This window comes from Acetobacter sacchari, assembly GCF_017377715.1.
GTDB lineage: Bacteria > Pseudomonadota > Alphaproteobacteria > Acetobacterales > Acetobacteraceae > Acetobacter > Acetobacter sacchari.
In genome coordinates, this window is the sequence record NZ_JAFVMF010000005.1 from 1 (window position 1) to 230686 (window position 230686).

Annotated in this window: 194 protein-coding genes, 2 tRNA genes and 1 pseudogene (1 of these 197 cut by a window edge); 108 read left to right on the forward strand and 89 right to left on the reverse strand. The window is 60.8% G+C overall.

Features of this window, described 5'->3' with window-relative positions:
* The first annotated feature begins 555 nt into the window (after positions 1-555).
* From hpnH to J2D73_RS05315, 9 genes are all read left to right on the forward strand, one after another.
* A complete protein-coding gene (gene hpnH / locus J2D73_RS05275; protein WP_086643404.1) occupies positions 556-1758 on the forward strand; it encodes an adenosyl-hopene transferase HpnH in 1203 nt (400 codons plus the stop codon).
* A 128-nt stretch (positions 1759-1886) separates the two neighbouring features.
* Complete coding sequence (locus tag J2D73_RS05280; RefSeq protein ID WP_207880090.1) at positions 1887-3176, forward strand: hemolysin family protein; 1290 nt, start codon at positions 1887-1889, stop codon at positions 3174-3176.
* Between the two features lie 225 nt (positions 3177-3401).
* On the forward strand, positions 3402-5363 hold the full coding sequence (locus J2D73_RS05285; RefSeq protein ID WP_207880092.1) for a P-loop NTPase fold protein: 1962 nt from the start codon (positions 3402-3404) through the stop codon (positions 5361-5363).
* Positions 5364-5520: 157 nt separating this feature from the next.
* Entirely contained in the window at positions 5521-6678 is a 1158-nt protein-coding gene (dprA, locus tag J2D73_RS05290) for a DNA-processing protein DprA (protein WP_207880093.1), read from the forward strand.
* A gap of 36 nt (positions 6679-6714) precedes the next feature.
* Entirely contained in the window at positions 6715-9447 is a 2733-nt protein-coding gene (gene topA / locus J2D73_RS05295; RefSeq protein ID WP_207880095.1) for a type I DNA topoisomerase, read from the forward strand.
* A gap of 56 nt (positions 9448-9503) precedes the next feature.
* Positions 9504-11534, forward strand: coding sequence for an RNB domain-containing ribonuclease (locus J2D73_RS05300; RefSeq protein WP_207880097.1), 2031 nt, complete (start codon positions 9504-9506; stop codon positions 11532-11534).
* Between the two features lie 26 nt (positions 11535-11560).
* Positions 11561-13288: a S41 family peptidase gene (locus J2D73_RS05305; RefSeq protein ID WP_408736826.1), complete on the forward strand. Its 1728-nt coding sequence runs from the start codon at positions 11561-11563 to the stop codon at positions 13286-13288.
* A gap of 4 nt (positions 13289-13292) precedes the next feature.
* Positions 13293-13631 carry a DUF1491 family protein gene (locus J2D73_RS05310; protein WP_207880099.1) on the forward strand — a complete coding sequence of 113 codons (339 nt, stop codon included), beginning with the start codon at positions 13293-13295 and terminating at the stop codon, positions 13629-13631.
* 268 nt (positions 13632-13899) lie between these two features.
* The gene (locus J2D73_RS05315; RefSeq protein ID WP_207880100.1) at positions 13900-15042 is read left to right on the forward strand and encodes an OmpA family protein; all 1143 of its coding nucleotides are present in this window, start codon (positions 13900-13902) and stop codon (positions 15040-15042) included.
* Between the two features lie 45 nt (positions 15043-15087).
* Here J2D73_RS05315 and cysK read toward each other — a convergent pair whose 3' ends face one another.
* Positions 15088-16077, reverse strand: coding sequence for a cysteine synthase A (gene cysK / locus J2D73_RS05320; protein ID WP_207880101.1), 990 nt, complete (start codon positions 16075-16077; stop codon positions 15088-15090).
* A gap of 237 nt (positions 16078-16314) precedes the next feature.
* Between cysK and J2D73_RS05325 the strand changes: the two genes are divergently transcribed.
* A complete protein-coding gene (locus J2D73_RS05325) occupies positions 16315-16764 on the forward strand; it encodes an RrF2 family transcriptional regulator (protein ID WP_207880102.1) in 450 nt (149 codons plus the stop codon).
* An 81-nt stretch (positions 16765-16845) separates the two neighbouring features.
* Here J2D73_RS05325 and J2D73_RS05330 read toward each other — a convergent pair whose 3' ends face one another.
* Positions 16846-17394 (reverse strand): hypothetical protein, encoded by a 549-nt coding sequence (locus J2D73_RS05330; RefSeq protein WP_207880103.1) that lies wholly within the window; start codon positions 17392-17394, stop codon positions 16846-16848.
* 319 nt (positions 17395-17713) lie between these two features.
* On the opposite strand from J2D73_RS05330, the gene J2D73_RS05335 reads away from it, so the two are divergent.
* Together J2D73_RS05335 and parE are read left to right on the forward strand one after the other, a co-directional pair.
* Positions 17714-18244 (forward strand): hypothetical protein, encoded by a 531-nt coding sequence (locus J2D73_RS05335; protein WP_086643392.1) that lies wholly within the window; start codon positions 17714-17716, stop codon positions 18242-18244.
* Between the two features lie 163 nt (positions 18245-18407).
* Positions 18408-20441, forward strand: coding sequence for a DNA topoisomerase IV subunit B (parE, locus tag J2D73_RS05340; RefSeq protein WP_207880105.1), 2034 nt, complete (start codon positions 18408-18410; stop codon positions 20439-20441).
* Positions 20442-20532: 91 nt separating this feature from the next.
* Here the strand turns inward: parE and J2D73_RS05345 are convergent, their stop codons facing one another.
* The gene (locus tag J2D73_RS05345) at positions 20533-21981 is read right to left on the reverse strand and encodes a tetratricopeptide repeat protein (RefSeq protein ID WP_207880107.1); all 1449 of its coding nucleotides are present in this window, start codon (positions 21979-21981) and stop codon (positions 20533-20535) included.
* Between the two features lie 197 nt (positions 21982-22178).
* On the opposite strand from J2D73_RS05345, the gene J2D73_RS05350 reads away from it, so the two are divergent.
* The 3 genes from J2D73_RS05350 to J2D73_RS05360 all read left to right on the forward strand — a co-directional run bounded on the left by J2D73_RS05350 (position 22179) and on the right by J2D73_RS05360 (position 27195).
* Complete coding sequence (locus J2D73_RS05350) at positions 22179-23069, forward strand: EamA family transporter (protein WP_207880109.1); 891 nt, start codon at positions 22179-22181, stop codon at positions 23067-23069.
* 80 nt (positions 23070-23149) lie between these two features.
* Positions 23150-23824 (forward strand): POTRA domain-containing protein, encoded by a 675-nt coding sequence (locus tag J2D73_RS05355; protein ID WP_207880111.1) that lies wholly within the window; start codon positions 23150-23152, stop codon positions 23822-23824.
* Between the two features lie 938 nt (positions 23825-24762).
* The gene (locus J2D73_RS05360) at positions 24763-27195 is read left to right on the forward strand and encodes a TonB-dependent receptor (protein ID WP_207880113.1); all 2433 of its coding nucleotides are present in this window, start codon (positions 24763-24765) and stop codon (positions 27193-27195) included.
* 190 nt (positions 27196-27385) lie between these two features.
* Here J2D73_RS05360 and J2D73_RS05365 read toward each other — a convergent pair whose 3' ends face one another.
* Complete coding sequence (locus tag J2D73_RS05365; protein ID WP_207880115.1) at positions 27386-28330, reverse strand: glycosyltransferase family 2 protein; 945 nt, start codon at positions 28328-28330, stop codon at positions 27386-27388.
* A gap of 410 nt (positions 28331-28740) precedes the next feature.
* On the opposite strand from J2D73_RS05365, the gene clpB reads away from it, so the two are divergent.
* The gene (gene clpB, locus J2D73_RS05370) at positions 28741-31356 is read left to right on the forward strand and encodes an ATP-dependent chaperone ClpB (RefSeq protein WP_207880116.1); all 2616 of its coding nucleotides are present in this window, start codon (positions 28741-28743) and stop codon (positions 31354-31356) included.
* Between the two features lie 167 nt (positions 31357-31523).
* Here clpB and J2D73_RS05375 read toward each other — a convergent pair whose 3' ends face one another.
* From J2D73_RS05375 to xseA, 4 genes are all read right to left on the reverse strand, one after another.
* Positions 31524-31994 (reverse strand): hypothetical protein, encoded by a 471-nt coding sequence (locus tag J2D73_RS05375; protein WP_207880118.1) that lies wholly within the window; start codon positions 31992-31994, stop codon positions 31524-31526.
* Between the two features lie 453 nt (positions 31995-32447).
* Positions 32448-33194, reverse strand: coding sequence for a hypothetical protein (locus J2D73_RS05380; RefSeq protein ID WP_207880119.1), 747 nt, complete (start codon positions 33192-33194; stop codon positions 32448-32450).
* A gap of 249 nt (positions 33195-33443) precedes the next feature.
* Positions 33444-33674 (reverse strand): hypothetical protein, encoded by a 231-nt coding sequence (locus J2D73_RS05385; RefSeq protein WP_207880121.1) that lies wholly within the window; start codon positions 33672-33674, stop codon positions 33444-33446.
* 159 nt (positions 33675-33833) lie between these two features.
* Positions 33834-35306 (reverse strand): exodeoxyribonuclease VII large subunit, encoded by a 1473-nt coding sequence (xseA, locus tag J2D73_RS05390; RefSeq protein WP_207880123.1) that lies wholly within the window; start codon positions 35304-35306, stop codon positions 33834-33836.
* Between the two features lie 196 nt (positions 35307-35502).
* On the opposite strand from xseA, the gene purD reads away from it, so the two are divergent.
* The 9 genes from purD (at position 35503) to J2D73_RS05435 (ending at position 46831) form a co-directional block, all read left to right on the forward strand.
* Positions 35503-36783 (forward strand): phosphoribosylamine--glycine ligase, encoded by a 1281-nt coding sequence (gene purD, locus J2D73_RS05395; RefSeq protein WP_207880124.1) that lies wholly within the window; start codon positions 35503-35505, stop codon positions 36781-36783.
* Between the two features lie 215 nt (positions 36784-36998).
* Positions 36999-39098 (forward strand): transketolase, encoded by a 2100-nt coding sequence (tkt, locus tag J2D73_RS05400; RefSeq protein ID WP_207880126.1) that lies wholly within the window; start codon positions 36999-37001, stop codon positions 39096-39098.
* A gap of 93 nt (positions 39099-39191) precedes the next feature.
* On the forward strand, positions 39192-42050 hold the full coding sequence (locus tag J2D73_RS05405) for a bifunctional transaldolase/phosoglucose isomerase (RefSeq protein ID WP_243429678.1): 2859 nt from the start codon (positions 39192-39194) through the stop codon (positions 42048-42050).
* A 17-nt stretch (positions 42051-42067) separates the two neighbouring features.
* Positions 42068-43066 carry a phosphogluconate dehydrogenase (NAD(+)-dependent, decarboxylating) gene (gnd, locus tag J2D73_RS05410; RefSeq protein ID WP_243429679.1) on the forward strand — a complete coding sequence of 333 codons (999 nt, stop codon included), beginning with the start codon at positions 42068-42070 and terminating at the stop codon, positions 43064-43066.
* 43 nt (positions 43067-43109) lie between these two features.
* Positions 43110-43988, forward strand: coding sequence for a Cof-type HAD-IIB family hydrolase (locus J2D73_RS05415; protein WP_207880128.1), 879 nt, complete (start codon positions 43110-43112; stop codon positions 43986-43988).
* The gene (locus J2D73_RS05420; RefSeq protein WP_341535026.1) at positions 43985-44818 is read left to right on the forward strand and encodes an HAD family hydrolase; all 834 of its coding nucleotides are present in this window, start codon (positions 43985-43987) and stop codon (positions 44816-44818) included. The genes J2D73_RS05415 and J2D73_RS05420 overlap by 4 nt, the downstream gene beginning before the upstream one ends.
* The gene (gene pgl, locus J2D73_RS05425) at positions 44815-45558 is read left to right on the forward strand and encodes a 6-phosphogluconolactonase (RefSeq protein ID WP_207880130.1); all 744 of its coding nucleotides are present in this window, start codon (positions 44815-44817) and stop codon (positions 45556-45558) included. Before J2D73_RS05420 ends, pgl begins: the two co-directional genes overlap by 4 nt.
* Complete coding sequence (gene rpiA / locus J2D73_RS05430; protein ID WP_026398637.1) at positions 45552-46262, forward strand: ribose-5-phosphate isomerase RpiA; 711 nt, start codon at positions 45552-45554, stop codon at positions 46260-46262. Before pgl ends, rpiA begins: the two co-directional genes overlap by 7 nt.
* Complete coding sequence (locus J2D73_RS05435) at positions 46259-46831, forward strand: gluconokinase (RefSeq protein WP_243429680.1); 573 nt, start codon at positions 46259-46261, stop codon at positions 46829-46831. Before rpiA ends, J2D73_RS05435 begins: the two co-directional genes overlap by 4 nt.
* Positions 46832-46867: 36 nt before the next feature.
* On the opposite strand, the gene J2D73_RS05440 is transcribed toward J2D73_RS05435, so the two are convergent.
* From J2D73_RS05440 to hemC, 3 genes are all read right to left on the reverse strand, one after another.
* Complete coding sequence (locus tag J2D73_RS05440) at positions 46868-48283, reverse strand: M20/M25/M40 family metallo-hydrolase (protein WP_207880404.1); 1416 nt, start codon at positions 48281-48283, stop codon at positions 46868-46870.
* Positions 48284-48395: 112 nt separating this feature from the next.
* A complete protein-coding gene (locus tag J2D73_RS05445) occupies positions 48396-49184 on the reverse strand; it encodes a uroporphyrinogen-III synthase (protein WP_207880132.1) in 789 nt (262 codons plus the stop codon).
* Complete coding sequence (hemC, locus tag J2D73_RS05450; protein ID WP_026398640.1) at positions 49181-50248, reverse strand: hydroxymethylbilane synthase; 1068 nt, start codon at positions 50246-50248, stop codon at positions 49181-49183. The genes J2D73_RS05445 and hemC overlap by 4 nt, the downstream gene beginning before the upstream one ends.
* Before the next feature lie 102 nt (positions 50249-50350).
* On the opposite strand from hemC, the gene tsaD reads away from it, so the two are divergent.
* The 12 genes from tsaD to J2D73_RS05510 all read left to right on the forward strand — a co-directional run bounded on the left by tsaD (position 50351) and on the right by J2D73_RS05510 (position 65225).
* Positions 50351-51421: a tRNA (adenosine(37)-N6)-threonylcarbamoyltransferase complex transferase subunit TsaD gene (tsaD, locus tag J2D73_RS05455; RefSeq protein ID WP_341535032.1), complete on the forward strand. Its 1071-nt coding sequence runs from the start codon at positions 50351-50353 to the stop codon at positions 51419-51421.
* A 122-nt stretch (positions 51422-51543) separates the two neighbouring features.
* Positions 51544-52692, forward strand: a complete 1149-nt coding sequence (locus tag J2D73_RS05460; RefSeq protein WP_408736827.1) for a YVTN family beta-propeller repeat protein — start codon at positions 51544-51546, stop codon at positions 52690-52692.
* 192 nt (positions 52693-52884) lie between these two features.
* Positions 52885-53463: a hypothetical protein gene (locus J2D73_RS05465; protein ID WP_207880138.1), complete on the forward strand. Its 579-nt coding sequence runs from the start codon at positions 52885-52887 to the stop codon at positions 53461-53463.
* Between the two features lie 82 nt (positions 53464-53545).
* The gene (locus J2D73_RS05470) at positions 53546-53998 is read left to right on the forward strand and encodes a hypothetical protein (RefSeq protein ID WP_207880140.1); all 453 of its coding nucleotides are present in this window, start codon (positions 53546-53548) and stop codon (positions 53996-53998) included.
* Positions 53999-54001: 3 nt separating this feature from the next.
* Entirely contained in the window at positions 54002-54328 is a 327-nt protein-coding gene (locus tag J2D73_RS05475) for a hypothetical protein (protein ID WP_207880141.1), read from the forward strand.
* A gap of 201 nt (positions 54329-54529) precedes the next feature.
* Positions 54530-56146 (forward strand): S10 family peptidase, encoded by a 1617-nt coding sequence (locus J2D73_RS05480; protein ID WP_408736823.1) that lies wholly within the window; start codon positions 54530-54532, stop codon positions 56144-56146.
* A gap of 247 nt (positions 56147-56393) precedes the next feature.
* On the forward strand, positions 56394-57272 hold the full coding sequence (locus J2D73_RS05485; RefSeq protein ID WP_207880145.1) for a ferredoxin--NADP reductase: 879 nt from the start codon (positions 56394-56396) through the stop codon (positions 57270-57272).
* A gap of 30 nt (positions 57273-57302) precedes the next feature.
* Complete coding sequence (gorA, locus tag J2D73_RS05490; RefSeq protein ID WP_207880147.1) at positions 57303-58700, forward strand: glutathione-disulfide reductase; 1398 nt, start codon at positions 57303-57305, stop codon at positions 58698-58700.
* 188 nt (positions 58701-58888) lie between these two features.
* Positions 58889-60274 carry an ammonium transporter gene (locus J2D73_RS05495; protein WP_207880149.1) on the forward strand — a complete coding sequence of 462 codons (1386 nt, stop codon included), beginning with the start codon at positions 58889-58891 and terminating at the stop codon, positions 60272-60274.
* A gap of 148 nt (positions 60275-60422) precedes the next feature.
* Complete coding sequence (locus J2D73_RS05500; protein WP_243429681.1) at positions 60423-60944, forward strand: hypothetical protein; 522 nt, start codon at positions 60423-60425, stop codon at positions 60942-60944.
* Positions 60945-61208: 264 nt separating this feature from the next.
* On the forward strand, positions 61209-64640 hold the full coding sequence (locus tag J2D73_RS05505) for a Hint domain-containing protein (protein WP_207880151.1): 3432 nt from the start codon (positions 61209-61211) through the stop codon (positions 64638-64640).
* A 339-nt stretch (positions 64641-64979) separates the two neighbouring features.
* On the forward strand, positions 64980-65225 hold the full coding sequence (locus J2D73_RS05510) for a (2Fe-2S)-binding protein (protein ID WP_207880153.1): 246 nt from the start codon (positions 64980-64982) through the stop codon (positions 65223-65225).
* 134 nt (positions 65226-65359) lie between these two features.
* On the opposite strand, the gene J2D73_RS05515 is transcribed toward J2D73_RS05510, so the two are convergent.
* The 9 genes from J2D73_RS05515 to metX all read right to left on the reverse strand — a co-directional run bounded on the left by J2D73_RS05515 (position 65360) and on the right by metX (position 77811).
* On the reverse strand, positions 65360-66481 hold the full coding sequence (locus J2D73_RS05515; RefSeq protein WP_207880155.1) for a P1 family peptidase: 1122 nt from the start codon (positions 66479-66481) through the stop codon (positions 65360-65362).
* 52 nt (positions 66482-66533) lie between these two features.
* Complete coding sequence (locus tag J2D73_RS05520; protein ID WP_243429682.1) at positions 66534-67970, reverse strand: amidase; 1437 nt, start codon at positions 67968-67970, stop codon at positions 66534-66536.
* Between the two features lie 10 nt (positions 67971-67980).
* Positions 67981-70362 (reverse strand): TonB-dependent receptor, encoded by a 2382-nt coding sequence (locus tag J2D73_RS05525; protein WP_243429683.1) that lies wholly within the window; start codon positions 70360-70362, stop codon positions 67981-67983.
* Positions 70363-70487: 125 nt separating this feature from the next.
* A complete protein-coding gene (locus J2D73_RS05530) occupies positions 70488-71417 on the reverse strand; it encodes a LysR family transcriptional regulator (protein WP_243429698.1) in 930 nt (309 codons plus the stop codon).
* A gap of 499 nt (positions 71418-71916) precedes the next feature.
* Positions 71917-72933: a phosphate ABC transporter substrate-binding protein PstS gene (gene pstS / locus J2D73_RS05535; RefSeq protein ID WP_207880159.1), complete on the reverse strand. Its 1017-nt coding sequence runs from the start codon at positions 72931-72933 to the stop codon at positions 71917-71919.
* Positions 72934-73188: 255 nt separating this feature from the next.
* Positions 73189-74451 carry a DEAD/DEAH box helicase gene (locus J2D73_RS05540; protein ID WP_086643746.1) on the reverse strand — a complete coding sequence of 421 codons (1263 nt, stop codon included), beginning with the start codon at positions 74449-74451 and terminating at the stop codon, positions 73189-73191.
* Positions 74452-74926: 475 nt separating this feature from the next.
* Positions 74927-75865: a BadF/BadG/BcrA/BcrD ATPase family protein gene (locus J2D73_RS05545; protein WP_207880161.1), complete on the reverse strand. Its 939-nt coding sequence runs from the start codon at positions 75863-75865 to the stop codon at positions 74927-74929.
* Positions 75862-76491: a methionine biosynthesis protein MetW gene (gene metW / locus J2D73_RS05550; RefSeq protein ID WP_207880163.1), complete on the reverse strand. Its 630-nt coding sequence runs from the start codon at positions 76489-76491 to the stop codon at positions 75862-75864. Before metW ends, J2D73_RS05545 begins: the two co-directional genes overlap by 4 nt.
* A 78-nt stretch (positions 76492-76569) precedes the next feature.
* Positions 76570-77811: a homoserine O-acetyltransferase MetX gene (metX, locus tag J2D73_RS05555; RefSeq protein WP_207880165.1), complete on the reverse strand. Its 1242-nt coding sequence runs from the start codon at positions 77809-77811 to the stop codon at positions 76570-76572.
* Between the two features lie 152 nt (positions 77812-77963).
* Here metX and J2D73_RS20700 point away from each other — a divergent pair, with 152 nt between their 5' ends.
* Positions 77964-80690: a glycoside hydrolase family 99-like domain-containing protein gene (locus J2D73_RS20700; protein ID WP_341535027.1), complete on the forward strand. Its 2727-nt coding sequence runs from the start codon at positions 77964-77966 to the stop codon at positions 80688-80690.
* A gap of 5 nt (positions 80691-80695) precedes the next feature.
* Positions 80696-81808 carry a glycosyltransferase gene (locus J2D73_RS20705; RefSeq protein ID WP_341535028.1) on the forward strand — a complete coding sequence of 371 codons (1113 nt, stop codon included), beginning with the start codon at positions 80696-80698 and terminating at the stop codon, positions 81806-81808.
* Positions 81809-82133: 325 nt separating this feature from the next.
* Here the strand turns inward: J2D73_RS20705 and J2D73_RS05565 are convergent, their stop codons facing one another.
* From J2D73_RS05565 to J2D73_RS05600, 8 genes are all read right to left on the reverse strand, one after another.
* Complete coding sequence (locus tag J2D73_RS05565; RefSeq protein ID WP_207880167.1) at positions 82134-82445, reverse strand: hypothetical protein; 312 nt, start codon at positions 82443-82445, stop codon at positions 82134-82136.
* Positions 82442-83170, reverse strand: a complete 729-nt coding sequence (ccmI, locus tag J2D73_RS05570; protein ID WP_207880169.1) for a c-type cytochrome biogenesis protein CcmI — start codon at positions 83168-83170, stop codon at positions 82442-82444. Before ccmI ends, J2D73_RS05565 begins: the two co-directional genes overlap by 4 nt.
* A 66-nt stretch (positions 83171-83236) precedes the next feature.
* Entirely contained in the window at positions 83237-83662 is a 426-nt protein-coding gene (locus J2D73_RS05575) for a cytochrome c-type biogenesis protein (protein WP_243429701.1), read from the reverse strand.
* 50 nt (positions 83663-83712) lie between these two features.
* Complete coding sequence (locus J2D73_RS05580) at positions 83713-84285, reverse strand: redoxin domain-containing protein (RefSeq protein ID WP_207880173.1); 573 nt, start codon at positions 84283-84285, stop codon at positions 83713-83715.
* Positions 84282-86261, reverse strand: coding sequence for a heme lyase CcmF/NrfE family subunit (locus J2D73_RS05585; protein ID WP_207880175.1), 1980 nt, complete (start codon positions 86259-86261; stop codon positions 84282-84284). Before J2D73_RS05585 ends, J2D73_RS05580 begins: the two co-directional genes overlap by 4 nt.
* Before the next feature lie 76 nt (positions 86262-86337).
* Positions 86338-86856: a cytochrome c maturation protein CcmE gene (gene ccmE, locus J2D73_RS05590; protein WP_207880177.1), complete on the reverse strand. Its 519-nt coding sequence runs from the start codon at positions 86854-86856 to the stop codon at positions 86338-86340.
* Entirely contained in the window at positions 86853-87038 is a 186-nt protein-coding gene (locus J2D73_RS05595; protein ID WP_207880179.1) for a hypothetical protein, read from the reverse strand. Before J2D73_RS05595 ends, ccmE begins: the two co-directional genes overlap by 4 nt.
* Positions 87035-87847, reverse strand: coding sequence for a heme ABC transporter permease (locus J2D73_RS05600; RefSeq protein ID WP_207880181.1), 813 nt, complete (start codon positions 87845-87847; stop codon positions 87035-87037). Before J2D73_RS05600 ends, J2D73_RS05595 begins: the two co-directional genes overlap by 4 nt.
* 190 nt (positions 87848-88037) lie before the next feature.
* On the opposite strand from J2D73_RS05600, the gene J2D73_RS05605 reads away from it, so the two are divergent.
* Entirely contained in the window at positions 88038-88331 is a 294-nt protein-coding gene (locus tag J2D73_RS05605) for a YciI family protein (RefSeq protein ID WP_026399218.1), read from the forward strand.
* Positions 88328-88780: an EVE domain-containing protein gene (locus J2D73_RS05610; RefSeq protein ID WP_207880183.1), complete on the forward strand. Its 453-nt coding sequence runs from the start codon at positions 88328-88330 to the stop codon at positions 88778-88780. Before J2D73_RS05605 ends, J2D73_RS05610 begins: the two co-directional genes overlap by 4 nt.
* Positions 88781-88948: 168 nt before the next feature.
* Here the strand turns inward: J2D73_RS05610 and J2D73_RS05615 are convergent, their stop codons facing one another.
* Positions 88949-90136 (reverse strand): ion channel, encoded by a 1188-nt coding sequence (locus tag J2D73_RS05615; RefSeq protein WP_341535029.1) that lies wholly within the window; start codon positions 90134-90136, stop codon positions 88949-88951.
* Positions 90137-90241: 105 nt separating this feature from the next.
* Between J2D73_RS05615 and guaD the strand changes: the two genes are divergently transcribed.
* Complete coding sequence (gene guaD / locus J2D73_RS05620; RefSeq protein ID WP_207880413.1) at positions 90242-91573, forward strand: guanine deaminase; 1332 nt, start codon at positions 90242-90244, stop codon at positions 91571-91573.
* 263 nt (positions 91574-91836) lie between these two features.
* Positions 91837-93450 carry a hypothetical protein gene (locus J2D73_RS05625; RefSeq protein ID WP_243429684.1) on the forward strand — a complete coding sequence of 538 codons (1614 nt, stop codon included), beginning with the start codon at positions 91837-91839 and terminating at the stop codon, positions 93448-93450.
* A gap of 165 nt (positions 93451-93615) precedes the next feature.
* Here J2D73_RS05625 and J2D73_RS05630 read toward each other — a convergent pair whose 3' ends face one another.
* The 3 genes from J2D73_RS05630 to J2D73_RS05640 all read right to left on the reverse strand — a co-directional run bounded on the left by J2D73_RS05630 (position 93616) and on the right by J2D73_RS05640 (position 97567).
* Positions 93616-95013 (reverse strand): purine-cytosine permease family protein, encoded by a 1398-nt coding sequence (locus J2D73_RS05630; protein WP_207880187.1) that lies wholly within the window; start codon positions 95011-95013, stop codon positions 93616-93618.
* A 540-nt stretch (positions 95014-95553) separates the two neighbouring features.
* Entirely contained in the window at positions 95554-96261 is a 708-nt protein-coding gene (lexA, locus tag J2D73_RS05635) for a transcriptional repressor LexA (protein ID WP_086643763.1), read from the reverse strand.
* A 100-nt stretch (positions 96262-96361) separates the two neighbouring features.
* Complete coding sequence (locus tag J2D73_RS05640; RefSeq protein WP_207880189.1) at positions 96362-97567, reverse strand: molybdopterin molybdotransferase MoeA; 1206 nt, start codon at positions 97565-97567, stop codon at positions 96362-96364.
* Positions 97568-97731: 164 nt separating this feature from the next.
* On the opposite strand from J2D73_RS05640, the gene rpmG reads away from it, so the two are divergent.
* The gene (gene rpmG / locus J2D73_RS05645; RefSeq protein WP_026399226.1) at positions 97732-97899 is read left to right on the forward strand and encodes a 50S ribosomal protein L33; all 168 of its coding nucleotides are present in this window, start codon (positions 97732-97734) and stop codon (positions 97897-97899) included.
* Positions 97900-98395: 496 nt separating this feature from the next.
* Here the strand turns inward: rpmG and J2D73_RS05650 are convergent, their stop codons facing one another.
* Both J2D73_RS05650 and eno read right to left on the reverse strand, forming a co-directional pair.
* Positions 98396-98725, reverse strand: coding sequence for an FtsB family cell division protein (locus J2D73_RS05650; RefSeq protein ID WP_026399227.1), 330 nt, complete (start codon positions 98723-98725; stop codon positions 98396-98398).
* A gap of 331 nt (positions 98726-99056) precedes the next feature.
* A complete protein-coding gene (gene eno / locus J2D73_RS05655) occupies positions 99057-100334 on the reverse strand; it encodes a phosphopyruvate hydratase (RefSeq protein WP_207880191.1) in 1278 nt (425 codons plus the stop codon).
* A gap of 289 nt (positions 100335-100623) precedes the next feature.
* On the opposite strand from eno, the gene J2D73_RS21005 reads away from it, so the two are divergent.
* The 7 genes from J2D73_RS21005 to J2D73_RS05685 all read left to right on the forward strand — a co-directional run bounded on the left by J2D73_RS21005 (position 100624) and on the right by J2D73_RS05685 (position 106676).
* Positions 100624-100755, forward strand: a complete 132-nt coding sequence (locus tag J2D73_RS21005; protein ID WP_279380895.1) for a hypothetical protein — start codon at positions 100624-100626, stop codon at positions 100753-100755.
* A complete protein-coding gene (locus J2D73_RS05660) occupies positions 100752-101885 on the forward strand; it encodes a glycosyltransferase family 61 protein (protein WP_207880192.1) in 1134 nt (377 codons plus the stop codon). Before J2D73_RS21005 ends, J2D73_RS05660 begins: the two co-directional genes overlap by 4 nt.
* A gap of 134 nt (positions 101886-102019) precedes the next feature.
* The gene (locus J2D73_RS05665; RefSeq protein WP_207880194.1) at positions 102020-102361 is read left to right on the forward strand and encodes a hypothetical protein; all 342 of its coding nucleotides are present in this window, start codon (positions 102020-102022) and stop codon (positions 102359-102361) included.
* Positions 102362-102398: 37 nt separating this feature from the next.
* Entirely contained in the window at positions 102399-102737 is a 339-nt protein-coding gene (locus tag J2D73_RS05670; RefSeq protein ID WP_207880196.1) for a 4a-hydroxytetrahydrobiopterin dehydratase, read from the forward strand.
* A 293-nt stretch (positions 102738-103030) separates the two neighbouring features.
* The gene (locus J2D73_RS05675) at positions 103031-104188 is read left to right on the forward strand and encodes a phosphotransferase enzyme family protein (protein WP_207880197.1); all 1158 of its coding nucleotides are present in this window, start codon (positions 103031-103033) and stop codon (positions 104186-104188) included.
* Positions 104189-104193: 5 nt separating this feature from the next.
* A complete protein-coding gene (pnuC, locus tag J2D73_RS05680) occupies positions 104194-104796 on the forward strand; it encodes a nicotinamide riboside transporter PnuC (protein WP_243429703.1) in 603 nt (200 codons plus the stop codon).
* 299 nt (positions 104797-105095) lie between these two features.
* Entirely contained in the window at positions 105096-106676 is a 1581-nt protein-coding gene (locus J2D73_RS05685) for a Na+/H+ antiporter (RefSeq protein ID WP_207880201.1), read from the forward strand.
* 319 nt (positions 106677-106995) lie between these two features.
* On the opposite strand, the gene J2D73_RS05690 is transcribed toward J2D73_RS05685, so the two are convergent.
* Positions 106996-108540, reverse strand: coding sequence for a cobyric acid synthase (locus tag J2D73_RS05690; RefSeq protein WP_207880203.1), 1545 nt, complete (start codon positions 108538-108540; stop codon positions 106996-106998).
* 217 nt (positions 108541-108757) lie between these two features.
* Positions 108758-109318: a histidine phosphatase family protein gene (locus tag J2D73_RS05695; RefSeq protein WP_207880204.1), complete on the reverse strand. Its 561-nt coding sequence runs from the start codon at positions 109316-109318 to the stop codon at positions 108758-108760.
* Positions 109319-109734: 416 nt separating this feature from the next.
* Here J2D73_RS05695 and J2D73_RS05700 point away from each other — a divergent pair, with 416 nt between their 5' ends.
* Positions 109735-110805, forward strand: coding sequence for a GTP pyrophosphokinase (locus J2D73_RS05700; RefSeq protein WP_207880205.1), 1071 nt, complete (start codon positions 109735-109737; stop codon positions 110803-110805).
* A 111-nt stretch (positions 110806-110916) separates the two neighbouring features.
* Here the strand turns inward: J2D73_RS05700 and J2D73_RS05705 are convergent, their stop codons facing one another.
* From J2D73_RS05705 to J2D73_RS05740, 8 genes are all read right to left on the reverse strand, one after another.
* Positions 110917-112293: a DUF6538 domain-containing protein gene (locus tag J2D73_RS05705; RefSeq protein ID WP_207880206.1), complete on the reverse strand. Its 1377-nt coding sequence runs from the start codon at positions 112291-112293 to the stop codon at positions 110917-110919.
* An 88-nt stretch (positions 112294-112381) separates the two neighbouring features.
* Positions 112382-112467, reverse strand: a tRNA-Leu gene (locus J2D73_RS05710).
* A 71-nt stretch (positions 112468-112538) separates the two neighbouring features.
* A complete protein-coding gene (locus J2D73_RS05715; RefSeq protein WP_341535030.1) occupies positions 112539-113366 on the reverse strand; it encodes a M48 family metallopeptidase in 828 nt (275 codons plus the stop codon).
* Complete coding sequence (locus tag J2D73_RS05720; protein ID WP_207880208.1) at positions 113363-113875, reverse strand: YcgN family cysteine cluster protein; 513 nt, start codon at positions 113873-113875, stop codon at positions 113363-113365. The genes J2D73_RS05715 and J2D73_RS05720 overlap by 4 nt, the downstream gene beginning before the upstream one ends.
* An 18-nt stretch (positions 113876-113893) precedes the next feature.
* The gene (locus J2D73_RS05725) at positions 113894-114079 is read right to left on the reverse strand and encodes a hypothetical protein (protein WP_207880210.1); all 186 of its coding nucleotides are present in this window, start codon (positions 114077-114079) and stop codon (positions 113894-113896) included.
* An 83-nt stretch (positions 114080-114162) separates the two neighbouring features.
* Positions 114163-114645 carry a hypothetical protein gene (locus J2D73_RS05730; protein WP_207880211.1) on the reverse strand — a complete coding sequence of 161 codons (483 nt, stop codon included), beginning with the start codon at positions 114643-114645 and terminating at the stop codon, positions 114163-114165.
* Complete coding sequence (locus J2D73_RS05735; RefSeq protein WP_207880213.1) at positions 114627-115742, reverse strand: extracellular solute-binding protein; 1116 nt, start codon at positions 115740-115742, stop codon at positions 114627-114629. The genes J2D73_RS05730 and J2D73_RS05735 overlap by 19 nt, the downstream gene beginning before the upstream one ends.
* 42 nt (positions 115743-115784) lie before the next feature.
* Complete coding sequence (locus tag J2D73_RS05740; RefSeq protein ID WP_207880215.1) at positions 115785-116930, reverse strand: ABC transporter ATP-binding protein; 1146 nt, start codon at positions 116928-116930, stop codon at positions 115785-115787.
* A gap of 82 nt (positions 116931-117012) precedes the next feature.
* Here J2D73_RS05740 and J2D73_RS05745 point away from each other — a divergent pair, with 82 nt between their 5' ends.
* The 8 genes from J2D73_RS05745 to J2D73_RS05780 all read left to right on the forward strand — a co-directional run bounded on the left by J2D73_RS05745 (position 117013) and on the right by J2D73_RS05780 (position 124406).
* Positions 117013-117294 (forward strand): DUF883 family protein, encoded by a 282-nt coding sequence (locus J2D73_RS05745; RefSeq protein ID WP_086644900.1) that lies wholly within the window; start codon positions 117013-117015, stop codon positions 117292-117294.
* 186 nt (positions 117295-117480) lie between these two features.
* On the forward strand, positions 117481-117909 hold the full coding sequence (locus J2D73_RS05750) for a hypothetical protein (protein WP_026399247.1): 429 nt from the start codon (positions 117481-117483) through the stop codon (positions 117907-117909).
* 326 nt (positions 117910-118235) lie between these two features.
* Positions 118236-118778 carry a MarR family winged helix-turn-helix transcriptional regulator gene (locus tag J2D73_RS05755; protein ID WP_207880217.1) on the forward strand — a complete coding sequence of 181 codons (543 nt, stop codon included), beginning with the start codon at positions 118236-118238 and terminating at the stop codon, positions 118776-118778.
* Entirely contained in the window at positions 118775-121021 is a 2247-nt protein-coding gene (locus tag J2D73_RS05760) for an FUSC family protein (protein WP_207880219.1), read from the forward strand. Before J2D73_RS05755 ends, J2D73_RS05760 begins: the two co-directional genes overlap by 4 nt.
* On the forward strand, positions 121021-121215 hold the full coding sequence (locus J2D73_RS05765) for a DUF1656 domain-containing protein (RefSeq protein WP_026399248.1): 195 nt from the start codon (positions 121021-121023) through the stop codon (positions 121213-121215). Before J2D73_RS05760 ends, J2D73_RS05765 begins: the two co-directional genes overlap by 1 nt.
* A 37-nt stretch (positions 121216-121252) precedes the next feature.
* The gene (locus J2D73_RS05770) at positions 121253-122164 is read left to right on the forward strand and encodes a biotin/lipoyl-binding protein (protein WP_207880221.1); all 912 of its coding nucleotides are present in this window, start codon (positions 121253-121255) and stop codon (positions 122162-122164) included.
* A gap of 13 nt (positions 122165-122177) precedes the next feature.
* A complete protein-coding gene (locus J2D73_RS05775; protein WP_243429705.1) occupies positions 122178-123761 on the forward strand; it encodes an efflux transporter outer membrane subunit in 1584 nt (527 codons plus the stop codon).
* Positions 123762-124142: 381 nt separating this feature from the next.
* The gene (locus tag J2D73_RS05780; protein ID WP_207880223.1) at positions 124143-124406 is read left to right on the forward strand and encodes a hypothetical protein; all 264 of its coding nucleotides are present in this window, start codon (positions 124143-124145) and stop codon (positions 124404-124406) included.
* Positions 124407-124757: 351 nt separating this feature from the next.
* Here J2D73_RS05780 and J2D73_RS05785 read toward each other — a convergent pair whose 3' ends face one another.
* The 4 genes from J2D73_RS05785 to J2D73_RS05800 all read right to left on the reverse strand — a co-directional run bounded on the left by J2D73_RS05785 (position 124758) and on the right by J2D73_RS05800 (position 128052).
* On the reverse strand, positions 124758-124946 hold the full coding sequence (locus tag J2D73_RS05785; protein ID WP_207880225.1) for a hypothetical protein: 189 nt from the start codon (positions 124944-124946) through the stop codon (positions 124758-124760).
* Between the two features lie 276 nt (positions 124947-125222).
* Positions 125223-125867, reverse strand: a complete 645-nt coding sequence (locus tag J2D73_RS05790; RefSeq protein WP_207880227.1) for a 2OG-Fe(II) oxygenase — start codon at positions 125865-125867, stop codon at positions 125223-125225.
* Between the two features lie 192 nt (positions 125868-126059).
* On the reverse strand, positions 126060-126971 hold the full coding sequence (locus J2D73_RS05795) for a prephenate/arogenate dehydrogenase family protein (protein ID WP_341535031.1): 912 nt from the start codon (positions 126969-126971) through the stop codon (positions 126060-126062).
* Positions 126961-128052 carry a lysylphosphatidylglycerol synthase domain-containing protein gene (locus tag J2D73_RS05800; protein WP_243429686.1) on the reverse strand — a complete coding sequence of 364 codons (1092 nt, stop codon included), beginning with the start codon at positions 128050-128052 and terminating at the stop codon, positions 126961-126963. Before J2D73_RS05800 ends, J2D73_RS05795 begins: the two co-directional genes overlap by 11 nt.
* A gap of 514 nt (positions 128053-128566) precedes the next feature.
* On the opposite strand from J2D73_RS05800, the gene hpnA reads away from it, so the two are divergent.
* From hpnA to J2D73_RS05850, 10 genes and pseudogenes are all read left to right on the forward strand, one after another.
* Positions 128567-129562 (forward strand): hopanoid-associated sugar epimerase, encoded by a 996-nt coding sequence (hpnA, locus tag J2D73_RS05805; protein ID WP_207880231.1) that lies wholly within the window; start codon positions 128567-128569, stop codon positions 129560-129562.
* Positions 129563-129736: 174 nt separating this feature from the next.
* On the forward strand, positions 129737-130909 hold the full coding sequence (locus tag J2D73_RS05810; RefSeq protein ID WP_207880234.1) for a glycosyltransferase: 1173 nt from the start codon (positions 129737-129739) through the stop codon (positions 130907-130909).
* A 68-nt stretch (positions 130910-130977) separates the two neighbouring features.
* A pseudogene (gene hpnC, locus J2D73_RS05815) lies at positions 130978-131889 on the forward strand (squalene synthase HpnC); the annotation flags it as partial.
* Positions 131890-131955: 66 nt separating this feature from the next.
* A complete protein-coding gene (gene hpnD, locus J2D73_RS05820) occupies positions 131956-132861 on the forward strand; it encodes a presqualene diphosphate synthase HpnD (RefSeq protein WP_207880426.1) in 906 nt (301 codons plus the stop codon).
* A 2-nt stretch (positions 132862-132863) separates the two neighbouring features.
* Positions 132864-134183, forward strand: a complete 1320-nt coding sequence (hpnE, locus tag J2D73_RS05825) for a hydroxysqualene dehydroxylase HpnE (RefSeq protein WP_207880236.1) — start codon at positions 132864-132866, stop codon at positions 134181-134183.
* Positions 134184-134360: 177 nt separating this feature from the next.
* Positions 134361-136361 carry a squalene--hopene cyclase gene (gene shc / locus J2D73_RS05830; RefSeq protein WP_207880239.1) on the forward strand — a complete coding sequence of 667 codons (2001 nt, stop codon included), beginning with the start codon at positions 134361-134363 and terminating at the stop codon, positions 136359-136361.
* Positions 136351-137064, forward strand: coding sequence for a phosphorylase family protein (locus J2D73_RS05835; RefSeq protein ID WP_243429687.1), 714 nt, complete (start codon positions 136351-136353; stop codon positions 137062-137064). Before shc ends, J2D73_RS05835 begins: the two co-directional genes overlap by 11 nt.
* Positions 137065-137354: 290 nt before the next feature.
* Positions 137355-139859 carry a glycosyltransferase family 2 protein gene (locus J2D73_RS05840; RefSeq protein ID WP_207880241.1) on the forward strand — a complete coding sequence of 835 codons (2505 nt, stop codon included), beginning with the start codon at positions 137355-137357 and terminating at the stop codon, positions 139857-139859.
* Positions 139860-140173: 314 nt separating this feature from the next.
* Positions 140174-141415, forward strand: coding sequence for an acetate/propionate family kinase (locus J2D73_RS05845; RefSeq protein WP_207880242.1), 1242 nt, complete (start codon positions 140174-140176; stop codon positions 141413-141415).
* Between the two features lie 65 nt (positions 141416-141480).
* On the forward strand, positions 141481-143847 hold the full coding sequence (locus tag J2D73_RS05850) for a phosphoketolase family protein (RefSeq protein WP_207880244.1): 2367 nt from the start codon (positions 141481-141483) through the stop codon (positions 143845-143847).
* 346 nt (positions 143848-144193) lie between these two features.
* Here J2D73_RS05850 and J2D73_RS05855 read toward each other — a convergent pair whose 3' ends face one another.
* Together J2D73_RS05855 and J2D73_RS05860 are read right to left on the reverse strand one after the other, a co-directional pair.
* Positions 144194-145660 carry a glycosyltransferase family protein gene (locus tag J2D73_RS05855; protein ID WP_279380896.1) on the reverse strand — a complete coding sequence of 489 codons (1467 nt, stop codon included), beginning with the start codon at positions 145658-145660 and terminating at the stop codon, positions 144194-144196.
* 784 nt (positions 145661-146444) lie between these two features.
* Positions 146445-146518: transfer RNA gene (locus J2D73_RS05860), tRNA-Gln, on the reverse strand.
* 181 nt (positions 146519-146699) lie between these two features.
* Here J2D73_RS05860 and J2D73_RS05865 point away from each other — a divergent pair.
* Positions 146700-148013: a Ppx/GppA phosphatase family protein gene (locus J2D73_RS05865; protein ID WP_243429688.1), complete on the forward strand. Its 1314-nt coding sequence runs from the start codon at positions 146700-146702 to the stop codon at positions 148011-148013.
* Entirely contained in the window at positions 148013-148834 is an 822-nt protein-coding gene (locus J2D73_RS05870) for an RlmE family RNA methyltransferase (RefSeq protein WP_207880248.1), read from the forward strand. The genes J2D73_RS05865 and J2D73_RS05870 overlap by 1 nt, the downstream gene beginning before the upstream one ends.
* 30 nt (positions 148835-148864) lie before the next feature.
* Here the strand turns inward: J2D73_RS05870 and J2D73_RS05875 are convergent, their stop codons facing one another.
* The 5 genes from J2D73_RS05875 to fzlA form a co-directional block, all read right to left on the reverse strand.
* Positions 148865-149833 (reverse strand): D-2-hydroxyacid dehydrogenase, encoded by a 969-nt coding sequence (locus tag J2D73_RS05875; RefSeq protein ID WP_207880250.1) that lies wholly within the window; start codon positions 149831-149833, stop codon positions 148865-148867.
* Positions 149834-150267: 434 nt separating this feature from the next.
* Positions 150268-150678: a hypothetical protein gene (locus tag J2D73_RS05880; RefSeq protein WP_243429689.1), complete on the reverse strand. Its 411-nt coding sequence runs from the start codon at positions 150676-150678 to the stop codon at positions 150268-150270.
* A 277-nt stretch (positions 150679-150955) separates the two neighbouring features.
* Complete coding sequence (locus tag J2D73_RS05885) at positions 150956-151213, reverse strand: hypothetical protein (RefSeq protein WP_243429690.1); 258 nt, start codon at positions 151211-151213, stop codon at positions 150956-150958.
* Between the two features lie 201 nt (positions 151214-151414).
* On the reverse strand, positions 151415-152623 hold the full coding sequence (locus J2D73_RS05890; RefSeq protein WP_207880252.1) for a BaiN/RdsA family NAD(P)/FAD-dependent oxidoreductase: 1209 nt from the start codon (positions 152621-152623) through the stop codon (positions 151415-151417).
* A gap of 23 nt (positions 152624-152646) precedes the next feature.
* Positions 152647-153315, reverse strand: coding sequence for an FtsZ-binding protein FzlA (fzlA, locus tag J2D73_RS05895; protein ID WP_026399268.1), 669 nt, complete (start codon positions 153313-153315; stop codon positions 152647-152649).
* A gap of 302 nt (positions 153316-153617) precedes the next feature.
* Here fzlA and minC point away from each other — a divergent pair, with 302 nt between their 5' ends.
* The 3 genes from minC (at position 153618) to minE (ending at position 155639) form a co-directional block, all read left to right on the forward strand.
* Complete coding sequence (gene minC / locus J2D73_RS05900) at positions 153618-154349, forward strand: septum site-determining protein MinC (protein ID WP_207880440.1); 732 nt, start codon at positions 153618-153620, stop codon at positions 154347-154349.
* A gap of 115 nt (positions 154350-154464) precedes the next feature.
* Positions 154465-155280 carry a septum site-determining protein MinD gene (gene minD, locus J2D73_RS05905; RefSeq protein ID WP_207880254.1) on the forward strand — a complete coding sequence of 272 codons (816 nt, stop codon included), beginning with the start codon at positions 154465-154467 and terminating at the stop codon, positions 155278-155280.
* The gene (minE, locus tag J2D73_RS05910; protein ID WP_207880256.1) at positions 155277-155639 is read left to right on the forward strand and encodes a cell division topological specificity factor MinE; all 363 of its coding nucleotides are present in this window, start codon (positions 155277-155279) and stop codon (positions 155637-155639) included. The genes minD and minE overlap by 4 nt, the downstream gene beginning before the upstream one ends.
* A 269-nt stretch (positions 155640-155908) precedes the next feature.
* Here the strand turns inward: minE and J2D73_RS05915 are convergent, their stop codons facing one another.
* Genes J2D73_RS05915 through J2D73_RS05925 form a run of 3 tightly spaced genes read right to left on the reverse strand, consistent with a single transcriptional unit; the run spans position 155909 to position 157863 of the window.
* A complete protein-coding gene (locus tag J2D73_RS05915; RefSeq protein WP_207880258.1) occupies positions 155909-157405 on the reverse strand; it encodes a malate:quinone oxidoreductase in 1497 nt (498 codons plus the stop codon).
* A gap of 30 nt (positions 157406-157435) precedes the next feature.
* The gene (locus J2D73_RS05920) at positions 157436-157582 is read right to left on the reverse strand and encodes a hypothetical protein (RefSeq protein ID WP_207880260.1); all 147 of its coding nucleotides are present in this window, start codon (positions 157580-157582) and stop codon (positions 157436-157438) included.
* On the reverse strand, positions 157579-157863 hold the full coding sequence (locus J2D73_RS05925; protein WP_207880262.1) for a hypothetical protein: 285 nt from the start codon (positions 157861-157863) through the stop codon (positions 157579-157581). The genes J2D73_RS05920 and J2D73_RS05925 overlap by 4 nt, the downstream gene beginning before the upstream one ends.
* Between J2D73_RS05925 and J2D73_RS05930 the strand changes: the two genes are divergently transcribed.
* Positions 157862-158293: an OsmC family protein gene (locus tag J2D73_RS05930; protein ID WP_207880264.1), complete on the forward strand. Its 432-nt coding sequence runs from the start codon at positions 157862-157864 to the stop codon at positions 158291-158293. The genes J2D73_RS05925 and J2D73_RS05930 overlap by 2 nt on opposite strands.
* A 42-nt stretch (positions 158294-158335) precedes the next feature.
* On the opposite strand, the gene J2D73_RS05935 is transcribed toward J2D73_RS05930, so the two are convergent.
* Both J2D73_RS05935 and bioB read right to left on the reverse strand, forming a co-directional pair.
* The gene (locus J2D73_RS05935) at positions 158336-159259 is read right to left on the reverse strand and encodes an SAM-dependent methyltransferase (protein WP_207880266.1); all 924 of its coding nucleotides are present in this window, start codon (positions 159257-159259) and stop codon (positions 158336-158338) included.
* Entirely contained in the window at positions 159256-160263 is a 1008-nt protein-coding gene (bioB, locus tag J2D73_RS05940; RefSeq protein ID WP_207880268.1) for a biotin synthase BioB, read from the reverse strand. The genes J2D73_RS05935 and bioB overlap by 4 nt, the downstream gene beginning before the upstream one ends.
* A 169-nt stretch (positions 160264-160432) precedes the next feature.
* Between bioB and J2D73_RS05945 the strand changes: the two genes are divergently transcribed.
* The 12 genes from J2D73_RS05945 (at position 160433) to J2D73_RS06000 (ending at position 174239) form a co-directional block, all read left to right on the forward strand.
* Positions 160433-162163, forward strand: a complete 1731-nt coding sequence (locus J2D73_RS05945) for an EAL domain-containing protein (RefSeq protein ID WP_207880270.1) — start codon at positions 160433-160435, stop codon at positions 162161-162163.
* A 254-nt stretch (positions 162164-162417) separates the two neighbouring features.
* Entirely contained in the window at positions 162418-163251 is an 834-nt protein-coding gene (locus J2D73_RS05950) for an acyl-ACP desaturase (RefSeq protein ID WP_207880272.1), read from the forward strand.
* A gap of 75 nt (positions 163252-163326) precedes the next feature.
* Complete coding sequence (locus tag J2D73_RS05955) at positions 163327-165480, forward strand: M13 family metallopeptidase (protein ID WP_207880274.1); 2154 nt, start codon at positions 163327-163329, stop codon at positions 165478-165480.
* A 125-nt stretch (positions 165481-165605) separates the two neighbouring features.
* The gene (locus J2D73_RS05960; RefSeq protein ID WP_207880276.1) at positions 165606-166355 is read left to right on the forward strand and encodes a glycine betaine ABC transporter substrate-binding protein; all 750 of its coding nucleotides are present in this window, start codon (positions 165606-165608) and stop codon (positions 166353-166355) included.
* A 37-nt stretch (positions 166356-166392) separates the two neighbouring features.
* A complete protein-coding gene (locus tag J2D73_RS05965) occupies positions 166393-167427 on the forward strand; it encodes a hypothetical protein (RefSeq protein WP_207880278.1) in 1035 nt (344 codons plus the stop codon).
* Positions 167424-167930, forward strand: a complete 507-nt coding sequence (locus J2D73_RS05970; protein WP_207880280.1) for an ElyC/SanA/YdcF family protein — start codon at positions 167424-167426, stop codon at positions 167928-167930. Before J2D73_RS05965 ends, J2D73_RS05970 begins: the two co-directional genes overlap by 4 nt.
* A 265-nt stretch (positions 167931-168195) precedes the next feature.
* Positions 168196-169167: an ACP S-malonyltransferase gene (fabD, locus tag J2D73_RS05975; protein WP_207880282.1), complete on the forward strand. Its 972-nt coding sequence runs from the start codon at positions 168196-168198 to the stop codon at positions 169165-169167.
* Between the two features lie 419 nt (positions 169168-169586).
* Positions 169587-170327, forward strand: coding sequence for a 3-oxoacyl-[acyl-carrier-protein] reductase (gene fabG, locus J2D73_RS05980; protein WP_207880284.1), 741 nt, complete (start codon positions 169587-169589; stop codon positions 170325-170327).
* A 364-nt stretch (positions 170328-170691) separates the two neighbouring features.
* A complete protein-coding gene (locus J2D73_RS05985; protein ID WP_006557907.1) occupies positions 170692-170931 on the forward strand; it encodes an acyl carrier protein in 240 nt (79 codons plus the stop codon).
* A 75-nt stretch (positions 170932-171006) separates the two neighbouring features.
* Positions 171007-172293, forward strand: coding sequence for a beta-ketoacyl-ACP synthase II (gene fabF / locus J2D73_RS05990; protein ID WP_207880287.1), 1287 nt, complete (start codon positions 171007-171009; stop codon positions 172291-172293).
* 87 nt (positions 172294-172380) lie between these two features.
* Positions 172381-172629, forward strand: coding sequence for a DUF3297 family protein (locus J2D73_RS05995; protein WP_207880290.1), 249 nt, complete (start codon positions 172381-172383; stop codon positions 172627-172629).
* Between the two features lie 350 nt (positions 172630-172979).
* Complete coding sequence (locus tag J2D73_RS06000) at positions 172980-174239, forward strand: NAD(P)/FAD-dependent oxidoreductase (protein WP_207880292.1); 1260 nt, start codon at positions 172980-172982, stop codon at positions 174237-174239.
* A gap of 201 nt (positions 174240-174440) precedes the next feature.
* On the opposite strand, the gene J2D73_RS06005 is transcribed toward J2D73_RS06000, so the two are convergent.
* Positions 174441-174905 (reverse strand): DUF3465 domain-containing protein, encoded by a 465-nt coding sequence (locus J2D73_RS06005; protein WP_207880294.1) that lies wholly within the window; start codon positions 174903-174905, stop codon positions 174441-174443.
* On the opposite strand from J2D73_RS06005, the gene J2D73_RS06010 reads away from it, so the two are divergent.
* Positions 174802-175011: a hypothetical protein gene (locus J2D73_RS06010; RefSeq protein WP_207880475.1), complete on the forward strand. Its 210-nt coding sequence runs from the start codon at positions 174802-174804 to the stop codon at positions 175009-175011. The two genes, J2D73_RS06005 and J2D73_RS06010, sit on opposite strands and share 104 nt — an antisense overlap.
* Here the strand turns inward: J2D73_RS06010 and purU are convergent.
* From purU to J2D73_RS06045, 7 genes are all read right to left on the reverse strand, one after another.
* Positions 175008-175868 (reverse strand): formyltetrahydrofolate deformylase, encoded by an 861-nt coding sequence (purU, locus tag J2D73_RS06015; protein ID WP_207880446.1) that lies wholly within the window; start codon positions 175866-175868, stop codon positions 175008-175010. The genes J2D73_RS06010 and purU overlap by 4 nt on opposite strands.
* A 162-nt stretch (positions 175869-176030) precedes the next feature.
* The gene (locus J2D73_RS06020) at positions 176031-176408 is read right to left on the reverse strand and encodes a response regulator (RefSeq protein ID WP_207880296.1); all 378 of its coding nucleotides are present in this window, start codon (positions 176406-176408) and stop codon (positions 176031-176033) included.
* 267 nt (positions 176409-176675) lie between these two features.
* Positions 176676-177644, reverse strand: coding sequence for a hemolysin family protein (locus J2D73_RS06025; protein ID WP_408736824.1), 969 nt, complete (start codon positions 177642-177644; stop codon positions 176676-176678).
* The gene (gene ybeY, locus J2D73_RS06030) at positions 177626-178213 is read right to left on the reverse strand and encodes an rRNA maturation RNase YbeY (protein ID WP_207880300.1); all 588 of its coding nucleotides are present in this window, start codon (positions 178211-178213) and stop codon (positions 177626-177628) included. Before ybeY ends, J2D73_RS06025 begins: the two co-directional genes overlap by 19 nt.
* Entirely contained in the window at positions 178197-179363 is a 1167-nt protein-coding gene (locus J2D73_RS06035; protein ID WP_408736825.1) for a PhoH family protein, read from the reverse strand. The genes ybeY and J2D73_RS06035 overlap by 17 nt, the downstream gene beginning before the upstream one ends.
* Complete coding sequence (miaB, locus tag J2D73_RS06040; protein ID WP_243429713.1) at positions 179360-180700, reverse strand: tRNA (N6-isopentenyl adenosine(37)-C2)-methylthiotransferase MiaB; 1341 nt, start codon at positions 180698-180700, stop codon at positions 179360-179362. The genes J2D73_RS06035 and miaB overlap by 4 nt, the downstream gene beginning before the upstream one ends.
* A 399-nt stretch (positions 180701-181099) precedes the next feature.
* Positions 181100-182137 carry a lysophospholipid acyltransferase family protein gene (locus J2D73_RS06045; protein WP_207880304.1) on the reverse strand — a complete coding sequence of 346 codons (1038 nt, stop codon included), beginning with the start codon at positions 182135-182137 and terminating at the stop codon, positions 181100-181102.
* Between the two features lie 372 nt (positions 182138-182509).
* Here J2D73_RS06045 and J2D73_RS06050 point away from each other — a divergent pair, with 372 nt between their 5' ends.
* Together J2D73_RS06050 and J2D73_RS06055 are read left to right on the forward strand one after the other, a co-directional pair.
* Complete coding sequence (locus J2D73_RS06050; protein ID WP_408736828.1) at positions 182510-184390, forward strand: autotransporter assembly complex protein TamA; 1881 nt, start codon at positions 182510-182512, stop codon at positions 184388-184390.
* Positions 184390-188625 carry a translocation/assembly module TamB domain-containing protein gene (locus J2D73_RS06055; protein WP_207880307.1) on the forward strand — a complete coding sequence of 1412 codons (4236 nt, stop codon included), beginning with the start codon at positions 184390-184392 and terminating at the stop codon, positions 188623-188625. Before J2D73_RS06050 ends, J2D73_RS06055 begins: the two co-directional genes overlap by 1 nt.
* 319 nt (positions 188626-188944) lie before the next feature.
* Here J2D73_RS06055 and J2D73_RS06060 read toward each other — a convergent pair whose 3' ends face one another.
* The 5 genes from J2D73_RS06060 to gpmI all read right to left on the reverse strand — a co-directional run bounded on the left by J2D73_RS06060 (position 188945) and on the right by gpmI (position 195678).
* Positions 188945-189469, reverse strand: coding sequence for an RNA pyrophosphohydrolase (locus J2D73_RS06060; RefSeq protein ID WP_207880309.1), 525 nt, complete (start codon positions 189467-189469; stop codon positions 188945-188947).
* A gap of 5 nt (positions 189470-189474) precedes the next feature.
* The gene (locus tag J2D73_RS06065) at positions 189475-190794 is read right to left on the reverse strand and encodes a divergent polysaccharide deacetylase family protein (protein WP_207880311.1); all 1320 of its coding nucleotides are present in this window, start codon (positions 190792-190794) and stop codon (positions 189475-189477) included.
* Positions 190795-190798: 4 nt separating this feature from the next.
* Positions 190799-192262 carry a S41 family peptidase gene (locus J2D73_RS06070; RefSeq protein ID WP_207880313.1) on the reverse strand — a complete coding sequence of 488 codons (1464 nt, stop codon included), beginning with the start codon at positions 192260-192262 and terminating at the stop codon, positions 190799-190801.
* Between the two features lie 224 nt (positions 192263-192486).
* Complete coding sequence (locus J2D73_RS06075) at positions 192487-193851, reverse strand: murein hydrolase activator EnvC family protein (RefSeq protein WP_207880315.1); 1365 nt, start codon at positions 193849-193851, stop codon at positions 192487-192489.
* Positions 193852-194124: 273 nt separating this feature from the next.
* Complete coding sequence (gene gpmI / locus J2D73_RS06080) at positions 194125-195678, reverse strand: 2,3-bisphosphoglycerate-independent phosphoglycerate mutase (protein ID WP_207880317.1); 1554 nt, start codon at positions 195676-195678, stop codon at positions 194125-194127.
* Positions 195679-196113: 435 nt separating this feature from the next.
* On the opposite strand from gpmI, the gene msrB reads away from it, so the two are divergent.
* Both msrB and upp read left to right on the forward strand, forming a co-directional pair.
* Positions 196114-196518 (forward strand): peptide-methionine (R)-S-oxide reductase MsrB, encoded by a 405-nt coding sequence (gene msrB, locus J2D73_RS06085; protein WP_026399298.1) that lies wholly within the window; start codon positions 196114-196116, stop codon positions 196516-196518.
* A 51-nt stretch (positions 196519-196569) separates the two neighbouring features.
* Positions 196570-197217, forward strand: coding sequence for a uracil phosphoribosyltransferase (gene upp / locus J2D73_RS06090; RefSeq protein ID WP_207880319.1), 648 nt, complete (start codon positions 196570-196572; stop codon positions 197215-197217).
* A gap of 33 nt (positions 197218-197250) precedes the next feature.
* On the opposite strand, the gene J2D73_RS06095 is transcribed toward upp, so the two are convergent.
* The 3 genes from J2D73_RS06095 to J2D73_RS06105 form a co-directional block, all read right to left on the reverse strand.
* Positions 197251-197661, reverse strand: coding sequence for a flagellar biosynthesis regulator FlaF (locus J2D73_RS06095; RefSeq protein ID WP_207880321.1), 411 nt, complete (start codon positions 197659-197661; stop codon positions 197251-197253).
* A 228-nt stretch (positions 197662-197889) separates the two neighbouring features.
* Positions 197890-198921 (reverse strand): flagellin, encoded by a 1032-nt coding sequence (locus J2D73_RS06100; protein ID WP_207880323.1) that lies wholly within the window; start codon positions 198919-198921, stop codon positions 197890-197892.
* Between the two features lie 85 nt (positions 198922-199006).
* Complete coding sequence (locus J2D73_RS06105; RefSeq protein ID WP_207880325.1) at positions 199007-199420, reverse strand: flagellar biosynthesis repressor FlbT; 414 nt, start codon at positions 199418-199420, stop codon at positions 199007-199009.
* 171 nt (positions 199421-199591) lie between these two features.
* On the opposite strand from J2D73_RS06105, the gene J2D73_RS06110 reads away from it, so the two are divergent.
* Positions 199592-199804 (forward strand): dodecin, encoded by a 213-nt coding sequence (locus J2D73_RS06110; protein WP_207880327.1) that lies wholly within the window; start codon positions 199592-199594, stop codon positions 199802-199804.
* Positions 199805-199829: 25 nt separating this feature from the next.
* Here the strand turns inward: J2D73_RS06110 and J2D73_RS06115 are convergent, their stop codons facing one another.
* The 5 genes from J2D73_RS06115 to carA all read right to left on the reverse strand — a co-directional run bounded on the left by J2D73_RS06115 (position 199830) and on the right by carA (position 207551).
* Positions 199830-201026 (reverse strand): threonine ammonia-lyase, encoded by a 1197-nt coding sequence (locus J2D73_RS06115; RefSeq protein ID WP_207880329.1) that lies wholly within the window; start codon positions 201024-201026, stop codon positions 199830-199832.
* Between the two features lie 13 nt (positions 201027-201039).
* On the reverse strand, positions 201040-201513 hold the full coding sequence (greA, locus tag J2D73_RS06120; RefSeq protein WP_026399304.1) for a transcription elongation factor GreA: 474 nt from the start codon (positions 201511-201513) through the stop codon (positions 201040-201042).
* A 123-nt stretch (positions 201514-201636) separates the two neighbouring features.
* Complete coding sequence (gene carB / locus J2D73_RS06125; RefSeq protein WP_207880333.1) at positions 201637-204891, reverse strand: carbamoyl-phosphate synthase large subunit; 3255 nt, start codon at positions 204889-204891, stop codon at positions 201637-201639.
* A gap of 5 nt (positions 204892-204896) precedes the next feature.
* Positions 204897-206102 (reverse strand): ATP-binding protein, encoded by a 1206-nt coding sequence (locus J2D73_RS06130; RefSeq protein WP_207880334.1) that lies wholly within the window; start codon positions 206100-206102, stop codon positions 204897-204899.
* A gap of 21 nt (positions 206103-206123) precedes the next feature.
* Entirely contained in the window at positions 206124-207551 is a 1428-nt protein-coding gene (gene carA, locus J2D73_RS06135) for a glutamine-hydrolyzing carbamoyl-phosphate synthase small subunit (protein WP_207880336.1), read from the reverse strand.
* 119 nt (positions 207552-207670) lie between these two features.
* Here carA and J2D73_RS21010 point away from each other — a divergent pair, with 119 nt between their 5' ends.
* From J2D73_RS21010 to J2D73_RS06190, 12 genes are all read left to right on the forward strand, one after another.
* Positions 207671-207793, forward strand: a complete 123-nt coding sequence (locus tag J2D73_RS21010) for a hypothetical protein (protein ID WP_279380897.1) — start codon at positions 207671-207673, stop codon at positions 207791-207793.
* A gap of 27 nt (positions 207794-207820) precedes the next feature.
* On the forward strand, positions 207821-208291 hold the full coding sequence (locus tag J2D73_RS06140) for a GatB/YqeY domain-containing protein (protein WP_207880338.1): 471 nt from the start codon (positions 207821-207823) through the stop codon (positions 208289-208291).
* Between the two features lie 118 nt (positions 208292-208409).
* A complete protein-coding gene (gene dnaG / locus J2D73_RS06145; RefSeq protein WP_207880340.1) occupies positions 208410-210308 on the forward strand; it encodes a DNA primase in 1899 nt (632 codons plus the stop codon).
* 189 nt (positions 210309-210497) lie between these two features.
* Positions 210498-212468: an RNA polymerase sigma factor RpoD gene (gene rpoD, locus J2D73_RS06150; RefSeq protein ID WP_207880342.1), complete on the forward strand. Its 1971-nt coding sequence runs from the start codon at positions 210498-210500 to the stop codon at positions 212466-212468.
* A 5-nt stretch (positions 212469-212473) separates the two neighbouring features.
* On the forward strand, positions 212474-213031 hold the full coding sequence (locus J2D73_RS06155; protein ID WP_207880344.1) for a GNAT family N-acetyltransferase: 558 nt from the start codon (positions 212474-212476) through the stop codon (positions 213029-213031).
* A gap of 202 nt (positions 213032-213233) precedes the next feature.
* Entirely contained in the window at positions 213234-214652 is a 1419-nt protein-coding gene (locus J2D73_RS06160; RefSeq protein WP_207880346.1) for a DUF2142 domain-containing protein, read from the forward strand.
* 599 nt (positions 214653-215251) lie between these two features.
* On the forward strand, positions 215252-216412 hold the full coding sequence (locus tag J2D73_RS06165) for a hypothetical protein (RefSeq protein ID WP_207880348.1): 1161 nt from the start codon (positions 215252-215254) through the stop codon (positions 216410-216412).
* Between the two features lie 165 nt (positions 216413-216577).
* Positions 216578-217057, forward strand: coding sequence for a 30S ribosomal protein S6 (gene rpsF / locus J2D73_RS06170; RefSeq protein ID WP_026399312.1), 480 nt, complete (start codon positions 216578-216580; stop codon positions 217055-217057).
* 5 nt (positions 217058-217062) lie between these two features.
* Positions 217063-217338, forward strand: coding sequence for a 30S ribosomal protein S18 (gene rpsR / locus J2D73_RS06175; protein ID WP_026399313.1), 276 nt, complete (start codon positions 217063-217065; stop codon positions 217336-217338).
* A gap of 11 nt (positions 217339-217349) precedes the next feature.
* Positions 217350-217925 (forward strand): 50S ribosomal protein L9, encoded by a 576-nt coding sequence (rplI, locus tag J2D73_RS06180; RefSeq protein WP_207880350.1) that lies wholly within the window; start codon positions 217350-217352, stop codon positions 217923-217925.
* A 393-nt stretch (positions 217926-218318) separates the two neighbouring features.
* Positions 218319-219566 carry a cation:proton antiporter gene (locus tag J2D73_RS06185; protein ID WP_207880455.1) on the forward strand — a complete coding sequence of 416 codons (1248 nt, stop codon included), beginning with the start codon at positions 218319-218321 and terminating at the stop codon, positions 219564-219566.
* Positions 219567-220155: 589 nt separating this feature from the next.
* Entirely contained in the window at positions 220156-221379 is a 1224-nt protein-coding gene (locus J2D73_RS06190) for an SAM-dependent methyltransferase (protein WP_207880352.1), read from the forward strand.
* Positions 221380-221445: 66 nt separating this feature from the next.
* Here the strand turns inward: J2D73_RS06190 and J2D73_RS06195 are convergent, their stop codons facing one another.
* The 4 genes from J2D73_RS06195 to J2D73_RS06210 form a co-directional block, all read right to left on the reverse strand.
* Complete coding sequence (locus J2D73_RS06195; protein WP_207880354.1) at positions 221446-222132, reverse strand: YfdX family protein; 687 nt, start codon at positions 222130-222132, stop codon at positions 221446-221448.
* 416 nt (positions 222133-222548) lie between these two features.
* Complete coding sequence (locus tag J2D73_RS06200) at positions 222549-223700, reverse strand: 5-(carboxyamino)imidazole ribonucleotide synthase (RefSeq protein ID WP_207880457.1); 1152 nt, start codon at positions 223698-223700, stop codon at positions 222549-222551.
* Positions 223701-223723: 23 nt separating this feature from the next.
* Positions 223724-224275, reverse strand: coding sequence for a 5-(carboxyamino)imidazole ribonucleotide mutase (gene purE / locus J2D73_RS06205; RefSeq protein ID WP_207880356.1), 552 nt, complete (start codon positions 224273-224275; stop codon positions 223724-223726).
* 53 nt (positions 224276-224328) lie between these two features.
* Complete coding sequence (locus J2D73_RS06210; RefSeq protein WP_207880358.1) at positions 224329-224529, reverse strand: YdcH family protein; 201 nt, start codon at positions 224527-224529, stop codon at positions 224329-224331.
* A 270-nt stretch (positions 224530-224799) separates the two neighbouring features.
* Here J2D73_RS06210 and J2D73_RS06215 point away from each other — a divergent pair, with 270 nt between their 5' ends.
* On the forward strand, positions 224800-224970 hold the full coding sequence (locus tag J2D73_RS06215) for a YdcH family protein (protein WP_207880360.1): 171 nt from the start codon (positions 224800-224802) through the stop codon (positions 224968-224970).
* Positions 224971-225027: 57 nt separating this feature from the next.
* Here J2D73_RS06215 and J2D73_RS06220 read toward each other — a convergent pair whose 3' ends face one another.
* From J2D73_RS06220 to J2D73_RS06235, 4 genes are all read right to left on the reverse strand, one after another.
* Positions 225028-225603: a DUF1013 domain-containing protein gene (locus tag J2D73_RS06220; RefSeq protein ID WP_207880362.1), complete on the reverse strand. Its 576-nt coding sequence runs from the start codon at positions 225601-225603 to the stop codon at positions 225028-225030.
* A gap of 199 nt (positions 225604-225802) precedes the next feature.
* The gene (locus tag J2D73_RS06225; protein WP_207880363.1) at positions 225803-226825 is read right to left on the reverse strand and encodes a ribonucleotide-diphosphate reductase subunit beta; all 1023 of its coding nucleotides are present in this window, start codon (positions 226823-226825) and stop codon (positions 225803-225805) included.
* A gap of 208 nt (positions 226826-227033) precedes the next feature.
* Entirely contained in the window at positions 227034-228929 is a 1896-nt protein-coding gene (locus J2D73_RS06230; protein ID WP_243429718.1) for a ribonucleoside-diphosphate reductase subunit alpha, read from the reverse strand.
* A 479-nt stretch (positions 228930-229408) separates the two neighbouring features.
* Complete coding sequence (locus tag J2D73_RS06235) at positions 229409-230428, reverse strand: Gfo/Idh/MocA family protein (RefSeq protein ID WP_408736829.1); 1020 nt, start codon at positions 230426-230428, stop codon at positions 229409-229411.
* 247 nt (positions 230429-230675) lie between these two features.
* On the opposite strand from J2D73_RS06235, the gene J2D73_RS06240 reads away from it, so the two are divergent.
* Positions 230676-230686 carry the beginning of a PA0069 family radical SAM protein gene (locus J2D73_RS06240; RefSeq protein ID WP_207880366.1) on the forward strand. The gene runs 1144 nt beyond the window's last position, so 11 of the gene's 1155 nt are visible here — the first part of the coding sequence; its start codon is at positions 230676-230678; its stop codon lies beyond the right edge, outside the window.

Consider the following 230686-nt stretch of genomic DNA (forward strand, 5'->3'; position numbering starts at 1 on the left):
AAGGTCAACAGGAACGTCAACACGGTCCAGCAACGGAAAACGACCCACCGTGGGGGGCTGGATACGCGTGCGCTCCGTTTTTTCCGGAGTCCTTGTGGCTTTGGCGCCATCTGTCATGGGGATATCATCCGTCGTTGCTTCTCCGGTCGCACATGACGCGCAGATACCCGGATAAAACTTCGCTTCCCTAAGGCGATCCGCGCTTCCGTTGAGAGAAACGTCGGTCGCGCGCCGCCGGGAGCGAAAAGGGCGGCTTTCGTACCGTTCCTTCTGTTGTTAGTGTTAACGGCGTCTGGCAAGCGTGAATTGTGGAACGACCGTCAAGTGTGTTGTCCTTGCAACAAAATGTCGATCAGGACTTGAGAGGAAGAACGGGACTATCCTATAGCGTCGGGATAAAGCGCAACAGCGCCCCCTGATATTCGCAGGCGCGCCATGTGTAGCCCGCAAGTCTGAACTACACGGGCTTTTCTATTATTTTTCTCCGGCATAGCCATATTGTCCCGGCATGTGTCAGGTAGTCGGCGGTTTTCCGCACTTAGGAGCTAGAGCGTAATGGCGGTACCCATAATGCAGGCCGTCCGGGTCGGCGGATACGTTGTCAAACAGCACATTTCGGGCAGGAAGCGGTATCCTCTCGTGCTTATGCTGGAACCGTTGTTCCGTTGTAATCTGGCCTGTGCGGGCTGCGGCAAGATTGACTACCCGGCCGCGATTCTGAATCAGCGGTTGAGCGTGCAGGAATGTCTCGACGCAGACGCCGAATGCGGTGCGCCCGTCATCGCGATCGCAGGCGGTGAACCACTCCTTCATAAAGAGATGCCCGAAATCGTGCGTGGCCTGCTGGCGCGCAAGAAATACGTTTATCTCTGCACAAACGCGCTGCTGCTGGAAAAGAAACTCGACGATTACAAGCCTGATCCGTTCTTTTCCTGGGACGTGCATCTAGACGGCGATCAGGCGATGCACGATTCGTCCGTCTGTCAGGACGGCGTTTATGACCGCGCCGTCGCAGCGATTCGCAAGGCGAAGGCCCGCGGGTTCCGGGTATCCATCAACTGCACGCTGTTTGATGGCGCCGATCCGAAGCGCGTCGCCGCATTCTTTGACGAAGTCATGGCGATGGGCGTGGATGGCATCATGACCGCGCCGGGCTATGCCTATGAGCGGGCGCCGGATCAGGAGCACTTCCTGAACCGCCAGAAGACCAAGCAGCTGTTCCGCGACATCTTCCGTCTGGGCAAGGGGAAGAAGTGGCGCTTCACGCAGTCGCCTCTGTTCCTCAACTTCCTGGCGGGCAACGAGACATACCATTGCACGCCGTGGGGCAAGCCGCTGCGCACGGTCTTCGGCTGGCAGCGTCCGTGCTATCTGCTGGGCGAAGGCTACGCGAAGACGTTCGACGAGTTGATGAGCGACACGAAGTGGGACGACTACGGCACCGGCAACTATGAAAAGTGCGCCGACTGCATGGTTCATTCGGGTTATGAGTCTACGGCTGTCATGGACGCTGTTCGTCGCCCCTGGCACATCGCGAAGGTCGCGCTTTTCGGGCCGGAAACCGAGAAGCCGATGGCACCGGAAATCTCTCTCGCAAATCAGCGCCCGGCTCAATACGTCTACGCCGAGCATGTCGAAGAGAAGATGAAGGACATCGCCGCCCGCAAGAAACCGGCGAAGCCGCCGCGTGTGACGACGGTTTCCGGCGCGAGCGCGCAGGCAGAGCAGGAAGCTGTTCCCGTAGACGCCGCCGACTGAGCTTGGGTCATTTCGACCATGTGTTATAGAAAAAGGGTGGAACCGGTCGGTTCCACCCTTTTTTATTTCCCGAACCCGCCGCGCCGATTGGCGGCCTCTCTATGGCTACATGCCTCAGAACGGACTTCATGACTGTCTCGATCCTTGTGATTCTCCTGCTCGTACTGCTCAACGCGGTGTTCGCCATGGGGGAATTGGCGCTTATTTCCGTCAAGCGACCAAAGCTCGTCTTGATGGAGCGGAACGGAGTGCGTGGAGCCGATCGGGCGTTGCGGCTGGCCGACGATCCGCAAAGCTTTCTTCCGACAGTGCAGATCGGCATGACGCTGGTGTCGATTCTCGAAGGCACGTTCGGCGGCGTGAAGATTGAGGCGTCGCTGACGCCCTGGCTCGCCAGTTTTCCCTCGATCGCGCCATTCGCCTCCGATATCTCGATGGTTGTCGTGGTGGTGGCGATCACGGGGCTGATGCTGGTTCTTGGCGAGCTAGTGCCCAAGCAGCTGGCGCTAAGGCGTCCGGAGCAGATCGCTGCGACCCTGTCCCTGCCGCTGGAAACACTTGCGACTGTCGCGCGGCCGATCGTCCTGCTGCTGCGGCTCTCCTCCAATCTTGTGCTACGTCTGATGCGGGTGCCGCCAGCCAGCAAGCAGGCCCTGACCGAAGAGGAACTGAAAGCGGTTCTCGCCGAAGGCGCGCAGTCGGGGGTGCTGGAGCACGAAGAGCGGACGATGATCGAGCGTCTGCTGCGTCTGGCTGATCGACCAGTGCGTGCGATCATGACGCCGCGTAACGAGATCAGCTGGATTGAACGCCATGCAGGGCGCGCTGCGTTGATAACTGAACTGCGCAAGACGACATACTCGCGTCTGGTCGTCTGCGAGGGGGGCGTCGACAATCCAGTCGGGGTCATTCTGGCGAGTGATATGCTCGACCGGCTTCTCGACGGCATGCCGGTTTCCATAGAGGCGGGGCTACGCAAACCGGTCGTTGTGCCGGACACGATCTCGGCGCTCGATATGTTGGAGCGGATGCGTTCGATCCCGCTCGGCATCGCGCTGGTCGTGGATGAATATGGGTCGTTCGAGGGCATTGTGACGGCATCGGATTTGTTCGATGCTATCGTGGGCGAGGTGAGCGACCACGGGCAGCATACGCGCCTTGAGGCCAAGGCGGGCGATATGCTGGTGCTGGAAGGATCTGAGCCAGCGGACGAGGTGAAAGATCGTCTCGATCTCGGGGAGTTGCCGGGGGAGGGGGACTATCACACGTTGGGCGGTCTGATCCTCGCGCTCCTGCGCCGCGTTCCGGCAGTGGGCGACAAGGTGGTGTTTTCGGGCTGGCTGTTCGAGGTGCTGGAGATGGAGGGGCGGCGCGTCACGCGTGTTCGGGCCAGCAGACAGGCTCTGGCGGAGAACTGATTTTTTGTATTTTTCAGTTCTTCTGAAATATAATTTCTCGTCATGTATAAGTAACGAAGTAAACTTATTCTCAATTGTAAATAAAAGTGATTGTTCAGGGGGGTGAATTTTGAATTGTTTTCGGTATCGGTTTTAAATTCCGTGGGCCTGTGGCGGGGGCGTGGCGGTAGGTGCAAATTTTCTAATCAATGGGGAGGTATAGGCAGGAGCGAAGGGAAGAAACATATGAAGACGTGGGCCGGTCCCAACCAAGATCTGGTCAGGACATTGGACGATTACTGCTATGGGAAAGACGCGGCTCCATTTGCCCTGATGCTTAGGGGAGCATGGGGCAGCGGTAAAACCTGGTTGGTGGACCGATTTTTCGAAGAAAAAAAACAAAACCGTAACAATGACGATACGGCCTGTTTTCCGCTTCGTGTGTCACTTTTCGGCGTAGCATCAGCCGCGGAGATCGGCGACGCTCTATACGCTGAATTGCACCCGCTTCTGGCCGGTAAACCGGGACAGTTGGGAGGCTTCGTTGTGAGAAGTCTACTGAAAACCACGCTGCGAATTGATTTTAAAGATCTCGTTGGCGGTGCAGGCACTGTAAGAAGCGGCGAGGGTATGACGTTGGCTGGCGCCGATCTGAGCAGGGTTGGAGCAAACGGAAAGCCGCGCCGTCGTATTATCGTTTTTGACGACCTTGAGCGCGCGAAGATGTCAGCTACTGATGTTTTTGCGGCAGTCTACCCGTTGGTCGGCAACGGCGAGAACAGGGTTGTATTTCTGGCGAACGAAGAAGAGATCACACGCGGCGGTGACGCGGAAGTAGATTTATACAGAAGGACAAAAGAAAAGACGATTTGTCTGACGCTGGATGTGAAGCCCGACTTTAAATCGGCGCTTCTCGGCGTGAGTGGGAGGGTCAGAAACCGCGATTTTCAGGCGTTCCTTTCAGCCTTGGCACAATCTCTGGAAGTGTTGGTGATCAAGCCCGGGACATCCAATCTTCGGCTGTTGTCATTTTTCGTGCAACTGGGAGAAGATTTGTTTGATGCCATAGATGTAAAATATCGGACCGAAAAATATTACTCGGCGCTCTCCGAATTGTTTGCGCTAGTCTATATCGCTCTGGAAGAAAACCGCCTGCATGGGGCACCGTTCGAAATTTTTTCTGAGATCGTGCGGAGTCCGCCACAATTTCTAAGTAATCGTCAACAGTCCAGCGAGCAGCAGGACGTTGCGGCGAAAACGAATCGCGAAATTATTCAGAGAAGACTGTGGGGCTATAATCCTAAGGTTTTACATACACCTTTGATTTCTCTAGATGATCTCGAATCTCTGGTGATGCGTGGTGTTGTTCGGGCGGAGTCTATTAATAAAAACCTTGGACTGGATGGCCGCTTCACGAAAGAAGCGGAACTGCCGTCATGGGTTCGTGTTTGGAATTATGCGCAATCGTCTGCTCAAGAGGTAGCAGATGCGGTCGCGGCATTCTCGATTGATTTCGAGAAAAGAACTTTTGTTGGTCTCGACATGTTGCACGCTTGCAGCTTGTATCTGACGCTACACCGCGTCGGTCAGGCCGGTTTTGAAGGAATCGGTGCTGTTGACGCAGTAAAATCGTACATCACGGATGTTTTTGCCAAAAAAAAATTGACTGAAGAAGACTTCAAGGCATCTTCCGATAATACAACCAGTATCCGCTTTTTTGCCCCTTTCAACAGAACATTTAGCGAAGAAAGTAATCCAAAATTTAAGGAAATAATGGAATTTTATTTTTCTGAGCAAAAAGCATGGATAGGTAGGGCGCTGAACATACAAGCGAGGTCGCTGGAGGAGTTATTTCGGAGTGATATCGACGCATTTATGTCTCGTCTGTTCCGGTTGGGCGACGTCGCAGCCGTGTATGAAAATGCGCCTGTTCTGCAATATTTCGATGTGACGAAGTTCTCCAGGGACATTATTGATATTCCAGCCCATCGCAGACTCTATCTCATGGGATGCCTCAAAGACCGGTTTGACAGGACAGTGCATGCCACCAATGCGTTACATCCTGAATTCGCTTGGTTTCATAAATTGAGCGAAGCTCTCAAAGTTGCTGTGGTGCAATCAGATGGTTCGCCGCTATTTAAGGAAGGGATTTACGTTTCGGTTTTGTATCTTTGTAGCAATGTCGAGAAATTTCCTATAAAAAATTAATAATTTTTTGATAGTATGTTTCGTATTCGAAATTCTGGCTTTTGGTTGACGTGCTCAAGGGGCGCAATTGCTCAATACCAGCTTGTCAACCGCGATCTGGACAACATCCCACTCGCGTGGTTCGTCTCGGCGGTCTCTCTTCACGAATGAAAGCCCGATGAACCCTGATCTCCGCGCTTTGCTACGATTGTTCCGAACGGAAAACGTAGGCCCGGTTACCTGGCGGCGACTTATGGCGGAGTGCGGCTCCGCAACGAACGCGCTGGCGGCTCTGCCGGAACGGGCGAAACGGGGAGGGCGGCGCGCGCCGTTGGCGATGCCGGATATGGATGTGGTCGAGCGCGAAATAGAAGGTGTGATGAAGCTCGGCGGGCGGATGGTGACGCTGTTCGACCCCGACTATCCGCCGCTTCTGGCCGAATTGCCTGACACCCCGCCGATCCTGTCCGTGCTGGGGTCGTCGGCGTGCCTCGCCTCGGGCGGGGTCGGTATTGTGGGCGCGCGCAATGCCTCTGCGGCAGGCATGCGCTTTGCCGAGAGTCTGGCGACCGAACTTTCTCAAGCGGGTGTGACGGTCGTCTCGGGGCTTGCCCGAGGGATCGACGGCGCGGCCCATGCGGGGGCTCTGGCGGGACGACCCTTTCCTGAATGGGGCGGCACGGTGGCTGCGATCGCGGGTGGTCTGGATATCGTCTACCCGCAGGAGCATGCGGCGCTGCAGCGCCGGATCGCCGAGGGTGGCGCGGTGGTGACGGAAGCCCCGTTGGGGACGACGCCGCAGGCGAGGCATTTTCCGCGTCGCAACAGACTCATCGCCGGGCTCAGTCTCGGGACGGTGGTTGTCGAGGCGGCGTTTCACTCCGGTAGCCTGATCACCGCAAAACTGGCCGATGCGTATAGCCGACAGGTTTTCGCCGTTCCCGGTTCGCCTCTCGATCCGCGATGCAGGGGCAGCAACAATCTGCTCCGCAATGGCGCGCGGCTGGCGGAGGGGATCGACGATATCCTCCCCTGCCTCCGGAACGCGCCCAACGCGGGCGGCACGCAGTTTGGCGGATTTGCGGAGCGGCCATCCGCATGGGGAGCGCCAGACGACGACAGGAGCGTCATCGAGAGCGTCGATCTTGACAAGGCGCGGGAGAGGGTGCTGTCGCTGCTGTCGTACGCTCCCGTCCCGGTTGACGATCTGGTTGGGCGCTGCCAGTTCTCCGTCTCGGTCGTGCTTTCCGCATTGGCCGAACTCGAACTCGCCGGGCGGGCTGAAATCCTTCCCGGAGGAAGCGTTATTCTTTTGACGCCGCCTGCTGCGGACTGATGCACAGACCCGCTCGCACGCTGGCCCGGAGTGACAATGACTGACGTCGTCGTGGTTGAATCGCCCGCCAAGGCTAAGACGATCAACAAGTACCTCGGGGATGGCTACACGGTTCTCGCGTCGTTCGGCCATGTCCGCGATCTGCCTCCCAAGGACGGTTCGGTTCGTCCCGAAGAGGGGTTCGCCATGGACTGGCAGGCCGATGAGCGCGGTCAGAAGCAGGTCGCGGCGATCGTGAAGGCCCTGAAGGGCGCCGACACACTGTATCTGGCGACTGACCCGGATCGCGAAGGCGAGGCGATTTCGTGGCATGTGCAGGCGATGCTGGCCGAGCGCAAGGCGCTTGAGGGCGTGCACGTCCGCCGCGTTACGTTCAACGAGATCACGAAGGGCGCGATCAAGGAGGCGATGGCGCATCCGCGCGATCTCGACCTGCCGCTGATCGAAGCCTATCTGGCTCGTCGCGCGCTCGATTACCTCGTGGGCTTCACGCTCTCTCCCGTGTTGTGGCGCAAGCTGCCGGGATCGAAGAGCGCGGGTCGCGTCCAGTCGGTGTCGCTGCGCCTGATCTGCGAGCGTGAAGCCGAGATCGAGGTCTTCAAGGCCCGCGAATACTGGACTGTCGGCGCGACGTTCATGACGCCCGCAGGCGCTCCGTTCACCGCGCGCCTGACGCACCTCGACGGCAAGAAGCTGGAGCAGTTCGACCTTGCGACGGAAGAGCAGGCGCACGCGGCGCGTGACGCGGTCGCAGCCGGGACGTTCTCCGTCCGCTCGGTCGAGCGCAAAAAAGTCCGCCGCAATCCGCCGCCGCCGTTCACCACGTCAACCCTGCAGCAGGAAGCGTCCCGCAAGCTTGGCATGGGCGCGCAGGGGACGATGCGCACGGCGCAGCAGCTATACGAAGGCATGGACATCGGCGGAGAGACCGTCGGTCTGATCACATATATGCGAACTGACGGCGTCACGATGGCGAATGACGCCATCGCGGACATCCGCCGACACATCGGATCGGACTTCGGCGCAAATTACGTGCCGCCGCAGCCGCGCGTCTACACGACGAAGGCCAAGAACGCGCAAGAAGCGCACGAGGCCGTGCGTCCGACGGATGTCAGCCGCACGCCGGCGTCGATGGCGCGGTATCTGAACGACGACCAGCGCCGGTTGTACGAGCTTATCTGGAAGCGCGCGGTCGCCAGCCAGATGCAGTCGGCTGAACTCGATCAGGTGGCGGTGGACATCGCTGACGGCGCGGGGCGCGCCACATTACGCGCCACCGGCTCCATCGTCGCATTCGACGGCTTCCTGAAGCTGTATTCCGAAGGTCGGGACGAGACGGACAAGGCGGCCGACGACGAAAGCCGCATGTTGCCGCCGATGGCTGAACGCGACCCGCTCAAGCGAGGCGAGGTTACGGCCGAGCAGCATTTCACGCAGCCACCGCCGCGATATTCGGAAGCGTCTCTGGTCAAGAAAATGGAAGAGATCGGCATCGGCCGACCTTCTACTTACGCGTCGATTCTGACCGTTTTGCGCGACCGGAACTATGTGCGCCTTGAGAACCGGCGTTTCGTGCCGGAAGATCGCGGTCGGCTAGTCACGGCGTTCCTGGTGTCATTCTTCGAGCGTTATGTGGATACCCAGTTCACGGCAGGGCTGGAGGAGCAACTCGACGACATTTCCGGCGGGCGTGCGGACTGGCGCGCCGTGATGAGCGCGTTCTGGGACGCGTTTTCGGCGGCGGTCGCGCAGACGAAGGAATTGACGATCACCGAAGTGATCGACGCGCTTGACCAGGATCTCGGTGCGCATTTCTTCCCCCCGCAGCCTGACGGCGCGGATGCGCGTCGCTGTGTCGCTTGCGGCTCAGGACGGTTGGGCCTCAAGCTGGGGCGCTATGGCGCGTTCATTGGCTGCTCGAACTATCCTGAATGCCAATACACGCGTCGTCTGGCCGTTGATGGCGGCGAAGGCGAGGGCGGAGATAGCCTCAAGGACGGCATGCGGCTTCTTGGCCAGCACCCCGTCACGAGCGAAGATATCACGGTCAAGCGTGGCCCGTGGGGTCTTTACGTGCAGCAGGGCGAGCCTGACCCTGCCGACAAGAAGGCGAAGCCGAAGCGGGCGTCGCTGCCACGGGGACTCGATGGCGACTCCATTACGCTGGATCAGGCCGTCGGCCTGTTGGGGCTGCCGCGCATCGTCGGCGTCCATCCGGAGTTCGGCGAGTCCATCGAGGCCGGTCTTGGCCGCTTCGGCCCCTATGTGAAGATGGGCGCCATTTACGGGTCGCTCGACAAAGACGACGATGTGCTGAGTGTTGGGCTCAATCGGGCCGTGGACGTTCTCGCCAAGAAGCTGGCGTCGGTTCGTACGCTTGGCGCGCATCCGAAGGACGGTGAGCCGGTCATCGTTCGCAAGGGCAGGTTTGGGCCGTATGTCCAGCATGGCCAGGTGGTGGCGAATCTGCCGCGCGGCGAGAGCATGGACGACACCACGCTTGAGGGCGCCGTCGAATTGCTGGTCGAGAAGGGTAAGCTCCTGAAGCCGAAGGGCAAGGCTGGCGTGAAGAAGGGGACCAAGGCGAAGCCCAAGGCGTCTGCGAAGACGTCCGACGACGCTGAAGCGAAGGCTCCGCGTAAAACAGCGGCCAAGAGTAATGGCAGGGCTGCGTCTGCGACAAAGAAGCCCGCCGCGAAGGCGAAAGCTCCTGCCAAGCGCAAGGCGACGGCGAAGGCTTCTTCTTCCGAAACTGCGAAGGCAGACTGAGCGGCCAGCCGCAGCGCTCCGCCGCGGTCTCTTCCCCGAAACCGGGGCGTGAGGCCGTGTTGCAGGTTCTGTCTCGGACCGAAGGCGCACTCGGTCCGGGCGATTTGTTGCGCGCATTAGGGTTGGGGCCGGGCCACAAGGCTGCGCTCCGCACTTTGCTGCATGACATGGCGTTGGACGGCGCGTTCGCCGGTTCGGATCTGGCGAAACGCATACGCGGCGTGAGGGATTTGCCCGACACGGCGTATGTCGTCGTGACGGGATCTGATCGCAACGATCGCTCGATCGCCCGGTTTCTCGATCCTGAACGAGCAACGGGCGAGGGGCGTGCGGGAGCCCAGCGTGAACCCGTCATTTTCATGGCGCCGGAGCAGCCTGGACGACCGCCGCTTACGCCGGGCGCCAAGGTGTTGGCGCGTCTTCGCAAACTCGGCGCAGGCCGGTTCGAAGGGCGCACGCTCCGCACTTGCGACGTCCGCCGTCTCGTCGGGCTAATGAGCGCTTCGTCCGGGGAGGAACGACTGACCCTCGACGCGGGAAGGGCGGGGCTCTGGAGCGTTGAAGCCTGTTCGTCCGGGGACGTCGGGGATGCTGTCGTCGCGGTGGCGGAGCCGGTCTCCGGCGCTTCCGGACGGGGCGGTCGCGCACGTCTTCTCGCTACTCTTGGCTATGCCAGCGATCCGGCGGTTCTGACGGCGATGAGCCTGTATGAACACGGGCTGCCCGCCGGGTTCTCTGACGAGGCCATGACCGAGGCGGAGACGTTTGGCGACGTCGATGCTGCCGCCGCACTGGCCGATGGGCGCGTAGATTATCGAGATACGCCCTTCGTGACGATCGACGGCGCCGATTCACGTGATTTCGACGACGCCGTCTGGGCCACGCGCGATGGTGACGGTTTCCTCTTGCGGATCGCTATCGCCGACGTCGCGCATTACGTTCGACCCGGTGGTGCGCTTGATCGGGAAGCGCGTGAAAGGGGACATTCCGTCTATCTGCCGGGAATGGTGGTTCCGATGTTGCCGCCGCGTCTGTCCGACGATTTGTGCTCACTGCGTCCGGACGTAGATCGTCTTTGCGTGGTGTTCGAGATTCCGATCGACATGCACGGGCACGCTGGCGAGGCGCGGATCGCAAGGGGGGTCATGCGCAGTCGCTCTCGGCTGACTTACGAACAGGCGCAGGAGATGCACGACGGAGCGATGGCAGGGGCCGCGCCCGGAAGTGACGTCACGGCGTTGTTGGGCGCGTTGTTTGCCGCACATGACGCGTTGCGCTCCGCCGCGGTCGCGCGCGGGGCCAGCGTTGTGGAACGACAGGAACGCAAGGTGAGTTTCGATCCACTCTCGGGGTGCGTTTCGGTTCGCGTTGCGCCGCGTCTGGACAGCCATCGATTGATCGAATCCTTCATGACGGTCGCGAATCATACGGCGGCGCGGATCATGCGTCGTTGCGCGGCGCCGGGCCTGTTTCGCGTCAATCCGCCGATTCCGGATGCTGACGCGGGGATAGAGGCGCAGCGATTCGCCGCCGCGCGATACAGTGCGTCGCCGGCCCCCCATGCCGCTCTGGCGCTGGACGAGTACGCGCATGTCACCAGTCCGATCCGCCGCTACGCGGACCTGCTTTGTCATCGCGCGCTCGACGGCAGGGCGAACCGTTGCGGGAAAGACACGTTGGAATCGAGAACGGCGCTCGCGAGTCATCTTCGTTTAAGCGAAGCGAGAAGCGCAGGCGCGGCGCGTGATGCGGAGCAGAGGCTGATCGTCTTCCATCTGGCAGGTTTGGTGGGCGCATCGCTCGACGGTCATGTGTCCGGCGAGACCCCGTCAGGATATCTGGTCACGTTGACGGACACTGGCGCAATCGGTCTGTTGATCGACGAAACAGCGTTGCACGATCACGATATGCCGGATTCGATCACTTGCGTCGCCTCGCGCTCTGGCGCGCCCGGAAGGGAAGACACAGTTTCAGGCCCATCCCGCCCTTTGCCTCTTGCAAAGGGAACGGGGGTGCGCGTGCGTTTAAGCAGCGTCGATCCGGTCGCTGCGCGATGCCGGTTCTCTATAGTGGCCGTCAGTTCATGATGGTGTCGTTCGTGTCGCACAGATGGATGAGCTGTAAATCGAGAGTCTGCGAAGGCGTTGCAGCCGGGCAAGTCGATCCTGAATTGGGGTCGTCTCGGCAAGGCTCGATTTCTCCATCGTTATTCCGACGAATTTCGGTCATGCGGACGCCGAGCAGATGCGGAGGCGCGGCCTCCGTCTTGGCGCCGTTAATGCTCGTGTGGCTTGCCGCCGCCGCACCGGACCCGACGCCGACCACGCAGGCCGATCTTGACGTGCCGATGACGCGTTCAGTTCTGCTGACCGCCATGGAGTTCCTTTCCTCGCGCACGCTGGCCCCGCATACGGCGAAGGAGTTCAGTCTCTGGGGATTGGGCGGAATCAGCGCGCTGGATCCGGGGCTGCATGTAGAGGAACGCGGTCACGTCGTGACTTTGCTCTCTGGGCAGACGGCGACGCTCAGCCGCGACGAACCAGCCGAAGGCGACCTGCGCGGTTGGGCGGAGCTGGACACGGCGCTGCTGGCGAACGCGTGGACCCAGTCAGACACGATACGCGCCGCGCATGCCGACGGGGTGGTCCAGAGTTTCTTCGACGAGCTGTTCAATCATCTCGATCCCTATTCACGTTATGTCGGTCCCGCGCCTGCGAAGACCGATCGGGAAGAGCGCAGCGGCGGTGACGGTGAGATTGGGGTCTCGCTGGGTGAAGACACTACGGTCTCGTCGGGCGGCAGGAGGCGGGTGCGCCACGAGCGCGAAATCATCGTCACGGCGGTCAACGCGAATGGGCCAGCGTGGCCTGCGGGCGTCGATATTGGCGAACGTCTGATCAGCGTGGACGGGCGGAGCGTTGCGGGTCGGGCTCCGACGGAGATCGAGCAGTCCCTGCGTGGCGCGCCGAACTCTGTCGTGACGCTGCGACTGGCTCCGCCGTTGGGTGGAGCCGCGCGCAACGTGTCGCTGCGGCGTGCGCAGGTGCCTCCGGAGACTGTGTTTGCGTTCGCCAGCGATCCGCTCGTGGTGCTGCGAATCACCTCCTTTTCCTCAGACACGGCGGAGGAGATGAGCCAGTATCTCGATCAGGCGGCGCAGGACGGAAGAATGCGCGGTCTGGTCATCGATTTGCGGGGCAATCGTGGCGGCGTTCTGCAACAGGCGGTCACTGCGGCGGCGCTGTTGATGGACCGAGGCGTCGCCGTCGTAACGCAGGGGCGGGATCCGCAATCGAATCATATCTGGGCGGTCCAGGGTGGCGACATGACGAATGGCGCACCGATTGCAATTCTCGTCGACGGACGCACGGCGAGCGCGGCAGAAATTCTTGCGGCCGCGTTGTCGGACCATCGACGGGCTGTCGTCATCGGCAGCGCAACACTTGGCAAGGGGCTCGTGCAGACGGTGGCGCAATTGCCTGACGGCGGAGAGTTGTTCGTGACATGGAGCCGCGTCATCGCCCCGCTGGGCTGGCCTCTGCAGGGGTTAGGCGTGATGCCGCAGATATGCACCAGCCGCGGCGCAGCTGACGCGCAGCGACAGATGGACGCTCTGCGTGCAGGACGGGCGCTTGATTCCCGAAGCGTCGTGCGGTCGCGTGAGGTCCGTCTGCCGGACAGCGTTTCGCAATTGCTCGACATCCGCAAGGCCTGTCCGGCCGCGCTTGGCGGAGATAACGACCTCGATCAGGCTCGGGCGCTTCTGGGCGATCGGACGGCGTATCGTGCGGCTTTGGAGATGGTCCCAGAAGGGACGCAGACTGCGGCGCCGAAGGAGTAAAGGCGTGACGGAAGCGCGACTGAAGACAGGTTTATGGGTCAGCGCCGCGTTGCGAGCCGGCGCGCAGGGTGGTCGTTCCGCCATGCGGTTGCGGCGTGGGGACGAGGATGCGGGCGGCGTGCTGGCGGTGCTGGTCAACCGGAGCGGCGGCTCGGTCGTGTTGACGCAGACTCGCACTCCGGATGGAGAGCGAGCTTGGATGCGCGGCACCGGAGCGGAGCCTGTAACCGCGGCGGACGCTGACGCTTATGTCGCGCGGCAAGTGGCTCGGGACCCGGATTTGTGGGTTCTCGAGTTCGAGAGCGATGATTTGACCCCGCCGTTTGAAGCTCATGTATTGTGAGGCGCGAGCAATCGAGCGTTGCGACCAATCGAGTTTGATCGCGTTGATTTCGGTTGCGAGGCGCTGCGCTGCCGCTGTGTTCGATGAGTGACGGGCGACGGCTGGGAGGCGATTTCGTGACAAGGGGGACGGGTTGGCGCAGGGTCGGTGAGTTGCGCGATCCGTCACTTTCGGCAAATAGAATGCGAAACGATGAACAGATACAGTCGCGAGGCCCTGTCGGGCGCGGCGGGGCCGGCGTTCGAGCCGGCGGGATGAGGAGAACCAGATGAGACTGCGTTATGGGTTTCTCGCAGGATCGATCCTGTCTGCGCCGCTCGCCGTCGCCGCTCTGCCCTCCGCAGCGTTGGCTCAGCCCGTGCAGGGCCTGTATGTGGCGGGCGAAGGCGGCGCGACCTTCAATCAGGACCAGCGCGTCCGATCGAGTTCCATGTTCCCGGACGGCCGCGATCGCTGGAAAACCGGCGCGGTTGGGATCGGGTCGATCGGCTACGGTCTGGGCAACGGTTTCCGTGTCGAGATCGAAGGCAATTACCGCAACATGGGTTACGATCGCTTCGTGTCCGGCGGCGTGCAGGGCCGCGCCGATGGACGGCGTCAGACCTATGGAGCGATGGCGAACGCGCTGTTCGATCTGGACATCGGCAAGAGCTGGCTGTTCCCCTATTTCGGCGCGGGCGTCGGCTATGGCTGGACGGCGATGAATACGTCGGTCACCGCGCCAGGCAACACGTTCGCGCAGCATATTGGCGGCACTTACGGCGCATTCACCTATCAGGGCATCTTCGGTCTTTCGATGCCGATACCATGGGTGGTCGGTCTGTCCGCTACGGCCGAGTACAGATTCTGGACCATGCTTGGCCCGCAATCGCATGGCGCGACGGCGTGGGGCACGGTCGGCGGGCGCGACGTTTCCAAGGAATACAGCTTCGCTTCGGGGCATCGCGACACCGTCACGGACTTTAATCACTCTCTGATGCTAGGCCTGCGTTACGAGTTCAATCCTGCGCCGCCGCCCCCGCCGCCCGCGCCGGAAGTCATGCCTGCGCCGACGCCGGCTGCGGCAAGGACCTACCTCGTGTTCTTCGATTGGGATCGATCCGAGCTTACTGCTCGGGCGCGCTCAATTGTGGCGGTGGCCGCGCAGGCGTCGGTACATACGACGGTGACGCGGATTGAAGTGTCGGGTTACACGGACAACTCCGCCGCTCATCCGGGTGCGCGCGGCGAGAAATACAACATGGCGCTGTCAATGCGTCGTGCGGACGCCGTCAAGGCGGAGCTGGTGCGCGATGGCGTGGCAGGATCGGTGATCGACGTCCACGGGTATGGACAGTCGCATCCATTGGTTCAGACGGCGGCTGACACGCGCGAGCCACAGAACCGTCGCGTCGAAATTATTCTTCGCTGACGCCTGGACAGCCACGGCCTCCTTTGTGGGGCCGTGGCGACTGTTTCAAAGGCCGTTGAACAGGGACGTCGACAGGTAGCGCTCCGCGAAGGAGGGTGCGATCGCGACGATGGTTTTGCCCTCGTATTCAGCCTCACGGGCAAGTTGCGTTGCTGCGTGCAAGGCCGCCCCGGACGATATTCCAATTGGCACGCCGTCGATTCTGGCGCAGCGGCGGGCAGCCGAGATGGCCTCCCTTTCTGACACCGTCAGCACGCCGTCCAGAGCGGGCAGATCGAGCGTTTTGGGGCAGAAGCCGGGGCCAATGCCCTGAATGCCGTGTGGGCCGGGCTCATCGCCGTTCAGAACCGCACTCTCGACAGGTTCGACGCCAAACACTTTCACGTCTTTCTTGAGCTGCTTGAGGGCGTGGGCGACGCCAGACGCCGTGCCTCCCGTGCCGACGCCCGCGACCACGACGTCCACGGCTCCAGCCGTATCCTCCCAGATCTCGCGCGCCGTCGTTTCCTGGTGCACGAGTGGATTCGCCGGGTTGTCGAATTGCCCGGGCATCCATGCGTCGGGAGTCTCGTCGAGAATCTCGCGGGCTCTGGCGATGGCGCCTGCCATGCCGAGGCGCGACGGGGTCAATTCGACCTGCGCATCCATCAGGCGCAGCATTTTGCGACGCTCCAGAGACGCGCCTTCGGGCATCGTCACGATCAGGCGGTAGCCCCGCGAGGCCGCGACAAAGCCGAGAGAAATCCCGGTGTTGCCTGACGTCGGCTCCACCAGAACCGTTCGACCGGGTCGAATGCGGCCTTCCTGCTCGGCGGCGATCACCATCGCGGCTCCGATGCGGTCTTTCACCGAGCCCAGAGGATTGAAAAATTCGAGTTTCAACAGGATGCGCGCGCGCAATCCGTCTTCCTGGGTCATGCGCGGGAGGCCAACGAGCGGCGTTCCTCCAACCACGTCGACGATGGAATCGAAAATTCGACCCCGTGGGGCCGCCAGGCCGAAAGCGCCGGAGCGTGAGGCGTTGGTTTTGGCCATCTAAAATCCTTTCGAAAAGCCCACGGTCGTTTGGCGGCGGGCGCTGGAGGCTGAAATAATGGCGCCTCCACCCAAAGTTGGTTCACGATGTGGAGCAGCATAGCACTACTCGACACCGTGGATAATCCGACATAATCTTCTATCTACATTTTTAATTATCTATATGCGACCGCCGCTGCCGCAGGCGCCTCGATTCGAGGTTGTCCGGCCTGGACTGCGCCGCGAAAAGGAGAAGCCATGCTGTTGCGACGTGATCGAGCGATCACTGCAGTGCTCATCATGCTTGATGTGGCGTTCTACGCCAGCCGGAGCGGCACGGTCAGCGCCGCAGACATCGCCGAACGGGCGGGGCTGGCGAGGCGTGGCATCGAGCCGCTGCTGCAGGCGTTGTCCCGATCCGCTCTGCTGGAGAGTGTGCGCGGGCCACGCGGCGGGTACAGGCTTGGGCGTCCCCGGCGGGATATTTCCGTGGCGGATATCGTCTCGACCGTCGTCAACGCGGATGCGGAGCAGGAAGATGGGCCGGAAGGGCCGCTGTTCGCGAAGGTCGTCGATCCGGTGTGGAAGGATCACGACGAAAGAACGGTAAACGCCTTGCGCGAGGTCAGTCTGGACGACCTCGTGCGGCGTGCTGAGGCCAGCGGCTTGCGGCGTCCGGTGGCCGAGCCCATCAGTTTCTCGATTTGAAGTAAAACGCGAGGGCCTGAACGCCCCGCGAGGAAGGTAGTCTGGCTTTCAGGCGGAACCAGAAGGTTCCGCCTGACGGTGTCAACCGTGCTTTTTGGTCGCCCGGCGCTTGCTGGCGGCGGCCTTACCCTTGCTCTTGCTCGGCGTCGGAGCTGTGACGGCGGGAGTGGGGATTACGACGCCTGTCGCGTCCGCCGTCGCTGTAATCGTAAGTTTTTGACGCTTCTGCGCGCCGGACTGGTCGGCGGTCGGGATCAGGATGACGCCGAACGTATCCTTGCCCGCATAGCCGAGCGTCGGCGTGTAAGTGATGTGGGTAACGCCATCATGGTTGTAGAGGAACGCCTTGCCGTGCTCGGGGGACGGGAGGACGCCGAACGAGGCGTACGAGCCGCCGCCTGGCTGGCTGACCGTCAGGCCGCACATGCCGTCATCGCTGCGGACGGTCATCGTGGTCGTCTGGTCGCCGTTCGGGCCAGCCTGTGGTGAAACCACCTGGCACACGGCGGACCGCTTCATGTTGCCGAAAGGGTCGGGCGTGGAGAGGGACGGACCCTGCAGCTGGCCCTGATTACACCCGGCCAGAAGGCCGGCGGTCAGCGCAGGAAGGGCAAAAACTCGCAGTCGCACGCGCACGCTCCGCATTCTGTTTAAGGACGGCAGTGATGATTCGACCCACGAGTCGTCGCGTGGTCGATGGGACACACGCTGTAGAGCATCGTGCTGCCGGTTGAAAGATGCGTCGATCGGGGCTTTCGCCTCATTGGGGACATACAGAAGCTGCAGAATGATCGGAGGAAGGACGGTTCCCGTGTTGGCGCCGTGTGAAACATGATTTGTCTTGCAAAACGGATATATACCCGGTTTGGTTCACACGCTGGTTTGAGTTTCGTGCGACGTCCTCCTTGCAACCGTGGCTTCGGGCGATCGCGACTCCTTGGAGAAACATATGTTTGTTGCTTTACCGCGCCTTGCAGTGGCGGCCTTGTTCACTGCGGGGATCGCTTGTGGGTCGGCGGCTTCGGCAGCCAGTTGCGGTCGCACTTCCGCGCATGAGGCCTTCGACGTTCAGGGGTTGAAGAGCGAATTGATGGTGACGGCGCTGTCATGCAATGCGCAGGAACGTTACAATTCGTTTGTGGCGAAGTTTCGGACCAAGCTTCTCTCCGAGGAAGATCGGCTGAACACCTACTTCCGTGCGACCTACGGCAAGTCGGCTCAACGCGAGCATGACGACTACATCACGCAACTTGCCAACGTGCAGTCCGAGCGTGGTCTGCAGGCGGGCACCATTTTCTGCAGCCAGCGTATGGCGATGTTCGATGAAGTTGCGGCGTTGAGCGACGAGCACGATCTCTCCAACTACGCCGAAGCCAAGGATATCGTGCAGCCCGCGACGTTCGAAACCTGCGAGGCGCCGGCAGTCGAGCGAGCTACGTCGAACAGCCGCCGTCGTGCGCGCAGCACCCGGAAAGCCTGACATTTGACATGACTTCTGTCGGGAGGAGAGTTCCCGGCAGAAGGAGCCTGACGGCTTTTGACCAGCGCAGTTGCCCTGACCGTCATCATGTTGCGGCATTTATCCGTTGCCTTTGACGTGATCCATTCTTGACGAATTTTGCGTTGCGGGAGAGAGACCGGGCATGAGCGATCTCTTCTCGTCCACAGGTTCTTCCCCGCAAAAGCCGGCCCGCCCTGAGCGTGCGTCGTCCTCCGGTAAGGCGGATGCTCCTGCCCAACAGTATGACGCGAGCGCCATCGAAGTTCTTGAAGGACTGGAGCCGGTTCGTCGCCGACCCGGCATGTATATCGGCGGCACGGACGAGACGGCGCTTCATCATCTGGCCTCCGAAATCCTCGATAACTCGATGGATGAAGCGGTCGCTGGGCACGCCACGACCATCGATGTGCGGCTGGAGAAAGATAACTGGCTGACCGTCCGTGACAACGGACGCGGCATTCCGGTCGATCCTCATCCCAAATTTCCTGATCGCTCGGCGCTTGAGGTCATCCTCACCACTCTGCACGCGGGCGGCAAGTTTTCGGGTAAGGCGTATGCGACCTCGGGCGGCTTGCATGGCGTCGGATCCTCCGTGGTCAACGCCTTGACGACGTCATTTGAGGTCGAAGTCGCAAAGGATCGGGAACTCTGGCGGCAGAACTACTCACGCGGAATTCCCCTGGGGCCTGTGGAAAAGGTCGGCGCCGCACCGAACCGGCGTGGGACGCAGATACGGTTTCAACCTGATTCCGAAATTTTCGGAACACACGCGTTTCAGGCCGCTCGCCTCTACAGGCTGTGCCGCTCCAAGGCGTTCCTGTTTCGGGGCGTCACGATCCGCTGGTCCTGCGATCCGGCGCTGATCAAGGCAGGAGACGCCACGCCGCCAGAGGCGGTGCTCCATTTTCCCGGCGGTCTCGCGGACAGCCTTAGCGACGAGCTTGGTCCGCAGGCGCCGTTGCTTGCGCCGATCTGGGCGGGTGACGCCGACCTGCCAGAGACGAACGGCGTCTCCAACGGCAGGGTTGAGTGGGCCATAGCCTTTCTTGAATCGGGCGAGGCGCGATTCGTCTCGTTCTGCAACACCATCCCTACGCCGCAGGGCGGCACGCATGAGACGGGGTGTCGGGCGGCTCTGCTCAAAGGTTTTCGCGCGTGGGGCGAGCAGCGTTCGGCCAAACGGGCAAGCATCGTCACTGCGGAGGACATACTTGGTGCGGTCGCCATTCAGTTGTCTCTGTTTCTACGGGATCCGCAATTTCAGGGACAGACCAAGGAGAAGCTGACGAGCGCAGAGGCGTCGAAGCTGACCGAAACTGCGTTGCGCGACCGTTTCGATCACTGGTTGTCGGCAAATCCGTCGCAGGCGGATGCGCTTCTCGCTTTCGTGGTTGAACGGGCGGAGGACCGGCTTCGTCGTCGTGAGCAGAAAGACACGCCGCGCAAAAGCGCTACGCGTAGATTGCGGCTACCGGGCAAGCTCACCGACTGTACGCGCGAACGGGCGGAGGAGACTGAGATTTTCCTCGTCGAAGGCGATTCCGCTGGTGGGTCGGCCAAGCAGGCGCGCAATCGCGAAACCCAGGCGGTTCTGCCACTACGTGGCAAGATTTTGAACGTCGCCAGCGCTTCGACAGAAAAGTTGAGAGCAAATCAGGAATTGAAAGACCTGATCGAAGCGTTGGGTTGCGGCGTAGGGGATCGTTTCGATCTCGACAAACTCCGCTATGGTCGCGTGATCATCATGACGGACGCTGATGTCGATGGAGCGCATATCGCGTCGTTGTTAATGACCTTCTTCTACCGCGAGCTGCCGGAATTGATCCGTGCAGGACGCCTCTATCTTGCGCAGCCGCCGCTTTATCGTCTCACGCAAGGCGCCAAAACGGTTTACGCGATGGATGACGCCGATCGAGAGCGCAAGATCAAGAGCGCATTCAAGGCCAATGCGAAGGTTGAGGTGTCGCGATTTAAGGGGCTTGGTGAAATGCCGCCGGGAGATCTGAAGGAAACGACAATGGATCCGGCGCGTAGGACCTTGTTGCGGGTGGTCGCTCTGCCGGAAGACCGCGCTGTGACGCGTGAGCGGGTGGAGAGTCTTATGGGGCGTAAGCCGGAACTGCGGTTCGCATTCATTCAGGAACACGCCCGCTCTGTTGAGGTATTGGATATCTGACGAGAAGAAAGCGCGGTTTGGGGCTGCGCCTTCATGGTGATCCGTCAAATTGACGTCGCTGCTATTTAGAAGAGCGAGAGTGGTAGCTTCGTTATTCTGCGACGATTTCTGCTCGCAGTGTATGACTGACGATTTTCAGATCGAGCGCCATTTTTTGTACTGGCGCCGACCAGTCAAGTGGCGCTTCCTGCTGATACAGGCGCAGGTTGGCGTACCAGGGTGAGTCGCTACGACCCGACAGCCAGCGCCAACACTGGTCGTAACGGGACAGCATCCAGGTGGGTTTGCCTTGCGCGGCGGAGACATGTGCGGTCGAGGTGTCCACGGCGATGACCATGTCAAGCTGAGAGATCAGGGCCGCAGTATCATCAAAGCTCTTCAGGAGCGCCGTATGATCGATGAGAGACATGCCTGATGGCGGAGATTTCGCCTGAGAGGCGGCTTCGCCGATTTGCAGACTATAGAATACGGCATCTGGAACGGCGGCGGCGAGTGGCGCAATGGTGTGGAGCGTCGTTGAGCGTCTGCTGTCGACGAAAGCGGCGTCCCGAACGCCGCGATGAGGCGCTCCGGCCCACACCAGCCCGATGCGTAGCGGCGGGGCGACGAAGCCGAGGCGTGTGTCGTCGGCCCGAAGTATCTCGCGCCAGCGCGCGGCCTTGTCGGAATCTGTGATGAGATAACCGTCAGGAAACGGAATCGTCTCCAGCGTGGTTCCTAAGGCTAGTGGGAGGCTGAGCGCCGGGATTTGAATGTCGTAGTCGGGCAGGGGGTCGCTTTCCGTTACGACAAGATCTGGTTTCGTCGACCGTTCGATCAGTGCCGCAAGTTCCGGGCGTAACCGGATGATGACACGTCCGCCGCGCGCTTTGGCGAGCGGAACGAACCGGGCGAATTGCAGCATATCGCCGAAACCGCCTTCGGTATGGATAAGCAGCGTGCGTCCTTTAAAGTTCGCCCCGTCCCACGTGGGGCCGGATATCCCGTGGTGTTCGGTCGTGCGGACGCGCCAGCGCCATTCGTACTCCTCAAGACCCGCCGGATAGTCCCCTGCAGCTAGGAGAGATAATGCGTGGTTGGTGTGGTTCTCCGGATTGTCCGGCGCAAGACGCACGGCCACCCGGTGAAAATTTTGCGCGTCTGCGTGCTCTCCCTTTGCATCCAGAGCCACCCCGAGATTGCTGAGGGCCATAGTGTGTTCAGGGTTCTGGCGCAGGCAGCGGGCGTAAGCGGCGATGGCGTCGTCATAGCGTTGCATCTGCTGCAACGCGTTTCCCAGATTGCACCACGCGTCGGCCAGATCGGGGGCGAGCGAAACTGCGCGAGAAAGGCAAATGAACGCCTGATCGAAAAATCCTTGCGCGGCGAGCAATCCACCGTAGTTACTAAGGATGCGCGGGTCATTCGGCGCGATCGAGAGTGCGAGTTGATAAGCCGACGCCGCCTCTTCGAATTGTCCGGCAAGTTGCAACTCCGTGGCCTCGAGGTGGAGAGGTTGGCCGCCAACGGGAGGGGCTGCATTCGAGGTGTCGCCTGTCATGGGGCGGAGGGTAGGGGGATATTTTTAAGAAACAGTCACTGCGAGCGGCTTCGGATGACGTGGCTTCATGCCCCATGCCTGCATTGACGACAGATCAACGGCGCCGCTCTCGAAAAAAGCGTGGTCCTCGCGTAGGGAAGCGCGACGTGAAGGGCCCGGCGTGAGTTGCGCCAAAGAATCGGCTTTTCCGGGGAGCCATGATGATCGTCACCAAGCAGCCTCTGTCGTCGCGCCGTTTCTCGGCTGTCGCCCAGATGCTGGCGTCGGTGGTCTCGCTGCAATTCGGGTCGTCGCTGGCGAAATCCCTGTTTCCTATATTCGGCGCAGTGGGCGTCGTCAGTATGAGGATTGGTTTCGCCGCGATTCTTCTGGCTGCGATCGTTCGGCCCTTCGGCCGAATGACGCGGGACACATGGAGGCTCGCTGCGCCCTATGGGCTCTCGATGGCTGGCATGAATGTCTGCTTCTACCTTGCGCTGGACAGGTTGCCGATGGGTGTGACGGTGGCGATCGAGTTCATCGGGCCGCTCTTGTTGTCGCTATCGCATTCCCGGCGGGTTCTCGACATTGCCTGGCTCGCGTTGACCGTGGCTGGGTTGACGCTGCTGCTTTATCCCCATGGCGGCGGGAAGTTTCCTGACCCGGTGGGTGTGCTCGAAGCCGCGCTGTCGTCTGTGTGCTGGGTTCTCTACATTATCACAGGGAAAAGACTCGCTGGACGGGTCGAGGCGACGATAGCCGCCGCATCGGGGCTTTTTATCGGGGGGCTGGCGATGGCGCCATGGTTCGCCGCCACGGTCGTATCCGTGCTGTCGCAGCCGTTGTGGCTGGGGGCGGGCGTGCTGGTCGCCGTGTTGTCCTCCGCCTTGCCGTATACGCTTGAATGTCTGGTGATGAAGGTTCTGTCGGGGCGGGATCTGGGCATACTGTACAGTTTGGAGCCAGTGGCTGCCGCCTGTGCGGGATTGTTGCTGCTCGGAGAAGCGTTGTCGCTTCAGAAGGCGCTGGGAATCGTCTGCGTCGTCGTGGCTTCGGCTGGCGTCGTTCTGAATGGCCAGGACGACGATATCCTCGAACCGCCCCCATAGAGCAGGACCGGTGCGGCTTGGCTTGGCGCCGTGGCGATGCTGTGCATCATGTTCGGACGCCTTTTGAGGAGTAATCAGGCATGACCGTATTTTCGTCCCGTATCAGCAGGCAGGCAGTTCGTTCCGCCTATGGTTCGGCCTCGCGGACCGCGTCCCCTCTGGCTCTGGCCGCGACTCTGGCCATGGGCGCTGGAGTGATGGTCGCCCCGACGGTTTTCGCGTCTTCGGCTTTCGCCGCGTCGGCGCCGTCGGCTGATACGCCGCTTACGCTCAAGACGCTGAAGATCACGGGCAACAGCCAGGTTGCGACCAGCGACATCGATGCAGCCGTTCCGTTTCACGTTGGCGACACCGTGACGCAAACGCAAATCGCGGCAGGCCTTCAGGACGTTATGGGCGTCTACAAGGCGAAGAACGTTGGTGCCAGTTTCGGCCAGAAGCTGAAGTTTATCGGCAAGAACGTTGAAGTGGAGTGGCAGATCGGGGAGCAGGCGGCTGCCGGACCGGCGAAGCTGGTCGTCGACAGCGTGGCGTTCTCGGGGAACAAGAAGGTTTCGAGCGACGAACTGGCGGCTGCGACGAAGCTGCGCCCGGGCTCCGAAGTGACGAATGAAAGCGTCAGCGCAGATCAGCAAGCTATTCAGGGCGTTTATAAAGCGAAAGGCGTTTCAGCTGGCATCGGGATGACGCCCAACTATCCCAGCCCGAACCATGTCGTCATCACCTGGACGATTACCGAAAAATCCGGAGACTGAATTCCGCCGCTGTCGTTGCGACGTCGACAGGTGTTTTGACCGCTTTGACACGCCCTCGGCGCGCATGTCGCGTCGGGGGCGTTTGTTTATTTGCTATCATGGATCGACATCGCGGATGCGTAGAAACTCGGTCTGCTCACAGGCTGGTAAGGCCCGGAGAGCAAGTGCCTTGGCCGAAACAGGCAGCTTCGCAATGTTTTGATTTTTTTCAGACATGCAAGTTTATAAATTTATATTTGGCATGCTTCGCGGCAGACCCTGTGATTGCTTTTACGGCGGCGACAGGTTCAGCGAGTGCGCGTTGCTGATTGAGAACCTGAGCGCAAGGCAGGGGCCTCGTTGCGACGATTTTACAAATATCCAGCATGATTTCGTTAAACGAAAAATTATACTATTTTTCTGTTATTATTGAAATATTTTGCAAAAATAATGAACTTTGGAATGAAAATCCCAGCTATTTTCATCAGAAATAAAAATTTCACATTGAGGGAGGTGCTTCACGTGTAGTTTCCGCGATGACGACGCAGGAGGCATATGCGATGCGGGGCTTATCCGATTTGACGCCGTGCGCTTCTGCTCCCGGGAGCGGCGTAGCCGCGGGGAAAGGGTGAAATTGATGCAGATTGGTCACAGGTGAGATGCAATTTGGAACGAAGCCTCACCCTTTCGTTGCTTGCATGTGTGCTCTCCGGCTAGAGCGTCACTTAAGGCCCTAAAATCTCAACCGCAACGTCTGACCCGTTTGTCTTCGAATGAATAGTAAAACCGACTACTAATCGGCGCAAATGCGGTTCTGCTTTAAAATCGGATTTCGTCGGGCAGTAATGTCTGTGAGCATCCCGGCAGTCGTCAGTCACAGTTTATATTGTAACGTTAACGCAACGCTTTGTCATGGGAAACGCCAGTTAATGTCGCATCGCGCCCGCAGAACCACTTTGATGACCTTACTCGCCGGTTCAATCCTGGCCAGCGTTGCCGATCCGGCTGACGCGGCTGTGCGTCATGGCGCGCACCATCGTACGACCACGACGAAGGCTTCGTCCGCGAAAACGGCGGCGCCTGCGGTAGTCGCCAAGCCGGCGGTTGCGGCCGCTGCGCCGGCTCCCGTGTCTCGCCCGTACGTGTCGTCTCAGACCGAAGATGTCGCGGTGAGCGGTCGCAGCGTCCGGACCCGCCAGCCTGGCGGCGGATTGATGCGCGCGGAGACCGCTGCGAAGGCTGTTCAGTCGGTGACGCGCGACTTTATTGCAAAGCAGCCGCCGTCATCCAACGTGCAGCAGCTCATCGCCATGATGCCGAGCGTCAATGTTTCGATGCAGGATCCGTTTGGCCTGTACTCTGGTCAGGTCAATGTTCGTGGTTTCGATCAGGCGGAAGTCGGCTGGGTGTTGGACGGCGCGCCGCTCAATGACATCGGCGGCGGACAGTTCTACGCCAACGAGGTGCTCGAATCGGAAGATCTCGAATCCGTGCAGCTGACGCCAGGATCGGTCGACGTCAATTCGCCGGTGGTCAACGCGTCCGCCGGTCTGACCACGATGACAATGAGCAATCCGACGGTTAAGGCTGGCGGTCTGCTCGATATCTCCTTCGGTTCGTTTGATACGACGCGACAGTTCCTGCGGTTGAACTCCGGTTACATCGGCAACAGCGGCATCCGCGCCATGTTCGCTTTCAGCCACACGAAGGGCAATCAGTGGCGTGGCGCCGGGCAGGCGGAGAAGTTCCATTATGACTTCAAGGCCGTGAAGGATTTCGAGAACGGCAGCCACACGGGTCTGACAGTGTCGTATAACGACCAGGTCAACGACTCTTACCTGTTCCCCACTTTGAGCCAGTGGCGCGCGAATGGGTACAGCAATAACTACACCCCGAATTATGCCGGAGCGAGCGCGGCGGGCGCCAATTACTACAAATTGCATGTGAACCCGTTCCGTAACGTCGTAGCCTCCGCCCCGACGCATATCGTTATCTCGCCGAAGCTCTCGATCGACGACTCGATCTATTTCTGGCACGGGATTGGCAACGGCACGGGCGCGACGTATTTCACCCCGAGCGCGCTGTCCAATCTTTATATGGGCACGGAGAAAGTGTCGCTCAACGGAGACACCAGTAAAGGGTATCTGGCTCTGGCTCCGTCCAATCAGGAACAGTTCAGAACCGGCAACACTCTCTCCGCAACATACAAGATCGACAAGCACAACACTCTGTCTCTTGGCTGGTGGTATGAATACGCCAACCTTGAGCAGTATTCGCCTTATGGTCAGGTCAATCAGGCGACGGGAGAGCCCTACAACATCTGGGGAACGAACGCGGTTGTCACGACCACGACGGGGCAGAATTTCCGGGCGCGCGACTTCCTGTCCCTGTCGCAGGTGAACATGATCTTTATCGGCGACACGATGAAGTATTTTAACGATCGCCTGAACATCACGCTTGGTTTCAAGGAAGCCATGGTGACGCGTCGTACTTACAATTACACGCCAGGGACAACATATAACCGGAACATCCACTCTGCCGAGCCGCTGCCGCAGATCGGCATTTCGTGGAATTTCAACAAGCAGCATCAGATTTACATTTCTGGCAGCACCAATTTCCGTGTGCCCGCCAATACTTCCTTGGTCGACTATTACGGAACAGCCAACGCGCAGACCCAGAGGGGCGGGTCGAGCAATCCTGAATACACGATTGAGGAAGAACTGGGCTATCGCTACAACGGCGACGTGATCAACGCCTCCGTGTCGTTCTTCAACTACAACCTTTCGAACCGTCAGCAGTCGCTTAATTACTACGTGGGCACGACGCCCTACAGTCAGACGGTCAATGCAGGCGGTCAGACGACGCGTGGTGTCGATGCACAAATCGGCACCCGCCCGATCTGGTATCATATCCGCCCGTACGCGACGTTCGAGTATCTGCACTCGACGATCGACAACAACATTGCGGGCAGTACTACGAGCGGTACGACCGATTATCTGCCGACAAAGGGCAAGATCGCTATCCGGTCGCCGAAGGTTCAGGCGGGGCTGGGTCTCGATTATGACGACGGTCATCTGTGGATTTCGGGTCAGCTGAAGTATATCGCGAAGCAGTATTCGACCTTCATGAATGATCAGTCCATTCCGCAATACATCACCAATCAGGTTGCTGTCGGGTATCGTTTCAAGAGCTTCGGATATCTGAAATCACCCGAAATTCAGCTGAACATGCAGAACCTGACTGGTGCCAAGTTCCGAAACGGCGTTTACGGTTTCCAGACGAACGCCAATGCGACGAAGGGCGTCTACGGCGGAACGATCGCCGGATCGTCTCCGACATATTATCTGCAGGTGCCTTTCAGTGCGATGGTCACTCTGTCCACCGGCTTCTGACGCCGCCGTCACAGTCGTTGCGAACGGGATATCCCATCGCAGTGGCTGGACAGCCGATGACGTGGGAACAAGCAGCCGCCCGACGGACGAAGTCGGGCGGCTGTTTTCCATTTGAGGCGATCATTCCAGGTTTGATTGCAGCTTTTCTATTCCAGGCGCGACATCTTCGCGCGGCGGATTAGGTTGCATGTCATGGTTTCAAGCGTCGTTTTTCGAAACGCCCGAACGCCATGTAATGTTGAAGGCCTCTCATCGCGGCGTTTTTGACGTCTGGATTGGCGGCCAGATAGAGAGCTTCGTCGAACTCTTTCGCAACGGTCTCGATTTCAGGGATCACGCGACTGCTCATGGGCTCGAACTCAGTAAGGAAGGCGTCGCGGCCTTCGTCGTCTTTCCATGGCATGCGGTGGATCGGATCCTTCGCAACTTTTGCGAGCAGGTCATTATTTTTGCTGGCTTCCTCCGGCGTTCCGGTCGAAGGTAGATTCGCCAGCTGCACGCCGCCATCGATGACATAGAAATAGGTCATCGGCCCTTTCTCGGCGGTTTTGACAAATCCGCCGTATCCCGCGCGCACGTAGCGGAACGAGTAATCGCTGTGTTCATGGCCGTATCGGCCGAAGCGCACATCCATGAAACCGACGCGGGCGAACGCTTCCCGGCTGACGCCCATGCACATCCCGCCAACAACCGGCGACAGCCCGACATCTTCTGCGGTCAGCCCCCCGCCGATCACGTAGGGCGCCATGCTTCCGGGCACGTAGTTGACGTGCCCGTATAGTGTTGCGGCTTCGAACCATTCTGCGTCCCAGCCGTGAATGCGGGGCATCACGTCGTCGTCCATCAGGATGACGGCGTCCACGTCGGTGTAGTTGAACAGGTAGAAAACGCCCCGATTCTTGTTCCACGCTATCCCGCGGTTGACGCCGCCGATCGTCATCACGCCGCGTTCGGCGAGCATAGCGATGGTTTCGTCATCCGATCCGTCGTCGCACACGACCAGTTCGATATCGGACACGCTCAGACGCTCAATCAGGTCGATCTGTTTGAGAAGGTTATCGATCCGGTTGTAGGTCGTGATCGCGATACCCAGTTTTTTGCCCATAGTGCCTGGCTGCTTCTCTTTCGCCGACATCCCTCCCGGTAGGGGAGGACGCCATGGTTCCTGAATGATTAACGACGCTTGCCGGGAGCGAGCCGGAGGCGAGGACTTTCCATTCTGACCTCAAGCTACCCAATACTGCCGGGGGCCGAAAGATCATGGGCGTGATGCGTTTGAGAACGATCAGCCTTCGGCGATCTGGCCCGCACCCGAATGGTGGCTATCGCTCGTGGTTCAGGCGGTGAGGGGCGGCGGAGCAGGTTGTCAGCGCATCGAACATCGATATGCGTCTCCGTGGTCAATTTCGGTCGCGGGTTGGAGCGACTTGCTCTTGTCATCGGGTGGACGGCGCCCATATCCAATGCAAGACCGAGACGACGTCGCCTATAGAGGGACGGCGCCGAGGCCTGAACGTCGCCTAGAGTGAAAGGGACACCGGGACTATGGACATACAGAAATTTACGGAACGTTCGCGCGGTTTTTTACAGGCTGCGCAGACGATCGCCGTCAGGGAATTCAATCAGCAACTGACGCCGGAGCATCTGCTCAAGGCGCTCCTTGACGATAATGAAGGTGCTGCATCGTCGCTGATTCGCGCTGCGGGTGGGGATCCGCTCAAGGTTCTCGCCGCGACTGAGCAGGCGCTGGCGAGGCTGCCGAAAGTACAGGGCGGCGGCGCGGGGCAGCCGCAGGCGACGCCTGATCTCGTTCGCCTTCTGGATGCGGCCCAGCGCACGGCTGAAAAAGCCGGGGATTCGTTCGTGGCGCAGGATCGGCTTCTGGTCGCCATCGCCGCGTCGGATAGCGCTGCGGGACGCGCCCTGAAGGACGGCAACGCTGGCGCAGAGACGCTGGAGAAGGCCGTCGCCGCGATTCGCAAGGGTCGGACCGTGGATACCGAGAATGCGGAGGCCGCGTTCGACGCACTGAAGAAATACGCACGCGACGTCACAGCCGTGGCGCAGGCGGGAAAGCTCGACCCGGTCATCGGGCGTGATGAGGAGATTCGTCGCGCTATTCAGGTGCTCGCGCGTCGTAGCAAGAACAATCCCGTGCTGATCGGTGAACCGGGCGTCGGCAAGACCGCTATCGTCGAGGGGCTGGCGCAGCGCATTGTTAACGGCGACGTGCCGGAGGCGCTGCGCAACAAAAAGCTGCTGTCGCTGGACATGGGCGCGCTGATCGCGGGCGCGAAGTTTCGCGGCGAGTTCGAAGAGCGTCTGAAAGCCGTTCTGAAGGAAGTCGAGAGCGCGGAAGGACAGGTGATCCTGTTCATCGACGAGATGCATACGCTCGTCGGTGCAGGACGTTCAGATGGCGCGATGGATGCGTCCAACCTGATCAAGCCGGAACTGGCGCGTGGCACGCTGCACTGCATCGGCGCTACGACGCTCGACGAGTATCGCAAATACATCGAGAAGGATGCGGCGCTTGCTCGGCGTTTCCAGTCGGTGTTCGTGGGCGAACCGTCCGTGGCCGACACGATTTCGATCCTGCGCGGGATCAAAGAGAAATACGAGCTTCACCACGGTATCCGCATCTCGGACGGCGCGTTGGTGGCGGCGGCGACCCTGTCGAACCGCTACATCACCGACCGGTTCCTTCCTGATAAGGCGATCGACCTGATCGACGAGGCGTCCAGCCGCCTGCGTATGCAGATCGACAGCAAGCCGGAGGAACTAGACGAACTTGATCGTCGCGTGATCCAGTTGAAGATCGAGCGTGAGGCGCTGCGGAAGGAAGACGATTCCGCCAGCCGCGACCGGTTGGAGAAGGTGGACGCGGAACTCGTCGATCTCGAGGAGAAATCCGACGCGATGAACGCTGCCTGGCATGCGGAAAAGGATCGGGTCAGCGAAGTCCAGAAGTTCAAGGAGCAACTGGACGAGGCGCGTTCCGCCGTAGAGGTGGCGCAGCGGAAGGGTGATCTCGGCCGCGCGTCCGAGTTGATGTACGGCGTCATCCCCGACCTTGAGGCGAAGATCGCGCAGGCTCAGGAAACGCAGGCGGGATCGACCGGCGATCTGGTGTCGCAGGCTGTGACGGAGCAGGGCATCGCCTCGGTCGTGTCTCGCTGGACCGGCATCCCCGTGGACCGGATGGTCGAGGGCGAACGGGCCAAGCTTCTGCGGATGGAGGACGAGCTTCGCAGGCGCGTCGTCGGGCAGGAACCTGCGCTCAAGGCGGTGGCGAATGCGGTTCGCCGCGCGCGCGCCGGGCTGCAGGACCCGAACCGGCCGATCGGATCGTTCCTGTTCCTCGGTCCGACCGGCGTGGGCAAGACCGAGCTGACCAAGGCGTTGGCGGAGTTTCTCTTCGACGACGAAAAGGCGTTGCTGCGTATCGACATGAGCGAGTTCATGGAGAAACACGCAGTCGCTCGCCTGATTGGCGCGCCTCCGGGATATGTGGGGTATGAGGAAGGCGGCGTGCTGACCGAGGCCGTGCGTCGTCGTCCCTATCAGGTCATCCTGTTCGACGAGGTTGAGAAAGCCCATGGCGATGTCTTCAACATTCTGTTGCAGGTGCTCGACGACGGGCGTCTGACGGATGGGCAGGGGCGCACGGTCGATTTCCGCAATACGCTGATCGTGCTGACCAGCAATCTTGGCTCCGACGTTCTGGCGAACCAGCCTGATGGAGAGTCCACAGATCTGGTGCAGGCGCAGGTGATGCGCGTCGTGCGTGACCATTTCCGTCCGGAGTTCCTGAATCGTCTCGACGAGATCGTGCTTTTCTCACGCTTGCAGAAAGTCGATATGGCGCGGATCGTCGATATTCAGATCGGGCGGCTTCAGAGTCTGCTTTCGGATCGCAACATCGTTCTGCACCTCGACACGCTTGCGGAGCAGTGGCTGGCGAACGAGGGTTATGATCCGGTGTATGGCGCCCGTCCGCTCAAGCGCGTCGTGCAGCGCAGCCTGCAGAACCAGCTTGCGGAAATGTTGCTCGAGGGCGGCATTCATGATGGCGAGACGGTCAATGTCTCGGCGAATGGCGACGGTCTGGTGATCAACGGGCGCGAGACTGCCGAGGTTGGGGTTAGTAACTCTCTCTGATCCTGCCTTATAGTTTGGGAGTGGTGAGGATGGGGGCCGACGTGAGTCGGTCCCTGTTTTTGTTGGGAGTCGTGAATACGGCAGAGGGAGGAAGCGGAAGGTCGGCTTTGAGGAACCGTTACGGGAAAGCCGCCGCTCTGCGAAAGCGGCTAGGGAGGGGCCTTCGCCTAACCTTGGTCGGTGTAGTCATGCTTGAAACGAATTTCTTGCCGCCCTTGCACTCGCTTGAAAATCGCTCTCCCAGCGGCCTGACGCAGGGTGCGCAGCCAGAGAATTAATGCATCTAGGTCCGGGTAGAATTCTAGCGCATCGTCGAAATCATATTGAGGCAGCATGATTTCCGAATCTTCAAACGCTTTGAATGTGCTGAACGCAAGGCGCATACGATCGACATCCGTGTGAGCGATGACCTTGTTGCGCCTTTCCTTCAATCGCTCGTGAAGGGCCAACTGCTCGATGGTAGCCGTGATGCCCAGCCTCTTTAAGCTGATCGTTGGCAGCCCCTTTGAGACGGAGAATGGTCGCCAGTATGCGATGACAGCGGCGTCCTCAAAGCATCGTAGGCGCCGACGTTCGATCCGCGAAATCGGTTCTTTGGGACCGACCTCCGAAATAAAATCGAACGCGCTGAGGGCCATTTGGAAGTCAGCCTTCGCCTGTATGATGCGAACTTCCTCCACTGTAAGAGCCGAGGTTTCCAATTCATGTACCCAGACAATGAACGACCAAATCGAGTTGACCCACTATGGCTCAACGCCACTCAAAACTTTTTAATGAATAGCTATGATTAAGACGGCTGGTCAAGCTACTCGCTAACCCATCACGAGTTTCTCGAACTACTATGTCACACCGTTGACTTGCGGAGGCCTTTAAAGCCATCCGATTAATTCCATCAGCCGCGTCCGTTATGCAAGACGTGGTCACGCCGACGACCCGTCCGACATGAGAGGCGTAAGCAGAAGATCCACTTACGCTCTCTTGTCAAACGTGGGTGAAGCGGTACGCGCTTCCTATTAACGGACATAGCAACATGCTGTGCAAAGATTGGTCGCTGCCAATCTTCGGGCGGTTCACTGTCTGATGGCTGAACGTTACACGGAAGCCGCAAAGGTAGAGCGCAAATGCTCCAGCAAAAGCGTTCGGGCTGCACGGTTTTCCCGGCTCATCGAGGAAGGGTGATTGATTCGATAACAGTCGATTGAGCCATATAGAGTGAAACGTTCCAGCTTTGTCTTGTCAAACGTTCCAACAGGTCGCCAGTCAGTGCACACACTTTCTGGGCCGGAGAGCGGGAAAAACTCTCGCCGGACAAGTACCGATGCCCCCCCATTGGCAAAGATGATAACATCGGGCTGGAGAACGTTAATCTCGGCTTTCAGTAGCTGCGCGGACAGGGATTTGACCGTGTCATAATGCGGCTGCCCTGGCTGAGGCATTGTGTCTTTGAAATCCATGCAAAACAGGTTGCACCAGGCCACGTTCCCATCGCCAACGATATCTCCTACAGACCGCATGAAGTTCCAGAAAGTTTCTCCCCGGTTCTGCTTTTTTTTGCTGCTATGGCGCGCCGAGAAATTCGTATGACACTCAACCATCGCATCGATGTGGCGCTCAAGCGTATCATAAGAGCCGGTGGACGCTGGTCGTTTCCACCCCCGCGTTTCGCGCCCGACGATCATAACTCTTCGGCCAGACTTCCATTCAGCGGGAGCACCCGGAAGAAAGATATCGGAGTATCCCGCGATACCCTCAACCACTGTGGTACGGTCAAAGAAATTAATATCGTATCCAGAAAGAATTTCTGAATATTCAATCTTAAGGGCGTCGGTCAATGACATCCGGTATCACCTCATTTTATGCTGGATAATATTAGATGATTCGATACATTACGCAATTATCGCCTTTAGGCGTTTCACCTTATCGCAGTCGGGTTTGCTCTCTCAGAGCCTGACTCAAAAAGGGTTTTGACTAGGTTTTGGCAGAAAATGGCGCGTTCATGTTATGTCCGCTAAGTGGAAAGCAATATAGCTGCTTGAAAGTCCGACCTGAGGGCGAAAGCGGTTGTCGCCCTCAGACACCATCACCGTCTACCTGGTCGTCGCCCCGGTGCCGGTCGGGCAGTGCGAAGGATTGCCGCCGGGACGGTCTGACGACACCATGGCGCAGTCGGTGGCGCTTACCGAGGTCGTGGCGGCTGATTGTCTGACTGCGGAGACGAAGGACTGCCCGATATAGATCAGCACGCCGAGAGTGGCGGCGATAATGGCGGCTATCACGATGAGTTTTCCGATTTCTTGCTGTGTAAAGCGCGCGCTCATGCTGGAGGCTCCGGGCGGTGGTTCAGGCGACGCGTGTGCGGTTTCAGAAGATCGAGCGAAGTCGTTCCGTCCCCCTAAAATCCGCAGCAGCGAGGTCGTGTGATGGCATGTTCGTGGACCGGCGGCTACTGCGGCGCGGCGCAGTCCAGACCGCTGCGTTCAGAGGTCGAGCGCCGTCTGGGCGGGGTTGGCGCGTCTGTCGAGTGTCGCTCCTGTCTCTCCGTCCGCGAAGACAAGCGTGACATGCGCGCCTGGTTTGGCTCCATCGGCGCGGGCCACCGGCGCGCCCCTGGCGTCGCGCACCAGCACGTAGCCGCGCTCCAGAACCGCCATGGGCGATACGGCCTTCAACTGTCCGGCTAGGCCGGTAAGGCGGGCTTGGCGTTCCCGGCACAACGCGTTGAGAGGCGCGGCGGAGAGGCGCGTTCTGGCGAGGCGCATTTCCATGGCATGGGTCATGGCGGCTGCGGCGGCGGTCAGGCTCGCCGCGCGCAGTTTCAGTCGCGCGCCATGATCCGACAGCAATGCGGCGGGTGCGGGCAAATGGCGTTCGGCGGAGATCAGGGAGGCGCGACGACGCTCCAGCAGCGCCGGCAGGGCGATATCCAGCCGGTGCGAACGGTCGTCAAGCCGCATCCGTCCGGCGTCCAGCAGGGACGGCAGGTCCGGCACGCCGCGTGCCGCGCGGTCGAGGCGCAGGCGCGCGGTCTGGCCTATGCGGTTCAGAGCGCTGCTCATGCGGGCTGCGCGGTGGGCGAGGTCCGCCATAAGCTCGTCGCGGACAGGCACGGCGAGTTCGGCGGCGGCGGTCGGCGTCGGCGCGCGGATATCCGAGACGAAATCGACCAGCGTGGTGTCGGTTTCGTGGCCGACAGCGGAGATCACCGGGATGGCGGACGCCGCCACGGCGCGCAGCACCGATTCGTCGTTGAACGCCATCAGATCCTCCAGCGATCCGCCACCTCGCGCGACGATCAGCACGTCCGGGCGGACGAGGTCGGACGTGACGCCGGGTTCGCGGGGAGGGAGGCGGTTGAAACCGTCGACGGCGGCGGCGATCTGCGCCGCCGCGCCTTCGCCCTGAACGGCGACGGGCCAGAGCAGGACGTCGCGGGGAAAGCGGCGCGCGATGGTGGTGCGGATGTCATGCAGCACTGCGCCGTGCGCGGACGTCACCACGCCGATGAGTTGGGGGAGGCGTGGGATGGGGCGCTTTCTGGCGGCGTCGAAGAGCCCTTCCTCGGCCAGACGCTGGCGCAGTCGCTCGATGCGGGCCAGCAGCGCGCCTTCACCCGCATACTCCATTTTCTCAACGATAAGCTGATAGCTCGAGCGCTCACCGTAAGAAGACACGCGGCCGCTGGCGATGATCTCCAGCCCGTTTTCAGGAATCAGCCCGAGGCGGGAGACGGAACCGCGCCAGACGACGCCCGATATTTTTCCCCCTTCGTCCTTGAGGGAAAAATAAAGATGGCCGGATGCGTAGCGTTTGAATTCCGTGATCTCGCCACGCACGCGAACGCGCCCGAAGGCTCCTTCCAGCGTGCGTTTGATGGCCCTGGAAATCTCTGAAACCGAGTATTCGGGAACATTGCCGAACGGCGCGGGCTGGGAGGGAGGGGCATCGTCCATCCCTTGACCCTATGCTACAGACGCGACGTCGCGAACAGGGGCGGCGTGTCGCCCTGCATGTTGCCGGACGACGTCGTGGGGCCAGGGGCCGTGCGGCGGGGTGGTCGGTCATATGAGCGGCGCAGGGAACAATCGGGATGGCGAAAGTCGTCTCGCGACGGTGTGTCGTCGTGAAGGGTTACGAAGGGAACGGGTGATGCGGGTTCTACTGATCGGTTCGGGTGGTCGAGAGCACGCATTGGCGGCTGCGCTGGCTGCATCTCCGGCCCTGACGCAGCTCTATATCGCTCCTGGCAATCCCGGCACCGCAGCGCTGGGCGAAAATGTGGCGATTTCAGCCTCCGACGTGGCGGCGCTTGTCGCGTTCGCGCAGACGCACGCCATCGACCTCGTCGTGCCGGGGCCGGAAGCGCCGCTGGTCGCAGGGCTTGCCGACGCCTGTGCCGAAGCTGGAATCGCCTGTGCAGGGCCGACGCAGGCGGCGGCCGCGCTGGAGGGCAGCAAGACTTTCACGAAAGAGGTTTGCGACGCGGCGCGAATTCCCACGGCCCGATGGGAGCGCTTTGAGGACGCGGGGAGTGCGCTTGAGTTCGTGCGCCGCCGCGGCGCTCCGATCGTGATCAAGGCTGACGGGCTTGCCGCCGGGAAGGGCGTGGTCGTGGCGCAGACGCTGGAAGAGGCGGAGTCCGCCATTACGGACATGATGACGTCCGACAAGCTGGGGGAGGCGGGCCGTTCGGTCGTCATTGAGGAATGCATGGTCGGAGAGGAGGTCTCCCTATTCGCCTTTTGCGCCGGACGCGATGCGGTTTTGATCGGCGCCGCACAGGACCACAAGCGTATCGGCGATGGCGACACCGGCCCCAATACTGGCGGCATGGGCGCAGTGTCGCCGCCGTCCGGCTTTGATCGGGACGCACAGGAGCGCGCGCTCGATTTGTTGGTTCGTCCGATGCTGGTCGAGATGGATCGGCGCGGCACGCCGTTTTGCGGGGTGATCTTCGCCGGCTTGATGCTGACGAACGAGGGACCGAAGCTGATCGAATACAATGTTCGGTTCGGCGATCCGGAAGCTCAAGCGTTGTTGATCAGACTTGAAACCGATCTGCTTCCTGCGCTCACAGCGTTGGCGCGGGGTTCGCTCGCGGGCGTTTCCATCTCTTTTTCCGACGACGCTTCAGCCGCGATCGTGCTCGCCGCGCGCGGTTATCCGGGCGAACCCGCTCATGGCGGGGTGATTGGCGGGATCGAGCGAGCGGAGGCGGTGCCGGGCGTTCGGGTGTTTCAGGCTGGCACGGCGCTCGATGCTGAAGGACGGCTGATCGCTGTCGGCGGTCGCGTTCTGACGGTGTGCGCCACTGCTCCCGGCTTGCGGGAGGCGATCGACCGGGCCTATCAAGGCGTTGCAGCTATTTGCTGGGATGACGCTGTATGGCGCGGCGACATTGGCGCACGTGCGCTATCGATGGCCGGATGAAATCGCGTCACATGGATGTGACGTTTGCAACCGGTGGATAACCGGGGGGTTTAGGGTCTGAATTGCGCACGTCGTCGCCGGAGGCTTCTTCTCCGCCTTGCGAACGGGTCGATGGCGTGGGATCGTCAGCAGGACTTATCCGCCTGAGGCGACCTTAAGGCGCCCTTGGGCAACGCCCGATAATTAGGCCAGTCATTAATAAGGAACGGTTTCTCATGCGCTCTATTCACGTCCAGCAGAACCGCGCCCCGGAAGCCGGTGGCGCCCCTGCCCGAGACATCGACCGGACCTGCATCGACACCATCCGTACGCTTTCCATGGACGCGGTCCAGAAAGCGAACTCGGGCCACCCCGGCACAGCCATGGCGCTGGCTCCGGTGGCCTACACGCTCTGGCAGGACGCGCTGAGCTACGATCCGGCCGATCCGCTGTGGCCCGCGCGCGATCGCTTCGTGCTTTCGGTCGGCCATGCGTCGATGTTGCTGTATTCGTTGATTCACCTTTCCGGAATTCGTGACGTCGTCGACGGTAAAGTCGTTGGCGCGCCGTCGCTGACGATCGACGACCTGAAGCAGTTCCGCCAGATCGGCTCCAAGACGCCCGGCCATCCAGAATATCATCACACGGCGGGCGTCGAGACGACGACCGGCCCGCTGGGTCAGGGCTGCGCCAATTCGGTTGGTATGGCCATCGCGCAGAAGTGGCTTGCCGCCCGTTTCGATAAACCGGGTTTTCCGCTCTTCGATTATCACGTCTATACGCTGTGCGGCGATGGCGACATGATGGAAGGCGTGGCTAGCGAGGCTGCGTCCACCGCCGGTCACCTGAAGCTTGGCAACCTCACGTGGATTTACGACAGCAACCGCATTTCCATCGAAGGTTCGACCGACATCGCGTTCACTGAGGACGTGGCGAAGCGGTTCGACGCCTACGGCTGGCAGGTGCTTGTTCTCAAAGACGCCAACGACACCGCCGGTTTTCTGAAACTTCTTGAGCAGGCGAAGGCGGAGACGACGCGTCCCACGTTCATCCTGGTCCACTCCGTGATTGCGTGGGGGGCCCCGAAAAAGGCAGGCACCGCAGCCGCGCATGGTGAACCTCTGGGCGCAGACGAAATCAAGGCGACCAAGGCATTTTACGGTGCCTCTGAGCAAGACTTCTTCGTTCCAGAGGGCGTCGAGAAGCACTTTCAGGACGGACTTGGCGCACGTGGGGCCGCGGCCAGCAAGAAGTGGAAAGAGCTTTTCGCTGAATACAAGAAAGCATATCCGGACGAAGCAGCCGAAATTGAGCTGATTCTCGCGCGAAAGCTGCCCGAGGGCTGGGATTCGGAAATTCCGACCTACAAGACCGACGCGAAGGGCGTGGCGTCCCGGCAGAGTTCCGGCGAAGTGCTGAACGCCGTCGCGGCGAAGCTGCCATGGCTGATCGGTGGCGCGGCGGATCTGGCTCCGTCCACCAAGACGCTGATCAAGGACGGCGGCGCTTTCCAGCCAGCCGAGTGGAATGGCTCCTACGCCGGTCGTAATCTGCATTTCGGCGTGCGCGAACACGCGATGGGCGCCATCGTCAACGGCATCGCGCTTGCTGGTGTCCGACCCTATGGCGCCGGGTTCCTGATTTTCTCGGATTACATGAAGCCGCCGATCCGTCTGGCTTCCTTGATGGGACTCCCGTCGATTTTCGTGTTCACGCACGATTCCATCGGCGTCGGCGAAGACGGACCCACGCATCAGCCCATCGAACAGCTGGTGCAGCTTCGCGCCACGCCGGGCGTGATCGTCCTTCGCCCCGGCGACGCCAACGAGGTGGCCGAGGCCTGGAGGACGCTGATTCCGCTGACCAACCGTCCTGCGGTTCTTGCGCTGAGTCGGCAGAATTTGCCGACGCTGGATCGCGAGAAATACGCGTCGGCGAGTGGCGTCCAGAAAGGCGCCTATGTGCTGGCGGATAGCGGCAAGACGCCCGCCGTCATCCTGATCGCAACCGGCAGCGAACTGCAGCTTGCTGTTGAGGCTTATGAAAAGCTGATCGCGGACGGCGTGGCTGCGCGTGTCGTGTCGATGCCGTCCTGGGAGCTGTTCGAGGAGCAACCCCAGTCCTATCGTGACGAGGTTCTTCCGCCTGCGGTGAAGGGGCGTGTCGCGATCGAGGCGGCTTCTCCGATCGGCTGGCACCGCTATGTGGGTGACGCCGGGACGTTCATCGGCATGAACGGCTTCGGCGCTTCTGCGCCTCTTCCGGAATTGTTGAAGAAGTTCGGCTTCACTGTGGATGCGGTGATCGCCGCGGCGCGCAAGCAGGCCGGTCTTTGATTGAAACATCCGGCGTCGTTGTTCGACGCCGGATGTCATTGGGTTTCAGCCTCCGGCGCCCAAGGCGGCGTCAATGAAAAGGAGCGCCTTCTTATGAACGCTGCAGCAAACGCAAACCAAAGCCCTTTGAAAGAACTCGCGAAATTCGAGCAGTCGCCTTGGCTCGATTTTGTGCGGCGGGGATTTACCAAAGACGGCTCGATGGCCGCGTTGATCGCCGACGACGGGGTTAAGGGCGTTACGTCCAATCCGGCGATTTTCCAAAAAGCGATGGGCGAGGGGACGGATTACGACGCCCAGATCCATGAGATTCTCGGAAAGGAGATTGTTTCAACCTCCGAGCTGTATGAGCGTCTCGCGATCGACGACATTCGCGAAGTAGCGAAACTTCTTCATCCCGTCTTCGAGACGTCGAAAGGCGTCGATGGCTATGTGAGTCTCGAGGTTTCGCCCTATCTGGCGCGAGACACGGCTGGCACGATTTTCGAGGCTGGGCGGTTGTGGGATGCGGTCAAGGAGCCGAATCTCATGATCAAGATTCCGGGCACCGACGAGGGCGCTCCGGCGATCGAACAGAAGATCGCAGATGGAATCAACATCAACGTTACGCTGCTGTTTTCCCTCGACGCATACAAGAAGGTTGTTGAGGCGTGGCTGAGCGGGCTTGAGGCGCGCGTCAAGGCTGGTCAGCCGGTTGCGTCCATAGCGTCGGTCGCGTCTTTTTTTATCAGCCGTATTGATGGAAAGATCGACGCGGAAATTGATCGCCGCGTGAAGGCTGGCGACAAGGATAGTGAGGCGCTGAAGGCGGTGCGCGGCAAGGTCGCGATAGCCAATGCGAAACTGGCTTACCAGTATTGGCTGGAAGTCATGAAGAGCGATCGCTGGGCGAAACTGAAAGCGGCTGGCGCGCAGACGCAGCGACTGCTGTGGGCTTCGACCGGAACGAAGGACAAGGCTTACAGCGACGTGCTGTATGTCGAGCAACTGATCGGCCCTGAAACGGTCAATACCATTCCGCCCGCGACGCTCGACGCGTTTCGCGACCACGGCACGCTCCCCGGCGCCACGCTGACCGAGGATGTCGAGGGGGCGAAGCATGTTCTGGCGGAAGCGGAGCGCCTTGGGCTCGACCTCGCCGGGGTGACGAAGGTCCTTGTGGACGAGGGCGTGTCGTCCTTCGAAGACGCGTTCGACAGCCTGCTTGGCTCGGTGGCGAAGAAGCAGAATGATATTCTCGGGAAAAAGCTGACCGAGACGAAGTTCTCCTTGCCCGCAGATCTCGACGCCGCTGTGAAGGCTGGCCTGGACGAGTGGCGCCGGAAAGGCTCCATCCGTAAGCTGTGGGCGCGCGACGCGTCGCTCTGGACTGGCGCGGACGAAGCGAAATGGCTGAAGTGGCTCGATATTGTTGGTGAGCGGCTAGGCCATGTCGCCGAGCTTGAGGCGTTCCAGAAGGAAGCCAAGGAGCGTGGTTTCAAGCAGGTTCTTCTGCTCGGCATGGGCGGATCGAGCCTCGGTCCAGAAGTGTTGGCCGAGACGTTCGGCAAGCACGAAGGGTTCGGCCACCTGTACGTGTTGGACAGCACCGACCCGCAGCAGATCAAGACGTTTGAAGGCAAGATCGACCCGGCGCATACGCTGTTCATCGTTTCCTCGAAGTCAGGAGGGACGCTGGAGCCGAATATTCTTCTCGCCTATTTCTACAATGTTGCAAAAAAGGCGATCGGCGACAAAGCTGCTTCGCATTTCGTGGCGGTGACGGACCCGGGATCGCATCTTGAAGCCGTCGCAAAGCGCGAAGGCTTCTGGAAAATATTTGGCGGAGAGAAGGAAACAGGCGGCCGTTATTCGGTTTTGTCGAATTTTGGTCTCGTCCCGGCCACGGCTGCGGGCGTGCCGATCAAGCTCTTCCTTGAAGACGCATTGCATGGTGTGAAGGCGAGCGACGCGGGCGCGCCTCCGGCGGTCAATCCAGGCGTCCAGCTCGGCACGGTGTTCGGCGTTGCTGCGACGAAGTTCGGTCGCGACAAGATCACGATCATAGCTACGAAGCAGATCGCGGATTTCGGAGCGTGGGCGGAGCAGTTGATCGCGGAATCAACTGGAAAGATCGGTAAAGGTCTGATCCCGATCGATGACGAAACGCTCGCTGGGCCGACGCATTACGGCTCCGATCGTGTGTTCGTCTATCTGCGTCTGGCGAATGAACATTCGCATGAGCAGGATGAGGCGGTCCGCACGTTGATTGAAGCGGGTCAGCCAGTCGTAACCATTGTGCTGCACGAACGCCGTCAGATTGCGCAGGAATTCTTCCGTTGGGAAATCGCGACGGCGGTTGCTGGAGCGTGGCTGGAGATCAATCCGTTCGATCAGCCGGACGTCGAGGCCAGCAAGATCGAAACAAAGAAGCTGACATCTGCGTATAACGACACCGGAGCGCTTCCGTCCGAGGAACCGTTCGCGACGGATGGAGATCTTTCGTTCTTCGCCGATGCGAAAAACACGGCGGCGTTGAAGGGCGGCTCTGCGCACGAAATCCTGAAGGCGCATTTCGATCGCGTGAAGCCCGGTGATTATGTCGGCGTTCTCGCCTACATTGAGCGTGATCGGGCGACACGTGAGTGGATTCAGCACACACGGTTGGCGATCCGTGACGCGAAAAAAGTGGCGACAGCCGCTGAGTTCGGGCCTCGCTTCCTGCACTCGACGGGACAGGCGTACAAAGGCGGCCCCAACAGCGGAGTGTTCCTGCAGATTACTGCGGATGACGCGAACGATCTTCCGGTTCCCGGCGAGCGCTTCACATTCAGCGTGGTCAAGGCGGCGCAGGCGCGCGGCGATTTCGACGTCCTCGCCGAGCGTGGCCGTCGTGCGTTGCGCGTGCACATCAAGGGCGATCTCGCCAAGGGTCTCGCGTCCATAGCGTCGGCGATCAAAGCCGCGATCTGAAGAAAAGGATCAGACAAATGCAGATCGGAGTTGTTGGTCTGGGACGCATGGGCGGGAATATCGCAGTGCGTCTCACGCGGCATGGCCACGATGTTGTCGTGTTCGATAATTCTGCGGATACCGTAGAGAAAATCGTTTCGCGCGCGGAGAATGGGCGTGCGGTCGGCGCGTCGAGCCTTGCCGAGTTGGCGTCCAAGCTGAACGGGCCTAAGAAAGTCGTGTGGCTGATGCTGCCGGCCGGGCAGATCACGGAAGACGCCGTAAAGACGTGCGGCGAACTGCTCGGTAATGGCGACATCGTGATTGATGGTGGCAACAGCTACTACAAGGACGATATTCGTCGCGCTGCGGAACTGAGCAAGAACGGCATTGACTACGTCGACGTCGGTACGTCGGGCGGCGTCTGGGGTCTCGATCGCGGGTATTGCATGATGTATGGCGGCACGCAGGAAGCTGCCGACCATATAGATCCGATCCTGAAGGCGTTGGCGCCGGGCAAGGGCGACATTCCGCCCACGCCGGGGCGGGACCGTGATGGTCTGGACGAGCGTGCGGAGCAGGGGTACCTGCACTGCGGTCCGGCCGGGTCGGGCCATTTTGTGAAAATGGTTCATAACGGCATCGAATATGGGATGATGCAGGCGTTCGCAGAGGGCTTCGACGTCATGAAGTCCAAGGACTCGCCGTTGCTGCCGGACGATCAGCGCTTCTCGCTCAACATGGCCGATATTGCCGAAGTCTGGCGTCGCGGTAGCGTCGTTTCGTCATGGCTACTCGATCTCACCGCGCAGGCGATGGCGAAAAACGGAGAGTTGTCTGAATTCTCCGGGCAAGTTCAGGATTCTGGTGAGGGTCGCTGGACCATTGAAGCCGCCATCGAGGAATCCGTACCGGTGCCGGTGATGACGGCTGCCTTGTTCACACGCTTCCGTTCGCGCACTGGCAACAATTACGCCGAGAAGGTGTTGTCGGCTATGCGCTTTGGGTTCGGCGGCCACGTCGAAACCAAAAACTGACGAAGGCGGGTAAGGGCATGCGCGCGGAGCGAGAGAGTCTGTCATGAAGAGCGACGATCAAGCCCGGCGCGAGGCCAAGCCCGCGCCGACCGAGAACGTTCGACTTGTCGTCAGCGATATGGACGGCACGCTGCTGACGCCAAAAAAGCAGGTCACTCCCGCCACGCTGGCGGCGATCGGGCAGCTGCGGGAGGCTGGCGTTCCTGTCTGCCTCGTCAGTAGCCGCCCGCCTCCGGGGATCTCGATGTATTTCGAGGCGCTGGGGCTGAAAACACCTTATGCAGGACTTAACGGGGCCATCGTCTTTGACGCTGAAGGGCGAACGGTGTCGAGTCTGGCTTTGCCGCAGGACGCCCTGCGTGACGCGCTTGATATGCTGAACGTTCACGGGGTGGACGCCTGGTTATTTTGCGGCTCTGACTGGATCGTAGGCGACGTGACCGGGGCGTATGTGCAGCACGAACAGGCTGCGATCCGGGTCGAACCGATCGTCGCGAGCGAGGGTTTCGATCCCTGGGTGGACAAAGTAGGCAAATTGGCGGGATCGAGCAGCGATTACGACCTTCTCGCTCGGCTGGAAGGCGAGATCGGCGCGTTGCTTGAGGGGCGCGCTCATGTTGCGCGATCATCACCGTATTATCTCGATATTACCCCGGAACAGGCGACAAAAGGTTATGCGCTGAAGCAGCTCGCTGCCATGTTCGGCATTGAGCCGCATGAGGTCGCCTGTCTCGGAGACATGCGCAACGATATTGCGATGTTCGAGGTCGCGGGGCTGTCCATCGCGATGGGTAACGCCACGGACGAGGTCGCATCCTACGCTCACGTTCGTACTGCGAGTAACGAAGACGAAGGCTGGGCTCGCGCCATTGAAACCTATGTGTTGCCAAGAGTGGCGGGAGCGAAGGGCTCGTCGTCGTGACGCCCGCCGGCGGTCGTGCTGCGTCAGACATCAGGCTGGTCCTGAGCGACGTGGACGGCACGCTGGTGACGCATGAAAAGATACTGACGGATCGGGCCGTCGCCGCTGTGCAAAAACTCCACGACAGGGGAATACTTTTCGCCATTACTTCGGGCCGTCCGCCGAAGGGTATGGAGATGTTGTTTGATCCATTAAGCCTTGGGACCCCAGTTGCGGGTTTTAATGGCGGCCTGATGGTCAATCGTGATTTCTCGGTCGTTCAATCGCTGACTTTGCCGCCGGATATCGTCAGGAAGACAGTTGCGCTGATGCGCGAAGGTGGGGCGGATGTCTGGATCTACCAAGGCAACGACTGGATTGTACCTGACGCGGGTTACCCGCATGTTGCGCGAGAGCAGTGGACAGTAAAATTCGCCCCCACCGTGCGTGACGATATTCCCGACATCACAGACGGCGTCGTCAAAATTACAGGGGTCAGTGACGATCCCGATCTGATGAAGCGGCTGGAGGCGACCGTGCAGGGAGCGCTCGGAGCCAACGCATCAGCGGCGTTGTCTCAACCATATTATCTGGATGTCACACATTCCGACGCGAACAAGGGCGGCGTAGTTCGCGCTCTTTCAAGGCTCCTTGATATCCCGGCGGGGATGATCGCGACGCTGGGTGATCAACCGAACGACATACCGATGTTTCAGGTCTCCGGCCTTTCCATAGCAATGGGGCAGGCGGTCAACGCCGTAAGGGGGGCCGCGACATATGTGTCGGAATCCAGCGAGGCGGAAGGCTTTGCTATCGGAATTGAGCGTTATATTTTAGGAGAATTATTATGAGCGGGCACGACGTGATGTCGGCGGGTCAAATTGTCCTCGACGATGCGGAGGCGATTGCGCGGCGGGCGGCTGACTTTCTGCTCGAACAGGCATTGGCGGCAAAGGGTGTTTTTCGCGTCGCGCTATCGGGCGGATCGACGCCGAAGCGGCTCTATGCCCTGATGGCGGCTCCCGAGTATGCAGCGCAGTTTCCCTGGGGCCGCGTACAGTTTTTTTTCGGCGACGACCGGTTTGTTCCAGCGGATTCCCCTGACAGTAATCGGGGCATGGTGCAGTCCATTCTTTTTTCTCGCGTTCCCGCGCCTGTCGACGCCATCTTTCCGATGCCCGATCAGGGCGATCCGGATGCGGCGGCGTGGGCATACGAAGCAAGCCTGAAAACGGCTTACGGCGCCGAGGCGCTGGAGCCCGACCGCCCGCTTTTTGATGTCGTGTTTCTGGGCCTCGGGGAGAACGGCCACACGGCTTCCCTCTTTCCTCGTCAGCCGGTGCTGGAGGAACGCACGCGGTGGGTCGCTCCCTGCGTTCCGGACGACGCCCCGCACACTCGCCTGACATTGACGTATCCCGCTATCGCCTCCAGTCGCTTTGTGCTTTTCCTCGTTACGGGGGCTTCCAAAGCGGAGGTTTACGCCCGGGTGCGGGCAGGCGATCCGGCAGAGCCTGCAAGCCATATAACGTCGGAAGGGCGGATCGAGTGGCTTGTTGACGCCGCCGCCGCCGGGGAGGTCGTATCGTGAGCATGTCTTCTGAGCAGGCTGCGGAATACAAAAGGCATGCGGCCGAACTGGCTGCGGAAATGGTCGAAGACGGAATGGTCGTCGGGCTTGGCACAGGCAGCACGGCCGCATTCGCCGTCGCCGCGTTGGGACGGCGTTATCGCGAGGGACTGCGCTTCGTCGGTGTGCCGACGTCGCTCGCCACGGAGCATCAGGCGCGGGAACTTGGAATTCCTCTGTCCGGCTTTGGCGAGCATGAGCGGGTCGATCTGACGATAGACGGCGCCGACGAGGTGCAACGCGGCACGTTGAATCTGATCAAGGGACTTGGCGGCGCCCTCTTGCGCGAAAAAATCGTGGCCTCGGCGTCCGATCGGCTCGTGATCGTCGCCGATGAGAGCAAGCTGGTCGACGGCCTTGGCGAGCACAGCCTGTTGCCCGTGGAGGTGACGCCGTTCGGCTGGGAGGCGACGGCGCGGCGGCTGGCGGAGGTCGGGGCGCATGTTTCTCCGCGGCGCTCGCGCGCAGGGGACCTCTTCATAAGCGACGGCGGCAATCTGATTCTCGATTGCCATTTTGAAGGGATCGACGATCCGGCGGCGACTGAACTGGCGATCGGTTCCATCGTCGGCGTCGTCGAAAGCGGCCTGTTCATCGGTATGGCGAGCGAGGCGGTTATCGCCGGGCCGACCGGCGTCGCACGCCTTCACGTGGCGGCGCAATGACGGCGGCATCAATGAAGGCGGGTTCGTTTCCGTTCGCGGAGGGGTTGGCGCCGCGTATCGTCGTTGTGATGGGCGTTTCCGGAACCGGAAAGAGCACGGTTGCGGACGGGTTGCACAACCTTCTTGGCTGGCCGTTTCAGGAAGGCGACGCCCTGCACCCCAAAAGCAATGTCGAAAAGATGGCGGCTGGCGTTCCATTGACTGACGAAGATCGCTGGCCGTGGCTGGATACGTGCCGTGACTGGATATCCGAACGGGCGAAGGAAGGGCGCGGCGGCGTCCTGACCTGCTCGGCCCTCAAGCGAATCTACCGCGACAGATTGCGGTCGAGCGGTGTGGATATTACGTTTCTTTTTCTCGCTATTCCGGAAGATGTTATCTCTGCGCGCTTGCAGAGGCGTGAGGGTCACTTCATGCCGGCCAGCCTGCTGCCCAGCCAGTTCGCGACGCTGGAGGAGCCGGACGCAGATGAACATGTGCTGGTCCTTCCTCTCACCCCGACGCCTGCCGAGCAGATCGCAGATGCTGTAGAGGCGCTTCGACAGGATCAGATCGTTCGGTCTCGCTAAAGCATGCGGTCGAGGGTTCACCCCCGACCGAGTTGGTCATTGGGCGGCGTAGAGCTTGACCACCTCGTAGAGAAAACGCCGTCCGTCCAGTAGCGACTGCTTGCGGATATGTTCGTTCAACCCGTGGGCGTTATTGCCCTCTGGTCCGGCAAGCATACCGGAGAGCCCGTAGGTGGGCGTGCTGGTGCTGTTGAGATACGATCCATCCGTTGCGCCGGTTGAGAGCGTCGGCAACACTACGATTCCGGGCCAGATCGTTTCTGCGACTTTATTCGCCGGGTTCAGGATATGGTCGGCGATGGGCGGCAGTTTGGGGCGTGACGGAGATCCGTCCACGATTTTTATAGAAATTCCCGGATCGTCCATGACTTGCGTGAGCGTCTTCTGAATTTCGTCGTTTCCTGTTCCCGGCAGGATACGACAGTTAACATTCACCGTGACGCGTTGCGGCAACGCGTTATCCGCGTGGCCGCCGGAGATCATGGTCGGCACGCAAGTCGTGCGGATCATGCCGTTCCACGAAGGGTTCGCGCGCCATAAACGTGCGGCGGCCTCATTGTCCGGCGGTGCGGCAAGGATCGCGCGCATATCTCGGGCGACGTCGGGGGTGGCGTGGAGCGCTTCTGTCTGGAAATAACGGCGGGTCGTGTCGTTTATAGAAATAGGAAATTCGTAAGCGCCAAGTTTCGCAAGAGCCTGGGACATGCGGACGATCGCTGTGCCTTCGTAGCGAGGGCGAGAGCTGTGGCCGCCGGGATCGTTTAAGGTCAATTCGAAATCAGTGTAGACTTTTTCTCCAGCCTGAACCTCAAGGGTTTTTGGTTTTCCATTTTCGTCATACTGCCCGTGCGCGCCTTCATTCAGCGCAAATTCGGCGTCAAGCAAATCAGGATGCGCCGAAAGAAGCCAGGCGACGCCGTCAGTCTCGCGCGATGTCTCTTCGCCGCAAGTCAGAGCCAGCCGGATCGTCCGTTTCGGTCTGAAACCTTCTTCCCGATATCGGATCATTGCGTCGGTGAACGACGACGCCATCGCCTTGTCGTCCGATGAACCGCGCGCATAGTACACGCCTTTATCTTCTACAAGCTTGAACGGATCGCGTTTCCAGTCTGCCGCCTTGGCCTCTACGACGTCGATATGCGCGAGCAGGAGGATCGGCTTCAGCTTCAGGTCGGAGCCGGGAAGCGTTGCGATCAGATCGCCAGAACGCGGCAGGTTCGGCGGGACGAGTATTTGGACGTCGCCATTCGTGTATCCGGCTTGAAGCAGGCGCGCCCGCATCCTTTCAACTGCGAGGGTGCAACTGCCGGAGGAAAGCGTCGTGTTGGTTTCGACAAGCTCCTTGTAAAGCGAGAGAAATCTCGTCTCGCTGGCGTCCGCGCCGCGCGCTGTCCCGAGCGGGACGGACGCAAGAACAGAGAACGAGGCCAGTGCTGCCAAGCGACCGATCATTGTTTTCAAAAGCGGGTTCCCTACGCTTTACCGTTCGTAATTCATCGAAGTCACACGGAGAGCGACGATATCGTTACGATTTCGAACGTCAATGACGCCACAAGAACGGGATTTATGCGCCGCCCGCTGCAGGCTGTTCCTTGTGAAGAACGGTTTCGAGGGCGTTCAACATACTCTCTGCGTCCGGGTGGGCAGCGACCGCAACAGTTCTGAACCCACCAGCTCTCATGATCGCCGCCGTGTTCTCGGAGATCGCGACGCCAGTCAGGTCGGACACCCGTATCTCCGCCAGTTCCAGAGCCCGGATGGTCGCGGCGGCGCTTCTAGCGGAATACGCCATCACGACGTCGATTTTTCCGCGGTGCAGTGCGTCCGCCACGGAGGCAGGCAGGCCTTTGACGGCAACGGCCGCATACGCCACACGCCTGCGCACCGTGTATCCAGCCGCTCTGAGAGCTCGCGCCAAAGGCAGGCCCTGAGCCTCGCCTGAAAGCAGCAGGAGGGGACCCTCCTCGGGAGTTAGAGTTGCGGCGACAAGCCGGAAAAGATCGCTGGCGTTCCCGTTCGCGCTGATCGTGGTCTTGAAACCGGCTCGTTCGACCGTTTGCGCGGTGGCGTCGCCAACGGTGAAGACCTGTGTGGAGGCTGGCAGCGTGGCAGAAAGAGCGTCCACCGCCTGTCCGCTGGTGAGAATTGCAGCGGCGACGCCCTGTTGCGGTTTCACGCAGCGGGGAGCGATGGCGAGCGCTGGCGCTGCGTATGGGCGCCAACCGCGTTCGCGGAGGAGCTCCATGGTTTCGGAGAGGCCCGGCTCCGGCCGTGTGACGAGGACGCCGCGATGATCAACCCGCCGCGCCGTCGCCTGTTTCGGCGCGCGGTCGCGATCGCGGCCATCGTTCATTCGGTAAAGATGTGCGCAGGGCTGTCCACGCGAAGGCTGCGGGCGAGTTCACGCCCGAGACGTTCGGCGTCGGCGGGAGCGCCGGAAGTTTCGCGGCGCAGCAGAAATGTCCCGTCTTCCGAGGCGACGAGTCCGGTCAGATGCAGCGTCGCCTTCCCGCCCGCGGGGGCAGGGAGCAGTCGCGCGAATCCACCGATCGGTGTGCGGCAGGATCCGTCCAGTTCCGCAAGCAGGGCGCGCTCCGCCGTGGAGACGGCGCGGGCTTCGTAATCCTCGATGGCGGCGAGAAGCTCGCGAAGCTCGATGTCGCTCTCGCGCACCGTGACGCCGACAATGCCTTGCCCGGCGGAAGGGACCATCACGTCCGGCTCCAGCACGACCGACGCGCGATCCTCCATCCCCAACCGGCGAAGACCGGCAAGAGCCAGGAGCGTGGCGTCGCATTGCCGTGCGGCGAGTTTGTCGAGACGCGTCTGGACGTTGCCGCGCAGCAGCCCGAACCGCAGGTCGGGGCGCACATGAAGCATCTGCGCCTGCCTGCGGACTGAAGCGCAGCCAATGAGGGCGCCGTGCGGAAGCGCGGAATACGGATCGTTCGGGTCCGCAGGCGTAAGGCCGGGACCGAGGATCAGGGCGTCCCGTGCGTCTTCGCGCCGCATGGTGCACGCCAGAACGAGTCCGTCCGGCAAGGTCGTCTCAAGGTCCTTCAGGCTGTGGACCGCGAAGTCGATGCGGCCGTCCTGCAGCGCCTCATGAATCTCTTTGGCGAACAGTCCCTTGCCGCCGATTTCCGCAAGTGCGCGGTTCTGGACCTGATCGCCGGTCGTGTTGATCTGGTGTTCCTGAAACGCGTTCATGTCGCGCAGGACCGGGCAGAAGCGCGTCAGGCGCGTAAGGAAGGCGCGGGTCTGCCACAGCGCGAGCGGCGATCCCCTCGTGCCGACGCGGAGCGGTAGCAACCGTCGGTGATGCGTCACCACGGTCTTCTGGCGTGCGGCTGCCTCGGCGGCTACTTTTTGCAGCGCCGGGCTAAGGGCGGTATCGGACGGCTGTGCGGGAACCATAGTGGGGTGTTTATTACCGCCGTCGCGCTAAGGAAAGGTGACGTGAGCCTGAAAAGCCTCGATTTTAACGTTCATCCTCATGATAAGGGTTCTGCGCAGACTGTGCAGCTCGTCGGACCGCTGCTCGCTATCGAGTCGTCCTGCGACGAAACTGCCTGCGCGATCCTCGCGCCGGATGGCTCGGTGCTGGCTCAACGGCTGGTGTCGCAGGACGCCCACGCCGAATTCGGCGGGGTGGTTCCAGAGATCGCCGCCCGCGCGCATCTGGCGCTTCTGCCTGATCTGGCCCGACGGACCTTGCAGGACGCGACTCTTTCGCCTGCCGATGTGGCGGCCGTCGCGGCAAGCGTCGGGCCGGGGCTGATCGGCGGCCTGGTCGTGGGGACGAACTTCGCCAAGGGGCTCGCCATCGCATTGGGCAGGCCGTTCATCGCCGTGAACCATATCGAAGCCCATGCTCTCTCGGCGCGGCTGCCCGGCGTCGTGGAAGGGGGCGCGGCGTTCCCTTTTTTGCTGCTGCTGGCGTCCGGCGGGCATTGTCAGTGCCTCGCCGTAGAAGGAGTCGGACGATATCGCAGGCTGGGTGGGACGATCGATGACGCAGCGGGGGAGGCGTTCGACAAGGTCGCGAAGATGCTTGGCCTCGGCTGGCCCGGCGGTCCGGCATTGGAGAAACTTGCCAGCGAGGGTGACCCGAAAGCGTTCGCATTGCCCCGTCCGTTGAAGGGACGGGAAGGGTGCGACTTCTCGTTTTCGGGCCTGAAAACCGCGATCGCGCGCCAGATTGCGCCTTATGGCTCGGAGCCCTTGCCGCGAACCGTCGCCGCCGATCTGGCCGCGAGCTTCCAGCAGGCGGTGTCGGATGTCGTCGCCGATCGTGTGTCCAACGCCCTCGCCATGATGGACGGGCCGACATTGCTCGTCGCGGCGGGAGGTGTAGCTGCGAACAAGACCCTGCGCGCGCGGCTGACGGAGGTGGCGGAGCGGCATGGGCTGCGTTTCGCGGCCCCGCCGCTTGCCCTGTGCACAGACAACGCCGTGATGGTCGGTTGGGCCGCTCTGGAGACATGCGCGGAAGCCGCGCGTCTGGGATTGCCGGCGCTCGACGATATGCAGTTCAGACCAAGGCCGCGTTGGCCTCTCGCGGAGATGGCGGAGCGTTTCGAGGTCTGACAGACCGGCGCGCCGGAAGCGTTTGTCGCCGTCCGGCGCTGTGCTATTGGCGTCCGGTCGGAGGTCTCTGAAACATTATGATGAAAAACCGAATTCTGAGTGGCGCCCGGGTCGCGATCGCGATGCTGGGCAGCTGTGGTCTGACCGTCGCCCGTGCGCAGACGGCCCCTGTTCCCGCGCCAGCGCAAAGCGCCGTGCAGACGATCCCCGGCATGCCGCCGGTCATCGACCCGCATAACATTTATTCCGAGACGCGCCCGAGCAACATTGCGCCGGAAGTGGCCAAAGACCTGCCGCGCATTTACGTGCCGAACCTGCGCTCCGCCGACGTGTCGGTGATCGACCCGGCGACCATGACGGTCGTCGACCGCTTCCCGGTCGGCAAGAGCCCGCAGCACGTCGTCCCGTCCTGGGATCTGCGCACGCTTTGGGTCACGAACAACGCCGAAGGCACCACGAACGGAAGCCTGACGCCCATCGACCCGCGCACCGGCAAGCCGGGGCAGGCCATCCCGGTCGACGATCCCTACAACATGTATTTCACGCCGGACGGCAAGGAAGCCATCGTGGTGGCGGAGGCCCGCAAGCGCCTCGACTTCCGCGACCCGCATACGATGGAACTGCACACCTCGGTCGAGACGCCGGAGTGCAAGGGCGTCAACCACGCAGAATTCTCCATCGACGGCCATTACGCCATCTTCACCTGCGAATTCGGCGGAATGCTGGCCAAGGTCGATACGCTCAACCACAAGCTGATCGGGTATCTGAAGCTGACCGGCGGCGGGATGCCTCAGGACATTCTGGCCTCGCCCGACGCCAAGACGTTCTACGTCGCCGACATGCACGCCGATGGCGTGTTCACCGTCGATGGCGACACCTTCACGCAGACCGGCTTCATCCATACGGGTGTTGGCACGCACGGCATTTATCCCAGCCGCGACGGCAAGTTCATGTATGTGGCCAACCGCGGATCGCACAAGATTCATGGCCCGCCGCACAGCAAGGACGGCAATGTGTCGGTCATCGACTTCGCGACCAATCAGGTGGTGAGGACCTGGCCGATCCCCGGCGGCGGTAGCCCGGACATGGGCAATGTCAGCGCCGATGGAAAGCTGCTCTGGCTGTCGGGACGCTTTGACGATGTGGTTTACGCCATCGACACGGACACCGGCGCCATGAAGATCATTCCTGTGGGGGCCGAGCCGCACGGGTTGACAGTATGGCCACAGCCGGGGCGGTATTCGATCGGGCATACCGGCATTCTTCGCTGAGAAATCGATATAAAATACGCCCGGCTGAACTGCCGGGCGTATACTCGATGTGACCTAAAGCTATAGCTAGACGTCTTAGTCGAAGTTTGTATGTGAGTTCTCTTTTTTCATTGAGAAACTAAAAATCTCATGGACGGCGATGTGTTGCTCATTTATCGGTAGATAGATTGTATCTAAAAGTGGACATTTGCTGTGAGCGCATTATCGTCAGGTATTGTTGATACTGATTGGTCAAATCAAAGCAATGTCGATAGGCTTTCTGAAGTCTTATCTAGGACAAAAAAAATTGTAGGTCCTACAGCATCTGCGCAGCTGGACGTTCTCCTGTCTCGCGGAAATTTAGAGGTGATGGCTGCGTTTCTGGCGGGTTACATAGGCTTGCATTTTATTGGGGTCGGTGCGTTTGCTGACATTGTGATGGGGGTGTCTGGTTGGGTAATGATGGGTGCAGCTATCTTTACGGGGCTGGATCAACTTTATAAATTCGCTTATCTAACCTTAAGAGGCCGAACAGACCGTGATTTAAATGATGCCGCCAGATCGTTAGCGGAGGCAATAGCCACGCTTGGATTGACTGCAGTCTTAAATTTTTTGGGTGGAAAAGTAGCGCGTCGGGGCAAGGTGTCAGATGCGTTTTCTGGGAAAACAGAAAAATTCAAGTCATTTAAAGAATACTTATCAAAAAAAATAGAACAAGATGGAAATAAACCTCCAAAAACCACGTATTTGTCCTCAAAATCGGATCTAGATAGTCATAATTGGCGACCATAATGTATATGGTCAATGCGATTTTCTGGGAAACATCACCGTAACTGAAATAAAGCCACAAATAAATTTGGATACAGGTCGATACATGGTCGACGGAAGGGGAGATTTTTTGTACGAAAGAAGGCCGTATGAAGATATAAAACGTACTTATTTTCATGAAAAATTACATAGAGCGTTGACGCCTAAAGCAGATTTTTTGCGAAACTATAGAGTCACTAACAAAGCTTACTACTATAATGTAAGTTCCCTAGCTAGATACATAGAAGAAGCGCTCGCTCAAAGTTATGGTCACATGAAAGTCGATGGCTTTTCATGGAATTCTATAAAAAGTGGTTTGGTTTTTCCTGTAAAAAACGGATATGTGTCTTGGACCCAAAAAAGTCAGGACGCAAGAGGCGAATTGAGGGGGCTTGGTGTGATTCCCGAAACGGGACACCTTCTATATCAAGCATATTTTAAAGGAGTTCTGTTTGAAATTTTTTTCTACCCGGCGACGCCGAAAGATAGTGACAAACTGATCGTGCTCGGAAACCGTTAAGGGATGTTAAAAAAAATCCTTCATCGCTTTAAGGAGATATTTTCTGATGGAAAAATATCACACATAACAAGATTATCAAAGGACGAAGCGTTATTAATTGCGCAAAATTGGATTGATCCAAATACTGGAAGTCGAATTTTTACGCATGAAACGCCGATGTTAATCGTAGAGTTAGTGTACAACAAAGAAAAAAAAGCTTTTTGGACCGCTTATCAATTGGTTCATGACGCGGATTTGCGTTTGTATATTGATGATGAAACCGGGGATGTGAGTGTGTCTGGCTCCGATTACATACCAATGTCAAAGCGGGAATATACTCAGGATAATTAATTGATAATGTTTATTATTTATCGTGATAATAAATACAGCTAAAATAAAGAAATGGCTGCCTCAACTCAGATCGTTGACGTCTCTTCCGCCCCTTGGGTCTTGCCACGGTCTCCCATACACTCGCGATTTCGGTGCGTGTATGGGAGTGTGAGTGTGCATAAAACGCTGCAGTCGATTGGCGGAATTAGCGTAGGTTCTTTCGTGAAAAGCCTTTTTTTCTCGACCTTCTTGCTCTCGACCGCAGTCTTGGCTGCTGACGGGGATAAGCCCATCAAGACCGGCGCGGAAGCCACGCATCCTGCGGACGACGCCTTCTCCTTCAAACCCCAGCAGAAAGTAACCGAAGGCAGCGTCACTATTCGCGGCCAGCATGTCGCCTATCAGGCTGTAGCGGGCACGCTGATCGTCCACCCCAAAGGCTATGACGACGCAGCGCCGGAGCGGACGACGAAGCCCGAAGAGCTTCCGGTCGCGTCGATGTTCTACGTGGCCTACTTCAAGAAGGGCGCTCCTGCGGCGTCCCGACCGATCACCTTCGTCTATAACGGCGGCCCCGGTTCTGCGACGGTTTGGCTGCATATGGGCGCTTTCGGGCCGAAGCGTATCCAGACGGCGGATGACACGCATACGCCCGCAGCGCCTTACAAGCTGATCGACAACGACGACAGCCTTCTGGACGTGACCGATCTCGTGTTCATCGATGCGCCAGGCACGGGGTTCGGCCGTCTTGGCGGCAAGGACAAGGAGAAGGCGTTTTACGGCACTGACCCGGACGCACGCGCCTTCACCGATTTTATTGCGCAGTTCCTCGGGCGCTACAATCGCTACAACTCGCCGAAATTCCTGTTCGGCGAGAGCTATGGCACGACGCGTTCCGCCATCGTCGCGAACATGCTGGCTCAGGACAAGAGCATCGACCTGAACGGCGTGATGCTGCTGTCGCAGATCCTGAACTACGACAACACGATCGATCGTCCGCAGGCCAATCCGGGCATGGACCTGCCCTATATCCTCGCGCTGCCGAGCTTCGCCGCGACGGCTTGGTATCACAAGAAACTGTCGCCGATGCCTGCGGACCTGCCGACGTTCCTGAAGGAAGTCGAGCATTTCGCGACAGGCGATTACACGTCAGCGTTGCAGCAGGGGACGGCGTTGCCGGAGGCCGCGTTCAATACGATCGCGGAGAAGCTGCATGGCTACACGGGTTTGCCGGTCGACTATATCAAGCGCGCCAACCTGCGCGTGAACGGCGGCGAGTTCGAAAAGACATTGCTTGGGGCTGACGACAGCGACACCGGGCGTCTGGACAGCCGCTTCTCCGGCTACGCCATCGACCCGCTGTCGCAGACGCCGTCTTATGACCCGATGGGTTCGGCGCTCGGCTCGGCCTATCTGTCGGCGTTCAACGATTATGCCCGGACGACGCTGCATTACGGCGGGGACGACCCGACCGGCCCGTATCAGGAGTACAAACCCAGCGCGCATTCGATATCGATCTGGTCGTTCCATCACGAACAGCCCGATATGCCGTCCTCGAAACGCGGCGTGCCGAACGTCCTGCCGGATCTGGCGATGGCGATGAAGACCAATCCCAGCCTGAAGGTGCAGCTCAATCAGGGGTATTTCGATCTCGGCACGCCGTATTTCGAGGGCGTCTACGAGATGAGCCACCTGCCTATCCCACGAGCGCTGGCGGGTAACATCGAAATCCACCAATACATGTCGGGGCATATGGTTTACACGCACGCGCCAGCGTTAAAAGAGTTGCATGACAACGCCGCAGCGTTTATCCGACGCAACGACAACCTGCCGCACTGAAGAAATTCCGGGCGGGAAGGGCGCTGACGCCAGACGGCGGCGCGCCTTTCGGGCGCCTGTCCTGCTCTTCGCGCGGGGCGGCGTCCGGAAAATGGAGCTGGCGCAGGTGGGGGCTTGCCCGTAAAACCACCAGCCACATTCGACTGCCACCCCGGCGAAACGCGTGTCGGGCGGGGACGCGTGTTGCGTCGCCAGCCCGGTGTCATGAACGCGGTAATTTCGCCTCAACCCGGGAGAGTTCCGGTTCATGCCCGAAACGCTGACACGCCTCGCCGCCGATCTGGCCCCCTCCGGCATCGTTCCGGTCGACGGGCATGAAGGCCTCTGGCATCTGCCGGAGCCCACGAAAGAATACGCGCATCTGTATCCGGCGAAGGTGCTGACGGTTCATCACTGGACCGACCGGCTGTTCAGCTTCACGACGACCCGCGACCCGGCGTTGCGCTTCGAGAACGGGCAGTTCGCGATGATCGGCATCGAGGTGGACGGCAAGCCGCTGCTTCGCGCCTACTCCATCGCCTCCGCGAACTACGAAGACCACCTGGAGTTCCTCTCCATAGCCGTGCCTGATGGCCCGCTGACCTCCCGCCTGCGCCATGTGAAGGTGGGGGACACGGTTCTGATCGGACGCAAGCCAGTAGGCACCCTGCTTCTGGACAATCTGCGCCCAGGGCGGAATCTGTATTTCCTGTCGACGGGAACTGGCCTCGCGCCCTTCATGAGCCTGATCAAGGACCCGGAGTGCTACGAGCGTTACGAAAATGTCGTGCTCAGCCACACCGTTCGTATCTCCGGTGAACTGGCTTACGCGAACCATATCCGCCATGAACTGCCGCAGCACGAGTTTCTGGGCGAGGACGTCGCGAAGAAGCTTCGCTACTACCCGGCCGTCACGCGTGAGGCGTTCGCCGTCACCGACCGTATCACCACGCTGATCGAAAGCGGCAAGATTTTCGCGGACCTTGGCATTCCCGAGATCGACCCCGAGCATGACCGCGTGATGATCTGCGGCTCGCCGGAGATGCTTGCTGACACTGAGAAGCTGCTGGAGGCCCGTGGCTTTGACGAGGGTAACAATTCCCGTCCCGGCGCCTATGTGGTTGAGAAAGCGTTCGCCGAACGCTGATCGATCAACACCGCCTCCGGAGCCTGTCTTATGTCCGATAACGCCGCGTATGATGTCGACCTTCTGGTCATTGGCGCAGGTTCCGGCGGCGTTCGCTGCGCCCGCATAGCGGCGGGACATGGCGCTCGTGTCGCGATTGTCGAGGCGCGGCACTGGGGCGGCACCTGCGTCAATCTCGGCTGCGTGCCGAAGAAGCTGATGGTGCAGGCAAGCGAATACCCCGACTATGTGGCGGACAGCCATGGGTTCGGCTGGGACACGCAGCCCGGCCGTCACGACTGGAAGACGCTGATCGCCGCGAAAGATCGCGAGATCGAACGGCTCAACGGCATCTATGTATCGATGCTGGAGAAGAGCGGCGTACGGTTGATCACCGGCTTCGCCCGTTTCGAAGACGCCCATACCGTCGTTACCGAGCCGACGCCCCTTTCACCGGACGCGAAACCGGAGCGGATCACGGCTGCGAGGATCGTCGTCGCCACGGGATCGACGCCGACGAAGCTGGACATCGAAGGGGCAGATCTGGCGATCACCTCGGATGAGGTGTTTCACCTCGTCGAGATGCCGCGTCGGGTGTGCATCGTGGGCAGCGGTTACATCGGCGTGGAGTTCGCCGGCATTTTTGCAGGCCTTGGCGCTGAGGTTGACCTTGTCTATCGCCAGCCGCTGCCGTTGCGTGGCTTCGACGAGGACCTGCGTTCTGCGCTGCATATGGCGATAGACCAGCGCGGTGTCCGCCAACACGTGAAGGCCAGCCCGACCAGCATTCGACGCAATGGAGATGCTTTTGTCGTCACATTGGACAGTGGCGTCGAGATTGAAGCGGATTGCGTGATGCTGGCGACCGGTCGTCACCCCAAGACGAACGGGTTGGCGCTTGAAAAAGCAGGCGTGCGCCTGGATGATGGCGGGCGCGTCGCAGTGGATGCGGCGTCTCAGACCAGCACGCCGGATATATACGCCATTGGCGACGTGACCAATCGGATCAATCTGACTCCCGTCGCCATCGCTGAGGGGCATATTCTCGCCGACTACCTCTTTGCGGGACACGAGAGGGAATGGGCCTTCGATACAACGCCCAAGGCCGTCTTCTTCACTCCGCCGCTCGCCAGTGTTGGTCTGACGGAGGATGAGGCTACGGAACGCGGTCCTGCCGACATCTACGTCTCCAGCTTTCGCCCGATGCGTCATACGCTAAGCGGACGGGAGAGTCGCACGTTGATGAAGCTGGTGGTCGATCAGGCCAGCCAGAAGGTGGTCGGCGCGCACATGCTGGGTGAAGATGCGCCGGAATTGATGCAGGGTCTTGCGATCGCTGTGACTGCCGGTCTGCGGAAGGCGGATTTCGACCGCACCATAGGCATTCATCCGACGTCCGGCGAAGAGTTCGTCACCATGCGCTCCCGGACGCGCGTCGCCGGAGCCTGACGACCTCTGGTCGCTAAAGGCTCCGGGCAGTCCGGTGTCGCCGGGGCTTGAGCATTTCGTTTCGGATAAGCTACGTAAAGAAATTGGATTTCAGCGTCCCCGGCTGTCGGCGCGTGGACGTGTCTTGCGGGTTTAGACCGAATTCGGGCGAAAGCGCCGGTATCACGGGCAGGGAGCTTGGGGAATTAATGGGCAAAGGATTTTCCTTATTTGCGGCGCGCACGGCGCCGGCGCGACCCGCGCTGGCGTTATTCGCCGGAGCCGTCGGTTTTCTTGCGGCCGGTTCGGCGAGCGCCGCTGACGCTCCTCAGATCGACAGTGGCGACACAGCGTGGATGCTGGTGAGCACTGCGCTCGTTCTGCTTATGACGATCCCGGGCCTCGCGTTGTTCTATGCGGGCATGGTCCGCAAGAAGAACGTTCTGGCGACTGTGATGCAGAGCTTTGCGATATGCAGCATCATCACGCTGGTATGGATGATCGCAGGCTATTCTCTGACATTTTCGACCGGAACGCCTTTCATTGGCGGCCTGTCAAAGGCGTTTCTCTATACGATCGGGGATCACATCTCAAAGGGCGCGGATATTGGTTTCACGCTCGGCGCTGATTCGTCAAACGCGACGGTGATGACAATTCCCGAAAGCGTCTTCATGAGCTTCCAAATGACCTTCGCGATCATTGCTCCGGCTCTGATCGCGGGCGCCTATGCTGAGCGTATGAAGTTCTCGGCCATGTGTGTGTTCTCGGTCCTCTGGTCGCTTCTGGTCTACGCCCCGATCGCCCACTGGGTGTGGAGCCCGATCGGCTGGTTGCTGAACCTCGGCACGCTGGACTTTGCGGGCGGCACGGTCGTCCACATCAACGCAGGCGTCGCGGGCCTTGTCTGCGCGCTGGTCCTTGGGCGTCGTCGAGGGCTCGGGACGGACGACATGGCTCCGTACAACCTGACCTATGCAGTGATCGGCGCGTCGCTGCTGTGGGTCGGCTGGTTCGGGTTCAACGCCGGTTCGGCGGTCGGCGCCAACGGTCGTGCGGGCATGGCGCTGGCGACGACGCAGATCGCAGCTGCCGCCGCAGGCGTCAGCTGGATGGTCGCCGAATGGCTTCGTAGCGGCAAACCCACCGTGCTGGGCATCATCTCCGGCGCCGTGGGCGGGCTGGTCGCGATAACGCCCGCTGCCGGATTTGTCCTGCCTGGCGGCGCGCTCATTATTGGTCTGGCCACTGGCGTGATCTGCTACTGGAGCGCAACAACGCTCAAGCACGCGTTCAATTACGACGATAGCCTCGACGCCTTCGGCGTACATGGCGTCGGCGGTATCGTCGGGGCGTTGCTGACCGGGCTTCTGGCTTACGGTCCGCTCTCCGCCACGGACGCGAACCCCGGTGGTTCCTCCGGCTCTCTGCATCAGTTGCTTGTCCAGACCGAAGCCGTCGGCGTGACGATCGTTTGGTGTGGCGTGGTGACGTTCATCATCCTCAAGGTCGTCGACGTCGTGATCGGATTGCGTGTGTCAACGGAGCAGGAGCAGGAAGGTCTGGACGTCGCTCTTCACGGCGAACGTATTTCCTGATCGCCTGATCCAGTCGCTATCGGGGGCGCGCCTTTTTTGCGTCGCGCCCCTGTCGCGCGTGAGCCTGCCGCGATAGTCTTGGGAATTCGACTGACAGTGCGAGGCCAAACCTCGGCGGCGTCGGATTCAACAAGAGTGCAGGTGTCTCATGCGTCTCAGTCGTTCAATACATGCAGCAACAGTCTCTTTCGGCCTGCTTTCAGGTAGCCTTGTAGTCTTGGCTCCGGGCGCCGCCGAGGCGCTGACGGCGAAAGAGTGTCACGCCGACTTCACGGCAGCCCGCAAGGCGGGAACGCTGAACGGACAGACATATAAGGATTATAAGGTGGGGCATTGCTCCGCCACAGACGCGGCGGCTACGAGCGCTCCGGCGTCTGCGCCGGCTGCGACCGAAGCGCCTGCGGCGGCCTCATCTCAGGCTCCGGCCTCTGCGGCGCCGTCTGCCTCGACGACGGGAAGCAAGGCGGCAACCAGTTATTCAGGCAATGCAGTTTTCCCCTCCGCCGTTTCTTCCAAATATTCGTCTCTGAGTGCTGGTAAAGCGCGGATGAAAACCTGCCTTGATCAGTATCACGTGAACAAGACGAATGGTGGTAATGGCGGACTTGTCTGGATTCAAAAAGGCGGCGGTTACTACAGCCAGTGCGTGAAGCGCCTTAAAGGCGAGTAACCGGAGTCCGCGCGAACCTGACTTCTTCGCCTCCTGAAAGGAGAGGTGAGAAAGTCTCGGGTTTCAGGCGGTGAAAACAGAGCATGGTCGGCGTGGGGGCGGGCCCGTCAGATTTTCTGACGGGCTCGTTTTGTTTGTACGCGTAGGAAGGCTTCAGGAACCGCCCGTCTGTATAAGAAAAATTAGCGTTTAATCACAATAGTGAGGTTCCTGAAGATCACCGCGCGAAAGCGTTCGGTCCGATTAAGCAGCTTGGGAAATCTCATGAGCGATGTTACGCCGACCGTCATTAACTCGAACGGCTATGTAAGTTCCGGCGTCGCCACGGATGTCGTGGTGGGAAGCGGCGCGACGATCTCGTCCTTGTATGTGACGGACACAGGCGTCGCTTCAGCGACAATCGTGAGCTCCGGCGGCAACCTGTACGTCTCGTCGGGAGGCGTGGTTTCCGGAGCGGTTGTAAGTTCCGGCGGTCATCTCGGCGCCGGCACTTACGAAGGAACTGCCGCACTGGGCGCGGATGGCGTCGTCAGCGGCGCAACGGTTTTTGCAGGCGGGCAGGCGCTGATCAGCGCGGGTGGCGTCATTTATGACGCGCAGGTGGCGGGCACCCTGGAGGTAGATTCCGGCGCCGCGACTTACGATGCGGTCGTGACCGGGACGACTGCGCTGGAAATGCTGTCGAAGGGCAGTATCGATAGCGGCGCGCAGATTGGCGCCGGCGCGTCTCAGCTGATCTATGGCGCGGTGGTTAGCGGGGCGACCATCTCCGCAGCAACGCAGACGATTTACTCAGGGGGCAGCGCGCTCGCTACGACGTTGAGCGGCGTCTCTTACACCAGCAGCGGCTCGCAGGTTGTCAGCTCCGGGGGTTACGCAAGCGGGACTGTCATTGCCGACCACGGCTTTCAGGATATTGAATCTGGCGGTTCGGCATACGACACGACTGTCGCCTCTGGCGGAGAGCAGGATATCCACGCCGGGGGTGTTGTTTCCGGGGTCACTGTCGCAAGCGGCGGGTTGGGGCAGGTCTGGTTCGGCGCCACGGGTAGCGGCCTTGATATCCAAAGCGGTGGATCCGCAGTGGTTATTGGCGACGATGCTGGTGACGGTACCGGCTCAGTCAGCGGAATCACCGTTGAAAGTGGTGGAACCTTGGAAATTGAGGCGTCCATTGCCGGTGTTTCGGGAGTGGTCCTTCAAAGTGGGGGTACGCTGGCGCTGGACGCGTTTTCCGCCGGGGCTACGATGTCGCTGGCGGGGCAGGCGTTGACGGTTTCGGGCGGCGGTTTGACCGAGACGATCGATTTTGATTCATCGCAGTCTGACCTTGTTTTGTCCGATTTCGTTCTTGCTTCTGACGCGGACACCGGCGGCATGATGCTTGGCTACGTCGCATGCTTCTGCCCAGGCACGATGATCGAAACGGTCGGTGGGGAGGCGCCTGTCGAAACGCTGAGCATCGGGGATATGGTCAGGAATGCAGCCGGTGGACTGCGGCGTCTGCGGTGGATTGGGCGGCGCAGTTACTCTGCTGATTTTGTAGAAAATAACGCCAATGTTTTGCCCGTGATGATTTGTGCAGGCGCTCTGGAGGATGGCGTTCCTCGTCGCGACCTTCGTGTTTCGCCGTTTCACGCAATGTATGTCGACGGCGTTCTGGCGCCAGCAGGCGCTCTGGTGAACGGCCAGACCATCTTGCGAAGCGCCATAAACGGAGATGTCGAATACCTGCATCTGGAGTTTGACGATCATGAACTGATCGTGGCGGATGGCGCAGTGAGCGAAAGCTACGTGGAGGACGGGTCTCGGGGGATTTTTCAAAATGCCGCAGAATATAGAGCGCTGTATCCGGACGCCCGACGTGACGCACCGCTTTACTGCGCGCCGCGCGTAGAGGAGGGGGAGAAACTTGCCGAGATCCAGAAACGGTTGGCGGCGCGCGCTCGGGCTCTGAAGAGGGGCGTCTCGACCGAGTGTGAAACAATTGAGACGAACGGTCGTCAAACGGGATGTGGGGAGGAGTCTGCATCCCCGCTTCAGGGGTGGCTCGACCATGCTGACCGGAACGGCGTCAGTGGGTGGGCCTGGGACGCGGGATGTCCTTTCGAGAGCGTGGCGGTGGATATTCTGGTCAATGACGAAATCGTCGCCACCGTTACAGCAAATGCGTCCCGTCGTGACCTCGTCCAAGCGGGCATAGGTTCAGGCTGGAACGGCTTGGCCTACAGCTTCGCTGAACCTCTTGATCGCGGGCGTCGTCACCTGATCGTTGCGCGCCACGCGGGTACGGAAGAGCAACTGGCGGGATCGCCGGTCGCTCTGGAGCCAGGTCATAGCTTCGATCGGGACCTGGAGATGACGATAACCCGTGCCGTCGCAGGGCTGGACGAAACGTCAGATCGCGCTGGTATTGTGAGTTTTTTATCCAGAGAAGTTGAACGTATCCGCCACGCGGCTGCTGGCGATCATGCGGATCGTCGCGGACGAGACGACGTTTTTCAGAAACGTCGATCCAGTGGCCGGGCAGGAAGCGGGCATGTGTTGGCGCCGCGGGCTCTGGTCATTGACGAAGTTCTTCCTGTGTCGGGACGGGACGCTGGATCCGACGCGATCCTGTCTCATATTCGCTCGCTCGTTCGGCTGGGTTATCAGGTGACGGTCGCCACGCCGGGAGACGAACACTCGGCCGAGGCGGTTTCGAACCTGGAGCGGGAAGGCGTCTTCGTCGCCAAAGCTCCTTTCTACAACGCGGCGGAAGATGTGCTGCGCCTGCAGAATGGCGCATTTCAATTGGTGTACTTACATCGCTGCGGCGTAGCTTCAGCCTATGCGGGGCTTGTAAAGCGTTATCAGCCGGCAGCTCGACTTGTTTACGGTGTTGCGGATCTTCATCACCTGCGTCTTGATCGGCAGGCGCATGTGGAAGGGCGCGCAGACCTGTCGCAGATGGCCAAACGCGTTCGGACTCTTGAAGTCACAGCTGCACTTCTGACGGATGCGGTTGTGACACATTCGTCGTTTGAAGCCGAAACGTTGCGGAAGCTGGCTCCTGCGTTGAACGTTTGCGTCGCGCCCTGGGACACGGCGTATCGCGCGGTGCGGACACAGGCGGCAGAGCGTCACGATATCGTATTTCTGGGTAACTACAGCCACGCGCCGAACGAAGATGCGGCGTTGTATCTCGTGCGGGCGATCATGCCGCTGGTGTGGCGTGAACGGCCGGAAGCGCGCTGCGTGATCGCTGGCCAGGGCGCGACGCCCGCCATTTTTAAGCTATCAAAGGATTTCCACGGGGTGCATGTCGTTGGCGGCGTCAATGACCTGACAGACGATCTGTTCGAGACAGCGCGGATGACCGTCGCGCCATTGCGTTTTGGCGCAGGCATCAAGGGCAAGGTGCTCGCCAGTTTTGGCGCCGCGATTCCATGTGTGATGAGTTCAGTCGCAGCTGAAGGGCTGCCGTTGCCTGACAGGCTTCGTGGCTTGGTCTGTGACGAAGCGCAGGATTTCGCCACACAAATCATTCGTCTTTTGGGCGCGCCAGAAACCGCAGATGAACTGGGGCGCGTCGGCGTGCGGATGATACGAGATCATTACTCGGCCCAGGCAGTTGACCGCGCTTTGTCAGTAGCTTTGGGGCTGGGGCGAGTTGCGGCCCTGCCGGCGCAGCAATGTTTTCAGGAGGCAGTCTGAAGAGCAGCCTTCGTGGAAAGAAGTGCCCAATCGAATAGAGAGAATTATTCGGCCAAAGCAGAGAGTTAACGCTCAATTGGGAGCGGACTGACGAGGCTCGGGAGTTCACAAACGACCTTCCGTTTTTATCGATTGCGGCCTTTTGCTGAGAGGAGCGGGTATTGCGATTTTTTAGATGCGTGCCGGCATAGCCGGGCCGGAAATAAGGCCCGAGTTTTGTCGGTAGAGGCGGCAAGACATGCATCGTTCACAAGCGAGATCTGCTCGAGATTTGGTGATATTGCGAAGCGTTCTCATATGTGCTTTTAATGCCTCGTCTGGTGAGGTGGAAGGCGCATAATGTTCATCTGCTCCTGTAACGGTTTGACTGACAAAGATGTTCAGGCGGCAGTAGTGGCTGGCGCCACCCGTCCGACTGAGATCTACGCCGCGAAAAAATGCCGGGCTCAGTGTGGCAATTGCGTGCCGGGAGTCGTTTGCCTGCTGCGTCAGGCGCTGCAGGAGCAGAGGGCGCGTCTGGCGGATGCCGTCATCCACACGCCGTCCATGGTTGGCGTCGCCCGCGAAGCGGCGTGCCTGTCCTGACGCTGCTGCGGCTGTTTTATAAATATCGCGCGGTTTATCGGCAGGCAGTGCGGATAAACCGCGCTTTTTCATTAACGGTGGATGGGGGCGGGGCGCGAAGCCCCGCCATCACGATGGCAGAAATACCGCGATGGTTATCGCTTTGCGGGAAGATCGCGCCAGGTTAGGCCTTGCATGCCGGGCGGTAACGTCGCCTCGAACACGCCGCGGGCTACGGCGCGCGCCAGAACATCCGCTGCTGCAGCCCCGATTCGCGCCACCAGAAACTGTCTCGGTCCCGCAGGGAGAGGCCTTTTCGCGGTCGACAGGGCAAATACGACATCTCCATCGAACGGCGAATGGATCGGCCTTATGGCGCGAGCCAGCCCATCTTGCGCCATCATGGCCACTCGCTTCAGTTCGTCTGGGTCGAGCGCCACGTCGGTGGCAACACAAGCGATCGTCGTGTTGGCTCGCGCACCCGGGTTGATTTTCGCGTCGCCCCAGTCTTCGCCCGCCACTCGCGTGGATGATGCGCCAAGGCCGCCGAACTCCTGACCAAACTCGAACGGTCCGGACCAGAAATTTTTCGTGCCGGGAACAACCGGAGAGCCCAGACTGTTCACCCCGACAATAGCGCCTATGGTCATGCCGTCTCCCGTAAGCAGGGAAGCAGAACCCAGACCACCCTTCATCGCGCCAGCTGCAGCGCCATACCCAGCACCTGCTGTGCCGAGAGAGAAGCGATCGGACACATGCTCGACCGCATCGATGGCAAGGTTGTGATAGGGGGGGGTCATGCCCCAGTTCTTGTCGCCTCCATTGGCGAGGTCGAACAGAATCGCGGTCGGGACGATCGGGGACGGCGGCACGCCGGGCTGCTTCATCAATGCGAAGCCGCGGCCGCGTGCGCCCAGCCACGCGGCCACGCCATCTGCTGCGGCGAGGCCGTAGACCGACCCGCCGGAAAGAACGATGGCGTCAACAGATCGAACAAGGTTCCAGCCGTCGAGCGCATCCGTCTCGCGGGTTCCGGGGCCGCCGCCGCGCACATCTACTGCCGCTGAAGCACGTTCGTCAGGAAGAATTACCGTGACGCCACTTCTTGCTTTCGAATCCTGAGCCTGTCCCACGCGCAGTCCGGCCACGTCGGTAATGAGATTGAGCGGCCCGGGACGGCCGGGGCCAATAGAGTGACCTGAAACGGCTGCTCGGGCCGAAGCTCTGGCAAGCAGAGGTAGAGCGGCGGCGGAAGCGATCAGAGCGCGGCGTTTCATATGCGTAAAATCCTGATTCAGGCTGCGGCGATAAAGTGTCGACTCATTGGTGTCAGGTAGGCGACGAGTCGGCCTCTCCGGGCCAGCGTTCGACACGACCACACCGACTTTCAAACCACCCGGCGAGTTGCAGAGCCAGAAGATCCTTGAAGCGCGACGTCACGATCTGCAAGCCGATAGGCGTTCCCTCCTGCGAAAAGCCGCAATTCACGGATATCGCAGGCTGTTCAGACATATTCCACGGCAGCGTCCATGCGCAATGATCGAAGGGGCGTGCAGGATCATTCAGGGGGGAGGCCCAGTCAGCCGGGAACGAGACATTGGGTGTTACGGGTGAAATGATCACGTCAACGGAGTCGAACAATTCGGCGCATGTGGCCCGTAACTCAAAAGTGCGATTGAAGCCGCGTACGGCCTCCACGCCGGACACGTCCTCTCCGCCGCGCGCCCACTCCATTATGTAAGGTAGAACCAGCGAGCGTTTGGATTCATCAAGGTCCTTGATGTCTCCCCAGAATTTCGCGCGCCAGAAAACATCGACGCCGTCGAGAATGGCCTGGTTCATGACGGGAGAAACCGGAACGATGACTGCGCCTGCGTCTTCGAATATGCGCGCCGCCGCCTCGATCGCAACCGCGATCTCCGGGTCAAGCGGCATACCGCAGCCCGCGTCGAGCATAAGCCCTACCCTCAAGCCGGCGGGCGGTTCAGCAGGAGCGAACCAGTCGACCTGTTCATAGGGCAGGCTGGTGGCGTCACGCGAATCCGGCAGACTCAACGTCGCCATCATGAGAGCTGCATCGGCCACGCCACGCGTCATGGGACCGGCGCACCGGCCCGTATAATACGGGTCGATCGGGATGCGACCGAGCGTCGGCTTGAAACCCGTCAGGCCGCACCAGGCGGCGGGCAGGCGCACCGAGCCGCCGATGTCCGTGCCTACATGCAGGGGGCCATAGCAGGCCGCTGCTGCTGCTGCTGCGCCTGCGCTGGATCCTCCGGGATTGGTGGACAAATCCCAAGGGTTTCTCGCAAGGTGATGAAAACTTGAAAGACCGGACGATAGCATACCGAAATCCGGTATCGTCGTTTTGGCGAAGATGATGGCTCCAGCTTCACGCAGGCGCGCAGCGCAAGGCGCGTCAGTTGTCGCCGGCGCAGACTCCAGCGCTGCCGTGCCCAGAGGGATCGGATGTCCCTCTGTTGCGATCAGTTCCTTGACTGTCGCCGGCACGCCGTCCAGCGCACCCTGTGGTTCGCCTTTGCGCCAACGTTCTGTGGACGCAACAGCTTCCGCAAGCGCGCGTTCCGGTTCCCATGCGTAGAGAGCGCACAGGTGAGGCTCCCATTGGGTTACATGCGCGTTGAGTGATTCGATCACGTCTCGGGGGGTGAAGTCGCCCGACGCGTAGCCGGCGAGCATGGCGGTGGCGTCGAGCGCGTGTAGTCTGGTCATCGGAAGACGCTCCAGCATGGGCGTGTCGCCCATGTCCTTGTGGTCAGTAGTTCACTGAAGCCTGAACGCCCCATGTCGCGGGCATTCCGGACAGGGCGACGGTGTCGCCATTTACGAAATAGTTTCTCTCCACATCGTATTGTTTGTTGAAGATATTGTTCCCGAACGCGGCGATGGTCCAGTGCTTGCTTTTGGGAGAGAACGACATCGTTGCGCCCCAAAGCGTGTAACCGGCGACGTTGTAAAGGGTGCCGAACAGGGAACGGTATGTTGAGCGCAGGCTGTAATTCATACCGGTCGTGAGCGTATAGTTCCCAAGATCCCATTTGTATGTGGCCGATCCGTTGAGGGTCAGCTTGGGGAAAGGCAGGCTGTTGCCTTTGCGACTTGCGTATACGCCGACATAACTGCCGTTGACGCGGTCAGCACGCAGCACGGAATTGAATTTGTCGAATTGGCCGATCGTCCACCCTCCCGATTGTGTAAGAGTGAGGCCGGGGAGCGGAGACCAGTCTGCCTCGAATTCCAGACCTGCGAGGTGCGAGCGTGGCGCGTTGACAATCGAGCCGACCAGTCCGGTTGCCGGATTCACTACGGCGGATTGAATCTGCTGATTGTGATAGTCGTAATAAAAACCAGAAACGTTTAGCCTCAAATTTTCTTTTGGCAAATCGAGTTTGTTTCCGATTTCCCATGCGTCGAGCGTTTCGGCTTTGAACGGTTTTGTCGACACGTTGGGCGAGTTGGTGTTGTAGGTCGTAAAACCGCCGGATTTTATTCCATGGCTGTAAGACACATAGAGCAAGTCGCGCGTGAACGGTTTGTATTCGACGGAAAATTTCCCTGAGGGTTTAGTGTAGCTATAGCTTTGGTCAGGACCGTAAGGATGAGAGCCAGTGTCTACGCCGGTTAGCATGTAGGATTGAAAACCATAGAGCCGCCGGATCTCGTGTTCGATCCGCACGCCGCCGGTGATGGAAAGTTTATCGGTCAGTTTGTAGGTCGCCTGCCCAAATCCGCTGATAGTGTTGACGGATTGCGAGTACCGTACGGCGCGGTCGTAACCGTAGGACTGCATGAAGCCGGAGCGGTACAGGTCGGAAAGATACTGGTTGGAGTAGTAGATGCCGCCAACCCATGTCAGGCGTGATGAGCCGCGCGATGTCAGACGAAGCTCGTTGGAAAAGACATTCGCGCGCGACTGGTAATATACATCCGCAATGGCGGCGGAAGACGCGTCGTAGTTGTCATATTCCTGACGGCTCGCGACGTCGTAGCTTGCAAGATCAGTGAGTGTAGCGAAGGAAAAATCCTGATCAATGCGGAGGCTCATGCCCCCCGTGTCTATGTGGCTGAATGGCTTTGTATTCGGACTGATGCCGATTTCGGACGCAAATTGCGATGACGTGCCCCAATGCGTGATCCGTCGATCGGTGTCGGCGGGGAGAACGCCGTACTGCGAAGGATTAAGGATGTTGAGGGCGGTCAGCGGCGAATAGAGGTGCATTCCGTTGGCGTCCGAACGGTCCCGGCTGCCATGAAGATTGAAGGTGACCTTCAGGTTTTCGGTAGCTTGTCCTTCGACAATCAACCGCGCCGCGCCTCGGTCTACATTCCCCAGATGCGCCCCGGAGCCGTTATATTGCCAGGCGCCACCTTGTTGCGTCTGCCCGGACAGGCGGTATTTCAGGTAACGTCCGATCGGGCCGGATATATACCCGTCGACTTTGCCAGCATCGAAACGACCATATTGGCCGGTCAGTCCGGCATGAAACTGGTCTGTGGGGTGATTGAGGATGTAGTTGATCGCCCCGCCGGTCGTGTTGCGGCCGTATAATGTGCCTTGAGGGCCCCGGAGAACCTCTACGCGACTAATGTCGAACATCATGCCGTTGCTTGCGAACGGGACCGGGTTAGCCACTTCATCAAGGTATACGCCGACGGTTGGGGCGTTATTGCTGGCGTAATCGTTGAAGCCGACGCCGCGAATGGCGAACGCCGGCTGACCGCTGCCGAACTGTGGCGTCACCTGCAGTGACGGCGTCAGGTATTGAAGATCAAAGACGGTGTTGACGTTGCGCTCGACCAGCGTGTTGCCGCCGATCACGCTGATCGAACTCGCGAGACTCTGCGCCGTCTGGCGTCGCCGCTGGGCCGTGACCGTGATTTCCTCAAGGCGTGGAGCGGACGCTGCCGATGCGGCTGCGCTCGGCTGCGTCTTCCCTGCAGGAGCGTGCGGAACTGACCGGGAGTCAGCCGTTCGAGCGTGTGACGCCGTCTGGGCCCGCACGGGCGCCTTTTTCGCGGTGGCTGTTTCGGCCCAGAGGGGATGAACGGAAAGACAGAGTGTGCTGACGGACGCCAGCCAGAGGCGCGTCCTGAGGCGGGGAAGTGTGGACGGTTGGGACAGGTTCATTGTGGACATGTCCGATTTTCCAGAGGTTGCGGGGAGTTGTCGAATAAAACGATAACGAAACGGAATGATAAAACCGAGATCGAAAAGCGGCACACGGCGCCACGCTTTCTGCAACGCCATGTTTGCGATGGATTCTACTCTTTCGGGATGCCGCTGGGGAGCGCGTGATGCGCCTCAGCGCGACGCAGAAGGCTCAGGGCAAGCGTATCGTGGAGAGTCTTCGCAGCGAATGGCAATGCGCGGTCGGGGTGGACGCACAAATCGAGTTGTGTCCGCACGAGATCCGGGCGATCGAACGGAATGGAGGTGAGCAGCCCGGCTTCAATTTCCCGTCGGCAACACTCAGGCGGAAGCACGAGAGCGGCGGCCCCGCGGATAGCCAATTCTTTCTGCATGACAAGAGAGCCAGTGACGAAGGTGGGTTCAAGCGTGACGCCATGCCGAAGACACTCGGCGTCGAGTGTGCGCCGCAGGCTGAAGGATTCATCGGGGATGGCGATCGCGTGGCGCGCCAGATCCTGAATCCGGACATGCGTCTGTAAAGTCAGGGGATGATCCGGGGCCACAATCAGAGCGTGGTCAAGCGGCACGCTTCGCCTGACGAACGGGCTGCCGGCCTCAGGGGTAAAAATCGCGACGCCGATATCGGCTGCGCCCTGTCGAAGTGCGTCGATCAGTTCGGAGGTTCGTCCTTCGTGAATGTGGAAGCGAAGGCCCGGGTGCTGCCGGTGTAATGCACAGAGGGCGGGCGCCAGAAGCTCCGCTACAATCGCTCCACCCGCGTACACCGTTGTAGAGCCGGTGTTGAGGGCTTTGAGGTCCGAGACAAGTTGAAGGGTTGTCTCCATTTCCCCAACGATTAAACGCGCGCGCCCAAGCAGCACCTCTCCCGCGGCGGTCAGCTTTCCTCCGCTATGAGAGCGGTCAAAAAGCTGAGTTCTGAACTGATATTCGAGTTGGTCGAGTTTGCGACTGACGGAGGCGGGGGAGGTGTTCAATTTTTCTGCCGTCTGGCGGAGGGAGCAGGTTCGGGCAAGTTCCAGAAACACCTTGAGCGCCTTCATATCCACGAACGATCTCCTGACGTTGCGGCACGCACGCGGCGGCAGGGGAGTTTGGCTGGCGTCTGGTGCGAATTACGGATTGACGCTGAGCATAGGGCGTTTCGCGTAGCCGCGTCAGCGTACAATTTTTATCGGAGGGAGATGTGATTGAAAGTATCAGTAAAATCCAATTTTTGTGTGAAATTTCAAGTTATTGTATAATTATTCTGGGATTTATTTTTGAAAAAAGGACATGCGGCAGTATTATAAATTGATGCTGTTTGTTATTTCTAATTCAATACATTTAACTTTCATATTTTTTATTAGAACCGTATTATGCGAACGAGGGAGCATGCTGGCTTGACGCTGGGCTCGTCGCGATATCGAAGATATGCATCGCCCGTTGATCAACGCGATAGAAAATCTCCTTCCACGTGTATACTTAATGTTTCCGTTCGATCGCAAAAAAGGCGGGCTCAAATGAGCCCGCCTCCATGCAAACCAGCCTGATCTGGAGAGATCAGTGATGGCCGGGATATTGAGATTCGATCGTTTTTTTCACGCTCTCTGGAAGCGTGACATAGTCGAGGCCCTTGGCGGCTGCGTCGCCATTTTTGAAGGAGTAGTCGAAGAACTTATGCACGGATGCTGCACGAGCGGCATCTTTCGGGTTCGTGGGGACAAGAACGAATGTCGCCGATACGATCGGCCATACGCCCTTGCCGTCGACATCGAGCATATCTACTGCAAAATTCGTGGAATGCGCCCAATCCGCCGAAGCCGCCGCCGTCGAGAAGCTCTCGAGGTTCGGGGTGACAAATTCGCCAGCCTTGTCCTGCAGTTCTGCCGTCGAGATGGAGTTGCGGCGAGCGTAGGCGTATTCGACGTACCCGATACCGCCTTCAGTCGCGCGGACGGACGATCCGACCCCGTCATTTCCGCGAGCGCCTGCTCCGCCCGGCCACTGGACTGACGTCGCCGCGCCGACCTTGTCCTTCCAGTCCGGAGAAACCTTCGCGAGGTAGGACGTGAACACGAAGGTCGTGCCTGACCCGTCGGCGCGGTGGACAGGAGCGATGGCGGTGTCGGGAAGCGTCAGGCCCGGGTTAAGGGCGACAATCTTCGGATCGTTCCAACTGGTGATGTCGCCGAGGTAAATGCCGGCGAGCACGGCTCCCGTCAGTTTCAACTTATTGGCGGCGACGCCGGGAATGTTGACGATCGGCACGATGCCGCCGACGACCGTCGGAAACTGGTATAACGAACCAGAGGACAGTTTATCAGCGCTCATCGGCGCGTCGGACGCGCCAAAGTCGACTGTGCGGGCGAGAACGAGGTTCTGTCCGGCGCTGGAGCCGACGCTTTGATAATTGACGGACACGCCTGCGCCGGTTTTGGCGCCGTCCCCCCAAGCCTGATAAATTGGCGCGGCGAAGCTCGAGCCTGCGCCGGTGATTTCTTCGGCGCAGGCCAGCGGCGCGATAACAGGCGCGGCGCTTAGAAGAAGAGCGGCAAGAAGGCGATTGCGGATCGGCATGTCTTAACTCCCAGCGAAAAGGCGGCGTCATGCCGGTCCAGTTCTGAGCTTCGCCATACCGTATTTCGCGCAGGCCGAAAAATGACGTCTCAATGACAGTGATTTGCCGGTCTATTATTACCCGTGACGTTGCCTGAATTCGTGTCGAGCGCAGCGAGTAACGTCGTCAGGCGAAGTTCGGCACATGGAGGAAAACACCCCCCTCATGCTCCGTGTAGCCAAGCCTGCTATGATCAGGTCATAGCAGGCTCGTTTCTACGCGACGCGGCGCGCCCGTGGCCCGGACGACCGTCCGCCGCCGCCGTTCGAAGACGAACGTCCTCCACGTCCGCGTCCGCCGCCGCCGAGCACCGGAGGTGGGAGGGTCGATTTCTCGGCAGCGTCGGAGTGATATGGATGATCCCGCACCACCGGCACAGGTTTGCCGATGGTGCGCTCTATGTCACGCAGCCAGGCGCGCTGTTCCGGGTCGCAGAACGATACGGCCCATCCTTCGCGACCGGCGCGGGCGGTGCGACCGATGCGATGGACGTAGCTTTCGGGGATATTCGGCAGATCGTAGTTGAAGACGTGTGTGACGTCGTCCACGTCGATGCCTCGCGCAGCAATGTCCGTCGCCACCAACACCTTGAGGTCGCCTGCCCGGAAGCCCGACATCGCACGCTCGCGCGCGCCCTGTGATTTGTTGCCGTGAATCGCTTCGGCGGGCACGCCGCTACGGTTGAGAAATTCGGACACTTTATTGGCTTCGTGCTTCATCAATGTGAACACGACGGCTCTGGAGACTTTCGGGGAGTTCACCAGAAGGAGGAGGGCGTCTTTTTTCTTGTCCGGTTCGACAAACATGACGGCCTGACGAATGCGATCGACGGTGCTGGACGGCGGCGTGACTTCGACCTTGGCGGGGTCGCGCAGCAAGGTGTGGGCGAGATCGGATATGCTGCGCGGCATCGTCGCCGAGAACAGCAGGGTCTGACGCTCGCGCGGCAAGCTGGCGACAATCCGTTTGATGTCGCGAATGAAGCCCATGTCGAGCATCCGGTCGGCTTCGTCCAGAACCAGAACTTCGAGGTCAGAAAGGTCAATATACCCTTGGCCCATCAGGTCCAGCAGCCGTCCGGGAGCGGCGACGAGAACATCCACGCCACGACGCATAGCCTCGACCTGCCGCCCTTGTCCCACACCGCCGAACACAACTGCCTGACGCAGCCTCATATGCCGGGCGTAGGCCTTGAAGTTGGCGTCAATCTGCGACGCCAGTTCACGGGTCGGAGCCAGCACCAGCACTCTGGCGCCTTTTGGCGACGGCGCTTTCTGATGGGTCAGAAGATGCTGTAGAATTGGTAGGGCGAACGCGGCGGTTTTGCCGGTTCCAGTCTGCGCCAGACCGAGCAGATCCCGTCCGTGCAGCAGATGCGGAATCGACTGGGCCTGAATGGGGGTGGGGGTGGTGTAACCCTCCTCGGCCAATGCGCGCAGCAAGGGATCGGCGAGTTTAAGGTCCGCAAACGTCGTCATTTAACTAAAACGCCTCCTGGCGCCCCGGGAACGATGGGGTCCATAATGCAGGCCCCCGCCATGGTGACAGATTGTGTGCCGCGCGGCGCAATTCAGCGCGCATTCGATCCGGGCCAATCTGGCTTCGAATTGATGATCGCAAGCGACGGGAGACATGTCGAAGAGGTGAACAGCTTCTCCGAAGCGACCGCGTTATTTCAACGCAGACACAAAGATATATAACCGCATTAACCTACCTCGGCGCGCAATCTATTCGAAACTGCGCGAATTTTCAAGACGCTTGGATTTAAGCCCCTTATCGTGATCTTCGTGCCGCATTTTCGTCGTTTTTAATCGTTTTGCAAGCCTCGTGCGGGGTCGCTACGTGCAAGATTCTCTGCAACGTCACGATTTTTTTTCAAGTGATTGCTGAATTGCAACGAAATCCCGGGTGATGCGACGTCAGGCGTATTTGTTTTTGCAAGCAAATAAGTTTTCAGGGGCCTTGGAAAAGCGCCTCCTGTTTCATCCAGGCTTTGCGGGCCAATGATGCCGCTCCGTCGAGGGCGTCGCCTTTGGGTGCGACTATCAGCTTTTTTGTCGTTTCTGGCAGGTAGGGAAGCAAAATCGGAGCCAATCCTCCAAGAATGCTGAGCGGCAAATGAAGAAAAGGTTTATTTTTCAGCAATGTGCTGGAGATATTTGCGATTTCTTTAGCAGCATCGTATAAAATTTTAGACGCCACATGATCGCGGTCGTGTGAGGCGGAAATGACGATCGGCGTGAGTGTCGCGAAACGCGACGCAGAAGCGCCTATCGCCCAGCCGAGGGGGTCGCCAGTTCCATCTTGGTCGAGTTTTGCCCAGATGCGCTGGAATAAATCGGTTTTTGGTTCTCGTCCGTCATGGCAATGAAGCACATGGCGGACTGCCTGTAGACCAATCCAGGCTCCTCCGCCCTCATCACCTTGTGGAAAGCCCCATCCTCCTACGCGATGCGATTGGTCGCCGGAAATTGCATAACCGACGCTGCCGGTGCCTATTGCGACTACCGCGCCGTCTTTCCCGCCGTGTGCGCCAAGGCAGGACGTGTAAGCGTCTGTGCGTGTGACAAGTGCGGCAAAATCGGGAAACGCATCACGAATAGCCGCGGCGCGTCCGGCGACTTCCGCTCCTGCCACCCCAGCCCCCGCGTAGACGCGAAGCCCGTCTCGCCCGATGTCATGGCGTTGAAGCTGTGCGGCGATGAGCGCATCACACAATGCTGCTTCGATCGAAGCGCATGCCTGATCCGGATCGGTGGCCACGTTCGCTGGCCCAGAGCGGCCTTCTCCCAGAACCACGCCATCAGGGGTGAGCAGGCGCAGAATGGTCTTGCTCGCACCACCGTCGATAGCGGCCAGAACTGCCGTGGATTTCTGGAGTGCCGCGGTCATTTCAGGCGTTCATCGCGGCTGGCAGGCTCATTGCGCCCCAGCAAGAAAAGAGCCTGCTCACCGAATAGATTGGCCAGCCGAATCGAGCGACGCCATGGCGCACGTTCGCCTTCTTCGTCGATGGCCATCCAGTCTATGACCCGATAGCTCTCGTCACTGCACAAAGCCAAAAAATCTCGAATCGTGCATGGGTGGATATTCGGCGTTGCGAACCACGGCGTGCTCCACACAGCCGTATTGGGCATGCGCCCAGTGGTCAGGAGCTTCAGTCGCAACTCCCAGTGGCCGAAATTGGGAAAGGACACGATGGCGTGTCGCCCGATGCGCAGCATCTGGCGCAGCACCTCTCTTGGGCGTTCGACTGCCTGAAGCGTGCGTTGCAGCACGACATAATCAAAACTCTCGTCCGGGTAATGCGCCAGATCGTGATCCGCGTCACCGTGAACCACGGGAAGGCCATGCGCAACGGAGCGTGTGACCTCCTGCATGTCTATTTCTATGCCACGCGCATCACAGCCACGTTCGCGAAAGAGATGATCGATCAGGCTACCGTCACCGCTGCCGATATCGAGCACGCGGGATCCGGGGGCGATCATCTGTGCGATCAATTTTTGGTCGAGGCGCATTTTAACGATTTTTCACGAAAGCCAATAACGATAACTCGCCAGCCGTCATTTTCAGCTCGGAGGATTGCGGAGCGGGTGTCATGGCTTTGGACCGATATGGAGGCCTGCATGTTCCGCCGCGCCGCTTATGAAGCCTCGAATGGTGCGGTCGAAATCTGGTTCATCCAGTAGAAACGCATCGTGGCCTTTGTCACTGTCGATTTCGACGAACGAAACGTTGGCCGCAGCCCTGTTGAGCGCGCGAACGAGCACGCGTGATTGCGACGTAGGGAACAGCCAGTCGGACGTAAAGGAAACGACGCAGAACCGTGTGCGTGTGCCGACAAACGGGGCGGCATAGTCGCCGTCATGTTCGGCGCCAATATCCATCCAGTCCATGGCGCGGGTAATGGTCAGGTAGGAGTTGGCGTCGAAGCGCAGCACGAAGCTCGACCCTTGATGTCGAAGGTAGGATTCGACTTCGAAGATTTCGCCGAAGAAGGAAAGTGGATGTTCCGGATCTCCCGACGCCTCCGGAGAGGCGTTCTGTCGGCGGGTGCGTCGGCCGAATTTTCGTGTCAGAGCTTCCTCTGAAAGATAAGTGATGTGCGCCATCATCCGCGCCACCGCAAGTCCGCGTGCAGGGATCGACCCGCTTTCCCAATAGCGGCCGCCGCGCCAGTCGGGATCGGCAAAGATAGCCTGACGGCTGACTTCGTTGAATGCGATATTCTGGGCTGAATGGAACGGTGCGGTGGCGATCGGGATAGCGGCGAAGACCATTTCGGGATAGGTCGCGGCCCATTCCAGGGTCTGCATCCCGCCCATGGATCCGCCTATGACGGCGAACAATCGCTCGATGCCCAGTTGGCGCACCAGCGCATGCTGGGCTCGGACCATGTCGCGAATAGTGATTGGCGGAAACTCTGTACCCCAGAGTTCTTGAACAGCGTCTCCGTCTTCCCGCGCATCGAATGCGGGGCGAGATGGGTTGGGGGAACGGGGACCTGTTGACCCCATGCACCCGCCCAGCACGTTCGAGCAGATGACGAAAAACCGATCAGTGTCGATGGGCTTGCCCGGTCCGACCATCCGCTCCCACCAGCCCGGCCGGCCTGTCACGGGATGGGTTTCGGCGACGTACTGATCTCCCGTCAGGGCATGACAGATCAGGATAGCGTTGTCGCGAGCGGCCGACAGTATCCCATAGGTTCGGTAGGCGATCTCAACCGGCGCCAGCATGGCGCCGCAATCGAGAGAGAGCCCCTCGGGGAAGACGGCTCTCTGGTGATCGACTTCGAGCGGCGTCTCGGGCTGGTCTGTCAGGATTCGGGCTTCCATTGGAGCCCGGGGACATAGGGCTGATTGCGCCTCATAGCAAGAAGGCAAAAATAAGACGATTGTGCGCGCAGCGTCTAAAATTTGTTGACGGCGGGTTAATATTAACGGACGTTTGACGAAGTGCAACAAAATCGAGTGAAGCGGCTTGCCACGTGGACTTTAGGGAAGCTCAAATCCGCTCGGACTCAGGTCAGGACCTTGCCGACCGATCCGACATCTCGCCTCTGCGACTCATCGGGCATTCCGGCCTGTTCGACGCTCAATATTACCTCTCGTCTCACGCTGACCTGGCTGGCGTGGGAGCCGGGGCCCTGGCGCATTACCACCAATATGGCTGGCGTGAGGGACGTAAGCCGAACCCCTGCTTCGATCCGCAGGACTATCTTGCGCGATACCCGGATATCGAATGCGAGCCGCTGTTGCATTACGTGACCGTGGGGGAGGCGGAGGGACGAAGGCCGGTCGTCTGGTTCGATCCCGCTTGGTATGGCCGCACCTACCCCGTGCCCGAGGGCATGTTGCTGCTTCGGCACTATCTGCTGAACCGTCATCGCAACGACATCAGTCCGATGCCCGAATTCGACAGGGGCTTCTATCTCAAAGCCTACCCGGACGTAGCGGACGCCGGTCTGGATCCACTTGAACATTATATGATGCAGGGATTTCGCGAGGCGCGGCGACCGTTCCCCGAATTTGATCCGGCATTCTATAGGGCGAGGTATCTGGCGAATGATCCGGATGCAAACCCGTTGCTGCATTATCTTGAGCATCGCGGGGAAGAAGGCGTGCACCCGAGCATGCCGAAGGAAGAGCCGAGCATTCCCAGAGAAGTGCGTCGCCTGACGCGGCCGGGGCCACTGTTCGAGACGCGTCGCCCTCTTCCGAATTCGGCAGCCCGGCGTGCGCGCGTGCTGGCTTATTATCTTCCGCAATTTCATCATGTGGCGCGGAACGATGAATGGTGGGGAGAGGGATTTACGGAGTGGACCAACGTGGCGCGCGGATTGCCGCGCTTCGTCGGTCATTATCAACCTCGAGTGCCTCGCGATCTGGGTCATTATACGCTCGATCATCCTGACGTACTTCGTCGACAGGCGGAGATGGCCCGCGGCGCAGGGGTCGAGGGGTTCGTTTTCTATTTTTATTGGTTCAATGGCGAACGACTTCTTGAATCGCCGCTTGAGATGTTATTGGCCAATCCGGATATCGATCTTCCATTCTGCTTGATGTGGGCGAACGAAAACTGGAGCCGGAGATGGGATGGGTCGGATGACGACATTCTTATCGCGCAGGATTTCCGCGTCGAGGACGAAGCGGATCTCATTGCGTGCTTTGTTCGGCATTTCAACGATCCTCGCTATATCCATATAGGAGGCCGCCCGCTTTTGATGCTTTACCGGCCGGGCGTCGTGCCTGACTGTGTGGCAACCATAGCACGCTGGCGTCGGTTGTTCGTGGAGGCGTGTGGCGCTGATCCCATATTTGTCATGAGTCAGTCGTTCGGCGACAGTGACCCGCGCAAATTTGGAATGGATGGCGCCATAGAGTTTCCCCCGCACAAGGTCGTTGGTGGGCTTTCAACGATCAACTCAGAAATTCGCTTTCTTGACACAGACTTTACGGGACAGATTTACGATTACGAGCAGGTCGTGGATAACGCGCTGTCTATGCCGCGCTCTGACTTCCCGCTCATCCGTACGGCGGCGCCGTCATGGGATAACGATGCGCGACGACAGGGAGCCGGTCTCGTATTGCATGGTTCGACTCCAGCGCTTTTTGAACGTTGGCTATCCGGCCTCATCGAACAAGCACGTCAGACGCCATTCCACGGGGAGGCGCTGATTTGCGTCAACGCGTGGAACGAATGGGCCGAAGGCGCCTATCTCGAACCTGACCAGCATTTCGGGTCGGCGTTTCTCAACGCGACAGGCCGCGCGGTGACTGGAACGTTCGGAGCTGCGTCAGGCGTACGGATTCTTCTCGTCGGGCACGACGCTTTTCCGTCGGGCGCGCAAATGCTGCTTCTCGCCATCGGTCAGTCTCTTAAGAAAAATCACGGTGTCCAGGTGCAGTTTCTACTGCTCGGGGCTGGTGCAATGCTTCCGCAATATCGGGAGTTGGGGGAGGTCGAACTGGTCGCAGCGGATCATCCTGATCTCGCTGAACGCCTTTCTGCGATCCGTGCGAAAGGGTACGACAACGCCATAGTCAATACCTGCGCGGCTTCCGTAATGGGGAAGGCATTGGCGGCCGCGGGGATCTGCTTCATCCAACTTGTTCATGAAATGCCTGCGCTCCTGAACAACCGACGCCTGATCGGGGTTCTGTCGGAGGCGGCAAGTCTTGCGCGGCAAACAGTATTTCCCGCGGAGAGTGTTGCGCGGCAGGTGACGGCGGTGTTGCAGCAAGTCCCAAAAGCAACGGGGATTCTGCCTCAGGGATTATACAACTCTGTCGCTTTTCGTCGACTGGCGCGGGAGACCGTTCGGACGCGTCTGGGAATCGGTCCGGAGGATCGATTGATTGTCGCTGCAGGGTACGCCGATCTGCGCAAAGGTTTCGATCTGTTCCTGCAACTCTGGCGTAACACCGAAGGCGCGCGGAGAGATCAAACTCGGACTCATCTGATCTGGTTGGGCGCGATTGACGCGCAGTGCCGCGACTGGATGGCGGCGGAGATTGATTGTGCCCGGGAGAGCGGTCGGTTCCATCTGCCGGGCCACGTGTCTGACGTGCAGGACTATCTGTCTGCGGCTGACGTCTTTGCTTTGACGTCGCGCGAAGATCCGTTGCCGTCAGTTGTGATGGAGGCTTTGGTCTGCGGTTTGCGTTGCGTTGCGTTGCGTTTGAAGATTCAGGCGGTGCGCCGGAACTTATGAAACAGGTGGCGACGCGCCTGGGGATGCCGGATATCGTCGCCACGGCGCCGATGGGCGACGTCGTGCGGATGGCGCGGCACGCCACCAGGCTGGCCAACTCTGCTCTGGCGGATGGCCTGCGCGCGCGCAGCAGGATGTGCAAAAAGGTAGAAAAATTCTTCCCCTTTGATCGTTATGTAGAACGCCTGCTTCATCTCGTCGCTCCAACGCGTCGCCGGATTTCGGTTGTCGTGCTTTCGTATAATTACGCCCGCTATCTGGCTGGTCGTCTGGCGACGATTTTCGCTCAGCATTATCCTGTCTTGGAAATCATTGTTCTTGACGACGCCTCGACCGACGACAGCGTCACCGTGGCGCAAGCGACTGCGGAGGAGTGGGGCAGAAATATTCGTGTCGTCGCCAACAGAAGTGGATCGGGTTCGGTGTTCGCGCAGTGGCGCCGTGCCGCAGCGGAAGCGCGCGGAGACTGGGTATGGATCGCTGAAGCGGACGATCTGGCTGAGCCGGATTTCCTGAGACGCTTGTGCGCAGCGCTCGACGCGGCGCCAGAAGCTGTGATGGCATTTTCCGACAGCCGTGCAATCGACTCTGACGGGGGGCAGATTTTCGAATCCTACAAGCCGTACTGCGCTTCGGTCGCTGGCGATGTTCTTGATCGCGATGGCGTGCATATGGGCGCGACATTCGTTACTGAGTATCTTAGCGAACGCAATCTTATCCTTAATGCATCGTCCGTGCTCTTTCGACGTGACGCGTTGCATGACGCCTTGTCGCGATGCCGGGAACTCGAAACATTCGAAGCGGCAGGAGACTGGCGCCTTTATATCGAACTTTTGAACGCGCCGGGCGTACAGGTCGCGTATGTCGCCGAGCCGCTTAACGCCCACAGGCGCCACGAAAAATCGGTCACAGGAAAAATGGCCTGCGATAAACAGTTAGATGAAATTACACGCATTCATCATCTGGTCGGTCGAATGGCGGCGAACGTTGAGGGTGTTGGTGAAAGGCAAAGAGTATACAGAGAAGAGTTGATGGAGCGCTTCGGATTGACCGAGACGCGCGCTGCGTCGTCGAGACGGAGGAATCCCCGGAGCAAGACCGGTCGCGTCAAAGCGTGAATTTTCTGGAGGCGTCGAGCGCTGCGCTTACAGGATCTACGCTTCTGACGGGCAGGCAGGGATTTTGAGTCACGTGGATCGTGATGTTCCCGGCTTGGCCACTGTTCAAGCAGGCAGTTTTGGTTGAAAACTTCCAAAAAATGGCGGCTACTAAAAATTGCAATTGATCCAGCCGAGAGTTTTTTCTTCTGCCTACGCGTTCGTGGCGCGATATTCGATAATGGGCTGCGCCCGCAGAAATTGATTCGCAGTTGATATTTTCTGCCCAAATTTCGGCGAACGCCGTTGCTCGATCAACAGGTTCTATCTGATTGAAAAAGCGTGTTCAGTCGCTTTTTTTCTTTGGGAGCCATCGATCCCCATACCGGTTCTGCGCAAGAACGAAACCAAGAAGCGCTCCGACGGCGAGCGCCACGCCGCCAATCAGGAGATCCCCGCGCACAGCAATCACAAGACCCCCCCCGACGCCCAAACCTGCGCCGGTTCCGATCAGAGCCTCCTTCGGCGTCGCACCGAAATGCTTCTGGGCACCGCAATGTGGGCAAACTTCCGCCGTGCGCCGCATCTTTCCTCGACACACCGGACAGAGCTGCAGACCGCTCATCTCCGGCTCGCGCATTGGCAAAGGAACGTTCACGGTTGTTCCTGATCGTGCTCGCCCTGGGCGATACGTTGTTCGATGGACTCACGCCAGGGCGCGTCCTTTGGGGCGGCGTCCAGCGCACGGCGGTAAAGAGCAAGACTGTCGGCGCTGATGTGACCGTCCGCCATGGTCTGCTCTTCGGCGACTTCCGCAGCCAGTTCAGGCGCAAACCCGAGATCGAGCGCATGGCGCCATGCTTCTGCGGCGGCGGCGCTGCGTCCACGCGCAGCTTCGGCTTGTCCGAGCAGGAGGTAGCCCTGACGAAGCGTGGGGTCAGTCGGAGACATCTTGGTCAAAGCCACGCGCAGTTGATCGATCGCAGCGTTGCCTTTGGCGTCGCGCGCCTTGATCTCTGCGAGACGGGGCTTCAACGGCTGGCCCGGCATCGTTGGATGTCCACCCGTCAGATACAAGCCGATTGCGATGAATGGAATCAGCGCAAGGGCCACGATAGCGCGCGCCCGCGCAGACTTTTCCGAAATGTCCGACCGGGCGCGATCGGCCGCAAGGATGCGCCGCTGGATTTCGAGTTTCGCAATCGTGTGCTCAGCCGGAGCGATCATCCCGATCGACAGGTCGCGCTCAAGCTCGGTCAACTGGGCTTCATGCAGGGCCAAAGCCGCGCTGCGTTCATCCTGAGCACGTCCCCGGAGCCAGAAAGCGGTCGCCGCCGGAAGCAGGGCAAAAAGACTCAGGCAGCCAATGCCGATCCAGATCATGCCGCGTTTCCGCCATTTGTATTGCTGGCGGCAGTCAATGCCGATTCATCGAATTTAGGAGTCATCTCAACGCTCACGGGACAATTCTTCGAGACGCGCGCGTTCTTCGTCCGTCAACGGCGCGGCCTGCGGCTTTTTACGAAAAATCACGACGGCGCCGATAATTCCGGCGAGCAACGCCAGCGCGGGCATCCCCCAGAGAAGAAGCGTAGCCACGGTGACAGGCGGGCTGAGGCGGATGAAATCGCCATAGCGCGAAACCATCCAGGCGATGACCTGCTGCTGACTTTCGCCCTTCGCGACATGCTCACGCACGACCTTCCGCAGATCGCGGGCAAGACCGGCGCTGCTGTCTTCGATCGACTCATTCTGACAGACGAGGCAGCGAAGCTGCGATCCGATGGCCTCCGCCTGCGCTTCCTGTTTTGGATCCGGGAGCATTTCCGACGGATCGTCCACCGCCGACGCCAAAACCGGCGCGAGGAACAGCATCGCAGCCAGAGCGACGGATGCATGTCGGCCTCTCTGGAACACGAGGCGCCTCATCGCTTCGTCTGCCCAAGCGCTGCGTCGAGGGCGTTCTGCACCTCATCATTGTTCAGGCCAGCCGCGCCATGCCAGACGATCTTCCCGCCCGGAGCGATCAGGAAACTTTCCGGCACGCCGGACACGCCCCAGTCGATGGCCACGCGGCCTTCGAAATCACTGCCGATCCGCGCATAAGGGTTTCCGGCGTGGCGCAGGAAACCGGCGGCGTTGTCTGGCTTGTCCTTGTAAGCGATGCCCCAGATCGGAAGCCGATCACGTAACTTCAGCAGTTGTGGCATCTCCGCGATGCACGGGATGCACCATGAGGCGAAGAAGTTGATCAGGACCGGAGTCGTGATCGCCTGAAGGTCGTGGCTCGAGAAACCGACGCCCGGCGTCTGATCCGTTACTGCGAAGTCCGGGACAGGACGCCCCGTCGACGGCGCGTTGATGTCATGGGGGTTGAACGAACCCTTCTGCATGCCCGACAGCATGCCCCAGAATGCCGCGCCCACGACGCCAGCGCCCGCCAGAGGCAGAGCCATCATGACCCGGCGTCGGGCGAGGGAAGGACCTTCGGCGCTCATTCCGCGGCTACCGCATTGGGCGCGGGCGCGCGTCGCGGCGCCCCGACGCGCATGCGCCGATCCGAAAGAGAGAGCGCGCCGCCGAACGCCATGATCAATGCGCCAAGCCACATCCATGGCGCCAGCGGGTTGTAATGCAGACGCAACACATAGGTTGGATGAGCGTCGTCGCCATGTTTGTCGCCGATCACGCCATACAGGTCCGAGAAGCCGTTGGTGTGGATAGACACCTCGGTCGTGGTCTGGTTCTGCGCGTTGAAGCTGCGCTTGGACGGATGCATGACGGTCACCAGATGTCCGTTGCGACGGACTTCGATCGTACCGACCAGCGCCGTGTAGTTCGGGCCGGGCTCGGTCTTCACGCCGGCCAGGGTCCAGTCATATCCGGCCAGACTTTCGGTCTGGCCGACAGGCACCTCGACGATCTTGTGCTGCGCCTGAGACATGGCGGCGAGGCCCAGTGCGCTGACGCCAACGCCCGCATGGGCCAGCGCAGCGCCAAAAGCGGCGCGCGGCAGAAAGCGGGCGCGGTTGAAGCTCTGTCCCAGCGGAATGCGGAACAGGGCGACGCGGTTGGCGATATCGGTCGCGCTGGTGGCGATGACCCACACTGCGCCTGTCGCGCACAAGATTGGCAGCACGCCCGACAGGCTCCACGTAGCGACTGCAAAGGCCAGCAGCGTCGCGAGCGCTGCGATCCACAAGCGGCGCAGGACCGGCCACATCTGCGCGCGCTTCCACGGGAGCATCGGCCCGAAACCCATGAACGCAAAAAGCGGAATGGCGAGGGGAATGGTCGCTGCGTCGAAAAACGGCTTGCCGACCGAAATCGTTTTGCCGAACAGCAGGGACATGAACGGCGGATACATCGTGCCCGTCAGCACCACGGCGCATATCGAACACAGCAGGATATTGTTCAGCACAAGAAGTCCCTCTCGCGACACCGGCGAGAACAGGCCGCCTGCCGTCAGGGACGGCGCGCGCCACGCGAACAGCGCCAGCGATCCGCCAATGACCAGCCCAAGCAACCCGAGGATAAAGATGCCGCGTGCAGGATCGTTGGCGAAGGCGTGAACCGAATTCAGGATTCCGGAACGCACGAGGAACGTCCCGGAAAGCGAGAACGAGAACGTCGCGATGGCCAGCAGGACGGTCCAGATTTTCAGCGCCTCGCGCTTTTCCACAACGATCGCCGAATGCATCAGCGCCGTGCCTGACAGCCACGGGATGAGGGACGCGTTTTCCACCGGATCCCAGAACCAGTAGCCGCCCCAGCCAAGCACGTAATAGGACCACCACGACCCCAGGGCGATGCCGCAGGTCAGGAACGCCCAGGCTGCGACTGCCCATGGTCGGACCCAACGCCCCCAGGCGGCGTCGACGCGCCCTTCTATCAGCGCTGCGATGGCGAAAGCGAAGGGCACCGCAAAGCCCACATAGCCCGTGTAGAGAATGGGCGGATGGAACGCGAGGCCGGGATCCTGAAGCAGAGGATTCATGCCCTGCCCGTCAAGAGGGGCGGGCCACACGCGGTCGAACGGATCGGATGTGGTGAGGCAGAAGAGCTCGAACCCCGCCGCGACGCCGCCAAGGACGGCGAGCACCCGCGCGCGCAGGGCGGCTGGAAGATTGCGCCCGAAAGCCGCGACCGCCGCGCCGCACAGTCCGAGAATCAGCGCCCACAGAAGGATCGAGCCTTCATGGTTTCCCCAAACCCCGGTGATTTTATAGAGCAGCGGCTTGGTGACGGCGCTGTTTTCCAGAATGTTAGCGACGGAGAAATCGTCGCTGATCGCGGCGTCGATAAGGCAGAGGAACGAAGCGCCTAGCGCAATGACCTGCCCGAGCGCTAGGCCGGGAGCCATCGTCATCAGCCTTCGATCTCGGCGCTGGGCGCCTATCAGCGGCAGGATGGTCTGTGCGAAGGCGAAAGCGCAGGCGAGCGCAAGGGCGAAATGGCCGAGTTCGGGGCTCACGCAACGTTCCTATTATCTTGAATCGGCGCGCTTCGGGGAGCGCGCGGCATAAGGCCGCAGAAGAAAGTCGCCACGATCAACTGCCGCGAGAAGACGTCTTCGCGTCTTTGGCTGTCATGGCGTTCCAGCTTGCAGCATTTGGCGGCGGGCCGAATTTGGGGTCCCATTTGCCGGACTTCTGCAACTCTTCAGCCACTTCCTTGGGCATATAGGTTTCGTCATGCTTGGCGAGAACCTCCGAGGCGGCGAAACCGCCGCTAGGCGTCATCGACCCGACGGCCACGACGCTCTGCCCTTCCCGGAACAGGTCGGGGAGGATGCCTTCGAACTGCACCGTCACGGCGGCCTGCCCGTCGGTCACCTCAAAGCTGTTCACCGGCGTTTCGCCATGCCGTTCCCGGTGCACCGATCCGGCGACAACCATCCCGCCGAGGCGAATGGTGCGGTCGGCCGGGGGCACCTTCGCGGCGACCTGCGACGGCGTCATGAAGAACACGATGTTAGAGGAGAACGCCGAGAGCGTTAGTCCGGCGGCGGCTCCAAGCCCAGCAACGCAGGCGATGACCAGCCAGAGTCGGCGTGTCTTGCGTTTCATGCGCTGACTCCGGCGCGACCTGTCCCTGTCTGACCGTCCACGGGCTGTCGCCCGCGTGCGGCTTCAAGCGTGGCAAGGCGCGCACGGTCGCGACGCAGGCGCAGCGCAGCGCCGATCGACAGATAAAGCGCCAGCCCGCTGGCCAGCCCATAAGCAGCCAGAATGTATGGAAGATGCGTCATACGGCCAACTCCTGCGCGCCAGATTCAGCGAGAGTGGCGTTAACCGACGTTCCGCGGCGCGGACTGGTGAGCAGACTACGGATGCGATGCTCCATTACACCAGCGCGCAGGCGGGCGACGACGATTGCGGCGAATCCGAACGTGAACCCAAGCGTCGAGACGAGCAGGGGCCAGAGCATGGCGTGCGACATCGTAGGGGCGCCGGTCAGGGTGATGCTGTCGGGCTGATGCAGGGTGTTCCACCATTGTACGCTGAATTTGATGATCGGCAGATCCACCGCACCGGCAAGCGCCAGAATCGCCGCAGCGCGATAACCCCGTTGCGGATCGTCGAAAGCGCGGATCAGCGCGATATGGCCGAGATAGAGGAAGAACAACACCAGCACGGAAGTCAGGCGCGCGTCCCAAACCCACCATGTGCCCCACATGGGTTTGCCCCAGAGCGAACCTGTGGCGAGGCATGTAGCGGTTACGCATGCCCCGACCGGACCAATCTCCACCGCGGCCAGATCGGCCAGAGGATGCCGCCATACCAGGGAAAGCACCGCGCAAACTGCAAGCGCGGCGTATCCCGAAGACGCCAGCCACGCGCACGGCACATGCACATACATGATACGTACCGAATCGCCCTGCTGCCAGTCGGCGGGCGAGAAGAACAGGCCCCAGCCGAGACCGCACAGCGTCAGCAAAATCGCGGGCCATGTGAGCCACGGTTGCAGCGTTGCGCCCAGCTTCAGAAAGCGTCCGGGATTGGCGTAGCGATGAAAAAGGGCGCCGGCGCGATCCATGAATGTCGGGGAAGCGTTCAAGATCTGTCTGTGTCCTGATCGAAGAGACGGCGTCCGGTTACGTCGTCGCGTCTACATGGGATCGCGCCAGAGCGCGGAAAAGGCCCCACCGCAAATGGCGGGGCGCACGTTCCTACACTATCATGACGACGTTGACACGGGCCACCCGACTCATGGGTGGCTCTCCTCTTGCACACGACCGGAGCCCGCCATGCTGTTCACCATTGTCTGCACTGACAAACCCGGAGCGTTCGAAACTCGGTCAGCCACTCGCGAAAGCCATCTTGCTTACCTGCAGACCTATGTCGATCGCATTCAATTCGCCGGTCCGCTGTTCAATCATGACGGACGGGCTTGCGGCAGCCTGCTGATCGTCGATGTGGAGGACCGCGCCGCCGCAGAAGGATTCGCGGCGAGTGATCCGTATGCAAAGGTCGACCTGTTCGAAAGCGTCGTCATTCGTCCCACGCGCGCGGTGTTTCGCGACGGAGCTCTCGCGGAATGAGCAGGGAGCCCGACGCGTTGGCGCGTCAGTACTGGCTGGTGAAGTCGGAGCCCGACGCGTTTTCCTGGGACGAGCAGGTGGCCAACGATGTCGAGCCGTGGACCGGGGTGCGCAATCATCAGGCCAAGAAAAACCTCGCCGCGATGAAGAAGGGTGATCTGGCCTTCTTCTACCACTCGAATGAAGGGCGGGAGATCGTCGGCGTCGTGGAAATTGCTCGGGAGGCGTATCCAGATCCTTCCGCAGAGGCTGGACCATGGGTCTGCGTCGATGTGAAGACTGTTGGGCCGATGCCGCGGGCGGTGACTCTTGCAGAAATGAAGGCGGACGAGGCTCTGGCCGATCTGGCGTTGATCAGGCAGTCACGCCTTTCGGTCGTTCCGGTGTCGCCCGAACACTGGACGCATATCTGCGTACTTGGAGGCTGGAAAGGCACAGCTTCACGTTGACGTGAGGCGCGCCGGTCTTACGCAGTCGCCTCCCGTTCAGCCGGCACGCTGGCTGAACGGAAAAGCAGACAATGGTCTGCTGCGGGCAGTCGCTGTTCCTTAATCTTTCGAGAAATTCTTATCCCCTCGACGGGCCGCTGGCTCCGCCATCAAGGAAGAACCGCGCGCTCATTCGGGGGCGGGGGCGTGCGCTTCGGTGTCGTGAAAACGAGAGAAATCCACGGCGATGCGTCCTGTCGGATTGCTGCGGACCATGTCGACGAAACGATGATTGATGAGGATCTGATCGACTCTGTAGGCTGTGCGGGCGAAAACGGACTGGCCAGTCGCTTCGTCCGTGCCGGTTACAGTGACAATGATTTCGGCTTCGTCCTCCGCCAGCGCCGCAAGGCTGTGTCGGGTCAACGGGCTGTCGGCGTCGATCACGTGCGCGATGACGAAGGCGAAACGCAGCACGGGAACATGCGCCTGCACCAGTTGCAGGGGATGGAACTCCCGCACCAGATGCCCGTCCGCAGTTTGCCTGAGTAGCGATAGCGCGATTTCAGCGTCCACTGAGAGAATCATGCTGCGACGTTGATTGGCCACTCGGACGCAGAGCGCCGACACCTTGTTCTCATCCGAGATAACGGCGTTCCTGCCAAACATGAGTCTTGCGCGCGGGCGCGCGAAACGGGCGAACACCAGCCCCGTCGCCAGGGCGTTCACCATCATGCCCACCAGCACCTCTACGGAAACGATGGCGTTCGCCACAGGGCCAACCGGCGCCATGACGCCGTAGCCGACCGTGGAAAGCGTCTGCACACTGAAGAAGAACAGATCGAGCAGACTGAGCGGGTGGGGCGACGAGATTTGAGAGACTGCGAGTTCGTAGAGCGCAGCAAAAATCAGATTGGCGGCGAGATATCCGCACAGGCTGCTGAAGAGGAACTGTGGCCAACTGGCGGTCAGCGCGTGGTGATAGACGTCCGACCAGAACGAATCCTTCAGGCCAATCCGCAGGACGTCGTCATGCCCCTTCTCCTCAAGGGCGTGCGCACGAAAGCGCCGGGCGGCTTCTTGCGACGTGATCGTGGGGCGCGGCCGCCTTTGACGGAGCTTCGCACGGTCGACCTCTGTCCCCGTATCGCTCGTCCCGCTTTTCGCGGTCACGTAGGGCCGGTTCAACCTCCGCCATAACTTCTTCATGCGTTCGCCTTCGCGTGAGCGCCGTCCTCCAGGAAAGGGCCGTGCGCAGATCGCATTAAGGCAAGGCTCCGCGCGCACGACCACGCGGCTTTCTGCATGGTTGCCCGGCGTGCACATTGCCGACATCGCAACGAGCGGCGACACTCGCAAAGACGACATGAGCCGCACGGCGGCAGGCTGCTCCTTCTGGCAGGAGGAGCGGTCTGATGGCGAGGCGCCAAAGCGTAGCCCTGCGACGCATAACGCAATGATTGAAAGAGAGCCCTGATCGTGATGTCACCCGCATCCTGCGCCGCCATACGAGGGCGCGCCATTACGTTTCGGGCCAATCCGTTCGAAGTCCCGCCGTCAGATAGTCTGCTGGTCGAAGACGACGCGTTGATCGTCATGAAGGATGGACGGATTTCGACTTTTGGCGCGTATGACGTGGTGAAGGCCGCGCTGCCTGAGGGTGTGACGCCTGTTCATTATAAGGACTGCCTTATTTCGGCGGGCTTTATCGACACCCACGTTCACTATCCTCAGTTGCCGGTCATCGCGGCGTGGGGCGAGCAGTTGCTGCAGTGGCTGGAGACTTACGTATTTCCCGCCGAGGCCGCTTTCGCTGACGAGGCGGTGGCCCGCGACACGGCGAAACACTTTCTGGCGGAACTGATGCGATGCGGCACGACGACGGCGGCCGTCTATTGCACATCCCACCCGCAGTCGGTCGAAGCGTTCTTTGCAGAAGCGGAGCAGCTCGGGGCGCGCATGATCGCTGGAAAGGTGTTGATGGATCGAAACGCGCCGGATGCGCTGCGCGACACCGTGCAGCGGGGATACGACGAATCCTCGGCGCTGATCGATCGTTGGCATGGCAATGGGCGGCAACTTTACGCCGTGACCCCGCGCTTCGCCATCACCAGCACGCCGGAGCAGCTTGAGGCGGCGGGAGATCTGCTTCGTCGCGACGCAAGCATCTTCATGCAGACCCATCTTGCGGAGAACCTGACCGAGGTGGACGCGGTCAGGCGCCTTTTTCCGGATCGGCGTTCTTATCTCGATGTTTATGATCACGCGGGGCTGGTGCGGCCGCGAAGCGTGTTCGGTCACGCCATTCATGTGGAGGAGGCCGAGTTGTGCCGCTGCCACGAAACCGGAGCGGCGCTCTCTCATTGCCCGTCGTCGAATCTCTTTCTTGGCAGCGGCGCTTTTCGTCTTTTTGATGCTCTGGATTCAAAAAGACCTGTCAGGGTCGGTCTGGGATCTGACGTAGGTGCTGGAACGTCTCTTTCCCAACTGCGAACGATGGGGGAGGCTTACAAGGTCGCGCAGATGACGGGACGGCGTCTGCACGTCGCGCAAGCGTTATGGCTGGCGACTGCCGGCGCAGCACGATCCCTCGAACTGGATGATCGTATTGGCGTCATCGCGCCGGGGATGGAGGCGGACCTGTGCGTGCTTGATCCGAACGCCACACCGTTGTTGCAATATCGCGCTTCGCGCTGCGAAAGTCTTGAAGACCTGTTGTTCGCTTTGACCATCCTCGGGGACGACCGTTGCATTCGCGCCACATGGGTTGGAGGAGCGTGTGTGCACAATCTGGAGTGTGACGGCGGTCAGTGATTACGATCCTTTTGAAAACAAAAGATTTTAACAAACTTTGTCATATAGTTGTCATATTACTGTCATGGAACCTTATTTAGACTTGGTCTCGCCCCGGCTCCTAAGAACCGCATCGGTCTTGCCACTAACAGGAATCCCCGATGCCGGAGCCGTTATTTTTTGCAAAACGCAAAAGCGTTTTGCTGTTGAGCAGCGCGCTCGTACTGACGCAGTTTGGTTTTGGTCGCGATGCGCATGCTCAGGCGGCGTCACAGATCGACGTCATGGAAAAGCAAATTCGTCTTCTTCAGGTACAACTGAAGGAAATGAAGGTGCAGCAGGTTCACCGTGATCACGAAGTTGCGGAGGCTCGAGAGAACGCGAAGCAGGCCCGTATGGCCGCAGAAGGCAATCCGTATGCCATGCGTCGCGCATATATCAATAGCAATGGCGCGCCGGGTCTGGACACTCCGCCGCCCTATATGACAGCGGAAACGCCTTACAGCACAGCTTATGGCCGGGTGTCCGGCGTTCCTTCGGGCCATGGAATTGCGAAGGCTCCCATATTCCACAAGGGCCAGTTTAATATCGGTCCCGTGACGATCACACTCGGCGGATTCCTGGAATCTGCAGGCATTTTCCGCACAAGAAACGAGACCGCGGACATCAGCTCCAATTTCGGCGCCATCCCGTGGGGCAACTCGCCCAACGCGCATATCAATGAGTATCACCAGACAGAGCGTCAGAGCCGTTTCGCGGCGCTGGTGGCGGCCAACGTTTCCAAAGACGTCCGTGTCTCGGCTTATACCGAGCTTGATTTCCAGGGGGCCGGCTCGTCCTCCAACTCGCGCCAGAGTAACAGCTACGTGCTTCGTTCACGTCTGTTCTACGGCGCAATTGAGGATACTGCTGACGATTTCTACATCAGCGGCGGCCAGATGTGGTCTCTCGCGACAATGTTCAAGCATGGTATGGGCCTACGCGACGAACAGATTCCGCTGGTCATCGACGCGCAATACGTGCCGGGCTTCACCTGGTTGCGTAATACCGGCGTTCGAGCGGTTAAGGGTTTTGATCACGGAAAATATCATATCGGTGTAGAAATCTCGAATCCGCAAGCGGTCATTAACGCAGGCAGCGGCGGCACTTATATTCCAAAAGGTGCTTTAAGTGTCACCGACAACAACAGCGGTGGCCAAGTTTACAACTCCGACACCACCTATTCGACGGACGTCGCGCCCGACTTTGTCATCAAGGGAACCGCGGATCCAAAATTCGGCCATTTCGAAGCGTTCGGTCTTGGCCGCTTCCTGCATGATCGCGTGAGCTATCTAGGCAGAGGCGATAGCCACACGAAATTTGCTGGCGGCGGCGGCGGCGGAATGGTCATTCCGATCATCAAGAACAAGTTCGACTTCCAGGCGTCCGGTCTTGCCGGGGTTGGGATTGGTCGTTACGGAACTTCGAATCTGCCCGATTATACTCTGAACTCCAGGGGGGCACCTGCTCCGCTTCCGGAAGCGCAGGTTCTGGTCGGACTGATCGGCCATCCGACGAAGTCGATCGATCTGTATGCCTATGGCGGCATGGAGCAGATCCTGAACCGCAGCTCGTTCAATGCAGGCGGCAAATCCTATGGCTACGGAAATCCGAACTACAACGTAACCGGTTGCGATACCGAAGGCGCAGCTTCGGGCCTCTGTCAGGCGAGCATCAAGCGTGTTGCGCAGGGTACGGTCGGGTTCTGGTGGCGTTACCTGAAGGGTGATTATGGCACGGTGCAGCTTGGCGCCCAGTACTCCTACACGAACGTCGCGGCCTTCCGTGGTGTGGGTGGCACGCCGCACACCGACGACAACATGATCTTCTTCTCGATGCGTTACCTGCCCTTCCAATAAGAAACGCACGGGCGGTCGAACTGCGATCCACATAGGGCGTCGCAGCTCAACCGGATCAGGCTTTGAAAATTGCTTCGTAAGAAGGGCGCATGATTTCGCGATCATGCGTCCTTCTTTTATTCGCGGGGGACTCTAGATTTTGTGACTTCCGCAGTGCGGCTGAGGTCACACGTTGCGGCGCGTGCGCCGGGCGCCGCCGAGCGTCGATAGAACCCAGTAAATGGCGCCCGGAACGACGATTCCCGCGATCCAGGATATGTCGACGCCGCCAAGCGACCGAGCGGCGGCGCCGGTGTAAAGCGCGTTCGAGACAAAAGGTATTTGCGCAAATATTCCAAGACCGTAGCAAACGACTGCGGGACCGTTCACCAGCCCATATATGCCGCCATCCTCCTTGAAAAGAGACGGAATGTCGTAGTCGCCGTGGCGGACGAGATAATAGTCGACCAGATTTATGGCGGTCCACGGGGAAAGAACGGCCAGAAGAAGTTCTATAAAATCATTGATGATATCGAGAATGTCACCGCGGAGCGAGATCGTCGTCGCGACTGATGCGGCAAGCAGAATGGCTGAGCATACGGCCCGGCTGCGGTGGGTCGGGCGCCAATTCGGCCGAAATGTGTGCACGAACGTCATCATCGACAAGGCTGCGCAGTAAATCTGCATTGTACAACATATAAGTGTTGAGATAACGATGACGATCAGCAACGCAAGTGATACGGCGGATGATATGCCGTTCAACTCGGCGTAGAAGGACGCGGACGCTGCGGTGCTCCCGATATAGGCGCCAATCAGCGTTGGTGCCGCAGTTCCCAGAGTGCTGCCGGTCAGGCACGACCAGAATGCAGTTCTTTCGCCAGTATGGGCGGGTAAGTAGCGAGAGTAATCTGACACGTAGGGTGCGTAGGCGATCTGCCACAGCACGCCGATCGAAAGGGCTGCGACGAAATCGCGAAGCGTAGGTATGGCGAAAAGCGGCTCAACCGGCGTGGCATGCAGCCCAAAGGCGTAATACGCGGCAAGCAAAATGAAGCTGGTCGCCGCTACATAGGTGTATCCGATGGTGAAACGCTCGATCAGCCCATGTCCTACGGCACAGAGAATGAAGATTATTAACGCCGAGAGGATGACGGGCCACTGCTGGTCTGACAGGCCCAAAGCCAGATTGGTCTGGTCTCGGCCGATCGCCAGTATGGTCGCGGTGAAGCCGACATACATGAGAATAACCACAGCAACGATCAGCAATGCGCCCCACGCGCCGAACTGACCGCGAGTCTGTTGCATCTGCGGAACCCCGAGATGAGGCCCCTGAGCCGCGTGCAGAGCCATGAACACGCCGCCGACGCCATTGCCCGCCAGAATTGCGACAGCCGCCCAAAGAAGGGAGAGATGCAGAACCTTGCAGTAGATCATGCCTGTCATGATCGCGAGGATGTTCTGGTTGGCGCCGACCCACATCAGGCACAGGCTGCGTGCGTCGCCATGCCGTTTGTCCGCAGGCACGGGAAATATCGTTTCTGATTCGATGAACGTCGTTGTCGCTTCCTGTGAGGTTGTGCTCATCGGCGAAAGGCCTCGCTTTTTGAAGCGTTAGCTGGATGGGACGGCGTCTTTGGCGCTGTGAGAATATTCAGCGTCGTCCTCGGGTGGGTCGAAGGGGCGCGAGTATATGTTGGCTTGTTGCCGGGCGTCGTTGGGGGCGGTCGATGGACGCCTGGAGCGGTCCATGCGAGCGATGAGGATCCAGACTCATTGATGGATTTTGGCTGCGACAGGCGATATGTGACGGCGTAATTCGGCATGTTGTATAGACTTCCCGATGCAACCACTGAGCCGCGAGAAAGACACGTGGCGGATGCTATCGGAAGGCTGACATTTTCGTAACGGTCACGCAAGATTCTGCTGCCGACACAAGCGTCCGTCATCGCCAATATCGGTAAGATCGCGGCGCACGTTCGGGTGGTGTGGTCTATACAAGATCGCGCCAGCGTCTGATGGGACCCAGGCGCTCTTCAACCCGAACTATATCTGGCGGGCTGGTCTTTAGCCCTGCAGCGCGGCCAGTCTGACCGCTCTATAGAGCTTGCGTTAGTCAGAGGCGCGTTAGTTGTAGCTACGGAGCAACCCAACAAGACGTCCCTGAATGCGTAGGCGCTCGGCGGGGACGATCCGCGTCTCGTAGGCAGGATTCGCTGCTTCCAGCGCGATTGCGGCGCCGCGTTTGCGCAAGCGCTTCAACGTCACTTCGGCCTCATCGATCAAAGCGACGACGATCTGCCCGGTCTCGGCCGTGTCCGCTTTTCGGATGATCACGGTGTCTCCGTCGAGAATCCCGGCTTCGATCATCGAATCGCCTGCTACTTCGAGCGCGTAATGCTCTCCCTGACCCAGCAGAGCGAGCGGTACGGCGACGTGTGTTCCATTGTCGCGCAGGGCTTCGATGGGCAAACCTGCCGCAATCCGACCATAGAGCGGCAGATTGAGCGATCCGGCTTCGTCCGCTGTCCGCACGCCTGCAAGACGGTGGGAAAAATCACCTTTGATAACGTTGAGAGCCTGCGGAGAAGGGGCGGCTCCAAGCTGCTCGGATTCGCCTCCTGCGGGCAGACGAAGGATTTCCAGCGCGCGGGCGCGGTTGTGCCGACGCTGCAAAAACCCGCGCTCTTCCAACGCGGAGATCAGACGGTGCACGCCAGACTTGGATTTGAGGCCGAGCGCCTCTTTCATCTCGTCAAAAGACGGCGAGAAACCCGTCTGCTTGAGGTGCGAATCGATGAAGAGCAGCAATTCGTGCTGCTTACGGGTCAACATCAACTCATCTCCTCTCGCGGAATATGTTCGCGAATGTCCAGTCTTTGTTCTACATAAGTTCCTGTTTCCGGTCAATAACCTGACGTCACATCACGCAGGATCAGTCCGGCATTCTTCCAAACCGGATGATGTCGCAGGCTTCGCCCCGGTTTGCGGCAGGGGCGTGAACGGGGCGCAGCACAAGAGCGTCGCACGCCGCCAGAGGCGCAAGCATCCCCGAATCCTGTTTAGCAAACGGCGTAGCCCACAAAACACCCTCTTCATCGCGCGAGAGTGTGGCGCGGAGATGGTCGAAACGGCCGTCGTTGGCGTTGAGATCGATCGCAAGCCGCGCTTTCTCTCGCGGTTCTTCGATCACGCTCTGACCCGACATGGAACGCAAGGCGGGCAGGGCGAACACGACGCTGCAAACAAAAGCCGCAACGGGATTGCCCGGGAGGCCGATGACAGGCGTCCCGCGCAGGCGCCCGAACATCAGCGGTTTGCCGGGGCGCATGGCGATTTTCCAGAAATCGACATCCAGGCCTGATTGCCCCAGCGCATCCTTCACCAGATCATAGGCGCCGACGCTGGCGCCGCCTACGGTCAGGATGAGATCATGACACTCCAGTCCTTGAGTCGCGCGTCGGATGTCCTCGACGGTGTCCCGAGCGGGCGGAATCATGACTGGCTCGGCGCCCGCTTCCCGCAACAGGGCCGCGAGCATCGGCGCCACCGAACCGATGATGCCGCCCGGTGGCACGGCTTCCCCCGGCAGCGCAATTTCATCGCCGGTGCTGACGATGGCCACGCGAGGCCTGCGCCGGACGGTCACCCACGGCACGTTGGCCGCCGCCGCCACACCGACATCTCGTGCCGTCATCCTGCGTCCAGCAGGAACCACGACCTGTCCTTCGGCGAAATCCTGTCCTTCCGGTCTTATGAAAGCGCCGGAGCAGGGCTCCGCATTGACCGTTATGGAGTTCTCCTTCCGGGACACGTTCTCCTGTATCAGCACCGCGTCTGCGCCGGAGGGGATCACGCTGCCGGTGAACAGGCGAACGCATTCGCCCGGACCGACCTGCCTGGACGTCGGGTGCCCGGCAGGCGCCTCGGCGACAATTCGAAGAACGGCGCCGACCCGGGCGTCGGCGGCCCTAACGGCGTAACCATCCATCGCGGAAACGTCGGCGGGCGGATTCGACATACGTCCGATCACGGGCGTCGCCGTGACTCGGCCAGCAGCGTCAGCTATTGAAACGGTCTCGAGACCGAGCAAAGGAAGGGATGACAGGACGCGCGCACGCGCTTCTGAGAGCTCGATCATGACGTTTGCGGCCTTTTTTCACGTTCCAAAGGGGCGCAGGACGCATAGAAAGCTTGACCTTCTGGCCCCAGATGAGCAATTTGCGCCGACTTTGAACCACAGCCGCGATCAGGGGTGCAAATCCAGACCTGCGGCGAACACTCGACCCCCTGAGGATTAGACCCATGGCGAAGACCAACGTTATTCAGATCCGGCTCGTCTCCACGGCCGACACCGGGTATTTCTATGTGACCCGCAAGAACGCGCGCGCGCAGACGGGCAAGCTCGAACTGAAGAAGTATGACCCCGTTGCGCGCAAGCACGTTGTGTTTCGCGAAGCGAAGATCAAATAAGGCTGGTTTTACCACCTTTCGGAAGCCGTCTCTCCCTTGGAGAGGCGGCTTTTTTTATGCCGTCATTTTTTTCTATCGTTCCTCGGCGGGCGCGATCCGCGCGCAGAAGAATCGTCCCTGAGCACGCGTTCGATTGCGGTAAAGCGGATAAGGGAACGAAGGCCCCCGTTTGTGCGTGCGGAGGAAGTGGCCGACCCGTCTGAGGCGGATTGGTCTGTATCTGGCGCCTGAACCCGGCGCGACGCTGCTGCGTTCCCGGGCGCGTGGTTTTGGGGAACGGGGGCCTGTCTGTCTTTCGCGATACGGCCCGGTAACTGGCCGTTGGCGGAGCGGGCGTCGGTTAGAGGGTGCGACCAAGATCGAACGTCGGCGATCGAACGCCCGGGATCTGGACCCAGCGGTCAAGCGTCGAGATCAAGCGCGCCCTGAATCGAACGCCAGCAATGGCAATCAAGGAATAAGCGGCAGAGGATCGAGAACCAGCGATCGAAATAGCTTAGAACAACTGGTCATGCCGATCGTAAGGAACGACGATGTCGTTGGGATGCGCCAGATTGAGCATGGCGCGCGAACGCTCGTCCAGCGTGTCGGCGTTCAGGGCGCCTTCGCTCAAACCTGCAACGCGTCGCCGCCATGCGGCCTGCTCCTGCGTGGCGTCTTTCTGGGACTGTCTGGCGTCATCCAGCAGGCGCAGCTGGTCATGATAGGAGTGAAGGCCATGAGCGCCCTGCGTCGCCTGCCAGCCGAAATAACCGGCGAGCGCTAGGAACAGGGCAGGGGGCACGACTGCATTCAGCGTGCGTCTGATAAACCTGCCAGCCTGCATACGCGTCACTTCCTTCCCGGCGAAATCGCCCGTGTCTGAATCCTGACTGTGGCGCACCGCACCAGCTGCGCCAATACTCTTAACAGCGTATTTGCTGACGTCGGCTGATTACGAGACGCCGTAGTGCTTCAATCAAGCGTTTACGCGGGGACGAAGTCGATCATGAAGAACCGTGTGATCAGCTTATCAGGCGTTTTTGTTTTCTTAGTGACCAATTCGCAACAGATCTGGGGCTTTCTGCGGCACAGGAAGACGCGCCGCTTTCAGCCTGAGGCGCCTTGAGGCCGGGCGTTTCAGTCCAGTCTCAAGGCGCGAGGGGCTCTTAAACCCCTCAGCTCTTCAGAATCGTGCGGCCAGCATAGGACGCTGCCGTCGCCAGTTCCTGCTCAATGCGGATGAGCTGGTTGTACTTCGCCGTGCGGTCGGAACGGGAGAGCGAGCCCGTCTTGATCTGGCCGCAATTGGTGGCGACCGCGAGATCGGCGATCGTGGCGTCTTCGGTTTCGCCCGAACGATGGCTCATGACACTGGTGTAGCCCGCGCGATGGGCCATCTCGACGGCGGCCAGCGTCTCCGTCAGAGTGCCGATCTGGTTCACCTTCACCAGCAGCGCGTTGCCGAGACCGGCTTCGATGCCACGACGCAGGCGGTCAGGGTTCGTCACGAACAGATCGTCGCCGACCAGCTGCACTTTCTCGCCAAGGGCGGCGGTGAGCAGCGCCCAGCCTTCCCAGTCGTCTTCGGCCAGGCCGTCTTCGATAGAGACGATGGGGTAGCGGCTGGCCAAGGACTCGAGGTAGGCGACCGCGCCGCCGGCGTCGAGGGTCTTGCCTTCGCCTTCCATGACGTATTTGCCGTCTTTGAAATACTCGGTCGCGGCGCAGTCGAGTGCGAAGGTGACGTCTTCGCCGGGGCGATATCCAGCGGCTTCGACGGCGCGCGTAATGTAGGCTAATGCCTCATCAGCCGAACGCAGGTTGGGTGCGAACCCGCCCTCGTCGCCGACATTGGTGCCGTGACCAGCAGCCGAGAGCGCCTTCTTGAGCTGCGCGAAAATCTCCGAACCCCAGCGGATCGCGTCAGCAACAGTCGGCGCGCCGACCGGCTGGATCATGAATTCCTGGATGTCGATCGGATTGTCGGCGTGCTGGCCGCCATTGATGATGTTCATCATCGGAACCGGCAGCGTGTGGGCGAACGGGCCGCCGATATAACGATAGAGCGGCAGCTCCAGCTCATTCGCGGAAGCGCGGGCGACGGCGAGAGAGACGCCGAGAATGGCATTGGCGCCGAGGCGACCTTTGTTCGGTGTGCCGTCGAGATCGATCATCGCGTTGTCGATGTCGATCTGGTCCTGCGACTCAGCGCCCTGCAGGGTCGGGAAAATCTCGGTCTCGACGTTCTCGCAGGCCTTGAGCACGCCCTTGCCGCCGTAACGCGACTTGTCCCCGTCACGCAGCTCGACGGCTTCATGCGCGCCTGTCGAGGCGCCGGAGGGAACTGCGGCGCGACCGGTGGCGCCGGAGGCCAGCTCGACTTCGACTTCTACTGTGGGATTGCCTCGGCTATCGAGAATTTCCCGGGCGATGATATCGACGATGGCGCTCATGGATTGACTCCGGCGTTGGTTTTCGTTCGGCCGCGCCGCCCTGCTCGGGCGGCGACCAGACGATCCGCTAGAGCACGCCCAATGGGCGTGTTGTCAACAGGCGATTGGCGCCGCTGGAACCGGGCCGAAGAGGCGTTCGGACGCGTCGCGGACGAAGCGTCGGCGAGCAGGCGTCAGTTGATACGGCTGCCTGAACGGAGTGAGCTGAGGCTTCGATGTGGCAGGGTGCGGAGATGATAATTCTGTGACGCGCCTGTGAGCGACCTGCGAGAGGGGGAAGCCTAGGTGCGTGGAAAATGAGCCATCGTGGATGGCGATTGCGGTTCTGGTCAGAAATATCGACCCTCATGAAGCCTGGGGTGAAGTCGCCGGACGGGGCGGCTTCACCGATGGACGCACTACAGGAAATTTTCGAAAATGAGCGAGACCGTGACGCTTCACTCGAGCCACACAGCATCGCCATCGGCTGTGCCGGTGCGTTTCGCCGCACTCATGCAACAGCGGCTGTCGCCATTGCGCGATTTTGTGGCCATTCCCGATAGCTCTGCACAGGGCTTCCCTCCGTTGCGGTTCGGGGAGCAAAGCCTCGCCCTTTTCAGAGTGACGGACGACTGGTTGCGCGCGCCGCCGACGCCTGTTCAGGCATGGAAGCTGGATATGGAGGATGTCGTCGTTCGCTCGGCGAGTGGCGTGATCGGTGACGGACGCTCGCTGGTGGTCGAAGATACACTCGATCATACGACGCCCGAGGCGGACGGGTATGAAATTCGGCGCGACGGCGCGATCAGTCTTGGAGCCCCGACGGAGCGACTGGCAGGGCGCTGGCTAAGCCTGCTCCTCGGAAATTCGGATAATTACTTTCACTTTGTCTTGATGAATCTCGCGCGGCTGTTTGCAATCGACGCAAAGGACACGCGAGTTCTGTCGGGCGTACTGGTTCCAAAGACGCGGTTCGACTGGCAACGCGAATGGATAGAGGACGTCTTGGCGGCGGCTGGACTGTCGGGGCTATCGCGCCAGGTTATGAGCGGCGCAAATTGCGTTTCCATCGAACGGTTGTTGCTGCCGTGGGGTGCGGTCGACGCCCGCGGCTACTGTCATCCGGGCGCGGCGGCGTTCATCGCTGGAAGCGACGGTCCTGAATCCGGCGATGTGGCAGTCGGCGACCGGATTTACGTCGACCGGCGGGGAAGCGCGATCCGTCCTTTGGAGAACGAGGATGAGCTGGCGCAGGCGCTTGCCGATCGTGGTTTCGCCACCGTCCAGCTGGAACGCATGAGCGTCGCCGAGCAAAGGGCGTGCTTCGCACGTGCGGCGGTGATCGTCGCTCCTCACGGCGCGGGACTGACCAACCTTGTATTTTGTCGACCGGGAGCGCGCGTTATCGAGGTCATGCCTCATACGTTGCTGAACTGGTGTTACCGGCGGCTCGCAGCGATACGAGGACTGGATTACGACTGTGTCTTGAGCCGAAGCGGCGGCAGGACTGCGCCGGAGGCGACTGTTTCAGCGCATCGGGTTGCGGTCGATCATGTGCTTGCGTGCCTGTGAGCCGGTATGCCACGCGCCATGGTCCGGTCATTGACGAAACCGCGACGTGATTGCGGGCGTTCGTCAGTAAACGCGTTGCCGGATGAGGTCCGGGAATTTGACCAGTCCGGATTTCGACAGGAAGGAGCGTCGTCATGAACCAGCACGCGCATGGACAGTTTCTTCGCGAATTCGAGGCCAGAGAACGCCGCATCGAATTATTGCTGCAACGCCTTCCAGACAGGATCCGGGGATATGTCCGCTGGTTACGACGTCCTGAGTCGCGATGGGCGAGGCTTCCGGCGGGGGTGTTTCTGATTCTGGGTGGTTGCCTCGCGGTGCTGCCGGTGTTCGGGCTCTGGATGCTGCCGCTGGGGATTTTTATTCTGGCTGAGGACGTGCCTGCCCTCCGCCGGCTGACCGACCGGGCGCTCGTCTGGGTCGAGGAGCGGCGCCCTCACTGGATGGGGCTTCCGCGCGCTACATCCTCACGTTGACGCAGTTCTCAAGCGTCAGATCAGGAACACGTGGACGTTGAAAGCTTTGGCCGAACGACGGTGTGCGCCGTGCGCGAATGACGCGGCCCCTCTGGCTCCGGATGCTGCGTCACGTCTGTTGGAGCAACTGGATTGTTGGTCTTTCGCGGAAGGCGGGAAGATCATCGAACGACGGTATCGCTTTCCGGATTTCGCCGCGGCGCTGGCGTTCGTCGATCAGGTGGGCGCGCTTGCGGAAGCGGAGGGGCATCACCCGGATTTCTCCTTCGGTTGGGGCTACGTGACGCTTTCGCTCCATACTCATGCGATAGGCGGCCTTCACGAAAATGACTTTATCCTTGCGGCGAGGATCGACGCGCTCAACGCGTCCCGGTGAATTCGGGACGCTGGCGTTTGCCGCCCAAGGAATTCGGGGTTGCAGGGGAGGGTCGTTACGGCTCGTTCCCGGAGCGACTGACGGTCGTTCATGTAAGATTGTTCGCGGAAATGCGCTACGCCGAGCGTCGCGGCGCTATATGCGCGTCTGGGGTATGCTTCGCCCCATTGTCAGGGCCTTTAAGGCTCCGGGTTGGCTCCGGCGCGATATCGGGAAAATGGACTGCGGCGGTCTTTTTCGTCTGATATCGAGTTGTTTGTGATGGTTGCCGAAGCGACGCAGGGACTGGGGATTTGAAAGAAAAGCTGGAGCCTCATCGGTCTCACGGTCTAGGGCTTGAGGATGTCGCTCCAGACTGGCCTGCTCTGGAAATGGAAGATGTGGAGCCTCTCCTGGCGTCTTATCCGGACGCGGGGCGGCCGCTTGAGATCGTCTGGAGAAGTCCTCGGCCGTTTTCCGCCGCCGCCCAGATCAGGACGAATTGCGGAACTGTGATTGTGAAACGCGTTCATCGTGACGTGCGCAGCCCGGGCGACATGGAAGATGAGCATGCCTTCATCGCCCATCTTCGGGCGCGGGGGGCGCCAATCATCGAGGTCCTGCGCGACCACGATGGGCGCAGTGCGTTGCAACAGATGCTGTGGACGTACGAGGTTCACAGGGTCGGAAACGGGCTCGACGTTTACCGCGATGCGCCCTCCTGGACCCCATACCGTTCACCGGACCATGCGCATGCTGCGGGGGTGAGTCTTGGTGCGCTCCACCGCGCCGCCTCAGGTTTCGCCCATCATGCGCGACGCGGCGGGATGCTGCGGGCGGATTTCAGGTTGTTCGGGGACGAAGACCCCATCGCCCGGATCGAGGACGACCTTGCCGCGCGACCGGCGCTGGCGCGATGGCTGGGCGAGCGGGACTGGCGCCGCGAGATCACGGAGCGTCTGTTGCAGCCGTTCCATCGTCGCGCGGTGGCTGCCGTCCGTGCGACGCAGCCTTTGTGGACGCATGGAGACTGGCACGGTTCGAATCTGCTCTGGAGCGCGGAGAGCGACGACGCGAAGGTTTCGACAATTATGGATTTCGGTTTGTCGAACAGTTCTTTCGCTCTCTTTGACGTCGCCACGGCGATTGAGCGGGCTCTGGTGTCGTGGCTTGATTTTGAGCGGGGCGTGGAGCCTGTGGCTGATCTGGATCAGCTCGACGCCTTGCTGGACGGATATTCCGCGACAATGCCGCGTGGCGCGTCGCTGCACGGTCTGGCTGCCCTTCTGCCGCTCGCGCACGCCGACTTCGCCCTGAGCGAGGTCGAGTATTTTGCTGGCGCAACGGGCAATATGGCGCACGCCGCGCTGGCGTATGACGGCTATCTGCTGCGCCATGCCGACTGGTTCGATGGGAATGAAGGACGCCGCCTGTTGCGTCGGATCGCCGAGCGCGAGGCGCGCGCCGCGTGAACGGGATGTCGCCCGTCGAAGAAATTGCAGTGATCGTCAGTCTTCTGGGCGTTTGGCTGACTGCGCGGCGCATATGGTGGTGCTGGCCGGTGGGGCTGGTCGGCGTGCTGCTCTACGCGTGGTTGTTCTACGGGTGGAAGCTCTATTCCGACATGCTGTTGCAGGGCGCCTACGTCGTTTTGCAATTGTATGGGTGGCGGCGCTGGCGCGTCCGAGCCGATGCGGAGACAGTCGTGGGGGTCGCGCCGTTACCGACCGGAGAGGCACGGATGGCGCTCGGTTGCGGCGTCGCAGGAGCGATGGCGTTAGGGTGGGCGATGCGGCGCTTCACGGACGCCGCGTTGCCATGGATGGACGCTGGATTGACCAGCTTCAGTCTGGTTGCGACGCTCTGGGCTGCGCGACGGCATCGGGAGAACTGGGTTTTGTGGATCGTCGTCGATACGATCTATGCCGGGATGTTCGCCTATCGCGGTTTCTATCTGACGGCGGCGCTATACGCTCTCTTCGTAGGGTTGGCGATTTACGGCGCCGTGGCGTGGCGTGGCGTGGGCAGGCGCGCGCGGTTTGACAGGACTTTTGCCCGCACATGGAAGGCTGGAGCGTAGTGTTGCGGCGGCTCTCGCTCCCCGACGGGGGCGTCTCCTGATGCGTTTGCGCCACGCTTGGCAAATACCTGGCGTAGACAGTCTTTTAGTTCCGCAGTGCAAACGGGCACTTTTCTGGAATTGAGGCCGTTCGAAACTGCTCCGTCGCCGTCATTTTCCAACCCTGTTATCGCTGTCCATGCTTTTCGCTCTCTGTCGTCTTGTATTCACACTTGGCGAAACTCTCGCCGCGCCCGATACTTTCGATCCGGTCGAGGCGTCGCATTCGCTACATTTCCCGGAACTTTAGAGGAGAGGCCATGTCGGACGTCGCGCGGTTTGAGTTTCTGTTGGTTATCATTTCGGCGATTCTCATTCTGGCGCTGGTCGCCCGACGCCTGAGGCTACCTCCCTCGGCCGCCTTCATCGCGGGTGGGCTGGTCATGGCGCTGATCCCGGGCGCTCCGTCGATTACGCTTGATCCCGATCTGGTGCTTGTGATTTTTCTGCCGCCGCTCCTGATGTCGAGCGCCTATTTCACGGTGTGGGCGTCGTTCCGCGCCAACCTCGTCAGCATCCTCAATCTGGCGGTTGGCGCTGTGCTGTTTTCGACGCTGGCGGTCGGGTGCGTCACCCGGTGGCTGGCGCCAGGGTTGCCGTGGTCGGTATGCTTCGCTCTTGGCGCGATACTTGCGCCTCCTGATGCTGTGGCGGCGAAAAGCGTTCTTGAACGGGTGCGCCTCCCCGAACGGCTCTCCACGTTGCTGGAGGGTGAGAGTCTGCTGAACGACGCCAGCAGCATCGTGGTTTACCGCGTGGCCATTGCGGCGTTTCTGACCGGCACGTTTTCGATAACCCGCGCGACCACGATGTTTGGCGTCTTGTCAGTAGGCGGCGTCGCGCTGGGTCTTGCTCTCGGGTGGGCCGCAGTATTCCTTATCCGCCGGATCGGAAACGCGACCGTCGTCATCTGCCTGACCCTGCTGTTGCCATGGGTGGGATACGTGACCGGCGAACGTCTGGGCGTTTCAGGCGTCATGGCCACGGTGACGATGGGCTTGTTGTTTGGCTGGCACCAGCACGAGGTGTTTCCTGCCAAGACGCGACGCAGCGCCGATGCGTTCTGGGAAGTTCTGACGTTCCTTCTGGAAGCTTTGATCTTCGTGATGATCGGCTTGTCGCTGCATAGTATCGCTCCGCTTGACCACGAAATTTTTCCGACCACCGGGCGTCTGGTCGGCGGCGTCGCGGGCGTGGTTCTTGCGACCATTGTCGTGCGTTTCATATGGGCCTACGGCGCCACCGCAGTGGATTGGACGCGGGCCGCTCTTCGCGGAATCCCGCACCGCAAGGGTCGATGGGGCGAAGCGGCGATACTGGGGTGGGCCGGGATGCGTGGCGTGGTCAGTCTGGCGGTTGCGCTGTCAACGCCGGAAGATATGCCGGGACGTAACTTCGTTTTACTGACGACCTTCACTCTTATCCTTGTGACTGTTGTGGTGCAGGGCGGCACGCTGTCGACGTTGATCCGCTGGACCGGCGTAGGCGAGGAGAGCGAGGAGGCTGACGGCTTCCTGCTGACGGAATACGAAGCGCGTGCGCGCATGGCGACGGCTCAACGCGAAGCCATCGAAAAACTTGCCGTCAACGAGGCAGGCGAAGTTCTGCACCCCCGCCTACTGGAGCAGTACAGGTTCCGTGAAGGCGCCGCCACCCGGTATAGCCGCGATCCAGGCGGCTTGAAGAATGATCGGGATGCGCATTACGCAGCGCTTAAAGGGACTATTGTCGCCGGTCGCTCCGAAATTTTGAAACTGCACCGCGCGGGGAAAATTCACGACCATGTCCTGAGGCGCTTGGAAACGGAGTTGGATCTGCAGCAACTCGCGCTGGAGACTTAGGAAAGTAGTGTTTCTGTGAGGCGTTCTATAAAATATTTTTATATATAAACTATTTTTTCGTTTTATTGTTCATGGCCGAGATGGCGTCGTGTGTGCCTGCCAGCCGTAAAATGTAATTGGGGTCAAGCGCCCTGACGATACGATAAACAAATAAAATTTTGAGCATAGATTGGCATTCACATAGAGGGGCCGTCCTGATGCCTGAGTGGTCGTCCGCCACATGTTCTGGCGCCAGTGTGGGGCAATTTTACAAATCTCCGCGGAGCGCCGGGCTGGAAATGTTCGCCGTTCCGCCTGCTGCGCACATGGCCAGAAGCGTTCAGGAGCGCGTAAAGCATTCTGGTATTCGCGCCAGCGCCAGAAGCCCTTCGATGTCTATATGCGCGGCAACGTGCTCGGCTAACGCATCAAGAGATTGTTCTAATGCTGCATCAAGACTTTTCTTATCTATCGAGCGCGTCCCTGTGCGCGTGCGGTGGGGAGCAAGAAGTCCAAGAACGGCGTCGCGAGCCTCTTCGTCGTCGAACAGGCCATGCATGCAGACGCCCATGACGGTGCCGGAGGCGGAGGTGGCTCCTTCTCCGGGTTGAGACGGGGCGCTGACGACACGTGCGAAGGGGCGCGTGCAGTCCGGTCCCGCAGTGAGCCCGATGTGGTTTTGGGTCGCGTCGAATTCGATGTTCTTAGACGGAAAGCCAAAACGGGCCGGCTCGCGATTTTTGCGCCGGTGCACGATCGTCGCCACGTCCAGCAAGCCAAGCCCCGTCACGGTTACCGGGGGTCCATCGACGCCGTAGGGGTCAGCGATGCTATGGCCCAACATCTGATAGCCCTCGTTAAGGCCAAGAACGCGGCCGCCATGCCGCACATGCCCGATTATGTCAATGCTCCACCCTTCGGAGCGTAACGCAGTTAGCCCGGTGATGACGGAGGTCGAGCCGGGAAGAATAATCACATCGCACAGGGGAAGCGGACGTCCTGGTGGAATGAATGTCAGGCGTAGACCGGGGCTATCCAGCAACGGGTTGAAATCTTCTTTCAACCTGTCTGTCGCAGGCGGCATTGGAACGACGATGTGTAAGTCGCTTCCGTCCCTGTGGCGGGAATCCTCCTGCAGCAGAGGGGAAGCGAATAATTGAAGCGCTTCGTAAACAGATTTGTTTGATGAAGGACGAATCAGAGGGACCACCCCCAGAGAATCCCAGCCTGTGAACGCGCGGATCGCATCTATCGAGGATGTAAATTTTTCCGAATTACGCAAAACGCTGTTGACGATCACGCCTTTGACCCTTGCCTCATCGTGTCGTGACATGATCGTGTGCGTTCCGATGAGGCTCGCGATAGCGCTTCCACTTCCGCGCGAAGCTTCGGTCACCATGACCACGTCCACGCCTGCCGCTTGCGCGAAACCCATATTGGCGACGTCTCGGTCCCGCTGGACAACGTCGCCGGCAGCGTCTGCGCCGTCGATCAGCACGATGTCTGCGTCCTGAGCGACAGAACGAAAACTGCTGAGAATGGTCGGCATAAGATCGGCCCGGTTGATCTGACGGTCGTCTCCGCTCAGCGTGTCGCTCCGACGCCCACGTATCAGGATATCCGTATGCGACTGCGTGCCGCCATGCGGCTTTTCGTAGCGTTGAAAAACCACGGGGTTCATATCCGCAACTGGTGCGACGCCAGAGGCGATTGCTTGCATAAATTGGGCGCGCGAGACTTTCCTGTCGCCGGGAATCAACATTGGGGCGGCGCAACTCGTTTGCGCAGCGAAAGGTCGTACACGCAATCCCCTGCGGGTTAACACACGTGCGATGCCCGCCAGAAGTGTCGATTTTCCGACGCCGCTGCCAGTTCCCTGCAGCATAAGTGCTAAAGCAACCAGACAGGCGTCCCTTTCCGTTCAAACCTGCATAACAAGCGTGAACGGCGTCGCCACGGCAGATCACATCGTGATGAATATAATTATTTTTGAGATGATTCCATTTTTTCTTTTCCCGGCGCCGTCTACCCGGCGGAAAGGGCGGGGCTCAGGCTGTCGCTCGTATGAGGGCGTTCACTTGCCTAACACTACGGCATGCGGATCAGACGTCGGACGCAAGATAGGTCGAACGGGGAGTAAAAATCCTGATGGAGCCTTGCGGTTGCGACGGATCAAGAAGATCGGGCGTCTGACCCGACGCCAGAGCGGACAATATGCGCAGTGGTCCGCCGTGCGAGATGACACAAATGGGTTCCCGCGTCGTCGAGATGTCGTCCCAGAAATCAACGACTCGCTGCAGCAGGCTGGCGCCGGTTTCTCCATTGGGTGGAGAGAAGGCGAGGGGGGCCTGGTTCCAACGCTCCAAAGATGCGCGATCGACGTCGCTCCAGGCCATACCTTCCCAGTCGCCGAAATCATACTCGAGGAGTCTAGCGTCGATGCATGGAGGCTTTTTGCTCTCCAGTGTAAGCCGAAGCGCTACAGCTTGGCATCGTGCCGCTGGAGAACTGTAAATGGTCAGGCAAGATGCCGCCCGCATCGCCATGGCCAGCCCATCCGAAAATGTTTCCCAACCATGTTGCAGCTCAACATCCATGCGACCGTAACAGATGCCTGGCGAAACATTTACTTGCGGATGTCGTGCGAGAATTAATGAGGGCATCTTGTTCGGTGTATTAACGCATGGTCATCGTGTGTGTTATGCAAGTAATTCTATGCCGGGAACGCTCTGGACGTGAAGTGTAATGACGAAGGCGTCTGACGGGCCTGTAAGGAAGACAACCAGCTACTGCGCTGGTGCGAGCTGCGGGACTCGAACCCGCTCTCCGTGGTCGCAACCAATCAGACAACCCATTGAAACAGAACGATAATTTCAGACGAAATCATCCTTCATATTGTGACTGCGGGTTAATTCTGCGGGCAAACCCGTGGGGCAGTCAAGAAGTAGTTTTAATTACCGTCAATGACAAAATTTCATAGGGGACATTGCGAATAAAATGTAACATATTGTTTGCACTCATCATATTTTCAATGGTGTAAGTGGTAGAGGGATCGGTGTAAGTGGTAGAGGGATCCTAAATGTCAGAGGAAAATACAGTAGCGTCTCACGTCGCACAATATGAGCAACAATTAGGCTTATATTCTTCTTTTTCTGAAAACTTAGTTCATTTATTGCGATCAATTATTAATGGAGATGATTTTAAGATTCATGTCATCGAGGCGCGTGTTAAAACAATTAAGAGTTTTAAAGAAAAATTAAATAGACCCGGAAAGTCTTACTCAAATCCACTGCAAGACATACCAGATCTCTGTGGATGCAGAATTATTACTTATTATGCTGATGACGTAAAAAAAATTTCATCCATTATTACTGAGGAATTTGATGTTATTGAAGAAGAGCTTTCTCACCAACCAGGTGAACTGGAGGTGGATAAATTTGGTTACTTATCAGCGCATTACATAATCAGACTTGGGAAAGGTCGTCGTGAATTAACTGAGTGGAAAAAGTTTTCTAGTCTACACGCAGAGATTCAAATTAGAACAGTCATTCAGCACGCTTGGTCAGCGATTTCACATGAAATGCAATATAAACAAGAAAGTAGCGTCCCATCAACGCTACAGCGGCGCCTTTATCGTATTGCGGGCCTTTTCGAGTTAGCTGATGAAGAGTTTGTTAAAATCCGTGACCAAAAAGCTCTTCTAGCTCAAGAAGCTAAAAAACTGGTTGCGAGTGGTCAACTATCAATACCTCTTTCATTGTCAAATATTTTAGAAGCTATAAAGCAATGGCCTTATATGAAAGAATTTAAAGAAAGAGCAATTAAATTAGGATTTGATTTTAATTATAATATTGATGATGAAAATACAGTATCTGACATTTATAGGTTAGCTAAGGTAGCGAATTTGCATTCGATTAATGATTTATTATTGATGGTTGAAAAACCAGAAATTGATTTTTTGGATTATGTATGGGAGAAGCAACACGGTCAGACCTCATGGACTGTTTCAGAAAGCTTCCTTTTTTATCTTATGATGCTCTATCGGTTAAAAGATAACGTTTCTGTTTCTTATTTAGTGGACGGTGGTTGGGGGGAATCAATTGCTCGTGGAGTCATTGATGCAATTGAGGCGTTAGAAAAAAAACATTGAAGAACAATCTCTATTTGGATTTCCTAATTTCTGGAAGGGGGGTCAACGGGGGGAGGTATTCCCCCTTGCCAGCTGTCGAATGGGTAGCCATCCGACACTGCTGGCTCCCGCCTAACTCCAGCCTTTTCTGAAAAGATTGTCGGGATAAGAAATCGCTTCAACGGTCTGTTTGAGATTGGCCGTTTTAATGCCGCTGAGATAGGTCGAAGTGCCTTGGCTCTTATGCGTTGCTTCATGGCCGAGAAGCCTATCAATCCAGATTTCGCGAATATCGGCTGAAGCGTTCCGGAGTTGCGTCGAGACGCTGTGCCGGAACGAGTGAAACGTAATCTCAGCCGGCAGTCCGAGACGCGTTTTCATCGTCGAGAAGGACCGCCCGAAGACTGTGCCCCGAACGCCGTCCTTGGACGTGTTGAGTCCGGGAATGAGATAGGGGCCGTCCATTTTGTCTTTCAGGGTGAGAAGTCCTGCCTCAATGAGTCTGGAGTGCACTGGGACAATCCGTGTTCCGGCGTCTGTCTTAGGTGACCAGCCGCTGTCTGTGTGAGGCCGGATGATAAAGCACGGAATGCCGTCGATGGTCTGAAGGTCTTCTTTGCGGAGATGACTGATTTCCCCCAGCCTCATGCCGGAATAAGCCCCTATCATCGTGACGATGCGGAATGTGCTTTCAGGGACAGAGCTACTGGGCCAATCTCCTGTCATGAGGGTTTGCAATTCCTGAGTGCTCCAACCTCGCCGAATGGTCTTGGACCCAGTCTCAAAGCTCCATCCGGTCCAGGGGTTCTTCTTGACCAATTCCCGTTGCAGTAACTGGTTCCACAAGGCTGAGAGCCGCATCATATGGTTCTTCACGCTCTTGCCGCTCAGAGTGGGGCGTCCGTCCGTTTTGGTACGGTCTGCTTCTTCCTTGAGTGTGAGACTGCTTTTCCGCTTTCCAAGCGAGGCAGGCAGAGAAAAGAGCAAGTCCCGGAAGGCTCCGGCCTTCTCACCGCCAATGATAGAGACAGGCGCATCACCGAAGGCTTGCAGAAACAGCTCTACGGCTCTCTGCGTCGCCTTGCGAGTATCGGCGCTGGCGTGTGGGTTCTCAAGAACAAACCGCGTCAAAGCCTCAGACAGAAGCAAGGGTTGGGGTTTACTTTGCATCTTGGGAGCCTTCCGCATGTTCTGCGGTCGTAGTCTCGGTTTTGAGGCGGGCAAAGGTATCGCTTCAAGGCCTATCGGTGCTTCGAGCAGGCGATGTAGGTCCCTCAGTGCGTCCCGCACGTGCGGGACAGCTGGTCGCTCCTGTCCCTCAGCCAAAGCCTGAGAGGTCTTCTCAAAGAGTTCGGTCGTTCTCGCATGCAGCACAGAAGCGCGTTTGCGGGCTTCGCTCTGATAGCCTGTTTTTAAAGAAACCCAGATTTCTCGCTGGTTCAGCACAGAACGAAGAGCAGGGGGTACGATTCGGCGGAAGTGGTAAGTGGTGCCGCGAATACGAAGCATTAGACGTCCTTCAGTGGGGAAGGACGGTGGAGCAAAGACAACCTTTGCCCCATTCAGGCCGAAAAACCGTTCATTTCCGGGAAGTCTGTGGTGCGAGCTGCGGGACTCGAACCCGCACGTTCTTACGAACTCGAGATTTTAAGTCTCGTGCGTCTACCATTCCGCCAAGCTCGCGCGGGGGCGAAGGCCTTCTAGCACGCGTAATCGTCGGCGTGAATGAGGCGATGCCGCTGATGATGCGCGTTTTATTTCGCCTCTGACCCCGAGCCTGCTCGCATGAGGGACGGCCCGCAGGCTCGCAACCAATTCTCGGCCTGACGACGGTATGGGGTCAGAGTGTCCACCAGAGTCCAAAAGGCCTGACTGTGATTGAGATGTCGCAAATGGGCGAGTTCGTGGAGGATGACGTAATCCTGAACCATCGTCGGCGCCATGACGAGCCGCCAGGACAGCATCACACGCCCGTCGGCGGAACAGCTTCCCCAGCGGCTCGACGTGTCGCGAATGGCTACGCGCCGCGGAGAAAGGCCGGTGCGCACCGCGTGTTCGCTAAGGCGAAGCGACAGGCGCTGCGCCCCGATCTGTCGCATGAAGTCCGAAACTCGCCTCTGGAGGAACGCCAGATCGCCGCTGACGCGCAGTTCGCCTTCCTCCAGCCATGCTCCGCCGCGCCCTTCGGGATCGTGCCGGATGAGATGGGGTTCGTCATCTATAGGAACGGGAGCGCCGACTTCAAAACGCACAGGGGCGGCGGTACGCTCCAGTTGCCGCTGCACCCAGCCGGCATGATCGCGTAGCATCGCCACGCCAGTTTCCAGTCGTGTCGTAGCGGGAAGCGTCAGCACAACCCCACCGCCGCGTGGATCGAGGCGCAGTGAGATTCGGCGAGCCCGGTCGGAGCGGCGCAAACGGACGCCGACCGGGCCACCCGGCAGCATTAATTGCTGGGTAGCGACGATGTCGGCGACGCTTTGCGACGACGGAGAGGGGATGGTCGGCATCGCATCGCGCTGGGACAGCGCGGTGCCAGAGTGCGCGCCGTTCCGATCATCCGGACGACGCGACGGCCTCACAGGCTGTTTCTTCCGTTCGAGTTTCGTTGATTGCCGCGCGCTCTGTTTTGTTTCCCGGTCGTAGGGTCTTCGCCCGGCCACTTCACAATGTACCGTTCGAACTCGACTGCATCTCGTTCGCTGATACACCGCCCCGATGCAGACACGCCCGCTTCGACGACGCTTTCAGCGCGCCCGCTGACCAACGGGTGCCATTGGGGCAACGGACTCCCTTCGGCCAACAAGCGGTAGGCGCAGGTCGGCGGAAGCCAGTCAATATCACCAAGCATGTCCGGGGTTAACGTCACGCAATCCGGCACCTTGCGTCGTCGCGTCTTGTATTCTGTACACTGGCACGTCTTCAAATCCAGCAGACGGCAGGCGACAGAAGTGAAGTGCAGCGATTCATCATCTTCATCGCGCAGCTTGTGCAGGCAGCAGCGGCCGCATCCATCGCAAAGCGACTCCCACTCGTTGGGAGTCATCTCTTGCAATCTCTTGGCTATCCAGAACGGGGGCGCTTCAGTCATGGCGGCATGGTAGCTTTTTCAAAGGTAGGTAGAAAGAGTTTCGGTTTTGACAACAGCGATCGACTGGGTGGCGCGCCAAAATCTGCATGCCGAGACGGGGCGGGTCACGCGCGCCTTGTTGAGCATATGGCGCGGCTTATTGCGCGCGGGCGGATCATCGAGGCCGTCGATCCTGCCGCGTTGATCGCTATCATGCGCTTTCATGAAGTCAGCCTTATTGAAGCGCTGGCCTATACGCTCGCTCGGTCTGCTGACTGGCCCGAAGTGCTCAGGGTCTGCAATCGGCCTCAGGAAACGACGCGCCGAAGGTCCATTGCAGCGAGAGCCGCGGAAAGCACGAGAATGACGCCCAGCCCGAACAGCAGCCGCCCGCGCAACAGCGGCAGCCACAGCAGGAGCGTCCGAGCCCGCCAATCGGCGCCCAGTCCGCGCGCTGTCCGAGTGAGGTCTCCCGGCGCGCGCGCCAGTACAGTAAGAGACGGCAGCGCCGCAACCAGACTGATGCACGCGCCTTGCGCCAATGATCCAATGGCCGTCTCGGCTGGTACATGGGCCTCGCGCAGCCAGCCCGGCGTCATGCACGCGAAAATCAGCGCAGGAATCCAAAGCGCGAGCAGCCCGGTCGCTACTCGCTGGCGCCCCGGCGCAACAAGCCACAGCGTGCTGAACAGGAGTCCCGAAAGAGCTGTGGCTCCGATATGGACGGCGAAAAAAAGCGCGGAGTGGCCCATGGAAAAGACGCCCTTCCGGTTCAGCGTTCCGCCAGCCATTGATCGAAGCGCGTTTCGATGGCGGGAAGATGATCGCGCCAGAACACAGAACTGATTGGCAGCGGCGGCGGAGTGTCGTTGGCCAGCGCGGCTCCGGGAGCGACGTCCTTTGTTCCGCTCGATTGGTCGCTGCTCTTGCGTGAAGACCCTGACGCGGTCGCAGGGTCTGAGGGAGGGGGGGCGCTGGGGTAACGAAGCGCCATTGCCTGAAACTGCTCTGGCGCCGTGGCCCAGTCCTCAAGAGTCTTGCCCTGATTCGTATTTGTTCCCGAGCCTGCTGGTATGACCCAATCGTAATCGACCCGAAGTCGGGGAGACCAGAGAATGCCGAACGGGCCGGATTTCGATCGTGCGTTCGCGGCCAGAATTTCAGCGGTCGGCGCAGTGCCCATCAGTGCGGCCCCTGAGGTGAGGATGCGCGCAGCTTCCTCTGGGGTGCTCCACCACACGATATAAGGCCGTAACTGGCTGAGGCGTTTGAAAGCTCGCTCGAGCCCCTCCGACGTGGCGAGAGTCGCGTAGATGTCGCCGGGAGGGACGCCGTCGGATAGTAGCGCTGCTTCCAGAGTGCCGCGCGGATCACATCGCAGACCCCGCTTGCCGGGATGACGCGCGACATCCCAGAAATCGGCCCATGTGGGCGCAGTCTGGAGCTTCGATGCGTCCCATGTCAGCGCCAGATCTACCGAAAGCGCGTGAACGCCGCAGCCGTCGCTTACGCCAGTCGTCTTGTCGTGAGGGGAGCCGCCTGTGTGAAGGAAAAGCCCCTGACCGCACCCGACGGAGAGTGTGGTGTCTTCTATCAAGGCCAAAGACCAGTCGTGTTTGCGCGCACGAAGCCTCTGCCGGAGCTGCGACAGAGTGCCATCCCAGGTCACGACGTCGACGACGGTTCTGGTCTCGCGCGTGAATGGCCGCCACAGCGCCTCAGCCTGTGCGGCCTTCAGTTCTCCCGGCAGGGTCGCGACCACAAGATGCGGTTGCCGCGCGCGAGAAACGGCGTCGCCCGCGTGGCCGACGAACAGCGCCAGCATGGCGAGAACGGAGGTCGCCGCGCGTCGGGATACAGTGACGCGTGAACGGGCAGGGTTCTTCAAACCGGACAAAGGAAACCTTGGAAAGAACGCGGAACGGGCAGATTAGCGCTGTTTCGTCGTGGACGGAAAGGCCAACGCGCCCCCCGGCCTCCAGGCGAGGCGCGCGGGACGTCCTGCCACGACGCCGGGCGGAATGGAACCGGGCGGACGATGAACGATCACGTCCGCGCCGTCCTCAAGTCGAAAACGAAGGCGCAGCACATCGCCCAGATGTGTAACATCCTGCAGCGTCGCCGGCAGTCCTTCGTCGTCGTCCCGTATCGCGCCACGCGGAAACATCGGCGCGATTTGCGCTGGTCGAACGCAAAGTTCGGCCAGATCGCCTTCCCGCAGATCCGGATCGGCCATGGCGTCCGCCACTCCGCCTGCAGCGAGCCTAACCTGCGCGATATCGTCGTCGAGAGACAGGATCAGGCCGATCAGGACGTTCGCGTCCCCCATCGCCGTGGCGACGCGTGCGCAATGCGGGCGTTCGATGAGCGTGCCAGCGTCGGCAAGTTGCAGCAGCGAACCCTCGGCGACCACGCCTATACGGTTGGCTCCGGCCAAAGCGTCCGCCCGGTCGCGCGTGATCAGAAGGAGCGTCAGCCCGCGTGCAAGGCGCAGCCGGGCAAGGCGGTGATGGAGGTCTTGTCGCGTCTCGCCATCCAGCCCGACGAAGATATCGTCCAGCACAAGCACCGAAGGTTCGGATGCAAGCGCGCGGGCGATGGCGGTGCGGATACGTTCGCCTGCGCCCAACGCCTCTGGGCGCCTGTCCGCGACGCTCTCCAGGCCGAGCAGGGCGAGCCATTCACTCGCGCTCCTGCTCGCTTCCGTCGCAGAGGCCCCGCGGGCGCGAGCCGAAAAGGCGACGTTCTCCCGGACGGTAAGAGGAGGAAAAAGCGGATCGCGGCGTCCTACGGTGGCGAGGCCCCGCCGTCCAATCTTGCCCAAGGTGACGTCGACGCCGTTCACAACGATCTGTCCGGCGGCGGGAGGGGTGTGCCCGGCGAGCGTTTCCGCGAGAGGCGCAAGTCCCTGGGGACCGTCGTCGAGATCAAGGAGAGCGACGCATTCGCCGGCACGTAGCACGAGGTCGAGGCGCGGTCCGTTAGACGAGCAGACGAGTCCTTTGAGAACCAGCGTCGGGCCGTCGTGGGGCGCTTTCAGCTCAGTTGCGGTATGCGGAGAGATCATGGTGCGCATGGAACCACAGCGTCTCGCCGGAGTTAAGCCCAGCAGGAGCCCGCACGGGTCGGGTTCGCGTAACGATAGGGGTCAGGTTGGAATGTCCGCCGAGAAAATCAGAAAGGATGCCGAGAGCGCTCTTGAGGCCGCCGCGTCCTCCGCGCGTGACGATCTCGAAACGGTGAAGGCTCAGCTGGAACAGTTCGTGCAGCAGCATATTCTGCCGAAACTCAGTGACGCGGCGACCTCCGCTGCGGCTAACGTCAAGGATATCGCGCAGACGCAGAAGAAGAGCGTCGCGACTCAGGTCAGCACTCAGCCCCTGTTGTCCATCGGGATTTCAGCGGTTGTGGGGTTTGTCCTGGGGCGCCTCTCGCGCTAAGGTCCGGGCATCGACAACCGGGCGGCGTTCGCGCACGGGTTTCCTGCGTCGAACGTCGTCGTCATGGCCAGCCAGACGCACGGTCGATTGCGCCGGAGATCACGCTGACGCTCCCGGAACGTCATCGGAAACCAGGAACTCCGGCGGAATTGTCCTGCCGGTCTGACGCGAGGACATCCGGAACACATGCGAATCTTTGAAGTCGGCAAGTCCGCCATGCAGGCGGAGGGGCAGCTCCTTCAACAGAAGGCCATGCGCCTCGGTCGGCAGGTGGCGCTTTTGCTTGTCGGCGCGGTTCTTGGCTTTTTTTCGCTGATCACCGGCCATGCCCTGTTGTGGGCGATTTTCCTGTTCAAGTTCGGTTTCGGACCGGTTGGCGCACCTGCGGCCGTGTTTGGCGTGGATGTGTTTCTGGCGCTGTTTTTCATCTTCCTCGGACGCCGTTCCTATCTGCTGCCGGCGGAAGTGGAGGCGCGGATGAAGCGTGATCGCTCATTGAACGAATTGCGCCAGACCGCGACGCTTACTGCTATGGGCGCGACCGTGACAGGCCCCGTCGCTCGTTTCGCCGGACGTTCGATCTGGGGGCTGGTCTCGCGGCGTCGCGGGAAGTAACCGATACGGAACGAACGGCCACATCGGGTCGATGAGCAAAGCGGGCCATTGGCCCGCTTTTTTTTGGTTTTTACGTGTTTCGTGAACGTCTGGCGGTTGCATGTCGTGTGTCGAAACGCGGCGGGATGAGAGCCGTAACAAGCCTTGCTCCATCCCTCGATGGCGCATTCACCGGCTCAATTTTATCGTGATGCGCATGATTAACATAGGTATCATGCATGAAAGAGATTGCGCAGCGCCGCGTCCTTTGGCATGGCTAAAATAGTTAGCACACGAACTATTAGCGAGCTTTCTATTGTGATTCCATGCGCGGAACATTCAGGGCCATGAGCAACGCGGACGCGGAAAAATTGATGCGTCGGGAGTTCGGACAGCAACTGTCGCGGATCGCAACCGCATGGCGGCGGGAGGTCGATCGCGATCTCCGGAGTTATAACCTTACGGACGCGCAGTGGCGGCCGTTGTATTATCTCGGTCAGCTTCCGCCGCCGGTGCGTCAGACGGATCTCGCCCAAGCGCTGTCGGTGGAGGCGCCGTCGCTGGCCCGCGTGCTCGATGTGCTGGAGAAAACGGGCCTCATAACGCGGGATGTCGATGGCGAGGATCGCCGATCAAAACATGTGACGCTCACCAAAGCAGGCGCGAACATGGCCGATCGCGTGCGAGACGCGGTCGACGGCGTGGGCGCCCGCTTGCTTGATGGCGCTTCGACGCAGGCGCTTCAGGATTGCCTCTCGGTTTTTGAACAGGTTCTTGGGGCTGTTCATGACGCGCGGGAGAAGCGCGCACTGGAGGAGGGCGGGACGACAACGAACCGACGCAATGAAAACGCCGCACCCGGCGGCCGCTCGACGCGGGGGGCGCGATGACTGGCCGCGCGTCAGCCTCATGCGTAACGGCGCGACCATGGCGCGAAGCAGGAAAGGTGGCCCCGTTCCGTCGCTGGTTTGGGGTATTGCGATCGGACTGGCGGCAGGAACTGGCGGCTTTGACCCCGACGGCGCTCTACAGCGTTCGCGTCGGGCTCTCGATAGGGTTGGCGTTGTGGTTCGCCGCCTTCGTTCAGTTGGGGCAGCCTTTATCGGCCGCGACCACGGTGTTGATCGTTGCGAATCCCTCGCCTGGCGCGCTGGTGTCCAAAAGCGTCTGGCGTATTGTCGGGACGCTGATCGGCGCAGTCCTCGGCGTGGGGTTGATGGCGATTTTTCCTCAGCAGCCGTTACTGTTTTTCGCCGGACTCTCCGTCGTTATCGGCATCGCATGTTTCGTTGCAACGTTGTTGCGCTTCTTTCGCGCCTACGCGGCGGTTCTGTCCGGCTATACGATCATCATCATTGCGTCTGGCGCCTTTTCCAACCCGGACCGAATCTTTATGGGAGCGATGACGCGCGTCTCGGTCGTCTTGATCGGAATCGTCAGCACGGCCGTCGTATTCCGATTGACCACGCCGACCGGTCCGGACAATCTCCGGGAGCGAATAGATCGTCTTCTACGAGAGGTGCTGGGACAGTTTGTCCATCTGGCGCCTCCGCCGGACGCTGGGGGCGACGCAGCGGCGCAAGATGGCGCGTCGCGCGACTTTATGTTTCGCGAAATGGATATGAGCGCGTACGGTGCGCGGGCGCGTTTGCTCTCGCAATGCAACGCGATGATCGAGACGATCGAATATGCGTCGTCGGGCGATTACGAAATCGGGCGTCGCGCCAGAGCCTTGCAGGAAGGCGTGGCCCGACTGCTTGGCATGCTGAGCGCCCATCATGCGTCCTGGCGGGCTTTGGCGAACACTGATCAGCATCTTGTCCATCAGGCGCGCGCGATATCGGCGGAACTCATGCGCGCGCTGTGCGCCATGCCTGGCAAGGAACTGTTGCACGCCGAGAGCGCCGCCGTCCGCAGGCTGCTGGATGATGCGATGACGCGACTGGACGCGTTGGCGTGCGAGGCGCGGGATCTTGAAGGGTTGGCGGCGATCGATAGCGAGCGCGACATCGTCGAGCAACTTCGACGCGTCGTGCTGAACTTGTCCGACAGGGTATGGCGGGAGCGCCGCGTGCGCCTGGCGGCGCTGCTGGAATGGTCCACTGCGATTCGTAACGGATCCCGTGGCGTTCTGGTCACGTTGCTCGCGGGTCTGAGCTGGTACGTGCTGCGGTGGGACGCAGGGCCGAACATGCTCATCTACGTCATCGCCGCTTCCTGCCTTCTGGCCACAGCGTCTTCCGCAACGGCCGCCGCAGCCATGCTTGGCTCCGGCACTCTGCTTGCGATACCGGCCAGCTACGTGTTTCAGGCCGTGCTGTTGCCGCGCGTCGATGGCTTTGTGATGGTGTGGCTCTCGCTATTCATTTGTCTGCTTCCCGGAATCTGGATTCAGTTCCACCCGCGATACGCCTTGCGGGGTTTCGGTTACGCCGTGTTCTGCAGCAGCATGTGTCAGGTGCAGAATCCGATTCGTTTCGACGACCTCAGCCTGCTGAACGGCTGGCTGGCGTACTTTGTCGGAGTGGTCGCAATCCTCCTGGTGTTCCGGGTTGTGCTTCCCACGAACCAGCGATTGGAGGCAGGGCGCCTGAGCGTCGGCCTGTGTCGCGCCGTGGAGGGCATCGCGATGCGGCCCCTGAACCGACCTCTGGACTGGGTTGGGTGGGAGCAGACGCAGATGCAGCGCGTGCTCCGGATTGCGCAACGCCTTTCGCTCGTCGAGACGTCCGCGCGCGTTTTCCACGTCACGGACGCAGCTTTGACTGCGGTTTCCATCGGGCGCGTGGTGGCCAGACTGCGGAGGTTGATGAATGCGCCGGAAGCCGCCGGCGTTCAGACGCAACCGGTGCGCGAGGCGCTTCTGGCGATGCGCGGGCTGCGACAGGATCCCCTGAACGTCTCGCTGGTGTTACGGCGGCAGGCGCAGCGACTTCTGGTTGGGGCAGGGCAAGGAGCCGTAAGTATGGGATCCGCTCGACGCATGGCAGCCTGTCTTTTGCAGATCGCACAACTTGTCGACGTGGCTCCCGGTTTCTTTCATAAGAATGGTCCAATGCAACAGGCTGCCGACCATCCGCGCGCGCACGCTGACTTGCGATTAGCCACTTCGCACTATGCGAGAGCAGTCTGATGCTGACCGAGTTCAACCTGTTCGGCGTGTTTATGGCGCCGATCGTCGTCTACGCACTGGCGGCGTTGCCGGTCACGATGCTTGTCAGATCGTTGTTGTGGTGGACCGGTCTTATGCGCTGGTTCTGGCATCTCGCTTTGTTCGAGGTGGCGCTCTACGTCTGTATTCTTTGCCTGTTGATCTTGTACGTCTGAACGAATTCTTCCGCAGTTAAGGTTTAGAGACCCAGAGATGTCGTTGCTTCGCACCCTGATCCGCGTGTTCCTGACCCTGGCGGTCGTGGCGCTGGCCGTCGTTCTGGGAATCACCTTGTGGAACACATACATGATCGCGCCATGGACGCGTGACGGTCGTGTCCGTGTTTATGTCGTGGACGTGGCTCCCGAAGTCTCGGGCACGGTGGTCCAGGTTCCCGTCGTGGATAACCAGTTCGTCCATAAGGGAGACCCGCTTTACGTCCTCGATCCCGTCCGGTTCCGGCTTGCGATCCGTGAGGCTCAGGCGCGGCTGGATGGCGCGCTGGAGGATCTGAAGCTCCGGCAGAACGACGCGCGTCGCCGCATGGGGCTGTCTGGCATCGTATCGGCTGAAGAACAGGAAGTATTCAATTCGAACGTCGCGACGCAGGCGGCGGCCGTCGACGCTGCGCGCGCCGCGCTCGATGTCGCAAAGCTGAACCTGCAACGTTCGGTCCTGTACTCGCCTGTGAACGGTTACGTCACCAACCTGAACCTGCGTGTCGGCGATTACGCCAGCGCCGGGCAGGCAAGGCTGGCAGTGATCGATTCCGACTCTTACTGGGTCTATGGTTATTTCGAAGAAACGAAGATGTGGGGCGTGCATGTCGGCGATGTCGCCCGTGTGAAACTCATGGGCTACAAGCAGATCATTCCCGGCCACGTCGTCTCCATCGCGCGCGGCATCAACGACGCCAACGGAACGCCGGACCGTCTGGGACTGCAGGACGTCAACCCGATCTTCACATGGGTTCGTCTCGCCCAGCGTATCCCTGTTCGCATCCATCTGGATTCCACGCCGCCGGAAGTCACGCTTGCGGCTGGCATGACCGCTACGATCACCGTTGGCCCTGAATCGCGCAGTCGGAGAGGCAAGCTCTCCACCTGGCTCCAGGACCACCTGTGAGCTGATGCCGACAATGATGAACAACGATATTCCGACGACTAACCTGCGAGCAGTGGCGGATCAGAGGTTAAGCTCCGTCAGCGCCGTCATCCGGCGCAGGCTCGCGACGGGCCTTTCTGCGGCGTTTCTGTTGGCGGGGTGTACGGTTGGGCCGAACTTTCAACCGGACAGGATGAAAGTTCCGGCAGGCTTTACGGAAGCCGTGTCCGAGCATCCTGCGACGCAGGAGGAGATAGAACGCACCAACCGTGAGATGACGCAGTGGTGGGCGCTGTTCAACGATCCGCTGCTCGATCGGCTGGTCGCCTCCGCGATACAGGGGAACTATGATCTGCGGATCGCGGGCGAAAGAATACTGTCAGAACGCGCTATGCGCGACAAAGCGGCGTCCGCCTGGTACCCGCAGGTCGACGCCAACGCGGGCGGCGGCGACACCAGGTATTCACTGAATATCGACAACTGGCCTATTCGTCCGGGTAACCCGCAGAATCGACCCGAAGCGTCTCTACTGACCTACGGCGCGAGCGCAAGTTGGGAAATCGACGTATTCGGACGCATCCGCCGCAGCGTCGAGGCGCAGGAGCATGCTGTAGAAGCGACGATCGAAGGGCGGCGGGCCCTGCTGATGACGCTGCTTTCCAATCTCGTCAACGATTACATGCTGCTGCGCGTAACCCAGCTTCAGATCAAGATCGCCACTGACAATATCCGAGTTGCGCAAGACGGCCTCGACCTGACGAACCGTCTGTATTTGCAGGGCGTGGGGAACACCCTTCAGATCGCGCAGGCTCAGGCTGAACTTGACTCCCAGCTCGCCGCGCGGGAGCCGCTGCGTACTCGCGTCTCGCAGGTGTCGCACGCGATCTCCGTATTGGTCGGAGAAATGCCCGGCGCGCTGGAGGCGGAGTTGAAAGATCCACGCCCGCTGCCGACCGTGCCGGGTTTCCCCGCGACGATGCCGTCGATCGTCATCGCCAATCGACCCGACATTCGTGAGGCGGAGCGTCAATACGCTGTCGCCACCGCGCAGATCGGGGTTGCGGTCGCCGATCTCTATCCGCATTTCGCCATTCCGTTGACGTTCAATCCGAACGCTTCGGCTGCTTATCAGGCGTTTCAGGTCAACGCCATGAGCTGGCAATTCCTGATGATGGCGAGCCTGCCGATCATTCATGGCGGCAAGTATACGGCGGCTGTGCGTTCGGCGCAGGCGGAAGCCGAGGCTGCGCGTCTGCATTATCGCCAGACCGTCCTCAACGGCTTCAAGGAAGTCGAGGACGCGATGGCCGCATGGCATGACGACGCCGAATACGCTGAGAAACTGCACCGGGCGTCAGAGGACAGCGCACTGGCGCGGGACAGGGCCCGCAAACTGTATGGAGCAGGCCTGATCGGCTTTCTTGACGTGCTGACAACCGAGCGCACGACGCTGAACGCGCAAAACATGGAGGCTCTCTCCAGGCTCGAGCGTTTGCGCGACGCGGTGAATCTCTACTCGGCGATTGGAGCGGGCTGGCGGGGCGTCCCGCTGACGAACACGACGTTGCCGGTTTCACTTGAAACGCAGAACGTGCTGGCGCGCGCGCTGACGCGCTGACGCGCTGACGCGCTGACGCGCTGACGCGCTGACGCGCTGACAGGCGAGGATCACGCTTCGAAAGCCGCTGTTGGGGGCAGTCGTTCAAACGTTCGCGCTGGGCCTTGCCGAGTAAAACTTAGGCGGGTGAGGATGGTCTGCTTGGCCCGAATGACTTTGTCGCATCTGAATTGCCAGAGAGAAATACGGAAGATGGCGCCGATCGCCTTTTCATCGCAGGGCGCACAAACGCAACCGCGTGACCAAGGGCCTCGTTGATCAGCACGAGATTTTATCCGTTCGCGCGTGGTTCACGGGCGAGTTTCTCTGCTACGCCCGGCATTGTTGCCGCGACCAGCTTGAGTGTTTCCGTCTGGCCGGATGATGTTCTAAGCTGCAGACATGCCGAACGAACCAAATTACGCCCGTCGTCTTGCAATCATCGCCGCGTCCATCATGGGCGGGTTTGCGCTGATCGTCATCGATGGATGGACGCTGATCTATGATACAGGGTTGCTCGAAGGATGGGCAGTGTGGACACTGCATCGGTTGCCGCTGGTCATAGGTGTAGCGTTGTTGCTTTACGGTTTCGCGCTGATGCGTAAACCGGTTGCCTATGACCCCTCACAGGGGCCGGACGATATCGACAATATCGATGGCGCCTGACCAGCGTCTGTCGGGTTGATCTTATGCTGGCGGCGTTCAGGCGAGGACGACACTTTTTTGCACTGTATCCGACCGGGGCTCGCATGATAAGGCGCGGGCCGGGACCGTTCTCCGGTCGTTCGGGATATCGGCGCGATATCTAGGCGCGGCAATATTTCCGACCAGACTGAGGTTGATATGTTTTCGTGCTCTTCCTTCATGAGGCAGAGCGGAAAACCCCTTGTGAACACAATGACGCGTTCGTCTAGGCCGTGTTTACTGATTTCCGAATTCAGCAACACGGCACTGTCGTGAGATCGATTGCCGATGCCTACCCTCACACTATTTCTGAGAGTCAAAGGATTTTTGATATCAGCCCAGAGGAACGCACGAAGTTTTTAGCTTTGCTAGGTTGTTTCCAACGAGTTTGTCCGTGATCGGCTCAATTTCTTGCCCCTGAAGCGCGCCATGCTGCCCCGGCAGAATGACGAATTTCTTTTGTCCTCTCCCGACGAGATTCTCGACAATGCTCGCCCGTGGCTCATCGTCGATGATATTCACACATCACCGAGCGCCGTGCAGGGGAAACATCAAACGAGCATTCTCCTTGCCCGAGCCTGGCCTATACCTGTTTTCGGATGAGGGGACTGTCTAGAGCAACATATTTCGTGATCGGTACGATGTTTCGTTCGCAGAGCGCACGCGGCCAGCGTCGAAAACCATGCTCGCCGGAGTCACTTCGGTTCGATATACGGACGAACCTCGTGCAAGGCCTGCGCGCGGCCGCTCCCGAAGCGCTGTTCGGAGATGGAGGCGGCAAGCAGGGTTTTCGTAAAATTACGCCGCGAAAGGTAGCTTCTTGGCGAACGCCGACAGTTTGTGGCGCCTCAGTTCCGAGCGAGCTTTGGCTCCGGTTTCCATGTAGTTAAGCTGAATCGTATAGCGCGGGCCGACATAGCGGCGGTGACCGTGCCATGTGGTCGGACCATTCGGGAATACTAGCAACGTTCCATTAACCGGCGGAACTTCGACTGCGTAATTCTCCACGTCGTCTGGGCCGCGCAGCAGGCGCAGGCACCCCTCCTGCCGTTCGAAAGCCGCGCTCGACGGGTTAAGGTACAAAAGTACGGTGACGCGTTTGGCGTCGGAATCGCGATGAATGCGACCGTCCTTCTCGCGAGTGCGTCCGCGCAGGGTGAGCATCGTCGGCGCGTCGGCAAGGTCGAGGCCGAATTTGGCGGCGATGGCGTCTCGCAGGACGTCGCCCTGCAACTGCTCGACCAGATTGTTCACCAGCGGCGCGAGGCTCAGTGATTCTGGCGGGAATGAACCGCCGGACGACATCGCCGGCAGAGACGCGAACACGGCGTCCAGATCTTCCGGCCGGATGAAGTTTTTCACGACGACATGCGGAAACGGCTGGTCGGAGACTGGCGTGGCGGCAAGGGCCGCAAAATCGGGCTGAACTGAAGCGACGACCATGATGCCTCTCTGTGCGACAGGGAGCGGGTCGAGCGAAGCCCGGCTGGCGCGTCCCTATATTGTCAGGCGCGGACCGGCGGAAACGCCGTCGTTGCGTCACGCCGACGATCATAAACCTGACGAAGGCGGCTGTCACATCGCCCCTCGCTCAGGACGACGCGCACGGCTTGTCCGGTTTGTTCTGGCAGTTTCTCAGGCCTGCTTGTTCTCGATCAGGCTCCGACGGATGCTGCGCCCGCGCTCGATCCTGTCGACGATGTAGCTCTCGTCGCCCCAGCGTATCGCGCGGGCCATCGCTTGCGCGTCCTCGGTGAAACGAGCCAGCATTTCGAGAATAGCGTCACGGTTAGACAGGAAAACATCCCGCCACATGACGGGATCGGAGGCGGCGATGCGCGTGAAGTCGCGGAAGCCGGACGCCGCGAAATCGAGCACTTCGGAACGCGTTTCGTCGGCCAGATCGTCCGCCGTGCCGCAGATCGTGAACGCGAGCAGATGCGGCAGGTGGCTGACGATCGCACAGACCCGATCATGATGTTCGGGGGTCATCGTCTTCGTGCGAGCGCCGCAAAGCCGCCACAACTCGGTGACGCGCGCTACCGCCTTCTCATCCGCGTCCGCCAGTGGGGTCAGCAGGCACCACCGGTTCTCGAACAAGGTCGCGAAGCCGGCGTCCGGGCCGGAATATTCCGTGCCAGCCATAGGATGGGCCGGAACATAGGCGACGTCGGGGCGCAGGAAAGGGCGTATCGCGTCGATGACCGACATCTTCGTCGAGCCTGTATCTGTCAGGATCGCGCCGGGGCGCATCGCGGGAAGGGCGGTCGCAGCGACCTCGCCCATCGCGCCCACGGGCACGCACAGCATCACGCAATCGGCTTCGGACGCGGCCCAGGCGGCGTCTCCTGTCACCTCGTCCGCGATGCCGAGCGTCGTGACGCGTTCTCGAAACGCAGGATCGATCTCCACGGCGATCAAGCGCCGGGCGAGCGTCCCGGCCTGGCGCGCACGACGTAGCACCGATGAACCGATCAGGCCCGGCCCGATCACAGTGAGTGTGTCGAAGCACGGCTCGATCGCCTGAGGAAGTGAATCAGCCGACACGCGTCGTCTCCACTGAATTGGCCGGTTCGTTGGCTTGCAATGGCGCAGGAACGTCTGGCGCTGCGGCGACCGTCGCGCTTTCCCGACGCCGGAGCGCGCGCATTTCAAAACTCTGCCACAGCAGCAACACGGGGACGCCGATGCACAGCTCGCGCCCCCGACGAAGCAGGGACAGGCCGAGCGACACAGACGGGTCAATACCGAACGCATGGCCTAGCGTCATGTAGGCTCCTTCCTGCACGCCAAGCCCGGCGGGCACGAGGAAGGAGGCTGACATGATGCCGCAGGTGACGCCCTCGATGGCGATGGAATCAGGAAAGTTGAGCTGCGCGCCGAGCAGACGATAGGTCAACCACAGAATTCCGGCGCTGCTGATCCAACCCAGCAGATGCAGGCTGGCGGAGGCCATGATCTGGCGCGGCTTCGACCATGCCTCCTCCATCCGCTCCTGTATGGTGTCGGCGCCGTCCATCATGCTGTTCTGCCACTGTCCGGCGATGTGACGCCCGAGAAAACCAACGGCCTTTCGTACAGCGGCGCCGCCGCGCTGCTGCGTCCAGATGAAGCCGGCGACGCCGATCGTCAGCAGAAAGGCGCCGATCACGACAGGCTTAACCAGGGGATTCGCGCCGGCGCCGACGACCAGTAACGTCACGGCCAGCAATACGAAGACGATCTGCCCCAGAACCTCAGTCGTGATGTCCACGACATTGGCGCAGGCGGCTTCTGGCCATTCGACGACCGTGCGGCCCTTGCCGCCTGTGGAATGTTCGGGTGTGAGGCAGGTGGCGCGAATGCCCAGCACGATTCCGCCGAGCTGGGAGAAAGGCAGGCATGTCGCCGCCGCGTCTCGCACCAGGCGCGCCATCAGAAGATGTCTGTATGGCATCTTCGGGAAAGCGGCATTCCACGCGAGCGCCAGCAACGTGTCGACCAACAGTTGCGCGACCAGAGTCAGCACAAATCCGAGCACGCCGATCCGCGTCACAGCGTGCGCGACCGAGCCGAAGCCGCTCCATGCCATCGCGGCGGTGACGCCGGCCAGTCCCAGCAGGCTGAGCAGGATGGTAAGCTTCTTCAAGGTTGGCAATCGTCCATCATGGCTGCAGCCCATCTCATGTCCCGCAGCGTGCGGCCAACCTCGTCGGGCGTGTCTGGGACGACGGATCGAAACGCAGCGTCGGTACCCGCGGGGCAGGCGCCGCCCCCGTCCAAAACCCGGCGAATTTCTCGGAGGGCGTCGGGTTCGGGGATAAAGCCGCATCGGATCGCCGATCCCGGTCGCCGGGCGGACTTCCGCGCTTAAGGAGCCCAATATGGCGCCCGCAGGAAAAACTGGCACGCCCATTACACTACCCGCCTGCGGTGCGCCAGTCTCGGATAATTGGCGTCAGGTCGCCGTACTGACGAGGGTGCGGTCCAGAGCCTTGGCGCGCATCGGTGGCGTATCTCGCATGCGAAAAGGGCGGTCGTGGCCACTGGCGCACTTGCCGGAGATCGGGATAAGCATCGGGTCGCTGCATCAGTGCCGTGCGATGAACACGTACGGCCACGCGCACAAATAACCCACAATAACGCCCGGAGAGAAAGCGCTCATGTCTCACCCAACTCTTGTGACGGGCGCCACGGGGTTCGTAGGCTCCGCCGTCGCCCGCAACCTGCTGGCGCGGGGCCACAACCTGCGTCTGATGGTCCGCGCGGGTAGCGACAGGCGGAATATAGACGGTCTTCAGGCTGAACTGGTCGAGGGCGATCTTTCCAATCCGGCGTCTTTCGTTCGCGCCGTCGACGGGTGTCGCTATGTCTTCCATGTCGCGGCGGATTATCGCCTGTGGGTGCCTGACCCTGCGCCGATGATGGCGGCCAACGTCGAGGGCACCCGGCTTTTGATGCTGGCTGCTTTGCGGGCGGGCGTCGAGCGGATCGTTTACTGTTCGTCCGTCGCCGCGCTTGGCCTTATTGGGGACGGAACCAGCGCAGATGAGACGACGCCAGTGCATGAACACGGGGTCGTGGGCCTATATAAGAAGTCAAAATATCGTGCTGAACAGGAGGTGTTGCGTTTGACGCGCGACCGTGGCCTTCCTGCGGTGATCGTGAATCCGTCGACGCCGGTAGGCCCGCGCGACGTCAAGCCGACTCCCACCGGGCAGATGATCCTCGACTGCGCGGCGGGACGGATGCCCGCCTATGTGGATACGGGCGTCAATATCGTCCACGTCGACGACGTGGCGGAGGGGCATGCGCTTGCGCTCGAACGCGGCGTCGTCGGCGAGAAATACATTCTTGGGGGCGAGAACTACCTTCTGGGCGATCTGTTTCGCATGGTGTCTGAGATCGCAGGCGTAAAGCCGCCCAGGATCAGTCTGCGGCAGGAAGTCATCTGGCCGGTTGCAGTCGTTTCGGAGTGGCTTTCGCGGCGCTTCGGGGTTGAGCCCCGCGTCACCCGCGAGATGCTGGCGATGTCGCGCAAGAAGATGTTCTTCTCGTCGGACAAGGCGATCCGGGATTTGGGTTACGCACCCCGTCCGGCTCGGGAGGCTGTGGCTGACGCCGTCGCATGGTTCCGGGAAGCTGGAATGCTTGGCTAGAAAATCGGCCATAACTAACCTTTGATCCTTACGTTTCCGAGTCCCCCGGACGGCGACATTCACGGTCATCTGATCGCGCTGCTCGGGGGCGTTCATGAAGCACGGATTCCGCCGAATCTCTGAAAGCTTCAGCATCGAGCTTTTCCACATAGCCCCTATCAAGGACAAAGTCCGATGGCCACGATATTGGCTGCGGTGTGCGCGCTTGTTTGGATCGCGCTCATTTTCTTTCACGGACGCTTCTGGCAGGCGGGACCGATTCTGCAACCGGCCTCACCCGACACGGGATCGCATGGAGCGCCTCCGGTCGTTGTGGTCGTACCTGCGCGTGATGAGGCTGAATCCATTCAGGCCTGTATCGCGTCTCTGCTGACTCAGGATTACGCAGGCTTCCTGCGCGTCGTGCTGACCGACGACAACAGCGCGGATGGAACAGGCGCTTTGGCCCGCGCGCTGCCTGACCCCGACGGGCGGCTGACCGTTGTGAACGGGCGACCCAGACCTGCAGGCTGGAGCGGTAAGCTTTGGGCGGTGGAGCAGGGCGTGTCGCGCGCGCAGGAAATCCTGCATGCGGCCAATCTGCCGACAGATGGTTACATCCTGCTGACCGATGCGGATATCGAGCATGATCCGATCCACCTTGCGACCCTGGTCGCCAAAGCGGAGACGGAGAATCTCGACATGGTGTCGGAGATGGTGGAACTGAACTGCGAGAGCGCGGCTGAGCGTGCGTTGGTGCCTGCGTTCGTGTATTTTTTTGCGCTGCTCTACCCGTTCGCCCTCGTCAACGATCGACGCCACGCAATGGCGGCGGCGGCTGGGGGCACGATTCTGATTCGTCGTACGGCGCTCGATCGGATCGGCGGAATTACGGCGCTGCGCGGCGCACTGATCGACGATTGCACACTTGCGGCGCATGTGAAGCGGTCGGGCGGCGGGCTGTATCTTGGACACTCACGTATGGCCCGTTCGATTCGTCCCTATCCCAACGCGAGCGACGTCTGGCGAATGATCGCCCGCACGGCGTACGTGCAGCTTCGTTACTCGCCATGGCTTCTGGTCGGGACAGTGCTTGCGATGGTGGTGACGTGGATCGCGCCGATGGGGCTGGCGCTTTTCACGCATGGTGCGCCACGTTTCGTCGGGCTGATCGTATGGATCGTGCTGATGGCGTCGTTTCTGCCGACGCTTCGCCGTTTTCGCATATCGCCTCTATGGGCGCTGGCTTTGCCGTTCGTGTCGATCTTCTATACAGCCGCGACGATCGGGTCCGCGATCGATCATCATCGCGGACGCGGCGTGAGGTGGAAAAACCGCGCCTACACCGATGCTCAGCATGATCGGTGACGTTCGAAACGTCTGTCGTCATAGCTGCGCTGTAGGCAGCGGCGCGGCGAGGGTGTAAAGCACCCGCGATGTCGCACGAGCCCCAAAATTTTGAAAAAGAGAGCAGCGCTGGCGCCGAGCCGGTCGATCCGGCGGCGCCTGACGTAGCCATCGATCCTTGGCGCGCGCCGGACGTGTCGTCCGGCAAGGGCGAAGGCGACGAGAATTTTCCCGTAGGCTCGATCCTGTTCCCGAAGGTTCTTCGGGAGCATGTGCACGCCTATTACAAGTTCGCGCGAATCAGCGACGACGTGACCGACAGTTCTCTGCTCTCGCCGGAAGAGAAGGTCGCCCGTCTCGACGCGATGGAGGCGATCCTCCGCGGCGAAGCGGAGGCTCCGGATCGCGCGGATTCCGGCTCCTGCGCCACACTTCGCGTGAGCCTGCTGCGAACGGGTCTGCCGTTCGAGGTCGCGACCGATCTGCTGGTCGCGTTTCGGCAGGACGCCACGAAGGCGCGTTACGACACCTTCGCGGAACTGCTGGATTACTGCCGTTACTCCGCGAATCCCGTTGGCCGCTTTCTTCTTCTTCTACACGGCGAGCACGAGCGGACTTTCCCTGCGTCCGACGCGCTTTGCACCTCGTTGCAAATCCTGAATCACTTGCAGGACTGCAAGGAAGATCTGCGGACGCTGAAGCGCAGCTACCTGCCGCTCGACTTTCTGGCGCTCCATGGCCTCGACGCAGACGCGGTTCTTGCGACGCACATGTCGCCGAAATTGCGCGCAGTGTTCGACGCGCTGCTCGACGAGGTGGATGCGCTCAATGAAAAGGCGGCCGGGCTGGTTTCGCTCGTGCACGACCGGCGGATGCGTATGTATTGCGGCGCAGTCATCAATCTGGCCTTTCGCCTGGCTGCGCGACTGCGCAAGGGTGATCCGCTGGCCGATCGGGTGGCTCCGGGGCGGGCTGACTTCGCCCGCGCCGGTCTCGCGGCCGCAGCAGCCTGTCGTGCTGTGGCGAGCCGTAAGGGCGCTGGCGCCAGCTCTGCCGAAGGGAACGACATGAACGCAGCGAAGATGGCGCAGCCGCTTGGTTGCGGAGTGGGGGACCTCGCGCGGGTCGAGGGTATTGTGCTGCAGGCGGGAACGTCTTTTGCCGCTGGCATGCGCGTGCTTCCGGAAGAGCGACGTTTCGGCATGTACGCGGTCTACGCGTTCTGCCGCATCGTTGACGACATTGCGGACGGCGACGCCGCTCCGTCTCGCCCCGGAGCAGAGGGCGAAGCCGATCGGGTCGCGCAGCTCGACGCGTGGAGGGCGCGCGTTGCGCGTCTGTTCGCGGAGCCTGAAGCTGGTGTGGCGGAAGACTCGTTGGACCGCGTCCTGCGCGCCACGATCCGGCGTTTCGATCTGCGGCAGGCTGATTTTGAAGCGATCATCGACGGCATGGCGATGGACGCGTGCGGACCGGTCGTGGCGCCGGATGAGGCGACCCTCGATCTGTATTGCGACCGTGTGGCGTCAGCTGTCGGCCGTCTGTCCGTCCGGGTGTTCGGAGATGCGTCCGAGATGGCGGACAAGGTCGCGTTCCATCTGGGACGTGCGCTGCAGTTGACCAACATCCTGCGCGACATCGAAGAAGACGCCCGTCTGGGCCGACTTTATCTGCCGCGTGAATTGTTGACCCGCTATGACGTGCCGCTGGAGCCGCGCAAGGCGCTGACGGCTCCGGGGCTTGCAGGCGTCGCGACAGTGCTTGCCTTTCGCGCGGACGACCATTTCCGTCAGGCCTTCGTCGCGATGGCGAAGTGTGATCGTCGCGCCATGATCCCGGCGCGAATGATGGGCGGCTCCTACGCCGCGATTCTCAAGGCGCTGCGTCAGCGGGGCTGGGCGGATATCGCGCGACCCATCCGGGTCGGCAAGTTTCGCAAGATCGCCGGCATGGCGCGCGCGTTCGTCGCCTGATCATGGCGCGTAGAGTTCACATTGTCGGCGGCGGTCTGGCCGGGCTGTCCGCCGCTGTCGAGATCGCGGGCAGCGGGCAGCATGTGATCGTGCATGAGGCCGGTCCGGCATGCGGCGGCCGCGCGAGATCCTACGAGGATCGCAAACTCGGACGACGCATTGACAACGGCAATCATCTTCTGCTGACAGCGAACGAGGCCGTGTTCCGCTACCTCGCGCTCGTCGGCGCGCACGATACGCTGACCGGGCCGGACCGACCGATCTTTCCGTTCGTCGATCTGGCGGAGTCCGGGAGGTGGACTCTCGATCTGTCGATGGGGCGCATTCCCTGGTGGACGCTCAGCCCCGGGCGCCGCGTCCCGGGGATGCGGCTCAGCGAACTGGCCAGCCTCAATCGCCTGATGAAAGCGGGGCCGGACCAGACGGTCGCCGAATGCCTGTCGCACGGAGCGTTCTCACGGCGTCTGCTGGAGCCGTTCTCCATCGCTGCCCTGAATACGATGAGCGACGAGGCGAGCGCCGCTCTGCTGGGCTATGTGGTGCGTGAGTCGTTGGCCAGGGGCGGGAGGGCCTGTCTGCCGCGTTTTCCGAAAATCGGCCTGTCGGAAAGTCTCGTCGATCCGGCGCTGGCGCATCTCGACGTGCTCAAGGCGGAGGTCAGGACCGGCAGTCGCGTCACCGCGATTGACGTTGCCGATGGACGCGTGACAGCGCTGCGTTTTCCAGATGATGTCGTCGATGTCGGGGATGACGACGTGGTCATCCTCGCTGTTCCGGCGCAGGTGGCGTCTTCTTTGCTGCGCGACGTTGTGCAGGATTTCGACGCGCCAGACCGGTTCGAGAGCATCCTGAACGCGCATTTCCGGCTGGACAGGCCCCCTGTGGCTCTGGGCTCGCTCGGCGAAGCCGGTTTCATCGGCGTGATCGGCGCGGTCACGGAGTGGGTGTTCCTCAAGAACGATATTGTGTCGGTGACAGTCAGCGCCGCCAACCGTTACGCCGACCGGGATCCGGAGGAACTGACCGCAGTCATCTGGAACGAGGTGCGGCGCGCGCTGGACGCCATGCTCGACACGCCGTTGCCGCTCCAGCCCGCCGGAACGCGTCTGGTCTGGGAGAAGCGCGCGACGTTCGCGGCGACGCCGGATCAACTGCGTCGAAGGCCTGAAGCGCGGACCTCTCTTGCAAATCTTGCGCTGGCCGGAGACTGGACGGCGACGCAATTGCCCGCCACGATTGACGGCGCCATTCGTTCCGGCGTCGCTGCAGTCAAGGCTCTTGGCCTGCGTGGGCCATATTCGGAGAGCAGCGCGAGGCGCTGATCGGTTTGGGTTTTACAGTCGTGCGTCGGTGCTGTTTTGCCTGCGCTGCGAGAGAATACGGGGCGGCCCAAGTGGTCGCCCGGAAGATTGATGTCCGGCGTCGAGTATCCCGTCCGTGAGCCTTGTTGGGCGACGCGTCCGGGGGTAGTCGGATTCGAGGAGGGATGACTGCAGATCATGTTGGACGTCACGGATTCCGCTGCCGATACACTGCCGACGGGTGTCGCGGCGCCAGCCGCTCCGGTGTTGGACCCCGGTGAACTCGACCGACTGGTCAGGAATGCGCACGCCGCTCTCTCCAGTCGGCAGCGTGACGATGGCCACTGGGTGTTCGAGCTTGAATCGGATGCGACAATCCCGGCCGAATATGTGCTGCTGGAACACTTCCTTGATCGTATCGACGACGAACTTGAACAGAAGGTGGGTGTTTATCTGCGTCGTATTCAGGGCGCACATGGCGGTTGGCCGCTTTACCATGATGGCGACTTCAACATTTCTGCCACTGTGAAGGCGTATTTCGCGCTGAAATGTATCGGCGACGACATCGACGCGCCGCATATGCGGCGCGCGCGAGAAGCTATCCTTGCTCACGGCGGCGCGGAGCGCACCAACGTGTTTACGCGCTTCCAGCTCGCACTTTTCGGGGAGGTGCCATGGCGCGCGATGCCGGTCATGCCGGTCGAGCTGATGCTGCTGCCGCGTTCGGCGTTCTTTTCCGTGTGGAACATGTCTTACTGGTCGCGGACGGTCATCGCGCCGCTGCTGGTGCTCGCAGCGCTGAAACCCGTGGCGCTCAATCCCCGCGATGTGCATGTGCGAGAGCTTTTCGTCACGCCGCCGGAGAAGGTGAAGGACTGGATACGCGGCCCCTACCGCTCGACGTGGGGCAGGGCGTTCACCGTGCTCGACAAGGTGCTGCGCCCGGCGACGAAACTCATTCCTGCCTCGACGCATCGGCGTGCGCTTGATGCGGCAGTGCGGTTTATCGAGCCGCGTCTGAACGGACGTGACGGACTGGGCGCGATTTACCCGGCCATGGCGAATTCCGTGATGATGTATCGCGCGCTCGGCGTCCCCGACAGTGACCCGCGCGCCAGCACAGCCTGGGAGTCCGTCCGGGCGCTGGCGATTGATCATGGCGACGAGATTTACTTTCAGCCGTGCGTTTCCCCGATATGGGACACTGGGCTGGCCGGTCATGCGCTGATTGAGGCTGCGTCTGGTCAACAGGGCGTGGAGCCGGAGAAGACGAAGGCGGATCTCTCCAAAGCAGGAGAGTGGCTGCGGTCCAAACAGATTCTCGACGTGAAGGGCGACTGGGCGATCAACCGTCCCGACTTGCCGCCCGGCGGCTGGGCGTTCCAGTACGGCAACGATTATTACCCGGACGTCGACGATACCGCGGTCGTCGGCATGTTGCTGCACCGCGAGGGCGACCCGGCTAGCGCCGAGGCGATCGAGCGGGCGCGCCAGTGGATTATCGGCATGCAGAGCAGCAACGGTGGCTGGGGCGCATTCGACGTCGATAACAACAAGGAGCTGCTGAACCACATTCCGTTTTCGGATCATGGAGCGTTGCTTGACCCGCCGACGGTCGATGTGGCGGCGCGCTGTATTTCCTTTCTTGCGCAACTCAAAAACCCCGAAGACCGGCCCGTCATCGAACGCGGGCTCGAGTATCTGCGTCGGGAGCAGGAGAAAGATGGCTCCTGGTTCGGGCGCTGGGGCACGAACTATATCTACGGCACGTGGTCGGCCCTGTGCGCCTTCAACATAGCTGGCGTCTCGCACGACGATCCGGCGGTGTCGCGTGCGGTGGAGTGGCTGCGCTCCGTGCAACGTCCGGACGGCGGCTGGGGTGAGGGGTGTGAGAGCTATGAAGATGGCCCGCGCGGCGCTTACAAGGAAAGCCTGCCGTCGCAAACCGCCTGGGCTGTGCTTGGCTTGATGGCGGTTGGCCGCAGGGACGACCCTGCGACGGCGCGTGGCGTGGCGTGGCTGGCCAGCCAGCAGGACGAAAACGGCGAGTGGCAGGAACAGCCCTATAACGCCGTCGGATTCCCGCGCGTGTTCTATCTTCGTTACCACGGGTACAGGATGTTCTTCCCTCTTTTGGCGCTGTCGCGTTATCGCAATCTGGAAAACAGCAACTCACGGCAGGTCGCCTTTGGCTTCTGACGCCGCACCCGGCGGCTCGCTCGCCGTGATCGACCGGAATGTCGGTTTCCTTGTCGGCCTGAAAGCCGAAGCGGCTCTGTTGCGCCAGTTTTTTCCTGACGCGCCGATCGCGATCAGCGGCGCTACGCCGGAAGGAGCGCGACGAGGCGTCGACAGGCTGGTCGCGTCGGGGGCGTCGGGGTTGGTGTCTTTCGGGCTCGCGGCCGGACTCGATCCGGCGCTGGCGCCCGGAAGCATTATTATTCCCGACGCAATTGCGGTGGACGGACGGGTCGTTCCGTGTGACCCGAGGCTAAGACGCGCGCTCGGGGCGAAGGATGGCGTAACTGTGGGCGGCGCTCTGCTGCACAGCGACACGGTCGTTCTGAAGGCGGAAGACAAACAGCGCCTGGGTCTCGAAAGCGGCTGTTGCGCTCTGGATATGGAAAGCGGCTTTGTCGCGCAGCGAGCGCGTGAGGCGCGCCTGCCGTTCGCCGCGTTGCGGGCGGTCTGTGATTCCGCGTCACGTACACTCCCGCCCGCGACGGCGTTCGCCCTCAGCCCCGAAGGGGGGGTGAAGATTGGTATGCTCTTGCAATCTCTGGCGCAGAACCCGGCCCAGATCGGCGGGCTCATAGCCATTGGTCTCGACGCGGGCCGAGCGCGCAAGGCGATGGCGCATTTCCTGAAAATTAACCGACCGTCCGTAAGGTTCTCGCGTTAAGAGTTGCGCAGTGTTTGGGGGCCGCATTGTTGTCTGAGTGGCGGGAATGCGGCAGGGTGTGCTGTGAATTGAGCTGGCCGGTTTGACTGGCTGTGGGGAGAGCGCTCCGGCACATAAGAAGCGCTCGTCGTACGAGCGGACCAGGATTTTGTAATCGGAAGCGGTGAGCGCCATCCGCCTGATCTTTAATTTTCGCATGTTTTTTACACGCCGGGTTTGAACGCTTCGAGGTCACTCACCTCGTCCGGGCGGCAATGCTCCGGTGGCCATGTTGACGACGAGGATATTCGATGAACGCTCCCCTGGCGACGACACGGCGCGTCGCTCAATTCGCCGGTTACTTCGATAGTCTCGATGGGCGCGAATTGAGGGGGTGGGCCTGCAATCTTGCGTCGCCACGTGAGCCTGTAAAATTGCACGTTCTGCTCGATGAGCAGGAAATAGGCACTGTCGTCTGCGACCAGCTCCGTCAGGATGTTCAGGCCAGTATCGGCGTCATGACGCCGCGTCTGGGATTCGCGTTCACTTTGCCGGACTCCGTGGTCGACGGTCTCAAGCACCGGCTTGGCCTGCGTTTTCCTGACCGGTCGATCGTGCCATCTCTGGCGGCGAATGACGGGCAGATACGGCACGAAGATATCGTTTTCATGCTGGCGCCACGGTTCAAGTTCGACTCGTTTGTCGATGGATTCCGGGCCGGCGCACTGCGCGGCTGGGTTCAGCGTGTCGATCCTGCCTCCGGGGCGAGGCTGGGGGCGTGCGACGTGGCGATCCATATGGACGGAGCGCCGTTCAAGCAGGTCAGGGCGGATCGGTTCCGTGGCGATGTCGCGGCGGCTATCGGCGGCGACCCGAATTGCGGGTTTGAGGTCGCGATTCCACGCAATCAGCGGCGTGCCGGAGCGCATCGCTTCAGCTTCCACGTCATCCCTGAAAATGTCGAGCTGACTGGGAGTCCGGTCGTAACCAGCGTGGTCGATGACCAGTTGGAGGCGCGACTGCTTTTGTTGGGCGAAACCGTTGATCGCTTGCATCGCGAGATATCGGCGTTACGCACGCAGATCGCGGATCTTACGCCGAAGGCGCGTCATACGCTTGGTGATTATGACGCCTGGGCGCGTGAGTATTTCGATTTGCTACGCGCTCGCGTCGCGGAGCGCCGCGTGGCGTCTGGAGGCGGAGCTGGCGAGCAACCGTTGGTCAGTGTTATCTGTCCCACCTACAAGCCCGATATGGACCACTTCATCGCGGCCGTGGAATCCGTGATCGCCCAGACCTGGACCAACTGGGAACTTATCGTCGTTGATGATGGGGGCAAGTCTCTTGAGGTCGCTGCACGCCTGGCGGAATACTGTCGCTCCGACCCGCGCATCAAGTTGCTGCGTCTGCGCAAGAATGTCGGCATTGCCGGAGCTACGAACGCCGGGATAGCCGCGGCGAGGGGGAAATGGATCGCGTTTTTCGATCACGATGATCTGCTCGTGGATGTTGCGCTTGAGAGCATGTTCCAGGCGGGTCATGGGTCTGAGGCGAAAATCATCTATTCCGATGAAGACAAGATAGATGACGCCGGCGTGTTTCAGGAACCGAACTTCAAGCCCGATTTTGATTACCGTTATCTTCTGGGATGCAATTACATCTGTCATTTGACCCTCGTGAGGGCCGATATTTTGCGCGAGGCAGGGGACCTGCGTGCGCAATATGACGGGGCACAGGACCACGATCTCATGCTTCGGTTGACGGAAATCGTCCCGCGGGATGAGATTCTTCACGTTCCTGAAGTTCTGTATCACTGGCGCAAGACGCCAAATTCGACCGCCACGACGGTCGCTAACAAGCAATATGCGGTGCAGGCGGGCGTGCAGGCGGTCACCGATCATCTGAGAAGAATTGGTCACACGGCGGAAGTGAAAGCGCTTAATGAGATCACGATTTATGATGTAAGGTGGTCCTTGCTGCGAACGCCGGACGTGACGATTATCATACCGTTCAAGGACCAGATCGATACGACGCGTGAATGCGTCGAGCGATTGCTTGAGAACACCGATTATAAGCATTTCAATATCGTGCTCGTCGATAATTGGTCTGCGACACAGGAAGCTGCGGATTTTTGTAAAGAGATCGTTCGCGACAAACGCGTCAGCGTGATGTCCGTGCGAGAGGAATTCAATTATTCTCGCCTGAACAATCTGGCGGCTGCGAAAAGCCAGTCCGAATTTCTATTTTTCATGAACAACGATCTGTTCATGCATGATCCGCAATGGCTGTCGATTGTGCTGTCCGAGGCTCTGGTGGGGGATGACATCGGTGCGGTCGGTGGCAAGTTCCTTTATCCAAGCGGCGCGGTGCAGCATGTCGGTGTCGCGGTCGGGCCGGACGGAGTGGCGACGCACGTGCATCGCGGCCTTCCGGGAAATGATTACGGTTATATTGGGCGGGCGGTGCTGTCGCACGAAACGACAGCGGTAACCGCGGCTGGCATGCTCGTTCGAGCCGAAGCGTTCCGCGAGGTCGATGGATTCGACGAAGTAAATCTGAAGGTCGCGTACAACGACGTCGATTTCTGCCTCAAACTGCGGGACGCCGGTTGGCGGATTATACAGTGCAACGATTTCGTGGCCGTGCACCACGAAGGATTGTCGCGCGGCAGCGATGACCGACCGGAGCATGAGGCGCGCTTCCAGGAGGAGACACGACACATGCATGTAAAGTGGGGCAATAATCCGCTGTATCTTCGCGATCCAGCCTATTCGCCCCATTTTCGCCTTGAGCAGAGTTACTACGATCTTGCTTAACCGGACGGCGCGAATTGATCTCGATCATGTTAAGTAGGATTCGATTGGCATAAGCTGACTGCGGTAGGGTAGACTGCTTTCGCTTGGTATCCGTTCATTGGTGTTACGCTGGATTGTCGACGTCTGGCGTCAACGCCCGGAGCGCTCCTGGGGGCGTCGGTTTAGCTATAACCCTATGGACTTCTGTGCTTCGCGAATAGCTTTGTTCATTCAAAAAACCTTACTCTGGCAGGGTTTATTCAAAAGGGTGTGGTCAGGCGGGGGCTCCCCAGTGGCGTTTTTCAGTCAATAAAGACACGGCAAGGGAGAGAAACATGGCCGAAGCCGTTGTCGCTCTGAACGCCGGCTCATCGAATCTCAAATTCAGTGTCTATTCTGATGGACAAAATAGCGACCGCGCTTCAGAGGCGGCGCTAATAAGTGGATTCATCGAAGTTGACGGAACGCGCGTCCGTTTGCGCGCAACGGGAAGTCAGGGAGAGACGCTCGCGGACGAGGCCCTGGGTGGAGAGTCAAATGTGGAGGCCTCTTCGTCCGGTTGCTTCTCGGCGCGCACGCTAACGTCCCTCATTCACTGGATAGAGGCTCGCCTTGATGACGTTCGTCTGGTCGCAGCCGGGCACCGCATCGTGCATGGAGGCAGCCAATACGTCGAACCGGTTCGCATAACGCCTCAGGTTCTGAAAGACCTGGAGGCGCTGACGCCATTCGATCCGCTGCATCAGCCTGCGTCTCTGGCGCCAGTACGCGCGCTGGCGCAGGAGTGGCCGGAAATGCCGCAAATTGCCTGTTTTGACACAAGCTTTCATAGCGGCATGCCCGATGTGGCGACCCGTTTCGCGCTTCCCCGGCGCTATAGGGACGCGGGGGTCCGGCGTTACGGGTTTCATGGCCTTTCCTACGCCTATATCGCTCAACGCCTGCCGCAGATTGCATCGGACATCGCGGAGGGCAAGGTGATCGTAGCGCATCTGGGCAGCGGCGCGAGTCTGTGCGCCATGCGTGAACGAAGAAGCGTCGAGACCACGATGGGGTTTTCCTCGCTGGACGGCCTGATGATGGGCACGCGAACAGGGCTCATAGACCCGGGGGCGCTCCTTTATATGCTCGGAACGGAACAGCGCAGCTACGAAGACCTCGTCGATATCCTGTACCATCAGTCCGGTTTGCTCGGCGTTTCTGGTCTTTCAGCGGACATGCGCGCGTTACGGGTTGCGCAGGACAGCGAGCCGGTGCGGCAGGCGCTCGACCTGTTCACTTACAGGATCGTGCAGGAAATCGGCGCATTGACGGCGACTCTTGGTGGCCTTGACGCGCTGGTGTTCACTGCGGGCGTTGGAGAACATGACGCCGAGCTTCGTCAGGACGTCTGTAAGGCTCTGAACTGGCTCGGGGTCGAGCTTGACGACGCAGCGAACCGAGTGGGGAAGGGCGTTATTACGACTTCTGGTAGTCGTGTTCGCGTTCTGGTGGAGCCGACCGATGAAGATGTCATGATCTTGCGCGCCGTGCGAGATCGTCTTCATGACGGAGACCCGGTCGGCGCGGGGCATTGAAGAAAACAATCGAATCCGGCGCATTAAATCGTGATCGGGATAAAACGAATTCACAGGAGTCGACGATGACAGAGACGCCGAAGACACCGTTGAGCCAACAGGAACTGGATGTATTCGAACGTTGGTGGCGCGCCGCCAATTATCTGTCCGTCGGACAAATCTATCTTATGGCGAACCCGCTGCTGCGTGAGCCGCTGACTCTGGAACATACGAAGCCGCGCCTGCTCGGGCATTGGGGAACCACTCCAGGGTTGAATTTTCTTTGGCTGCATCTGAGCAGAATCATACGGGAGCAGGACCGGGATATTCTTTTCGTCGCAGGGCCCGGACATGGCGCGCCGGGCGTCGTCGCCAGCACCTATATGGAAGGCACGTATTCGGAATATTTCCCGGAGGTGACCCGGGACGAGGCGGGCATAGGTCGGCTGTTCAAACAATTCTCGTTTCCGGGGGGGATTCCCAGCCACGCTGCCGCCACCACGCCGGGTTCAATCCATGAGGGTGGAGAACTGGGATACTCGTTGTCCCACGCCTATGGGGCGGCTTTCGATCATCCTGACCTTGTGGTCGCTTGCGTGATCGGAGACGGGGAGGCTGAAACCGGGCCGCTAGCGGCGTCCTGGCACTCCAACAAGTTTCTCAATCCGACCCGGGACGGCGCCGTATTACCGATTCTTCATCTCAACGGCTACAAGATCGCGAATCCCACGGTTCTTGCGCGTATTCCGAAGGGCGAGCTTGAGGCGCTGCTGCGTGGATACGGCCACGCCCCGATTTTCGTCGAGGGCGACGATCCCGAAACCATGCATCAGGCGATGGCGTCGGCGATGGATCAGGCTTTCGCCTCCATTCGTGAAATTCGGAATGCTGCCCGTGCCGGGGATACTCCGTCTCGTCCGTGTTGGCCGATGATCGTTCTCCGCAGCCCGAAGGGTTGGACCGGACCAAAGACAGTTGACGGTCTGAAGACGGAGGGGTTTTGGCGCGCGCATCAGGTTCCCGTCGCGGATCTCGCCAAAGGCGATCATCTGGCGGTTCTTGACGCGTGGCTGCGTTCCTACAGACCGGAAGAATTGTTCGACGAGCAGGGCAGGCTGTACGACGATATCGCAGAGCTTGTGCCAAAAGCCGACAAGCGGATGAGCGCGTCGCCTTACGCTAATGGCGGCTTGTTGCGGCGCCCCCTGCGTCTCCCAGACTATGCAATGCACGCGGTAGCTGTCAGTGGGCCCGGGCAGGCGACGGCGGAGGCGACGCGCGTTCTTGGCGGCTGGCTGCGAGACGTCATGACGGCCAATCGGGATCAGGCCAATTTTCGCGTCTTGTCGCCGGATGAAAACAATTCGAACCGGTTGAATGCGGTGCTGGAGGCGACCGATCGTGCGTGGGAGGCCGCGCGATACGACTACGACGACCACCTGGCGCCCGATGGGCGGGTCATGGAAATCCTCAGCGAGCATACTTGTCAGGGGTGGCTTGAGGGCTACCTGTTGACAGGGCGGCATGGTTTTTTTTCGTGCTACGAAGCGTTCATTCACATCGTTGATTCGATGGTGAATCAGCACGCAAAATGGCTGAAAACGTCTCGCGAGGTTCCGTGGCGGCAGCCGATCTCTTCATTGAATTACCTGATCACCTCGCATGTCTGGCGACAGGATCACAATGGATTCAGTCATCAGGATCCAGGATTCCTGAATCACGTTGCTACGAAAAAAGCCGATATCGCACGCATATATCTGCCGCCTGACGCCAATACGCTGCTGCATGTCGCCGATCACTGCCTTCGCACCCGTGACGTCATCAACGTGATTGTCGCTGGAAAGCAACCGGATTTGCAGTGGCTGGATATGGACGCGGCCATCAGTCATTGCAGCAAGGGCGTAGGCATATGGGAGTGGGCGAGCAATGATCGCGGCGAGGAACCGGATGCGGTGGTCGCCTGCGCGGGCGACGTGCCGACGCTTGAGGCTCTGGCTGCGGTGAAAATCCTGCGTGAGCAGATGCCTGATCTGAAGCTGCGTTTTGTCAACGTCGTGGATCTGATGGCTTTACAGTCTCCGGAACAGCATCCTCACGGGCTTCCTGGCGAGACATTTGATGCGTTGTTTACGCTCGATAAGCCTGTGATTTTCGCTTTTCACGGGTATCCGTCTCTTATTCATACGCTGATCTACAAGCGCGCAAACGCCGCCAATTTTCATGTCCATGGGTATCGAGAGGAAGGAACCACAACCACTCCGTTTGATATGACGGTTCTCAATCATCTGGACAGATTTCATCTGGTCTCGAACATTGTAAGACGTGTGCCACGTTTTGCGGCGCGCACGGCTTACGTTGAGCAGTCGGTCAGGGATAAGCTGGTGCAGCATACGCGGTACGTGCGCGAGTATGGCAAGGATATGCCAGAGATCAGTGAATGGCGGTGGGAGTGATCCGGTAGGGGATAGTCAGATCGAATGAGCCCATTCGGTCTGACTATGCCAGCGTGGACAGAGAGTTGTGTCCTTGAACTCGACGCACATCACTCCTGTGAGTCGGCGCAATCGTGCCGCCCAATGCACCTTGCGCTATGACTATCCTGATGATGCTCAATGTCGTGATCGTGTTTGTAGCGTGTAGTACGAAATATTGTTGATTTTCTTATGGAGTGTGCCCTCCAGTCCAGATCGTCAGGACAGATTAAACGATATGCGTCGCGGGAGATTATGCAGCGGTCATTGACGAAAAACCTTTGTGTTGCAATCACCTTCGTGGAAGAAGAGAAAAAATTTCAATTCGCTATATATGGGGTGATTCGAGCGATCTCAGTTTTTTTGAAAACTGATCATAATCCGGAGTATCGTCGCAAGATGCTCCGGTTCTGTAGAGGCAAAATTGATCGTGACATGAAACGATCTTGAATCCGTTCTCGAATATAGAAACCGTTTTCTTTCCTAAAAGATAATCGTAGCGACCGGCATTGAGAGATACTTCTGCGGGTGTGGTAAAAAGATAAAGAGCCTTTCCCGAGCGCATATAGCTGTATCCGCCAAAAGTGCCCCATGTCTTGTCGGTGTTGAATATGGCAAGTCCACACATGTCTTTCTTCTTGTTGGCTAGCATCTGCAATTTTATCGGGTCGCTTTTTTCTTTCATGTGTGGCGCAAACGTGGAAATAAAAACGGAGACGCATGTGAAAATTTCCGCAGCGATTGCTCGCCGTAGGACAATGCGTCCCTCGACGCGAAGCATACGCGTCAAAGACGCGGCGGCGCAGAGTATAAGCAATGGCGTCGCCGGATATATGAATGACGCTTCTTTGTGAGGAATAGCTGAGTGGTAAAGAATGAGGAATATCGCGGAAAGAAGTGGCGAGCGCGCCTCCGCTGGCGTTCTTGAGGCGAGAAAAAACACGGGAACGGTGGCCGCTCCCCAGTAAGTCGTTATTTTGTAAAGATAAAAAAATGGACTTCTGCATCCAAAAGTGTCGGCTACTCCCATGACGCTGTTGACGTAGTAGTTATGGAAAATGGATTGAAAAGGGTAGGAGAGAGTCAGTCCATCCACCAGGCCGAGCAGCGCGATCGGAGGAAGAAACCCCACCACAAGAGGAAGGAAGCTACGCCGTAGCCCGAGTTGCCATGTAGTAAGGCCAATTGCGAATAACGCTGCAGGACCGAATTGAAATCGCACTGCAGTTGCTGCTCCAAGCAGCATGGATGACGACGCCAGCAAGATGAACACTCTTCGAGCGGATGCGTCTTTGTAAAAAACGGCTGTTATGTTGGCGAGTATGACGCCAGTGGCGAGAAAGTTTCCGCCGAGCGTCTCTCCAAGCGTTCGGAAACCGGCGCACGCGATGTCGGGCCATAGCGCCGCGGCAACACCGCATAGCCAGAGCCCTCTTTTCTGATCCTGAAGCCATCCGTGCAGCAAAAATACAGCCACGACCATAAGAGAGGCGATAGAAAATAATATGCGCACGATCAGCGGAGATTGTGCAAAACCAAACGCGTCTTCGGCCTCTATGATTTTGGAGATGGCGCCAGGAACAAGCCAGGAACGTATGCCCTCGCGCCAATCCCAGGTCGTCACTGCGTGGTGCCCGGCGCGTCGAAGCGCCGGTTCCAGATACTGGAAGATCTCATCCGCTCTTGCGCCTCCTGGATACAGAACGGCCAGCAATATCCGGACTGCCAATGCGCTCGCGAGTAGGGTCAAGGATAGAGGTAGCGGACGGATGCCAGTACGCCCGACACAAAACATCTTTATGATTTCCCAAACTTAAATGTTAGAAAAATTCTTACATTATCTTGTGATTTAATAAATTACTTATATGAACAGAAAGATGACGGTATTCTGTCCAAAACATTAAAATTGCAACAAAATGAAATATATATTTTTTACTGTATATATTTATCTCTTTTCAGAACTGTATGAATATTTTTGTATTTTCCCAACAAAAAACGATGTTTGAAACGACGATTGCCACGCTTCGATATGTGGGGCTGCGTGTTCAGCGATGTGACGATTGTTGAAAATACAGAATTAGGACCCTGAGGGGCTGCTCGGCTCCTCTCGGCTGCGATACCGCAATTTGTCGCTCGTGGAATGCCCGTATCGTCGAAGGGGAACGGTGATGGCAACGTAGGCATGGCTGGTCGGCAGATTGACCGCTGGACGACGCCATAATCGTGCGGGATCACCGCTCGGATGGCGATACGATTGGTCGCCCTGAGGATACTTCGGACTCGTTTGAACTCATGAACTGGTCTGGAGTAACGTGCGCCTGTGGGGCGCTCGTTCTCCACTGTCATCACCGTGTGAAGCTATCGCGAAATTTTCTGTACATCATGTATCTGGCGTCGCGGGCTGAAATCGCTGCGACTAAGTGTCCTCTTAAACATAGATAGCCGCCGCGTGTGCGCCGATGAACGTGGACCCCCCGGTTCATAGCGGGCGGCAAGCATAGCTCATCCGACGTTACGGGTGACTGTATGACAGCCATCGTTACGATTGGAGTCATACGATTTCTGAGTAAGGAAATTTGTGGCTGGGGGACCTGGATTCGAACCAGGGCTGACCGGGTCAGAGCCGGTAGTTCTACCGCTAAACTATCCCCCAAGCGGGTCAAACATTAGGGCAGCTCAGGGCTGCCCGTTCGACGAGGAGGCTCGTAGCACCCCAAATTTTATTCCGCAACCCCCGACTGCGTGCGTTTGCAAGAGAGCGGAAATTTTCTCTTGCGGAACATCTTCGTTTCTTGAAATATTATTTTAGATTACGTCGTTCAGAGGACCAGGCGATGGAGCAGTCCGACGCCAGGCTCCGTAGCCAGGCGCCAAATTTAGAATTTCCCTCCGGGTGCAACCGTCAGATTTATTCGACGGGGGGAAGGACGGGCTTCGAGCATGGCGGCCGTCACGCTACAAACCGGCGCGACGAAGCGGCTGTGAGTGATGGGTCGGCTCACGCGAAGCAGCCCGGCGCAGAGTGGGGGCAGGTTGGGGACCGACACTGTTCGGATCGACGCGGGGACCGTACGGCCGACGGCCTGTTCGCCGCCATTGACCTTGGGACTAATAACTGCCGCCTTATGATCGCGGCCCGGACCGCTGCCGGTTTCAGCGTGCTCGACAGTTATAGCCGCATGGTTCGGCTCGGTGAGGGGCTCCAGAAGTCGGGTGAACTGACCGATGAGGCGATGGGGCGCACGATCGAGGCCGTGCGCGCCTGCGCGGTGCGCATCGAGAAACGGCGCCCGGTCCTGATTCGCGCCGTAGCGACGGAGGCATGCAGGCGCGCCGCCAATGGCCGCGCTTTCATTGACAGGATTAGACACGAAACCGGCGTCGCGATTGATATTATATCGAGCCGCGAGGAGGCCGAGCTTGCAGTCGAAAGCTGCGCGAGCCTTTTGTTGCAGGCCAGGGGCGGGCAGGGTGAGACAGCCGCTTCGCCTGCCGCCAATCGCGGCCTGTTGCTGGATATCGGCGGGGGTTCTACGGAGATCGCCTGGGTCCGTCTCGATCCCGAACGCCGGATACATGAGGTGATCGGCTACGTCAGTATTCCTGCCGGAGTGATCACCCTGTCCGAAAAATTTTCCCGCCGTCGGCCCGGCGTCTATCGGGCGATGGTTTCATATGTGCGGAAATATCTGGAAAATTTTGAGGCGGTGCATCGCATTCGCGGCGAGTTGCAGCGTGGCAACGTGAGAATGGTCGGCACAAGCGGCACGGTGACGACGCTGGCCTGCCTCGATCTCGATCTGGCGCGCTATACGCGGTGGGCTGTTGACGGGCATTACCTCGATCGTCAGGCTTCGCAGAAAGCGATTTCTCGTCTGCATCGGATGGGGATCTCAGGCATGCGGGCGCATCCATGCATCGGCCCGGAACGGGCGGCCTATGTCATGCCGGGTTGCGCCATCTTTGACGCTGTTCAATCGATGTGGCCTGGCGGCGTCATCGTCGCTGATCGCGGTCTGCGGGACGGCATGCTAATACGCATGATGAAGGGGGCTGCTCAGGCGAACATGCGCCGGGACGGCCCCCACCGCGCCGCGTCGGCTGACGCGAGCGCCACCTCTGGCAGGGAAACGTTGTTTTCGATCTGATGTCCAAATCTTCTTCTGATGGCGAAACGCCCACCGGCCGCAACCCCGGCCGAAAAAGCGATGTTCGCAAGGCGGCGCCGTCGCGCGTGCCGGGCCGGGGACAGGCGCGCAAGGCGGCGCCGGGCGCGCGCGACGGCGCCGCCGATGGCGCGGCCCCGACCAGTCTGCGCACGAAATCGGTGTCGCTCAAGAAAACCCGAGGCAAGACAACGGCCCAGCAACGTTGGCTGGCGCGTCAGCTCAATGACCCGTATGTGCAGGCCGCACAGAAACAGGGATGGCGGTCGCGCGCGGCGTTCAAGTTGATCGAACTTGACGATCGTTTTCACCTGATCAAGCCGGGGCAGCGCGTGCTCGATCTTGGCGCGGCGCCCGGTGGATGGACGCAGGTGGCTGTCAAACGCGGCGCCGCACGGGTCGTCGGCGTCGATCTTCTCCCTGTCGAGCCGGTGGCCGGGGCGGAGATCGTCGAGGGCGATTTTACCGATCCGGACCTGCCAGCTCGTCTGATCGAGATGCTGGGCGGGAAGCCGAATGTCGTGCTCTCGGACATGGCGCCGAATACGACCGGCCACGCGCCGACGGACCATCTGCGGATTATCGGGCTGGCCGAAAGCGCACTGGATTTTGCGATCGAGGTGCTCGCGGATGGCGGTTCGTTCGTCGCGAAGGTGTTTCAGGGTGGTTCCGAAAAGCAGATGCTGGAGCCGATGAAGAAGCTGTTCGAGACAGTTCGCCATGCGAAACCCCCCGCCAGTCGCAAAGATTCGAGCGAGCTTTATGTGGTCGCGACCGGGTTCAGGCCGAACCGGGGCGCCTGAAGCGCCACTCGGCGATCGCGGCGAACGGCGCTATGCGACCTGATTGATCAAATTCTCGCCCAGTGCAATGCGTCGCGCATTCTCGCGCAGGAGGTGCGCGACGCGCGCCTCGTATTCCGTCGTATCGCCAGCGCCGTGCGGAGAAATCACTACGTTCGGCATGTCCCAGAGCGGAGAGTCACCCGGCAGCGGTTCGCGCTCGAACGTATCGAGGCCCGCTCCCGCGATTTTTCCCTGAGCGAGAGCGGCGATCAGGTCTGCTTCAACGATGATCTGCCCGCGCGCGACGTTGATCACAACGGCGCTCGGTTTCATCCTGTCCAGCACTGCTGCGTTCAACATTCCGATGGTCTCCGACGTCGCAGGACAGGTCAGCAGCACATAATCGGCGCTGCTCGCCGCCTCGGCGAAGCGCTCGTGTGGCTCCACGCTGACATCCAGATCCGCTGGCGCTGCGGCGTTCTTACGGACCACGGTCACGCGCATGCCGAAGGCCAGACACAGGGCGGCGAGACGCGAACCGATAGCGCCAAAACCGACGATCACCGCGTGGGCTCCGTCCAGTTCCCGCCGTCGTAACGCTCGATCCGCCGACAGGCGTCGCCATTGATGCGCCCGTTGCGCGTCACGATCAGCGGCGAGCTGACGGGACAGATTGAGCGTCAGGCCGATCGCATGTTCGGCCACGGCGGCGGCGTTGACCCCGCGGGCGCTGCACAGCGCAACGCCACGTTCTCTGAAATCGTCGAGATCGTATTGATTCACGCCGGAACTGATCGATTGCAGCAGCTTGAGCTTTGGAGCCAGCGCCAGAAAACGTCGCTCCCACAGCGTCACGGTCACAAGAATTTCCGCATCCGGAAGGTGTTCGAGCAATTCGGTCTTGTTGGCGACCTGCACGCAGGGAGGTGGGTCTTCCCAGGTTTCCACGATGGATTTTATGTCGAAAAACGGATGAGCGACGACAATCTTCGGTTTGCCTTCAGCCCATAACGACATGTCTCTCTCCTGTTCGCGCCGATCAAATTACGGTCTTTGACTCTGTATCGGTATCGATTCAATCCAGCGAGCGTGTTTTTGCCGTCGCGATGGCGCCGCAAATGTCATCGGCACTGGCATTCGATCCGACCGGCGCCACGGACGGTCGCAAAGTGCGACTATTGTCATTCGAAAACCGAAAATAAAATGAAATCCGGTTGATAGATGAATGAGGATATTAAAATGGCGAATAGCGGCCGCAGATAACGTGCGCCTGTAGCGGCGCCGGCCCGGCCAGAAAACGGTCGATCCGCAGGGCGAATCGCCACAAGGCGCCCGCCTTTGTTCGGGCGAATTCCCGCTATGCTCAGCCTTGTTCCTGAATGGGAAGACCTGTCCCGTCGCGTTGATCGGCACGGCGTCTGATGCGCGGCCGCCGACACGACAGTTCGGTTTTACATGGAGCGTGCGGCGATCGCGGACAGGGTGGCGCCGATCGCTGCAACAGCCATCAGGGCGATGCCATCGAAAATCAGGCCGGAGGGAGTCAGGATATGCGTTCCGACCACGATCTGATGCGGGATGGCGTCGGCGATGTGCGACATTACATCATGCGCCTGTGCGTCCACACTGCCTGCGCTGGAAGAGACGGCACCGACGACATGGGGCAGGGCGGCCCAGCCGACGCCAAGGATCAGCGCAAGAGGAGCCAGAAGCTCGGCGATCTGCTGAGCCATGTAGAAGGCGAAATAAACGACCGACCAGATCGCGATCCGCACGAGCGGCAGCCACCGCTGAAGATTGCCCCTTGCGTCGGCCGAATGAGATGTTCGGCGCGCACTCAATGAGTCGCGGCTGGCGTCCATGGCTAACGTCTTTCTTTCATCGGAAGTGGTGCGGTCGTGACACTCAATCGCGGACCAATCGAAACGGCAGCCGCGCTATATCCCTTGGACCTAGCGCCCGTCTCCCTGAAAAGCAATTCCCAGACGCGTCTGATGCGAGAAATGCGCAGTCGGCTGTCAACAGGCCCAGCCTTCAGCCGCTTGTCGAAACGCGAATGGAAGGGCCTTTTCCTGCCGCACAGTGTCCGCGCAGAGCTTCAAAGCGCAACAGTCCGCCGACGCTTCAGCTCATGCAGCCTTACTTGAGATAGACGCGTCCGTAGGAAGCCGCGCCCAGACCGGGGCAACTGCAGGGCGCTCCCAGCGGCGTCGCGGTCGGAAGCTGGCACGTATAGAAACCTGCCTTGCATGTGCCGCCCAGCGGCGTGTTAGGCGGATATGAACCGGGCGCCACCGGCGTGCCAGGCTGCCCCGTGCATGCCGCCAGTGCGAGGGCGGCAAAAACTGCGGCGGCCTTAACGGGACGAATCCGGCGAATGGACGGACGTGAAATCATCTGAACGCAAGCTCCCTGGCTTCGATAACGTCTTTCGTCTCTGACGGCATACGAGCGTGACCTCGCGCCGCCGCTTTCCGCTTAACGTTCGGCCAATAATGAAGATGCAGCTCGTAACGCTGCTTTGTAACTATGAGCGCCGTTCATGGCATGTTTGCGGCATGCTGTTGCGCTGCCGCGTCGGGCGTAGCCCGCTAGGCGCTAGGCGCTAGGCTCGTCTCGTTCTTCGGCGATGGCGAGACCCGCCGCGCGCCCACTCGCCCAGGCCCAATGAAAATTATATCCGCCCAGCCATCCGGTGACATCCACGGCTTCCCCGACGACATACAGCCCGGGAACGGAGTTGCACTCCATGCTCCGGGATGAGAGCGCGCGCGTATCGACGCCGCCGAGCGTCACTTCCGCTTTCGCATAGCCCTCGGTTCCCACCGGGGTCACGATCCAGTCATGGATCGCGGCGGCGGCCGGACGAATCAGACGATCGGACCAGTCTGCGGCAGGCTTGTCGCCCAACAGGCGTGGCGCAAGCGCCTCGGCGAGCCGCCGGGGCAGCCAGTTCGCCAGTACGGCGGGCGCGTGGGCGCGTGGGCGTTCCCTTCGGGCGGTCTGAAGAAGAGAGAGCGGATCCTGGCCCGGCAGGAGATCGACGCCGAACGGTTCTCCTTCGCGCAAGTAGGACGAAATTTGCAGAATCGCCGGGCCGGACAGGCCGCGATGCGTGAACAGCATCGCCTCATCGAAATGCATTTTCCCGAACCGCGCCCGGACCGGCAGCGAAACCCCCGACAGATCCTTCATCCATCCAAGGTCGTCGTTCCCGACCCGTAGCGGCACAAGACCCGGGCGCGGCGCAATGACAGGGACGCCAAAGCGGCGGGCGAGGTCATAGGCGAAGCCGCTGGCGCCGATCTTGGGGATCGACGGGCCGCCCGTCGCCAGAACCAGCGCCGGAGCCTCCATCACTCCACGGCTGGTCGTGACGCGGAACAGATCGCCGCGCGAGACGTCCGAGACGCTTTCGCCGAGACGCATGGCCACGTTCCCCGCCGCACACTCGTCCAGCAGCATGGAGAGGATGGCGGTGGCCGAACCGTCGCAGAATAGCTGGCCAAGTGTCTTTTCGTGCCACGCGATCCGATGGCGATCGACCATTGCGATGAAATCGGCTGGCGTGAACCGCGCCAGAGCCGACCGCGCGAAGTGCCTGTTGCCGGAAAGAAAACGATCGGGCGCGACGTGAAGGTTTGTAAAGTTGCAGCGACCGCCGCCGGAGATCAGGATTTTCCGTCCTGCCTGCGCGTTGTGGTCAATGACGGCGACGCGTTTGCCCCGCTGGGCCGCTGACAACGCGGTCATGAGGCCGGCCGCCCCGGCGCCGAGCACTATGGCGTCAAACGCCTCAGCTTTCATGGTCGCGTTGCTTCTGTGCGCGGTCAGAAATCGAGATTGGCGTAATAGGCAGGGGGATTGATCCCGGAGACCCGGTCGTTGAGCAGGGGCCGGAAGCTGGGGCGGGACTTGATGCGCGCGTACCAGTCATGCGCGGCGGGCGTCTTGCTCCAGTCGATGTCGCCGATGAAATCGAGGCAGGACACATGGGCCGCCGCCGCGAAGTCGGCGAGCGACAATGCGCCGCCCGCGAGCCAGCTCCGTGATTCCGCGAGCTGCCCGATATAGTCGAGATGCGGCTTGATGTTGGCGTACCCGACGCGCAGCGCCGTTCCGTCGGGGTTGCCGCGACCGCTCAGGCGCTTGAACACCTTTTCGCCGAGCAGATTGTTGGTGACGTCGCGCGCAAATTTCTGGTCGAACCACGCGACCAGCCGCCGTATCTCCACCCGCTCCGCGAGCGTGCGCCCGAGAAGGCACGGGTCCGGATATGCTTCCTCAAGATACTCGCAAATGACGTTCGAGTCCGGAATGACCAGCCCGTTCTCCTCCACGAGAACCGGAACCTCCCCGGCCGGGTTGAGGTTCGCGAACTCGCGACGCTGCTCCCAGACGCGTTCGGTGAGCGGCTCGAAAGGTAGTCTCTTTTCGCCCAGCATCAGCCGCACCTTGCGGCAGTAGGGCGACAGGGGGAAATGGTGAAGGATGCGCATGACGCACGATTTACGGCATCGTGGGCAGCCGCGCCAGTGTGTAACCCGTGCGTGGCGCGCATGCTCGGGCGACGCAAGACGTATCGCACGCGAAACGCCGTCCCGCCTCACTTCGCCACTGCGATTGGCGTTTTTCGCTCCTCAATCGTGTTACGGGTGATGACGCGCACCCGCACGGGTTGTCTGGCGGAGGCTGTTTCGGGCTATACGCAATAGATGGTTCGACGCGGCGGTTCGCTGCGCGACGACGATTGAAGCGGAAAGACGACCAGATAGTGACAGCCCCGACTGCCTCCCAGTCCATCCCTCCATCGTCCGACGCGGCGTCTTCTTCCGCCTCCACCGCCGCGCCCCTGCGGATCAGGGCTGGGGGACGCTCGTTTCTGGCTCTCGTCCTGACGCCCGAGGCGCCGCTCGACGGCTGGCTGATTGCGCTGGACAGACAGATCGAACGTTCCGCAGGGTTTTTCGCGGGGAAGCCGATCATCCTCGACCTGAGCCTTGCTCCCGCGGATGACCCCGGGTTGCCGTCTTTTCTTCCTGCCTTGCAGGAGAGGGGCGTCCGCGTCATCGGCATTGAGGGAGCAGATCGGTCCGAGAGCGCATTCGCCGGGTGGGACTGGCCGGAAGGCTTCATCGGCGGGCGGGATTCCGCAGCGGTTGACGTGCCCGACGAGACGGAAGAGCAGCCTCCGGCGCTTCCTCCTGGCGCGCTTGTCATTGAGCAGCCGGTTCGCTCCGGGCAGCAGATCGTGTGGCCGGAGGGCGACGTCGTCATTCTTGGATCAGTCGCCTCCGGCGCCGAGATTTCGGCTGGCGGTTCAATCCATGTTTACGGCGCGCTTCGTGGTCGTGCGATCGCAGGGATCGTCGGACGACCGGACGCACGGGTTTTCGCCCGCGTGATGCAGGCCGAATTGGTGGCGATCGACGGGTTTTACTCGGTGGCGGACGAGTTTGACCCCGAACTAGTTGGCAAACCCGCTCAGGCCCTCCTTGAGGGCGAAAGCCTGATTTTGCGTCCTCTTCCGTAAGAGTTTCGCCGTTCGTGGGGATTACCGTTGCCCGCGCGGACGCCTGTTCATTAAAAAAACACATCGGACTCGTTTAACGGTGCGAGTCGACATGAAATAAAAAGGCGAATTCTATATGGCGCAGGTTCTCGTCGTCACATCCGGGAAAGGCGGCGTCGGTAAAACGACCACGACCGCAGCGCTCGGCGCGGCGCTCGCGAAAACGGGCAAGACCGTTGCGGTTGTCGACTTCGACGTCGGTCTGCGGAATCTCGATCTGGTGATGGGAGCCGAACGGCGGGTCGTCTTCGATCTGGTCAACGTCATCCAGGGCGACGCGAAGCTGGCGCAGGCCCTCATCAAGGACAAGCGCATCGACACGCTGTCGCTGCTGCCCGCATCCCAGACGCGCGACAAGGACGCGCTGACGTCCGAAGGCGTCGCGAAGGTGATGGAAGAACTTCGCGAGAAGTTCGACTGGGTCGTCTGCGATAGCCCGGCGGGTATCGAACGCGGCGCGCAACTGGCCATGTATCACGCTGACAAGGCGGTGATCGTGACCAACCCCGAAGTGTCTTCGGTCCGCGACAGCGACCGCATTATCGGGATGCTCGACAGCACGACCGAGAAAGCGAAAGCTGGCGAAAAGGTCGAGAAAAATCTGCTTCTCACGCGTTACGATCCGGCCCGCGCCGCACGCGGAGAGATGCTGAGCGTCGATGACGTTCTGGAGATTCTCTCCATTCCGCTAATCGGCATTATCCCGGAAAGTCAGGACGTGCTGCGCGCTTCCAATCTGGGTTCCCCCGTCACTCTGGCGGCCCCGGAAAGTGGTCCCGCGCGGGCTTATTTCGACGCGGCCCGTCGTCTGTCGGGTGAGAAGGTCGATATCACCGTCCCGACCGAGCGGAAGGGACTTCTCGACTGGCTGTTCAAGCGGGGTGCGGCATGAGCTTTCTCGCAAATTTTTTCGGCAAACGCAGTTCCGCTCCGGTCGCCCGCGACAGGCTCCAGATTCTTCTGGCTCATGAACGCGCAAGTGTCGGGGAGGGGAAGTCGGATCTCCTCCTTCAGTTGCAACGCGAAATCATGGAAGTCATTCGCCGCCATGTGTCCGTTGATCAGGACAAGGTGCAGGTGAAGCTGGACCGTGGCGACAACTGTTCGACGCTGGAAATCGATATTGAGGTGCCGGGTCTGGAATCTGCCGTGAAAGCCGCCGAGGCCAAGACGGACGGAAAAGAGACCAAGGTTTCGTCAGAGGAAAAGACGCCCGAGAAAGCCAAGACGGACGCGACCGGAAAGGCCTGAAGCGTCGGAGCGGAATGCGGCCACCCCAGGCGCCGGATTCCGCTGGACGGACGGGCGGCGATGTTCGTCGCCAGGGCGTGGCATAGATCGGCCCTGCGGCTTCTGATTCCTTGTGATGAATCGCGCTGCTTAAGCTGCGGGGGCGAAGGAAGGCTGGCTCAGCCTGTCCGTATCGCCGCCCGATCAGACCGGATCGTCTGATCGGGCGCGGCGTTTGCCGAATAACAATGCGAACAACTCCACCGACCTTATCGCCAGTGGAGGCTGCTTCAATCTTCGAGCTGAAGCGCTTCGGTCGTCGATTTGCGCAACTGCGCGCAGAGTTCTGGCTCATTCGCCAGCTTCTTGCCGTAAGACGGCACGATTTCTTTCAGCTTGGGCTCCCATTCGGCGAGCTTTTCGCCGAAGCACTTCTGGATCACCGTCAGCATGATTGGCGCGGCTGTGGACGCGCCGGGCGACGCGCCAAGCAGCGCCGCCACCGTACCGTTCGCCCCGGTAATGACTTCCGTGCCGAACTGCAGAACGCCGCCTTTCTTTGCGTCAGGCTTGATCACCTGCACACGCTGACCCGCGACGACCAGTTCCCAGTCCTCGTCGCGTGCGTCTGGCACGAACTCGCGCAGCGCCGCCATTCGCGCCGACTGCGTCTGAAGCACCTGCTGAATCAGATATTTCGTGAGATCCCAGTTGTCGCGCGCCACGCCGAGAATCGAACGCAGGTTGCCGCTCTTTACCGATAGCGGAAGGTCAAACAGCGAGCCCTTCTTGAGGAAGCGCGTCGAGAACCCCGCATAGGGTCCGAACAGGAGCGCGGGCTTGCCGTCGATCATACGGGTGTCGAGGTGCGGCACGGACATCGGCGGCGCGCCGACCGAGGCCTTGCCGTAAACCTTGGCGCGATGCGCACGGATGACGTCCGGATTCTTGCAGCGGAGGAATTCGCCGCTCACCGGGAAACCTCCGACGCCTTTTGCTTCTGGAACGCCGCTCTTCTGCAGCAACGGCAGGGCCGCGCCGCCCGCGCCGATGAACACGAAACGCGCGCTGACGGTGCGTGTCTGACCGGAACGAACGTCCTTGGTCTTGACCAGCCAACGGCCGTCGGCCTGACGCGTCAGGTCAGTGACCTCGGTGCTCGTGCGCAGCGATACGCCGGGCTTCGCCTTCAGCGCGCGGAACAGCAAGTGGGTCAGCGCGCCAAAATTGACGTCGGTGCCGGAAGAGATCCACGTCGCGGCAAGCTTCTGTCCGCCTGCGCGATTCTTCATGATCAGCGGCATCCACTGGCGCAATTGCTCCGGATCTTCGGAGTAGCGCATTCCTTCGAACAGAGGGTGGTCCTTCAACGCGTCATAGCGGCGGCGGAGGAAATCCGTGTTGGCGTTGCCCCAAACGAAGCTCATATGCGGGATCGGGGTGATGAAGTCGCGTGGGTTCGCGATCTGCCCTGTGGTCACGAGATAAGACCAGAACTGCCGCGAGATCTGGAACTGTTCGTTGACGTTGACCGCCTTGCTGATGTCGATGCCGCCGTCGGCGGTCTCCGACGTGTAGTTAAGCTCGCACAGAGCGGAATGGCCCGTGCCCGCGTTGTTCCACGGCATCGAGCTTTCGAGCGCGACATCGTCGAGACGCTCGTAAATGTCGATCGTCCAGTTCGGTTCAAGCGTCTTGAGGAACGTGCCGAGCGTGGCGCTCATGACGCCGCCGCCGATCAGAACTACGTCCGGCGTCGCTTGTGATTCGGCAGAGGCAGCGGTCATTGGGCACTCCTGACTGGACGCGCGCAGCTATCACGGCGCGGAAAGTTGGCCGGGCCGGAGAATGGCGCGTCGCAACGATGAGGGGAAGACGCCGGACGCCGATTGGCCGGACTGGCGCACCGTCTGGCGCGCTTCGCCACTTGGCGCGGGATCGACGAACAGAGCATTGTTTTTCATATGAACGGAAATATGGCGTCGGGCGGCATCATCTCTTTGCGAGCGTGACGCAGGTCCGAACTGAACGCATACCCGCCATGTTGGCAGCGGACTGCGCCTCCGGCGATGAAAGCGTGCGAAATGACTTCGTGGCCCGATTGCCTGAACCGCTTTCTGGCGCTGGCAACCGCCTTGCGCGCTACAGACGCGCGCTCCACGTTTGCGGAGGCGGCGGTTACGCCGTAGTGGCGCGACGTCCCTCGTCCGCCTGCGGCGTGCGTCAGGAATGAGGAGAGCGACATGACCATCAAGAAATTCGGTACGGCCCATTGGGAAGGTGGAATCAAGGACGGCAAGGGCCTGATTTCGACCGAAAGCGGGGCGCTGAAGGAACAGCCCTATGGCTTTAACACGCGCTTCGAAGGCAAGCCGGGTTCGAATCCGGAAGAACTGATCGGGGCCGCCCATGCCGCGTGCTTCACCATGGCGCTGTCGCTGATTCTGGGTGAGGCTGGCTTCACGGCTACCGGGCTCGACACGCGTGCGACGGTTTCTTTGGAAAAGCAGGATGGCGGCTTTGCGATTCCGGCGATTCATCTGGAACTGGCTGGCACGGTGCCGGGCGCGTCGCAGGAGCAGTTTCTCGAACTGGCGCAGAAGGCGAAGGCCGGCTGCCCGGTCTCCAAACTGTTCAAGGCCGACATTACGCTCGACGCAAAGCTTTCGGCGTAAAGGAACGACGTCAGGATCAGCCCCTCAGGCTGATCCTGATCGTTACCGGGCAGCGACAGGACCGATCTGAATCCCCTTACTGTCTGCGGGCGCGGCGGTGGAGGCGACGACGACATGTGCTCCGGCTTCTTCGCCAGGAGCTGGCGGCTCCGTTCCGAAGCGTCGGGCCAGCCCGCCCTTGTTGTAGTCGATCGTCTGCGCGAAGCCGCGTTCTGCGAGCAGCGCGTGCATTTCGGACGGCTGGAACCGGCTACGCCACGGTTCCCCTCGGGTTTTCACGTTCTCGCTCCAGCCGGTAAGAAATTTTTGCGCCTGTGGCGGGTAGTTTTCCAGCGGCTCCGAGTAATCGAAGACGATGGTGGAGCGAGGCGTCTTCGCTACGACGTCCAATGTGGCCGAGATAGAGCCGCGGGTCAGGTAGATAGCGACGCCCAGCCAGACGAAAACTGTCGGCTCAGCAGGGTCGAAACCTGATTCCGCGAGGATGGCGGGCAGAGTCTTGCGTTCGAAATCGGCTTCAACGAAACGCAGAGTGGCTGGAATCTGAATTTCGGCCTCGACGATGCGTCGACGCTTGAAGTCCTGCATCGCTGCGCGATCAAGTTCGAACGTCGTCAGGTCGGGATACGGGTTGCGAAGTCCGAAGGTGTCGAGGCCTGCTCCCAGTATGACGGCCTGCCCCAGACCATCCCGCGTCGCGCGCTGGTCGATGACGTCGTTCGCGATTCGGCTGCGCGCGGCAATAAATCGCCGTATCGCGCCACGTCTCAGGTGTTCGTCGGACTGCGCCAGTTCTTCAGGATCGGGCGCCGCCGGCCCGAGTATCGGGACAGCCAGCGGATCTAAAAAAATTGACCCGCCGTCGATGATCTGGTGCTCGGCGCGCAGGCGGGCGACGCCGACCGCCGTTGAACGCCAGAGATCAGGCGCTTCCGAAGGAGACTCAGGCTCGCCTCTTTGGTTCACGCCTTCGCCATGCTCGTACGCATGCCAAGCCGGTCGATCAGCTTGCGATCGCGCGTGGCGGCCGGATTCGGCGTGGTGAGCAGACGCTCGCCGTAGAAGATCGAATTCGCGCCAGCCATGAAGCAGAGCGTCTGCGCCTCGTCCGTCATGTTTTCACGCCCTGCTGCAAGGCGCACGTGGCTCGACGGCATGGCGATACGCGCGGCGGCGATGACGCGGACGAAGTCGATGGGATCCACGGCTTCGGCTGAGGCGAGCGGCGTTCCCGCGACGCGAACGAGAAGGTTGATCGGCACGCTTTCCGGGTGCTTGGGCAGGGATGCGAGGGTGGCGAGCAGACCTGCTCGGTCGGACTCGTCCTCGCCCATGCCGACGATGCCGCCGCAGCATACGTTGATGCCTGCGTCACGAACGTTGGCGAGGGTGTCCAGACGCTCCTGATACGTGCGGGTCGTGATGATCTCGCCGTAATATTCAGGGGAGGTGTCGAGGTTGTGGTTGTAGTAATCAAGGCCGGCGTCGCGCAGACGGGCGCTCTGTTCGGCGTCGAGCATGCCGAGGGTGACGCAGGTCTCGAGGCCCATAGCCTTCACGCCCTCAATCATCTGGCAGACGGTGTCGAGATCGCGCTCCTTGGGGGAGCGCCACGCCGCGCCCATGCAGAAGCGCGCGGCCCCTGCGTCGCGCGCGCGGCGCGCTTCGACCAGCACTTTCTCGACCGCCATCAGCTTTTCAGCCTTCACGCTCTCCTCGTGGCGAGAGCTTTGCGGGCAATACGCACAGTCCTCCGGGCAGCCGCCTGTCTTGATGGACAGCAGCGTGGAGATCTGGATTTCCGTCGGGTCGAACCAGGCGCGATGCGTGGTCTGGGCGCGATACATCAGTTCCGGAAATGGCAGGGCCAGCAACTGCTCGATGTCCGCGCGGGTCCAGTCGTGGCGCGGCATGGGCCGCGATGCGTCGGAGGACGGAAGGGAAGAGCTGAAGGCGCCGCCATCGGCCATGCGTAAATTCCTGATTTGATCGTGTCTCTGCGGCCGGCCCGGGGATGAACGTCGCTCGCGCGAACAGGGACTGGCTTCGACGCGCGCGAAAGCGCGCCTCGGGGATCGCTTAAATCATCGTTATCCTCTGTGAGGCAAGGTCCGTGCAAACACTGTTCGCGCGGGGGGTATGGAGACCGACAGGAAGAACGATGCGGCCGGAGAGCCTGACCGCCGCCTGGAGCGCCTTGCTGCGCTCGCCTTCGCTGCGGCCGACGTGCTGTTCGAGGTCGATCGGGCGTTGCGGATCCGCCATGTGGGCGGCGCGGCGGTCAGGCTCACCGGCCATAAGCCGAAGTCGCTCAAAAACCTGTCCCTGTTCGATCTTGTGTCGCTCAGCGACAGGCTGCTGCTGCGTCGCGCGATCGAGGAGTTTGAGGAGAAGGGGACGATCGCCCGCCTGACTCTCCGTTTTCTGCGGCCGGACGACGCTTCCGTTACAGCGATTTTGGGACTCGCCGCGCTCCCGGGGGCTCCGGGCGAGCGTCTGGTCACGGCCACTATCGTCGATCGCTCCTTTGTCGCCTGCGCGGATCAGGACGGCCTGATGAGCCGGAGCAGTTTCCTGGACTTCGCCAAGCGGCTCGTTTCCCAGCCGGGGGAGGCTACGCGCTATCGCGTCGTCATGCTCGCCCTGCCGGACCTCGTGCGCAGCGCGACCCTCAGGCAGACGGGCATAGGCAAAGCTTTCCAGGGAGAGGTGGAGGCGATTCTCCGGATGCACGCCGAAGGTGGCGGCGTCACCCGGCTTTCCGACGGTTCATTCGCCTATGTGGCGACGAGCGAGGACAGCGAACGCATCGTCGAGCGCAAGATACAGGAAGTGACGGAGTCTCTTCTTGCTTCTGTTCGCATCAGGGATCTGCCGCTCGATTCCAGTCTGATGGAGCAGAAGGAAGTCGAAACCGCGATGGATTTCGCGCTCTCCGCCTTTAACGAGGACATCGCCGACGCCTTCTCATTCAAGAGCCTGCCGGAATGTCTCGCCGCAGCGTCTCGCAACGATCGGGGACTGGCGAGCTCCTGCCGTAACATCATCGAGGACGAGACGTTTTTTCAGGTCCTGCAGCCGGTCATCGCTTTCAAGACTGGCCATGTGCAGCATTACGAGGTGCTCACCCGTTTTGCCGAAGGCGTCGCACGGGGGCTCGCCAATACGAGTGAGTTCGTGAAGGTCGCGGAGCGGATCGGCATGATCAACACGTTCGATCTGTTGAACTGCGTCAAGACATTGAAGTTGCTTGAAAAGCTTCCTGCAGGAGTCAAACTCGCGCTGAATCTCTCCGGCCGCTCCATGCAGTCTCCGGAATTCGGGGAGCGTCTTTTGAGCGTGCTGGACAGCGAGGGCAGGAACATCGCCGCCTCCCGCCTGCTGATCGAAATCACCGAAACGAGCGGGATCGTGGATTTCGACGCGCCTACAGAGCTTGTGCGCAAGTTGCACACGCGCGGCCACAACATATGCCTCGACGATTTTGGCGCCGGCGCCATGAGCTTCGAGTATTTAAGACGATTTCCCGTCAGCTATATCAAAATCGACGGGCAGTTCTTCCGGAGCGCGATGAGCAATTCCCGGGATCGTATCCTTGTCCGGGCCATCGCGCGTTGCAGTTTCGACGTCGGCTGCCGCACCGTTGCGGAAATGATCGAAACGGAGATGGAGGCTGCTCTGGCTCGCGAACTGGGCATTGAATGCGGTCAGGGGTGGCTGTTCGGACGACCTGTCACAGCAGACGCCTTGCTGGCGGCCTCCACCAGGATGCCTGATATCGGGACGCCTGCCACGCCGCTGCAACAGGCTGTGACGCCTGTCGCAAATATTCAGCGCCAACGCCGTCCCGCCACGACGCCTGGTTCCTGACCGGTTTTCGCCTTCGTCACTTCGCCGCGAAGGCGCAGGAATCCGTCTCACAGGTTACGCAAGGTTTCTTGACGCATTGAAATTTTGGGCGCAGGCGAGGGGGTCAAGCCGCTGGCTGGCGCGTTCTATGACGGACGTGTCGCCGGTAGCCTGTATCCGCGTCAGGCGATGGTCTGACTCGACCCGCCCGGAGAAATGCGGAGGTCGGATAACGGCGGCGGCCGTGACTGAAGAGGAGCCGACACGGGGTTGGAATGAAGCACTGGCGTATTGAACAAATGGACTGGGATAGCTTCCAGCCATCCCGTGTGGACCCTGATATTATCGCCGTCGTGAAGGCCGCTTCCGTCGTCGAACGGAACGGCGTGGACTACGCGGTCTATCTTAACGGCGTTTTTTCGGACGATGCGGATTTTCAGAAGGCCGCCGACAACTGGGCGGTTGAGGAAGTGCAGCATGGCGACGCGCTTGGTCGCTGGGCCATGCTCGCCGATCCGACCTGGAATTATCCGGAGGCGTTTGAGCGCTATCGTTCCAAATTTTCGATCGACCTGAACGCGACCTCCTCCGTTCGCGGCTCCCGAACCGGGGAACTGATCGCCCGGTGCATGGTGGAAACGGGCACGTCGTCCTTCTACTCGGCGTTGGCCGACGCGACCGACGAACCGCTGCTCAAGGCGATCTGCAAGCAAATCGCGGCTGACGAGTACCGTCATTTCAAGCTGTTTTACGACCATATGCAACGCTACCTGAAGCGCGAGCGTCTGGGCGCGTGGACGCGTGCGCGCATCGCGCTTGGCCGTGTGACGGAAAGCGAGGACGACGAACTCGCCTCCGCCTACCACACCACGAACGAGCCCGAATCGATGTCCTATGACCGGAAACGCTGCATCGCGGCGTATATGTCCCGAGCGATGGGCGTTTATCGCCGCAAGCATCTGGACCGGGTCACGGGCATGATCTTCAAGACAATCGGTTTTCGCCCCCATGGCCGCCTGCATTCTCTGGCCTGCTCGCTGACCTATGTGCTCGTGCGGATGCGTCAGAAGAGCTTCGCCCGCGCGGCGTCGGCCACCGCCTCAGCCTGAGGCGAGCATTTCCAACGGGAGGGGCCGACCCTCTCCCGAAACAGACGTCGTTCCAACAAAAAGAGGAAATCCCGAATGGTACGTTCGATTGCGGCGTTTGGGGCTGCGAGCCTGCGCCCTGCCTCGCGCGATGCTTCGTCCTGCGCGACGTTAGCGGGTGTCCCGCGTCGGCGCGTCTTCGCCACGCTGCTCGCGACATGCGCTTTCGGATCGCTTCTGGCCGCCGGGCAGGCAGGCGCCGCGACCCAGACGAAGCAGCAGACAGCCTTCGGAACCTGGGGGTTCGATCTCGCGGGACGCGACACGGCAGTCAAACCGGGCGACAACTTCTTCGAATACGCCAACGGGACGGAAGTGCGCGCCATCGTGATCCCACCCGATCGCACCTCTTTCGGTCCGTTCGACCGGCTGCGCGAGCTGTCGCGTGAGCGGGTGCGGACGATTCTGACCGATCTGGCGAAGAAGCCGAGCGCCGATCCGAAAACCAGCGACGAGAAGCTGGCGACGTATTACACGACGCTGATGGACGCGGCGGCCATCGAGAAACTCGGCGCCGCCCCTCTTGCGGAAGATCTGGCGGCCAACCGCGCCGTGGCGACGCCCGCGGCTTTCGCTCACCTCACAGGCGCTGGCCAGAGTTCGTTCCAGTATTCCGCCTTCGCGATGGGGATCCAGCCGGACGCGAAGGATCCGACGCACTTCGCCATCTATGTCGATCAGGGCGGCACGGGCCTGCCGGATCGGGATTATTACCTGAAGCCGGAATTCGCCGCGAAGAAGCAGGCGTATCAGGCCTATATCGAGAAGATGCTCGGTCTGGTCGGGTGGCCCGATGCGAAGGCTCGTGCTGCCGATATCGTCGCCTTCGAGACGTCGATCGCGCAGGTCCAGTGGGCGCGCGCCGACATGCGCGACCCGGACAAGACTTATAACCCTCGCTCGGTGGCGGAACTGAAGGCTCAGGCCCCCGGCTTCGACTGGGATGCGTGGCTCGCCGGGGCTGGCATTACGACTGCGCAGGCGGATGCGGCGAAGCTGATTGTCGAAGAGCCGTCCGCAATTACGGGCGAAGCGAAGATCCTCGGGCAGACGCCGCTGCCGATCTTGCAGGCCTGGCTTGCATTCCATCTGGCGGACAACGCGGCGTCGGACCTGTCGGATGCTTTTGTGCAGGCGTCTTACGAGTTCAACAACAAGACGCTGGCCGGGCAGCCGCAACTCGCGGAGCGTTGGAAGCGTGTCACCGACGCGACCGATCACGCCATGGGCTGGGCGCTCGGGAAGATCTATGCCGATCGTTATTTCCCGCCCGAGAGTCGGGCGAAGATGCAAGCGCTGACGCAAAAGCTCAAAGCTGCGTTCCGCGTGCGCCTCGAGCATAATGCGTGGATGTCGGCGCAGACGCGTGAAGCGGCGATCCGCAAACTCGACAACTTCGAGATCCAGATCGGTTACCCGAAAAAATGGCGTGATTACGCGTCTCTCACCGTGCGTCCGGGAGACGCTTACGGCAACGCCGCTCGCGCCATTGGCTTCGAATGGAACTATTGGCTGGGGCATCTGGGTAAGCCGGTCGATCGTGACGAGTGGGATATGACCCCGCAGACGGTCAATGCCTACAACAACCCGGTGTTCAACGAAGTGGTCTTCCCGGCTTCCATTCTGCAAGCGCCGTTCTTCGATCCGAAGGCCGATCCCGCGATCAACTACGGCGCCATCGGCGGCGTGATCGGTCACGAAATGACGCACGGCTTCGACGACGAGGGCCGGAAATTCGACGAGCATGGCCGCCTGAAGGATTGGTGGACCAAGGAGGACGCGGCGCGGTTCGACGCGCTCGGCGCGAAGTATGGCGCGCAATACGACGCGTTCGAGGTGCTGCCGGGCGTGCACCTGAACGGCAAGCTGACGATGGGCGAGAACATCGCTGATCTTGGTGGAATCACCCTGGCGGTCGACGCCTACCGTGCGTCTCTGGGCGGCAAGGCGGCGCCGGTCGTCGCAGGCCTGACCGGCGACCAGCGGGTGTTCCTCGGCTGGGCGCAGGTCTGGCGGCAGAAGGTGCGCGACGATCGCGCGCGCCAGCTTGCGGTCGTGGACCCCCATTCGGCCCCTGCTGCGCGCGTGAACCTGCCGATGCACAATGTCGACGCCTGGTATGATGCGTGGAATGTGCAGCCGGGAGAGAAGCTGTATCTGGCGCCGGACGCACGCGTTAAAATCTGGTAGACGGTCGCGCAGTCCCGCCCGTCGCCATTTGCGCGGGGTGGCGGGAAGCTGACACCGGTCCTGTTCTGGCGGGACGATGAACCCGACCTCCGGCCTCCGCTGGCGCGGTCGTGGAGGATGGTTTTATGACGACATTGACCCTCGGTTATCGCAACGCTCCCGAGCACGCCGCTGTCGCAGCCGCCGTGGCGCGTGTGCTTGAAGCGCATGACATGGAGCCGGAATACGTCACCGGCCCCGATCAGGCGCTGACCGAGATGCTTGAAAGCGGTGAGCTCGACGTGTTCGCAACCGCGTGGTTGCCGAGCGTGGACGCCGCCTGGGTTTCGGAGACGGTGGAGGCGCGGGGCGATCTTTACCGTCCCACGTTCTGCTGTTGCGTCGCCGACACGCCGGAACTGGCGGGCGTCGCGTCTCTGTCGGATCTTGCCGCATCGTCCGCTTCGCGAAATCTGCTTGTGCCTGCTTCCGTCCTGCCGCGTGTGCGGCAGATGGTGGGAAGTTACGGGCTGACGGAAGCAGGGTTCACCATTGAGGCGCTGCCGGATGAGGAGGCGTTTGAGGCTCTGGCCGCCGCTTTCGCCGCAGGAGAGCCGGTCGTGGCGGCGTTGTTTGCGCCGAACTTCCTGTTGCATCGTTACGCGCTTCGGACGCTGAACGACCCGCGCGGCGCGCTGGGTGGGGAACAGACGGCGCAGCTTCTGATCAACCGTAGCCGGGCGGAGAGGCTGGACTCCGATCTGCTGGACGAACTCGACGAACTCACGCTGGGCAATCGCGTCGTCAGCGCGCTGGACGACGCCGTGCGCCATGGCGGCATGACAGCCGATGACGCAGCCGAAGCGTGGCAACGGGGACGCCTGCTGCCACGCTGACGCATGACGCGTCTTCACGCGGATACTGGAGGCGCCGATGGTCGTTGATGTGGCGAGGCTGCGGACACTGATAGTTGGCGCTGCGGCCGGGCCCCCGTCCTGGGTCGCCGATGCGGTCACTCTCTGGCGTGACGACGTGATAAACGTCTGGGAAGAGGCGTCGCGTAGCGATGCGGGGACATGCCTCGATACACTCCCGATCGATGACGACGCCGGTTTCGATCTGATTCTATGCGCTGCCCCGCTCGACGCGCCGAACGGGGCGCAGCGGCTGCTTGAGCGGCTGTCCGGACTGCTGAGCGTCAACGGCGTAATTCTGGCTGCCGCACGTGTTGGCGAGCCCGCGAACGAAGACGCCGTGCTGAGCGGTCTTTTCGAAAAGGCGCCGGCCGCGTCGAAGGAAGACGTTGCCGGGTGTTTTGCTCGACTTCGGGAGCCCCCTTCACGTGCTGCGGCGGTCGTCGCGACGCCGCCCGTCATGCCTGACGACGGTGGCCCCCGTTACACGATCCCGGAGCTTTCGGCGCTGGTCGAAGCCGCAGGGCTCACAATCGACGATCCATATCCGCGCGCCTGCTACGACATCGCGCTTCTACTGGAAAGTCAGCCGTTTCTGCTTGATTGTGCAGCCAACCTGTCCGCTTCGGAGCGTCGGGCGGCGGCGTTCGCATTATGCGTCCCCGAGGTTCCGCCCGGCGAAACCCTGCTGCATGTCGTCTCACTTCGTCCTGCCTCAGCTCCGGCGCGATCGTATGACGCTTCGGCGATTCCCGTGCTGTTTGGCTGCACCGGCATCGCTCTCTCCATGTCGATGACGGACGATCATTTCCTGCCGGTTCGGATCGGGGCTACGGCGACGATGCTGCCGTTACCGCCGCAAGCGCGTGGAATTGCGCCGCTTATCGACGGACGGCGTGAGATCGCCGACCTTGCCCGCATGCTCGCCACGCGCGGCGTAAATCAGGCCCAGTTCGATGGCGTGTGGGGCGAGATGGCGGCGACCCTGCAGGCCCTCGGGGCGCTCGGCTTTCGGAGCCGTGTATCGTCCGATGGCGACCCACGGACGTCGTGACGCCTGTCATAATTTTCGGCGCGGCCTTGCGTCCCGATGGAAGCGCGACGGAGACGTTGCGTCGCAGGATCGCTGCCGCTGTGGCTCATGGTCGCCGGATCGGCGACGCGCTCTATCTGCCTACAGGCGGCGTCCCACGGTCGGGCGTCACCGAGGCTCAGGTGATGACCGCTCTGCTGCTGGACGCAGGAATCGCGCGATCCGCGATTCTTCCGGAAGATCGCGCGCGCGACACCTGCGATTCGGTTCTGATCTGTTCGGATATGTTGCGCGAACTGGGGCATCGTGGGGCGGTGTCCATCGTGACCAGCGATTTTCACATGATGCGTTGCGCGGCGATGGCGCTGTTCGCCGGTTGGAATATCACGCGCGTTCCCGCCACCGCGCTGCACCCGCGCGGCCGCGCGTGGCGGATGTGGGTTTGGGCGCGCGAATTCCCGGCTACAGCGTGGGATGTGGCGCTCGTCGCCCTGTGGCGCGCTGGGGTGATGAAGACGCCCTGAGCCATGCGTGGGGCGGTCGGCCCGGTTGACACAGGGTGCGGATTTTCTTCATCAGGACGCGCGACGCTGTAATGGCGGCGTCGCTGAGGCAGGTTGGGCGTCTTTTTCGATAGCCGCATTGTTCTGCGGCGTGTCGCGAAATCGGATGAAACGCCAGCTGTCTCCTTCGTCGCGCCCGACGTAACGGGCTTGCGGCCAATTCATCATCTGACAGGACGTCTCGAGGGCTCAGCGGGCGCCTTGTTGCGTCGCTCTGGAGTGGTTCATGCCCGTTTTTGCTTTCGTATTTCCCGGTCAGGGAAGCCAGTTTCCCGGTATGGGAGCCGATCTTGCCGAGGCTTTCCCGATCGCCCGCGAGGTTTTCCAGGAAGTCGACGACGCCCTGAACCAGCATCTGTCGAAGATCGTTTTCGAGGGACCGGCTGACGCGCTGACCAGTACGGAAAACACACAGCCAGCGTTGATGGCCGTGTCTATGGCGGTGCTGCGGGTTCTGGAGAAGGAGGGCGGCTTCACTCTGGGGCAAAAAGCGACGTTGGTCGCGGGCCACTCGCTCGGTGAATATGCGGCGCTCGCCGCCGCCGGGGCGTTCGGTGTGGCGCAGGCCGCACGCCTGTTGCGCCTGCGCGGCGAGGCGATGCAGCGCGCGGTTCCGGCCGGAGAGGGCGGCATGGCGGCGTTGATTGGCGTGGACGCCGAACAGGCCCGCGCGATCTGCGAAGGCGCTGCAATCGTTTCCGAAGAGGGCAAGCCGGACCGTCTCGAGACGATCGAACTCGCCAACGACAACGGTGGCGGCCAGATTGTCATTTCCGGGCGGATCGGGGCGATCGAGCGCTCTCTGGTCATCGCCAAGGAGAAGGGCGCCAAACGAGCGGTGAAGCTTCCCGTGTCGGCGCCGTTCCACTCCTCGCTGATGCGTCCTGCGGCCGACGCCATGGGTGAAGCGCTGGAGCGCGAGACGATCGCGGCGCCCGTCGTGCCTCTGGTCGCCAATGTGACGGCGGCCAAGGTCACGGCCCCTGACACGATCCGCGATCTGCTGGTGCGTCAGGTGACCGGAACGGTGCGCTGGCGCGAAAGCGTCGAGGCGATGGCAGGCATGGGCGTGGACACGTTCGTCGAAATTGGCGCGGGCAAGGTCCTTTCGGGGCTTATCCGCCGCATTGCGCCTGATGCGGCTGCGCGTTCGGTGGGAAGTGTGGCGGATGTCGAGGCGTTTTTGAAAGGCGTCTAAAACAGATTATTTTCCGCTGAATTCTGGCTCAGTGGAAATATTATGACTGATTGTTTGAACGAGCATCGGGTCCTGGTGAACTCACTCAAGTTGAACAGGATCTGCTTCAGGGGTTTCGACGCCACAACATCCGCCTGATGCGGGTGGGCGCGTTTCTTTATTGCGTTCGTGGCGTCGCAACGGCGTCATCGCCCGGATTTAGGTCTGGCCTTGTCTGTAGATTCGTTGTGGGCGGCTGTCGCCGACGACGGCAGGCTGTCCTATAGGGGCAGGGAGAAAGAGGCGGGTCGTCCCCAAACCCAGAGGAGTTTCTTCTGCGTGGCGGTGCGGCTGGCTTCGGCTGCATTGGTTTAGCGTGAACGTTGGATGGGCGGTTCGCCTCCAATACATTCGGGCGCGCGACAGATACGGAAAACGGAATGTTCGATCTTACCAAGAAAATCGCGCTCGTGACTGGCGCTTCCGGCGGCATCGGCGCTGCGATCGCTCGGCGCCTGCACGAGCAGGGGGCGACTGTCGTCCTCTCGGGCACGCGCGAATCGGCTTTGACCGAACTGGCGACGGAGTTGGGCGAGCGCGCGCATGTTGTTGCGGCGGATCTGTCCGACCCGGCGGCGGCCGACCAACTTGTGGCGCGGGCGGAGGCGGCGGCGGGCGCGCCGCTCGACATTCTGGTCAATAACGCCGGACTGACCCGCGACATGTTGGCCATTCGTATGAAGGACGAGGACTGGTCGAAGGTTCTCGACGTCGATCTGGCCTCGCCGTTTCGTCTGTGCCGCGCCGCCCTCAAGGGCATGCTGCGCCGCCGCGCCGGGCGGATCGTCAACATCTCTTCCATTGTGGCGGCGACGGGCAATGGCGGGCAGGCGAACTACTCCGCAGCCAAGGCCGGTCTGGTCGGTATGACCAAATCTTTGGCGCAGGAAGTCGGTTCGCGTGGAATCACGGTGAATGTCGTGGCGCCCGGATTCGTGGCGACCGCGATGACCGATGTGCTTCCCGACGCGCAGAAGGAGAAACTGTCGGACGCGATTCCTCTCGGGCGTATGGGCGCTCCTGACGATATCGCCGCCGCGGTCGTGTATCTGGCCTCCGACGAAGCTGGCTGGGTGACGGGCAGCACGCTGCACGTCAACGGCGGCATGGCGATGATCTGAACGCGACGACGGTCTCAACGTTACGTGGATGACCGTCATGCGCTGGGGCCTGTATCGAGGAAACACCAAGCTCCAGGCCGGGGTGTTGGGGGGAAATTCGAGACGCAAGGAGAGGGCGGAGAGAGGCGATCGTGAAGTCTGGCCGAAGGCGCAAGCATCGCGTCAGACGCATCGCCGAAGGCTTCGCTGAGCCGGTTCTCCGCAATCGCCTTGGCGAGGGTAAGAAAACCATGCTAATCGCCCCCTGCCTCGTTGGTATAGACATGGGTTGAGCCGTTCGGCCGCCCGGCCCGGCGGGTAGTCAGGCAGAACGAGCGCCTAGCAATCGCCCGCATCCCTTTGGGCACACAGGAAGCAGAGACACATGAGCGAAATCGCTGACAAGGTTAAGAAGATCGTGGTCGAGCATCTCGGCGTCGAAGAGAGCAAGGTCACGCCGGAAGCGTCGTTCATCGACGATCTGGGCGCCGACAGCCTCGACACGGTCGAGCTGGTGATGGCCTTCGAAGAGGCGTTCAACGTCGAGATTCCGGAAGATGCGGCCGAGAAGATCGCGACCGTCAAGGACGCCATCGACTACATCGAGAAGCAGAAGGCGGCCTGAGGCCCCAAGGCTTACGGCGGGCTCCGGTTATAGGCGGAGCCCCCTTTTTCACGCTGGAATGAGGAGCGGACTAGCTTGCTGCAGTCGGCTGGATCTGATTTGGGCCGGAGACGCGTCGTCGTCACAGGCATGGGCATGGTGACGCCGCTGGGCGTCGGCGTCGAGAACGTCTGGGGGCGTCTTGTCGCTGGCGAGAGCGGAATCGGCCGTATCCGGTCTTTCGATCCGAGCGAACTCGCCGCGCATGTCGCGGGCGAGGTTCCCGAAGGACCGACGGCCGAAGGCAAACTGACGCTCGACGAGTGGGTCGCTCCAAAAGATCAGCGGAAAATGGACCGCTTCATCCATCTCGGCCTTGTGGCTGCGACTGAAGCTGTTCTGGATTCGGGATGGATGCCGGAGGCGGAGGAAGACCGTTGCGCCACAGGCGTGATGATCGGCTCCGGCATCGGCGGCCTCCAGACCATTTATGACGCCTCGATTACGGTGCACGAGGGGCGGGCGAAGCGTCTTTCGCCGTTCTTCATCCCGTCGGCCCTGACGAATCTCGTATCAGGTCATCTCTCGATCAAATACGGCTTCAAGGGTCCGAACCATTCAGCCGTCACCGCATGCGCTACTGGCGTTCATGCGATTGGCGATGCGGCCCGCCTGATCATGCTTGGCGACGCCGACGTCATGATCGCAGGCGGGGCTGAGGCGGCCGTGTGCAAACTCGGTATCGCCGGGTTCTGTTCGGCTCGCGCGCTGGCCACCAGTTTCAACGAAACGCCCGAGCGCGCTTCACGTCCGTGGGACAAGGACCGCGATGGTTTCGTCATGGGCGAAGGCGCAGGCATCGTCGTGCTCGAGGAATACGAGCACGCAAAAGCGCGTGGCGCGAAAATTTACGGCGAGATAATCGGCTACGGCATGTCCGGAGACGCCCATCACATTACGGCTCCGGCCGAGGGACATGAGGGCGCGTTCCGGGCGATGAAGGCGGCGCTGAAAAGCGGGGGCGTCACGCCCGGCGAAATCGGCTACGTCAATGCTCACGGCACGTCGACGATGGCCGACGATCTGGAGCTTGAGGCGGTCGAGCGTCTGTTCGGCGATGATGCCTCCAAGGTGGCGATGTCCTCGACGAAATCCGCCATCGGGCATCTGCTCGGTGCGGCGGGCGCAGTCGAGACGATGTTCTCCCTGCTTGCGATTCGCGATCAGGTCGCTCCGCCGACGCTCAACCTCGACAACCCATCGCGCGAAAGCGCCATCGACCGTGTCGCGCATGAGTCGCAGGCCCGCAAGGTGAACGTCGCGCTGTCGAACAGCTTCGGCTTCGGCGGCACCAACGCCAGCATCCTGGTGCGCGGCGTCTGACGCGCAGCCGATCGCAGTTCACGCGAGGTCCCAAAGCCTGGCCGTCACGCCATGGCGCGGTTCCTCGGGTAGCCTTACAGGACCAACATGACCGACACTCCCTCCCAGACCGTTCCGGATCGTCTTTCGGTCCACCCTTCGAGCCCGTTCTACAACGAGGCACTGCTTGAGCGCGGGATCGGCATTCGGTTCAAGGGCGTTGAGAAGACCAACGTTGAAGAATACTGCATCAGCGAAGGTTGGGTTCGCGTCGCGGTCGGCAAGACGCTCGACCGACGCGGCAATCCCATGACCATGAAGCTGAGTGGTCCGGTTGAGGCGTGGATCAAGGACTGATCCACTGCCAAGGGCGTCGATCTATATGGTCGGCGCCTTTTTGATTCCGGGAGAGTTCTCGTCTCGGCGTTCTCGTCGGGTTGTCATTGAGAAATTTTCTGGCGACCGCTCAGGAGCCGAGTTACCTGTCCTGTGTGTGCCAATGACTGCGCAGGATCGCTTCGTTTTATCTGACCTCGCTATCCTGCGACCCTTGTCCCTCTTGCTGACGTTTATGTAGCGCCGCCTGAACGGAGCTATTCCGACCGTGCGTGGCTGGCGTCTTGCGAATTGGCGGCGAAGGGCGCACGGTCCGAGACTTTCAAGCGCCTGCTCGACGTGGCGGCTACATTGAAAGCGGAGCATCGCAGATGACAGATTCGGAAACCGTGGCTCAGCCTGACCAACAATTCACCGTCCTGATCGTCGGCGGCGGCGCGGCGGGAATCGGGGTGGCGGCCAAACTCCGTCGTGAACGTCCGTCACTGTCGATCGCAATCATCGAACCAGCGACGACGCACGCTTATCAGCCCGGTTGGACGCTTGTCGGCGCAGGCGCGATGACGTTGAAGCAGACGCTGCGGCAGGAGGGAGGACTCATCCCGTCTGGCGTGACATGGCTTCGCGCTGCTGCGGCGTCTTTCCAGCCCGAGAATAATATCGTCACGCTGGAAGACGGGCGTCGGATCGGCTACCGCCGTCTGGTGGTTTGCCCCGGCTTGCAACTGGACTGGAACAAGATCGAAGGGCTTGTGGACACGCTGGGCAAGAACGGCGTGTGCAGCAATTACTCCGCCGCCAGCGTCGATTACACGTGGACGTGCATCCAGACGCTGAACGGCGGCACGGCGTTGTTCACGCAACCTCCGATGCCGATCAAATGCGCAGGCGCACCGCAGAAAATTGCTTATCTGGCGTCCGATTTCTGGCGCAAGGAAGGGACGTTGAACCGGACGAACGTCGATTTCCTTCTGGCTGGCGACGCCCTGTTCGGCGTCGGGTATTACTTGCCGTCGTTGCAGTTCGCCGTCGACTATTACGGGATCAACCTGCGATTCAAACATAATCTGGTCGCAGTGGACGGCCCCGCACGTACGGCGGTGTTCGACGTCATCGGCCCGGACGGCGCAACCTCGCGCGTAACGCGCCAGTTCGACATGCTGCACGTCACGCCGCCTCAGAGTGCGCCAGATTTCGTCAAGGCCAGCCCGCTTGCCGGACCCGGAGGCTGGGTGGAGGTCGATCCGGCTACATTGCGACATGTGCGGTATGACACGGTGTTCAGTCTGGGCGACGTGGCGGGAACCAGCAACGCCAAGACGGCGGCGGCGGTGCGGGCGCAGACGCCGATAGTCGTCGCCAATCTTCTGGCGTCTCTGGATGGGCGTCCGGTCACCGGAACATATGACGGATACGGCGCGTGCCCGCTGACCGTCGGCTATGGCAAGGTGGTTTTGGCTGAGTTCCTGTACGGCGGCAAACCCGCGCCAAGTTTCCCGTATGACCAGCGGGAGCCAAGCAGTTTTGCATGGTTTATGAAGACCAAGGTTTTCCCGCGGGTCTATTGGAACATGTTGTTGACTGGACGTGACATTAACGTTCCGCACCATCCGAATTGGGTGAAGCAGTAAGGCTTCCCAGAGTAATCGTCCGCTGCGCAGGCGAGGGGGGCTGATACGGCCGCCCCTAGCTTCGATTCTGTTCCAGATATATGCCGATAGAGGCTGCTAGTTTTTGGGCCGATGGCCTGTGTTGGCATTCGAGCCTGATTTTCTGTGTGTCCCTGCTCCAGCCAGTCGCGGCGTTGGGAGCAGGGAAAATCCTGGCGTCGGTTACTCGTATTTTGCCCCGTTGACGATTACGTACCCTGGCAGACCCCAGGACGACCCGGTGCCGTGATGCGTCCAGTCCACGCCCTGACTACGCGGAGAATCGTAGTAGTAACGGCCCACAACCTCGACATTGTCGCCCTTGTTGACCCAAGGCCATTGCGGTGCGTTCATTCGGTCCAGATCGGATACGATCCTGATCGAAACTCCGTCACCTACTGACATGTAGAAATATCCGTGCCAACCGCTGCGAGTTTTCTTTGCTCTGTGTGACACGGCGACCACCTTCCCGCAGATGTGGACAGGCTGATCCGCCTTGTCCCCGCCGTTTTCAAATTGCTGCTGATCGGCCAGGAAGTTGCTGTTGTCGCAATTGGGTGAGACCGTTTGCGCCAAAGCGGGGATCGAAGGCGCCGCCAACAATAAGGTGATGGCGGCTGTGGCGAGCGAATGTCTGGATATGCGCATATACTATTTCTCCTGCATCGGTTTTCTGCTGTGGCACATACAGGCGATCGCCTCGACGCGCCTTGAAGCCGCGCACGTCGCGCCTTCGTCGCAGCTCTTCACTTAAGAAACAAACACAATCGTTTTCCGTTCGTTTATGATGACGCGTTGTTCGACGAAGCAGCGAACTGCGCGAGCCAGTACCTGTCGCTCGATATCGCGCCCCTTGCGGATAAGATCTTCGGGCGTGTCCGAGTGGCTGATGCGCTCGACATCCTGTTCAATAATCGGCCCTTCATCGAGGTCGCTGGTCACGAAATGCGCTGTGGCGCCAATAAGCTTTACGCCTCTCGCGAACGCCTGATGGTAGGGGCGGGCGCCTTTGAAGCCCGGCAAAAAAGAGTGATGGATGTTGATGCAGCGTCCCGAAAGCTTTAGCGCCGTTTCGTTCGAGAGAATCTGCATATAGCGAGCCAGAACAACAAGATCGGCCTTTGTCTCATCGACGATGCTGAGAAGCCGGGCTTCGGATTCCTCTTTGCCGCTTTTCGTGACGGGCAGATAGTGAAAGGGAATATCTCCGAAATCGATCCCTGCGTGAGCGTCAACGGGATGGTTGGAGACGATGCCGACGGGATCGATCTCGAGTTCGCCGACTCTCCAGCGATAGAGCAGGTCAACCAGACAATGGTCGAACCGAGACACCAGCAGCAGAACGCGCGTCCTGTGCCTGTTGTCCCGCAGCGACCAGGTCATACCGAACTTGTCCGCTAGTGCTTCGAGCGCCGTGTCCAGTCCTTCGGGCTCCTTCCCGGAGACCTGGTTGAAGACGACGCGCATGAAGAAACGTTCGCTTTCGGTGTCGTCGAATTGCTGCGCTTCCGTGATGTTCGCGCCCAGTTCGAACAGCGCCTGTGCGATCGCAGCGACGATTCCGGGACGGTTGCGGCAGCTGAAGGTCAGCGTATGAGATGCGCGTCCCATATCGGCCTGTGCGGGCGAGCGCGCCGCATCGTTTCTCTGCACTACGTTCATCGCCGATTTTCTCCGCCGGGCCGAATTGTCCTCGTTCGCCTGACAGACCGAGCGGAAAAAGGAAAGGGGGGACCGTCTCCAGAAGCTCAGGGCGTGGCTTGCACGGCGATATTACCTGATACGGCGGGAGGCGCGGGTCACTTCATCGACGACCTGCTTGAGCAGGCCGGCGATGGGGACTGATTTATCATAAACGGCCGCAAACAATCCGCTATGCGCGAATTTCGGAGCGGTCTTGTGGGCGCTTCTGAGAATGATCGGCGGGACGGATTTCTTGTAATGATGGTGGATCGCCTGAGCGAGTTCTATGCCGTTCATCACGGGCATCTTAAAATCGGTGACGACAAGCGCAGGTTTGAGTCGACGTGCGACTTCCAGAGCGTCAAACCCATCGTCGGCGTGCAGCACTTCGAAGCCGATATCTTCAAGCGCCTCAGCAAGTTCCTGCCGAATGAGGGGTTCGTCATCCACCACGAGAATCGTAGCCATCGCTCTTTCTCCGCGCCAAACTGCGGGGATTTTCGACCCTTCCCGCACATACCAAGGGCATCAGGAAGCAGGAAAGCGGTCTACGATGTGTTCATCTGAACAGTTCGACGACGAAATATCCGCGCTTTTCAACTTACGTAATTGAAAACAATTAACGGCGACTGAAGTTCATTTTGAGAGGTGCGACGCTATGCGCCTGAAGCATGCGTCAGGCTCGCCATAGGACGAACCTGCATGGTGCGGCTTTGCTCCTACCGACGCTAAATCCTACTCGCCATCCGCTTTCGGAGATGTTGTGGCCTCGCCCGAGCTTGTGGGCGGACGGACCCGTACCTTGCGGATGTGGCGGGCATCCGAATCCAGCACACGAAACACAAACCCGCCCTCGTGAGTCAGAACCTCTCCCCGCGTAGGCACATGCCCGGCGAGACGAAACACCAATCCGCCGATCGTTTCGATCTCGGCCTCTCGTTCGCTCTCCGTAAGGATCTGACCGAGACGCCGTTCGAATTTTTCAACCGGACAGCGCGCATCGACGTCATAAGATCCGTCAGGCCGCTCTATGATCATCATCGCGGTCGGTTCGTCATGCTCGTCGGAGATGTCGCCGACGATCGTCTCAACCAGATCCTCGATCGTCACCAGACCGTCGATGCCGCCATATTCGTCGATGACCAGCGCCAGATGCATACGCCGTTGCCGCATCATCAACAGCAGGTCGAGCACGGGCATCTGCGGCGCGATCATCAGTGGTTGGCGCAGAAGAGGCTCCAGGCTGAACGCGTCGCTTGTTCCGACATAGGCGATCAGATCCTTCACGTGGATCATGCCGACTATGTCGTCCAGCTGTCCTCTGTAGACCGGCATGCGCGAATGGTTTTCCCGACGCATCATCGCCAATGCGTCGTCGAGACTGATGTCGGCCGACATCGCCACGATATCGGCGCGTGGAATCATCACGTCGTCCGCGCTGGTCCCTCGCAAGCGAAGGACGTTTGCGATCAGGGCGCGCTCCTGCCGGTCGAGTTCTGGCGCCTCTTCGCCCGAATCGCCCGCGTCAGCGGCTTCCTGAACCAGGGCGGCTATCGAATGACGAAGACCTTGCTCACGTTTGCGGCCGAAGAGCGACAGAAGTCCGCGTTTGCCGCGACCGTTCTCCCGACGCTGGGGCTCCGGGGCGCTGCTGGCGTCTTTACCGGATGCTTCGCTGGACGCGCTCATACGCGCGGTTTCCATGGGTTGGGAACGCCAAGTCCCGCAAGTATGCGGGCTTCTTCCATCTCCATGCGGCGGGCTTCTCCGGCCAGATGATGGTCGTGCCCATCGAGATGCAGGACGCCGTGCACGACAAGATGCGCGAGATGCTGCAGCGGTGAGCGTCCGGCCGCATGCGCTTCGCGGCGCACGGTCTCGAACGCCAGCACGATGTCGCCGCCAGCGTATCCACCCGAAACCTCAAACGTCAGCACGTTGGTTGGCTTGTTGCGGCCCCGGTGACGCGCGTTGAGGCGCTTCACGACGCGGTCGCTGGACAGGACTATGGTGTCGGGGCAGGGGGACGAGCCCTCCCCAAGCGCGGCGGAGCGCCGTGCGACTGCGCTGACGGCGCGGCGAATCGTGCGCTCGATATTCGATGCGCACCCACGCCAGCGGGCGTCTTCGATAATGATTTCGAACTCGCCCTCGGCCTGAGCGGAAAACCATCCGCTCAGGTCCGGGGCGCCCAGAGATCGGTCGCCAGCTAAAGGCGGGCCGTTATCCGCCGCGTCGTCAAGGACGCGGCTGTCGCTACTTCGCGGTTCCATCGTGCTCCCGGCGGTCCCTGCTGCGGGAGGTGTCCCGTTCCGCCGCCGTTCTCTGATCATACGCGTCGACGATGCGCGCCACCAGCCTGTGACGCACGACATCGCGTGCGTCGAAGCGATTCACGACGATTCCGGAGACGCCTTCGAGCGTGTCGAGCGCGTCCTGCAGCCCCGACACCATGCCACGGGGCAGGTCGACCTGACTGAGATCGCCTGTGACCACCATGCGCGTGCCGTTGCCCATGCGGGTCAGGAACATCTTCATCTGCGCGGGAGTGGTGTTCTGCGCCTCGTCGAGAATGACATAGGCGTGGGCCAGAGTACGCCCGCGCATGAACGCCAGAGGGGCCACCTCGATCTCGCCAGTCGCCATGCGCCGGAGCACCTGATCGCCCGGCATCATGTCATGCAGCGCGTCGTAAAGCGGCCGGAGGTAGGGGTCGATCTTGTCCTTCATATCGCCGGGCAGGAAGCCGAGACGCTCTCCGGCCTCCACGGCAGGACGGGAAAGCACAATGCGGTCGACCTGTCCCGCCTGCAGCATTGCTACGGCCTGCGCGACGGCGAGGTAGGTCTTGCCCGTGCCCGCCGGGCCGACGCCAAACACCATTTCCTTTCGGGCCAGCATATCCATGTAGGTGGCCTGCCCAGCGGAACGCGGTTCAATCGCGCCACGCTTGGTTCGGATCGCAGGCAGATCGTTCAGCGGCAGGCGCGGTCCTTCCGGATCCACGACCGGTGCGCGCGTGGCGGCGGAAGGCGGAGCGCCGGGCGAGCTTTCGCGGAGCGCTGCGTGGATGTCGGACAGTCGGATGGCGGCGTCGATTTCCGAGGTGTCGATCACGCCGCCACGTTCCAGCTTGCGATACAGGGCGGTCAGCGCCGAGTGGGCGAGCGCCACCCGCCCCGGATCGCCGGAAATCGATATGCGGTTGCCGCGATGAGCCAGTCTGACGCCCAGCCCCTCTTCCATGTGGTGTAGGTGTCGATCCCTGTCGCCGACCAGACGCGCCAGAAGCGCATTGTCGCCGAACTGCAGCGTCGTCGGCTTGCGGGCGCCGTCGTGCGCGTTCGCAGGAGCCGGGCTGGCGAGGGAGGGAGAGCCGGCTGGGCCGGCGCGGAAGGGGGCTGGGGTCGCTATCTGGGTCAAGTGGGCGCGCACTCCTTGACGAGGGTTCCTGCCAGAGAATTGCTGAATCGGGCGTCGAGCCTCACCGGGCGCTCGACGCCGATCAGGGTGTCCGGTCCGTCAACATGGACGGGCTGGAGCCATGGGGACCTGCCGACCATCTGGCCGGGCTTGCGCCCGCGCCCGGTGAACAGGACAGGCGCCGTCAATCCGACGACCGAGGCGTTGAAGGCGTCCTGCTGCTCGCGCAGCAGAGCCTGCAGGGCCTGCAGCCGATCGTCCTTCACCGCCTCGGCGATCTGGCGCGGCGCGCCTGCCGCCGGGGTGCCTGGGCGGATCGAGTATTTGAAGGAATACGCCTGAGCGAACCCGACGTCGCGGATCAGGGCCATGGTGGCCTCGAAATCCTCGTCGGTCTCTCCCGGATGCCCGACGATGAAATCAGAGGACAGCGCAATATCCGGCCGCGCCGTGCGGAGCTTCTCGACGAGGCTCCGATATTCGTCCGCCGTATGTCCCCGGTTCATCGCCTTCAGGATCGTGTCCGAACCCGACTGCACCGGAAGATGCAGGAACGGCATCAGAGCGGGCAGGTCGCGATGGGCTGCGATCAGATCGTCGCCCATGTCGCGCGGATGGGACGTCGTGTAGCGGATGCGCGCCAGGCCGGGGATCGAGGACAGTGCTTCCGCCAGGCGCGCGAGGCCCCATATGCGGCCGTCCGGCCCCTCGCCGTGATAGGCGTTGACGTTCTGGCCGAGCAGGGTGATTTCGCGCACCCCGCTTTCCGCCATCCGTCGCGCTTCCGCCAGAACGGACGCCACGGCGCGACTGGCCTCTGCGCCGCGCGTGTAGGGAACGACGCAGAAGGAGCAGAACTTGTCACAGCCTTCCTGCACCGTCAGGAACGCGGTGACGTTGCCTTGAGTCTGCGGCGCCGCGACTTCTGGCAGGAAATCGAATTTCTGCTCGGCGGGAAAATCCGTGTCGATGACCGAGCCGCCCGCGCGGGCGGCGCGCGCCACCATTTCCGGCAGACGGTGATAGGTTTGCGGGCCGAGCACGATATCGACGTAAGGCGCCCGTTTGAGGATTTGCTCGCCTTCCGCCTGCGCCACGCATCCTGCAACGGCCAGCACGGTCGGTCGTCCGTCGGCCTTGCGCTCTTCCTTGATCAGCCGCAGCCGCCCGAGTTCGGAGAAGACTTTCTCAGCCGCGCGATCGCGGATGTGGCAGGTGTTGAGAATGATCATGTCCGCGTCGGAAGCGGACTCGACCGGCGCGTAACCGAGGGGACGCAACACGTCAGTCATCCGCGCGCTGTCGTACACGTTCATCTGGCAGCCCCAGGTGATCATGTGCAGTCCGCGAGTGGGCGCATGCGCCGGGCCGATTTCCGCCCCGCCAGCCTGCGGGGATTCGGACCCATATGTCCGGGCATCCGCGTTGTGGGTGAGGGGGGGGAGTAGGTCAGTCGTCACAGTCGCGCTCGTTCCGGCAAGCCGCCGGACCATTCCGTGCGACCAGTCGAAGAAATCGTTTGGCCGCGCGCTTCGGTCAAGACCCTCGGCCTGTCAGACCGACGAATTTGGCCGTCTCGGGATGCATCGACATGGTGGACGTCAGAATGTCTCTCCGCCGCAATGTGATACGCTGAGGCTCCTCGCGATTCCCATCACGCCAGAAGCCGCTACGTCATCAGGCAAAAGATGAGCCCGCCTTGTCAAGAGAAGCTTGCGTTACAGCCTCGGTCCCGGTCACGCCACTTCAGTGGCTGATGCGGCTTTCGCCACACCCGAGGGCAGGGTCCATTCGGGGGCTTGCGGGATGTCGTTCTGCCTCAGGCGCGCGGCGCCGTCGCTCACGGCTTTCCACGCGGCCTGCGCCAGCGCCTTGCGGCTCGAGAAATCTTCAGGGTCGAGAGGCTCATGGAGCAACACGCTCGCGCGCATCGAACGCCAGTGCACGAGCTGCCATACATGGGGGCCCAGATCCATGTCGCCGTACCACGCGAACACATTGCGTTTCGCGCGGCCAATCGGCATGCCGTCGAGCCGATCGAACACCACCGAAACCGGCTGGATCAACGGCGTCATGCCGGGCGGAAACTCCGCCTGCGCCGCGTCGTCGCCTTCAAGCGTCGCGCGCGCTTTCGCCGAAAGTCGGGGCGGCTTCGCGATTGCGAAGAAGGCGGACATGAACGGCAGGACGCGCGACCCGTCCGAGGACGTTCCCTCCGGGAACAGGATCAGATTGTCGCCTCCAGCCAGACGGGAGACCATTTCGTCGCGCTCCCGCCCGGTCGTGTTGCGTTGCCTGCTGACGAAAATGGTTCTGCCGATATGGGAAATTGTGCCCATGACCGGCCATTTTTCGATGTCGCCTTTCGCCACGAACACGGATGGCAGAAGTGCGCCGAGCACCGGCACGTCCAGCCAGGTGGAGTGGTTCGCAACATAGATAACCGGGCGATCGCCTCGGGCTCTTGCTCTGGCGCCGCCGACAGTTCCTGCGCGCCGTCCGATCACATTGATATCCAGCGAGAGCAGGATGCACAGCCCGCGCCAGATCACCCGTGTCCATCGTATTTTGGCGGTGCCGGGCACTGGCAGAAGGCAGGCCTCGAAACCGACGGACGACAACACCCACACGACGATCGCAGACAGACGCATGATCGCCCGCACACGCTTGAATACTCCCTTAGTGGGGGGAGGCGGAGAGCGGTCCTGCTCCGGATCGTGCGGGTCTATCCGGTAAGGGGGCGCCGCGCGTCGGCCAGCCGGTCGGGACGTCATGGCGCGGAGCCTGCAAACGTCGCGAAAAGAGGGGAAGCGGCCCGGCGGCGGCGGTGAACCGAAATCATGCGCTTCTCATAGCCCCAAACGTGCTGAAGGGACAACGAGAGGCAACATGCAGGACGCAGGCGCGTTTGGTTTGCTCGACCTTTGTCCCAATTTGGCCCCGATTGTGTCAGTAAGGACTTGGTATAGAGCGAATCGTTTCGGGGCGCGGCGGATCAGGTGGGAGAGGCATTGCAGGGGGTAGGGTTTGAAGCGGCGTGCGGAAGGTCGGTCGGCAGGGGGGGGCGCTCCCGGCGTCGCAAACGCTGGATCGTAAGGGCGCTGACGTGCGCGGGCGTGGCTGTCGTATGCACGGCGTTCAACGCTGTGGCCAGCTCTGGCGCGAAGCCTGCAGCCTCGGCGCCGGTCGGGCAGACGATTCCGTACGCCACCAAGATCGCCGCATCAGGCGATGGTGATCTGGATGCGGCGATCAACGCGTCTTCCGATCTTCTCAGTTTGCAAAAAACGCAGGCAGTCGGGCCGTTTGCGTTGGCCGGGCGCATTCGCAGCGATTACGGGCGCGTGAAGACTGCGCTCGAGAGTTTCGGTTATTACGATGGCGCTGCGACGATCACCGTACAGCGCCCAAAATCCGCTCAAAATCCTCAGGAATCCAATATTCAGGGCAACGACATCGGCTTGCCGCAATGGCTCGCGGATACGCCCAAGGGCGTGACGCTGAAAATCTCGATCTCGGTCAAAAGAGGTCCGCAATATTCAATCGGCGCGATCTCCATGACCGCTGCTGACGGCGAAGGTCAGGTCACGCTTTCTGACAGCGAAAGACAGGCGTTCGGCCTCAAGACGGGCAACCCGGCGATCGCGGCGACGGTGCTCTCCGCGGGAGGTTCTCTCGAGACCCGCCTGAAGGAGGAAGGGCATCCGCTCGCCGCCGTGGCGACGCCGACCGCCTATCTTCGGCCAACGACCCGAACGCTCGACCTGCGGTTCCCGGTGACGATCGGCCCGCGAGCCAATATCGGCGCCATCTCTCTGGATGGGCTGCAACGTACGCATCCGGCCTTCATCAGACGCGCCATGACCGTGGCGCCGGGTCAGTTGTATCAGCCGTCGAAAATCGAGGACGCAAGGCAAGGGTTGGCTTCGCTCGGCGTCTTTTCGACCGTCGGCGTGAAGGACGCGCCCAAGTTGGCCCCCGATGGCACGATGCCCCTGACGTTCAATTTTCAGGAGGCCAAACGCCATTCGATCGGCGCCGAAGTCGCCTATTCCACCGACCTTGGCGGTCGGGTCGGAACGACGTGGACGCATTACAACCTGTTCGGCAACGCCGAGCGCCTGCGCCTTACGGCGCTGGTGACGGGACTGGGCGGGTCCGCGCAGCAGGGGCTGGGTTACGACGTCTACGCCGATCTTTTCAAACCGGATTTTCCGGGGAAGAACCAGAACGCCAGCTTTCGCGTCGAAGGCCTGCGCCAGCTTTTCTATTCTTACCGCCAGACTGCGTTGCTCGCGCGCGCCGGCATCGTGCGTCGTTTGAACAAATACTGGAACGTGAACTACGGAGTGGCCGCCGAACAGGAAAGCATCAACCAGTTCGGCGTCACGCGCGATTACACGCTGGTGTTCGCCCCGCTGACCGCCACGTTCGACAACACCGAAGTCTCCTCGCCGCTTGTGCCTGCGACGCATGGTTTCCGCGTCTCCCTGAGCGCCACGCCATCGGCTTCGGTCATCAACCACACATCCTTCTTCGCGTTGCTGCAGGCGAACGCATCCACATATTTCGATCTCGCCCGCTTTGGGCTGAGCAAGGAGGGGCGCAGCGTCTTCGCCTTTCGGGCCATCGTCGGCAGCGTTCAGGGCGCGTCGACTTACGATATCCCGCCCGACCAGCGTCTGTATGGCGGCGGCAGCGCCACGATCCGTGGCTTTCGATATCAGGGCGTCGGTCCCCAGTTTGCGGGCACAAAATACGCCATCGGCGGCACATCTCTCGATGCAGGCACGGTCGAATTCCGACAACGCATCCTGAGCAGCTTCGGCGCGGCCGCGTTCGTCGACGCCGGGCAGGTCGGGTCGGGCAGTTCGCCTTTCACCGGCACGTTGCGCGTCGGGGCTGGCGGCGGCGTTCGTTATTACACCCCCATAGGACCCATCCGTCTTGATATCGCCGTGCCACTCAACCGGCCGCCGCGTGGCGACAAATGGGAATTGTACATCGGTCTCGGGGAGACGTTCTGATGGTTGACGCTCCCCGCGAATCTCTTCGTCCTCAAGATGAGTCGCTCGAAACGCCCCCGCGGCGTTCGCTGACACGGCGGATCCTGCGCGGCGCCGGTTTCACCGCCGCGGGTCTGCTAGGCTTCGTCGTGCTGACGCTCGTGCTTGCGCTTGTCGGCGCGAATGTCGACCCCGGGCGGCGCTTCATAGAGCGGCAGGCTCTTTCGCTGACGGGCGGTATGGTGAAAATCACCGGCCTGTCAGGGCGTTTTCCGGACGCGTTGCATATCCAGAAGATAGAGTTGCACGACGCGAAGGGCGCGTGGCTGACGCTCGACAATCTTGTCCTAGACTGGTCGCCGCTCGCGCTGGTCGGGCGCAGCACGCATGTTGAAAAGCTCGCCTTTGATCGTCTGGCTATTCCGCGTCTGCCTGCGACGGATGCGTCCAGCACGGCGCAGGCGACTAAATCTTCGCCCACCCACACGGGACTTTCCATCAGACTGGATCAGGTCGATGGACGAAGGATCGAGGTCGGCGCGCCGGTCGCAGGTGTCGCAGCGGCGCTGTCGCTGTCCGGTCATGCCCGCATCGGCGACCTGGACGGTCTTTTGAACGGTGTGTCGTTCGCGAAGTTGCCGCCCGCAGATGTCGCTATTGACGTGAACCGTCTTGACGCTGCGGGTCGCCTTACCATTGCGGCTCGTACGGAAGCGACGCATCTGGCCATCAGGTTGTCGGCGCAGGACGGTAAGGACGGGTTCGTCGCCAGCATGGCGAAAATGCCGGAATTGACCCCGCTCGCCATGAACATGACGCTCTCCGGTCCGACAGATCATGCTGCCCTTGACGTGCACGCGACGGCGGGGGCCGTGACGGCGTCCGTGACAGGGGCGCTGAACCTGCTGAAGAACGTCGCAGATATCAACGCCAGCGTAAGAGCCCCGGCGATGACGCCGATGACTGGCGTCAGCTGGAATTCGGTTGCGCTCGACGCGAAACTGAACGGCGCGATGAGTGCGCCCTCGGGTAACGCCACGCTCGCCATAGACAGTCTCGTTGCGGGATCGGCTCAGGTCGGCTCTCTTGCAGCGCAGTTCGACGGGCTTGGAACAGGGCAATCGCCCGATGTGCTTCATCTGCACGCCACGGCGAACGGTCTGCGTATTCCCGGCGGCAATCCGACCCTTCTGGCGGCGGCGCCGGTCCAGATCGATGCGACGTTCGCGCCCGGTCAGACGACGAAACCCGCGACGCTGGACGTATCTCATCCTCTTCTGCATGTGACCGCGCAGGCCGATACAGCGCCTGCGGTTAAGGGGCGTGCGACCGCGGATCTGCCTGATCTCGCGCCATTGGCGGCGATGGGAGGGCAGAAGCTCGGAGGCCATGCGGCTTTCGATGCGACGTTCGCTTTGCCGCCGTCTGCGTCGTCCAGCAGCCCGGACGCAGTAACGACGCTCGCCCTGAACGGCACGCTGGCCGCGAAAAGCGGTCTGCCGCAGGCGGTCGCGCTCATAGGCGACGTCGGCAAGCTTGCCGCCCGTGTGACGATGCGCCCTGAGGGCGCAGGCAAGGTCGTGCATATCGACACGCTGACTCTCGACGGACGCGCTTTGCACCTTTCCGCCAGCGGCGACGCCACGCAGAAGGACGCCGCGACGACGGTCGACGTCAAAGCTGCGCTGGCCCTGCCGGACCTTTCTGCGGCTGCGCCCAGTCTGCGCGGTTCGGCCAAACTCGACCTTGCGGCGAGTGGCCCCACGGACGATCTTGCGGCCACGGCGCATCTGGCCACAGATTTTGGCACGGCGACGATGCCCAAAGGCCCGCTGACGCTCGATGCGGCGCTTGCCCATTTGCCGGGTGCCCCGAGTGGCCACGTTACGGCCAAGGGAACGCTCGACAAGGCGCCTCTCGCGCTCGATCTGGCTCTGGCGCAGGACCAGGCGGGCACGCGCCACGTGTCTCTGAACAAATTCGACTGGAACAGCGCGCATGGCGAAGGCGCTCTCGACCTGCCTGCCGGCCGCAAGATTCCGCTGGGGACGATTGATCTGCGTGTGGCGCGTCTCGCCGATCTGCGCAACCTGATCGGACAGCCGATTGCGGGCGCGCTCTCGGCCTCTGTCCACACGACGGAGGCCACGGCCAACGCACCGGTGCAGGCGGCGATCAAGATCGATGGTAATGCAGCGCTTGCGCCATACAGCGTGGGTAAACTGTTGCTTTCGGGTGTCGTCACGGATCCAGAAAACGCGCCGTCCGCCAATTTGACGCTCGCGCTGGACAAGGTTGCGGCGCCGTCGGTGGCCGGGTCTTTGAACGCGACGGTCAAGGGCCCGCAGACAGCGCTCGCCACGACCGCGCAGGCGCGTTTCAGCGAGCTTTACGGTGCCCCCGGTCAGCTGGATCTCTCTGCGTTGGTCGATGTTCCGGGGAAACAGGTGCGGATCGACCGCCTTGCTGCGACGGCGAAAGGTGAGGCGTTGAAGCTTCTGGCGCCCGCAAAGGTCAGCTACGGCGAAAAGATGGGCGTCGATCATCTGCGCCTGACTCTCGCGCCGCCGGGCGTTGCGCCTGCGACGATCGACGTCGCCGGAACGATGAAACCCGCGCTCGCCGTGACGGCTTCCGTGCGTAATCTCACGCCCGCGCTTGCTCGTCCGTTCGCGCCGACGCTGCACGCGGCAGGAAGCATCTCGGCGGACGCAGCGCTCAGCGGCGCGCTCGCCGCGCCGCGCGGTAAGGTTACGGTGCAAGCGCGCGATTTGCGTATGCTGGACGGAGACGCGGCGTCGCTTCCGCCTGCCCGTATCGACGCATCGGCCAATCTTGCGGGCGCCAACGCCGCCATCGACGCGCGGATTGGGGCAGGGCCGAAGCTCGATCTGTCTGCGTCCGGCACTGTTCCGCTTTCGGCGACTGGTCCGCTCAACGTGCGAAGCACAGGCGCGCTCGATCTCTCGCTGGCGAACGCAGTGTTGGGGGCGAGTGGACGCCAGGCGCTCGGCGAATTGCGCTTCGCGTTGAACGTAGCCGGCACGGCGGCCAAACCTGACGCGAGTGGAACGGTCACGCTTCACGGCGGAGACGTGCAGGATTTCGCTCAGGGCGTGCATATCCAGAACATAGAGGCGTCGATCGCGGCCCAGCACGATACGATTGCGATCCAGTCCTTCACGGCGAAGGCGGGCGCCGGAACGATCGCGTTGGCCGGAACTGTCGGCGCGTTCGCGCCGGGCATGCCGGTGAACCTGCATTTCACGGCGAACAAGGCGCAGCCTGTCGCGAGCGATCTTCTGACGGCCATCATCAATTCGGACATCGTAGTGAAAGGGCAGGCAGATACGCGGATCGACGTCGCTGGATCGATCGATTTGCCTAACGTAGAGATCAATATCCCGAATTCGATGCCTGGCTCCGTCGCCACGCTCAACGTCGTGCGGCCCGGAGATAAGCCGCCGGCGCCCGAAACAACGTCCACTGGCTCCCGGGTCATTGCTCTGGACATAGCGGTCAAATCGCCGGGATCGTTCTTCGTTCGCGGTCACGGTCTCGATGCGGAAATGGCGGGCAAGCTGCATGTGGGCGGCGTCGCTTCCGCACCACAGATCAGCGGCGGGTTCGACATGCGTCGTGGCATATTCGATCTGGCTGGCATCTCTCTGAATTTCACGCGTGGTCAGGTGGCCTTCAACGGCAGTGGCGTTAACCATAAGCTCGATCCCACCCTGGATTTTGAGGCGCAACGCAACGTCAACGGCGAGACGGCGATGCTCAAGGTGGGGGGATACGCCAGCAGCCCGAAGATCAGCTTCGACTCCATCCCGTCTCTGCCGCAGGATCAGGTGCTGGCCATGCTTCTTTTCGGCACCGACGCGCATTCGCTGTCGAGCACGCAGATGGCGGAAATTGGCGTCGCGCTGGCGACGTTGACCGGCGGGTCGGCGTTCGATCCTCTGGGCGCCGCGCGTAAATCGCTCGGGCTGGATCGTCTCGCGATTGGCGGTGGTTCAGGCGTGGGCAATGGCGGAACCAGTATCGAAGCCGGAAAATACGTCATGAAGGGCGTTTATGTCGGCGCGAAACAGGCGACTTCTGGCTCTGGTTCGCAGGCTCAGGTTCAGGTCGATCTGACGAAGCAACTGAAGCTGAACACGACGGTTGGCACAGGGGGCACCGTAACGGGGTTCACGACGCCGGAGAACGATCCCGGGAGCAGCGTCGGATTGCTCTGGCAATATCGCTATTGAAATCTGGTCGGTCTCGCTGACCGGCAGGTAAAAAGGGAAGACGAGCAGGCCGTAGAGTGGTCCGCCGTCTCCCTCGCTTAAGATATTCTGGTCGATCAGATGAGGTTCTCCGCTCGGGGTGGGGCTGATGCCGGAGCGGAAATTCTCTCGATCGATCGGTTTGGTGGGGGAGAGCGCCATAAACTGCGTCAGGGCATCAGGACGCCCACGCCGGTTTACGGACCACAATTAAGAAAACTATTTCTATCGCCTGTAAGAAACGTAGTTTATTGCTCGGGCGGATCACCGCGACGCGCCAGTTTTGGAGTGTTCGCTGCGGTTAGGCTGGCGTGGCGAAGCGGGCGAACTCAAGCACGAGGCGTTCGTAAACCGGTTTCTTAAAGCCGACGTTCAGCAGCGGTAGTGACGAAAATTCGACCCATTTCCAGGCGTCGAATTCGATATGCGCATCCAGATCGAGCCGAATCTCGCTTTCTGGGCCCGTGAAACGTAGTGCGAACCACTTTTGTGTCTGTCCCCGGTAACGGCCGCCGAGCGCCTTGCCGATCAATTTCGACGGCAGATCGTAACTGAGCCAGTCTTCGCAGACGCCAAGTATCTGAAGCGAAGACATGCCGGTCTCCTCGTGCATTTCGCGCAGGATCGCAGTCTCGGGCTCTTCGTGATCGTCAATGCCGCCTTGCGGGCACTGCCACACGCCATCGTCAGGCCCGCCACCAGCCCCCGGCATGTCCGTGCGACGAGCAATGAACGCCTGCCCGGCCGCGTTGAACACGACCCCGCCGACATTTCGGCGGTAGGGGAGATCATCAGGCTTAGGCGCTGGCGGAAGATCGTGCGCCATCGTTCCTAGAATCCGGAGGTGGTGGTTGAGGGAGCATTTGCTGCCGGCTGAGGCGGTTTCGCGGGAGTCGCCAAGCCATCAGCTGCGGGAGAAGAAAGTGGTGTGGCGCTGACGCTGGGCGAAACCGGAACAGATTGTGTGGATGCTGGCGGCAGCGGTGAAGCGTTGACAGTGGGTGACACCGCGACAGTTGGTGCGGGCGGCGACGCGAGCGAGGGATCTGTCGATGCATCGCTTCTGTTCGCTGGAGAACTGGCGGCGGAGGCAGGTTTGTCCGACAGCGAACTAACCGGGACAAGCGTGACGCCTTTCGCGGCGAGTCCTTTCGCCCAGGCGGCTATGCGTTGCACCAGAACCGGCCGGATCGGTCCCGCGACGCCTGTGGCCTCGCCCTTTGCTTTTGCAATCTGGAGCAGCCACGCGAGTTGGCTGTCGACGCCGTCCGCATCAGCGGCCGTATCGAAGGTGAACGACGCGTCGCCGCCGATCACGGGTCCGTAACGCGGAGCGCCCGGCGTCGCGTTGAAATAGAGCAGCCCGCGTTCATCGAGCTGCTTCGCCACCATCCGGAAATCCGGCGACTGCGCGTATGCGCCTCCATCCTGGCCGGAAAAGGCGTTCGTCACACCGACATAACCGTCGAACCGAGAGAGCGACCAATTCAGGTCGTTCTGGTCCGCCTGCACGGTGTGGTCGTATCCGAGACTATGTGGCCCTTCGTCGTCGAGCGGTGCGGCGGCGGGCTCCATGGGTAGCGCCAGAAACAGCTCGTGTCCGGTCTTGCGCGATTCGTCGAGCAAGGCGGGAGCCGCGGCCGCAGACGCGGGGACTGCGAACGAAACGCCCGAAGGCAAGTCGTCGAGGGCCGTCTCGCTCATGTCCTGTGACATGCCGAAACCGGAGAGAAGCAGGGCGACGCGAACATTGCCTTGCGGAACCATGGGCAAGGCGGCCGCATAGGCTTCACGCGGCGTTTCGCCGTTGGGGCCGCGTTGGGGAAGGTGGTGGTCCGGGTCCCCGGCCATTGGCGCCAACAACGCGGGGATCGGTTCGGTGATGGGTCTGACACCCGCCGTCTGGGCCGCTCCGGTGGCGTGGGGCGACGACGATGTCGCTTGTTCGACATGCTTCCGCGGCTTCGTCTCTTCAGGGAGATAGCTTGCGGGCATGAAGCGCAACGCGGCCGCCGCGATAAGCAGCAGCACGCCAACTCCGCCCCAGAACCTGACGAACAGGCGCCCGGACGGAGGCAGGCGCCTCCAGAGGGAGGGAGGCGCCCGCTCGCCGCTCAGAATGGCGGAGAACTCGTCGTCGGGGGACGTCATACCGTCAGTGATGGGGAGCCTCGTTCTTTGCAGCGGTCGTCTGCTCGGGAGGCAGCGACGCGACAGGATCTGGAGCAGCTACGCCAGCCATGCTGCGTACGACACGGAGCCCTTCCTGCAACTGGAAATCCGTCGTGGGCTTTGTCACGTCGAATGTCGGCCAGTTCGCCGGAGGTTGGTTCGGTATCTGAGCGGCGATGGCCGGAATGTCGTCGCGCGCAGGCGGCTTCGTCTGATTGCCTCCTTCGTTCTTGATGATATGCGCCAGATCGGCTTCGCGGATGCTGAATCCGGGGTCCTCGCGCGTTTCCTTGACGACGATGTCAGGAACGATGCCCAACCCCTGGATCGAGCGCCCGGACGGCGTGTAGTACCGCGCGGTCGTCAGGCGCACGGCGCCGTTGCCCGGTATCGGCATGACGGTCTGGACTGAGCCTTTGCCGAAGGTCTTGGTTCCAAGAAGGATAGCCCGACGGTGATCTTGCAGCGCCCCGGACACGATTTCGCTGGCCGATGCGGACCCACCGTTGGTCAACACGACAACGGGAAGTCCGCCCGTCATGTCAGAACCTTTCGCGTCCCAGCGCTGGCTGTCCTTGGGACGGCGGGCGCGGGTGGAGACGATTTCGCCGTTCTTGATAAATGAGGACGAAACGTCGATCGCCTGATTGAGCAGGCCGCCCGGATCGTTACGCAGATCAATCACGAGACCGTTGAGTTTGCCGCCAGCCTGCTTCACCAGCTTGTCGTAAGCTTTGTGCAGTTCGTCCGTCGTTTCCTCGTCGAACTGTGCGATGCGGATATAGCCCGTTTTGTCGTACAGCGCCGACTTGACGACCTGAATATGGATGATCTCGCGCGTCAGCGTCAGCACGATCGGTTTCGGCGTCTTTTCGCGGATCAGCGTCAGCGTGATTTTGGTGTCCGGCTTGCCGCGCATCTTCTCGACGGCTTCATTCAGGGGACTGCCATCGATGTTGTGGCCGTCGATCGCCACAATGAAGTCGCCGGGCTTCACGCCCGCGCGCCACGCAGGCGTGCCGTCAATCGGGGAGACGACGCGGATGTGACCGTCCTCTCCCTGCACCTCCAGCCCGAGGCCTCCGAACTTGCCGGTGGTCTGCACCTGCATGTCGGCGTACTGCTTTTCGGTCATGTAGGAGCTGTGCGGGTCAAGGCCGCTCAGCATGCCGTTCAGCGAGTTCGTGATCAGGTCGCGATCGGACACAGGTTCCACGTAGTTGGCGCGAACCAGGTCGAAGATGCTGCCGAACAGAGTCAGGAGCTTGTAGGTCTCGGCGTGGTTGCCGGTCTTGTCGGCCCCGTCCTTGCCAACGGAGGCCTCCTGCGCGAAGGCGGCGCCAGTCAATGACGCTGCGCCCGAGTAGGCGAGGCGGGTAAGTTCCGGCCCCGCCGTAATGCCTGCGATAAAAGCGGCGCCGAACAGTAAGCCGGTGCGGAACGTCATACGCTATCGTCTCCTGCGCCACCCGCTGGCCGGTGATGGCGACTCCCAGTAATCTTCGCGACGCGAATCGCCCGGACGCGCCGGATCATCCACGATAAGCCTTACCTATCGGCTAAACCCGGTTTTAGACGCTAAAAAGGCGCCGTCGCAAACCCTGAACCAATTCCTGTCCCCGGCAGGCGAGGGACGCGAACGTTCCTGCGTCGGGAGCATCACCGGACGCCCTAGAGAAATGGAGCAGGATCGACGGCCGACTGCCCTTTTCGAAGCTGCACAAGCAGGCTCGATCCTGATCCGGACATGGAGCCGATGGCGGCGCCTTTCACTAGAGTCTGGCCCGGTGCGGCGTCCAGTGTCCCAAGACCAGCCAGAACGAAACGATAGCCCCGTCCGCAGTTGAGAATCAGCATCTGCCCATAACTGCGGAATGGCGACGCGAATTCGACCGTTCCCGCACAAGGAGAGCGGACACTGGCGCCGGGGGATGTACGAAAGGTCATCCCTGAAGCCGGGCCTGATTCTGTTTGCTGTCCCCACGCCGTGACGAGAGTGCCCGCCACTACGCCGCCGCCGCCGCGTGCGTGGCTGGAAACTGGTCCTGCGCTGGAGGCTGTCGGGCCAGCCCCATCGCCATCCGCCAACCGCTTTGCGCGGTTGCGAGCCTCGGCCGCTGCGGCAAGGCGGTGGGCGCGTTCAGCGGCTTCGGCTTCACGTTGGAGTTGCGCCATCGCGGCGGCTTCGGCCGCGACGATATGGGCTATCGCGTCCTGTAATGAAGAGGCGCGGGCTGCTTCCGTCGCGACGCGCGCCGAGGACTGGCGCGCAGCCGCGTTGGAGCGGATCTGCGCGTCGCGCGCCGCGCGCGTCTGCGCCGCCAGCGCGCTCTGTTGCTGGCTCTGGCTGTGTTCCAGCGCGTTCGCCTCGGCCAGACGGGAGGACAAGGTCTTGTCAAGCTCCACCAATTCCGCATTGCGTTTCCGCAGCGTCTCCGCGTGACTCTCCAGAGACGTCGAAAGGCCGCGGATGATCAGAAGGCCAGTCACTGCGTCGGACGGGGACAATGGGTTGGCCAGCAGCGTGTCGGCAGGGTAGAGGCGCAGCCTGTTGGCGAGCGGCAGCACGGGTGCTACGGCCTTAGCGTCTTCGGACAATGAGTCACGCAGATGCTGTTGCTCCTGCCGGAGGGCGGCGATCTGATCGCGGACGGACTGCACCTTCGCATCCGTTTCCTGAAGCCGTGCGGCTGCCGCGACGGTCGCGGCGGACAGGGCCGTGGCTTTGGCCTTGTCGTGCGCCGCCTGTTCGGCGGCGGCCGTGCTGGTCTGCCGCGCCGCAGCCAGACGTGTCGCCTGCTCGTCTCGTTGCTTTTTCAAAGCAGTTTCCTGAGCGCGTGCGGCGTCCAGCGCCGCGCGCGAGGAGTGTGCGCTGGAGGCTCGCGGGTTCGCGGGCGCGGTCTTGCTTGTGCCGGAGGTTCTATGTTGGGCGGCATGATGGTGCGCCGCAGCCGACGATGCGACGGGAGAGGCGGCCAGAGAGACTGCCACTGCGGGCGCCAGCAGCCGAAGCACGGATGACCGGCTGGCGATCATCGGTAAGGAAGAGGCTCCCCGGCATGCCGGGGGCTGCATCGGCGCTGTGCTGAATCCGCTTGCTAAAGACATGATGAAAACAGGCCGCTGCATTTTCAAGGGCGCAGCCACGTCATCCGCCGCAGCTCGTCGGGGCGCTCGCCGTGGGCTGCTCCAACGAAAAATGCGATCAGGCAGGGGCGCGCTTTTATTGGCTGACACACTTGAAACGACGGCCAGATACGCGCCGCGTTGCTTTGTTTTTCCACCACCCGCCAGTCCGGATCGTCAACCTCACGCTGAAGCGGTTTCGATCAATGACTGCCCCGTCATCGCTTCGGGCTGGGCGACCTTCATCAGCGCGAGCAGCGTCGGCGCGAGATCGGCGAGCCTGCCGGGTCGCAAGGTGACGCCGGGCACGCCCGCGAGCACGCAGGGCACCTGGTTGAGCGTATGCGCCGTATGCGGGCCGCCGGTCTCCGGGTCACGCATAAGTTCGCAGTTACCGTGATCCGCCGTCACCAACAGGGCGCCGCCCTGACGCGCAATTGCGTCGGCGATTTTGCCAAGGCCGGTGTCCACCGTCTCGACGGCCTTGATCGCGGCTTTCAGCACGCCGGTATGGCCGACCATGTCCGGGTTGGCGAAATTAAGCACGATCAGGTCGTATTTTCCGCTGTCGATCGCCTCAACCGCGCGATCGGTCAACTCGGGCGCTGACATCTCCGGTTGTAGGTCGTAGGTCGCGACTTTCGGCGACGGCACCATAATCCGGTCTTCGCCGTCGAACTGCGCTTCCCGACCGCCGTTCAGGAAGTAGGTGACGTGCGGATATTTCTCGGTCTCGGCCATGCGTAGCTGCGTCTTTCCTGCCGCTGACACGACTTCTCCGAGAAGCTGCGTCAGGCTCTGCGGCGGAAAGAGAACGGTCGTCAGCCTGGCCAGATCGTCGCTGTAACGCGTCATGGCGACCGCCGCCGCGAAGCGCCGCACGGCCTTGCGCTCGAAGCCCGTGAAGTCCGGATCCAGCAGGGCGTTCAGCAGTTCGCGGATACGATCGGCGCGGAAGTTGAAGGAGAGAATTCCGTCGCCGTCCTTCATGCCTGCGTAATCGCCCAACACGGTTGGTTCGACGAATTCGTCGGTGACTTCCGCCTTGTAGGAAGCGTCCAGCACCGCCCCGGCGGACTCCGCTCTCGGACCGGAGGCTGACGTCAGAACGTCATAGACGCGCGATACCCGCTCCCAGCGATTGTCGCGATCCATGGCGTAGTAACGGCCGGAAATAGAGGCGACGGTGACGCCATCGGGCATATCAGCGAGCAGTTTCGCTACGTAATCCTTTCCCGATTGAGGAGCCGTGTCGCGCCCGTCGGTGAAGATATGGAACGCCACGGGCACGCCGGCGGCTGCGACGATGCGTGCGAGCCCGACTGCGTGATCCTGATGCGCGTGGACGCCGCCGGGGGAGACCAGCCCCAGCAAGTGGCAGGTTCCACCGTTCTTTCGAAGCGTATCGATGAATGCGGTCAGCACCGGGTTGGCGGCGAGGCTGCCGTCGCGGAGGGAGCGGCTGATTCGGGGGAGTTCCTGCATCACGACGCGACCGGCCCCGATGTTCAGGTGCCCGACCTCGGAGTTGCCCATCTGGCCATCAGGAAGGCCGACGTCTTCGCCGCTTGTGTCGAGGAAGGTGTGTGGGCCTTCCGCCCAGAGCCTGTCGAAAGTCGGCGTCGACGCCTGCCGCACGGCATTATCGGCGTCATCTTCGCGCCATCCGAAGCCGTCGAGGATGACCAGCATCGCCGGGCGGCGAGGGGAGGCGAGCGGTGTGCTTGAATCCGACATGGACGTCTCTGCATCGGCTGTTTGTTTACGCCATGATGGCACTCTGACGTCGCCCTTCCAAGGCGTTCACATCAGCGCAGGCAGTTTCGCGATAAAATGGCGGCCCGTTTTTCTCGGCAGTTTTACCGTTGATCCGAGGCAGTATGCGGTTAACGGGGGTTGAGACGTCTCGGCGGCAGTGGGCGGACCTCGTTCGTCATGACCGTTTTTTCATCTGCGGCATCTTTGCCCGCGGTGCGTCGGGTGACCATTTCTTACCACGCAGGCGTGGCGGCTGTTTGACGGTCCCAACCTGTGCGAGCGGGTAAGCGCCGTGTCCATGCGAAAGCTTGTTTGACGCGGTAGCCCGCTCGCGGACTATAAGCCCCAACAAAGCCCCGAAATGCGCTATTGTCGTTGCGCTTCAGGAGCGAAACGACAGAAAGGTCCAGAACGATGTCCGACGATCCTCAACCCGTGTCCCTCTGCGGCGTGCTGAGCGAAGAGCAACTGCGCATTCTTCGGCAGCACGGGACCGAGCGCCCTGGCTCCAGCGAACTCAATCATGAGAAGCGCGAAGGCGTTTATCGCTGCGCCGCATGCGGGACTCCGCTGTTTTCGTCTGAGACGAAATACGAGAGCGGCAGCGGTTGGCCGTCTTTCTTCGCGCCGGTCGCGGGCGCTGTGGAAACAGAGACCGACGAAAGTCTTGGCATGGTGCGAACCGAAGTTCATTGCGCGAAATGCAAGGGACATCTTGGACACGTGTTCCCCGATGGACCACCGCCCAGTGGCCTGCGCTACTGCATGAACGGCATCGTTCTTGATTTCCAACCCGGTTCTTCGTCCGAGCCTGCCTGAACGGCTCGGAACGCCAAGCCTTTCCACCCATCACGGAGCAAGCCCGTCGTAATGTCAGAAGCCGCATACCCCGCAAACGTCGTGATCGTCGATCACCCGCTGGTCCAACACAAACTGTCACGCCTGCGCGACGCCGCGACGTCCACTGCGGGATTCCGGAGGCTGGCGCGCGAGATCAGTCTTCTGCTCGCCTACGAAGCGACCCGGGATCTGAAGCTTGAAGACGTCGAGATCGAAACGCCGCTTGAGAGAATCACCGGCAAGCATCTGTCCGGTAAAAAACTCTGCTTCGTTTCGATCCTGCGGGCCGGAAACGGCATACTGGATGGGATGCTCGATCTCGTGCCGTCCGCGCGCGTCGGGCACATTGGTCTTTTCCGTGATCCGGCGACGCTTCGACCGGTGGAATACTACTGTAAGTTGCCGGACGATATCGAGGCGCGTGATTGCATCGTCGTCGACCCGATGCTGGCCACCGGGCATAGCGCCGTCGCCGCCATAGATAGCCTCAAGCGCGTAGGCGCAGGCACCATCATTTTCGTGTGCCTGCTCGCGGCGCCCGAAGGCGTCGCCTGTCTGGCGGCGGCGCATCCGGACGTGAAGATCATCACCTGCGCTGTCGATCGCGAGCTCGACGATCACGGTTATATCCGGCCCGGTCTCGGTGACGCGGGCGACAGGCTGTTCGGAACAAAATAATCGGTTAAATTAACTGATAAAATTGCGTTTTGGTCAGACGGAAAGGAGTTTTTTGCCCGTTTCGTCGCCAGAACGCACATCGGTTGATGCGGCTTCGCGCGCGGATGGGGAGCGGAGCCCCTCAAGGATATCTTCGTTGACATCGACAAGAGGTTTCAATGTCACGCCATGCATCATGGCGTTGATGCTGTAACGGGTCGCCCAAAGCGCCAGTTTGCTCAGGTTGGCGCGAAGCCCATGAGGAAAGCCGTTGTTATCGGCTCCGGTTTCGCGAAGAATTGCGGACCAGAGCTTTTGGTTCAGGTTCAGCGCATGTAGGCGCGATTTCTGATCGTGCGCCGCGCGCAGATGACGGATGGCTTGTTCGAAAGCCAGAATTTCAATGTCTCGAGGAGACATTGTAGACGCTGTGTTCTGGTTGTAACGCCGTATACCGTAGTTCATCGGGCGGTCCTTGCTTCGTGATGACGACTGATGAAGTCAACCGAAGTCTGTCAGGAATTCACTTAAGATCGGTGAATGATTTTCGATAATTGACTGACGGAGTAGTCTACCTTGCGTAATGACGCATCTATTCAAATTTTCAATATTTCTTGAATTATACTAAAATATTTACGATTCATGTGTGAGAAATTTCTGGGCGAAGTCGGAACTTCGCCCAGCGATGCTCTTTTAGCGGAACAGAGTCAGAATGTTCTGCGAGGAGGACTTCGCCAGCGATAGCGAGGAAATAGCCAGTTCCTGCTTGGTCTGGAGCGAGGTCAACTTGGCGCTTTCTGCAGCCATATCAGCGTCCGTCAGTGCGCCTACCGTGGACGTCAGAGAGTCGGACAGGTTCGACGAATAAGTCGTCATGCCTGTGATCGTCTGCGTGTTTGTGCCCAGCGTGGACGCAACGTTCGTCATTGCGGTGATAGCGTTCTGAACGACCGACACCATATCGGAGATCGCGTTAGCGCTATAAGCGGTTCCGGCGGAATCCGTGCTCTGTTCGGTCAAAACGCCCGCCGTCGTCACGAATACGTTCTTTCCGGCCGTCGTGACAGACGCGTCGCCAGCAGCCATTCCGGACGAGAGACCAAGCGCGTCGGTGAGGGTGTTTGTGTCGGCTGGTTTCGCGAAGTTGGTCCCAACGGCAACGACCGTTCCGGAGATATCCGTGGAGGTCAAGGCGTTTGTGATCGTTGACGTGGAGCCCTGCAGGCCAGTGACGTAGGTGAGGGTCCCTGCAGTGACGGCGCCAGTGGCTGTCGCGCCCTGGTTCGCAGTGTTCGCATCGGTCGCGCTGGTCAGCAGGTTGACGCCGTTGACCGTCGCGTTACGGGCGAGCGTGTTGATCTGGTCCAGATAGCCGTTGATTTCCTGAGCGGTCTGGGCCAGCGCCGTCGTATCGCCCTGATTCGAACCAAGCGACGTCACCGCAGTCTGCAGAAGTTGCAAAGTGCTGATGATCTGGCTGGTTGCGGATGAGGTCGTGCTGACAGTTTGCGCGGCAGTGGAGAGGCCGTCGTTAACTGCGGACAGACCGGAGATGTTCCCGCTGATCTGCTGCGAAATGGCGTAGGTGGCAGGGCCGTCGGACGCGGTCGAGACCTTCAGGCCGGTCGACACTTCGTTCTGGGCTTCGTTCAGGGCGTCGGTCGTGGCGTTGAGGGACTCAAGGGCCACCATGGCGCCGACATTGGTGTTGATTGAAAGCGACATCAGATTTTCTCCGTTGGAACTGCATTTTTTGCAGCAACGACATCTGACGTCAGAAAACCTAAGGTGGAGTTAACAGGATGAATAATTAGACGCCTAAATCTTTTTTGGTCGCCCCCAATACTGCGTCCTCATGCCTGATAATCCGTCGCGCCAGTTTCAAGGCCGTATACAGATCTTCCTGCTCTGCTGACGCCAAGGCGGACGAAAGCAGTTCCCGCGCCGTTTCCGACGTCGTCTCTTTCGAAAAAATTTCTATATAATAACGGGCTTCCGAAAATGCCGACGTGCGCTCCTCCGGCGTTCCGACATAGGCGGTCTGAAGCGCGTAGTAGATTCTGCGCGCGGGCGTGTTGGCCTGCTCTGGAGGAAGAAGCTGGCGGCCGAAGAGAAACCGCGCCTGATTGGTCAGTCGAATCTGCGCGGAGGTCAGAAAATGTATGCCGGCGCCGTTGATGATCATCCGATCATTCGCATCCAGCCTTATCCCAAGCCCCGCCACCCGTCGTCTCCGTTATGCGTGTTTCGCATTCATAGGCGTAGTCGAGAGATATGTAATTTCGGTTAATTTCTATCTGCTTATGTGATTTCGGAAAGTTTGCGGTGATCCTTTTCCCGGCGGGCGCGTTATTCGCATCAAGGGCCTGATCAATGCATCACAGGAGAAGTCAGGATGTCAGATCACGTTTACCGCGTCGTAGAGGTCGTCGGATCGTCCGGGAAGTCGGTCGAAGCAGCGATTGAGAACGCCGTTTCGACGCTGGCCAAGGACGAAAAACACCTTCGCTGGTTCGAGGTGACCAGCACGCGGGGCCACATCGAGCATGGAAAGGTCAGCCATTATCAGGTCACCCTGAAAATCGGGCTCACGTTGGACGACAAATAAGCGTCGCCCAACCGGGCAGGCGGGATCAGACCCGCCTGACGATATAGGATGCGGCGAGTGCGGTAGTGATATCCTGCGCGTGCTGCGGGTCGCGCGCCTCGATCATGACTTCCAGTTCGGCGGCCTGCACAGACGGCGCCGCGAAGAGGCGCTGGTGCGAGACCTCGAGGATATTGCCGCCAGCTTCCCCAATCGTCCTGGAAATGTCGGCGAGCACGCCCGGCCGATCCGGGATTTCCATAGCCAGACGAAGCAGCCGTCCGTCGCGCAGCATCGCCCGAAGCAGGGTGTTGGCGAGGATGCGGCTGTCGATGTTGCCGCCGGTTATGGGAATGGCGACGCGTTTTCCGGCAAACAGATCGGGCCGTTTTATGACGGCGGCGAGCGCCGCTGCGCCTGCGCCCTCGCTCACCTGTTTCGTGGCTTCGGCGAGCATGGTGATCGCGTCTTCCACATCGCGTTCGCTGACGACGACGATGTCGGAGACGTATTCCTTGATCACGTCATATGGGCGCCTGCCGATCTTCAGCACGGCGATGCCCTCGGCGATCGTGGCGCCACCCGGCGGCGTGATCTCGGCTCCGGGAAATGCGGAGAGGGAGGAGTAGCTCTCAACCTGCACGCCGACCATTTTCATATTCGGACGCAACGCGCGGGCCGCGACGGCCGATCCGGAAAGCAGCCCGCCGCCGCCGATCGGCATGACCAGCGCGTCGAGTTCGCCTGCGTCCTGACAAAGTTCGAGGGCGAAGGTGCCTTGCCCGGCCATGACGGCGTCATCGTCGTAGGGATGCACGAAGACGCGACCTTCGCGCTCCTGCAGATCGTTCGCGAACAGTGTCGCTTCCGCGAAATTGTCGCCCTCAAGAATGACCCGCGCGCCCCAGCTTGTGGTGCGCGTGACTTTTCCGGCAGGGGTGAAGCGGGGCATCACGATGACGGCGTCGATACCCAGCAGGCTCGCGTGACGCGCGACGCCCTGCGCGTGGTTGCCCGCCGACACGGTGATTACGCCGCGCGCGCGCTCCTCGGGCGTCAGCAGGGCCAGTTTGTTGGCCGCGCCGCGCTCCTTGAACGATCCTACTGCCTGCAGGTTGTCCAGCTTCAACGTAATCTCGGCCCCGGCCGCGCGGGACAGGGTATGGGAGGGCACGGTCGGCGTGCGAAGCACGCGCCCTTCTATCCGCGCGGCGGCGGCCAGAACGTCGTTGAAGGTGATCACGGGTCGGGTACCGTTAAGCGTAGATGACGGAGAGGATTTCGTAAGTCCGGTCGCCGCCAGGGGCGGGAACCGATACGGTGTCTCCAATCGACTTGCCGATCAGGGATTTCGCGAGTGGGGAAGACACGGACAGCAGGCCCTGTTTGATGTCGGCCTCGTGGACGCCGACGATCTGGTACGACGCTTCCTTGTCGGTCTCTTCGTCGACAAGCTTCACGCGTGCGCCGAATTTCACCTGATCGCCCGACAGGGTGGACGGGTCTATGACCTCAGCCGTCGAGATGATTTCTTCAAGCTCGAGCACCCGGCCTTCGACGAAGGACTGGCGTTCGCGCGCGGCGTGATATTCAGCGTTTTCGGACAGATCGCCATGTTCGCGCGCTTCGGCGATGGCGCGGATGATCGCCGGACGCTCTTCGGATTTGAGACGACGCAACTCGTCTTCAAGTCGTTGCAGACCGGTTGCGGTCATCGGAACTTTCTGCAAGGCGCCTAATCCTCAGGTAACGGAACGAAAAAGCGCCGGAAGGCTCACTGGAAGCCCTCCGGTGGTCGGAACTCGTCTGGAAAATCCGGGCTGCAATCGCGCGCGACGCAGCCCGCTGTAAAATCAGAACGATCCACGAAAATAGGACTGAAGCGGCGCGACTTCAAGCGGCCCTTCCAGCATTGCGCTGATTGCATAGGTCGCGGCCCGTGCGCCCGCCATCGTGGTGTAGTGCGGAATGCCCATGGTCAGGGCCGAACGGCGTATGTCGTAGCTGTCCTTAACTGCCTGCGCGCCCTGTGCGGTGTTGATCACCATCTGGACCTCGCCGGAGCGGATGGCGTCCACGCAGTGCGGGCGGCCTTCCAGCACCTTGCTCACGATCGCCACCTCGATTCCGGCCTCGCGCAGCCTCGCAGCTGTGCCGCGGGTGGCGAGGATCGAGAAACCCATCTGGATCAGACGGCGACCCAGAGGCGCAAGTTGCGCCTTGTCGCCGTCGCGCACCGACAGGAACACCGTCCCGGACAGGGGCAGCTTCACGCCGGCGCCGAGCTGGGATTTCGCGAAAGCGCGTTCGAAGGACGTGTCGAGGCCAATGACCTCACCGGTCGAGCGCATCTCCGGGCCGAGGATTGTGTCCACTCCCTGAAAGCGGTGGAACGGGAACACGGCCTCCTTGACGGCGACGTGTGGCACGACGGCCAGATCGTCCAGCTTGAACTCGCTCAGTTTCGAACCAGCCATGACCCGCGCGCCGATCTTCGCCACCGGCACGCCGGTCGCCTTCGCGACGAACGGCGCGGTGCGGGAGGCGCGGGGATTCACCTCCAGAACGAAGATCTCCTGATCCTTTATGGCGTACTGGACGTTCATCAGACCAACGATGCCAAGTTCGCGGGCCATTGCCTCAGTCTGCGCCTTCAGTTCGGTGACGATGGCGGGAGAGAGTGTGTACGGCGGCAGGGCGCAGGCGCTGTCGCCAGAATGGATGCCCGCTTCCTCGATATGCTCCATGACGCCTGCGACATAGACGTCCGAACCATCGGCGATGCAGTCCACGTCCGCCTCGATCGCGTCGTTCAGATAGTGATCGATCAGCACCGGGCCGGACGACACTTCCGGTCCGGCCAGCAGCAGCACCGTCTTCATGTAGCGTTGCAGACCGGCGCGGTCGTAGACGATCTCCATCGCGCGGCCGCCAAGCACGTAGGACGGGCGCACCACCACCGGGTAGCCGACGCGCTCGGCCACGTCTTCCGCTTCGGCGGGGTTGCGGGCGATGCCGTTTTCCGGCTGGCGCAGGCCGAGCTTGCGCAGCATGGCCTGGAACCGTTCGCGGTCCTCGGCGCGGTCGATGGCGTCGGCGGGGGTGCCGAGCAGCGGAATGCCCGCCTGTTCCAGAGCGTGCGACAGCTTCAGCGGCGTCTGGCCGCCATACTGCACGATGCAGCCCAGAACCTCGCCGCGCTCCTGCTCCTTGCGGATCAGGGCGATTACGTCTTCGGCGGTCAGCGGCTCGAAATACAGACGATCAGAGGTGTCGTAATCGGTCGAAACCGTCTCGGGGTTGCAGTTGACCATGACGGTCTCAAGCCCGGCCTCGCGCAGGGCGTAGGCGGCATGGACGCAGCAGTAGTCGAACTCGATGCCCTGACCAATCCGGTTTGGGCCGCCGCCGAGGATGATGACCTTCTTGCGGTCCGTCGGATGCGATTCACAGACCGGCGCGCCGAAGCCGCCTTCGTAGGTCGAATACATATAGGGCGTCGCGGAAGCGAACTCGCCCGCGCATGTGTCGATGCGCTTGTAGACCGGCAGGACGCCTGCGGCCTGACGCAGCGTCGTGATTTCGGACGCCTTCGCGCCGGACAGACGCGCCAGTTGCACGTCGGAGAAGCCCATCGCCTTGAGCGTGCGCAGACCGCGCGCGTCTTTCGGCAGGCCATGATCGAGCACGCGCTTTTCTGCCTGCACGATCTTTTCCAGTTCGCGCAGGAACCATGGCTCGAAGCGGCAGGATTCGGCGATTTCCTCGACGGAAAGACCTGCGCGCAGCGCCTGCGCCGCCATCAGGATGCGCTCCGGGCGCGGCTGGGACAGTTCGGCGCGGAAGGCGTCCACGCCGCCGTCGCCGGGCGCCTCGACGGGGTCGAGCCCGGTCAGGCCGGTCTCCATCGAGCGCAGTCCCTTCTGCAGGGCTTCGGGGAACGAGCGGCCGATGGCCATCGCCTCGCCGACCGACTTCATGGACGTCGAGAGCAGTGCAGGGGTGCCGGGGAATTTTTCGAAGGTGAAGCGGGGGATCTTCACGACGACGTAGTCGATGGTCGGCTCGAACGAGGCGGGAGTCGTGCCGGTGATGTCGTTGGTGAGTTCGTCGAGCGTGTAGCCGACCGCGAGTTTCGCCGCGATCTTGGCGATCGGGAAGCCGGTCGCCTTGGACGCCAGAGCGGAAGAGCGCGAGACACGGGGGTTCATCTCGATCACCACCATGCGCCCGTCGACCGGGTTGATGCCGAACTGCACGTTCGATCCGCCAGTCTCGACGCCGATGGCGCGCAGGCACGCGATCGAGGCGTCGCGCATCCGCTGGTATTCCTTGTCGGTCAGCGTCAGCGCAGGCGCCACCGTGATGGAATCGCCGGTGTGGACGCCCATCGGGTCGATGTTCTCGATCGAGCAGACGATGATGCAGTTATCGGCCTTGTCGCGCACGACCTCCATCTCGAACTCTTTCCAGCCGAGTACGGACTCCTCGACCAGAATTTCGGTCGTGGGCGAGGCGTCAAGGCCGGAGGTTACGATCTGGTCGAACTCTTCCTTGTTGTAGGCGATGCCGCCGCCCGACCCGCCCATGGTGAAGGAGGGGCGGATGACGGTGGGAAGGCCTATTTCCTTCAGGGCTTCGCGCGCTTCTTCAAGCGTATGGGCGATCAGGCTCTTCGGGCTTTCGATGCCGATGGCGTCCATCGCCTCGCGGAACTTCTGACGGTCTTCGGCGCGGTCGATCACGTCCGCCTTCGCGCCGATCAGTTCCACGCCGTGCTTGACCAGAAACCCGGAGGCGTCGAGCGCCATGGCGGCGTTCAGCGCGGTCTGTCCGCCCATGGTCGGCAGAATCGCGTCCGGCTTTTCCTTCAGGATGATCCGCTCGAGGAACTCCGGCGTGATGGGCTCGACATAGGTCGCGTCCGCAAGGCCGGGATCGGTCATGATCGTGGCCGGGTTGGAGTTCAGCAGGATGACGCGATAGCCCTCTTCCTTCAGCGCCTTGCAGGCCTGCGCGCCGGAGTAGTCAAACTCGCACGCCTGGCCGATGACGATAGGGCCTGCGCCGATGATGAGGATGGAGCGGAGGTCGGTCCGTTTGGGCATGGGCGTCAGTCCTCTGAATAGGCCGGGTCGGAACCCATGGCGCGGATGCGAAGGAGGTAGTTCTCAAAGAGGGGAACAGTGAAGGCGACCTCGCCATGAGCGGGGCTGTAGATCATGCCCTTGCCGATCAGCGCGGTGCGCAGAGGGGCGAGGGCGGCGGTCCGGGCGTTCATCCGTTCGGCGATTTCGCCCGAGCGGTGGGCTCCGGGGCCGAGTTCGGCCATCGCCTGACAATACTCCCGCTCGCGCGGGGTCAGGCGCTCGTAACGCATGCGGAAAAATCCTGCGTCAAGCGAGGTCAGCGACACCTCCGTCGCCACGGCGATGTCGCCGGGCAGGATCATGTCGCCATGCGCCACGTTCCAGGCGTGGTAGGCCCATTCCTGGATGAAATAGGGGTAGCCTTGGGTGATGCGGATCACCTCGTCTACGGCGGCCTGCGTGAAATCCACACCCTCTCGCTCGGCGGGTGGACGCAGGGCCTCGGCGGTCTCGTCCGGGGACAGGGGGCCGAGAACGGGAAATTCGAACAACCGCTCGGCATAGGAGCGGGAGCGGCCGGTCATCGCCACGACGTGCGGCAGTCCCGCGCCGAGCAATACGACAGGCAGTCCCTCGCGCATCACGCGGTGCATAGCCATGATCAGCGCGCCCATGTCGAGCTCGCTGAGGCCCTGTATCTCGTCCACGAACAGGGCGACTCCTGTCTGGCGCGACCGCGCGGCGAGACCCAGCGCGGAGATCATGTCCGGAAGATCGGTCTCCAGATCGCCGCTGTCGGCGGTGCCGCGTTCGGGCTCAACGTCCAGCTCGATGGAGAAGCCCATCGGATGGTGAATCCGCAGGCCCGCCGCGAAGCTTTTGAGAACGCGAAGGCCCCGTTTCACCTGTTCGGTGACTGCGCCGAGCCGGTCTAGTTCCAGCATCATGCGGCGGACATGCGGGGCCAGAAGCTGGCCCAGCGGCTTGTCCTCGCTCGCTTCGATGAAGCAGGTCAGATACCCGGCGCTTTCGGCGAGTTGCTGCGCACGGCCAAGAACGACGGTTTTGCCCACGCCGCGCAACCCGGTGGCGATGAAGCCGCGAGCGCTCTTCCCGGCAAGGGCGCGCTGCAACGCGATCCCGGCCTGCGTGAATAGCTCGTGCCGTCCAGCAAGTTCAGGCGGAGACGCGCCGGCGCCCGGCACGTAAGGGTTGCGGACTGGGTCCATAGCCGTTGTGGCGGGGCCTGCTTACGCCGCGTTCTTCGCGGCGTGCGCGTCGATCATCGCGACGAAACGCTCGAACAGGTAGAAGCTGTCCGACGGGCCGGGCGAGGCTTCCGGGTGGTATTGCACCGAGAACGCCGGCAGCGTCTCGGAGGCGATGCCTTCGTTGGAGCGGTCGAACAGGCTGACATGCGTCACGCGCACGTCGTTCGGCAGGGATTTTTCATCCACCGCGAAGCCATGATTCTGGCTGGTGATCTCCACGCGCCCGGTGGACAAATCCTTCACCGGCTGGTTTGCGCCGCGATGCCCCTGCGCCAGTTTGTAGGTCTTCGCGCCGAGTGACAGCGCCAGAAGCTGGTGACCAAGGCAGATGCCGAACACCGGCACGCCCGCATCCAGTACGCCGCGTATCGCAGGGACTGCGTATTCCGCCGTAGCCGCCGGGTCTCCGGGGCCATTGGACAGGAAGACGCCTTCGGGCTTGAGCGCCAGAATTTCTTCGGCGGAGGTCGTCGCGGGCACGACGGTCACGTCGCACCCGACGGTCGCGAGGCAACGCAGGATGTTGCGTTTGGCGCCGTAATCGACGGCGACGACGCGGCGCAGGCGCTCCGGCAGGGGCTTCGTTGCGGCGGGCCATTCCCACACGCCCTGATCCCAGGCGTAGGGCTTGTCGCAGGTGACGGCCTTCGCGAGGTCCATCCCTTCCAGCCCCGGCCATGCGGCGGCTTCGCGCTGGAGCGCGTCGATGTCGAGTCTGCCGTCGATGGCGTGCATCAGCACGGCGGTCTGCGGGCCGCCATCGCGGATGCGCAGTGTGATCGCGCGGGTGTCGATGTTGCAGATGCCAGGAACACCGCGCGCCTTGAGCCACGCGTCGAGATCCTCGGTCGCGCGCCAGCTCGCAGGTTCGGTGAGGTCCTGCTTCACCACCAGTCCGCGCGCCGAAACCTTCGCGGCCTCGTCATCCAGCGCGTTGGCACCCACATTGCCGATATGAGGGAAGGTGAAGGTGATGATCTGCCCGGCGAAGGACGGATCCGTCAGGGTTTCCTGATAGCCGGTCATGCCGGTCGAGAAGCACAGTTCGCCCACGGCGGCGGCGGGCGTCGGCGCGCCGAAGGCGACGCCCCAGAACACCGACCCGTCGGCGAGGATGAGGGCGGCGGTTGCGCCTTCAGGCGCGGTGACGGCGGCGGTGCTGGCGGAAGGCTGCATGTCGGAGGTGCGTCCCTGGGCGTGAGTGACGGAGGAAGGCGTGTCGGCGACGTCGGGTTGCAGGTCTTCGAGCGCGACGCCTGCGGCCCGCGCTACGGTTGGCCAGTGCTTCGGCGGAATGGCGCGCGCCTGCCGCCATTTGCGCACGGCTTCCGTGCCTACGCCCGTCAATTCGGCCGTTTTTTCCGGTCCGCCCAGGCGTTCGATGATGCTATCTACTGAAAGCCGCATGTTCGCGTGTCTCCCTGCCGCTCTGGTCTCCTATCAGGCCGGAATGGTGTTGGGAAGAAAATTCCCGCAGGTGCGTGACTTTGCTTTGTGGGAAAAAAATTCTTTCCGGCTGACGCCTCATGCGTGAGCCAGCGGCCGGTGTCGGCCGAATTGTCGGCGCGAACCATGTCGGTGGAACGGCTCCGCAGGACATTCTTCTGTGGCCCGGAGGCGTCCTGTCGGGCATGACGTGCGGATTGTGAGTAATTTGCCGATCTGGAGTTGACCCGATGACTGAAACCCTACCGTTTCGCGCCCGGCTGACCGCCGATATCAAGGAAGCGATGAAGGCCGGGGAGAAGGAGCGTCTCGCGACCCTCCGTCTGATCGGCGCCCGCCTGAAAGACGCCGACATCGCGGCGCGTCCCGAAGGTAATGGCGACATCAGCGACGACAAGATCGTCGCCCTGCTGCGTGGCATGGTGAAGTCGCGTGATGAATCGGCGGCGATGTATCGCGACGGCGGACGTCCGGAGCTGGCCGCCAAGGAAGAGGGGGAGATCGCGGTGATTCGCGGTTATCTCCCGCCGGAAATGGACGACGCAGCGCTGGCGGCCGCAATCGCAGACGCAGTTAATGCGACCGGGGCTTCGACCATGAAGGATATGGGCAAGGTCATGGGTGCGCTGAAGGCGAAATTCGGCGCCAATCTCGACCTGGGTCGGGCCAATGCCGTGGTCAAGTCGACGCTCGGCGGCTGAAGGGGCGCATGTCGGAGCCAGCGATCACGGGCGAGCGTTCTGTAGACCTCTTCGGGGGCTGCCGCGCTTTGCGCGTGATCGTCGATGACGGATCGCCTCGGGTATGTGGCGTGGCGCCGTGAGTCTCGATCCCGCCTTTCTTGACGAACTGCGTGCTCGCACGCCCATAGCAGCCCTGATCGGGCGGCGGGTGAAGCTCGCGCGGTCTGGTCGCAACTGGAAGGGGTGCTGCCCTTTCCACGGCGAAAAGACGCCGTCCTTCTACGTTTATGACGATCATTTCCACTGCTTCGGGTGCGGCGCGCATGGCGACGCCATTTCGTTCGTCATGCAGATGGAGGGAAAATCTTTCCCGGAAGCGGTCGAGAGTCTGGCGGGCGAGGCGGCGCTGGAAGTGCCGAAGGCCAGCCCTCGCGCCCGTGAGGAAGCTGCGCGCGCACGTTCATTGGGCGATGTGCTTGAAGCGACGCAGCGGATCTGGTGCCGCGATCTTTACGAACCGACCGGGCGGGCCGGGCTCGACTATCTGCGTGGCCGTGGCCTGACTGCCGAGACCATCGCCGCTTTCGGACTGGGCTGGGCGACGGATCGGCGCGGGGCATTGGTCGACGCCCTGCGGCCGCTAGGGATCGCCCCGGACGCGATGGCCGAGGCCGGATTGATGCGTCTGGACGAGGACGGACGCCCGAAGGGTGAACTGTTCTGGGGACGCGTCACGTTTCCGATCCGCGACCGGCGGGGAGACCTTGTCTCTTTCGGGGGGCGGATACTCGGCGACGGTCAGCCGAAATACCTCAACGGCCCGGAGACGGCGCTATTCTCCAAGCGCCGCCTGCTCTTCGGTCTCGATCGCGCCCGCGCAGCGATCCGCGCGCCGCGTCCGAAAGGCGCTGCGGCGGTCGAAGCGGTAGTCGTCGAGGGCTACATGGACGTGATCGCCTTGCATCAGGCGGGTTTTACCGGCGCGGTGGCCCCGCTGGGCACGGCGCTGACGTCGGAGCAGCTTGAAGTGCTCTGGCAGGTCGCTCCTGCGCCTATTCTATGCTTCGACGGCGACGCCGCAGGGCGACGGGCGGCCATCCGCGCGGCCGAAACGGCGATGCCCCTGCTGAGCGCCGAGCGCGGACTGCGCTTCTGCGTCCTTCCGGACGGGGAGGATCCGGACAGCCTGATCCGCAATCGCGGCAGGGAGGCTGTCGTGGCGATGTTCGCCGGGGCCAGTCCGCTGTCGGAGATGCTGTTCGAGCTTCTGGCCGAAGGCACGCCCGCCAACGCCACGCCGGAGCAGCGTGCTGCGTTGCGCGCGCGTCTGATCGAGACCGCGGCGAAGATTCCGGACAAGGGGCTGGCGTCGGAATACCGGGCCACGTTGCTGGATCGGTTTTTCGCGACGTATCGGGGACGGCGCGGAGGCGCGGGACTTCCTGGCAATCGGCGCACGGGAGGTCGCAGCGGCTCATGGAATGGCCGTGACGCCCGCGTCGTCGATATTCCTCCGCCGCCAGCTGGGGCGAGCGGCCCGAGTGGCGTTGACGCGCGGTTGGGGATGCTTGCGGTCATAGCGATGCGTCATCCCGAATTGATCTCCGGCGTGGAGGACGCGTGGTGCAGGCTGGATTTGCCGCCGGATCAGGCTGAGTTGCGTGAGGCGCTGCTCGACTATGCGTCGTCCGGCGATCTCTCCGGGCAGGGAGGGGGGGGCGATGGCGCGCTGGAGGAACGGGTTTTGAGCGCTCTGGCGTCGCGTGGTCTGCGTGAGCGGGCGGAAGCGTTGATTCGTAATTCCTGTCTGCCGCGTCCCGGCGCCACCTTTGGGGACGGGTTGACCGATGTGGCGCCGGAGGTGCGCTGGTGGCACTTTTACGCCAGCGTCAATCGTCAGCGCTTCGAGGCGGAGATCGCACAGGATACGCAAAGCTGGATCGACGGCGGCCTCGACCCGATCGTTTGGGACAGGCTCAAGTCGAGGCTGGAGGCTCAGGCCTCCCTTCGCGTGCTGGAAGACGGATCGTTCTGAAGCGCTGGTGCCAAGTGAACTGAACGTTTCGGCCTGTGGTGCGTAATTGTCTGACAGCGGTGATCCGCGCGCCGGAGGCCTTGACTTCCGCCCGTGGATCGACCACCTCCACGCTGCCTCTTTATTATTGATTGTTCAGCCATCCTGCTCCGGAGCGCGACCGGGGCGGATGAAGGAGAGAACTCAGGAATGGCCACGAAGACTGCGTCCGCCGCCACTACGACATCCGGGGAGCAGGATGGCGACAATTCGCTTCTCGACACGCAGTCCGGCGCCGTCAAGAGACTGATCGCGAAGGGCCGCGAGCGCGGTTACATCACTTTTGACGAATTGAACGCCGTTCTGCCGCAGGATCAGATGTCTTCCGAGCAGATCGAGGACGTCATGGCCGTGCTGTCGGAAATGGGCATCCAGGTCGTCGAGAACGAGGACAACGAGGAAGCCGAACAATCGGACGAGGCCAAGGAAGAGGCGGAGTCCGAAGCTGAGGCGGAGTCCGAGAGCGAGGAAAGCCCCACCGGCAACGTAAACGCGGAGAACCTCGGGCGCACGGACGATCCGGTGCGTATGTATCTGCGCGAGATGGGCTCCGTGGAGCTGCTTTCGCGTGAGGGCGAAATCGCCATCGCGAAGCGTATCGAGGCCGGTCGCGACGAGATGATCGGCGGGCTGTGCGAGAGCCCGCTAACGTTCCGCGCCATCATCTCCTGGCATGAGCGCCTCAAGGTCGGCGACATGCTTCTGCGCGATATCGTCGATCTGGAAGCGATGCAGGCCGGGGCCAATGGTCCGGAGGGCGTGCCGGGTGAAGATGGGCCGGGCGAAGAGGAAGAGGTCGAGGAGGCTGAAGAGGCTGAAGACGCCGACAACGCCGAAGGCGAGGGAAGTGGTCTGTCGCTCTCCGCGCTCGAAGAGAAGCTGAAGCCGGAGATCCTCCAGCAGTTCGACGAGATCGAACCGCTCTACCTCAAGTTGCAGAAGCTGCAGGACAAGCGACTGGAAGCTCTGGTTACGGGTGAGGAAAGCTCCGAGAAGTCCGAGCAGGCTTATCAGGACCTGCGCTCTGAACTGGTGGCGAAGGTTGAGCAGGTCCACCTGCACAACAACCGTATTGAGGAGCTGGTTCTCCAGCTTAAGGAGTTGTTCCGTAACCTGAACGTTCTTGAAGGGCGCATGCTGCGTCTGGCCGAGAGCTGCAAGGTGTCGCGCGACGACTTCCTGTTGAAATACCGCTCGCATGAGATCGATCCGAACTGGATGGACATGATCTCCACGTTGCCTGCGAAGAGCTGGAAAAACCTTGTCCTGAAACACAGCGAGACGCTCGGCGGTCTTCGTGCGCAGGTCGCGGAACTGGCTCAGGACACGGGTCTGCCCGTTACGGAGTTTCGGCGCGTTTATGCGACCGTCGCTCGTGGCGAGCGTGATTCCGCCCGCGCCAAGAAGGAGATGATCGAGGCCAACCTGCGCCTCGTGATCTCGATTGCGAAGAAATACACCAACCGTGGCCTGCAGTTCCTCGACCTGATTCAGGAAGGCAACATCGGCCTGATGAAGGCGGTGGACAAATTCGAATATCGCCGCGGCTATAAGTTCTCCACCTATGCGACCTGGTGGATCAGGCAGGCGATCACCCGCTCTATCGCCGATCAGGCCCGCACGATTCGTATTCCTGTGCACATGATCGAAACGATCAACAAGCTGGTGCGTACGTCTCGCCAGATGCTGCATGAGATCGGGCGCGAACCAGCTCCGGAAGAGCTTGCCGAGAAGTTGGGCATGCCTCTGGAGAAGGTTCGCAAGGTTCTGAAGATCGCCAAGGAGCCGATCTCTCTCGAAACGCCGATTGGCGACGAGGAAGACAGCCACCTCGGCGATTTCATCGAGGACAAGACGGCGGTCATCCCGCTCGACGCCGCGATCCAGACCAACCTGCGTGAGGCGACGACTCGTGTTCTGGCGTCGCTTACGCCGCGCGAAGAACGTGTTCTGCGCATGCGTTTCGGTATCGGCATGAACACCGATCATACGCTTGAGGAAGTCGGACAACAGTTCAACGTCACCCGCGAACGTATCCGTCAGATCGAGGCGAAGGCGCTTCGCAAGCTCAAGCACCCGAGCCGCAGCCGCAAGCTGCGGTCGTTCCTCGACGACAACTGATCGCGATGGAGCCCACCACGCGGGCGGTCGTTGACGTCACCTTCATGGAGATGTCTCGGCCGCCGGAAGGGCCAGCGCGGCCGCTGCCTCCGGGGTGGTCGATTGATCGCGACATACGGCCGTCGGTCGCGTTCTACCGTGAACTCTATGACCGCGTCGGCCGGGATTATTGCTGGTGGATGCGGCAGGTCATGCCAGATACGGAACTTGCGGATGTTCTGGCCGAGCCGGGGCGCAGCGTTTCAGTTCTGCTGGAAAACGGTCGCGTGCGTGGCTTCTTCGAGCTAGAATTGCCGCAGGAAGACCTCGTCAATCTCGGTTATTTCGGTCTCTATCCCGAAGCCGTGGGGAAGGGAGTGGGGAGCGCCTTTTTACGCGCAGCGCTTGACGCCGCGTGGGAGTCCGCGCCGCGTGCGGTGCGCGTAAACACCTGCTCCGCAGATCATCCACGTGCTCTGCCTGCGTATAAGAAAGCAGGATTTCGCATACAGTGCGTGGTTCGAGAGGCGTGGGATATTCCTGATCGACTTGGGTTGCAGGTGCCAGAGCGATTGCGGGGATGATTTCAGGTTGGGTGCGCAAGGCAAGGTCCACGTATTGCGGCCTGATTTCCCGTGCATTGTAGCGCCAATCTTGCGCTCAGGCCTCGGACTGGATTGCGCTCGTAACGAGCGCCGTTGACGCTGTTCGTGCGATCGGGTGTGTTTCTTTCGGTCGAGTTCCGTCCGGCACTGGGCCGAGACGACGAAAGAAGGTGGCTGGCGAATGGCGGTTCACGCTGTCGCGACAAGAATGCAGGCTCAACTTTCCCGGCCTATATTTCTTGCGCTGATATTTTTTCCATTTTCAGCCTTGGCCGTTCTGATCGGCGTCTTTCTTATCCCTCCCTTTCAGACGCCGGACGAGGCGGCGCATTTTCTCCGCGCCGTACAGGTATCGGAAGGAACTGTGTTCGGTGAAAAAGAGGGGGGGCAGTCCGGCGGGCGTTTGCCTGACCATTTACGGTCGGTTATTTTTGTCACTGATGATCTCATAGGACATCCTGAACGGCGCGCTTCGCTCAGCCGTATCGACGACGCATCTTCGGTAACGTGGGGTAATACCTCTGTTTTTATGGGATTTCCCAACACTGTCACCTACGGCCCCTTGGCGTATGCGCCGCAAGCAGCCGGGGTGGTGACTGGGCGTCTCTTCAGGATGCCTGTTCTACAAACTTTCTATTTGTCCCGTCTGTTCAACGGTGCTGCGTTCGTTGCGCTTGCGACGGCGGCGATAGCTTTGTGCCAACGCGGCAGACTGTTTCTTCTTATCGTGCTCTTTTTACCGATGACGATCCATCTTGCAGCCTCGGTCTCGCAGGATGGTTCTCTGATCGGATTGAGCGCTGTCCTTGCCGCGTTGTTGACACGGCACGAGCGCCGTCACCCGTGGCCATGGACAGCCTGGGCTGCAGTGGGACTGGGTTTTGGCGTTATAGGCATGGCGAAGCCGCCGGACGTGGCGTTGGCGTTAATCCCGTGTCTCCTGGTCGGTCGACAAGAATTGCGCAACGCTATGCTTTGCCTTGTCGTTGCGTCCGTTCTGACGGTGGCATGGCTAATCTGGGGAGTCGCGCCGGTCAAAGTTCAACTCCAATCTGGAGCGGGCTTTTCCGATTTCCTGCAGGCGCACTATGTCCTGTCGCATCCAGTAGGCATGCTGCGCCTGATTTTGCACACGCTTTACGAGAACTGGCAATTTTACACTGCCGAATTTATCGGTGTGCTCGGATGGCTCGATACGCCGTTTCAATCGTGGTTTTATCGCGTCGCCAAGCAAGTCCTGGTCGTGACGTTTCTTCTTGGGTTTTTCGTGCCGCCGGGGGGAGCGACGTCGCGCGACGTCGTTTGGGAAACGTTACGGCGCATCGGAGTCGCCTCTGTGGTCGCGCTGTCTTGTGTCGGGATTTTTGTCTCTCTTTTTATTATCTGGACGAAGGTCGGAGCGCCGATCATTGATGGTCTTCAGGGGCGGTATTTTCTTCCAGGCGCATGTTTCTTGGTGTTAATTCTTCCGCGGTGGCGTCCTATGCGAAGGGCGGCGTACAATATTATTGCACACGATATGTCGCTGATCGGCGCAGTCGTCTGGATGACGACGGTGTTGGGTGTATATGCGCGTCTGCTCGCAGTGCGTTTTTGGTGAGATGATGCTCTCGTCAGTCGATGGCGCTTTGATTGTCTGCAGGTTGACGGGGCGCCGGGTTGCGGTTGTCCTCATATAACGCGAGGGTATTTGTGAATAAGACAGAAAAAAAAATAAATAGTCTGCAATTTGATAAAGGAGCAATTTTTTTTAAATCTGTAATTTCGGGGCGAAGCACCAAGTTCCTGGTGATGTTTTTGTGCCTGACGGCGTTTCTCCTCCCTGTTCTGCGAAAGGGAGGCTGGCACGGCGACGATACGGAATATCATATCGATCGCATTCTTTCGACAATTTCAATGTTTCGTGCGGGACAGTTTCCGCAAGTATTTGATTACACGGACAATTTTTATTACGGCAATACGTGGAACCTGCTTTATCCGCCGCTGAGTCTGTTGCCTCTAATTATTCCATATTTTGTTTTTGGAGGCGATCTTAACGCTACGGTCAAATGTAGCGCCGTTATAATTACGCTCGTTACTTTGGCTGTTTCATTCTATGCGGCGCGTTCGTTCAGGCTGAGAGGGGACGCGCGATGGGTGGCGCCGTGCCTTTTTTCGTTTTGTCCGTATCTGGCGACGGACCTCTACGGAAGGTTCGAGGTGCCTGAAGCAACGGGTATGTGCTTCATTCCTCTCTTCTTCGCGGGCCTCATTGACCTGAAGGAATGTGGGAGCGCGGTTAAACTTGGCTGCTCCATGGGACTGTTGTTCCTGTCGAACGTGCCGATCTGCGCATGCGCGGCGTTCGTAATTGTTGTTTATTCGATATTTTCAGGTGACACTCTGCGGTTTTTGAAAGGGGTGGCGTTCCGCGCAGCGCCTGTCGCCATAGGGCTGTCCGGTTTTTTCCTGTTCCCGTTCCTGTATGCCTATCTTACGTCAGTGACGCATATGACGATCAGATCATACGTTTTCTTCGATCTGATGTCTCTCAGTTCGGTGTCGATCGGAAATATTGTTTTTTTGGATAATACGAAAGATGGCGTGCAAAGAGGGCTTGGCGCGCCGCTCGCCCTGCTTCTGATAATATATGTCGCGCGCTGCCTGATGAGTCGAAAGCAGATCGACCCCCTGGTTTTGTGTGGACTGGTGCTGGTCTGCATGATCGGGGGCATGGTTCCGTTTCAGGATATCCCGAAATTTCTCTCGCCCCTGTCGTTGCCGCAATTTCCGTGGCGCTATCTGGCGTATCTCTCGTTCATCGCCTCTTTCGTGGTTCTTTCGAACATGCGGCTAAGATCGTCGCACCTTGTGGGAATTTTGCTGTTCTCGGTTCTTTGCGCCGTTTCGATCGAAGGCAAACCCGTGCATGACAGAGTCAATCTGAACGCCTACGCCGCTACAGGATACCAAGACTACAAGCGCTGGATGACTGATTACGTTCCGGAGGCTGCTTATTCTCGCTCGATGCGCAGCGACGAAATTCGTTCGACGCATTGTCGACTACTGGGGGTGCGCCTGAACGCCCACGGTTTTCCGGTCTTCCGCCTCTTCTGCGATCAGGAGGAGTGGGTGGGACTGCCAATTCTCGCCTACGACGCGATCAGGATGACGACGCCGAACGTCGCGCAGTCGCGGACGGATGGGCGTTTTTCCGTCTTTGCGCCTAAAGGGGAGACCGTCGTGACCTTTGCTTACTCTAGGAGGTTTCTGGCTCTCTTCGCTGGCGGTCTGCTCGTCTCGGCCGGGACGCTCTTTCTCCTGCTGCGGGCGTGGAGGAATGCCCGGCGAAGTGGCGCGTGCGCCTTGGTTTCAGCCTGACTCCACGGAAAGTCTTGCTTTCGCTTCCCATCCGTGCTTGATGCGCCATCTTCCCTGCCGGGCGCGTGGCGTCGCCCCGGCTATACCCGTTGCGCGAGTGCGTCTCGCGCGCCATTGGCGGAACGGTCCGTTGATGTCGGGTTGAAGCAATCCGGAGGGACGTTCATGCCATTGTATGAGACCGTGCTTATCGCACGTAACGATATCAACCAGCAGCAGGTCGAAGCGGTTGCGGAAGGGATCAAGGCGATCCTCGAAGCCGACGGCGGTTCGATCAAGAAGCAAGAATACTGGGGCCTGCGTTCGCTGGCTTACCGCATCAAGAAGAACCGCAAGGGGCATTACATGCTTCTCGGTCTTGACGCGAAGCCGGACGTTCTGCGCGAAGTCGAGCGTCAGCTCAGCCTCAACGAAGACATCCTGCGCGTGCTGACCCTGCGCGTCGAAGAAATCGACGAAGCGCCGTCCCCCGTTCTGTCCCGCAAGGGCGAAGAGCGCGGCGAGCGTGGCGGCGGCGGTTTCCGCGGTCCGAAGCCTTCGGGCCGGTTCGAGAGCGGCCGTACGCGTCGTTCCTTCGATGACCGCGAAGAATACCGCGCCCGTGACGAGCGCGCCGAATCTTCCACCGACAGCGCAGCGGAGTAATTCGGATGTCCGAAACCAGCGAAGTCAATCCCGCCGGCCGCCGCACCGCCGTAGGCGCGCGTCGTCCGTTCCACCGTCGCCGCAAGGCATGCCCGTTCTCCGGCGCCAACGCGCCGAAGATCGACTACAAGGACGTTCGTCTGCTCAGCCGCTTCCTCTCGGAGCGCGGCAAGATCGTCCCGAGCCGCATCACGGCGGTGTCCGCGAAGAAGCAGCGTGAACTGGCCCAGGCCATCAAGCGCGCCCGCTTCCTCGCCCTGCTGCCCTACATTGTGGGCTGAGGAGACGGAACATGGCTGCAACTGAAGTCATCCTGCTCCAGCGGGTCGAGCACCTCGGCCAGATGGGCGAACTTGTGAAGGTGAAGCCGGGCTATGCTCGTAACTTCCTCCTTCCGCAGGGCAAGGCGATCCGTGCGAACGCCGCCAACAAGGAGCGTTTCGAGCGTGAGCGCGCTCAGCTCGAAGCGCAGAACATCAAGCGCCGCGAAGAGGCCGAGCGTCTCTCCGAGCGTATGGAAGGTCTGACGGTCGTTCTGATCCGTCAGGCTGGCGATGGCGGCAACCTCTACGGTTCCGTGTCGACGCGCGACATCGCGCTCGCCACTACCGAAGCAGGCCTGACCATCAACCGTAACCAGGTGCACTTGCCGCACCCGATCAAGACTCTGGGTCTGTATGACGTTCGCGTCGCGCTGCACCCGGAAGTCGCGATCCACGTCCGCGTCAACGTCGCCCGCTCCGTTGAGGAAGCCGAGCGTCAGGCGCGTGGCGAGGTCATCGGTACGGAAGACGACGACGAAATCGAGCAGGACGTTTCTGAGGAAACCGCTGTTGAAGCGACGACCGAGGAAGAGACCGCCGCCTGATTTTTCAGACGATCGAGTTTTCTGGAAAAGCCCGGATGAGCAATCGTCCGGGCTTTTTTTGGCGGACGCATAGTCCGCACAAGCGGAGCGCCAAGCGTTTTTTTGTCCGCTGAAAGCGCAGCTAGTTCTTGTCCTGTTCGCCAGCTAACGCAGTGAATGCAGGCCTTTGTGCGGAGGCGAGGAGTTCGACAAGGACCTCGCGCCGTGGAGTGATGTTGCTGCGAATTGCGTCGATTGCGGTTCGGCGTAACCGCCGTCGGTTATTATTCACGCACGGGTTCCGGCGGCGGCGTGACGACCAATAAGAGCGCGGACGTGCCGTATAACGGAAGCGCGGGCTGTCGAGACGGTTTGTCTTGACGCACGACCGTGAAGACTGCAGCCGTAGCTGTCATGGATATGATCAGTATGATCGCCTTGCTGCTGGCGCTCGCCGCGGCCTTCAGCATCGCGAACCACCACACGTTGCGCGTTCCCGTCACGATCGGCGTCCTGATATTCTCCCTGCTGACGTCGCTGATCGTCATGGCGTTGAATCCGCTGATCCCGGCCTATGACCTGCAGGCGCTGCCCCGGTCGGTGCTGGGCGCGATAGATTTGCCCGAAACTTTTCTGAACGGCGTCCTTTCGCTCCTGCTTTTCGCCGGCGCCATGCAGGTGAATCTTACGCATCTTCGGGCGCGTCTGGCCTCGGTGACGGCGCTTTCCATCCTGGCGACCGTTTTGGCGGTCGCGTTTCTGGCGGGGGCCTCTTGGCTGGTGTTTCGTCTGCTTGGACATGCGCCGCCCTTCATATGGTGCGTCGTGCTTGGGGCCATCATCGCGCCGACAGACCCGGTGTCGGTCGTGGGAATGCTCAAGCGTCTGGGGCTGCCTGATACCGTGCAGGCGCTTTTCGCGGGTGAGAGTCTGTTCAACGACGGCGTCGGCGTTGTGATCTTCGGTTTGACGATCGAAGTGGCGACTGGCGGTCGTCAGGATGTTTCGGCGTTCGAGTTTTTGTCGAGTTTTTGCAGGGAGGCTTTGGGGGGCGGAGCTCTGGGAGCTCTGACCGGATGGATCGCGCTTCGTATCCTGCGCGGGCAGCGTGATCCGCATATCGATCTTCTGACCTCGCTGGCGCTCGCCATGGGAACGTTCAGCATCGCCAGCAAACTTGGCGTTTCGGGAGCGATCGCTGTCGTGGTCGCCGGGTTGTGCTTCGGCACGAGCTACAGTCGTTCGGTGTTCGACGAACTGTCGCGTAAGGAACTCGACAGTGCATGGACTCTGCTCGATGAAGTACTGAACGTGCTGCTGTTCATGCTGATCGGGTTCGAAATACTGGAAATTACGCCGCGCTACTTTTCGCTGGCCGCGACGCTTCTCATCATTCCCCTGTCGCTCGGGGCGCGTGCGTTAAGTGTTCTGCTGTCGACCTTGCCTGCCCATCTGCGCCACTGGGATCACGGCCGTACGTTCGGTGTGCTCACATGGGGCGGCATTCGGGGAGGAATATCGGTGTCGCTGGCGTTGGGGCTGCCACCGGGAGAGATGCGGGATCTGCTACTTCCCGTTTGCTATGGCGTCGTCGTGTTCAGCATCGTGGTTCAGGGGCTGACGATGGAACGAGTGGTAAACAGGCTTTACAGGCAACATTAGCAATCGGTTTCGTACACTTCGAAGCAAAGCCCAACTCCTTGGGTCCAGACGCCGAGTTTCTTTATCTAGTTGCAGCATCCACGCGTTCAGGTGATCTGCCACAGCGCCTGCCGACCGGCCCGTTTCGCGGAACACGCCCCACGTGCTTGATCTGGCGTAGGGAGTGGAGAAAGCCGTGGTTTTCTGCTGAATGCTCGTCGGCTTGTGCGACGCTCAAAAATCAGTCGCAGTATTCGCAATGAGCCTGAATGCAGAGGAGCCCCTTGTCGGGGTATTTGGGGAATTGGTCACGGTTTCGCGTGATCCCGTCTGCGTCGGGTCTATTGCAGGCCTACTGCGTGTCGCCAGACGAGTTTGAGACGAAACGGTGGCAGTCGCGGAGAAGCTGGCGTCCGGATTTTTCATTCCATTTCTATGAATCTACGGCTGTGCGTGGCTGCAGTATTATGGGGAGCCGAAGTGAATCCCGGTGAATTCCCTCATGCGCTTAGCAAACTGCGCCTCTTTACGTCATTTCGCTTCGTCGTAACGATGGATTAGGGTCCTTCGTCTGGACAGAAGCCAGCGATTCTCAAGGAGACTGGGTGAGATGCGAATCCTCGATCTGATGCTGAGACGATTTATTGATGTCGGATCGCTGGAAGTCACCTACCCGGACGGGCTGCGCAAGACGTATGGGAGTATCGGTTCGGGGCCGCACGCGGCCATGACGATTCACACCTCGGACGCCGAGCGGCGTCTTGTGTTGAATCCGGGATTGGCGTTCGGCGAAGCCTATATGGACGGTGCGATTAGCCCGGATGGATGCGACATATACGCGCTGCTGCATGTTCTCATGGAGAACGCCATGGCCCCGTCGTCTGGCGGATCTCTGGTCGGGGAACGGGTGGCGTCGTCCGTGCGCTATCTGCGGCGGAGCTGGATACAGTTCAATCCAGAAAAGCGATCACGCAGCAACGTCGCTCATCATTATGATCTCGATGGACGGCTGTACCAATTGTTCCTCGACAAGGACCGACAATATTCCTGTGCGTATTTTCAGACCGGGCACGAGACCCTCGATGAGGCGCAGGAGGCGAAGAAACGCCATATTGCCGCCAAGCTGAAGCTGGACCGCCCCGGTTTGACGGTGCTGGACATCGGATGCGGGTGGGGAGGCATGGCGCTCACCCTCGCTCGCGACTACGGAGCGCATGTCGTCGGGATCACGCTGTCTACGGAGCAGTTGCAAACCGCGCGCGCGCGGGCCGCAGAGGCTGGGTTGTCCGACAGGGTTCGTTTCGAGCTGCTGGATTACCGCCTCTTGCGCACGTGTTATGACCGCATCGTGTCAGTCGGGATGTTCGAGCATGTTGGCGTTGGCCATTATCGCACGTTTTTCGAGAAGGTCAGGGATAGCCTCAAGGACGATGGCGTCGCCGTGATCCACTCGATTGGCCGAAACGACAGTCCTGGCACGACCAATCCCTGGATCGACAAATACATATTTCCGGGTGGGTATTCCCCGGCGCTCAGCGAGACTCTCGCCGCGATCGAGACGACTGGCCTGTGGGTCACGGATTGCGAGATTCTGAGGCTACACTACGCAAAAACCTTGGAAATCTGGAGGGAGCGTTTCAATGCGCGCCGCGCTGACGCAGCCGCCCTCTATGACGAACGCTTCTGTCGGATGTTCGAATTCTATCTGGCCGGAGCGGAGCTCTCGTTCCGCGTACAGGGGCATATGAATTTTCAGCTTCAGCTTACGCGCGCTATCGATGCGACGCCACTTACCCGCGATTACATGTTCGAGGCTGAAAAACGCTCTTCCTGAAGACGCCGTCGTCTGACGCGCATCTGGTTCGGGCGACGTCAGAGCGACGCCGCCCGTGTGTAACGTTTATTTCGGCGTTTTAGCGCTGGCCTTCGGAGCAGGCAGCGCAGTCGCAGCGAAGTCTTCGGTAACGAAAACCAGGCCGTTCAGGGCGTCGTCCAGCGCGGCGAGGGCGTCTTTCGCCTGACGTCCCTCGGTGAAGACTGTCGCGCGGTTCACGGCGCCCTGCGTCGCTGCCAGCGGAGCGAGTGCGACGATGAACGTGGCGTCCTCGCCAACGACTTGCATCGTCTGGGCGGCCTGCTCCGTTTCGCCAGCCTTCAACTGAGCGTTGGCGCTGGCGACGCTGGCTTTCTTCTCGGGAGCCAGCGTGTCGCTCACGATGAATTCTCCGCCGACCGGCACCCAGTCAGCCGGAGTAGCGGACGGCGTGTGGCTTGCGGTGGGCGCATGCTGCGGCGCGGTGTGCAGGGCGCTTTCAGCCGCGTTGAATTTTACGCCCGCCTTGTCTGCGGCCTCCAGACGCTTGCTGGCGTCGTACAGTGCGGGAATTGCAGCGTCCGTGTTGCCGGCGGCGAGCAGATCGTGGGCTTTGAAAATATCGCCGAGGGCTTTCTGCCCGTCCATCGAGAGGTGACGGAACGCGCGTCCGGCCTTGTACTGCTCCCAATGCGTGCGGATGGAGTCTGCATGAGCGAAGACAGGGGTGAGCGCGAGGCCCGTGGCGAGCGCCAGTGAAGGAACAAATCGCATGTCTGTATCTTCCTTTTTCGTATTCAAAGGCTGCGAGCGCACCGGTCCGGGTACATGATTTCCGACTCGCAGGGGTGCGCGTAATGACGACGCGGACAATAAATTTAACGATTACGATCGGATCGAAAGACGAACCATCGAAGCGTTCGAATCGATAAATTCGTATTCGGGGTAGTAATATTGCGGTGCAGCGTCAATGAGCGCCGTCATATATAAATTTGTTTGTAATTATTGATTTTTTCTGTGGATACTATGTCGTAATAAATATTGAAATTTCGAAAATTATCGGATGGGAATTGTTTTCGACCAACAGAGGCGATGTTTCCAGATTGTGCGAAGCATCAGGTGAAAGTCGCCGAACGGGCCCGAAAGGAAAGCGCGCCCGTACGTCGTCTGTTCCCATGCCGGGAGGCTGATCAGTCTGCGCCGCCATCCTGCGTGGCAAGGAAATCCAGCCGTGCCTGAACGCCAAATTCTCCCGGCATGCCGCCTCGCGGGAAGAGCATGTTGACATGCCCCATCTTCCGTCCCTCCCGCGCCTCGTCCTTGCCGTACAGATGGGGGATGAAACCCGGCGTCTCCACGATGCGGGGCCACAGAGCCATATCGGCGGGGCCAATAAGGTTTTTCATCACGGCGTCCGAATGACGTGAGGGCTCAAGGAGCGGTAAACCGGTCACGGCGCGCACGTGCATTCCGAACTGGTCGATCACGCAGGCGTCCATGGTCCAGTGGCCAGAGTTATGCGGTCGCGGCGCGATTTCGTTGACCAGCAGGCCGCCATCCGCTGCTACGAACATCTCGACGCCCATGATCCCGACCAGATCGAGCGCCACGGCGATCCGCGCGGCGATGTCGCGCGCTTTCGCCGCTGTTTCGTCAGTAATTCGCGCGGGCGCGAGGCTGATGTCGAGGATGCCGTTGCAATGCCGGTTTTCCGTCGGCTCGAAGCACCTGACGGTCCCGTCCAGGCCTCGGGCGGCCATGACGCTGATCTCCATCGCGAAATCGATCATGCCTTCGGCGACGAGGGGCTTGGGCTCAAGCGCGTCGAACGCGGCCTGAAGTTCGTCGCCGCTGGCGATGCGCTTCTGCCCCTTGCCGTCGTAACCGAGCCGGGTAGTCTTGAGAATGAACGGGTAGCCAAGTTCCTCTGCCGCCGCCTGCAGGCTTTCGCTGTCGGTGACAAGCCGCCACGGCGCAACGGCCACGCCAGCGTCGCCAAGGAACGTCTTCTCCTGTTCGCGGTCCTGACTGACGCGCAGGATAGACCCGGACGGTCGCACTGGCCTGATGGCTGAGAGCAGGTCCAGTCCATCGGCGCTGACGTTTTCAAATTCGAAGGTGATGACGTCCACGGCTTCGGCGAACTGGCGCAGGGCCGCCGGATCGTCATAAGCGCCGATGGTGGCGTCGTGGGCGACTTGCACCGCCGGGTCGTCGGGATCACTGGCCAGCACACGGGTCCGAAAACCCAGACGCGCGGCGGCCATCGCCGACATGCGGCCAAGTTGGCCGCCGCCTACGATGCCGATGACGGAGTTGGGGGCGAGGGGAGACGTGGTCATGGCGTCGTGCACAGAGTCGTTCGTCACCGCTCGGGCTCGTCGCGGACGGATGCGGTCTGCAAGGCGCGCCAGGTGTCGAGCCGGGCGGCAAGAGTTTCATCCCCGATGGCGAGGATCGATGAGGCCAGAAGGGCGGCGTTGATTGCCCCCGCCTTGCCGATGGCCAGCGTCCCGACTGGCACGCCGCCAGGCATCTGTACGATGGATAGCAGGCTGTCCATGCCTTTCAGCGCGTGAGATTCCACGGGTACGCCGAGCACGGGCAGGCGGGTCCAGGCGGCGCACATGCCTGGCAGATGTGCGGCTCCGCCAGCGCCGGCGATGATCACTGAAAGACCGCGTTCGACCGCCGTGCGCGCGTAATCGGCCAGACGGTCCGGCGTGCGATGCGCCGACACGATCTTCGTTTCATAAGCCACGCCGAGCGCTTCCAGAGTCTCGATGGCGTGGCGCATGGTCTCCCAGTCGGACTGGCTCCCCATGATGACGCCAACCTGCGTCGCGCCGGTTACGGCCGTGTCGGAAGGAGTATTCTCGGCGCTTATGACGTCGGGCAGGTTGGGTTCGTCAGTCATGGTCGTCTCTGTGAAAGCCCGGCCGGGTTACGAGCGCAGGCTCGTCGTTCGGCTCAGGCGATGTTGTCTGGGATGAGCCTGCTCTCGATCCACGAGATTTCGTCCTTGAGCAGGAGTTTGCGTTTCTTCAAGCGCTGGAGATGAAGCTGGTCGGTCGGTTCGGAGACGAGGCGATCGATGACAGTGTCCAGATCACGATGTTCGCTGCGTAATTCGTGAAGTTTTCGCAGCATGCTGTCCCGGTCACGCAGCATGGTTCCACCGGACGTCAGAAGATGTTTCCGTCAAGATCATCGTCCCCCCTCCGTCGGCGGCGGCGGCCTTCCGCCGCCCTGACGGCGAAAAGCAGGTTAGGGCGCCGTCCGCCGCCACGCCAGTCCGCACATCGCGCTTGCGTCCAGACGCCGTCGACGAAGATCTGACGATCGAGTCGGGGCAGGGCGTATATGACGAAGTTTTCATGAAAGAAATGACTAACGCAGCGCTAGCGTAGCCTTTCGGCAACAATCTTCAGGAGGATGACCATGAGCAATCAATCGCGTATCGAAAGTCTGCGTCGCCGTCACTCCAGCCTTGACGAGAAAATCACCGACGAAGTTCATCGCCCGCTTCCCGACCAGCGTATTCTGATGTGCCTGAAGCTTCAGAAGTTGCGCGTAAAAGAGGAAATGGACCGTCTTCGGACGCACGCCTGAAGCCAACCTTCCCCAGCCGGGCGCTCGCTGACTGCGACGCGCCCGGTTTTTTTTCTCTTATTCGTCGTCGCCGATCAGCATTGGCGGCGGTGCCGTACGGCCCTCCCGCTCCAGACGCTCGTTGCTGGCGGCGACGGCGGCATTGAGATCCGTCTGGCTGCACAGGCCCAGCGTCACCGGATCGCGCGGCTTGATGTTCTGGCTGTTCCAGTGCTGGCGATCACGCACCTTGGCGATGGTGTCTTTGGTGGTGCCCAGCAACTTGACGATCTGGACGTCCTGCAATTGCGGAAAATTGCGCAGGATGAAGGCGATGCCGTCCGGGCGGTCGTTCCGCTTGGCGACGGGCGTGTAACGCGCGCCTTTGGAGCGCCGCTTAACCTGATTGCCGGTTGTCAGAATTTTCAGGCGAGCGTTCGGGTCGGCCTCGCACCGCGCGATTTCTTCTTTTGTGACCTGATGGTTGGCTACCGGGTCGTAACCGACGATGCCCTGCGCGACTTCGCCATCGGCGATAGCCTGCACCTCAAGAGGGTGCATGCCGCAGAATTCAGCGACCTGAGTGAAGGTCAAAGCGGTCTTCTCGATCAGCCAGACGGCTGTCGCTTTGGGCATCAAGGGAAGCGTCGTCATCGATCGATCCTGCTGCTGCGTGGTCTTTCGGCGCTCACGCAGGCACCGGTATCGGTCATTAGGGATGGGGCTTGAGGCCCCGGCCCTGCGTGCCTGCCGGCGCGCGTATCCGGACAGGGTAATGGCCGCGACGGGCCGTCGGGTCAAGCTGGAATTGACGTGTTCTCGATCGGCGCGAGCATGCGTGGCGTGCGTGGCCTCAGTTGAAGACGCTGTCTTCGAACGCTTCTTCCCAGGTGCCGCTGGTGGAGGCGCGGCTGTATTCGGTAGAGCGGTTCTCGAAGAAATTGGCGTGTTCGACGGCGTTGAGCATGTCGTCGACCCAGGGCAGGGGATTGCGCTGCACGTCGCCATAAAGCGGATCAAGCCCTATCTGTCCGAGGCGGCGGTCGGCGATGAAGCGGATGTAGGCTTTCACCTGATCAGCGTCGAGGCCCTCAACCGGGCCAGCCTCGAACGCCAGGTCAATGAATGCGTCTTCATGCTCGACGATCGTCTGGCAAATTTCGCTGATTTCGGTTTTGAGCTGATCCGTCCAGATTTCGGGATTTTCGTGCACGAAGGTGCGGAAGAGCCGCGCCATGGACAGGCAGTGCAGGGTCTCGTCGCGTACGGACCACGACACGATCTGGCCCATGCCCTTCAGCTTGTTGAAGCGCGGGAAGTTCAGCAGAATCGCGAAGGACGCGAACAGTTGCAGACCTTCGGTGAATGCGCCGAAAGCGGCGAGGGTCTTGGCGATCTCATGCTTGCTCTCGACGGTGAACGTCTGCATGTAATCGTATTTGTCCTTCATCTCCTTGTACTTAAGGAACATGGAATACTCGCTCTCGGGCATTCCGATGGTGTCCAGGAGATGGCTGTAGGCGGCGATGTGAATCGTCTCGATGTTCGAGAACGCCGAGAGCATCATCAGCACTTCAGTCGGTTTGAAGACCTGACTGTACTGCTTCATGTAGCAGTTGTTCACCTCGACGTCCGACTGGGTGAAAAAACGGAAAATCTGGGTCACCAGATGCCGTTCGCCGTCGTTGAGCACCTTGTGCCAGTCCTTGACGTCGTCGGCCAAAGGCACTTCTTCCGGCAGCCAGTGAACGCGCTGCTGCGTCAGCCATGCGTCATATGCCCAAGGATAGCGGAACGGCTTGTAGACAGGGTTTGCGGTAAGCAGGTCCAGACGCTGTTCTGCCGCGCCCGTCGTTGTGGTCGTGGTAGTGCTCATCGTTGACGCTCCTGTAGCGGACACGGGCGTCCGCGATGCATGGGGCCGCAGGCTGCGCGGCGTCGAAATACGTCCCGACGGCGAAGGCGTCGGGGGGCTGCAGAGGCCGGACTCGGTAAGGCGCGCCCGCGTTGTCGCTTGCGGCGGCGTGCTGCGATGCACGCCTGACGCGGGGCCGCGCCGTAATCGTCCTGTGTGGGTCGTCGCCTTACTGGCAGGCGAGGCATTCCTCGTATTTGGTCGCTTCCGCCGGAGCCGCCTGCGCGGCGGCGGAGCCGGGCATTTCTGATTTTTCCAGCACGTTGCTGACGGTGTCGGCGCGCTGGATCGACAGCGAACGGCAGTAATAGAGGGATTTCACGCCCTTCTTCCACGCCATGAAATGGATCTGGTGCAGGTCGCGCTTGTGGACGTCGGCTGGCAGGAACAGATTGATCGACTGCGCCTGACAAATATACGCCGTACGGTCGGCGGCGTGCTCCACGATCCAGCGCTGATCCAGTTCGAAGGCGGTCTTGTATACGGCCTTTTCCTGCTCGGACAGGAAGTCGAGGTGCTGGACGCTGCCTTTGGACAGGGTGATCGACGACCAGACGTCGTCCGTGTCCTGTCCTTTCTCGATCAGCAACTGGCGCAGATGCCGGTTACGGACCGTGAACGAGCCGGAGAGCGTCTTTTGCAGGAAGACGTTGGCGGAGATCGGCTCGATGCCGGGGCTGGCGTTGCCCGCGATGATCGAGATCGACGCGGTCGGGGCGATGGCGATCTTGTTGGAGAAGCGCTCCATCATCCCGTATTCGGCGGCGTCCGGGCAGGCGCCGCGTGTTTCGGCCAGCGTTCGGGAGGCTTTATCAGCCTGCTCCTTAATATGCTTGAAAATCCGCTTGTTCCAGACCTTCGCTATGACGCTTTCGAAGGGAATGTTGTTCGCCTGCAGGAAGGAATGGAAGCCCATGACGCCCAGACCGACCGACCGCTCCTGCGACGCCGCATAGACGGCGCGGGCCATCTCGGGCGGGGCGCGGTCAATGAAGTCCTGCAACACGTTGTCGAGGAACAGCATGACGTCCGTGATGAACTCAGGGTTGTCGCGCCATTCCTCCCAGGTTTCCAGATTCAGGGATGAGAGACAGCACACCGCCGTCCGCTCTTTCCCGTGCTGGTCAATGCCTGTGGGCAGCGTGATCTCGGAGCAGAGATTGGACGTCTTCACTTCCAGTCCGGCGAGCTTGTGATGCTCCGGGCGGGCGTTGTTTACGTGGTCGGAATAGACGATGTACGGCTCGCCCTGCTCCATGCGGGCGGTCAGGATGCGGATCCACAGCGAACGCGCGGACACCTTGCGGATCACCGAGTGATCTTTCGGCGACAACAGCGCCCATTCTGCGTCGGCCTCTACGGCGCGCATGAACTCGTCAGGCACCAGCACGCCGTGATGCAGGTTCAGCGCCTTGCGGTTTGGGTCGCCGCCGGTCGGGCGCCGCATCTCGACGAATTCCTCGATCTCGGGATGCCAGACCGGGAGGTAAACGGCAGCGGAGCCGCGACGCAGCGAACCCTGGCTGATGGCCAGCGTCAGGCTGTCCATCACGCGAATGAAGGGGATGACGCCAGACGTCTTGCCGTTGCGCCCCACGTTTTCACCGATGGAACGAAGATTACCCCAGTAGGAGCCGATGCCGCCGCCCTTGGACGCGAGCCAGACGTTCTCGTTCCAGAGTCCCACGATGCCTTCGAGGCTGTCGTTCGCTTCGTTCAGGAAGCAGGAAATCGGAAGGCCGCGCGTCGTGCCGCCGTTGGACAGCACGGGCGTCGCGGGCATGAACCAGTGGCGGGAGATGTAGTCATAGATGCGCTGCGCGTGTCCCGCGTCGGCCCCGTAGTAGGAGGCCACGCGGCCGAACAGGTCCTGATACCCTTCGCTGGGGAGGAGGTAGCGGTTATCCAGCGTCGCCTTGCCGAAATCCGTCAGCAGCGAATCGCGAGAGCGGTCGACAACGACACGGTGGTGGCCCGGAAGCTGCACGACATCTTCGAGCATGTTGGGCTCGAACAGGCTCGCAGCGGCTTCGTCGCCGCCATGCGCGCTCACCGATTCGACCATGCGTTCAGATATCTCCGTCAGACTCATCCCGGCCACTCCACACCATTGAATTTCTGGACTGCGCGGGATGATGAGAGCGTCACCGGCCCGAAAGCTCGAACACTATATGCGGGAGCCTCCCGCTCAGCCAACACAAGATATAGGGTCGCAATCGCAAAAAATTCCTTGACGACAGGCGTCCGGGATTCTCGGGCTAAAAAAATGAAAATCTTTATTTTTCAGGGTTTTGGGGAGTTTTCGTGATGTGCGGCGCGAGTCTGCTGATCGAATCGGCTGTTAACGCTCTCGGCTCATCCTGATCGTCCCGGCGCCGGCGCCAGATCCTATGTCGTTGACTTCGCGCCGATCTTTGGCGCCCTGGGGACGTATCCGCTCATATTTGTCACACAGGCGAGATATTCGTTTTTCGTTCTGATTACGGTTTTATCCGTCCAGCCGATTCCACCTGTTTCGGACCAAAGACGCGCCAGAACGTACGATCAACCGCCGGGGCGACCGATCAGGCCGGACATTTCCATGCGACGCCGCGACTCGGAAATTCCGTCTGTGACTGCGAGCGCTGCTTCAAGCGCTCGTCGCCCGGCCTGTGCATCCACGCGAACAGGCGCGCCATCCAGGCAGGAGGCGACGAACGCGGCGTGTTCCGCTTCCAGAGAATCGTGATCGCGCCATGAGGCTGAATCGCGGCGGAAGCCTCCTGTGCCCGGAAGCGGGAAGCCGCGCTCCCGCCCGATCATCGTGAGCTCGCGTTTTCCGAAATCGACCGAAAGATATCCCTCTTCAGAGAACAGTCGCATCTTGCGCTCTGTTTTCAGGGATATGCGGCTGGCCGTAATCGTCGCGACGCACCCGTTGGCGAAGCGCACCCGGGCGTTGGCGATGTCCTCGAGGTCCGAGCTGACGGCGGCGCCGAGCGCTTCGACCTGTGCGATCGGACTGTCTACGATAGCCAGCACCAGATCGAGGTCGTGGATCATCAGATCCAGGATGACCGAGACGTCGGTGCCGCGTGGCTTGAACGGCGCAATGCGCGTGGCTTCGATATAAAGCGGTCGGGTGATTCGCTGCACGATTGCGTCGTGTTCAGCCGAGTAGCGGAGCAGGTGTCCGACCTGAAGGACGCGCCCGGTCGTCTGCGCCAACGTCGCGAGCTCATCGGCTTCCAGCAGCGTCGCCGCGATGGGTTTTTCGACCAGAACGTGTTTGCCCGCTCGCAGGGCCTGGGCGGTCAGGGCGAAGTGCATCTCCGCGGGCGCGGCCACGATGACGGCGTCGACGTCCTGTAAAAGAGCGTCGAGATCGTCGTAGGCCCGTGTCCGGCCTTCCGTGGCGACAACGCTGGCGCGCTCCTGATCCGGGTCGAACACGCCAACAAGCGTTTCACGCGGCGCCGCGTGGGATTTCAGGACATGGAAGCGTCCGAAATGACCGCAGCCGACGACGCCAACACGCAACGTTCCGGCGCTCTGTCCGGTCGTTCCACCCGCCATATCGCCCATCTCCGCGTACCGATCATCGTCGCGCTCTGCGCTGTCGATGACGTTGTTTGTCTCCGTCCGTCCGGGCTTTCCCGGAGCAGCGCACGACCGGGCGGCCATGCCTGGCGGCGACATCCGTCATCGCCGACATCCGGTTAGCAGCGGAGGCGCGCGCGCGCCAGAGCGTCCTTGCAAGCGCGAATGTTCATGATATGTTCCTTTCTTCAAAGGTCGCTGCCTCGGCCTTGTCGGGAGGGCGGGATATCGCATGAACGGACC

Excerpts from the sequence above, each read along its gene's own strand:
- hpnH (WP_086643404.1), top strand. The coding sequence starts at position 556 with ATGGCGGTACCCATAATGCAGGCCGTCCGGGTCGGCGGATACGTTGTC.
- J2D73_RS05280 (WP_207880090.1), top strand. The coding sequence starts at position 1,887 with ATGACTGTCTCGATCCTTGTGATTCTCCTGCTCGTACTGCTCAACGCG.
- J2D73_RS05285 (WP_207880092.1), top strand. The coding sequence starts at position 3,402 with ATGAAGACGTGGGCCGGTCCCAACCAAGATCTGGTCAGGACATTGGAC.
- dprA (WP_207880093.1), top strand. The coding sequence starts at position 5,521 with ATGAACCCTGATCTCCGCGCTTTGCTACGATTGTTCCGAACGGAAAAC.
- topA (WP_207880095.1), top strand. The coding sequence starts at position 6,715 with ATGACTGACGTCGTCGTGGTTGAATCGCCCGCCAAGGCTAAGACGATC.
- J2D73_RS05305 (WP_408736826.1), top strand. The coding sequence starts at position 11,561 with ATGAGCTGTAAATCGAGAGTCTGCGAAGGCGTTGCAGCCGGGCAAGTC.
- J2D73_RS05315 (WP_207880100.1), top strand. The coding sequence starts at position 13,900 with ATGAGACTGCGTTATGGGTTTCTCGCAGGATCGATCCTGTCTGCGCCG.
- cysK (WP_207880101.1), bottom strand. The coding sequence starts at position 16,077 with ATGGCCAAAACCAACGCCTCACGCTCCGGCGCTTTCGGCCTGGCGGCC.
- J2D73_RS05325 (WP_207880102.1), top strand. The coding sequence starts at position 16,315 with ATGCTGTTGCGACGTGATCGAGCGATCACTGCAGTGCTCATCATGCTT.
- J2D73_RS05335 (WP_086643392.1), top strand. The coding sequence starts at position 17,714 with ATGTTTGTTGCTTTACCGCGCCTTGCAGTGGCGGCCTTGTTCACTGCG.
- parE (WP_207880105.1), top strand. The coding sequence starts at position 18,408 with ATGAGCGATCTCTTCTCGTCCACAGGTTCTTCCCCGCAAAAGCCGGCC.
- J2D73_RS05345 (WP_207880107.1), bottom strand. The coding sequence starts at position 21,981 with ATGACAGGCGACACCTCGAATGCAGCCCCTCCCGTTGGCGGCCAACCT.
- J2D73_RS05350 (WP_207880109.1), top strand. The coding sequence starts at position 22,179 with ATGATGATCGTCACCAAGCAGCCTCTGTCGTCGCGCCGTTTCTCGGCT.
- J2D73_RS05355 (WP_207880111.1), top strand. The coding sequence starts at position 23,150 with ATGACCGTATTTTCGTCCCGTATCAGCAGGCAGGCAGTTCGTTCCGCC.
- J2D73_RS05360 (WP_207880113.1), top strand. The coding sequence starts at position 24,763 with ATGACCTTACTCGCCGGTTCAATCCTGGCCAGCGTTGCCGATCCGGCT.
- J2D73_RS05365 (WP_207880115.1), bottom strand. The coding sequence starts at position 28,330 with ATGTCGGCGAAAGAGAAGCAGCCAGGCACTATGGGCAAAAAACTGGGT.
- clpB (WP_207880116.1), top strand. The coding sequence starts at position 28,741 with ATGGACATACAGAAATTTACGGAACGTTCGCGCGGTTTTTTACAGGCT.
- J2D73_RS05375 (WP_207880118.1), bottom strand. The coding sequence starts at position 31,994 with ATGGCCCTCAGCGCGTTCGATTTTATTTCGGAGGTCGGTCCCAAAGAA.
- J2D73_RS05380 (WP_207880119.1), bottom strand. The coding sequence starts at position 33,194 with ATGTCATTGACCGACGCCCTTAAGATTGAATATTCAGAAATTCTTTCT.
- J2D73_RS05385 (WP_207880121.1), bottom strand. The coding sequence starts at position 33,674 with ATGAGCGCGCGCTTTACACAGCAAGAAATCGGAAAACTCATCGTGATA.
- xseA (WP_207880123.1), bottom strand. The coding sequence starts at position 35,306 with ATGGACGATGCCCCTCCCTCCCAGCCCGCGCCGTTCGGCAATGTTCCC.
- purD (WP_207880124.1), top strand. The coding sequence starts at position 35,503 with ATGCGGGTTCTACTGATCGGTTCGGGTGGTCGAGAGCACGCATTGGCG.
- tkt (WP_207880126.1), top strand. The coding sequence starts at position 36,999 with ATGCGCTCTATTCACGTCCAGCAGAACCGCGCCCCGGAAGCCGGTGGC.
- J2D73_RS05405 (WP_243429678.1), top strand. The coding sequence starts at position 39,192 with ATGAACGCTGCAGCAAACGCAAACCAAAGCCCTTTGAAAGAACTCGCG.
- gnd (WP_243429679.1), top strand. The coding sequence starts at position 42,068 with ATGCAGATCGGAGTTGTTGGTCTGGGACGCATGGGCGGGAATATCGCA.
- J2D73_RS05415 (WP_207880128.1), top strand. The coding sequence starts at position 43,110 with ATGAAGAGCGACGATCAAGCCCGGCGCGAGGCCAAGCCCGCGCCGACC.
- pgl (WP_207880130.1), top strand. The coding sequence starts at position 44,815 with ATGAGCGGGCACGACGTGATGTCGGCGGGTCAAATTGTCCTCGACGAT.
- J2D73_RS05435 (WP_243429680.1), top strand. The coding sequence starts at position 46,259 with ATGACGGCGGCATCAATGAAGGCGGGTTCGTTTCCGTTCGCGGAGGGG.
- J2D73_RS05440 (WP_207880404.1), bottom strand. The coding sequence starts at position 48,283 with ATGATCGGTCGCTTGGCAGCACTGGCCTCGTTCTCTGTTCTTGCGTCC.
- J2D73_RS05445 (WP_207880132.1), bottom strand. The coding sequence starts at position 49,184 with ATGAACGATGGCCGCGATCGCGACCGCGCGCCGAAACAGGCGACGGCG.
- hemC (WP_026398640.1), bottom strand. The coding sequence starts at position 50,248 with ATGGTTCCCGCACAGCCGTCCGATACCGCCCTTAGCCCGGCGCTGCAA.
- J2D73_RS05460 (WP_408736827.1), top strand. The coding sequence starts at position 51,544 with ATGCTGGGCAGCTGTGGTCTGACCGTCGCCCGTGCGCAGACGGCCCCT.
- J2D73_RS05470 (WP_207880140.1), top strand. The coding sequence starts at position 53,546 with ATGGTCGACGGAAGGGGAGATTTTTTGTACGAAAGAAGGCCGTATGAA.
- J2D73_RS05475 (WP_207880141.1), top strand. The coding sequence starts at position 54,002 with ATGTTAAAAAAAATCCTTCATCGCTTTAAGGAGATATTTTCTGATGGA.
- J2D73_RS05485 (WP_207880145.1), top strand. The coding sequence starts at position 56,394 with ATGCCCGAAACGCTGACACGCCTCGCCGCCGATCTGGCCCCCTCCGGC.
- gorA (WP_207880147.1), top strand. The coding sequence starts at position 57,303 with ATGTCCGATAACGCCGCGTATGATGTCGACCTTCTGGTCATTGGCGCA.
- J2D73_RS05495 (WP_207880149.1), top strand. The coding sequence starts at position 58,889 with ATGGGCAAAGGATTTTCCTTATTTGCGGCGCGCACGGCGCCGGCGCGA.
- J2D73_RS05500 (WP_243429681.1), top strand. The coding sequence starts at position 60,423 with ATGCGTCTCAGTCGTTCAATACATGCAGCAACAGTCTCTTTCGGCCTG.
- J2D73_RS05505 (WP_207880151.1), top strand. The coding sequence starts at position 61,209 with ATGAGCGATGTTACGCCGACCGTCATTAACTCGAACGGCTATGTAAGT.
- J2D73_RS05510 (WP_207880153.1), top strand. The coding sequence starts at position 64,980 with ATGTTCATCTGCTCCTGTAACGGTTTGACTGACAAAGATGTTCAGGCG.
- J2D73_RS05515 (WP_207880155.1), bottom strand. The coding sequence starts at position 66,481 with ATGAAACGCCGCGCTCTGATCGCTTCCGCCGCCGCTCTACCTCTGCTT.
- J2D73_RS05520 (WP_243429682.1), bottom strand. The coding sequence starts at position 67,970 with ATGGGCGACACGCCCATGCTGGAGCGTCTTCCGATGACCAGACTACAC.
- J2D73_RS05525 (WP_243429683.1), bottom strand. The coding sequence starts at position 70,362 with ATGTCCACAATGAACCTGTCCCAACCGTCCACACTTCCCCGCCTCAGG.
- J2D73_RS05530 (WP_243429698.1), bottom strand. The coding sequence starts at position 71,417 with ATGAAGGCGCTCAAGGTGTTTCTGGAACTTGCCCGAACCTGCTCCCTC.
- pstS (WP_207880159.1), bottom strand. The coding sequence starts at position 72,933 with ATGCCGATCCGCAATCGCCTTCTTGCCGCTCTTCTTCTAAGCGCCGCG.
- J2D73_RS05540 (WP_086643746.1), bottom strand. The coding sequence starts at position 74,451 with ATGACGACGTTTGCGGACCTTAAACTCGCCGATCCCTTGCTGCGCGCA.
- J2D73_RS05545 (WP_207880161.1), bottom strand. The coding sequence starts at position 75,865 with ATGACCGCGGCACTCCAGAAATCCACGGCAGTTCTGGCCGCTATCGAC.
- metW (WP_207880163.1), bottom strand. The coding sequence starts at position 76,491 with ATGCGCCTCGACCAAAAATTGATCGCACAGATGATCGCCCCCGGATCC.
- metX (WP_207880165.1), bottom strand. The coding sequence starts at position 77,811 with ATGGAAGCCCGAATCCTGACAGACCAGCCCGAGACGCCGCTCGAAGTC.
- ccmI (WP_207880169.1), bottom strand. The coding sequence starts at position 83,170 with ATGATCTGGATCGGCATTGGCTGCCTGAGTCTTTTTGCCCTGCTTCCG.
- J2D73_RS05575 (WP_243429701.1), bottom strand. The coding sequence starts at position 83,662 with ATGCTGTTCCTCGCGCCGGTTTTGGCGTCGGCGGTGGACGATCCGTCG.
- J2D73_RS05580 (WP_207880173.1), bottom strand. The coding sequence starts at position 84,285 with ATGAGCGCCGAAGGTCCTTCCCTCGCCCGACGCCGGGTCATGATGGCT.
- ccmE (WP_207880177.1), bottom strand. The coding sequence starts at position 86,856 with ATGAAACGCAAGACACGCCGACTCTGGCTGGTCATCGCCTGCGTTGCT.
- J2D73_RS05595 (WP_207880179.1), bottom strand. The coding sequence starts at position 87,038 with ATGACGCATCTTCCATACATTCTGGCTGCTTATGGGCTGGCCAGCGGG.
- J2D73_RS05605 (WP_026399218.1), top strand. The coding sequence starts at position 88,038 with ATGCTGTTCACCATTGTCTGCACTGACAAACCCGGAGCGTTCGAAACT.
- J2D73_RS05610 (WP_207880183.1), top strand. The coding sequence starts at position 88,328 with ATGAGCAGGGAGCCCGACGCGTTGGCGCGTCAGTACTGGCTGGTGAAG.
- guaD (WP_207880413.1), top strand. The coding sequence starts at position 90,242 with ATGTCACCCGCATCCTGCGCCGCCATACGAGGGCGCGCCATTACGTTT.
- J2D73_RS05625 (WP_243429684.1), top strand. The coding sequence starts at position 91,837 with ATGGAAAAGCAAATTCGTCTTCTTCAGGTACAACTGAAGGAAATGAAG.
- J2D73_RS05630 (WP_207880187.1), bottom strand. The coding sequence starts at position 95,013 with ATGAGCACAACCTCACAGGAAGCGACAACGACGTTCATCGAATCAGAA.
- lexA (WP_086643763.1), bottom strand. The coding sequence starts at position 96,261 with ATGTTGACCCGTAAGCAGCACGAATTGCTGCTCTTCATCGATTCGCAC.
- J2D73_RS05640 (WP_207880189.1), bottom strand. The coding sequence starts at position 97,567 with ATGATCGAGCTCTCAGAAGCGCGTGCGCGCGTCCTGTCATCCCTTCCT.
- rpmG (WP_026399226.1), top strand. The coding sequence starts at position 97,732 with ATGGCGAAGACCAACGTTATTCAGATCCGGCTCGTCTCCACGGCCGAC.
- J2D73_RS05650 (WP_026399227.1), bottom strand. The coding sequence starts at position 98,725 with ATGCAGGCTGGCAGGTTTATCAGACGCACGCTGAATGCAGTCGTGCCC.
- eno (WP_207880191.1), bottom strand. The coding sequence starts at position 100,334 with ATGAGCGCCATCGTCGATATCATCGCCCGGGAAATTCTCGATAGCCGA.
- J2D73_RS05660 (WP_207880192.1), top strand. The coding sequence starts at position 100,752 with ATGAGCGAGACCGTGACGCTTCACTCGAGCCACACAGCATCGCCATCG.
- J2D73_RS05665 (WP_207880194.1), top strand. The coding sequence starts at position 102,020 with ATGAACCAGCACGCGCATGGACAGTTTCTTCGCGAATTCGAGGCCAGA.
- pnuC (WP_243429703.1), top strand. The coding sequence starts at position 104,194 with ATGTCGCCCGTCGAAGAAATTGCAGTGATCGTCAGTCTTCTGGGCGTT.
- J2D73_RS05685 (WP_207880201.1), top strand. The coding sequence starts at position 105,096 with ATGTCGGACGTCGCGCGGTTTGAGTTTCTGTTGGTTATCATTTCGGCG.
- J2D73_RS05690 (WP_207880203.1), bottom strand. The coding sequence starts at position 108,540 with ATGCTGCAGGGAACTGGCAGCGGCGTCGGAAAATCGACACTTCTGGCG.
- J2D73_RS05695 (WP_207880204.1), bottom strand. The coding sequence starts at position 109,318 with ATGCCCTCATTAATTCTCGCACGACATCCGCAAGTAAATGTTTCGCCA.
- J2D73_RS05700 (WP_207880205.1), top strand. The coding sequence starts at position 109,735 with ATGTCAGAGGAAAATACAGTAGCGTCTCACGTCGCACAATATGAGCAA.
- J2D73_RS05705 (WP_207880206.1), bottom strand. The coding sequence starts at position 112,293 with ATGCTTCGTATTCGCGGCACCACTTACCACTTCCGCCGAATCGTACCC.
- J2D73_RS05720 (WP_207880208.1), bottom strand. The coding sequence starts at position 113,875 with ATGACTGAAGCGCCCCCGTTCTGGATAGCCAAGAGATTGCAAGAGATG.
- J2D73_RS05725 (WP_207880210.1), bottom strand. The coding sequence starts at position 114,079 with ATGAAAGCGCATGATAGCGATCAACGCGGCAGGATCGACGGCCTCGAT.
- J2D73_RS05730 (WP_207880211.1), bottom strand. The coding sequence starts at position 114,645 with ATGGCTGGCGGAACGCTGAACCGGAAGGGCGTCTTTTCCATGGGCCAC.
- J2D73_RS05740 (WP_207880215.1), bottom strand. The coding sequence starts at position 116,930 with ATGCGCACCATGATCTCTCCGCATACCGCAACTGAGCTGAAAGCGCCC.
- J2D73_RS05745 (WP_086644900.1), top strand. The coding sequence starts at position 117,013 with ATGTCCGCCGAGAAAATCAGAAAGGATGCCGAGAGCGCTCTTGAGGCC.
- J2D73_RS05750 (WP_026399247.1), top strand. The coding sequence starts at position 117,481 with ATGCGAATCTTTGAAGTCGGCAAGTCCGCCATGCAGGCGGAGGGGCAG.
- J2D73_RS05755 (WP_207880217.1), top strand. The coding sequence starts at position 118,236 with ATGAGCAACGCGGACGCGGAAAAATTGATGCGTCGGGAGTTCGGACAG.
- J2D73_RS05760 (WP_207880219.1), top strand. The coding sequence starts at position 118,775 with ATGACTGGCCGCGCGTCAGCCTCATGCGTAACGGCGCGACCATGGCGC.
- J2D73_RS05765 (WP_026399248.1), top strand. The coding sequence starts at position 121,021 with ATGCTGACCGAGTTCAACCTGTTCGGCGTGTTTATGGCGCCGATCGTC.
- J2D73_RS05770 (WP_207880221.1), top strand. The coding sequence starts at position 121,253 with ATGTCGTTGCTTCGCACCCTGATCCGCGTGTTCCTGACCCTGGCGGTC.
- J2D73_RS05775 (WP_243429705.1), top strand. The coding sequence starts at position 122,178 with ATGATGAACAACGATATTCCGACGACTAACCTGCGAGCAGTGGCGGAT.
- J2D73_RS05780 (WP_207880223.1), top strand. The coding sequence starts at position 124,143 with ATGCCGAACGAACCAAATTACGCCCGTCGTCTTGCAATCATCGCCGCG.
- J2D73_RS05790 (WP_207880227.1), bottom strand. The coding sequence starts at position 125,867 with ATGGTCGTCGCTTCAGTTCAGCCCGATTTTGCGGCCCTTGCCGCCACG.
- hpnA (WP_207880231.1), top strand. The coding sequence starts at position 128,567 with ATGTCTCACCCAACTCTTGTGACGGGCGCCACGGGGTTCGTAGGCTCC.
- J2D73_RS05810 (WP_207880234.1), top strand. The coding sequence starts at position 129,737 with ATGGCCACGATATTGGCTGCGGTGTGCGCGCTTGTTTGGATCGCGCTC.
- hpnD (WP_207880426.1), top strand. The coding sequence starts at position 131,956 with ATGAACGCAGCGAAGATGGCGCAGCCGCTTGGTTGCGGAGTGGGGGAC.
- hpnE (WP_207880236.1), top strand. The coding sequence starts at position 132,864 with ATGGCGCGTAGAGTTCACATTGTCGGCGGCGGTCTGGCCGGGCTGTCC.
- shc (WP_207880239.1), top strand. The coding sequence starts at position 134,361 with ATGTTGGACGTCACGGATTCCGCTGCCGATACACTGCCGACGGGTGTC.
- J2D73_RS05840 (WP_207880241.1), top strand. The coding sequence starts at position 137,355 with ATGAACGCTCCCCTGGCGACGACACGGCGCGTCGCTCAATTCGCCGGT.
- J2D73_RS05845 (WP_207880242.1), top strand. The coding sequence starts at position 140,174 with ATGGCCGAAGCCGTTGTCGCTCTGAACGCCGGCTCATCGAATCTCAAA.
- J2D73_RS05850 (WP_207880244.1), top strand. The coding sequence starts at position 141,481 with ATGACAGAGACGCCGAAGACACCGTTGAGCCAACAGGAACTGGATGTA.
- J2D73_RS05855 (WP_279380896.1), bottom strand. The coding sequence starts at position 145,660 with ATGTTTTGTGTCGGGCGTACTGGCATCCGTCCGCTACCTCTATCCTTG.
- J2D73_RS05865 (WP_243429688.1), top strand. The coding sequence starts at position 146,700 with ATGGAGCAGTCCGACGCCAGGCTCCGTAGCCAGGCGCCAAATTTAGAA.
- J2D73_RS05870 (WP_207880248.1), top strand. The coding sequence starts at position 148,013 with ATGTCCAAATCTTCTTCTGATGGCGAAACGCCCACCGGCCGCAACCCC.
- J2D73_RS05875 (WP_207880250.1), bottom strand. The coding sequence starts at position 149,833 with ATGTCGTTATGGGCTGAAGGCAAACCGAAGATTGTCGTCGCTCATCCG.
- J2D73_RS05880 (WP_243429689.1), bottom strand. The coding sequence starts at position 150,678 with ATGGACGCCAGCCGCGACTCATTGAGTGCGCGCCGAACATCTCATTCG.
- J2D73_RS05885 (WP_243429690.1), bottom strand. The coding sequence starts at position 151,213 with ATGATTTCACGTCCGTCCATTCGCCGGATTCGTCCCGTTAAGGCCGCC.
- J2D73_RS05890 (WP_207880252.1), bottom strand. The coding sequence starts at position 152,623 with ATGAAAGCTGAGGCGTTTGACGCCATAGTGCTCGGCGCCGGGGCGGCC.
- fzlA (WP_026399268.1), bottom strand. The coding sequence starts at position 153,315 with ATGCGCATCCTTCACCATTTCCCCCTGTCGCCCTACTGCCGCAAGGTG.
- minD (WP_207880254.1), top strand. The coding sequence starts at position 154,465 with ATGGCGCAGGTTCTCGTCGTCACATCCGGGAAAGGCGGCGTCGGTAAA.
- minE (WP_207880256.1), top strand. The coding sequence starts at position 155,277 with ATGAGCTTTCTCGCAAATTTTTTCGGCAAACGCAGTTCCGCTCCGGTC.
- J2D73_RS05915 (WP_207880258.1), bottom strand. The coding sequence starts at position 157,405 with ATGACCGCTGCCTCTGCCGAATCACAAGCGACGCCGGACGTAGTTCTG.
- J2D73_RS05920 (WP_207880260.1), bottom strand. The coding sequence starts at position 157,582 with ATGAAAAACAATGCTCTGTTCGTCGATCCCGCGCCAAGTGGCGAAGCG.
- J2D73_RS05930 (WP_207880264.1), top strand. The coding sequence starts at position 157,862 with ATGACCATCAAGAAATTCGGTACGGCCCATTGGGAAGGTGGAATCAAG.
- J2D73_RS05925 (WP_207880262.1), bottom strand. The coding sequence starts at position 157,863 with ATGTCGCTCTCCTCATTCCTGACGCACGCCGCAGGCGGACGAGGGACG.
- bioB (WP_207880268.1), bottom strand. The coding sequence starts at position 160,263 with ATGGCCGATGGCGGCGCCTTCAGCTCTTCCCTTCCGTCCTCCGACGCA.
- J2D73_RS05945 (WP_207880270.1), top strand. The coding sequence starts at position 160,433 with ATGGAGACCGACAGGAAGAACGATGCGGCCGGAGAGCCTGACCGCCGC.
- J2D73_RS05950 (WP_207880272.1), top strand. The coding sequence starts at position 162,418 with ATGAAGCACTGGCGTATTGAACAAATGGACTGGGATAGCTTCCAGCCA.
- J2D73_RS05955 (WP_207880274.1), top strand. The coding sequence starts at position 163,327 with ATGGTACGTTCGATTGCGGCGTTTGGGGCTGCGAGCCTGCGCCCTGCC.
- J2D73_RS05960 (WP_207880276.1), top strand. The coding sequence starts at position 165,606 with ATGACGACATTGACCCTCGGTTATCGCAACGCTCCCGAGCACGCCGCT.
- J2D73_RS05965 (WP_207880278.1), top strand. The coding sequence starts at position 166,393 with ATGGTCGTTGATGTGGCGAGGCTGCGGACACTGATAGTTGGCGCTGCG.
- fabD (WP_207880282.1), top strand. The coding sequence starts at position 168,196 with ATGCCCGTTTTTGCTTTCGTATTTCCCGGTCAGGGAAGCCAGTTTCCC.
- fabG (WP_207880284.1), top strand. The coding sequence starts at position 169,587 with ATGTTCGATCTTACCAAGAAAATCGCGCTCGTGACTGGCGCTTCCGGC.
- J2D73_RS05985 (WP_006557907.1), top strand. The coding sequence starts at position 170,692 with ATGAGCGAAATCGCTGACAAGGTTAAGAAGATCGTGGTCGAGCATCTC.
- J2D73_RS05995 (WP_207880290.1), top strand. The coding sequence starts at position 172,381 with ATGACCGACACTCCCTCCCAGACCGTTCCGGATCGTCTTTCGGTCCAC.
- J2D73_RS06000 (WP_207880292.1), top strand. The coding sequence starts at position 172,980 with ATGACAGATTCGGAAACCGTGGCTCAGCCTGACCAACAATTCACCGTC.
- J2D73_RS06005 (WP_207880294.1), bottom strand. The coding sequence starts at position 174,905 with ATGCGCATATCCAGACATTCGCTCGCCACAGCCGCCATCACCTTATTG.
- purU (WP_207880446.1), bottom strand. The coding sequence starts at position 175,868 with ATGGGACGCGCATCTCATACGCTGACCTTCAGCTGCCGCAACCGTCCC.
- J2D73_RS06020 (WP_207880296.1), bottom strand. The coding sequence starts at position 176,408 with ATGGCTACGATTCTCGTGGTGGATGACGAACCCCTCATTCGGCAGGAA.
- J2D73_RS06025 (WP_408736824.1), bottom strand. The coding sequence starts at position 177,644 with ATGGAAACCGCGCGTATGAGCGCGTCCAGCGAAGCATCCGGTAAAGAC.
- ybeY (WP_207880300.1), bottom strand. The coding sequence starts at position 178,213 with ATGGAACCGCGAAGTAGCGACAGCCGCGTCCTTGACGACGCGGCGGAT.
- miaB (WP_243429713.1), bottom strand. The coding sequence starts at position 180,700 with ATGATCACCTGGGGCTGCCAGATGAACGTGTACGACAGCGCGCGGATG.
- J2D73_RS06045 (WP_207880304.1), bottom strand. The coding sequence starts at position 182,137 with ATGACGTCCCGACCGGCTGGCCGACGCGCGGCGCCCCCTTACCGGATA.
- J2D73_RS06055 (WP_207880307.1), top strand. The coding sequence starts at position 184,390 with ATGGTTGACGCTCCCCGCGAATCTCTTCGTCCTCAAGATGAGTCGCTC.
- J2D73_RS06060 (WP_207880309.1), bottom strand. The coding sequence starts at position 189,469 with ATGGCGCACGATCTTCCGCCAGCGCCTAAGCCTGATGATCTCCCCTAC.
- J2D73_RS06065 (WP_207880311.1), bottom strand. The coding sequence starts at position 190,794 with ATGACGTCCCCCGACGACGAGTTCTCCGCCATTCTGAGCGGCGAGCGG.
- J2D73_RS06070 (WP_207880313.1), bottom strand. The coding sequence starts at position 192,262 with ATGACGTTCCGCACCGGCTTACTGTTCGGCGCCGCTTTTATCGCAGGC.
- J2D73_RS06075 (WP_207880315.1), bottom strand. The coding sequence starts at position 193,851 with ATGATCGCCAGCCGGTCATCCGTGCTTCGGCTGCTGGCGCCCGCAGTG.
- gpmI (WP_207880317.1), bottom strand. The coding sequence starts at position 195,678 with ATGTCGGATTCAAGCACACCGCTCGCCTCCCCTCGCCGCCCGGCGATG.
- msrB (WP_026399298.1), top strand. The coding sequence starts at position 196,114 with ATGTCCGACGATCCTCAACCCGTGTCCCTCTGCGGCGTGCTGAGCGAA.
- upp (WP_207880319.1), top strand. The coding sequence starts at position 196,570 with ATGTCAGAAGCCGCATACCCCGCAAACGTCGTGATCGTCGATCACCCG.
- J2D73_RS06095 (WP_207880321.1), bottom strand. The coding sequence starts at position 197,661 with ATGAACTACGGTATACGGCGTTACAACCAGAACACAGCGTCTACAATG.
- J2D73_RS06100 (WP_207880323.1), bottom strand. The coding sequence starts at position 198,921 with ATGTCGCTTTCAATCAACACCAATGTCGGCGCCATGGTGGCCCTTGAG.
- J2D73_RS06110 (WP_207880327.1), top strand. The coding sequence starts at position 199,592 with ATGTCAGATCACGTTTACCGCGTCGTAGAGGTCGTCGGATCGTCCGGG.
- carB (WP_207880333.1), bottom strand. The coding sequence starts at position 204,891 with ATGCCCAAACGGACCGACCTCCGCTCCATCCTCATCATCGGCGCAGGC.
- J2D73_RS06130 (WP_207880334.1), bottom strand. The coding sequence starts at position 206,102 with ATGGACCCAGTCCGCAACCCTTACGTGCCGGGCGCCGGCGCGTCTCCG.
- carA (WP_207880336.1), bottom strand. The coding sequence starts at position 207,551 with ATGCGGCTTTCAGTAGATAGCATCATCGAACGCCTGGGCGGACCGGAA.
- J2D73_RS21010 (WP_279380897.1), top strand. The coding sequence starts at position 207,671 with ATGCGTGAGCCAGCGGCCGGTGTCGGCCGAATTGTCGGCGCGAACCAT.
- J2D73_RS06140 (WP_207880338.1), top strand. The coding sequence starts at position 207,821 with ATGACTGAAACCCTACCGTTTCGCGCCCGGCTGACCGCCGATATCAAG.
- rpoD (WP_207880342.1), top strand. The coding sequence starts at position 210,498 with ATGGCCACGAAGACTGCGTCCGCCGCCACTACGACATCCGGGGAGCAG.
- J2D73_RS06155 (WP_207880344.1), top strand. The coding sequence starts at position 212,474 with ATGGAGCCCACCACGCGGGCGGTCGTTGACGTCACCTTCATGGAGATG.
- J2D73_RS06160 (WP_207880346.1), top strand. The coding sequence starts at position 213,234 with ATGGCGGTTCACGCTGTCGCGACAAGAATGCAGGCTCAACTTTCCCGG.
- rpsF (WP_026399312.1), top strand. The coding sequence starts at position 216,578 with ATGCCATTGTATGAGACCGTGCTTATCGCACGTAACGATATCAACCAG.
- rpsR (WP_026399313.1), top strand. The coding sequence starts at position 217,063 with ATGTCCGAAACCAGCGAAGTCAATCCCGCCGGCCGCCGCACCGCCGTA.
- rplI (WP_207880350.1), top strand. The coding sequence starts at position 217,350 with ATGGCTGCAACTGAAGTCATCCTGCTCCAGCGGGTCGAGCACCTCGGC.
- J2D73_RS06185 (WP_207880455.1), top strand. The coding sequence starts at position 218,319 with ATGGATATGATCAGTATGATCGCCTTGCTGCTGGCGCTCGCCGCGGCC.
- J2D73_RS06190 (WP_207880352.1), top strand. The coding sequence starts at position 220,156 with ATGCGAATCCTCGATCTGATGCTGAGACGATTTATTGATGTCGGATCG.
- J2D73_RS06195 (WP_207880354.1), bottom strand. The coding sequence starts at position 222,132 with ATGCGATTTGTTCCTTCACTGGCGCTCGCCACGGGCCTCGCGCTCACC.
- J2D73_RS06200 (WP_207880457.1), bottom strand. The coding sequence starts at position 223,700 with ATGACCACGTCTCCCCTCGCCCCCAACTCCGTCATCGGCATCGTAGGC.
- purE (WP_207880356.1), bottom strand. The coding sequence starts at position 224,275 with ATGACTGACGAACCCAACCTGCCCGACGTCATAAGCGCCGAGAATACT.
- J2D73_RS06210 (WP_207880358.1), bottom strand. The coding sequence starts at position 224,529 with ATGCTGCGTGACCGGGACAGCATGCTGCGAAAACTTCACGAATTACGC.
- J2D73_RS06215 (WP_207880360.1), top strand. The coding sequence starts at position 224,800 with ATGAGCAATCAATCGCGTATCGAAAGTCTGCGTCGCCGTCACTCCAGC.
- J2D73_RS06220 (WP_207880362.1), bottom strand. The coding sequence starts at position 225,603 with ATGACGACGCTTCCCTTGATGCCCAAAGCGACAGCCGTCTGGCTGATC.
- J2D73_RS06225 (WP_207880363.1), bottom strand. The coding sequence starts at position 226,825 with ATGAGCACTACCACGACCACAACGACGGGCGCGGCAGAACAGCGTCTG.
- J2D73_RS06230 (WP_243429718.1), bottom strand. The coding sequence starts at position 228,929 with ATGGTCGAATCGGTGAGCGCGCATGGCGGCGACGAAGCCGCTGCGAGC.
- J2D73_RS06235 (WP_408736829.1), bottom strand. The coding sequence starts at position 230,428 with ATGGGCGATATGGCGGGTGGAACGACCGGACAGAGCGCCGGAACGTTG.